We start from the raw sequence: 191,813 nt of genomic DNA, 5'->3' as shown, positions 1-191,813 counted from the left end.
ACGGTAGGAAGGCGGGGCTATTTCGATGTCTAGGGCGCACCGCTAAACTGCTTTGCTAGTATGAATGCAGCTTTTGGCCAGCCACCTTTAAAGGAGTGCGGCCTAAGTAAATGAAAATTGCACACTTCACGGGTGCTTGCGCGCTGCTGTGTTTTGCAGCTGTGTCGGGCTGAGATGCCACAGAAGTTGTGGCGAACCGTTGAACCTGATCCGGATAATGCCGGCGAGAGGGAGGAAAAATGACTACTAATACACGTGTGTCTGCTGCCCCGAAGCGCAGCTTGAACTGGCGCGTGGTCGATATTGTGGTGGCATCTGTTCTGGGTGTGGCCTGTGGTTTCGTGTTCCTGGGGTGGAACGCGGTGGGCTATGCCTGGTTTGAGGCCATGGATGCCGTGACGCCGGGTCTGGGGGGTATTGCTACGGGTATTTGGCTTATCGGTGGCGTGCTTGGCGGCCTGATTATTCGAAAGCCAGGTGCGGCTGTCTATGTGGAAGTTCTTGCCGCAACCGTTTCTGCGGTGCTGGGGTCCCAGTGGGGCATTAGCACCCTGTACTCCGGCCTCGCACAAGGCATTGGTGTGGAGATCATCCTAGCTATTTTCCTTTACCGTAAGTTTGGTCTAGGAGTATCTATCTTGGCGGGCATGGCTGCCGGTTGGGGCGCGTTTGTTTTGGAGCTATTTCTCTCCGGCAACCTGGCGCGAAGCTTTGAGTTCAAGATTATTTACCTCGCTACGCTGAGCGTTTCCGGTGCTATTTTGGCTGGTGCATTGGGCTACTTTGTGGTCAAGGCATTGGCTAAGACCGGTGCCTTGGATCGCTTCGCCGCAGGCCGTGAACAGCGCGCTTAGGGCGAGTTGTTTCGGTGTCTGATTTTTCAACGCTGGCGGGAAACGCCACCAAGATAACCGCCCGTGGCTTTGGCTGGACCCATGCAGGGCGAAAGCAGCCGGCCTTAGCCGATATTGACTTGGTCATTGAGCCAGGCGAGCGGGTGCTGCTGTGCGGTGACTCGGGATCGGGTAAGTCGACTTTGCTGGCCGCGATGGCTGGAGTGCTCGGCTCTGATGAGGAGGGAACCCGCACGGGCGAGATTCTTCTTGAAGACTCCACCGGCATGGTGGAGGAACCGGGGCGCTCCATCCCTGTAGGGCTGGTGCTCCAGGACCCAGACTCGCAGGTGATCTCCGCGCGTGTGGGGGATGACATTGCTTTTGGCTGCGAGAACCTGGCCTACCCGCGTGAGGAAATTTGGCGTCGAGTAGCGGCTGCTAAGGACTTGGTGGGTCCTTTTGTACCGCTGGATTTCCCTACCGAGAGGCTTTCTGGTGGCCAGAAACAGCGTTTGGCGTTGTCCGGCGTTATTGCAATGGGTGCGGGTGTGGTGCTGCTGGATGAGCCTACGGCCAACCTGGACCCGGAGGGGGCGCGAGATGTGGTGCGCGCCGTGTCCGCGTTGGTGGAGGAAACCGGTGCCACGCTCGTGGTGGTAGAACACCAGCACGCGGCATGGAAAGGCGTGCTCGAGCGCGCGGTGGAGTTGGACCGTGGGCGCATTGTCTCCGATGGTCCCTTCGCGGAGGTGGCCCAGCGCCGCCAAGTTGAAGGATTGCCGCAGGCACGTCGTTTGGGCGAGGCCGAATTGGCGGGGCGCGAGGCCGCGCTGTGGAGTACGGACCTAGTAACCCGGTATGGGCCGCCGTGCACGATTTCGCTGCCGGCGGGATCGTCGACCGTCATCACTGGGCCGAATGGCGCGGGCAAATCCACGTGGCTGATGACTATGGCCGGGTTATTGCCGGCAAAATCGGGCGAGATTGGCGTTGCCGAATTTGTTCGTCGTGGGGTCAAAGGGCCGCCGCTGCGGTGGAAATCGCGGGAACTGGCAGACCGCATTGGATTTGTTTTTCAAAATCCGGAGCACCAATTCGTCGCCCGCACGGTGGCGGAGGAGCTGCTCGTAGCACCCAAGGTGATGCGGGTAGATCCGCCGGAGGAGAGGATTGCGCAGCTGGTGGAATCGTTGCGACTGGAGCATTTACTGGACGCTAACCCGTTTACGCTCTCTGGTGGCGAGAAGCGCCGTTTGTCGGTGGCGACCGCGCTAGTAACCGCGCCGGAGGTGCTGCTTTTGGATGAGCCCACCTTTGGACAGGACCCGCAGACCTTTGTGGAGCTAGTGCGCCTGTTGCGGCAGCTAGCCGACGATGGCACCACTATTGCGTCTATTACGCACGACCCGCTGTTCATTCAAGCCTTGGGGGATCACCGAGTGGAGGTGCACGGTGCCTAATCTTCTGCGCGGTGCCAATCCGCTAAGCCGAATCTTCTTGATGTTCATTTGGGTCACCCCACTATTGGCCTCCATCGACTGGGTTTCGGCCGCGGTGTCGCTGGCGTTGACGCTGACCTTCGCCCCGCTCTGCGGAGTGTCGTGGGTGCGGCTCTTTAAATCGGGGTGGTTCTTGTTTCTCATCGCGCCGATTTCCGGCGTTTCCATGCTGTTATACGGCGAGCCGGGTGGCAAGGAGTATTTCACTTGGTGGCTGGTGCAGGTAACCGAGAATTCGCTTACCCTTGCGATAGCCATTACGCTGCGCGTTTTTGCTGTGGCCTTGCCCATGGTGGTTCTCGCCCGTGATATTGATCCGACGGAGTTGGGGGATGCGCTCTCGCAGATTTTGAAGCTGCCCTCGCGGTTTGTCATCGGTGCAGTAGCCGGTGTGCGAATGATGACGCTCTTTCAGTCCGACTGGCACTCGTTGGCTATGGCGCGCAGAGCGAGGGGGCTGACGGACGTCGGCAAGCTGCAGCATCTTGCGACCATGTCCTTCGGGCTTTTGGTGATTGCGCTGCGCCGTGGCGGCAAACTGGCGACGGCCATGGAGGCCCGAGGGTTTGGCCGCACCCCGCCGGGTGGTGGGCAGCGCACCTGGGCACGCGAATCGCGGCTGCATGCCCGTGACATGTGGATAATGGGCCTAGGGCTCCTCCTAGCATTCCTACCGGTGGTAGTTTCGGTGGGGACTGGGTCCTGGAGATTCTTCGGCCTATAAAACCGCGAAAGCAGTGATGCACACACTATGGACTTTGATAGCGAGCAAGAACGCCTCTTAGAGGACGTCATCAAGCTGGCAGCATCGCGCAAGCGGGCATTTAAGCCCGTGACCGTGCTCATTGATGGCCCTTCCGGTGCAGGTAAGACCTGGACCTCTGCGGCACTGGCAGAGCGCACCGATTGGCGGGTAGTTCATCTCGATGAGTTCTATCCGGGCTGGCATGGGCTGGAAAAGGGCTCAGAAATGGTGCATGAACAGGTCTTACGCACCATGAACCCGGGTTATTGGCGCTGGGACTGGGAAGCCAGTGCGCCGGGGGAGTGGGCCAGCTTGGATGTGCGCGATGATCTCATCGTGGAAGGCGTCGGCTCAGTAACGGCCGCCAATATTGCGGCGGCTAAGGAGAGGGGCACGGTGGTCAGCGTGGTCATCGATGGTCCGCGCGATAAGCGCTATGAGCGTGCCATTGCCCGCGAGCCGGAATATGAGCAGTGGTTTGAGACTTGGGAAAAGCAAGAGAAAGCGTACTTTTCCAACCTGGCGGAAGAACCTGACTTGCGCTGGGAATGGTCTTAAGCAAAAGGTTTAGAGAAGGGCAGCGGTCCTTCGTCATCGCGTTTTGTATCTGGCGCGGTGGTTTTGCTAATCTAAACCGCAGTTCACTATGCGTGCCTTTTGAGGCGCGCGGTGAAGAGTCTGATCCTTTACAAGGCACCGGCCTTGGAAAGAGTTCTGGACATGCGGCAGCGCCCCGGGAAAGAGCGCCCATTTTTGCATGTTTGGTTCCTTTCTTTTGGTTTCGGTGCGATTCGACAGAAAGACTGTTAAATGCCAACTATTCAGCAGCTGGTCCGCAAGGGCCGCCACGATAAGCGTAAAGAGGTATCCACCGCTGCGCTGAAGGGTTCCCCGCAGCGTCGCGGTGTGTGCACCCGCGTGTACACCACCACTCCTAAGAAGCCGAACTCCGCACTGCGTAAGGTTGCTCGTGTTCGCCTGACCACCGGTATTGAGGTTTCCGCCTACATTCCGGGTGAGGGCCACAACCTGCAGGAGCACTCCATGGTCCTCGTTCGCGGCGGCCGTGTGAAGGACCTTCCAGGTGTTCGTTACAAGATCGTCCGCGGCGCTCTGGATACCCAGGGTGTCAAGGACCGTAAGCAGGCACGTTCCCGTTACGGCGCAAAGAAGGGACAGTAATAAACAATGCGTAAGAATGCTGCTCCGAAGCGTCCTGTAGTCAAGGACCCGGTATACAACTCCGAGCAGGTAACCATGCTCGTCAACAAGATCCTCCAGGACGGCAAGAAGTCCACCGCAGAGCGCATCGTCTACGGCGCTCTCGAGGCTTGCCGTGAAAAGACCGGTACCGATCCGGTTGGCACCTTGGAGAAGGCACTGGGCAATATCCGCCCAGACCTCGAGGTTCGCTCCCGCCGCGTCGGTGGCGCTACCTACCAGGTGCCGGTTGAGGTTCGCCCTGACCGTGCTAACACCCTGGCACTGCGCTGGATGGTGACCTTCACCCGTCAGCGCCGCGAGAACTCCATGATCGAGCGTCTCGCAAACGAGATCCTGGATGCCTCCAACGGCCTCGGCGCTTCCGTAAAGCGTCGTGAGGATACTCACAAGATGGCAGAGGCCAACCGCGCCTTCGCCCACTACCGCTGGTAATTTCAGCACCCACATCAATGGCCCAAGCAACGAGAAACAAGTTTCGCGCTGGCTGCCGGCAGAATTGCTGCCGCGGCAACACAAAACTCCATATCTCTTGCTTGGGTTATTTTTTGCCCTAATGGGTGTGAATTCTGGGCGGTACGTCCGCCCAGTCCAGCGACATCGTGGACTGTCCAGTACACTGAAGCGATGGAAGTCTAGGGGCAGGCTGCTCCTAGGACGGCCAAATAGTGGCAAAAATATACATGTCCTTATCCATGCAGGCGTCATAGCCAGAAACCTGGTCACGGCGTCGACGACTATTAAGTTGGGGTATAAACGTGGCACAAGAAGTGCTTAAGGATCTGAACAAGGTCCGCAACATCGGCATCATGGCCCACATCGATGCTGGTAAGACGACGACCACCGAGCGTATTCTCTTCTACACCGGTATCAACCGTAAGGTGGGCGAGACTCACGACGGTGCTTCCACCACCGACTGGATGGCACAGGAGAAGGAACGCGGCATCACCATTACCTCCGCTGCCGTGACCTGCTTCTGGAACAACAACCAGATCAACATCATTGACACCCCGGGTCACGTAGACTTCACCGTTGAGGTTGAGCGTTCCCTGCGTGTTCTGGATGGCGCCGTCGCAGTCTTCGACGGTAAGGAAGGTGTGGAGCCTCAGTCCGAGCAGGTGTGGCGTCAGGCTGCTAAGTACGACGTTCCACGTATCTGCTTTGTCAACAAGATGGACAAGCTGGGTGCAGACTTCTACTACACCGTCTCCACCATCGTTGACCGCCTGGGTGCTAAGCCATTGGTTATGCAGCTGCCTATCGGCGCTGAGGATGACTTCGACGGCGTCGTCGACCTGCTGAACATGCAGGCCATCACCTGGCGCGGCAAGGTCGAGACTGGTGCTGAGCCAACCTACGAGGAGATCCCTGAGGACCTCAAGGAGAAGGCTGCGGAGTACCGCGAGCAGCTGGTTGAAACCGTTGCTGAGTCCGATGAAGAGCTCATGGAAAAGTACTTCGGCGGTGAAGAGCTCACCATTGATGAACTCAAGGCCGGCATCCGTAAGCTGACCATCAACTCTGAGGTTTACCCCGTTTATTGCGGTACCGCATACCGCAACAAGGGTGTGCAGCCGCTGCTGGACGCTGTTGTTGACTTCCTACCTAACCCGCTGGACGTCGGCGAAGTTGTTGGTCACGAGGTGGGCAATGAGGATAACCAGCTCACCCGTAAGCCTTCCGTGGAGTCTTCCTTCTCCGCACTGTCCTTCAAGATTGCAGCTCACCCGTTCTTCGGCCAGCTGAACTTCATCCGCGTGTACTCCGGCCAGGTAACCCCGGGTACCGAGGTTATGAACTCCACCAAGGGCAAGAAGGAGCGCATCGGTAAGCTCTTCCAGATGCACGCCAACAAGGAGAACCCTGTTGAGCAGGCAGACGCCGGCAACATCTACGCAGTTGTTGGCCTGAAGGAAACCACCACTGGTGACACCCTGTGTGACAAGGATGACCAGATCATCCTCGAGTCCATGGACTTCCCGGATCCGGTTATCAAGGTGTCCATCGAGCCGAAGACCAAGGCTGACCAGGAGAAGCTGGGTAACGCCATTCAGAAGCTCGCCGCTGAGGACCCAACCTTCACCGTTGAGCTGGATGAAGAGACCGGCCAGACTGTTATCGGCGGTATGGGCGAGCTCCACCTTGACGTGCTGGTTGACCGCATGAAGCGCGAGTTCAAGGTCGAGGCAAACATCGGTAACCCGCAGGTTGCCTACCGTGAGACCATCCGCAAGAAGGTTGAGTCCATGGAATACACCCACAAGAAGCAGACCGGTGGTTCCGGCCAGTTCGCAAAGGTCATCTGCACCATCGAGCCGTACAACCCGGACCCAGAGACCCTGGAAGAGGGCGAGTCCGCAACCTACGCCTTCGAGAATGCCGTTACCGGTGGCCGCGTGCCGAAGGAATACATTCCTTCCGTTGACGCAGGTATCCAGGACGCCATGCAGTACGGCTACCTGGCAGGCTTCCCGATGGTCAACATCAAGGCCACGCTGGAAGACGGCGCTTACCACGACGTCGACTCCTCCGAGATGGCCTTCAAACTGGCCGGCTCCCAGGTATTCAAGGAAGCTATGGCCAAGGCTAAGCCGGTTCTGCTGGAGCCGATGATGGCCGTTGAGGTTGTTACCCCTGAGGAGTACATGGGTACCGTGAACGGTGACATCTCCTCCCGTCGTGGCCAGGTCTTCGCTATGGAAGACCGCTCCGGCGCAAAGGTCGTTAAGGCTAAGGTGCCGCTGTCCGAGATGTTCGGCTACATCGGTGACCTGCGTTCTTCCACCGCAGGCCGCGCAAACTTCACCATGGTCTTCGATTCCTACGCTGAGGTTCCTTCCTCCGTGGCTCAGGAGATCATTGAAGAGCGTACCGGCGGCGCTAACTAAGAGTTAGCCCCGTCTCTTCCGCGGTTTGTTCGGGCTGGTAATCTTCGCCAGTAGATGCCAGACCCGCCGCGGGGCGGGAAACTGGGCCAGGGTAGCGGCGGGCTGAGTTTGCAGCTTGGTTTCTAGGTTGTGAATTGAGCCGGCCGTTACCCTCCCAGGATCCTTTAAAAAGATTCTTGTCGAGGGAAATGGCCGCGATTTTTCGCGGGGTTACCTCCTATAATGGCGGTTTGAAAAAACTGCGACATAAATCTAGGATCGTGTAACTGGCACGTAAAGAAAGCGTCATTAGCGCTTTGCCCCACTGACTGTGGGTCGGGTGCCAATGACAACTGTCAACCACGTGGCTGCGAAGGTCGTAGCCACCATATAGTCCAGGAGGACATACAGTGGCAAAGGAGAAGTTCGAGCGTACGAAGCCGCATGTGAACATCGGCACCATCGGACACGTCGACCACGGCAAGACCACCACCACCGCAGCGATCACCAAGGTTCTGGCTGACCAGTACCCTGAGGAGAACCAGGCATTCGCGTTTGACATGATCGACAAGGCTCCTGAGGAGAAGGAGCGCGGTATTACCATCAACATCTCCCACGTTGAGTACTCCACCCCGAAGCGCCACTACGCACACGTTGACGCTCCGGGCCACGCTGACTACATCAAGAACATGATTACCGGCGCTGCTCAGATGGACGGCGCTATCCTGGTTGTTGCTGCAACCGATGGCCCGATGCCACAGACCCGCGAGCACGTTCTGCTCGCTCGCCAGGTTGGCGTTCCTTACATCCTCGTTGCACTGAACAAGTGCGACATGGTTGATGATGAGGAAATCATCGAGCTCGTTGAGATGGAGATCCGTGAGCTGCTCGCAGAGCAGGACTACGATGAGGAAGCTCCTATCGTTCACATCTCCGCTCTGAAGGCCCTCGAGGGCGATGACAAGTGGGTACAGTCCGTCGTCGACCTGATGGAAGCCTGCGACAACTCCATCCCGGATCCGGAGCGCGCTACCGACCAGCCGTTCCTGATGCCTATCGAGGACATCTTCACCATTACCGGCCGCGGTACCGTTGTTACCGGCCGTGTTGAGCGTGGCCGTCTGAACGTCAACGAGGACGTTGAGATCATCGGTATCCAGGACAAGTCTCAGAACACCACCGTTACCGGTATCGAGATGTTCCGCAAGATGATGGACTACACCGAGGCTGGCGACAACTGTGGTCTGCTTCTGCGTGGTACCAAGCGTGAGGACGTTGAACGTGGCCAGGTTGTTATCAAGCCGGGCGCTTACACCCCGCACACCAAGTTCGAGGGTTCCGTCTACGTCCTGAAGAAGGACGAGGGCGGCCGCCACACCCCGTTCATGAACAACTACCGTCCGCAGTTCTACTTCCGTACCACGGACGTTACCGGTGTTGTTCACCTGCCAGAGGGCACCGAGATGGTTATGCCTGGCGACAACGTTGATATGTCCGTTGAGCTCATCCAGCCGGTCGCTATGGACGAGGGCCTGCGCTTCGCTATCCGCGAGGGCTCCCGCACCGTCGGCGCTGGCCGCGTTACCAAGGTTATCGAGTAATCGATACCCTGTAACCGCTCAGTAGAGCTTTAAAAGAATCCGCTTCACCTTTGGGTGGGGCGGGTTTTTGTTCTTTAATTCATGCTCGCCCTATAAGGTGTTTCTGCCGTCCGTACGGTTCTTCTGGACTGTCATGGGCCCGGTATCCCTGGGCCGGTATAGTCTGTAGGGGTATGGATGACCCCACTCGCATCGACCCCACCCTCGAGTCCCTCCGCCGCGCATGGGAGGGCCAACCTGATCTGAGCCTTCCCACCTTCTTTGCCATGCTGGCTAATCGAGGAATTGGTTGGGGCGCGAGCGATGCGGAGCTGGTAGCGGAATTGGAGCGCCAAGCAGGCGTTCACCCGCCTCTCTTGCCCTTGGAGGGCGGCCGGATTGCGGCGGGGGAATGGCTCGTGCTTGCCGACGCCCCCACTTACCGCATTACCGCCACTCCCACGCACATCATTGTGCGTCGGCCCGATACCCAGCCCGTGGTGTGGGCCTATGATTCGATCCGGCCAACTGGCCCCGGCCGCCCCTTTACCATTCGTGATACGGAGGGGTTTGAACACCGCTTCGGAGTAGTCTCCAGCCTCATGCGGCTTAGCACCGAGCGCCCCGACCTCGAAGGCCTCAAGCGGCAGAGTCTCGGTGATTATGTCTTTATTATTCGCTTCTGCGAGGCTATTGGTGTTCTCGATCACGGCCTGCACATATTTGCCAAGGAAAATCGCCGCGTTTCCCGCCAAGACTATTCTTGGCAACACATAGAACAATGCGGCCCCGGAGAGGATCTAAAAATGATCCTCGGGGGCGGCGAGTTGGCCCGCTTTGGGGCCATCAAGGATATCTTGGTGGCAGAAACTCCGAATCCGTTATTCGGATAGATCCTTCATTGGGCCTACCTTGCTGAACTGCAGCTTGTAGATGGTATCCAAATCAGCGTCTGGAAATGCCGCGCGGAAATCGCGCTCATTGGTTTCCACCGCGTCAGTAAGACGCTCCACCGGGGTGTCCGGATTCGCTGTCACCGTGTACTGGAGCGTAGGTCGTGCGCGGTCATAGGCCACGAGGCGTTCTACTCGCTCTACGCCCTTCACGGAGTCTAGGTCTTGGGCTACGGCACCGGCGATAGCGTTCATGGAGGTGGTAATGGACCCCTTATCATCCGATGCTGCAGATTCGACATTGTTGAAGCGGCGGTGGCGCAGATTAGCCACGACGATCCACAGCCCGATGATGAGGAGCAGAGCGGAGCCGCCGGCTAGCGCCCAGACCCACCAATCATTGTCCGCCAAGCTCTTCCACGTATCGTGATCCACCCACAGGGCCAAATATTTGGCAAATTCCACATCAAAATGAATCAGGATGGGCCACACGCCCAAGGCAATAAGGATGATTCCGAGCAGGCCAAGCAGGATGCGGTCAAAGGTCGCGAGCTTTCTAGACATTATTATCCAACTCCGGAATCTTCTCTACGGTGACGATGACCTGCGGCGGGTTCTGTAAGGGAGCCAGGCACTGTGTCACGGCGGTCTCCACCCGACCTTGCAGCTCGGCGTCATCGGTATCGCCGTGGACGGTGACCTTCGCAGTCTTGCTATCTGCCGAGGTTTGCGCGGAGGCAACACCGGGTACGCGGCGAGCGGTGGCTGAGGACACGCGAGCAATATCCACTGGACGCATCCACATCGAGGCGCTTTCCGAAGCCAACTGGAGGTGTGTCGTCCGCCGCGTCTTGAGTGCGGCGATGACGAAGATGAGGCCTACGACGATGGCACCAACGCCGGCCCAAATCATCCAGGTTTGGAGGTCTTCGGTCGCGATGAGGTCAAGGACCGGCTGTACCCAAGACTGCGCATCGGAACCGGAACCCACCAGCCAGGTCTCGCGCACGCCGACGATGCCCGCGGCAATCAATAGCAGTCCCAAGATTACGGCCCAAGTACGCACCGCCGGGGAAGCCTTGGGTTGTTGCCCAAAATGCGCTGGCGCATGCTGATCAGCCATTATTGCCTCCTTGTGGGCGGTACGGGTTGATGGAAATCGCGCGCAACGGTTCGGGCCGCGGTGCATTTACATGTAGCGAGCGAGGATTGGCCGAGGTAATCTCGATGCGCTTGAGTGGCTGCTGACGCGGGACATTTACCTCTCGTGGAGACACGGCCTTGGGCGCCTGCACGCGGCGAGGGGTCCACTCATGTCGAATCTCAATCTCGCGCAGCGGCAGTGGTCGCGGGGTAGATACCTTTGTTTTCTTTGCTAGCGGGCGAACCTCACCACTAGGCAGCAGTTTGGCCGGGCGCGGAGCCTCGACGCTGCGCACTCGCACCGGCTGCGGGGTAAAGACTTCGCGTAGCTGATGGTCGGGAAGTTTGGCAGAAACGCTGCGAACCTTGGCTTCGCGCGGGGCAGAAATAGAACGCACGGCGATATCGTTGCTCGGGGTAGCAATATGGTGCACCGCTGTCTCATGTGGGGTAGCAATGCTGCGCACGTCTACCGAGTCCGCAGTGACCGGCTGCCACACGGGCGAAGGCTTGATATGGGGCGCTACGGTAGTAGCACCTTGGCGCTGCTCTACCTGTGCCGCCGTGACGCGGGTACCGGGAACGGAACCGCCCACGGTGACGTTGACGCGCGTGGTGGAGTACCCGGTGTGTGCGGCAATGGCCTCTGCGATGGCGGCCCGCGTGTGCTCGGCCACCGTGGTTACTGGCGAGGGCCAGACCACGCCGATGGTGGCATTGACGGCAGCTACCTCGCGCTCGGGGTCCATTTGGACCGAGACCCGTGGAAAACCGCGGCCGCCGATGCCCGCTAGCTTGGCCTCAATGGCCTTAGTGCCGGGCACGCTAGCAATCGCGGCGGTAACGATGTGTTCCATGGTCCGCAGCGAGATACGCGTGTGGCCCTGAGTGGAACTATCTGTCATTAACCTTGGCCTTTCTCCTTACCAATGAGGCCATTCCACACAGTGGTGAGATCGATACGGCCATCAAAGTGTGCTCCCACAATTCCGCCAATGGCAGCAAGGAGTACGGCGAGCAAGGTAGGGCCCCAGCCTAGGTACAAAAAGAAGGCAAGAATGAGGCCGGAAATGATGCCCAAAGTGGTGTAATTCTTCATTATCTATTCCTTCGATGGAGCAGCGGATAAGCCATCTACGGCGTCAGAAAACTCAACGTCGATGCGCTGGAGCTCGGGACAAGCCCCGCGAGCGGCAGACCGAATATCCTCTGCTAGGGCGTATAGATCCGGCGCGGCGCTGATATCGACGCGGATATTGATCTGCAGGTGGCGGTCATCGCGTGGATTTGGCTGCCGCATGCCGGTGATGCGCTCGCCTGGAAAGTACAAGCTCACCGAACCAAACGAACCGCCGTCGAGCTCGGCGACGCCGCGAACCTGCTGGACTGCCTCCGCAATAGCACGTGCGTGGCTTACCTCGAGCTCAAAACGTGCTCGGGGTTCAGACATTGGGCTTAAGCCTGACCTTGGTTCAAAGCGGCCTGATCCTCAGCCTCGGCCTCTTCCTTCGGAAGTTTGACGTCGTGGACAACAACGTCCACGCGCTCAACGCTCAAACCGGTCATGCGCTCTACCGCATTCATGATGTTGCGGCGGATAGCCTCAGCGAGCTCGTGGATGGCTACGCCATATTCCGCGGTGATGGCGATCTCGATGCGAGCGGTGCCTTCAGCTACCTCTACGTCTACGCCTTGGCGAACATCTTCGGAAGCGCCAAAGGACTCACGGATATTGCCGATCATGCGGGCACCACCGCCGCCCAAAGAAACCACGCCGGAAACCTCGCGGGCAGCAATGCCGGCAATTTTGGAGACGACGACGTCATCGATGGTGGTGGTGCCGTACTGCGTCTCCAGGTTTTTATTGACCTCGCGCTCCTCGGAGCCAGGAACCTGATTCTCGGTGTTTTGTGCAGGAGTCTTGTTCTCGGACATGGGCGATTGCGCCTTTCTTTGTAGGGTGATGCATGAACGCGATATTTAGATATCTAGGCAGGACAAATTGTCCTAGGCCATTGCCTCCGAGCTTAGATACTTCTTCGGCAAACGTGGGGTGCGGGACAACAAAATTTTCCAAAACGTGATTTTTGGCACGGTTTCATGTGCGGTTTGAAAAACTGCAGCCCAACGTGCTTAAATACAAAGGTTGCTTTAACAGGGCAGCGAGAACCGAGCTTCGGTGCTAGCGGCGGACGTCGCCAAGCACAGCCTCGGGGAGACGCTGAGCTGGTAAAGCGAACATGACACCTTCGTTGTCGCCATGCTTTAGGGAAACCTGAGGCATTGACTGGAAGGTCATCCGATCGGGCTAGGTCCGCGTTAGAGCAGTGACACCCCGAGAAGATGGACCGGAGAAGGGGCATGGCAAATAAACAGCGGCAGTAGACGAATTGGACACCCTCCACGTGTAATGCGTGAAAACCGTCCTCTTCACAATACTTTGACTTCGGGTCTTGTACCCCGTCGAGAGCACTGCGTTCTGGCACTTGCCATGTACCGCAACTCTTGGTCGTCATGACAGTCAGACCACTGGCGTTGTGTCAGGCCCCAAGCCCGGACAACGTTATAGAGAAATCGAGAAGCAATTTCCCACCGCTTCACGCCCCGGAAACGCCGGGAATGTGAAAGTGGGGAAGCGAGGAAGAGGATAAGCGTGGCGGGACAAAAAATCCGCATTCGGCTGAAGGCCTATGACCACGAAGCTATCGACGCTTCTGCAAAGAAGATCGTCGAAACCGTTACCCGTACCGGTGCTCGTGTAGTTGGCCCAGTGCCGCTCCCAACCGAGAAGAACGTATATGCAGTTATTCGTTCTCCGCACAAGTACAAGGACTCTCGCGAGCACTTCGAGATGCGCACTCACAAGCGCCTGATCGACATTCTCGACCCAACCCCGAAGACCGTTGATGCTCTCATGCGCATCGATCTTCCGGCAAGCGTCGACGTGAACATCCAGTAAGCGACTTTGGTGGAGAACAAATAATGAGTGAAAACGAGATCAAGGGCATTCTGGGCAAGAAGCTCGGCATGACCCAGGTCTTCGACGAGGACAACCGCGTTGTACCGGTTACCGTCGTCGAGGCAGGGCCATGCGTTGTCACCCAGATTCGCACCCCCGAAACCGATGGCTACAGCGCCATCCAGATCGCCTTTGGCGAAATCGACCCACGCAAGGCAAATAAGCCGGTTGGTGGACACTTCAAGAAGGCTGGCGTCACCCCGCGCCGTCACGTTGCGGAAATCCGCATGGACGACACCTCTGCATACGAGGTTGGCCAAGAGGTCAAGGTAGACATCTTCGAGGGCATCTCCTTCGTTGACGTCACCGGCAAGACCAAGGGCCACGGCTACGCCGGCGCCATGAAGCGCCACGGCTTCGCAGGCCAGGGCGCAGCTCACGGTAACCAGGCCGCTCACCGCCGCGTCGGCGGCATCGGCGGCGCTGCTACCCCGGGCCGCGTCTTCAAGGGCAAGCGCATGGCTGGCCGTATGGGCCACGACCGCGTGACCACCCAGAACCTGAAGATTCAGAAAATCGATGCCGAGTCCAACCTGCTGCTCATCAAGGGTGCTATCCCTGGTGCGCGCGGCGGCCTCGTCACCGTTAAGACCGCAGTGAAGGGCGGTGCACACGCATGAGCAACCTCAAGCTAGACGTCCACACTTCCGAGGGTAAGACCAACGGCTCTGTAGACCTGCCAGCTGAAATCTTTGACACCGAGGCATCCATTGCTTTGATGCACCAGGTTGTTAACGCTCAGCTTGCTGCTGCACGCCAGGGCACCCACGCAACCAAGACCCGCGGCGACGTCCGTGGTGGTGGTCGCAAGCCTTTCCGCCAGAAGGGCACCGGCCGTGCACGCCAGGGCTCCATCCGCGCACCGCACTACACCGGTGGCGGCACCGTCCATGGCCCACAGCCGCGCGACTACGCACAGCGCACCCCTAAGAAGATGATCAAGGCTGCTCTCTTCGGTGCACTGTCTGACCGTGCTCGCAACGAGCGCATCCACGTCATCGAAGAGCTCGTACCGGGCCAGAAGCCGTCCACCAAGTCGGCTAAGGCCTTCCTCGAATCCCTGACCGAGCGCAAGAACGTGCTGCTGGTCATCGGCCGCGAGGACATCAATGCTCGTCGTAGCGCTAATAACCTGCCTAACGTTCAGATCCTGGACGCTGGCCAGCTCAACACCTACGACGTTCTCTACTCCGATGACGTTGTGTTCTCCGTTGAGGCGCTACACACCTTCATCAACCGCGCAACCGGCGCGGATAAGGAGGAGAACTAATGGCTAAGATTTCTAACCCACGCGATATCATCATCGCTCCGGTTGTATCCGAGAAGTCCTACGGTCTGATGGAGCAGAACGTGTACACGTTCTATGTCTCCACGGACTCCAATAAGTCCCAGATTAAAGATGCCGTAGAGCAGATCTTTGACGTAAAGGTCGACTCCGTGAACACCGTGAACCGTGCAGGCAAGCGTAAGCGCACCCGCACCGGTTACGGCCAGCGCAAGTCCACCAAGCGTGCATACGTGACGCTCCGTGAAGGCAGCGACTCCATCGACGTCTTCGGCGGCGGCGCTTAAGCGCCACCGGAGAGCCGAAAGGAAAAGGAAGAATTATGGCTATTCGCAAGTACAAGCCGACAACTCCGGGTCGCCGCGCATCCTCCGTTTCTGAGTTTGACGAGATCACTCGTTCTACTCCGGAGAAGTCCCTGCTGCGCCCGCTGAGCAAGACTGGTGGCCGTAACAACTACGGCCGCATCACCACCCGCCACATCGGCGGTGGCCACAAGCGCCGTTACCGTCTGATCGACTTCCGTCGTAACGACAAGGACGGCATCCCGGCAAAGGTCGCTCACATCGAGTACGACCCGAACCGCACCGCAAACATCGCGCTGCTTCACTACGTTGATGGCGAGAAGCGCTACATCATCGCCCCGAAGGGCCTGAAGCAGGGCACCATCGTCGAGTCCGGCCCGAACGCAGACATCAAGGTTGGCAACAATCTGCCGCTGCGCAACATCCCGACCGGTTCCATCATCCACGCTGTTGAGCTCAAGCCGGGCGCTGGCGCTAAGCTGGCTCGCTCCGCTGGTGCCTCCATTCAGCTGCTGGGTAAGGAAGGCAAGTACGCAGTTCTGCGTATGCCGTCTTCCGAAATCCGCCGTGTGGACATCCGTTGCCGCGCCACCGTTGGTGAGGTTGGCAACGCCGAGCAGATGAACATCCGCTGGGGCAAGGCCGGCCGCATGCGCTGGAAGGGCGTACGCCCGACCGTCCGCGGTGTCGTTATGAACCCGGTTGACCACCCACACGGTGGTGGTGAGGGCAAGACCTCGGGTGGTCGCCATCCTGTGTCCCCATGGGGCCACAAGGAGGGTCGCACCCGCAACCCGAACCGTTACTCCAACAACATGATCGTGCGCCGTCGTCGCCCGAACAAGAAGCGCTAAGAGGAGGTAAACAATGCCACGCAGCCTTAAGAAGGGCCCGTTCGTCGATGAGCACCTCCTCAACAAGGTGGATGCTCAGAACGATGCAGGCACCAAGCAGGTCATCAAGACCTGGTCTCGCCGCTCGACCATTCTCCCCGATTTCATCGGTCACACCTTCGCCGTCCATGACGGCCGCAAGCACGTGCCGGTCTTCATCGAGGACTCCATGGTCGGCCACAAGCTGGGCGAGTTTGCACCAACCAAGACCTTTAAGGGTCACGTCAAGGATGACAAGAAGGGACGTCGATAAGCGATGAGTGAGACCATCACCTCCGCATCCGCCACGGCCCGCTACGTCCGCGTCACCCCGATGAAGGCACGTCGCGTGCTCGATCTGGTCCGCGGCAAGTCCGTAAGCGAAGCCCTGGCTATCCTGAAGTACGCACCGCAGGGTGCTTCCAAGCCAGTTGCCAAGGTCGTTGCTTCTGCAGCCGCTAACGCTGAGAACAACTTCGGCCTCGACCCACGCACCCTGGTCATCTCCGAGGCTTATGCCAACGAGGGCCCGACCATGCGTCGTTTCCAACCGCGTGCACAGGGTCGTGCATTCATGATTCGTAAGCGCACCAGCCACATCACCGTGGTTGTCGAAAGCCAGCAGGAAGGGGCCAAGTAATGGGCCAGAAGATCCATCCTCACGGCCTACGTTTGGGCATCACTTCCGACTGGAAGACCCACTGGTTCGCGGATAAGGACTACGCGAACTACGTAGCCGAAGACATCAAGATTCGTAACTACCTCAACAAGGGCCTCGAGCGCGCCGGTATTGCCGACGTCGTTATCGAGCGCACCCGCGACCGCGTCCGCGTGGACATTCACACCGCCCGCCCGGGCATCGTGATTGGCCGCCGCGGTGCTGAGGCTGACCGCATCCGCCGCGAGCTGGAAAAGCTCACCGGCAAGATGGTTGCCCTCAACATTCTCGAGGTCAAGCAGGTAGACGCAAACGCAACTCTGGTTGCTCACTCCATCGCGGAGCAGCTGGTTAACCGTGTCGCATTCCGTCGTGCAATGCGCAAGGCTATCCAGTCCGCTATGCGCCAGCCACAGGTTAAGGGCATCAAGATCCTGCTGTCCGGCCGCCTGGGTGGTGCAGAAATGTCCCGCGTTGAGCGCTACCACGAGGGTCGCGTTCCGCTGCACACTCTTCGCGCCGAAATCGATTACGGCACCGCAGAGGCCCACACCACCTTCGGCCGCATTGGCATCAAGGTGTGGATCTACAAGGGTGACGTCGTCGGTGGCGTACGCGAGTCCGAACTGAACGCTCCGGCACAGGGCCGTGGCCGTGACCGCAATGGTCGCTCCCGCCGCGGTGGCCAGCGCCGCCAGCGTGCACAGCAGAAGCAGGAGGGCTAATCCATGCTGATTCCTAAGCGTGTTAAGTACCGCCGTCAGCACCGCCCGAACCGTCGCGGCGTGTCCAAGGGCGGTAACCGCATCAACTTCGGCGATTACGCTATCCAGGCTCTCGAGCCGGCGTACATCACCAACCGTCAGATTGAGGCCGCACGTATTGCCATCAACCGCCACGTCAAGCGTGGTGGCAAGGTGTGGATCAACATCTTCCCGGACCGTCCGTTGACCCAGAAGCCGCTCGGCGTTCGTATGGGTTCCGGTAAGGGCCCGGTTGAGAAGTGGGTGGCTAACGTTAAGCCGGGCCGCGTACTTTTCGAGATGAGCTATCCAAACGATGCCGTTGCAATTGAGGCTCTGCGCCGCGCTGGCCAGAAGCTTCCTTGCAAGGTCCGTATCATCAAGAAGGAGGACCAGTTCTAATGGCAACCGGTACCCCCGCCCACGAGTTCCGTGAGCTCGACAACGCTGAGCTGCAGTCCCGCCTGAAGGAGGCGAAGGAAGAACTGTTCAACCTTCGTTTCCAGAAGGCCACCGGCCAGCTGACCAACAACCGCCGCATCGGCACGGTTAAGCGCGACATTGCCCGCATCTACACCGTTCTGCGCGAGCGCGAGCTGGGCCTGTCCGTTGCTCCGGGAGCTGAGGCTTAATCATGAGTGAGGCTAACGTGACTGATTCCAAGAAGGCACCTACTCCAAAGAAGGAGAAGGTCAAGGGCGCTCCTAAGGTTCGCACCGGCTACGTAGTATCCGACAAGATGACCAAGACCATCGTTGTCGAGCTGGAAGACCGCAAGCAGCACGCCCTGTACGGCAAGATCATGCGCTCTAACAAGAAGGTTAAGGTGCATGATGAGGAAGAAACCGCAGGCATCGGCGATCTCGTACGCATCGCCGAGACCCGCCCGCTGTCCAAGGACAAGCACTTCCGTCTCGTTGAGATCATCGAGAAGGCTAAGTAAAAACTAGCCACCACAAAGCCCCCGCCACTGAACCAGGAGTTCGGAGCGGGGGCTTTGGCGTAGATGTGAAACGGTGCGCGAGGCGCAGGCGCGCTGCGGCGATTGCGCGAAGGCCTAGGTGCGGCTGGCCTTCTGGTCTAGGACAGCAATCGCCACCACGAAAATATTGAGCACGCTGCCCACGCCAAGCAAAAAGGTGCCAATTCGATAGGTACCCGTGCCAACGGCCGCCATATTGCCGTAGATATAGACCCAAATTCCCCAGCCGATAAGCAGCACGAGGCCAGCCAGGCCAGAGAGCAGACGGAGGCTGCGTGGGGAAGTGGGGGCGAAGAATTTATAGGCGGCGTCGACAAGCACGCAAGCCGCAAGCCCCAAACTCAGCCCGCCGGTCAACCAGACGGGGAGTAGGGCGGCGGTACCAAAGACTACCGGCAGGATGAAGGCGAGAAACGCGAGGAGAAAGAGCGCGGCGTGCAGCCACAGGGTGCGCTTGATGTAGGTCATAGCGATGACTCTACTTCCTCGCGCCGCGGTGGGTTAGCGCCCTTCCGGGAAACGGTGATTCCTGCAGCGGCCGCGGCGAAGGAAAGCAGTTCCTTCCACTCTGCAGCGCCCAGTTGGGCGAGGGCAGAGGCGTCGAGGCCGCGCTCGTCAATTTGGGTCAGCAATGCGGCCATGATGGTATCGCCGGCGCCGATGGTATCGGTAACGGGGACCTGTGCGGCCGGCACGTTTAGCGAGGTCTCACCGGTCTGCACGCTAAGTCCCTCCCCGCCGCGGGTGACAATTACAACTGGTACCTGGGAGATGAGGTCGGGGCCGAGGAAATCCACCTCTTCGTCAGAAAGCTTAAGCAAGGTGACGTGGGGGAGCAGGTCCGCCAGGAACGCGCGGTGCTCTGGGGTGGCGTAGAACGGCCGGATATTCGGGTCCAGGGCGACCAACGTGCCTTGGGCGGCAAAATCCTCCAGCAGTTGCGCGTAGCGGGAGGCACCAGGCTCGAGGGCGAGGGAGACCGTGCCGAAGCATGCGATATCGGCCGGCACCAGCTGTGGCTCAACCAGGCGATCGGCGGTGCCCTCAATATAAAAGTTATAGGAGGCCGAGCCATCCTCATGGATGGTTGTCACGGCCAAAGTGGTGGGCTCATCGCCGCGCTGTAGGTGAGTGGTGGTGACCCCCTCGGCCGAGAGGCGGGCGACGAGCTCCTGCCCAAAACCATCGGTGGAAATGCGGGATTGGAATTCTACGTCCGCTCCGAGCCGCGCAGCTGTGATGGCCACGTTAAATGGCCCGCCGCCCAGCGCCGGCGTGTGGTCGTTCAAGCTGCCTGGGGCCACGGGAACTAGGTCCACCAGGCCTTCGCCGCACACATGAATAGTCATATTTTCATAGTATCGGTGATATGAACTACCGTCCCAATTTTCACCTCGCCCCGCCGCAGGGCCGCCTCAATGATCCCAATGGCGTCTTTGTGGATGGCGATACCCTCCATCTGTACTACCAGCATGATCCGGCCTTTCCGCTACAGCCCAAGCGCACCGGCTGGGGGCATGCGACCACGAGTGTCTCCGTGTCCACACCATGGCAGCATCACCCGGATGCTTTGTACCCAGATCTGCCCTATGACAAGGACGGCTGCTACTCGGGCGGCGCGGTGGTGGATGGAACCGACGTCTGGCTGTTCTATACGGGCAACCTGAAGGAGGACGGCCGCCGCATTCCCTCGCAAAACCGCGTGCGCGCCATAGATCCTTCGGGCCCAGAGGGTGGCATTTATCTCCGCGATGAGAATAATCCCCTCATTCCGGACTCGCCGGCGGGTTATACGGGGCACTTCCGCGACCCACAGATCACGCGCGACGGCGAGGGCTGGCGGATGGTCATCGGCGCCCAAACCGAAGACGAACGCGGCACCATCGTGATGTATCGCTCCCAAGACCTAGCGCAGTGGGAATTTCAGGGCGAGATTTCCTTCGACGATCCTTCGCAGCTGCCGGAGGGATATATGTGGGAGTGCCCCAACCTCCTCACGCTAGGGGACAAGCAGGTGTTTATCTTCTGCCCACAGGCAGAAACGGACCGCTGCGGCTATATCGTGGGCACGCTGGATGGCCTAGACTTCCATATCGAGCGCGGCTTTACCCTCTTGGACCATGGCACTCAGTTCTACGCGCCGCAGGCCACCGAGGATGGCATCTTGCTAGGATGGATGGGCATGCCCGCCCAGGATGACACCCCGACACAAGGCTGGGTCCACACTTTGACCCTGCCGCGCCGCATTTGGTTGGAAGATAACTACCTGCACCAGGAGCCGCTGTGGTCCGCTTTGCCGGAGACCCACGGGCGCGAGGGTTTTGGCTCCACCATCGATATCAAGGGTGAAGGCTCCTTTTCTCTTATCGACGCCGCCGGGGACGAAGCCTTCCGCGTCACCCAACGCGACGGGACCATTTCCTTTAACGGCGGCGATCCCATCGACTGCCCGGATGGTGAAATGCGCTTGATTGCCGATGGCTGCGCCGTTGAGGTCTACGCCGGAGGCGGTCGCATTGCCGCCTCTTTCGCCGTTTTCGGCGAGTCCCCCTGGCAGGGGTGGGAGCCGCGCGGCTAGGTGTACCCGGAACCGGTGAAGTTGCCAACACTCCGCCCGAATGTGTGGACTTAGGTCCGAATCCCAGCTGTAATGGAAATAAGCAGTCACGTCCGGTATTTGGATGTGATCCGTTACACTGAAGGGCTCTTCTATGGACCACAAGGAAGTAGCCGTCCGCACGCTAAAGGCTCTGGGCGGCGAAGACAACATCATCGCACTCGCGCACTGCGCTACGCGCCTGCGCATGGTGCTGCAAGACTCGGACAAGGTGGATACCGCCGCGCTGGATAATGATCCCGATCTCAAGGGCACCTTTGAGGCCGGCGGCATGTTCCAGGTCATCGTCGGCCCCGGCGACGTCAATATCGTCTTCCAGGAAATGACCAACCTCATTTCCAAGGACGTGGCCGTATCCACCGACCGCCTGAAAGACATCGCCGCTGAATCCGGCAACTGGTTTAGCCGTGCGGTTAAAGTCTTGGCGGATATCTTTGTGCCGCTCATCCCCATCTTGCTGGGTGGCGGTTTGCTCATGGCGCTCAATAACGTCTTGACGGCCGAGGGCCTTTTCGGCGACCAATCCGTCATCGAGATGTTCCCCGCCTGGGAAGGCTTTGCTGGCCTGGTTAATCTGCTTGCCTCTGCGCCCTTTGCCTTCCTGCCCATCCTCGTCGGCTTTACCGCGACAAAGCGCTTTGGCGGTAATGAGTTCCTCGGCGCCGGCATGGCCATGGCGATGGTCATGCCCGATTTGGTCAGCGGCTACAACGTTGCCGAAGCCATCGACAACGGCGAGATGTCCTACTGAAATGTCTTTGGCTTCGACGTTGCCCAGGCCGGCTACCAAGGCTCCATCCTGCCCATTTTGGTGATTTCGTGGATCCTCGCCACCCTGGAGACATTCCTGCACAAGCACCTCAAGGGCACGGTGGATTTCATGCTCACCCCGCTGCTCACGCTGCTCATTACCGGTTTCCTTACCTTTATGGGTCTAGGCCCTATCCTGCGCACCGTCGGTGAATGGCTCGGTATGGGCTTGGCCAACCTCTATGACTTTGCCGGTCCGGTCGCAGGTTTCCTCTTCGGCCTCGTTTACTCGCCGATCGTGATTACCGGCCTGCACCAATCGTTCCCGCCGATTGAGACGATGCTGTGGAATGAGGGCGGCTCCTTCATCTTCCCGATTGCCTCTATGGCCAATATTGCCCAGGGCGGCGTCGCACTCGCCGTGTACTTTCTGGCCCGCTCCGAAAAGCTCAAGGGCTTGGCCGGTGCTTCGGGTGTTTCCGCCCTCTTTGGCATTACTGAGCCCGCAATCTTCGGCGTGAACCTCCGCCTGCGCTGGCCGTTCTATATTGGCATGGCCGCTTCCGCCGTTTCTTCCGCCTTCATCGCCATCTTTGGTGTGCTTGCCGATGCCCTCGGTGCCGCCGGCTTCATCGGCTTCGTCTCCGTCCCCCGCTTTGTCCCTACCTTCCTGTTGTGCGGCGTCATTTCCTTCGTGGTTGCCTTTGTGGGCGCGTACCTCTACGGCCGCGTGCTCATCCGCAAGAATGGCTCCATCGACCCGGATGAGGTCAACCCTCCGGCGGCCGAAGCTCAGGCCGCCGCTGCCACCCCAGCGGCGGTGGCTGCCGACGATGCCTGCACCATCTTCTCCCCACTGGAAGGTACCGCCGTTCCTCTTTCTCAGGTCAGCGACCCCATGTTTGCCGGCGGTAAGCTGGGCCAAGGCGTAGCGATTGAGCCGACCGTAGGCAAGCTGCTCGCGCCTGCCGACGGCACAATCACCGTCACGTTCCCCTCCCACCACGCCTACGCCATCCGCACCAAGGACCCAGTGGTGGGCAATATCGATATCCTCATGCATATCGGTTTCGATACGGTAAACCTCAAGGGCGAGCACTTCACCTCCCATGTGAACAAGGGCGATGAGGTTAAGCGGGGCGATGTCCTCGCGGAATTCGATATCGAGGCCATTAAGGCCGCCGGCCTTCCTGTGACCACCCCGGTGGTTGTCTCCAATTCGAAGAAGACCGGCCCGGTGATCCCTACCGAGGCGTTCCGCGCGGGCGAGCTCATCGGTTCCGGCACTGATATCTTCACCGTGGACCCCAAGCCCGCTGTAGTACCTGCACAGACAGCCTCGCCGGCTTCCGGATCCGCGTCTTAATGCGCCGCATCCTTTACAAGCCAACGGTGGGCTCGCGAGCCCATTACATTAGGTCCATAGTGATCAGGCCGATCTGAGGAAAAATACTCCTCAGATCGGCCTTTTCTACCTCAATTAAGCCCGATCAGATCGGCCTTAACTCGGATGGGCCCTTGACTCTGCGTGACCGCAGTTTTAGTCAGGCATACAAAAAGCTGTGCCGGCCGGACCGAAGTCCGACCGGCACAGCCAGTCTCAGTTTCAGACCCTACTCAGTAGGGGAGCTCTTCCTTAAGCGAAGAACTTGCGGCGTGCAACGAAAGCGCCAGCAGCAACCATTGCAGCTACGGCCAGAGCAGCCAGAGCCTGTGCAACGGAGTTGGAGCCGGTCTCAGCGGACATACCACGTGCGGAGTCTGCAGACTCGCCAGCAGCTGGAGCGGTACCTTCAGCGTTGTTGCCCTGACCCTGCTCTGCGAGCTGAGCGTTAATCTCGTCCTTGTGCTCAGCAACGATCTTCTCGGACTCAGCCTTCTCCTCAGGGGTAGGCTCAGCATTTACGCGATCCTGGCTCTTAACCCAGGTCTTGCCGTCCTTGTTCAGGAAGTAGTGAACAATGCCACCCAGGATTGGCAGAGCGATTGCAGCGCCGATGGCTGCCTTAGCAGCATCGCTCAGCTCGGAGGAACCCTCAGGATCGGTGGTGCCAGCATTGGCATCCTTGCACTTGCCGACGGTCTCGTCGGTGATCTCGGTGTTTACCTCGTTGCGATCCTCGACGTAAACGCCCTTATCCTGGATGTGCTGGTAGCAAACGGTGCCATCCTCAAGCTCGATGGTAGCTGGCGCTGGGATGCCGTCTTCCTGAGAGCCTTCGGAGCCCTCGGAATTTCCACCCTCAGAACCATTTCCTTCAGAGTCGTTTGCGCCCTCGGAGTCATTCGAACCGTCAGTGTCGGCTTCACCTTCGGTGGCGCCAGCATCGTTGTTGCCTTCGCCAGCCTCAGCCTGCTGGCGCTCCCAGATAGCGCGAGCCTGTGGCTCGGTGAGGGACTTTGCAGTATCTGAGCCCGCTGGGTTCTCAAAGCGGTCGCGTGGGGCGTATTCGCCATTAGGTTGCTTATCGTAGACGATGCCATCGGTTTCGATAGAGGCTGGCATCGGAACCTGTGCCTGAGCAACAGCTGCGCCGCCAAAGGCGAGCGCGCCGGTCAGAACAGCAGCGGTCAGGGTCTGTGGCAAACGCTTCATGTGTTTCTCCTTCGGGAAATATAGGTACGCGCCAAAAAGCAGATGTCTTTCTTGACGCAAACCACATTAGTCACAGCGTTCTCAGTTGTCACCCCAAAAACTTGAATTAACTGGAATTTTCATGTGTTGCACGTGTGAAAGTTGGGAAAATTTAGAACATGCGTGCCCGGAGATTTGCACCGCAGGAATTGAAAGTGCGACCTAAAGTCCCAGATAGAGCGGTTAAATGCGACGGGCGAGGAGAATTGACCTATTCGAAACAGGGCTTTACGGGGGTATCCGGGGGTAATACAGGGAATATTTTAGTGTCGGAGGGGTGTCGGCAAGCAAAAGGCAGTGTTTTGGTAATGGTGCGCGCGTGTGGTTGAATGTATAGGTTGCGAAAGCTGGTCGGCCCGTAGCGGTGCGTTTCCGAACCGCCGGTCCGAGACCCTTCGGCACAGTCCGTTGTAAAGGCTTGAGCATCGCAAGTTTGTAGACCGCGTGTGGCAAGGACGGAAATCTTACCGCACATCAATCCAGGTCAGGAGACCCATAGTGATTCAGCAAGAATCGCGTCTGCGCGTCGCCGACAACTCTGGTGCACGTGAACTGCTGTGCATCCGCGTTCTCGGCGGCTCTGTCCGACGCTCCGCTGGCATCGGCGACGTCATCGTCGCGACTGTCAAGGACGCTGTCCCAGGTGGCAACGTCAAGGAAGGCGACATTGTAAAGGCAGTTATCGTCCGCGCGAAGAAGGAAACCCGTCGCCCAGACGGCTCCTACATTCGCTTTGACGAGAACGCTGCAGTTGTTCTCAAGGGCGATAGCGAGCCTCGTGGTACCCGTATCTTCGGACCGGTTGCTCGCGAACTTCGTGACAAGCGTTTCATGAAGATCGTTTCTCTCGCACCGGAGGTGATCTAGTCTTATGAAGATCCATAAGGGAGATATGGTGATCGTCATTTCGGGCCCAGATAAGGGCGCGAAGGGCAAGGTCATCGAGGCATACCCAAAGCGTGACAAGGTCCTCGTTGAGGGCGTTAACCGCATCAAGAAGCACGTCGCAAACTCTGCTGCCGAGCGTGGCGCCGAGTCCGGCGGAATCGTTACCCAGGAAGCTCCGATCCACGTGTCCAACGTTGCGATCGTTGACTCCGAAGGCAACCCGACCCGCGTGGGCTACCGTTTCGACGAGAACGGCAAGAAGGTCCGTATCGCGCGTAGCAACGGGAAGGACATCTAAAAATGAGCGAGAACTACACCCCGCGTCTGAAGACTCGCTACCGCGAGGAAATCCGCAAGATCCTGAATGACGAGTTCAAGTACGACAACGTCATGCAGATCCCTGGCGTCACCAAAGTTGTTGTCAACATGGGTGTTGGCGAAGCCGCACGTGACTCCAAGGTCATCAACGGCGCACTCGAGGACCTGACCGCTATTACCGGTCAGAAGCCGCAGCTGCGTCGCGCTAAGAAGTCCATCGCGAACTTCAAGCTCCGCGAAGGCATGCCCATCGGTGCACGCGTTACCCTGCGTGGCGACCGCATGTGGGAGTTCCTAGACCGCCTGCTGACCATCGCGCTGCCACGTATTCGTGACTTCCGCGGTCTGTCTGATCAGCAGTTCGACGGCCACGGCAACTACACCTTCGGCCTGTCCGAGCAGTCCATGTTCTACGAGATCGACATCGACAAGATCGATCGCCCTCGTGGTATGGACATCACCGTCGTTACCACCGCTACTAACGACGACGAGGGCCGCAAACTCCTGCGCGAGCTCGGCTTCCCGTTCAAGTAAATAGAGCGCTAAGAAATCCCAACTCCCCGGAAGGGGCGTTGGGATTTTCTAGTTTTACCGAGCACCTTGAACTCAAAGGTGCGAAGGCGCTGGCTTGTGCGGGTGTGGGCTTAGGAACTTTCGGCCTCGGTGTGCGTGGTGCCCTCATACTGCCAGCCGACGACCGCGTTGCGCACCGCTGGCTCCAGCGGATTCGCAGGTTGGATACAACTGATGGTGAGTAGGCGGCCGGGCATGGGGCCATCGCCCCAGATAGAGGTGTCGTCAGAAAGGCCTTGCTTATCAGGGTCGTGCAGGTCAGTTGCGGTATAGATGAGCCAGTTCTGACCGGAGTCTTGGGTGCGCACGTAGAGCTTGTCTCCCAGATGAACCTTGTGCTCATTGGCGGAGCCATCGTAGAGATTATTGAATACGCCCGGCACGCCCGCACCCGTATGCCCGGCGATGACCACGATGTCCTGGGCCGTCGTGCCCGGCAGCGAATAAGGACGGTCTTCGGCTGTATAGGTACAGGCCTTATTCATGGAATCCGGATTGATAGCGCCGTTAACTACGCGGCAGGAGCCGTCCTGGAAATCGGCATGGACCTCGATGGCTGGTATAAAGAGCTCTACTGCAGGTGAAGGGTCGATGGCAGGTGCCTCTTCTGCGGTGACTTCATTGGTCTCTAGTCCCTCTGGAGGGTTGACCACGCGGTTAATCGTGCTGGCGAGTAGCACGGTGGCAACGATGCCGATGACCACGCGAAGGATGCCGGAGGACTTCCATACCTTTTTGATCCGCTCCCACAGGGTGGGTTTGCGCCGGTGCCGGGGAAGTGAGGTGTCCTCAATGCGGCGCGGTGGGCGGCGGCGCTGTTGTTGGCGGGTGCGCGTTTCCGTCTGGCGCCACTGGCGATCAGCATCTGTGCGGTCGGATCGCGATGGAACGCTCCGGCGCCCATGAGCGGGAAGCCGATTCGGTTCCCTCCGCGGCCGGTAGTGGGAATCCATGCGACCTCCGAAGAGAAATTAAGGGTTATAGGAAAGCTCTAGTTTACAACGCAGGGGTATGCATACCCGGAATTGACGCGGAATCAGGTGGTCACGATAAGATTAGAGGGATTTAATTCGCTCTAATTAATGAGGTAGAAGATGTCTCTCAATGATGCCGCTAAGGCGGCGGCCGTCAAGAAGGTCACCTTATTAGATGAATCCTTTGCTCGCTTTGCCGTTCGCGCTACCTTGGCTGGCGTGTACCTGTGCATCGGTACCGCCTTCGCCGGCGTGGTAGGCCAGGCTGTCAATGGCGTTGCGCCGGGTTTGGGGGCTGTGGCTTTTGCCCTGTTTTTCGGTGTCGGCCTATTCGCCATTTTGCTCTTGGGCGCGGATCTGGCTACCGGCAACATGATGTACATGGTCTATGCCGCCAGCAATAAACACGTGGCATGGGGCAAAGCCTTTTACTTGCTGCTTATTACCACCATTTTCAACTTGGCGGGGGCGATTATCTTTGCCGCCATTATGGCGATGTCCGCCAAATTTGCTGACTTGGATCCCTCACACCTGCTGGTAACGGTTTCTGAAGGCAAACTCATCAAGTCCCCGCAAGGCATGCTGGTAGAGGCCATCGCCGCGAACTTCGTGGTCAACATGGGCATCGTCGGTGCCATCTTTGCTAAGGATGCGGCATCGAAGTTTTTGTCATCATCCCGATCATTGGCGCTTTCGTGGCGTTAGGCCTAGAGCACGTTATCGCGAACTTCTGCCTGTTTAGCATCACGCTATTTGCCTCCGACCCGGTGCCGGCAACCCTGACCGCCGGCAACGTAGCCCTCAATTGGATCCTAGTGTGGATCGGTAACTTTATTGGCGGCGGCCTTTTGGTTGGCGGCGTCTACGCGTGGCTCAATCGCGGCCCGGAGGCCTACCGCGACTAAACGAGCTCGCCGGAATAAAGGTTAAAACGGTCACCGCGGGCGAAGCCCACGAGTGCCATGCCAGTTTCGCGGGCCGTTTCCACCGCTAAGGAGGAGGCGGCGCTCACGGCAACGAGCATGCCGAATCCGGCCATCGCGGCTTTTTGGACGAGCTCAAAGCTGGCGCGCGAACTCATGACCAGAATGAGGTCGTCCGCGGGGAGTCGGTTCTCTAGTAGTAGGTGGCCAATGACCTTATCCGCGGCGTTATGTCGGCCGATATCTTCGCGGATGACCACCGGTTCTCCGTCTAGGGTGAAGGCGCCGGCGGCATGGATGCCTCCGGTCTTCTTAAATTGTTTTTGCTCGGCGCGCAAGGCTTCGGGCAGCTTGACAATGACATAAGGATCCACCGGCACCTGTGGAATCGGGTAGCGGGTGTGCTTGGTTAGCGCTTCGATGGAGGAGGTACCGCAAACTCCGCAGGCAGAAGTTGTGGTGGTCAAGCGCAGATCGCTGAGGTCGAGCACATTCTTTTTTGTAAGTTCGACGTCGAGCAAATTGTAGGTATTCATGCTATTGACGGTGGCGCCGGCGCAGTAGCGGGCCTCGGCGACGTCGCCAAGCGAGGCAATGTGGCCTTCCGAATGTAAGAAACCGTGCGCCAGCTCCACGTCATGGCCGGGAGTGCGCATGGTGGTGGTAATGGTCTGACCACCCACGCGGATTTCGAGCGGCTCCTCGCCGGCGACGGTATCAGCGCGGGTATCGACCTGCAGGCCATCTCCCAAGCGGACCTTAGTGACGGCAAAAGTGGAATTCTTGCGGCCGGCCATTACCGCAGTACCTGCTTTAGAGCGTCAATATTGCTACGGGCTTCATCCACGTTGCTAGAGGCAAGGCCGACAAGGAAGGCAGTAAGCGGTGCGGCCGGGCGGGAGCGATTATGCGCTACGTCCTTTGTTAAATCCAGAATTTCGCGGGTGAGGGCGGTCGCCTCCCCGGGGTTGAGGCCGAGGTGGCCGGCGGCTTCTTCGAGCCACTCGTGTGCGGATTGAATGGGGTCCTCTTGCGTCTCGCTCATGACTAACTCCTTAAATGCGTTCGTGCAGGTCCCGACTTTAATGAAGGAGTGGGACTATTTGGAAAACCGCAGGTAATGGCGTAGCATAGTACCTCGTGCTTGCGCCGAGGCGTTGGCGTGCCTAAGTCATTGCGAATTTTGGCACACTGAGCTGCAGAAAGCGCAGAGCCGATGCAAGAACTGAACATCAACTTTGTTGTAGGCCCCTCGCCGTAGATAGCGGACCGTTGTCTGAATCAAAGGGTGGCGAGCGCCTCGCGGTATTGACCGTGGGGAGCGTGAGTAGCCCGAAATCACACGGAGAACGCTTTGGTGAGCACGGGAACCGCAACGAGAAAGGTACACGGTCACTCATATGACTATGACTGATCCTATTGCCGACATGCTGTCGCGCGTGCGCAACGCAAGTAATGCGCACCATGACACCGTGTCGATGCCTACCTCCAAGCTGAAGGCAAACATTGCTGACATCTTGAAGCAGGAAGGCTACATCGCTGACTACACCGTTGAGGGCCACACCCTGTCCCTCGAGCTGAAGTACAACAACCGCGAGCGCTCCCTGTCTGGCCTGCGTCGCGTGTCTAAGCCGGGTCTGCGTGTGTACGCAAAGTCCACCGAACTGCCACAGGTCTTGGGCGGCCTGGGCGTGGCTATCATCTCCACGTCCCACGGCGTGCTGACTGACCGTCAGGCTGAGGAGAAGGGCGTAGGCGGAGAAGTTCTCGCCTACGTCTGGTAAAGGGAGGTTTGACACATGTCTCGAGTCGGTCTAGCACCAATCGCCGTACCAAACGGCGTCGAAATCAAGATCAACGGCCAAGACGTTGAGGTTAAGGGCCCTAAGGGCACCCAGAGCGTTAACGTTCCAGAGCCTATCGCCATCAACCTGGAAGACGGCGTACTGTCCGTCTCCCGCCCTGATGACCACCGCAAGCACCGTGCACTGCACGGTCTGTCCCGCTCCCTGCTGAACAACGCCGTTATCGGCGTAACCGAGGGCTACACCATCAAGATGGAAATCTTCGGTGTTGGCTACCGTGTCCAGCAGAAGGGAAAGGACCTGGAATTCAGCCTGGGCTACTCCCACCCGATCCTCATCGAGGCTCCGGAGGGAATTACCTTCGCAGTGGACGGCGCAACCAAGCTGTCCATTACCGGTATTGACAAGCAACTAGTCGGACAGATCGCCGCTAATATCCGCCGTCTGCGTAAGGACGATCCTTACAAGGGCAAGGGTATTCGCTACGAAGGCGAGCAGATCCGTCGCAAGGTCGGAAAGACGGGTAAGTAAGCAATGGCAAACACTGAAAACACCAAGCGCACTCCAGTCGGCAAGGACATCTCCTCCCGTCGTCGCGAAGCACGCGCACGCCGTCACTTCCGTATCCGTAAGACCCTGCGTGGCACCCCTGAGGCACCGCGCCTGGTTCTTCACCGCTCCTCCCGCCACATGCACGTCCAGGTCATCGATGACCTGGCAGGCCACACCTTGGTCTCCGCATCCTCCATGGAGGCGGACGTTCGTGCACTCGAGGGCGATAAGAAGGCTAAGGCTGCCAAGGTAGGCGAGCTGGTTGCCGAGCGCGCAAAGGCCGCTGGCATCGAGCACGTCGTATTTGACCGCGCAGGCTACAAGTACCACGGCCGCGTCGCTGCGCTGGCTGACGCTGCACGTGAAGGTGGTCTGAAGTTCTAATGATCATCGTCAACGGAAACATCAACGGAAGGAACGCCTAATGTCGGACCGTGAACAGCGTGACGGCGGACGCTCCGCCGAGAACAACAAGAACAACCGCGGTGGCAACGGCCGCCGCAACGATCGTCGTAACCAGCAGGACAACGAGCGCGATAAGTACATCGAGCGCGTTGTGACCATCAACCGCGTCTCCAAGACCGTTAAGGGCGGCCGCAACATGTCCTTCACCGCCCTCGTCGTCGTCGGTGACGGCCAGGGTCAGGTTGGCGTCGGCTACGGCAAGGCCAAGGAAGTCCCGGCCGCAATCCAGAAGGGTGCTGAAGAGGCTCGCAAGAACTTCTTCCGCGTTCCGATGATTGCTGGCACCATCACCCACCCGGTTGAGGGCCGCGACGCAGCTGGCATCGTCATGATGAAGCCTGCCGCACCTGGTACCGGTGTTATCGCTGGTGGTGCTGCTCGTCCAGTGCTTGAATGCGCTGGCGTGCAGGACATCCTGTCGAAGTCCCTGGGCTCCGACAATGCACTCAACGTCGTCCGCGCTACCGTGGACGGCCTCAAGCAGCTGGTTCGCCCTGAAGAGGTTGCCGCACGCCGTGGCAAGTCCCTCGAAGAGGTCACCCCGGCCCGTATGCTGCGCAAGCGCGCAGGTCAGGAGGCATAAACAATGGCTCTGAAGATTACACAGGTAAAGGGCCTGGTGGGCACCAATCCGAACCACCGCAAGAACATTGAGGCTCTCGGCCTCAAGCGCATCGGTCAGTCCGTAGTAAAGCAGGACACCCCGGTCGTTCGCGGTATGGTTCAGAAGGTACGCCACCTGGTCACCGTCGAAGAAGTGGCAGGGGAGTAAACCATGGCTGATATCATCAAGCTGCACGACCTGCGCCCAACCGCAGGAGCAAATAAGCCTAAGACCCGCGTCGGCCGCGGTGAGGCTTCCAAGGGTAAGACCGCTGGTCGCGGTACCAAGGGCACCGGCGCTCGTAAGCAGGTATCCGCTGCTTTCGAGGGTGGCCAGATGCCGATCCACATGCGTCTGCCTAAGCTGAAGGGCTTCAAGAACCCGAACCACGTTGAGTACCAGGTAGTCAACGTTGCTGACCTCGCCGAGAAGTTCGCAGATGGCGGCGACATCACCGTTGCTGACATCGCAGCTGCTGGCTTGGTCCGCGCTAATAAGCCGGTCAAGGTTCTGGGCAACGGCGACATCAACGTTAAGTTGAACGTCACCGCTGATAAGTTCTCCAAGTCTGCTGTTGAGAAGATCGAGGCTGCTGGCGGATCCGCCAACACCAAGTAATCTCATTCAAGTAGATTCTCGTCCCCCTCTCCGCGCCAGTGGGGCAGGGGGATTTTTCATGCGCTTTTCTTGGCGAATGGGGGAGGAAAGGGGCAAAGACAGTTTGGGTAAGGGCCGCGAGTCACACTGTCTGACAGGAAACCTTTATTGATTAATAAGGTTGCAGGTATGGCGATATATATTCATTGTTGCTACAGTGTTTCTTAGTTGGCAATCATCTAGTTCTAAGGAGAATCTTATGTCGTCTATTTCTTCCCTGCTCGCTACCGCAGTCGCTGCGATCATGCCGTTCGCTGGTTCCACTGGCCCGGTTGATGCTCAAGATCAGTTGTCCCAGCCGGAACCGGCGGAGACTGCCCAGACCGCACCGGCTGAGGCTGGCCAGCAGCCTGCACCAGACCAGCAGCCGGGTGCCCATGCGGAAAAGGGCCGCATCACCGGTGACAAGGAAGATGTCATCAATGGTGGGGCTGCAGAAGGCTCCGAAGAAGTCGATCCTGGTTTCAATGGCGGCAACCTGCAAAGCGGCAAGCTAGCTGTGCAACGCGAGCTGGCACTGGCTACCCAGGAGGTGGGCCACGAATTCATGAATATTGAGTTCAAGGATAACCACTCCGCTCACGTAACCTTCCCGGAGACCTACAACCCAGAAAAGGATGAGGCGGCGGTTCAGCGCGTCACGGATGCGCTGAAGATCAACGGCTATGACAACATCACCGCTGCATACTAAGCAAAGCTTCATCCTGTAAAAGGAAACAAGAAAAAGGGTGGAACGCTCGGGGAGGGCGTTCCACCCTTTGTGCTTTCCCTCGCCACGTGCCAAGTGAGGCGTTGGCGCGTGGAGGGGTGGGGAGGCTAGGCCTCGTCTACGGTCTTCTCGTACAGGCCAGGGAAGCGGTCATCCGGATCGGTAACCGCTTTGATGGTGGCGGGAAGATTGCCGCCGTAGAGTTCCTCGAACTTTTCCCGGGAATAGAAAGCCTCGGAGTAGAGGGACTTGTGTCCGCCAAGCTCATTGACCTTGGCTTCGATGACGCGATTGAACGCGCCATTATTCGGAGCGGAGGGATCCACATGATCGCCGTCCACACCGGACCAAAAGCCAACGTTGACCCAGGTCTGCCCGGGGCGAAGCGGGTACAGCGGCCAGGGGTCGCTCGAGCTAGAGGCGATGTCGCCGGTGCCTACCAGCTCGTCCACACCATCGCGCAGGCGGATGGGGCAGAGCCACACCGGCTGGATATCGGAGGCATTGAAGAACCAATGGAGGAATTCCGGCAGGTTTTCTGGAGTGACCTCGATATCTTGGACCACGCGTTCAGCACGTGGCTTGCCGTGGGGCTTTTTGATGAAGTTATATTCCAGCTCGTATTTGCGGTCGAGCCGGACCAACTTCCAATAAAAAGAGCTGCGGCGCAATTCGCGCGGCCACACCTTGCGCACCTTGGGGTTCTGCGCGCCAAAGGCACGCGAGCACCAGAACCAGTCGGTATCCCAGCGCCAGATATAGTCGCGGATGGTCAGGCGGTCGCGCCGGATGCCAGAGGCGTGCTGGAGGCTGCGGTAGTAGATCTTGTCCCGCGTGTAATCGGAAGTTGGGCCCTCCTCATCGGTAAAGCGCGCGAAGACCAAGTACGCCTCGTCTTCGGAAAACACTACGCCGTCGAGTCCGTGTACGGGCTCGCCGCGGTGGGTGTGGGAAGAGGCGACGTCGGCAAGTACGCGGCTGGCTTCTTCCACGGTGTGGAAACGCTCCTCGCGCAATTCCACATAGGCGGGTACCGGCTCTAGCTTGATCTTCAGGCGCACCGCATAGCCCAGCGAGCCATAAGAGTTGGGGAAGAGGCGGAAGAGATCCACATTCTCCTCGCGGGAGCAGGTAAGGATCTCACCAGTGCCGGTAAGCACGTCCATCTCTAGGACGGACTCGTGCGGCAGGCCATTGCGAAAGCTCGTGGATTCCACGCCCATGCCGGTGACCGCACCGCCGAGAGTAATGGTCTTGAGCTGCGGTACAACGAAGGGCATCAAGCCGTGGGGAAGGGTGGCATCGACGAGGTCCTCATAGGTGCACATGCCCTGAACATCGGCCGTACGGGCTACCGGGTCGACCTCAATGACACCGCCGAGGCCCGAAACGTCTAGGCCCGCCTGCTCCTCGCTGCGGCCGCGGAAAAGGTTAGAGGTCTTCTTAGCCAGGCGCACGCGCTTATCGGCCGGCACTGCACGGAAGCTGGCCAGCAGCTTGTCGACGCCCTCCTGATGCTCCGCCCACCCCACCGGCTCGATGGGCATGGCATCCACTGGCCGTGGCCGTGCGGTGGAGAGGCGTTCGCGCAAGTTATCAATGACGGTCATGGAAGGCCTCCTTAAAAGCGGCTATCTTCCCACCAGCGGCGCTCAGGCACACCGGCGCGGGAACCGGCCTCGCCCAGCTTTACGCCGAGGAAGTGATAAAGGTTGATGATATTTCGCTCAAAGCCCCACTCGGATCCGGCCATATAAATGCCGTAGAGGCGGGCGGTTGGCAGGCCTACGGTGGCGCAGGCCTCATCCCAATTTTCTTTCAGGTTCTCGCACCAATCGTGCAGCGTGCGCATGTAATCAAAGCGCAGAGACTCGGTGTGAATGACTTCAAAGCCATTGTCCTGCATGGCCTTGGTGACGTTGCCGGAACCGGTGAGCTCGCCGTCGGGGAAGATATAGCGGTCAATGAAGCCGCCCTTAGGCGTCTTGTGATTGTCCGGGTAGGTGATGTTGTGGTTGAGCATCAGGCCGCCGACCTTCAGCTTGCCGTGGAGGAACTTGAAGAAGTCGTTGTAATTCTTCACGCCGATGTGCTCGATAATGCCAATGGCGGAGATGGCATCGAAGCCCTCTTCGGTGATATCGCGGTAATCCATAAAGCGGACCTCCGCGAGGTCTTGCAGGCCTTCCTCTTCAATCTTTCGCTGGCCCCACTCGGCCTGCTCCTTGGACAGGGTTACGCCAACGGAATTCACGCCTCGGCGCGCCGCGTAGCGGACCATGCCGCCCCAGCCACAGCCGACGTCTAGGTGGCGGTCGCCTTCCTTGAGGCGCAGCTTGTCAAAGATGAGGCGGTACTTATTCTCCTGCGCCTCCTCCAAGGTGGCGTCTGGGGAAGGGTAGTAGGCGCAGGTATAGGTCATGGAATCGCCCAAGAAGAGCTCGTAGAAGTCATTGCCCACGTCATAGTGGTCTGAAATGACGTCCGCGTCGCGCTGCTTGGAGTGCTTAGAAAGGCCATCGTGCAATTTGCGGCGCAGCCAAGAGGCGCGCTCTACCTCGGGAACGGGCTGGATCTGGAAGGCACCCATGGACGCCAGCGAGCGCACCACGCGAGCCAGTGTCTTCGCATCCGGCTTTTCAAACTTGTCGTACATGGCATGCAGGGCGTCGAAAATGCCATAGGGGTGGGCCGGGTGATCGCCGTGCACCGTGATGCCGTCGGTGACATAGGCGCGGGCGAAACCCACATCGCCGGGATGGGTGGCTATAAAGGACAAGCCTTCAAGGCTATTGATGGTTACCTTGTACTGGGCATCTTCGGGTCCAGTAGCGGAACCATCGAAGGCTTCCCAGCGGAAGGGATTCGGACTAGGGATAAATACGTCGATGATCTCAGCAACGGTCATCGGCGTGAATTTCTTGCTCATCTTTTCTTCTTTCGCAACGTTAGGTTCACACCAATAACGGCCTCGTGGCGCAGGTACCCGCGAGGTCGGAGATTAAAAAGGGAATTGCGCGATGGCAATACCCCCTCATGGTAAACCCCAGATACAAAACGCGCGAAAGAAGAAGCAATCATGGTCACACTATTGGGCCTTAATGTGGCTATGCGGGGCAAGGCTGGTAGGGTAATGGGGTCATAAGTGTTCAACCGTTCCTGAAGGAAAGCTGATTTTCCCCTAAGCCATTCGGCTCAGGGGGTGCAGTTTCCTAGGGGCAGATGAGTTCCACCTCCGCGAATGGACGCGAAACCCTCCCTAGATTTCGCGTTCGGCAGCGGTAGGCCAGGAGGATTTTGTAGTGTCCGCCATTTTGCAGGCTTTCAAGGATGCCGACCTACGTAAGAAGATCATCTTCACCATCGTGATGATCATTGCGTACCGTGTCGGCGCACAGATCCCATCCCCGGGTGTTGACTATGCGTCCATTGCTGGGCGCTTGCGCCAGCTGACCGAACAGTCCGGAGATCTCTACTCCGTCATCAACCTCTTCTCGGGCGGCGCGTTGCTGCAGCTGTCGATCTTCGCCATCGGCATCATGCCGTACATTACGGCCTCGATTATCGTGCAGCTGCTGACCGTGGTCATTCCGCGCTTCGAGGAATTGAAGAAGGAAGGCCAGTCCGGACAGGCCAAGATGACCCAGTACACCCGTTACCTGACTCTGGCGCTGGCGCTGCTGCAATCCTCCGGCATCGTCGCGCTGGCGGACCGCGAGCAGCTGCTGGGGCAGGGCATTCAGGTACTGGCAGAGGATCGCAACTTCTTCACCCTCATTGTCTTGGTCATTACCATGACCGCCGGCGCAGTGCTGGTGATGTGGATGGGCGAGCTCATCACTGAAAAGGGCATTGGCAACGGTATGTCCCTGCTCATCTTCGCCGGTATTGCCACCCGCCTGCCTACCGATGGCGTAAGCATCATGCAGAACAACGGCGGCCTTGTCTTCGCTATGGTTGTCGCTGGCTTGGTCATCTTGGTCGTGGGCATTACCTTCATCGAGCAGGGTCAGCGCCGCATCCCGGTTCAGTACGCTAAGCGCATGGTGGGCCGCCGCCAGTACGGTGGTTCCTCCACTTACCTGCCGCTGAAGGTCAACCAGGCCGGCGTTATCCCGGTCATCTTCGCTTCCTCTCTCATCTACATGCCGGTGCTTATTACCCAGATTGTTAACTCTGGCTCCCCCGGCACTCCGGATAACTGGTGGCAGCGCAATGTCATCGCGCACCTGCAGGCGCCATCCTCCTGGCAGTACATTGTGCTGTACTTCGTCCTGACCATTTTCTTTGCTTATTTCTACGTTTCGGTTCAGTACGATCCGGCAGAGCAGGCGGATAATATGAAGAAGTACGGCGGCTTTATCCCAGGCATTCGCCCGGGCCGCCCGACCGCAGAGTACCTTGGTTATGTGATGAACCGTCTGCTGTGCGTTGGCGCCCTGTACTTGGCGGTCATCGCCATCCTGCCGAATATCCTCTTGGACCTCGGCGTGGGTCGCTCTTCCGCCAGCGGTACGTCCGCCTTTGGTGGTACGGCCATCCTGATTATGGTCTCCGTCGCCTTGACCACGGTCAAGCAGATCGAGTCCCAGCTACTGCAATCTAACTACGAAGGACTACTTAAGTAATGCGTCTTGTACTTCTAGGACCTCCCGGTGCCGGCAAAGGCACCCAGGCAGCCATCCTCAGCGAGAAGCTGAACGTCCCGCACATTTCCACCGGCGATCTGTTCCGTGCCAATATCGGCGAGGGTACCCCGCTGGGTGTAGAGGCAAAGTCCTACATCGATGCAGGCAAGCTGGTGCCTACTGACGTCACCGCCCGCATGGTTGAGGATCGCTTGAACCAGGACGATGCCAAGAACGGCTTCCTGCTGGACGGCTTCCCACGCACGACCGAGCAGGCAGACATCTTGGAGGAGCTGCTGTCCAAGAAGGGCGAAAAGCTCGATGGCGTGCTCAACTTCGAGGTTTCTGAAGACGTTGTGGTCGAGCGCATGATGGCCCGTGGCCGCGCCGACGATAACGAGGAGACCATCCGCACCCGCCTCGGTGTGTACCGCGAGGAAACCTTCCCGCTCATCGAGCACTACGGCGATGTCATTATCCCCATCAAGGCCGAAGGCACCGTGGAAGAAATCAATGCCCGTGCCATGGAAGCACTGGGTAAGTAAGCATGGCTTTTCGACGCCGCAGTAAGCGCATCCCCGCCCGCACCCCGGGTGAGCTAGACGCCATGCAGGCTGCCGGCGAGATCGTCGGTAAGGCACTGCAAGAAGTCCGCGCTGCTGCGGCGTCTGGCGTATCTACCCTCGAGCTCGACGCAGTGGCAGAGCAGACCATCCGCGATGCCGGCGCCTATCCCACGTTTAAGGGCTACGAGGGCTTTCCGAGTTCCATTTGTGCCTCCGTCAATGACGTCATTGTGCACGGCATCCCCGATAAGGAGACCATCCTTGCTGAAGGGGATCTGGTTTCGATCGATTGCGGAGCTACCCTCGACGGCTGGGTAGGCGATAGCGCTTGGTCCTTTGCCATCGGGGAGCTGGACCCCGATGTGAATGCCCTCAATAAAGCCACCGAATGGGTCCTCATGGAAGGCATGCAGGCTATGGTTCCGGGCAATCTGCTTACCGACGTCTCCCATGCCCTCGAACAGGCCACCCGCCGCGCAGAGGAAAAGTTTGGCGTAGATCTTTTCATCGTTGACGGCTACGGCGGACACGGCATTGGCCGCACCATGCATGAGAATCCGTACTTGGCTAACGAAGGCCGGCCGGGCCGCGGCCCGCTGATTCAAGAAGGTTCCGTACTGGCCATTGAACCCATGCTAACTTTGGGCACAGAGGATTCTGCCGTGCTGGAAGATGACTGGACGGTCGTCACCCTCGATGGTTCCTTTGCCGCTCATTGGGAGCATACGGTGGCCGCCACCGCCGATGGTCCGCGTATTCTCACTCGCCGCTACTAATACATATTCCCCAAAATTGCCTGTTCAACTAGGCATATATCCCCGAAAGGTTTATACTCACAGCCATGTCGAAATTTAGCTTCCGCAAGATCCGCGCCACGATTGCAGCGCCCGCTGTGGCTGGCGTTATGGCCTTGAGCGCCACCGTTGCAGCTCCTGCCGCTACCGCCCAAGAGATTCCCAACGTGGATCAGCTCAGCTCCAAGGCAAATTCCGATCTCAACCAGCTCGCTTCTCAGTCCGGCCTAGACAAGCTCACTGCTGACGCTAAGGCACAGCTGGACAATTTCTACGGCCAGACCCGCGAGCAGGCATGGAATACTCGCAACCAGATTCTGGAGCAGGCAGAGAAATTCTCCCCTGAACTGGCTCCTAGCGTCCAGACTGCAGTTGACGGTGCTGTAGAGTTCCTTTTCCCAGGCCTGATCGCCCAGAAGAACGAGGAAGCACGCAAGGCCCGCGAAGCCGCTGCCCGCGCTAATGCCGAGCGTGTTGCCGCGGAGAAGGCACGCTCTGAGGCTGCCGCCCGTAAGGCAGAAGCACAGCGCCGAGCTAACCAGTTCGACCGCGGTCCGTGCCCGGCCGATGCGAAGGTTTGTGTCGACCTCAATGGCCGTCGCACCTGGCTGCAGGATGGCGGCAAGGTTTCCTACGTTTCCCCGGCAATGTCCGCCGGCATGCGCGGTCAGGAGACCCCACGCGGCACTTTCCATGTGACCCGCAAGGTAGAACATGAGATTTCCCGCGAGTTCAACAACGCGCCGATGCCGTACTCCATCTACTTCACCAATAACGGCCACGCTTTCCACTTGGATGACCCGGCCGTTGATTCCAATGGCTGCGTTCACTTGCCGCCAGACGCTGCAAAGCGTTACTGGGATAACGTCCAGGTTGGCGATAAGGTCTTCATCTACTAAGACTTTGGCGCTACCGCGCTAACTCAGTCCCCCGCGCCGGTTCCTCGAGAAGGAAAGTCGGTGCGGGGGACTTTCGCTATTTATTTCTCCTCCCAAATTTTCCTCCCTTCGGAAGGAGGTGAGGAGAGGGAAGTAGGTGGGCGCGGCGGTGGGCGTCGAAAGGCGCAGCGGTTTGGAAAACGTGTCGCTGCAGCGTATGCTGTTAAGTCGGTGTATAGCGTCAGCGAGGCTGGCGCCGATATGCCACCGCAGTAGACAACAAACATGCAGGTGACGGCACACTTGTCCGGCACCAGAAAAGTAGAGGTTATGGCTAAGGAAGGCGCAATCGAGGTAGAAGGCCGCATTATCGAGCCTTTGCCGAATGCAATGTTCCGTGTCGAGCTCGACAACGGACACAAGGTTCTTGCACACATTTCTGGCAAGATGCGTCAGCACTACATTCGCATCCTCCCAGAGGATCGCGTGGTTGTAGAGCTGTCTCCTTATGACCTTACCCGCGGACGCATCGTCTACCGCTACAAGTAAAGACAGTAAGCCTCCTCACCCAAGGGCGGCCCCTAGGTTCGCCCTGTCCACCTCGGGCTACGGTGGCCTGAGCCCGCACTGATAAGCAACCCAAGGATCCCGGCACGGCCCGGGCGAAGCGTTGCATGGAGCGGGACGGATGGGGAGAAAACCGCCGTAACAACCCGAAAGGACACGCCATATGGCACGTCTAGCTGGTGTTGACCTCCCCCGCAATAAGCGCATGGAGGTCGCTCTCACCTACATCTACGGCATCGGTCCAACCCGTGCCAAGGAATTGCTAGAAAAGACTGGCATTTCTCCTGACCTGCGCACTGACAACCTGGATGATGACCAGCTGTCGGCGCTCCGTGACGCAATTGAGGCTACCTGGAAGGTTGAGGGTGACCTCCGCCGTCAGGTTCAGGCTGATATCCGCCGCAAGATTGAAATCGGTAGCTACAAGGGCCTGCGCCACCGCCGTGGCCTGCCTGTACGTGGCCAGCGCACCAAGACCAATGCGCGCACTCGTAAGGGTCCGAAGAAGACGATCGCAGGAAAGAAGAAGTAATTCATGCCTCCAAAGACTCGTTCTGGCGCGCGCCGTTCCGGCCGTCGCGTCGTAAAGAAGAATGTGGCCCTCGGCCACGCATACATCAAGTCCACCTTCAATAACACCATCGTCTCGATCACCGATCAGACCGGTGCTGTTATCTCTTGGGCATCCTCCGGCCACGTTGGCTTCAAGGGCTCCCGTAAGTCCACTCCGTTCGCCGCTCAGATGGCAGCCGAGAACGCTGCTCGCAAGGCAATGGATCACGGCATGAAGAAGGTTGACGTATTCGTCAAGGGTCCGGGCTCCGGCCGCGAGACCGCCATCCGTTCCCTGCAGGCTGCAGGCCTCGAGGTTTCCTCGATCACGGATGCAACCCCACAGCCGCACAACGGCTGCCGTCCGACCAAGCGCCGCAAGGTTTAAGGGAAAGGAAGAGGTAAGAAAATGGCTCGTTACACTGGCCCCGCTACCCGCGTATCCCGCCGTCTTCGCGTCGACTTGATCGGCGGAGATATGGCATTCGAGCGCCGCCCGTACCCACCGGGACAGGCTGGCCGCAACCGCATCAAGGAATCTGAGTACCTGCTGCAGCTCCAGGAGAAGCAGAAGGCAAAGTACACCTACGGTGTGCTGGAGCGTCAGTTCCGTCGCTACTACGCAGAGGCAAACCGCCTCCCGGGCAAGACCGGCGATAACCTGGTTATCCTGCTCGAGTCCCGCCTGGACAACGTAGTCTACCGTGCAGGTCTGGCACGCACCCGCCGCCAGGCTCGCCAGCTTGTCTCCCACGGTCACTTCACCGTGAATGGCAAGAACATCAACGTTCCTTCCTACAAGGTCACCCAGTACGACATCATCGATGTCCGTGACCGCTCCAAGAAGATGGAATGGTTCGAAGATGCTCAGGACGCCCTCATCGATGCCAACGTACCGGCATGGCTGCAGGTTGTTCCTGATACCCTGCGCATCCTCGTGCACCAGCTGCCCGAGCGCGCTCAGATCGACATTCCGCTGCAAGAGCAGCTCATCGTCGAGCTTTACTCGAAGTAAACTGTTATACCGCACGGCCTGTAATGGCCTGGCGGATAACCTGGAATCTTCGAACCCGAAGATTTTTACCCCTCTACCGGCGTCAAATAGCGGTCGCCGAAAAGGAGAATTTCAATGCTCATTTCCCAGCGTCCTCAGCTCACCGAGGAATTCATCGATTCGTCTCGTTCCAAGTTCGTCATCGAACCGCTCGAGCCGGGCTTTGGCTACACCCTCGGTAACTCGCTGCGTCGTACCCTGCTGTCCTCCATCCCGGGTGCAGCGGTAACCTCCATCAAGATCGATGGTGTTCTCCATGAGTTCACCACCATCAACGGTGTGAAGGAAGACGTCTCCGAGATCATCTTGAACATCAAGAGCATGGTGCTTTCTTCCGACTCCGATGAGCCGGTTGTTATGTACCTGAGCAAGGAAGGCCCGGGCGATGTCACCGCGGGCGATATCCAGCCACCGGCTGGCGTGGAGATCCACAACCCGGATCTGCACATCGCGTCCCTGAATGACACCGCCAAGCTGGACATTGAGCTCGTCGTCGAGCGCGGCCGTGGCTACGTCCCAGCCGCTCCTACCTCCGGTGAGATCGGCCGCATCCCGGTCGACCAGATTTACTCCCCGGTCCTCAAGGTCTCCTACAAGGTCGAAGCAACTCGTGTTGAGCAGCGCACCGACTTTGACAAGCTGACCATCGACGTCGAAACCAAGAACTCGATTTCCGCACGCGATGCCCTGGCTTCCGCCGGTGGCACCCTGGTCGAGCTGTTCGGCTTGGCTCGCGAGCTGAATAACGCTGCCGAAGGCATCGAGATCGGACCCTCCCCGCAAGAGACCGAGTACATCGCTGCCTATGGCATGCCGATCGAGGACCTGAACTTCTCCGTCCGCTCTTATAACTGCCTTAAGCGTCAGGAGATCCATACTGTGGGCGAGCTCGCTGAATGCACCGAGTCCGACCTGCTGGATATCCGCAACTTCGGCCAGAAGTCGATCAATGAGGTAAAGATCAAGCTGGCTAACCTGGGCCTGGCTCTCAAGGACACCCCTGAGGACTTCGACCCGACCCAGCTCGAGGGCTACGACGCAGAAACCGGTGACTTCAAGGATCCGGCTGCTGAGGATTCCGAGTAAAGAACCCCCTGACTTGCGGCGATATTTTTATTGCCGCGCGCTCAACTTTTTACCGCATACGAGGAGTACACAATGCCAACCCCTAAGAAGGGTGCCCGTCTCGGCGGCTCCGCCAAGCAGCAGGCTCACATGCTGAGCAACCTGGCAGCCAGCCTGATCGAGCACGGCGCTATCAAGACCACCGATGCCAAGGCGAAGGTTCTTCGCCCGTACATCGAAAAGATCATCACCAAGGCTAAGTCCGGCACCGTTGCTGACCGCCGCGCAGTGTTGAAGCTCATCCCACGCAAGGATGTTGTTTCTTACCTGTTCGACGAGGTTGCACCGAAGTTTGAGAACCGTGAGGGTGGCTACACCCGCACCATCAAGCTGGACAACCGCACCGGTGACAACGCCCCGATGTCCCAGATCTCCCTCGTTCTCGAGGAGACCGTGACCTCCGAGGCTAACCGCGCTACCCGCGCTGCCGCCTCCAAGGCCGCTGAGGCTGAGGAAGCTAAGGCAGACGAAGCTGCAGAGACCGAGGCACCTGCCGAGGAGACCGCAGCTGAGGAGTCCGAGGAGAAGTAATTCCTCTTTGGCCTTAGCGCTTTGCCGCCGCCTTTCCCACTTGTGGGAGGGCGGCGGCTTTTTCATGTTTACGCTTGGTGAGCCTTGCCTCCAGCGAAAGACCCAGCGGCGGCGTGCAGAAAACACTCCGGTAGCATGAAGCCCACCATGACTGTTGCAGCATCTACCACGCCAGAGGGGCCGGCGGACGGATTCGTTCGCCTGCGCTTGGACTTGGCCTATGACGGCACGGATTTCCACGGTTGGGCCAAGCAGAAGGGCGGTCTTCGTACCGTGCAAGGCGTGCTGGAAGAGAAACTGGCGATGATTGCTCGCACAGAGGTCCCGCTTACCGTCGCTGGCCGCACGGATGCCGGCGTCCATGCTCGCGGCCAGGTGGCGCACGTGGACGTACCCGAAGAGATGCTGGCTCAGCGCTCGGTGGCGGGGGAGCCGGGGAAGCTGGTGCGTCGGTTAGCAAAGCTCTTGCCAGAGGACGTGCGGGTGCATGGCTGCGAGTTTGCGCCTGCAGGATTCGATGCGCGTTTTTCGGCGCTGCGGCGGCACTATGTGTACCGGATTACCACCAACCCGCGCGGCGCGCTGCCGACCCGTGCGCGGGATACGGCCGAGTGGATTAAGCCGGTGGATATCGATGTCATGCAGGAAGCAGCCACCGCGCTGGTGGGCCTGCATGACTTCGCGGCCTTTTGCAAAGCCAAGCCGAATGCCACGACCATCCGTGAATTACAGGAGTTTTCTTGGCGGGACGTGTCAACGCCAGAAGAACCAGAGCTTTTTGAAGCCCGCGTGAGCGCCGATGCTTTTTGCTGGTCGATGGTGCGCTCCTTGGTAGGGTGCTGCCTGCGCGTGGGAGAGGGGCGCCGCGATGCCGACTTCGCCGCGGCGCTGCTCCAAGAAACGAAGCGTTCCTCGAGCATTCCCGTGGCGCCGGCGAAGGGGCTTTCGCTAGTCGCCGTTGATTACCCGGCGGCGGACCAATTGGCCGCTCGCGCAGAAGTGACCCGCGAAAGGCGCAGCGCCGACTAGCGCCCAAGTGGCGGTGGGCTGCCACCTGGGTTAGCCTGTGGCTGGGTGTACACAGACTTTTCGGGGGAAAATCATGGCACGTCCGCTGCCTACTACCAAGGCCCAGGTATCGGGCCATAAATTCTTGCGTCGCCGCGTCGAGCATGGGCTCGTGTTGGGCAATATCCGCATGATTCATGATCCTTTGGCTAGGCGTCGCAAGGCGCTGCTTTTCGGTGGGGTCGGCGTCGCCTTCCTTGCAGTGGGCTCTGGCATGCTGGCATGGTTGCAACCAAGCCCGCAGCCGGGCGATGCGCCGATCGTTCGCTCGCAGCAAGGGCAGCTCTTTGTGGATGTCAATGACACCTACCACCCAGTATTCAACCTGGCGTCTGCCCGCATTATCGCCGGGCAAGCAGCCGAGGCGCAGACCATCGGAGATGAGCACCTGCAAGAAGCTTTATTGGGCTCGCCGGTGGGAATCGCAGATGCGCCGGGGTATCTTGCGACCGAAGGCGAGTCCCCACAACGGCGGTGGACAGCCTGTTTGGCCGGCAAGGATGAGGCTCCCGCCGCAGAGAGTCCTACCAGTATTGGCGGCCAGCAGGTCGCTTCGCAGGAGGTCATTGTCCTAGCCGAGCCTGAGCAGGAAGGCTTGGGCCAAGAGCGAGCCGCATTAGTGGACTCCGAAGGCACGCAGTGGCTTATCACCCAGGAAGGCCGCGTGGCGTTGCCAGATCCCTCCACCACCGAAGGGCGCGTCGTGCGCCGGGCGGTTGGCGTGGACGATAGCACCCACACCTGGCCCGTGCCTCCTGAGCTGCTCAATGCCTTTGCGGAGCTGCCACCGTTGAGCTTTCCGGAAGAGCCGCCCGAGGTTATCGACACCGGCCAAGGCCTATGGGCGCGCACAGCCGAGGGTGTAGCGGAACTCACTCCCACCCAAGCGGAGATGCTTACAGGCTTAGGCGCCAAGGAGTCGGCAGCTTTGCCGCAGGAAGTAGCCGCGCTTGCCGACGCCCCCTTAAACCTCAACCTTCCCTCCGCGGCGTTCCGTTTCTTAAACCCAGACGATGGCTGGATGTGCGCGGGCAACGAGGGCGGCGGGGTAGTGGTACCCGTCCAAGCAGGCACCGTTGCCTTGGCTGGCAAAGCGGTGGCACATCGCTTCGGTGGGCTCAACGCTGGTGGCGTAGGAGTAGACAGCGGCCATGGCTATCACGTGGTCTCGCCCACGGGACAGCGGCACGAGGTCAAGGATAAAGAGACCTTGGAAGCCCTGGGTACTGGCGTGGGCGCGCAGGTTCCGTGGGAGATCCTGCGACTGTTGCCGGAAGGCTCGGCGCTGAGTCGTGACCAAGCCTTGCAGGTCAGCTCTTAGGCCGCATCCCTCTCCACGCTGCCCACGCAGCTAGTGCAAGCACCAAGCCGCCCAGCACCCAGGAACTGCGCAGGGGCGCACGCGATGCGTTTTCTTCGGCGGGTTCGATGGTCATCGCCCTGGCATCAATGCCCGAAGCTGATTCCACATGGGTGAGCACCGTAAGCGGGTCGATGAATCCGTGCCCCGGCTGCGCGGCGTCTTCCAATCGGCCGCGGAGCGCAGCCGGGCTATCGTCGGGAAAACGCTGCGCCAGCAACGCAGCCGTGCCGCTGACCACCGGCGCGGCAAAGGACGTGCCATGGAACTGTGCCGTGCCATCTGCGCCCTCCTTGCCATCGGCCCAGCCTCCTGCGGGGTTTAGAGCAAGCGGCACAAATCCCTGCGCGGCAAGCTGGGGACCTTCGTCCGAATTCAGAGAGTAGTCAGCGAGTTCATGAGAATCCGCTTGGGCGCTCACCGAGAGCACCGTGGGCGAATCCGCTGGAAAGACGCGGTCACCCATTTCGCATCCGCCAGAAGAGGCATTGCCAGAAGCAGCAATGACCAGCGCTCCAGAGTTCTCCGCGTGCGCTAAGGCATCATCCAACCGAGAGGTATCCACCTGCGCGGCCACATCCGGTGGAACGCAGGAAACCACAGAGACATTGATAATGCGGGCGCCGGCATCGGCGGCGTCATCAATCGCCTGGGCCAAGGTATCCAGCGATCCGGTGGTGCTTTCTTCTTTCTCTTGGCGGTAATGCGCGCTGGTCTGGCGTACGGCATAGATCTCTGCCCGCGGGGCGATTCCTACATCGTGGCCAGCAATGACTCCGGCCACGACGGTTCCGTGCACGTCGCAATCGCGGTGCGGTTCGGGATCCCCTGGGGCAACGAGATCTGCACCACCGCTAAGCTTCCGCAGCTGATCGTGGTGCTCCACACCCGTATCGATCACGGCTACCTTTACCCCTTCACCAGTGGCAAAGGAATGGAGGCGGGCCCGGTAATCGCGTTGATCTTCGCTGGGCTGTGGCGATAGCGGCGAGGCATGTGCGCTCGCACACTCGCGGTCCGGTTCGCGGGCAGTAGCGTTCGGTGCGGAAGTAGCTACAGCCGCGAGCGCGACACCAGGCAGCATCGCGGCGGCCGCGTAAACGGAGAGAGTACGACTCGGGCCTACGTGAACGCCAAGAAATCGGCAGCGCATCATCCCAACCCCCTAATGAGCACGAAGATACCCGCAAGGTGCAAGCCCAAGGGAAGACTAGCGGCAATGGCTAGCGATTCGATGCGTTCAAACCAAGCAATAGTGGTGGGCTCCAATTCAGCGACCTTGGGCGCCCACAGCGGGGCGCTTATCATCGCTGCCAAGACCAGACCGGAGACGAGAGCCGGTGCCCAAGAAGCCGCAAGCCCCGAATCCGCTACGGCGTGGGTAGCGCACAGGCAGGTTGCAAGGCACGAGGCAATGGCAAGCAGCATCAGGGCCCAACTAGCCAGCGCACGGCCGTGACGGGCGGCGTGCATCACCATGGCACCCGCTACGGTAACGCACAGCGCTTGGACGAATCCTAGGCCGGTGTGCTGGGTACCAAAGAGCACCGCAATGTATTCGGCGAGAGAGTCAGGGGCACCGCTAGTCGGCGAAAGAGCCGCGCCACTTCCCGTAAGCGAGAGGGCGAAAAGAGCCGGAATAAGGCAGAGTGCAAGGCCACAGCATATTCCCTCGTAGGCACGCCCGGCCCGCTGTGCGCGGGTGTCCACATCTGGTTGGAGGGCATCAGATACCGCGAGATCTTGGCCGGCGGTGGGCAATTGCGGGACCTTGAGCCCGGCAGTGGCGATGCTTGCCGCTGGTGCTGTGGCCAACAGAATGATTCCTGCGATGATTGTGCACGCGGCGGCCGCCGTACCATGACTGGTGCGCAGTCCCGCCCCGAGTCCTGGCAGCAGGTAGCCGAGGGCTGCGACCAATAAAAGCGCCGCTACGGTGAGCGCTGCTGCGGTGGTGCGCACTGTACTCAACCTGGTGACGTGGCAGGCAAGCAGAACGATGAGGAGGGTGGAGCTGGCAGTGAGGGCGGCAAAGGGGACTTCGCCAAGCGCGGGCGAAATTGCCACCCAACCGCACACCATGCCGGCCGCCAAGGCGAGGTGTACTAGCGAAAGCGCCCGAGTCCACAGCGCTAGCAGGAAGGCACCGACGGACAAAGCCGCCCAGGCTGCTATAGACGGGGCTAAAGCCCGGGCCAAGATGAAGGCAGCCAGCAGCCCCGCCCATGCCCAGACGGTGGGAAGAGCGGCAGTTGAATCCTCTTCGGCCGCGGCGGCGAGGGATTCTGCGGCATCCCGGATTACGGGCGCGGGGCGGCGCTCACGCGGGCTCAGGACAAGAATTGCGCCTTCCGTGAGCGGAGTGGCGGCCAGTGGTGCGGTGAGATCGATGGCGCGGCCAGAAGCAGTGCTGGCACGCCAAGGCTCGGAAATTGTGGGAGCGTCCACCAAGTCCGTGATTTCGGTCAAAAGCTCGCCCACGCTAGAGCTTAGCGGCAGCGCCACGTCCGCTTCTTTGTGGAAAGTGCCGGCGTGAATGCGGATGGTAAGGCGCAGGTGGTGCGCCGTAGCAGTAGTCATGATTCCCCCGAAAATTGAATGGATTGTGGGCGTCCTCCTTGCCCAATGCCACATATTGTGGCTTACTAGTGGCGACGTGTCCACCGCAGCGCGGGGAATCTTGGCAGGGGGCCAAGGGCGTTTGGCGCGTGGCTCGGGGGAGGTTTTAAGGCATGCTTGGGATCGGGGAGACCCGCGTGATCGAGCCGTTGACCATGCCGTTGCGGGATACAGCACCGCCGCTGCCCACCGGCAGCATCGAGGCCGAAGAGGTTCCAGAGGCGGTGCGCCCGCAACCGGTGCCGCTGGTACGGTTGCTTCTTCCGGTGGTGATGATTGCGGCGATGCTCGGCATGGTGGCCCTTATGGTGCTGGGTGCGGGGAGTTCACGCCAGATTAGCCCGATGGCCTTGATGTTTCCGCTGATGATGCTAGCGAGCATGGCCATGATGTTTGGGCCCAATAACGGCGGACAAGATCCGGATGAGACTCGGCGCACCTACCTGCGCCACATCAAAGCTCTGCGGGAAAAGGCGCTGCGGAATGCGGCCGCGCAGCGCGCGCATGAGACCTATCGCCACCCCGCGCCGGGGGAGCTGAGCGTGATGGTCGGCTCGCGCCGCATGTGGGAGCGTGGACCCGATGATCCGGATGCCCTCGAGGTTCGTGTGGGAACTGGTCCCACCACCTTGTGCACGCCCATCAATGTGCCGGATTCTGGCGCGACTGAGGATCTGGATCCGGTCTGCGCCGTAAGCATGCGCCAGACCATCAAGGCGGTGGGCACCGTGCCCGATATGCCAGTGGTCATTCAGCTACAGGCGTTTCGCTTCCTGTCCGTTTCCGGCAAGGCATGCGCGCGCGATAGCGAGTCTGAGGATCCCGCGCGCGATATGGTGCGCGCGATGGTGCTGCAGTTAGCCCTAGCCCATGGTCCAGAGACCTGCGGCATCGAAGCCACCGGCGGCCAGTGGGAGTGGCTGAAGTGGCTACCGCATGCTCGCGAGCCGGAAAAGGCGCGCTTTCGCATTCTTGTGGTCGATGGCGTATTGACCACCGGTACTGAGGATTTCTTTCACGATGATTCCTATACCACCATCATCGAGGTCGGCGGCGCGCCGTCTTCTGCCCTGGGAGTGCGCGCGGAGCACGAAGGATTGTGCCTCGTAGCGGGACAAAAGCTGCAGGTAGCTACCGCCGCCGGCGTAGAAGAGCTTGGCGCCCCGGATGGCATGAGCACGCCTTCCTCTACGCTGCTCGCGCGCAGCATGGCCGCTTTCCGACGCCCCGATAGCACCTCCGGCCGCCGCGGTACCGACCTCATGGGGCTTTTAGGCTACCGCGACGTAGAAGAACTGGCTGCGAGCGGAATGTGGCAGGGCCGGGAAGGATCGGCACGCCTCATGGTGCCCATTGGCATCGATACGGTAGGTCAACCCGTCACGGTGGACCTAAAAGAATCCGCGCACGGCGGCATGGGCCCGCACGGCCTGTGCATTGGTGCGACGGGCAGCGGAAAGTAATAACCAATTGGTGCAGTGTTTTCTGGTCTCGGGTGAAGTATTATCGTTTATTTATGCAGGCGTTGCTGTGCTTTCGGAAGACTATAGTGGTTTAATTCTTCCTGCGGTGGTAGCTATTATGTTTCTTCTTTTTCCCCAGGCAAGACAATGGATAGAGACAAGTTCTGAATCGAGTGAGAGTTAGAGAAACAAACTGCAGAATATTATTTCTATAGAATTAGGCTCATGGAAGAAAAACGACTGTCCTCATTATTCTTTGGCAATGTTGTTCTTGAGGAGGGTGTCAAGTTGTTTGTGTGTGGGGTTAGGTTTATAGGTATTTGTCGAAGCTGTCGGGGTAGGCCACGGCCATTTGGTTGATGGCTTGTTTCCAGCCGGAAACTCGGGCTCCTTCCATGAGTCTGCCGGCTGTCGCTGAGACTCGTTTGCCTTGCTTTGCCCTCTTTGCGGCTCGTTTGTCTTCGATGTTGCAGATCATCAACCACAGCGTCTTTATCGCTGATTCATCGTTGGTGAACTGCACCCTGTTGCGGGTAGCTTTACGCAGTTCATTGTTAAACGACTCAATGGAGTTCGTCGTATAGATTACCTTTCTCGCTGCCGGTGGGAACTGCAGAAACGGTACGAAACGCTGCCAAGCATCACGCCAGACCTTGACTGAGCGTGGATACTTTTCTCCCAATTCAGAGGCTTCAAATTCGTCTAAGGCAGCCTGAGCTGTGGACTCGTCTGCGGCGGTGTAAATCTTTTTCAACGCCGCTGATACACCCCGACGATCGCCGTAGGCTACCCACCGGTTAGAGGCACGAATCAGGTGCACGATATAGGTTTGCACCATAGAGTTCGGCCAGGTTGCCTCAACTGCTTCTGGCAGGCCTTTAAGCCCGTCACAGCAGACGATAAAGACGTCCTTGACCCCACGGTTGGAAAGATTGGCGCATACTTGCGCCCAAAATGAAGCGCCTTCTTCTTTGGCAATCCACAATCCTAAAATGTGTTTGATACCGTCGAGATCCACACCGATTGCCATGTACGCGGACTTGTTGACCACTCGACCGCCGTCGCGGACTTTAATGCGCAGCGCGTCCAGGAAAATAACTGGGTAGAACTCGTCTAGCTGGCGGTTTTGCCAGACCATGACCTCATCGAGGACGGCGTCAGTAACCGCAGAAATCGTCTCATGGGAAATATCAACACGCATCGCCGTTGCCATATGGTGCTGGATGTCCCTAATTGTCATCCCACCGGCGTACAAGCTGACGATCATGTCATCGACATCAGTCAAGCGCCTAGAACCTTTAGGGACCATAGTCGGCAAGAATGTTCCAGCCCGATCTCTTGGCACATCAACGGTGACTGGCCCGTAGTTAGAATCCACGGTCTTTGGATACGACCCGTTGCGGTGATTGTCTGTCCCAGCAGCAGCTTTGCCGCTCCTGTCGCCAGACTCGTAGCCAAGGTGGGCATCCATTTCAGCGTTGAGGCCTCTGGTAATCGAGGCTTGTAACATGCCGCGAACTAGGTCGTTGGCATCCGTTGTGGACGTGCCTAGGTCATCAATCAGTTTAGCGATGTCAGGGTTAGCAAGAAGCTTCTTTTCAATCGCATCAATCTTGGCCTTATCAGCCGGATCTCGTCTCGCCACAGTAGTCATTCTGGTCCATCTCCTCATGCAGGTTAGGTACCCACACACAAACCATCAGACACTCTCTGGTGTGCTTTCCGGGTGAGTAAAAACAGACCACGATGCCCAGTATGTGCTGGGCAAATGAAGAAAAACGGAACCACATCCAAAGGCACAACCAGGTGGCGGTGCAAAGACCCGAACTGCGGCAGCTCCACGACACGAACCCGCACCGATCTCACTCAGGCCTGCGACTTTAAAGCCTTCATCTCCTATGTCACCTCCACAGTGACGTTGTCTGAACTCGCCGGGCAACAAAGGGTGAGTCGTTGGACACTTGATCGCCGATTGAACCGTTTTGGCTCATCGACGTCCCCAACGACGGTGCCCCGCAGCGCGTCTACGAGCAGATCTTCATCGACGCCACCACGTCATTGCTTGGCACTGGACCAAACACGAAACTGTCCACGCATACACGCAGCTTCTTCGCAAAATCGCCGAGCCGCTCTGCGTCGTCATCGACGTCGGACAAGGCGCACTCACCGCGATTAAAGCCTGCGGGCCAAACGCGATGATTCAGCGTTGTCTCGTCCATGCGCAACGGGTCATCCGCCGCTACACCACCTCACGGCCGCGCACCGACGCCGGCAAAACCATCTACGCACTGGCGTTGAAACTAACCCGTGTCACCACGCTCGATCAGACACGGGGGTGGACGCTGCGTCTGCACGGCTTCGGTCAGGTATTCAAAACATTCCTCAACGAGAAAACCTCCGTGGCCAAAGAGCGCCGAACTCTCAATAACCAGTGGGAATGGACTCATCTGCGGGTACGCAAAGCCTACAACTCACTGCTGCACCTCTCGCGCAACAATTGGCTGTTTACCTACCTTAAGCCACCACCGAATGTGCCTGATCCTAAACGCGGGGCTTCAACGACAAACAGTCTTGAAGGCGGAATCAACGCCAGGCTCAAACGCATCGCCGATGCGCACCGAGGCAGGTCTGGGGAACGCCAACGAAAAATGCTCGAGTGGTACCTCCACACCAAAAAGCAACTGCCTGACGATCCGCTAAATACCGCCAGGCAGTGCAATTATGACCAAGATCAACTCGCCAAAGTCAACGATCTTGCCGAAGAAAACCACAACAAAGCCGACCAAGAAACAGGCCGACCAGCCTTCTACGACAACGCTATCCCAACCGAGTACGAACACTCGATAGGAATCAGAAAAGACCCCATGAAGTAACTAACCGTGTACCCGCCCCGCAACACGCCGAACGGACACACATTCTGCTACTTAACCCTACTTTTTGGTTGTTCATGTTTCAGCTTCTCTACACATTCAAAGGACAACTGCACAATGACCTAAATCAGGCCGACTTGGCCTCAGTGGCTGCGCTTACCGCCATCCATTTTCATTTAATTGTCAATAAGCGTCGACGGGGATAGGCTGAGTGCATGGCACACGAGCACCACGACCACGATCACTCCAGCACGCCGCTGCGCGCACTCTTGATTGCGCTAGGCGTTACCGGCACCGTCTTCTTCGCGGAGCTGATCGGCGGCTGGTTGGCGGGTTCGATGGCGCTGATGGCGGATGCGATGCACATGCTTTCCGACGCTGCGGGGTTGATCATCGCGGTGTTAGCGGTGTTGGTTGGGCGCCGACAAGCATCGGCTCAGGCCACGTACGGCTACCGACGAGTGGAGGTGCTTGCTGCACTGGCGAACGCAGTGATGGTGCTGGCGATCTCGGTGTGGATTGTCGTCGAGGCGGTGCGCCGCCTGCAGAGCCCGGCCGAAGTGCAGGGAAAAACGATGCTGATCATCGCGGTGATCGGCCTGGTGGCGAATGCGCTATCGGCGTGGGTTCTGCACCGGCACCGCAAATCCTCGATCAACGTGGAGGGCGCGTTCTTGCACGTGTTAGTGGATATGCTCGGCTCGGTCGCAGTAATCGTGGCCGGCATCGTGGTACTGACCACGGGGTTTGTGGCGGCGGACGTGATCGCCTCCCTAGCGATCGCGGCGATGGTGCTGCCGCGCGCCTGGCAGCTCATGCGGCTTTCGGCGAGCGTGCTGCTCGAGCAAGTCCCGGCGGACTTCGACGCCAGTGCGATCGAGCCCGCGCTGCGGCAGGTCGAGGGCGTTGCTGACATCCACGACCTGCACCTGTGGAGCCTGGACGGCGTGAACGTGCTCACGACCGTGCATATCGTGCGCGACGGCACCGTCGGCACCGGCCCGCTGTTGGATGCCGCCCAGCAGGCCCTGCGCGAACACGGTATCGAGCACTCCACCATCCAGATTGAGCACCCAGAGCACGAATCCCACGAGACGGTGTGCTGATTCCCTTCTAACCTGACTTAGGCCAATTTTGTGCGGAAGTTCGCGGCCGGTGATTACTTGGATGGTGGCAGTGAGGTCGGGCGGGAATGGTACGGCGGCGTGAATGGTTTCGCCGCCAACGACGAGTTGAAAGCTGCGGTATTTCTTGAGTGTTCTCACGAGGCGTTTGATGAAGTGACCACTGCGGGTCTCCATCAGGTGGGTCACGGCTAGTGCTGCCATCACAATATTGAGATGTGCTGTGATCGAGTTTTGTTTCCTCGCATAGATTGGGCGTGCTTTCAGGTCTGATTTCGACATCCGATACGACATTTTCAATGTGGAATAGCCTGCGGTAATGCCCGATAACCTCCTAGGCGGGAAGAGCGGTCAGGTCGGTTTCATAGCCTTTAATTCCGGCTAGGGCTCGGTGTTTGGCAGCGAGAGCGTAGTTGACCTTCTTGTTCGGGGTGGAAAGATCGAAATAGCGGTTGCGCTTAATGGCGATTTCGCCGTCAACAGCGCGTTTGGCTTTTGCGACTTGCTCTTTGATTCCGCGCAGGCCGCGTCTGGCCCGATCATAGGAGTACTGGAAGTGGGTCACCGTATTCGGGGTTGTGTGTTTGCGCGCATCGCTTGCCGAGGCTTGTGTCCAGATCTGGCCGTGGGCGTAGGCTTCACCAGGGATTTCCCGCCGCCAGGTTTCAATCACCTCAGGCACGGTGGGGTTTCACCGACAAAATGTAGTGCAGACCTGCATCTATCAATGCTTGCTTGTTCGGAGCGTGTCAAGTTGTTTGTGTGTGGGGGTCGGGTCACAATATCAATCTTGGTAGCACGCTGCACCTGTCGATGTCGGAAGCCTCGAGTGTATCGGGGAGGCTTTGAGGGCTTGGGTTTCGGCTCTCCATACCAAATCAGGAAAATTTAGAAACTTCGGTACATAAAATATTTTAAATTTTCGGTTTTCCTATCCCAGGGTTAAAAGTAAGCCCCTAAGCCCTACATCAATCAGTATGTCTACCACGCGCAGTATTTCGTCCACTGCCCGTAGACGGGGTTACTGTATCGTACCTATAACCCAGGTTCTGGTAAATCTGAGTTGCTGCGCACCCTAGTGACCGCGCTTTCCGCCACTCATAGCCCAGACGAGCTCAACCTCGTATTGGTAGATTTCAAAGGCGGTGCGACCTTCTTAGGCTGTGATCGCCTGCCGCATACCTCCGCGGTGATTACCAACCTAGAGGAGGAATCTACGCTGGTAGAGCGCATGTATGATGCCATTTCCGGCGAAATGAACCGCCGACAAGAGCTCCTGCGCACCGCCGGGAATTTTGCCAACGTTGGCGAATATAATGCCACCGCCACCGCAGTGGACGAGCACGGGCCACTGCCAGCCTTAGTTATCGTCGTCGATGAGTTCTCGGAGCTTTTGGGCCAGCACCCAGACTTTGCGGAACTTTTCGTTGCCGTCGGCCGCTTGGGGCGCAGTCTCCACGTGCACTTGCTTTTAGCCTCCCAAAGGCTAGAGGAAGGCCGATTGCGGGGGCTGGATTCCCACTTGTCTTACCGAATCGGTCTGAAAACCTTCTCCTCGGCGGAATCCCGCCAAGTGCTAGGCGTGACCGATGCCTACCACTTGCCCGGCCAACCCGGCGCGGGCTACCTCAAGTCCGATGCCGAAGCCCTTACCCGCTTCCAAGCCTCATATGTTTCTGGCCCTGTGCCGCGCCGGGCGCTAGCCAGCACTTCTTTAGACGGCCACAGTGCTTTGCCCAGTCGCCGTGTGCAGCTCTTTCATGGCTGGTCGCAAGAGGAAGAAGATGCCAGCTCGGAGGTAGTTCTCGATGAATCCACCACGGTGCTTTCTGAGGTCGTGCGTGCTGCCGCACAAGAAGCCCAGTTGCGCGGGCAGTCGGCCCACCGCATCTGGTTGCCGCCGCTACCGCCGGTCATTGAACTATCCGCGTTGCCGGGACTTTCTGGCGCACATGACGCGGGTGCGCCCTCGACTGCAGCAGACCAAGGGCAGTTGCTCGCGCCCATCGGCATTATCGATAGGCCGTACTACCAACGCCAGGATGAACTGATTATTGATTTCACCCAGCACGGCGGGCATATGGCCCTGTGCGGTGGCCCGCAGTCCGGCAAATCGAGCGCGCTGCGCACCATCGTCTCCGCACTGGCACTGCGGCATAGTCCTCAGGAGGCGCGCTTCTACGTCATCGATCTTGGCGGCGGACAGTTAGCGTCCTTGGACCGTTTGCCCCATGTATCGGGCGTAGCCGGACGCGAGGAAGGCGAGAAGGTGCGCCGCATCGTGGACGAGGTAGCAGGGTTTATACGCCGCCCAGAACAACGTGCAACCTTCCTCATTATCGATGGTTGGCACCATATAGGAACCTCGAACGCAGAGTTTGAAGATCTTTCGGAGAAGGTCACCGAGATCGTTGCCGATGGCGCCTCCGCCCATGTGCATGTAGTCATTGCCACCTCGCGGTGGACCACGATGCGCCCCGCTATCCGCGATCTCATTGCCAACCGCCTCGAATTGCGCTTAGGCGAGGCCCTGGATTCCCTCATTGACCGCAAGCTGCAGCAAAAACTCCCCAGCGCGCCAGGGCGCGGGCTCACTTTGGCGGGGGAGAACATGCTCTTGGCCCGCACCTCTAACCAAGACATCGCCCATATTTGTCGCGTCCATGCTGCGGCCGACCCAGTTCCGAGCTTGAAGATGCTGCCCGCAGTGCTCACCCCAGCCGCACTTGCAGCCCAAGGAGAGACACCCGCTGGAGAGATTGCCTGGGGTATTGGTGGGCGTGACCTCGATACGCTGACGTGGAGTCCGTCTCGCGAGCCGCACCTCGTGGCAATCGGGGCGCAGGGGTGTGGCAAATCCACCTTCCTGGCGCAGATCATGCGCGGGATTAGTGGCTTCGCGCGCAAAGACGCGCGCCTAGTGGTCATCGATCAGCGCCGCGCCCACTTGGGAACCTTGGACGAAGACATGGTTGCCGCCTACGCCGCAACACAGTCCAGCGCCCAGAAGACCATCCTAGATACCGTCCGCACCCTGGAATCCCGTCTTCCAGGTCCGGACATTACGCCAGCGCAGCTTGCCGCGCGGGATTGGTGGGAGGGCCCAGATATTTACCTGGTCATTGATGATGCTGATTTGCTGAGCGATATCGCCTTATCGCCTCTCCTGGAGCTGCTCCCTCACGCCCGCGACATTGGTCTGCATCTAGTCATCGCCCGCAAATCCGGTGGAATCGGGCGAGCACTCTTTGGCCAGTTCTTCTCCGCCGTGCGTGATCTTCAGCCAGCGTTGCTGCTTTTCGACGCCGACCGGGACGAAGGCACCATCTTTGGCTTAAAACCCAGCCATCAACCACCCGGCCGCGGCCAGTGGAGCATCCGCGGCGAAAACCTTGGCATTGCCCAAGCGGTGTATATAGAAGGAGAGAAGTAAATGACCACCCACCTGAGCGCCGATCCGCACAGCGAGACCCCTACTTCCAAAGGAGGTGTAACCAGCGCAGAACCGATTACGGTTACTATCCTGGACGCGGCCACTATCTTTGAAGGCCCCGAAACGGTCTACCGCTATGATCTGCCAGGCACCGGCATCGTAGAAGGCTGGGCCTTAGGTCAGGTCATGGACCAGATATCCAAGATGGCTGGGCCGTCCTGGCCGGAAGTAGAAGCCTGCGTGGTTGCAGATTCTTTTGGCACCGATATCGCGCAAGAAGCCACAACCATCATCTGCCGGCAATTGGAGGTAACTGGGGTACGCCTTGTCGACCCAGGACCGGCTATCTCCCCGTTGGCTGCACGACACGCAGCAGCTCCCTCGCCAGATCCAACTGCCCAGTCCGCTGACACGGCCCCGCCCACCACGGTGATGGAAGCACCCGTGTCCGAAGAGCCAATAGCGCCTAGTTGGTCTGATCGTCTGCGCGGTTGGCTCGGAGCTATCGATATCTTCCACGTGGCCATTGCAGTGGTCATCATTGCTGTAGCTGGGGCTTCCTGGTGGGCTATCGGTGCCCAAGCATCAAGCGACGATGATGCCGCTCCAGACTCCTCGCGCCCCCAACCACGTGCGGCTGATCCCGGACGCGATAGCACTCCAGAGTCCGCGCCTGCTTCGCCACAATCTGAAGCGCCAAGTGCACTGAAACCTGGCGGCGAAGAATTAAACCCAGGGGAGAAGCACCTCGACGTCGAGGGAATGTCCGTGGTTGTACCTAGCGGATTCCACACCAAGGTCGAAGATGGCCTAGTTACTGCCACCGGTGAGGACCCCAACCTGCGCATCCTTTTAGCGGCGGATGAAATGTTTAACGTCCCAGCTGACGCCCTTTTTGAAGAAATCCACGCGCAAGTGGACGAAGACCCAGACCTTCGCGAGGCCACCGAAAAGGCTGGCCGCCTGAGCTATACCGAAGATCCCGGGGACGGCTCATTGGTGGAGTGGACTACCTGGGAGGACCGCGGACACCAAATGTCCGTGGGCTGCCACACTCGCCACAATTCCAACGCTGTACAAAAAGCAGCCTGCCGCATGGCTACTGAAAGTCTAGTCAAAAAATAGTCTTAAAAATTTTGCTTAAGCCGGGAACCGTTTGGCCGAAAGCTCAGTCCAATAAAGGTGAGAAAGCACAGCTGTGAAACGCAGTTGCTTTTTCGGGGGAAACACTCACTATCTCACCCGCCCTAAGGAGGGGCGCACTCTTATGTCTCAGACTTTTAAGACTCAAGCCGATGTCATGATCTCCACCGCCGGCAAGGTCGATAACACCAATGATGAAGTCCAAGGCGAGCTCACCCGCCTGCAGGGCGTTGTCGATTCCGTGCGCGGCAGTTGGGCTGGCCAGGCGCAGGTCTCCTTTGATGACCTGATGCAGCGCTATAACACCTCTGCACAGCAGTTGCGCGAGGCATTGGCCTCTATCTCTGACAATATCCGCAGCAATGCCCACAACTTCGACAACGTGGAAGCAGAAAACACCCAGGCCTTTTCCAACGTTGGCGGCGGCCTCGCCCTCTAGACCACACCGTATATTGCACCGTTCCACAGCCGAAAGGCTATAGATTCACAGAAGGGAATCCACCACCACATGTCCGAGATCAAGTACGAATTCGGAGCCATTTCTTCCGCCGCTGCTGATATCAACGCCACCTCCGGTCGGATTAACAGCACCTTGGCAGACCTGAAAGCTCGTCTGCAGCCGATGGTGAGCACCTGGGAAGGCGAGTCTGCCGTGGCATACAACCAGGCACAGGCCAAGTGGGATCAGGCATCCCAGGAGCTCAATACCGTGCTCGCCACCATCTCCAAGACCGTTTCCCAAGGCAATGACGCGATGAGCGACGTCAACCGCCGCGCCGCTGCCAGCTGGGGCTAAGCCTCACCACTGCGAGTCCATTCCCATCCATTCTCGGTCGGGACTGCGGTGCCACATGCCATATCCGGTTGGCAGGGGGCGGACGCGGCCGCAGCCGCGGCTGAGAGTAGAGCGTGTACACGCTTTGTTATCTTTTCCTAGTTTTCAAGTCGTACTTCTTCTAGTCCACACCCACGAGCCGGCACCTTCCATTTGAGCTGCGGAAGGTGCCGGTTTCGGCGTTTTGGTCTTTGGGCAGGTGAGCAAGTAGGGTAGAAGACCTATGTGTTCGCTCGTCGGCAAGCAGCTGGCGAAGAGCTCCCTGCAGGTCTCCACCGGCCGCTGTACGGGAGGGAATGGATGCTTAGCGCTGGCCGGCAGTTCCGAGACAGACTTTCAAGGAGTCAAATTGTCTACTTTCCACCCAAAGAGCGGTGACATCACCCGCAAGTGGTACGTCATCGACGCTACTGATGTGGTGCTGGGCAAGCTCGCTTCCACCGTTGCAGACCTGCTGCGCGGCAAGCACAAGCCACAGTTCGCACCGAACGTTGACACTGGTGACCACGTCATCATCATCAACGCTGACAAGATCCACGTTTCTTCCGTAAAGCGCGGCCGCGAGATGCGCTACCGTCACTCCGGTTACCCGGGCGGCCTGAAGTCCATGACCCTGGGTCAGTCTTTGGACGCCAACCCGGTTCGCGTTATCGAAGAATCCGTTGCCGGCATGATGCCGCACAACAAGCTCTCCCGCGCTTCCATCAAGAAGCTGCACGTCTTTGCAGGCGAAGAGCACCCGTACGCCGGTCAGAAGCCGGAAACCTTCGAGTTTAAGCAGGTGGCACAGTAATGTCTGAGCAGAACATCGACAACAACGTAGCCGACGCTGCTGACATCGCTGCAGCAAGCGCCGCTACCGAAGAGTTCACCAACACCATCGGTGATTCCATCGCACCGGCCGAGACCGAAGAGGTCGAGGCTGCCGCTCCGGTACACGAGGGCCCGATCCAGACCGTCGGTCGCCGTAAGCGCGCCGTCGCTCGTGTTCGCCTCGTTGCTGGCTCCGGCCAGATCGTGGTTAACGGTCGCGAGTTCGGCGAGTACTTCCCGAACAAGCTGCACCAGCAGGATATCCTCACTCCGCTGACCCTGCTGGAGCGCGAGAACCAGTTCGACCTCAAGGTCACCGTTAACGGCGGCGGCCCAACCGGTCAGGCTGGTGCCCTGCGTCTGGCTATCGCTCGTGCACTGAACATCTACAACCCGGCTGACCGCACCGCCCTGAAGAAGGCTGGTCTGCTCACCCGTGATGCTCGTGCAGTTGAGCGTAAGAAGGCTGGTCTGCACAAGGCACGTCGCGCACCGCAGTACTCCAAGCGTTAATCTCGCTTTTACTGCGCGCGCAAGCGCTACGCAAAGCCGCTGCTTCCTGTTGGGAGCGGCGGCTTTTGTCGTTTTGAGCTTTGCAGAGGAGATTGACACCCCTGCAAAGCAGTACTGATTAATCGTGGGTAGCAGTGTTGAATAAATCTTGGCTAAAACGAAAAGAAGCCCAGCAAACATAGCCTTTTCGGAACTTCTTAAAGCGATACAAAACTACAGACCGAGCAAGGAAGAAATTAAAGCATGGGCGTCAGCAAATACACCTATCAACTCTTCCGGTCCGGAGAGTGCAATGAGCTCGTGGCGACGATTGATGAGTTTCCTTCATTATCGTGGTTGGACGTCGACGTAGCTGCGCAGAACAGGAACTTCTGAAGTTAGTGGCGGAAGTAGTAGAAGATATGCAATCTTCAAGGAAAGCCATTCCAAAGCCGTTGGGGCTCGGTCCTATTCGGGAAAATTCAGCGTTCGAACCTATCCACCGCTGCATCGCAAGCTAGTTATGGAAGCGAAGACGGAAGGAATTTTGCTCAACGCATTGATAAACTAGAAGCTTGTCTCCGCCTAAACCGCCCCAACATGCAAGGGGCGGGGCGTACGGTGCATAATTGACTGCATGACTCGACTTTTTGGAACCGATGGCGTTCGCGGCCTCGCGAACAAGAAGCTGACCCCGATTCTGGCCCTGCGGCTAGGCCAGGCTGCTGCGGAAGTGTTTACCGCTAAGCGGGAATCTTATGAGCGCCAGCCGCTGGCAATTATCGGCCGTGACCCGCGCGTTTCCGGCGAGATGCTGGATGCGGCCATTGCCTCCGGTTTGGCCTCCCGTGGAGTGGATGTGGTCCGCGTTGGCGTGCTGCCTACCCCGGCGATCGCGTACCTGACGGATGATTACGGTGCGGATCTCGGCGTGATGATTTCCGCCTCCCACAATCCGATGCCGGATAACGGCATCAAGTTCTTCTCCGCTGGCGGCAAGAAGTTGCCGGACGAGGTTGAGGATCAGATTCAGGCCACCATGGAAAACCTCACTGAGGATGGTCCGACCGGCACCAAGCTGGGGCGCATCATTTCGGAGGCTCCAGATGGTCGCGAGCGCTACCTTAACCACTTGAAGGAAGTGGTCTCTACGGATCTGAGTGGCATCAAGGCCGTGGTGGATACCGCTAATGGTGCGGCCTCCAAGGTAGCCCCCATCGCCTACGAGGCGGCCGGTGCCGAGGTCATTGCCATCCACAATCAGCCAAATGCCTTCAATATCAATGAAGATTGCGGTTCTACGCACATTGAAAAGGCACAGGCGGCCGTCGTCGAGCATGGCGCCGATTTGGGCCTGGCCCACGATGGTGACGCCGACCGCTGCTTAGCCGTGGATGCCGAGGGCAATGTTATTGACGGCGATCAGATTATGGCGCTGCTAGCCGTGGGCATGAAGGACGATAATGACCTGCGCTATAACACCTTGGTTGCTACCGTCATGTCTAACCTGGGGCTGAAGCTGGCCATGCAGGAACAGGGCATCGAGGTACGCCATACTGCGGTGGGTGACCGCTACGTGTTGGAAGAGCTCAACCGCGGAGATTTCTCCTTGGGCGGAGAGCAGTCCGGTCACGTGGTGTTGCCAGATGATTGCACCACTGGCGACGGCACTCTAACAGGCCTGTCCATCATGGCGCGCATGGCCAAGTCTGGGAAGTCCCTTAAGGAATTGGCATCCGTGATGACTGTGCTGCCGCAGGTGCTCATTAACGTACCGGTCTCTGATAAGGGTGTCATCATGGACGCCACTGAAGTCCAGGAGGCTATCGCCCAGGCCGAAGAAGAATTAGGTGAGACCGGCCGCGTGCTGTTGCGACCCTCCGGCACTGAGGAGGTATTCCGCGTCATGGTGGAGGCGGCCGACAAGGAACAGGCCCGCAAGGTTGCTGGGAGGCTTTCGGCCGTCGTTTCCTCGGTCTAGCGTCAAAGATGCTTGGTGCGGAAGATTTTTGAAAACCTAGGGAACCATTTGGCGTAAACCCCAGTCCAATGAAGGTGAGCACTTTTACCGCATATGGATTTGGGGGAATACACCAATGTCTGAGGTTTTTCTTCGCCCCTCGGAGGCGATGTCCGCACTACAGCAGGTTGTGGCCGATAACGACGAGCAGCGCGATGCCCACAGGGCCGAGGTGCCGGATTTTCCTGTGGCCGCGGCTGGGCGCAATTTCGGCAGCCACGGGGAGCGCATTCGCAATGTTTTGGCGCGGATACATGAGCGAGGGGCCTGGCGGTTGGATAATCTATCCGCCACCGCTCAAGCAGCGCATGAGCAGATCCGCGCTTTTGCAGATTTTGATGAGTCCTTTGGCGGCTCATTCGCTCGCGGCGGGGAGGCGGCCCGCTAGTGAGTACGCTGACAAAATCCCTGCTGGGGGATTATTCCAACGCCATTTCGCAATTCCAGATGGCGTGCCTGGGTAGCTATTCGGGCCCAAGCATGCCGATGAATTTACTGGGTGAGTTGGTCGGTGCGGTCGATGGAATCGCGCCCGAAAATCTGGTGAAAAATACCGTTGCGGCCGTGGGTGGCAATCGCCCGAAAGGCGGCGGGGCCGGCCTGGCGGGTTATTTGCAGCAGGACGATTCCGAGGTTGCCCAAGGCGCCATGTGCGAGCACCTATGCGGTGTGCAGGATGACTTCGACATTGACCGCCAGGACGCCGCACACCTGACTAGTTCGGCGGAGCAATGTTCGGGCGCTATTGCCGACGTCGTCGATGTCTCCGATACCGCCCTTACCGAGCTCATCTCTGCGGTCATCCCGCTGCTGAATATCTTGTCCATGGTCGCCACCAAACACCCTCTGGCCAGGTTTATCATCCCGATTCTTTCCACCATCGGCGGCCGCGTTATCGAAGAGACAAACCATAATATCGCCAGCACTTGCCGCGACCGTGATGATGCGATCGAGTCCTGCTATAGCGAGTTTGAATCCCGCTGCGAGTGTGTCTGTGAGCGCCCATTGCCGGAAGAATGCCCGACACCGGCGAAACCTACAGATGATGCCTGCCCCGCACCGGTAGAAAAATGCCCGGACACTCCTACTTCCACTAAGCCGATGCCGAAGGAAGAGTGCCCGCCTCCGCCCTCGCAGCCTACCGAGCCCGTCCAGGCGGAGTGCCCACCAGAGCCCAAGCCCATGCCGGAACCAGAGCCTGAACCGGATAAGAGCCGGACCACGCCCACGGCGCCACAGCCGGTGCCACCCTCGACACCAGCGCCCACTCCACCGGCAGAGTGCCCCGTGCCTGAGCCCGAGCCCGAGCAGAACAGCAAGCCAGTCCCCGATAAGCCGGCACCTAAGCCAGACTTGCAGACGGAGTGCCCGCCAGAATCCCCGCGCCCCGTAGAAGCCACTACTCCGGCGCAGGCAGAAATCATCCCACCGCAGGAGCCACCAGAGAAACCGCAGCGGGTAGAAGAACCGTGCCCAGAACCAGAACCCAAGCCCGAGCCCAAGCCTGAAGCGGATACTGACACTGCCGCTGACTCCGGCTCAAGCGAGGAAACTTTATGCTCGGAGCGCACGGAGGAGTGTGAGGAGTCGACCCAGAATAACGCTGAAAGCTGCGATATTGAATCCTCGTGCAGCGGCAGCCTTGGTCTGGTCGGTGCCGGAATCGCTTTGGTAGGCGTGGGCCTCATCGTGGAAGGTGCCGCGCAGTGCTTGGAGAATATGTCCGAGGCGGATTGCCCGGTGCAAGAGCCGGAACCGGAGCCCGTTCCTGAGCCCGACCCTTGCCCAGAGCCAGAGCCGGAACCAGAACCTGAGCCCGAAGCGGAGCCCTGCCCTGAACCAGAACAACCTACTGATGACGGGGTGGTGCCACCTCCACCAGAGTTATCCCAGGTAGAGGAACCAGCACCGCCACCGGAGAAGGTGGCGCACCTCCAAGCAGACGGTCCAGCGGAGGCACCGGCGTCGGCCCCGGATCCGGCCCCTGTACCTGAGCCAGCACCGGCACCAGAGCAAGCGCCGGCACCGCAGCCAGCGCCAGAAGAAGCACCAGCGCCAGAGCAAGCGCCGGCACCGCAGCCAGAGGCTGTGCCCGCGCCGGAAGAACCATCCGTTAAGGCACGAAAGGCAGGGCAGTGGTAATGAATAATGACTTCGCCGAATTCGCGCAGGGCTTTCGCGAAAGGACAGCCAAGCGGCTGTTGGAATTCGAAAAAACACTGGCGAAAGCGCAAGACGAGCTAGAAAAGTCTGCGGATAAGGCCGTGGAACAAGCTAGGAGGGAGAAAGGACAGGTGGGGCGTCGGCAAGCGGCGGGGCAAAGGCCCCGATATAGCGCGGCCCCGGCGCGCTCTAGGAACGCGTCGGGGCAGGTGCAATCTGTGCTGCGGAGGGGATAAATCCTTAGGCGTCGCGGGTTACGCCGGCGCGCTCGGCTAGGTCCTCGCCCACTAGGCTTTCAACCTTCTTCGCGCTGGCCTCTGGATCCGCAAAGGCGTCATACTTGGAATCTCCATCGAGGGTGGCCAGCAAGAATCCGGTGACCAAACCGCGGGCGATCTCGGTGGGGCCGGACTGGAAAGCTGCAGTTCCGATGGCCAGTTTGCGCAGGCGATCCTCGGTAAAGCCAGCGTGGCTGCCCTTGTTGATGGCGCGGAAGCATACCGGGCCTTTCCAGTTATGGGCCAGTTTGGCGGGGTTGCCGGCATTGAAGATATCTTCCTGGCCGGCACCAATGACTAAGCCCGGAGTGGTGAGGTTGCGGGCGGCCTGTACCGCGGACGGGGCGGTGATGGAAGGATAAATCGCAGCGACGGCGGCAACCTTCTTATTATCCACGGCGCCGAGTACGGCGGTGCCGCCGCCCATGCCGTGGCCAATCATGCCGAGCTTGCCTGGAGAGACCGTAATATTTCCGGCGCCGAGCTTTACACCGGCGGCAATCTGCAGTGCGGATTCCATATCCGCGGCTAGGTTGCGGTGGTCGGGGAAGGGGCCGGTCTCAGAATCGGGGGCTACCACGACGATGCCCCAGCTGGCTAGGTGGCGCAGGGTGGCGTGGTAATCCTTAATTTTGTGCATCCAGTCATGGCCAAAGGCCACGGCGGGCAGACTCTGGCCCTCCGCGGGGGTATAAACCTTGCCGGTAACTCCGGCATAGTCAAGGTCGCCAACCAAAACTCGGTTGCGGCCACGCTTCGACAACGTTGCTAGATGTTTATTCAAATTCGCAGACACGCATTCCAGGATAGATGAAGATCCCCCGCCAGGCGGGGAAAGGGTAACCGTTTAGTAGAGAAATTCTGCACCAGAACTGGGCGGGCCGCGGGTGTGGAAGGCGGGGCGTGCTAAGCCCCTCCTAACTTGCGCCTGTGCGCGCAGGGGAGTGCAATGTGTGAACAACTACGTACTCTTTTATTTCTGGGAAGGCAGGCTGCGGTACATGACTACCGGCGTCGTTGATGTGGAAGAACTTTCTAATCGCTACGGGATGGAGGTAAAGACAGAGGTCATCGACCGTGTGGCGCATGCCTCCGATGCCTCGCATTACCTATACACCCCTAAGGCAGTCATTGAGGCTCATTCGGCCGAGCATGTCGCCGCTATCTTCCGTGCGGGCCGGCAGCAGAATGTTCCGGTGACCTTACGCTCCGGCGGCACCTCCCTGGCAGGCCAAGCCTCTGGTGATGGCTATCTGGTGGATGTGCGCAAGCACTTCCGCGGTATCGAAGTGCTTGATGAAGGCAAGCGCGTGCGCGTCCAGCCTGGTGTCACGGTGCGCCAAGTTAATGCTCGCTTGGGCCTGCGCAACCGCAAGCTCGGCCCGGATCCGGCCAGCGAGTCTGCCTGCACCATCGGCGGCGTAGTGGCTAATAACTCCTCCGGTATGGCCTGCGGCACCGAGCTCAATACGTATAACACCCTGGAATCGCTGACCTTCGTACTGCCCACCGGCACCGTGATCAACACCGCCGATCCGGACGCAGACCGGCAGTTCCAAGAGCAGGAACCGGAGCTGGTGGACACGCTTATCCGCCTGCAGCGCCGCGTGCGCGATAACCAAGAGTCCGTGGATATTATCCGCCGCCACTTCCAGCTGAAAAACACGATGGGCTATGGACTCAATTCTTTCCTGGATTTTGATAGCCCGGTCAAGCTTTTCGAGCACTTGCTTATCGGCTCGGAGGGAACCCTGGCCTTCATCGCGGAGGCCGTATTCCGCACCGTGCCGATTTCTAAGCTGACCACCACCACGGTGGCTGTATTTGATGACCTCACCGCTGCCACCAAGTCCCTGCCGGCCCTGCTGGATACCGGGGCCGCCACCCTAGAGCTTATGGACTCCGCCTCCATTCGCGTCGGCCAAGGCTTTGATAATGTCCCGCAGGCCATCACTGGGTTCGATGTGGACAAGCAGGCCGCATTGCTCATTGAATACCATGCGGATGCGGAAGAGGAGTTGCGCGATAAGGAAGGCAAGGGCTCGCAGCTTTTGCGCGAGCTGCCATTGCAGTCCCCGGCTGCTTTCTCTGCAGACACCGCCGCTCGCAATGCCGCGTGGAATTTCCGCAAGGGCCTCTACGCCCAGGTGGCTGAGGCGCGCCCGTCCGGTACGACGGCCCTTTTGGAAGACATCGTGGTACCCGTCGGCGACCTGGCTGATACCTGTTCCTCATTGCAGGAACTATTTACCCGCTATGGCTATGACGATGCCGTCATCTTCGGCCACGCCAAGGACGGCAATATTCACTTCTTGCTTACGGACCGCTTTGAAGGCGATGACGCCATTGGCCGCTATAACGACTTCAACGAGGGCATGGTGGACTTGGTCCTTTCTGCCGAGGGCAACCTCAAGGCAGAACACGGCACCGGCCGCGCCATGGCGCCGTATGTGCGCCGCCAGTACGGAGACGAGCTCTACGAGGTCATGCAGGAGCTCAAGCGGGCTTGCGATCCCACCAACACCATGAACCCAGGCGTCATCTTGGACGATGACCCGGATGCACACATCAAAAACATCAAGCTCAACCCCACCGTGGAAGAGGAAGTGGACCGCTGCGTAGAGTGCGGCTACTGCGAGCCGGTCTGCCCGTCGCGTGACCTCACGCTGACCCCACGCCAGCGCATCGTCGTGCGCCGCGCCCGCAAGCGCGCGGAAGAAGCCGGCGATAGCCAACTAGTGGCCGAGCTGGATCAGGCATACGAGTACATGGGCATCGAAACCTGCGCCGTGGATTCGATGTGCCGCACCGCCTGCCCAGTGGGCATCGATACCGGTAAGTTCATCAAGCGCCTGCGCCGCGAAGAGGCCCAGCCGGCGCAGCAAAAGCTATGGGGAGCTGCAGCCAAGAACTGGCAGGTGGTCAGTCAAGGTGCCGGATTGGCGCTGACCGGCGCGCACCTGCTTCCCACCGAGCTGGTCAAGAAGGTCACCGATGTGGGTCGCAGCCTCCTCGGTGAGGATAACCTGCCGCAATACCAGCCGGAGCTGGGCAAGGGCGGTAAGTCCCGCGGCCGCTTGGCCGGGCGCGTGGGAGACCGCTACGCGCAGACCACTGGTATTTACCTGCCAGCCTGCGTGAACACTATGTTTGGCCCGCAGGGTGGTGGCAAGGGTACTACCGATGCGTTCGTTACTCTATTGGAGCGCGCCGGGGTAGCGCTGGAGGTTCCGGAGGGCATCGACAAGCTCTGCTGCGGCACGCCATGGGCGTCCAAGGGCATGCAGGCCGGCCACGATGCGATGGAGCAGCGCGTGCGCGATATCGTCATGGACGCCACCGATGGTGCGCGCCTGCCGGTCATCGTGGACGCCAGCAGCTGTACCGCCGGTTTTAAGGACATGTTGGAATCCGTGGGCATTACCGTCATTGACGCGATTAGCTTTACGGCCGATACCCTCCTGCCGCAGCTCGATGTGCACAACCCAGTCGATTCCGTGACCGTGCACCCCACCTGCTCGTCGTTCCAGCTCGGCATGATGGAGGATCTAGAAACGGTAGCCCGCGCCGCAGCGACCGAGGTCCACATTCCTACTGACTGGAATTGCTGTGGTTATGCTGGCGACCGCGGCATGCTCCACCCGGAGCTTACAGAAGCCGCTACCCGCGCCGAGGCAGCGCAAGTCAAGGAAATCGGCGCGCAGTATCACGCCTCGACCAACCGCACCTGCGAGCTTGGCCTAACCCGCGCTACCGGCGAGGATTACCACCACATTTTGGAACTCTTGGAGCAGGCGACGCGCTAGTTTTCCCAGCGCACTAGCGGGTGGGGTGTGGTGCCCTGCTTGCCGACGCCCCGCCCGCCTAGAGCTTTGCCCCTTGTGCTGTAAAATCAGCAACCATGTGTGGAATTGTTGGATATATTGGTCACGCTGGTGGTGACCGTGATTACTTCGCCCTCGACGTAGTTCTGGAAGGGCTGCGCCGTTTGGAATACCGCGGCTATGACTCCGCTGGCGTAGCAATGTACGCCGATGGAGACATCAGCTGGCGCAAGAAGGCCGGTAAGGTCGCTGCGCTGGACGCTGAGATTGAAGCGCGTCCGTTGCCTGACTCTGTGCTGGGCATCGGCCATACCCGCTGGGCTACCCATGGTGGCCCCACCGACCTGAATGCGCACCCGCACGTGGTCGATGGCGGAAAGCTCGCCGTGGTGCACAACGGCATCATCGAGAACTTTGCCGAGCTCAAGTCCGAGCTTTTGAACAAGGGCTATAACTTCGTCTCCGAGACCGATACTGAAGTTGCCGCTACGTTGCTGGGCGATGTCTTCCACAACGAGGCCGCTGGTGACCTCACCAAGGCAATGCAGCTGACCTGCGCCCGCCTCGAGGGCGCGTTTACCCTGCTGGCCATCCACGCCGAGCAGGCCGATCGCATCGTTGCCGCTCGCCGTGACTCCCCGCTGGTTATCGGCTTGGGTGAGGGCGAGAATTTCCTCGGCTCCGATGTATCCGGCTTCATCGATTACACCAAGTCCGCCGTGGAGATGGACAACGACCAGGTCGTGACCATCACCGCTGACGAGGTAGAAATCACCGATTATAAGGGCAACCCTGCACAGGGCAAGCCTTTTGAAATCAAGTGGGATGCCGCCGCTGCTGAAAAGGGTGGCTTCGATTCCTTCATGGAAAAGGAAATCCACGATCAGCCCGCTGCTGTGCGCGATACCCTGCTTGGCCGCTTCGATGAACAAGGCCAGCTGACCCTCGATGATCTGCGCATCGATGAGACCGTGCTGAAGTCCATCGACAAGATCATCGTCATCGCCTGTGGTACCGCCGCTTATGCCGGCCACGTGGCACGCTACGCCATCGAGCACTGGTGCCGCATTCCTACCGAGGTTGAGCTCGCCCACGAGTTCCGCTACCGCGATCCCATCGTGAACGAGAAGACCCTCGTTGTCGCGTTGTCCCAGTCCGGCGAGACCATGGACACCCTGATGGCCGTGCGCCACGCCCGCCAGCAGGGCGCCAAGGTTATTGCTATCTGCAATACCCAGGGCTCGTCCATCCCGCGCGAATCCGATGCCGCGCTCTACACCCACGCCGGTCCGGAAATCGCCGTGGCTTCCACCAAAGCGTTCCTGGCGCAGATTACCGCTACCTACTTGCTTGGCCTCTATCTGGCCCAGCTGCGCGGCAATATGTTCGCCGATGAGATCCAGAGCGTTCTTGCTGAGCTGCGCCACATGCCGGAGAAGGTCCAAAGCGTCATCGACGAGGAAAACCAGGTGGCCAATCTGGCCAACTCCATGAAGGACGCGGAATCAGTGCTCTTCCTGGGCCGCCACGTCGGCTTCCCTGTGGCACTTGAGGGCGCACTGAAGCTCAAGGAGATCGCTTATCTGCACGCCGAGGGTTTTGCCGCAGGTGAGCTCAAGCACGGCCCGATTGCGCTGATTGAGGAAGGCCAGCCGGTCTTCGTCATTGTGCCGTCCCCGCGCGGCCGCGACTCCCTGCATTCCAAGGTCGTCTCCAATATCCAAGAGATCCGCGCCCGCGGTGCCATCACCATCGTGATTGCTGAAGAAGGCGATACCGCCGTGGAGGATTACGCTAACCACGTCATCCGCATCCCGAAGGCGCCGACCCTCATGCAGCCGCTGCTGGCCACCGTGCCGCTGCAGATCTTCGCTGCGCACGTAGCAAAATCCAAGGGCTACGACGTGGATCAGCCACGAAACTTGGCCAAGTCCGTGACCGTGGAGTAATCCACGCCGAACGGCACCGGCTAAGCCCCCTTACCCGCCGCGTTTCTTGCGTGGGAGGTAAGGGGGCAATTCGTTTTTGCAAGTGCGTATCTTCACGCAGGTACGATGCTGGAGGCCGGAAACAGCCTTTTCGAATTCAGCAAAAGGGTGAGCAGTGGCACAATGGTGGGCATGCTGAAAACCACCATTGATCTCTCCTCCATTGCGCACAACGTTCGCCTCATCAAGGAAAAGGTGGGGCCTGAGGTCAAGCTCATGTGCGTGGTCAAGGCCGATGCCTATGGGCACGGCGCCGCCAAGGTAGTTCCGGTGATGGCGCGCGCGGGCGCGGATTGCTTTGGTGTGGCCACCCTGCGGGAGGCCGTGGAGCTGCGCCGCGCGGGCGTGGATTCACCCATCGTGGCATGGATCTGGCAGACGGAAGAAATCCTCGAAGAGGCGCTTGCCTGCGGCATTGAGGTGGCGGTCAACTCCCTCGAGCAAGCGCATCAATTAGTCAAGTCCGAAATTCCTGCGGAGATTTACGTCAAGGTGGAAACCGGTATGCATCGCTCCGGCGTGGATGAGGAGGATTGGGCAGAGACCTTTAAGGTGCTGCGCGACGCCCCACACATCAAGGTGCTCGGCCTCATGTCCCACTTTGCGTGTGCCGATGAGCCGGATAATCCGCACAATGACGCCCAAGAAGAGGCGTTCCGCACGGCCCTGCGGCTCGCGCGCGAAATTGGGCTGGAGTGCCCGGTTAACCACCTGGCCAATTCGCCCGCGGTGCTGACTCGTCCTTCCTCCTATTTCGAGCAGGTGCGCGTAGGTGTCGCCTGCTATGGTTTGGAACCGATTGGAGGGCGCGAGCATGGCCTGCGCCCAGCCATGACCTGGTCCGGGCAGATTTTTAATGTAAAGCCCATTCAGCCGGGGGAGGGCACCTGCTATGGATTGACCTGGAAGGCGGATAAGCCGGGTTTCTTAGCCACGGTGGATTGCGGCTACGCCGATGGCCTGCCGCGCGGTTATCAGGGGGACCTGCACGTGGGCATTGGTGGGCACCTCTACCCACAGGTAGGAAGAATCTGTATGGATCAGATCGTGGTGGACTTGGGTGATAACCCGCATGGCGTAGAGCCAGGCCAAGAAGCCGTGATCTTTGGCAACGGGGGAATATCGGCCACGGATCTCGCCGCGGCAGCAGGAACCATTAACTACGAGGTTGTCTGCCTGCCCGGTGGCCGCACCGAACGCGAATATATAGGAGAAGAAGATGCGCAGTAGCTTTCCGGAATCTGGCAGTCGCGACCTATCCACGGTGGAAGAAACCTACGCCTTCGGTGAAGAACTGGGTGCGGCGCTCGAGGCCGGCGATGTGGTGATTCTGGATGGGCCGTTGGGTGCGGGGAAGACGACGCTTACCCAGGGCGTCGCCAAGGGCATGCGAGTCAAGGGGCGCGTAACCTCGCCGACCTTCGTCATTGCCCGCGTACATCGCACTACGGTGGGCGGCCCGGACCTCGTGCATGTGGATGCCTACCGGCTGTTGGATGAGGGCGGGGCCAACTCCGGAGATCCGCTCGGCGAACTTGACGCCCTAGACCTGGATACGGAGTTGGAAGAAGCCGTGGTCATCGCCGAATGGGGCGGGGGACTAGTGGAGCAAATTGCGGAGCGCTACCTGTTTATAAGCATCGACCGCGAGCCAGCCGAGTATGCGGGTGCAGCCGAGGATGTGCGCCGCTTTACCTGGTCCTGGCAGGGTGGTATTTGAAACACTTGTCCGCCTTAAGGAAGTTTAAGTGATAAAAGTCCTAAGCGGAGGATTTGATCCGGGTATAACCGGCACGTAATTCTATAGGGGTGTTGAATTTTCTCGCTTCAAGTCCTTTGCTATCTCTCTTCGTCATCATGGCGGTGGGTCTAGCGATTGGCAAGATCAAGCTCTTCGGCATCTCTCTCGGTGCTGCGGCCGCGATGTTCGTGGCCTTAGGTCTATCTACCGCCAATCCTGATATTCAGATCCCGCCCTTGGTCTATCAATTTGGCCTAGCTATTTTCGTCTATGCCATTGGCCTAAGTTTTGGCCCTTCTTTTGTCCGCGAGTTCAAAACCCGCGGCTGGAAGCTCACCGTATTTATGCTGGGCATGCTGGTCATCTTGGTAGTGGTAGGCTATGGCCTCATCCGCGGTTTTGGCCTTAGCGTGCCAGAAGCCTCCGGTATGTTTGCCGGTTCGCTCTCCTCCACGCCAGGTATGGCCGCCGTGGTGGAAATGGTGGGCGATTCCACCCCGGTTGTTGGCTACTCCTTGGCTTACCCCGGCGCGGTGATCGGTGCGATCCTGGTCGCCGCCATTGGCGCCAAGGTGGTCAAGGTCAACCATGAGGAAGATGCCCGCGCAGAGGGCATGATTCCCGCCGAGCTGGTAGTTAAAGGCGTGCGTTTGACCAAAAACTTCAATGATTCCGCTGGTCACATCTACCGCGTTACCGGGCAGACTGTGGTTGCTACTCGTATCATCTCGGACGAGGAGCGCCACCGCCTCGCCGTGCCAGAGATGCCGCTGTGCGAGGGCGAGGCCTATCTGCTCAACGGCTCAGAAGAGGCCGTCGATAAGGCCATCGAAATCCTAGGCGAGGAATACCCGGTGGAGCTTACCGAGGATGCCGGCCTAAAATACACCCGCGTTACCGTGTCCAACCCGGAGATTGCCGGCAAATCGGTGCGCGAGATCAAGGCTCTTGACCACGGCTTTATCATCGCACGAATCCGCAAGGGCGATAAAGACCTCGTTCCGCACCCGGATACGGTACTCAACTATTCGGATCGCGTGCGCGTGGTAACCAGCCCGAGTCGCCTGCCTTATGTGCGCAAGTACCTCGGTGACTCTGAAGCCGCTTTGGGTAATGCTGATCTGCTGTCCATGGCCATCGGCCTGACGCTGGGTATGCTGCTTGGCCTCATCCCGATTCCGATGCCTGGCGGCTCCACCTTGCAGCTGGGCTTTGGTGGCGGCCCCGTGGTCGTCGGCCTGCTGCTGGGCTACCTCAATCGCACTGGTCGTCTGAACTGGCAGATGCCATTTCAAACCCGTGAGACCTTGTCCAATATGGGCCTTACCTTGTTCCTTGCCGGCGTGGGTACCTCGGCCGGTGCCTCTTTCCGCGATGCCCTGACGGATCCTTCCTCCCTGACCATTATGGGCGTGGGCCTTATCATCACCCTGACCTCTGCCATTCTTATTGGTGTCATCGGCATGCTGGTGCTGAAGCTGAAGTGGGACGAGGCCATGGGCTGTGCGGCTGGCATGACCACCAATCCGGCCGTCTTTGCCTATATCCGCGATCAAACCGGCACCGAGCTAGCCGGGCGTGGTTGGGCCACGGTGTATCCCACCACGATTATTGGCAAGATTATCGCTTCACAGGTGCTGCTTCTGCTGTTGCTATAGCCCCGATATATCGCGTTAATTACTCACCCACAGGCTCGCCCGCCTACACTGGCAGGCACTACCCTGTGGGTTTGTGTTGCGGTTAGCCAGGTAGCATCGGTTGCCAGACAGACCGCCGCCCGCCTGAAACTTAAAAACTTTTCAAGGAGCCTTACTCACCCCATGACTAAATTCGCTCGCAACCTCACCGCCGCCATCATCGCCATCTTTATTGTTGTCTTGATGGTTCTCCTTGCTGCATCCACCCTGCGCGAGGACAATCCGTTGGAAGGCAACCTTTCTTCCACGCTGTCAAAGGCACCCAATAATCTGGACGTAATGAGCCTTATTCCTTCCGATGTGTATGGCAAGGATTACGCTGCCATTGGCTTCATCTGTCCAGGCATGAAGGAAGACAAGGTCGAAGAGGCGCAGATCGATACCAAGAACATTTCCTTTGAGGACGGCAAGGTCCCAGAGGGCAAGAGCTACGCCGTCGCCATTTCCCAGAGCGCTAAGCCCTTTATCGAGGAGCTGGATCCGGAAAAGGTCGAGGTATGCGAGATGATTGACATGCAGGTCAAGGCCATGGAAAAGCAGGGCCAGAGCCTTGATGGCGGCGTACCAATGGTCCAGGGCGCTCAGCCGCTGGCGTTCGAGCGTAAGGATGGAACCTGGAAGCTGGTCGGCTAATGCGCGTCCTCGCGATCGACACGGCCACTACCGCCTTGGTTACCGGGGTGGTGGATACCGCAACAGGGCAGACCAACCAGCGTGTGTTGGAGGATACCCGCGCCCACAATGAGCTGCTTATCCCTACGATCGCCGATGTTCTTGCTGAGGCGGGCTTAGAGTATGCGGACCTCGATGCGGTGGTGACCGGAGTGGGCCCAGGTCCCTTTACTGGGTTGCGCGTGGGCATGGCGACGGCCTCCGCTCTTGCCGACGCCCTCTCGATCCCCCTCCACGGCGTATGCACCCACGATGCTATTGCCCTTGCTGCAGACCTCGAAGCGCACCCCGCAGGTGCGGACGGCGAGGCCACTGCCTTGGTGGCTACTGATGCGCGCCGCAAAGAGATCTATTGGGCCACCTACCGCGCAACCGACTCCGGTGTGCAGCGCATTGCTGGCCCTGAGGTAAGTAAACCGGCCGAAATCGAGGTGAAACTTACCTCTACCGCCGAGGTCATCATCCCCGAGCGTCTCGCCACACAGCTTCCGGAGAAGCTCGCCGCACTGCCGCGGCGCGAAGCCCAGCCCACCGCAGCGGCGCTCGTTGCTGTAGCTGACCTGAATGCAGAACCGGCCCCAGTGGTGCCGCTGTACTTGCGCCGTCCGGACGCGGTCCCGCCGAAGAAGCAACAGCTGTCTGCCGCCATCCCCAAGGTCGAGCTGTGAAGCTGCGCGAGCTAACCCCGGCCGATGCACCTCGGTGCGCCGAGCTGGAAAAGGTCCTTTTCCCCGGAGAAACCTCCTGGTCCAGCGGAGTTTTCCACCAGGAAATGGCCCAGCCCTTCAACTTCTATTTCGGGGTGGAAGGTGCACTCGAGGTGCCGGAACCCGTGGAGCTCCTAGGCTATGCGGGCATCGGCATGATGGGCCCAGCCGCGGACCCCGAATTTGAAATCCACACCATTGGTGTCGACCCCGCCGCGCAGCGCCGCGGCATTGCGCGGATGATGATGGATAATATCTGCCATATCGCGGATCTTAAGGATGCCCCAGTGTTTCTCGAGGTCCGTGTGGGCAATGATCTAGCCATTGGCCTGTATGAGCGCTTTGGCTTTGCCAAGCAGGGGATCCGCAAGAACTATTACCAACCTTCCGGGGCGGATGCGCACGTGATGGTGCGCCCGCGCCAGTCCGAGCGCCAAGAAGATTAAGGAGCAGTCATGAAGATCATGGGCATCGAGTCCTCCTGCGATGAAACCGGCGTGGGCATCGTCGAGCTTCGCGAGGACGGCCACATGGAAATCATCGCCAATGCCGTTGCTTCCTCCATGGAGCAGCATGCGCGTTTCGGCGGCGTCGTCCCAGAAATCGCCTCCCGCGCCCACCTTGAGGCCATGCCGCAGGTGATGCAGGCTGCGCTCGATGAGGCGGGCATCGCCAAGCCGGATGCCATCGCCGCTACCGTAGGGCCCGGCCTAGCTGGAGCACTGCTGGTGGGCGCCTCGGCCGCGAAGGCCTATGCCGCAGCCTGGGGCGTGCCTTTCTACGGCGTTAACCACCTTGGCGGCCACGTTGCCGTGGCCAACTTGGAAGGCGAAGAGCTGCCGCACGCGGTGGCCCTTCTGGTCTCGGGCGGGCATACGCAGCTGTTGGAAGTAGAGGCCGTCGGCAAGCCCATGCGCGAGTTGGGCTCTACGCTTGACGACGCCGCCGGTGAAGCCTACGACAAAGTCTCCCGCCTCCTAGGTTTGGGCTACCCCGGTGGCCCGGTGATTGATAAGCTCGCCGCCCGCGGCGAAGCCACTATCGATTTTCCGCGCGGCATGTCCCGCGCCGAGGATTTGCGCGGCCCGCACCGCCACGACTTCTCCTTCTCCGGGCTCAAGACCTCCGTGGCCCGTTACGTCGAGCGTGCCGAAAAAGCGGGGGAGACCATCAGCATGGAGGATGTCTGTGCCAGCTTCCAAGAAGCCGTGGCCGATGTCCTGACCGCCAAGGCCGTGCGTGCCTGTGAGGATACCGGTGCCCGCGTGTTGCTGTTGGGAGGCGGGGTGGCCGCTAATTCCCGCCTGCGTGAGCTAGCCGCCGAGCGCTGCGCCGCCGCTGGGGTGGAGCTGCGCGTGCCGCGCTTTTCGCTGTGCACCGATAACGGGGTGATGATCGCGGCCATCGGCGCGCAACTCATCCATGAAGGTGCCCAGCCTTCTGGCCTCGGTGTAGGTACCGATACCCAGATGGACGTGGAAGAGCCGCAGTTAACCTAAAGTTCTTCTCGCTCGCGCTGCAGGCGGGGCGCGGGGCCGGTACTCTAAAGGCGTTCATGCCCTCTTGGCTTTCTGAAGGAGCTTTCTCTCATGACCGTCGGTTTCCTTGTCAACCCTGATCTCACCCGCCGCAAGCTAGAGTTCGAGCTGGAGCACGCCAACCAGTTCTTGGGCGGCACCACCGAGGACCGCGTCTCCGTTGTATTCCAAGAGGATGGCACCACCTATGCGGCGCTTTACAACCCCGAAGCCAAGGCCGAAGGAGCCGAGCCTAACCCGGTAGCCTCTCTGGCGCGCAACGCGGCCGCTACCGGCAACGCTGCCTTCCTGCAGGACCCCATCCGCTCCATCTGCGGCCCGGTCATTTTCGTCGATGCCGAGGGCGAAGACACCACCATCGATGCCGTCATCGAGTCCGTAGAACAGGGCATTCGCGCCGTCAAGAACTACCGCGAAGACAACCCGGAGGAGTACACGCTCTGGCGCGCGGCCGTTATCAATTCCGATAAGAGCCTCTAAGCCCCGCCCTTCACAGGTAGGGTTCAAGCGCTTTTCGCACGCCCGTAATACGGTGTTCACATTCTTATGGTGTTCTAGGGAGCCGTACCGCTTCTTCTCAGACTCAAAAGGTGAAAACTATATGCTCCGTTCATCGCGCTTCGTCGCCTCCTTCGTTACCGCCCTCGCCGTGGGTGGCGCCACCGCCCTCGTGCCCGCCACCCCAGCGCTGGCCGCTGATTCTCCCATCTACCGCACCATTCTGCAGCCGGGCGAGGATGAATCCCAGGTTATGGTCACTTGGCGCACGAAGTCCAAGGCAGACGAGGTCCTTGAGGTCACTGGCCCAGAAGGCACCAAGACCTTCCGCGCCGACGAGCGCGATTACGGCGCCCTGCTGTATAAGTCCCAGTTTGCCACCGCTACCGATCTGCAGCCGGATACCGAGTACTCCTACCGCGTTGGCTCCGAAGAAGGCGGCTGGTCCGAGCCAGAGACCTTCAACACCGGCTCCAATGGCGATGACTGGTCCTTCCTTACCGTCGCAGACCCGCAGATCGGCGTGGATCTTAAGGTGGATGACCAAGCCGAGCAGTGGCGCAAGACCATCGGTCACGCGGCTTCCCATGTGCCGAATGCCAGCATGATCTGGTCCCTGGGTGACCAGGTTGAGGGGTGGGGCGCGCAGGTACCGCAGTACGATGCATACTTCTCCGCTCCGGAGATTCGCCACATTCCTACCAATACGATCCCGGGCAACCATGAGACCTATAACCTCACCATGAAGCATCATGATGAGCACTTCTCCAACCCACACCAGGCGGACGATATCCGCGACCACTACTTCGAGCGCAATAACGTGCTCTTTATCGGTTTGGACTCCAATGCTTCTTCCGACGCCGATATCGCCCGCCACGAGCAATTCCTGCGCGAGGCAATCGAATCCCGCGGCGCGGATAATGACTGGATCGTCGTCGGCATGCACCACGGCCCGTACTCCCAGGGCTCGCATCACTTTGATAAGGACGTCACCAACCTGCGCGAGAAGCTCACCCCGGTGCTTTCTGAGCTCAATGTCGACGCCGTGCTCTCCGGCCACGACCACATCTACACCCGCAGCCACCTGATGAAGAACAATAAGCCGGTCCTGCCGGAAAAGAAGCCGCAGCGCGGCGACGTCCTCGAGCCCAAGGACGGCGAGGCGCTGTACCTGACCACCACCACTGCGGGTGGCGGCAAGTACTACGATTTCACCGATGTCAATAATAAAAAGCACAAGGGCGCGCGAATGGAGACCATCGATCCGAGGCTTGCCCATGAGTCCACCGCAATGTGGCGCCAGGACTACACCGAGGACTACATGCGCGTGGATGTCTCCGATGACAAGCTCACCTTCACCACCTTCAACGAAGCTGATAACACTCTGGTGGACAAGGTTTCGCTCAAGAAGAAGGACCGCGGCGCTGCGCCTGCCGACGACGCCACCGACCCCGCCGACTCCACCGATCCGGACGCGCCAGAGGTGCCTAAGGATCCGGAAGGCAGCAGCTCCCTGAGCTCCAGCGATATTTTCGGTGGGCTCAGCTCGAAGAAGTAACTAGCATCGCGCCCGGGTGTGGCGGGTGTGGCTAGCGCTCGGTGTGGCGCAGCCACGCCAATACGGCCTTTACCCGCCGGTTGGAGTCCTCGGGCCGGAACCCGAGCTTCATAAACACATTGGAGACATGTTTGCTTACTGCTCCGGCGGTGAGCACGAGCGTGTCTTCAATTTCTTTATTGCTCAATCCTTGGGCCATAAGCCTCAGGACCTCTCGTTCGCGGGCGGTGAGCTGGGCTAGGCCACTGCGCTTTGCAGAGAGCAGCGCAGTGACCACCTCTGGGTCCACCACGGTGCCGCCGCGTGCGACCTCGTCTAGCGTGCGCACGAATTCTTCCACATCAGAAACGCGTTCCTTGAGCAGGTATCCGAATCCGCCATGCTCCAAGAGGCGGTCAAGATAGCTTGCCGCTACGTATTGGCTTAGCACTACCACTGGCTGGGTGGGGTTGGCCGCCCGCAGATCATGCACGGCGCGCAGGCCGTCGTCGGTCATGGTCGGTGGCATGCGCACATCGCTGATAATGAGGTCAAAATCTTCCTGCCTAGCAACGGCGCGTAGTTCTTCGGCATCCGTGGCTGCCGTAACGCTATGCCCCAGAGCGCTGAGTAGCTGCTCGAGCCCCGCGCGCAATAGCGCGGAATCTTCCGCCAATAGTAGTTTCATTCCGCCTCCTTCAGCGGTAATTCGACCAGCAGCCGTCCGCCGCGTTCGCCTGCGGCAGCGTCATGAGCCGCGGCAAAGTTTACCGTGCCGCCCAATGCGGCGGCGCGCTCGCGCAGCCCGGCGAGGCCGGTGCCCGTCCCAGCTGGCTCCTTGGCCGTGGGGCCGAGGTCGGGGCAGGGTCCGGGCCCGGTGCCATTATCAACGATGTCAAGGCGCAGTGACTGCCCGAAAGCAACCGTTACCACCGCCTTAGAGGCCGCGCCATGCTTGGAAGCATTGGTAAGCGCCTCGGCCACCGCATGGTAAGCCAGCAGGGCAGTGGTCTCATCCACTGAGCGCTCGACGCCTTCTACGTATAGTTCGGTCTCCAACCCGGAGTGGGCGAGGAGTTCGTCGAGGGCGGGGATTAAACCGGCGTCGAAAAGCACCTGCGGGGCAATGCCGCGCACCGTCGCGCGCAGGGAGGCCAAAGCCAATGAGGCATTATGCTCCGCATCGGCCAAGGCCGGTTGCGCCTCAGGAGGGGCTTGCAATTTTGCCGCAGCCAAGTTGAGCTTGAGCGCGGTGAGGTACTGCTGTGGACCATCGTGCAGTTCGCGCTCGATGCGGCGCCGCTCGCCGGAGAAGGCATCAATAAGCGTCGCGCGCGAGGCCGCCAATTCCTCGGCCGAGGGGCTCAACGCCAGCCGAGTCAGCGAGGTCGACGCCAAGACCAAGAGGCGGTTGAGCCCCACCAATAAAGCCACCAGCAGCGGAGCGGCCAGCCAGCAGGTAAAGAAAATCAGCGGCCGGTTGGAGGTAGACCACTCGCCAAAGGAGAATTCGGTCTTTGGCACGAAAGGCGCAATTATCAGCACACCCGCTGTAAAGCCCAAGGCCGTCCACGCGGCAAAGCATGCAGCCGAAATCAATAGCTGCAAAATAAGGTGATAAAACTGCTGCCAATCAAACCACCGGCCTGCGCGCCGGGGCGGGATCTCCACGCCCATCCACTGCGCACCCAACCGGCCGACAAATTCCGCGGCGCGTCCTACCAGCGGAATCCACGGCAGCATCAACACCGAAACCACCAACGCCGGGATAAATAGCGCGCCGAGGACGAGGCTCCACGCGCAGGCTTTGAGGGTTCGCATAACCCATGAGCCTAGCCGCCTTAGCCAGGGTGGGGCAGTAGAGCTAGCTCTACCATTTTCCGGGCAGCCCGCCCCATGTCTTTCTTCTGCGCGGCCGAGTGGAATCAAAGGCATGTTAAAAGCAGACAACCTCAGCAAGCGCTACGGCCGCCGCACCGTCCTCAATCGCGTCAATGTGTCCATCTCCCCAGGCGAATTCGTCGCCATCATGGGGCCTTCAGGAAGCGGCAAAACCACGCTCCTGAACCTGCTATCCGGGCTAGATAAGCCCACTTCCGGCCGAGTTAACGCGCCGGGGCGCAAGCAGCGTGCATTTGTATTCCAAGACTATAACCTCCTGGAATCCCTCAACGCCAAGCGCAATGCCACCTTGACCGCGCACTTTTCTGGCCGACGCCCTACACGCGGCCAGGTGGCAGAGGTCTTTGATTCGCTTGGTCTTGCTGGTTTAGAGTGCCGCCTGCCCGCACAGCTTTCTGGCGGGCAGCAGCAACGCGTGGCCGTCGCCCGGGCACTGCTGGCTCAGGCGCCCTATATCTTCGCTGACGAGCCCACGGGCGCGCTTGACGACGCCACCGCATCCACCGTCCTTTCCCACCTGCGCGCCGCCGCCCGCGATGGCGCCAGCGTGGTCATGGTGACTCACTCGCACCTCGCCGCCGAAGCGGCCGACCGGATCATTTCCTTGGAGGAGGTGGCTCATGCTGGTGTGGCTTAAGGACCTACAGTCCAATTGGCTATCGTGGCTGGCCGTGGCGCTGACCCTGGTAGTTTCTTCCACCTCGTGCACCCTGGCGCTCGCCATGCTGGTGGCTTCCTCCGGGGCCGAAGAAGACCCCGCCGGCCCGCTGGGTGGCACGGTGCTAGGCATGGCCCTGTGTGTGGTGGTATTGGTGACGTTATCGCAGATGCGCCTTATCATTGCCGAGCGCGAGCCGGTCTACCGCTCCTGGCGCATGGTGGGTATGCCCGGGTGGATGATCCTCGCTTTCATCCTGGGCCAAGTCGCAGCGGTCAGCGCGGCCGCTGGGCTCCTCGGTGTGCTGCCGGCCCGACCGCTGCTTACACCGTGCGTGCGCGCCCTGCGCAGCGACGGCATCCCCATGCCAGACATTGCCATAACCGGCCAGGTCACCGGCATTGCAGTAGCCGTCTGCATGTCCGCGGCCCTGGTTGGCGCGCTCCCTCCACTGCGCCGAGTCTTTCGGCCGCGCATTACCGCACACCCGGCGTGGCTCATGGTGAAATTCCTGCTCGCGTCCGCGGCCGTCGGCGGTACGGTCTACGGATGCCTGCACATCGATGATCCCGGCGACCTCCTCTCGGCCGAGATGGGCCTAGTCATCCTCGTCGCGCTCTTTTTGCCCTGGCTTATGCCTGTCCTGGATCAATGGACCCGCGCGGCCGGCATCGCTGGGGCTAATGTGCGCGTGCGCCGGTGCTTTTCCACGCCGCACATCGTGCCATGGGTGCTCGTTGGCGGCTTTATCGTCGCCGTCGGCTCGGGCCTGCGCTTTGGGAATGACGCAGGCGCCGGCGGCACCTTGTCCTCCTGGCAAGTCTTCGTCGCCCTTTTAGGGCCAGTCTTTACCCCTAGCATTGTCAGCGCCGTGCTTACCTCGCTGCTTATGCACGGGCGCATCGCGGCCGATATTCGTGGCCTCACCTTGGCGGGCGCTGCCCCTTCGGCTTGGGCGCGCGTGCAAGTGGGAGAAGCAGCCTGCCTCACCCTGACCGCGGCCGGCGTGGTCTGGGCGCTGTGCTTGGCGACGCTCCTCCCTCTCCACCACCTCCTCACCCCACAAGCCTCCTTCGGTCGGACGCTGATAGAGGAGCTGTGGTGGCCCGCCTTTGCCGTAGTCTTTGGTGCCATGTTTATCGCACTGGGCGTCGTCAAGCTGGCGCTTGCCGGCTTCGTGCGCGCCGGGCAACGGGAGCGCTGAGGGGATCGCTGAGGGCGTAGAAATGTGGGCCGAGCCATTGTTGAGGGTTAGCAGTCACGAGGGTAGAGTGCTAATCAGGTTGTTTGACCCACAGTTGTTCACCCGCGACGACGGCTGTGCTGGACATCCACAACCGGCACGCGCGCGCCATGCCGGCGCGCATACGAACACTACGGAGGAAACATCATGGCAAACATCAAGCCTCTCGAGGACCGCGTCCTCGTACAGATCGTAGAAGCTGAAACCACCACCGCTTCCGGCCTGGTCATCCCGGATTCTGCCAAGGAAAAGCCGCAGGAAGCTACCGTCGTTGCAGTAGGCCCAGGCCGCACCAACGACAAGGGTGAGGTCACCCCGGTAGGCGTCAACGAAGGCGATACCGTGGTCTTTTCCAAGTACGGCGGCACCGAGCTGAAGTACAACGGCGAGGAGTACCTGCTGCTGTCCTCCCGTGACCTGCTCGCCGTCATCGAGAAGTAGGCCCAAATATGGCAAAGCTTATTGCATTCGACCAAGAAGCCCGCGAGGGAATCCAGCGCGGCGTCGATACGCTGGCTGATGCCGTCAAGGTCACCCTCGGCCCGCGCGGCCGCAACGTCGTGCTGTCCAAGGCTTTCGGCGGCCCCACCGTCACCAATGACGGCGTGACCATCGCCCGCGATATCGACATCGAGGAGCCCTTCGAGAACCTCGGCGCGCAGCTGGTCAAGTCCGTTGCGGTCAAGACCAATGACACCGCTGGTGACGGCACCACCACCGCTACCTTGCTGGCCCAGGCGCTTATCTTCGAAGGCCTGCGCAACGTAGCGGCCGGCGCCAATCCGATCGAGCTCAACCGCGGCATTGCGGCGGCGGCCGAAAAGGCCGTCGAGGAGCTCAAGGCCCGGGCCACCGCGGTCAACTCCTCTTCCGAAATCGCGCAGGTAGCTACCGTCTCCTCCCGCGACCCGGAGGTTGGCGAGATGGTCGCCGGCGCCATGGACAAGGTGGGCAAGGACGGCGTTGTCACCGTCGAGGAATCCCAGACCATCGACTCCGCCGTCGATGTCACTGAGGGCATTTCCTTTGACAAGGGCTACCTTTCCCCGTACTTCGCTACGGAGGAAGAGACCTACCACGCCGTGCTGGACGACGCCGCAGTATTGCTCGTCCGCAACAAGATCTCCTCCCTGCCGGACTTCCTGCCGCTGCTGGAGAAGATTGCCGAGACCAACCGCCCGACCCTCATCATTGCGGAAGACGTCGAGGGCGAGCCACTGCAGGCGCTCGTTGTCAACTCCATCCGCAAGGTGCTCAAGGTCGCTGCCGTTAAGGCCCCGTACTTTGGCGAGCGCCGCAAGGGATTCATGGATGACTTGGCTGTCGTTACCGGCGCCACCGTCATCGACCCAGAGGTGGGCATCAACCTCAACGAGGCGGGCCTCGACGTGCTGGGTTCTGCCCGCCGCGTGACCATCACCAAGGATGACACCGTCATCGTCGATGGTGGCGGCACCGCTGAGGCAGTAGAGGAACGCCGCGAGCAGATCCGTCGCGAGATCGAGCGCACCGATTCCACCTGGGATAAGGAAAAGCTCGAGGAGCGCCTGGCAAAGCTCTCCGGCGGCGTGGCCGTTATCCGCGTCGGCGCCGCTACCGAGACCGAGGTAAACGAGCGGAAGCTGCGCGTCGAAGACGCCATCAACGCGGCCCGCGCGGCCGTTGAAGAGGGCGTCATCGCCGGCGGCGGTTCCGTGCTGGTCCAGATTTCCAAGGAACTCGAGTCCTTCGCCGAGGGCTTCGAGGGCGAGGCTAAGGTCGGCGTTCTCGCCGTCGCCCGCGCCCTGACCCGCCCGGCGTTCTGGATCGCCGAAAACGCTGGTCTCGACGGCGCCGTCGTCGTTTCCCGCGTTGCCGAGATGTCCAACGGTGAGGGCTTCAATGCCAATACCCTGGAGTACGGCAACCTCATCGATAACGGCATTATCGACCCAGTCAAGGTCACCCACTCGGCCGTGGTCAACGCCACCTCCGTGGCCCGCATGGTTCTAACCACCGAGGCCTCCGTGGTGGAAAAGCCACAGGAAGAGCAGCCTGCTGACGCCGGTCACGGCCACCAGCACTAAACCTTCCCAACATCGCCCGCCCCGCTTCCCGCGCGGCGGGTTTTGTTGTGCCTAGACTAGGGCCGTGGAATACATCAAGGTCACCGGCGCACGCGAAAACAACCTGCGCGATATCTCCCTGTCCATCCCCAAGCGCCAGCTCACCGTCTTTACCGGTGTATCCGGATCCGGCAAATCCTCCCTGGTCTTCGACACCATCGCGGCCGAGTCCCAGCGGCTTATCAACGAGACCTACCCAGGTTTCGTGCAGGGGTTTATGCCGTCGTTGGCCCGGCCGGACGTCGACAAGCTAGAGCATCTCACGGCCGCCATCGTGGTGGGCCAGGAGCCTATGGCTGCCTCCTCCCGCTCCACCTTTGGCACCGCCACCGACATCACTGCCATGCTGCGCGTACTGTACTCGCGCATGGCCACCCCGCGCGCCGGCGGCCCTGCGGCCTACTCCTTTAACGTACCCTCCGCCTCCGGCCAGGGCGCCATTGAGGTCAACGGCACCAAGGAGGTGCGCCGCTTCGAGCGCACCGGTGGAATGTGCCCCGAATGCGAGGGTACCGGCCGCGTTTCCGATATCGATCTGTCCTGCCTAGTCGACGAGGATCTTTCGCTTGCCGAAGGCGCCATTATCTACCCCGGCATGAAACCCGACTCCTGGATGTGGCGCGCCTACGCCGAATCCGGCCTGTACCCGGCCGACATTCCCGTCCGCGAGTTTACGGCCGAACAAAAAGAGGCGCTGTACTATACCGAGACCAAAACCAAGGTCGGCGGGGTCAACATGAGTTACATGGGCCTGGCCACGCGCCTGCGCAAGAACGTGCTAAGCAAACCGGTAGAAAGCCTACAAAAGCACATGCGGGCTTTTGTTGAGCGCGCCGTCGTCTTCGTTGCCTGCCCCGAATGCCACGGCACGCGCCTAGCCCGCCACGCCCGCGAATCCTATATCGAGGATGCTTCCATCGCGGACCTGTGCGAGATGGAGCTTACTGACCTGCGCCGCTGGCTCGCTGACGTCTCCCTGCCGGCCGCGCAACCGCTGCTCGATTCCATCGCCGCGGCCGTGGACAATGCCATCGAGCTCGGCTTGGGGTACCTCACCCTCGCCCGCGCGGCCGGCACGCTCTCCGGTGGCGAAGCCCAACGCACCCGCATGGTCCGCCACCTAGGCTCCGCGCTTTCCGACGTCACCTATGTCTTCGACGAACCCACCGCCGGCCTGCACCCGAGCGACTGCGAGCGCATCAATAGCCTCCTGCTGCGGCTGCGCGATAAGGGCAATACAGTGCTGGTGGTGGAGCACAATCCCTCTACCATCGCGGCGGCCGATCACGTGGTGGATCTCGGTCCTGGTGCCGGTGGGGACGGCGGCCGCATTACCTTCGGCGGCACTCCCGCACAACTGCGCGTGGCCGATACCCCCACCGCCCGGCACATGTCCGAGCCCGTCGTGCTGAAGGAGACCGTGCGCGAGCCGACCGGAAAATCTTCTATCCGTGGTGCCCAGCGCAATAACCTGCGCGACATAGACGTCGATTTTCCCGAAGGCGTCTTGACCGTCATTACCGGTGTCGCAGGTTCTGGCAAATCCTCGCTCACGGCCGAGATTCCGGCCGCAGTAGGGGAGCGCTTGCTCAGCATCGGCCAGGCCCCCATCAAAGGTTCGCGCCGCTCTAACCCCGCGACCTACACCGGTGTTCTCGACCCCATCCGCAAGGCCTTTGCCAAGGCCAATGGAGTAAAGCCCGCGCTCTTTTCCGCAAATTCTGAAGGTGCTTGCCCAAAGTGCAATGGCGCGGGCGTGGTCTACGTGGAGCTAGAGGTGATGAGCGGGGTAGATGTAACGTGCGAAATCTGCCAGGGTTGCCGCTTTTCGGCCGACGTGCTGGCCTATACCTTAGGCGGGCGCACCATTGCTGATGTCTTCGAGCTCTCGGCTTCCCACGCAGCAGAGTTCCTGCGCGAGGTCAAGGTTCCGGCCGCGGCGAAAATTTGCGACACATTATGCACCGTCGGCTTGGGGTACGTGACCCTAGGCCAGCCGCTGTCTACTTTGTCTGGCGGTGAACGCCAGCGCCTCAAGCTCGCAGCGCATCTAAGCGATAAGAAGTCCACCGCTGATGTGCTGGTGCTTGATGAGCCCACCACCGGCCTGCATCCGGCGGATACCGCGCGTATCTTGGCGCTGCTGGATGAGCTGGTGGACTCCGGCCACACCGTCATCTGCATCGATCACAACTTGGCCGTACTCGCGCATGCGGATCACGCCATCGACTTGGGCCCTGGCGCCGGTTCGGCCGGCGGCCAGCTTGTCTTTAGCGGCACCCCGGCCGATTTAGCCGAGCAGCAAGACTCGGTGACGGGGCGCTTTCTTGCCGACGCCCTCGTCTCCCCCTAGTTTCCCGTCCTAAGCGTTGACAGGGGCAGTGGCGCGGCGGCGCTGGCGCAGCGCCACCACGCGCTCGGATTCGCTCATGCCGCCCCACACACCATAGGGCTCGGCGGATTGCAGGGCGTGCTCGCGGCACATGTCGATGACCGGGCAGGAGTTGCAGATGGCCTTTGCACGGTTCTCACGTTGGGCGCGGGCACGGCCGCGCTCGCCATCCGGGTGATAAAATACGTCCGAGTTTTCGCCGCGGCAAGCGCCTTGAAGCTGCCAATCCCACAGGTCAGCGGTGGGACCGGGAAGCAAATTCGGCTGAGACACGTTACTAAGCTCCTTTGTAAGGACGAGAATTCTTTGTGGTTTCCGCGGTCTCGCGGGAAGCAACCTCACGTAGTGTTTCGTGCGTGGGTAAACGGTGGGTTACCGATTTTTGACTTTTAGGTATTCTTCCCTCGCTGGCCCCACCTGCACTGCGGTTTACCAGCGAAAACGGCGAAGGTTAACGGTATATGAATTTTCTGCTGCTCCGGTTGCATCGGCGATGTGACCGCGTGCTGCCTTTGCATAAACTTCCCCTGTGCCAATATGGTTAGTTACCGGTTTAAAACATGTCAGAGGGTGCATACGTGAGTGATAAGGAACAGGAGTTAGCGGATCTCGTCCCGCATGCCGTCGACGGCAGCCGGCGGGCGCTGCAAAAAGTCCTGCGGATCATTCACCCGCAGGTGCTGCGTTACTGCCGCGCCCGCATTGGCGGCGGACGCCAGCCCACTGCGGAAGATGTGGCCCAAGAGATTTGCCTTGCAGTAGCCACCTCTATTGGTTCCTATGAAGACAAGGGCCGCCCGTTTATGGCCTACGTCTATGGCATCGCCTTTAATAAGGTCACTGACGCCCACCGCGCCATGGGCCGCGATAAGTCCACGCCTACCGAAGAAATCCCAGAAGATTCCGCGCGAGAAGCCACCCCCGAAGAATGGGCGTTGGAGGCCGACGGTAGTAACAGAATGCGCGCCTTGCTCGATACGTTAAGTGACAAGGCGAAAAACATCGTTATTCTGCGCGTGTTCAATGGTTTGTCGGCAGAAGAGACCGCGGAAATTGTGGATTCCACCCCAGGCGCGGTTCGTGTCGCACAGCACCGAGCGCTCGCTCAATTGCGAAAGACTCTCCAAGCCGCACAGGAAACTGCGCACTAAGGGTCTTCTTGCCCTACTCACAGCGGATATCTCATAACAGAAAGGAAGGGGGAGAGACACCATCATGGCACCGAAGCACCACGGCGATAATGACGGCCTCGCGGACCAGCTCCAGCCCTTGGTAGATGATGATGCATTCCTCACCGAGCTTTCGGAGGGAACCGACCCTTCCGATGGCCAGGATGCCCTGGCGGAGTTGCTGCTGGAGTTAAAGGGGGACGTCGACAAGCAGATGCCCCCAGCACCGCTGGTAGAAGGCGCCGACGCTGAGCCTGAGGTCATTGACTTGGGCCAAGCCCGCAAACGTCGCCGCGGCGGCCCCTTTGTGCATGGGCTCATCGGCGCTGCCGCCGCAACCCTAGTCATCGCTGGCGCCGGTGGTGCGATGTTGCACGCTGGAACCTTTGATAACGGCGATAAGACTCGCAACGTAGAACTGGCCGGCACGCTGGAAGAGATGGAATCTCGCGCGGCCGAAGGCGATATTGAAGGCGCTCGCGAACTGATGAAGGATGCCCGCGCCAAGCTGGACGAGGCCGAAGGCAAGGAAGAAAAGGCCATCGCCGTCAACCGTGAGGCCGAACAAAAGCGCTCTGCGCACCCGAAGCCTACCCCGCACACCGTTACGGAGACCGCCACCGAAACCGTGGCAGAAAAAGCCTCTCAGCCGGAGCAGCGGCCGGAACCGGCCACCGTGACCGAAACGCAGTACGCCACCGAAACCGTGGTAGTCACGGAGCAAGCCCAGCAAAACCCGCAGCCTAATCCCAACGATGAGGACGAGCCTACGACCACCATCGAACTGGGCCAGCAACAGCAGTAGCAGTAGTAGTAGTAGCTAGCGGCCCTCCAAGCCGTCCAAGTAGCCCAAGGCATAGTCCCAGGGCACGTAGCGGGAGGGATCTGGCTCGGCGCTCGGCTCATGCACGGGCGCTAGCTCCCCTTCGAGCGTAGCGCGCATATTAGCGGCCATAATATCCCACTCATAGAAGTGGTTTTCCTGGCAATCCTCGCACAGGAAGAAGATGCCATCGATGCCGCGTGGGCCGAGGATGGAGGCGAATTTCTGCACCAGCGCGAGGTCGTGGATGATGGCGATCCGGTCGTCGTCGGTAAGCGGCATGACCTGCTCGTCCTCCTCCAAGAAGGAGGCTGGGTCATTCGGGTCGTCGGCGAAAGGATCGCGGGGCATATTGGCGAAGAAGTTCACGCCTGCGAGCCTATTGAACTTGCTCGCCCGAGGCAATTTACCCCCTGCCCAAATGGTGTCTTCGGCCGGCAACGCACTACAGTTGGGTTAGCCGCTAAACCTGTTAAGGAGAGACCTCGATGAGCGAGAATCGTATTCATACTGGTGGAGATGACCCGAACAAGGTAGCCCTGCGCGGCCTGACCTTTGACGATGTGCTCCTTTTGCCCGCCGAATCCAATATCGTGCCCTCCGAGGTCGATACCGGCGCGCAATTTACCCGCAATATCCGCCTCGGCGTTCCGCTTGCCTCGGCCGCCATGGATACCGTGACCGAGGCGCGCATGGCCATTGCCATGGCCCGCCAAGGTGGCATCGGCGTGCTGCACCGCAACCTTTCTACCGAGGACCAGGCCGAGCAGGTAGAAATAGTCAAGCGCTCCGAGTCCGGCATGGTCACCGACCCGATCACCGCCCGCCCGGATATGACCATCGGGGAAGTAGACGCGCTGTGTGCCCGCTTCCGCATCTCCGGCCTGCCGGTGGTAGACGAGGACGGCACCTTGGTTGGCATTTGCACCAACCGCGATATGCGCTTCGAGCCTGACTTTGACCGCAAGGTCAGCGAAGTCATGACGGCCATGCCGCTTGTTGTTGCGCGCGAGGGCGTATCCAAGAAGGAAGCCCTCGAACTGCTCTCGGCCAATAAGGTGGAAAAGCTGCCCATCGTCGATGCAGATAATAAGCTCACCGGTTTGATTACCGTCAAGGACTTTGTCAAGACTGAGCAGTACCCTAACGCGTCCAAGGACTCGGCCGGCCGCCTGTTGGTTGCGGCCGGCATCGGTACCGGGGAAGAGTCCTACCAGCGCGCCGCCGCGCTTGTCGACGCCGGCGTAGACGCCCTCGTCGTCGACTCCGCCCACGCCCACAATAACCGCGTGCTGGAAATGGTCTCCCGCGTGCAGAAAGATTTCGGTTCCAAGGTCGACGTCATCGGCGGTAACCTCGCCACCCGCGAGGCCGCCCAGGCAATGATCGATGCTGGCGCGGACGCCATCAAGGTCGGCATTGGCCCAGGCTCCATTTGCACCACCCGCGTCGTCGCCGGCGTGGGCGCGCCGCAAATTACCGCCCTGATGGAGGCCGCCGCAGTAGCTGGCCCGGCCGGTGTGCCGGTTATCGGCGATGGCGGCATGCAGTACTCCGGCGACGTCGCCAAGGCTCTGGCGGCCGGTGCCGATACCGTCATGCTGGGTTCCATGTTCGCTGGCACTACCGAAGCCCCCGGTGACATCGTTGTCTACCAGGGCAAGCAGTACAAGCGCTACCGCGGCATGGGCTCCATGGGTGCCATGCAGGGCCGCGGACTTTCCGGCGAGAAGCGCTCCTACTCCAAGGACCGCTACTTCCAGGCCGATGTGCGCAGTGAAGACAAGCTGGTTCCGGAAGGTGTCGAGGGCCGCGTGCCCTTCCGCGGCGATATCGATGCCATCGTGCACCAGATCGTCGGCGGCTTGCGCGCGTCTATGGGTTATACCGGCTCCGCCACCTTGGCCGAGTTAAAGACCAAGCGCTTCGTTCAAATCACCGCCGCGGGCCTAAAGGAATCCCACCCGCACCACCTGCAGCAAATCGCAGAAGCACCAAACTACCGCTAGGAATATCATGCGTGAATACGCCGAAATTGGCATCGGCCGCGAGGCCCGCCGCACCTTCGATCTAGAGCAACTATCCATCGTGCCGCAGCGTCGTACCCGTTCTTCCAAGGACGTGGATACGACCTGGAACATCGACGCATATACCTTCGACATTCCCTTCGTGTCCCATCCCACCGATGCGCTCGCCACGCCCGAATTCATCATCGAGATGGGCAAGCAAGGCGGCCTGGGTGTCATCAATGCCGAGGGCCTGTGGGGCCGCCACAAGGACCTCGAGGGAGCTTTAGCCCGCATTTACTCGCAGCCGGGTGATAACTCCATCATTCAGGAGCTACACGCTGCCCCGCTTGACGACGCCCTCCTTACCGAACGCATCTCCCAAGTCCGCGACTCCGGCGTCACTGTAGCTGTGCGGGTCTCGCCGCAGCACGCCCGCGAGATGGCTCCGAAGGTCATCAAAGCCGGCGCCGAGTTGCTGTTTATTCAGGGCACCTTGGTTTCGGCCGAGCATGTAGCTACCGGCGGTGAGCCATTGAACCTCAAGGAGTTTATCGGCTCGCTGGACGTCCCCGTCATTGCCGGCGGAGTCACCGACTACACCACCGCGCTACACCTTATGCGCACTGGTGCAGCCGGCGTCATTGTAGGCGCGGGTGTGACCACCAACGCCGAGACCGTCGGCATCGACTCGGCCATGGGCACTGCGATTGCCGACGCCGCCGCCGCCCGCCGCGACTACCTCGACGAGACCGGCGGCCGCTACGTGCACATCATCGCCGATGCCGAGTTTGAAAACTCCGGCAATATCGCCAAGGCTTTTGCGTGCGGTGCCGACGGCGTCGTTCTAGGGCCGCTGCTTGCTCAGGCCCGCGAGGCCGGTGGTAAGGGCTGGTACTGGCCCGCCACGGCCGGACACCCGCGCTTCCCACGAGGCTTCGTTCAGTTCTCCGGTGCCGATACCGACTTGGACGTGGATTTTCTCACCACCGGCACCTCGGCCGAAGCGGCAGAGAATTCTGCGGCCCCCTCGCTTGAAACCGTGTTGCACGGCCCCTCTAGCGAGCCCTTCGGCCGCACCAATCTCGTCGGCGCGCTGCGCCGTTCTATGGCCAAGTGCGGCTATACCGACCTGAAGTCCTTCCAAAAGGTCGAACTCGCTGTTCGCTACTAATTCCGGATCGAATCCCACAACGCGGCTGTGCCTTTTGGTACAGCCGCGTCTTGTGCTTAGGCTTCTTTTCCGCATACCGCTGATCCACTGATAAACACCAGAAAGCTAGGAGAGCGGTTAGGAGACTAGCTGCCAACCACCTTCGCGTCTCCACGTGGTCTCCCGTGCCATCGGCCGCCAGTGCCCTGCATTTTGTACCGGGCACACGCGTGCTCCCGTTGGATTGAGCTCTACTACCTTCTCCTCCGCGGCCGCACGCAGCACCACCGAATTATCCGCCACATCTGAGTGTCCCACGCGCTCTGCCTGCCGCGAACCACACAGTGGAACCCACTCATCCCACTGGTCTCCAAAAATCTCCGCGGCCGGGAGCGTTATCTGCTGTGGGCCTTGTTCATCCAGCGCAGACGTCACCGCGGCCGTGGTTGGTGTGGTATCGCAACCGCACATTAAAAGCCCCGCGGCGAGCACAACAGTCAAGCGCTTCATAGGTCATTAGTCTAGTGGGTTAGACTATGGGACGTGACTAAGCCAAATACTACCCCGCGCCCCGTCCTCGTGGTGGACTTTGGCGCTCAGTACGCGCAGCTTATTGCCCGCCGCGTGCGCGAGGCCAAGATTTACTCCGAGGTTGTCCCCAACTCCGCTTCTGTAGAGGAAATTAAAGCAAAGGACCCAGCCGCTCTCATTTTGTCGGGCGGACCATCTTCCGTATATGCCGATGGTGCCCCGGCCCTCAAGCCAGAGCTATTTGAGCTCGGCATTCCGGTTTTCGGCATTTGCTACGGTTTCCAGGCCATGAACCATGCGCTTGGTGGCACTGTCTCTTCCACCGGCGAGCGTGAGTACGGCCGCACCGATATAGACATTAAGGGCGGTGTGCTTCACGCTGGCCTAGAGTCCACCCACAAGGTGTGGATGTCCCACGGTGATGCCGTTTCTTCTGCACCTGAAGGCTTTGAGGTTACTGCCACCTCGGCCGGTGCTCCCGTTGCCGCTATGGAGTGCCCAGCCAAGCAGATGGCCGGCGTGCAGTACCACCCTGAGGTGCTCCACTCGCCGCACGGCCAAGAGGTGCTTACCCGTTTCCTTACCCAGATTGCTGGCCTAGAGCAGAATTGGACGGCCGATAATATTGCCGAGCAGCTCATCGCGGATGTCCGCGCGCAGGTGGGCGAGGAAGGCCGCGCTATTTGCGGCCTGTCCGGCGGTGTGGATTCCGCTGTGGCGGCCGCACTGGTGCAGCGCGCCATTGGAGATCGTCTCACTTGTGTCTTCGTTGACCACGGCTTGCTGCGTGCCGGCGAACGCGAGCAGGTAGAAAAGGACTTCGTTGCCTCCACCGGCGCGAAGCTGGTGACTGCGGATGAGCGCGCTGCCTTCTTGGAGAAGCTGACAGGCGTTAGCGACCCAGAAGCCAAGCGCAAGGCCATCGGCGCGGAGTTTATCCGTTCCTTTGAGCGCGCGGTTGCAGGCGTGCTTGACGACGCCCCTGCAGGCTCCACCGTCGACTACCTCGTCCAGGGAACGCTGTACCCGGACGTTGTCGAGTCTGGCGGCGGCGATGGCACGGCGAATATTAAGTCTCACCACAATGTCGGCGGTCTGCCAGATGATGTGGAGTTCGAGCTGGTCGAGCCGTTGCGCCTGCTGTTTAAGGACGAGGTACGTGCCGTCGGCCGTGAGCTGGGTCTGCCGGAAGAGATCGTCAACCGTCAGCCATTCCCCGGCCCGGGATTGGGCATCCGTATTATCGGTGAAGTAACCGAAGAGCGATTGGAAACCCTGCGCGAGGCAGACCTCATTGCCCGCACAGAACTGACCAATGCCGGCCTAGATGACCAGATTTGGCAGTGCCCGGTAGTGCTGCTGGCCGATGTCCGCTCCGTCGGCGTGCAGGGCGACGGCCGCACCTATGGCCACCCGATCGTGCTGCGCCCGGTGTCCTCGGAAGACGCCATGACCGCGGACTGGACCCGCCTGCCGTACGAGGTGCTGGAGAAGATTTCTACCCGCATCACCAACGAGGTAAAGGACGTCAACCGCGTGGTCTTGGACTGCACCTCCAAGCCACCGGGAACCATCGAGTGGGAGTAAAACGGCATGCGTAGAAGGCGCTCAGGCTATCGCTGGGCGCCTTTTCGCTCGTTTTAGTGGCGGCACTTACTCGCGCGGGGTAAACGGTGGCCGCCACACAATGCGTCCGCCCACCCGCTCGAGGCGGCCGCGCCGAGGTGGGGCGTTAGGATCATCGTCGTTGACGCCATTATGGTAAGCGCAGCACATGACCAGGTTTTTCATATTTGTCTCCCCGCCGTTGCTCCACGCTTTAAGGTGGTGGACTTGGGAGAGGTCGGCCGGCTGGTTACAGCCCGGCCAGGCGCAGCGTGGATTTTCTGCAGCGGCCATAATGCGCTGCTTGTCATTGGCCACGCGTGCGGTCCGGTACAAGTTGACTGGGCCTTCTTCGGGGTGCACGAGCGTGACGTAGCCGGTTTCTTTGTCGCCAGAAAAGCCGACGTCGTTGAGCACGCGGCGCAGATATTCGGTGCCGGTGATGGTGGCGCCGTTGGTCAGATCGAGTTCGATATCATCGCCGCGGCCGTCGCGGATGCGGATGAATTTGTCCAGCGGCACGATGGCATTAGTCACCACTTCTGCCCGCGCGGCCGCTGCTTGGTCAAAGAAGATCTTTTCTACCGCCTCGAGTGATTGCTTTCCGGTCGCGGCCAGCGCGGCGTTAAGATCCGCAATGAAACTAGAGGTTCCGGTGATGGCAAGTGTCCAGTAGTCATTGGGGCGTCGGTAAGTGCGCACGCCTGGGCTTACAGTGTTGTCTTTCATTTCGCGCAGGCGTCGGCGGGCGTGCTTGAGGATGTGGCTCATCGAACCGGTCATCGCGCAGCATTCCGCACGCAGCTGCCATGCCTGCTTCTTGCTGGGCGCGCGGTTAACAATGCGCTCTAGGGCGGTAAGCGTGGCAATGGAATGGGTGTTGCGGCGGGCGTCGGCAATAGCGCGGCGCTGCAGGCGCGTAAATTTGGTGCGGCCGAAGTAGCTTTCGCACAAAAGAAGCAGATCGGCGGCGATGGTATCGGGCGCGCCGCGGTCCATGAGCTCGGACCCGGACATGCCTTGGCACCCGGCGATGATATCCATGCCGGGGCCCAAGGCGGTGAGGTAGGTCTCGAGTGCGTTCATGCCTGCAACGCTACGGCGTGCACCTACACCGGCGCGCGGCCGGAGCAACCGTTGCGGCACATTCTGTGGATAACCCGGCCCGCACACCCGAGGCAGGCCGAAAAAGCTGTGGATAACCCCTAAAAGTGTCGCATAGATTAGGCAAACGCGAGCCGGCGCGTGCCATCCACGTGGGGGAAGACGAAAAAGCTCAGCCCAAAGACCACTAGCCACACCAGGCCGGCGCCCCATGTGGGCAGGGCCACGATGGGCGCGAGCATCACCATAAGCCACAGAATCATAAGCGGTACGAGCTGTGCGATGGTGGGAACCAAGGTGACGTTGCGCTTGTCGGCATAAGCACGCATCGCGCGGCGGTAGGGGTGGGCAAAGACGAGAACGAAGGCCGCCACGAGGCATACGAGCGCCCCAACCAGTGCGGCAAAGATATGCGCGCGGCTTGCCAAGAGTGCCACGGCCGCACCGATGAGGATGGACGAGCCCAAACGCACCCATGCCGGAGTGGGGATGGGGGTGGTGTGCTCGCGCATGGCACCGTAGGCAGCATTGAAGTTCATGCCGCTAAGGTTACCATTCGAACATACACTTGCATGTGTCCGGGTGAGGGTTCATACTATTCGGGTGAGTCAAACGAGCGTTCGCCTAGAAAAAGCGGTGGCCGGGCTGAGCAGGTCGGACCGTGTGGCGATGCTGCGTACCCGCATGCGCGCTATGGAGCGTGGCCCGGAAGAAGAGCTGGTAGATACACTTCCTGGCCTGGCGCACTTGCTTCCTGCAGGTGGGCTGGCGCGCCGGCGGGTGGCGCACTGTGCAAATTGCCCAGCGCTTATTGTAGAGCTTATCTGCCACCTCACCGCCCGCGGTGGGCATGTAGGCGTGGTGGGGTGGCCAGATCTCCTCCTCGCACAAGTGGCCGATAAAGGCGATATCGAACGTGTGGTGACCGTGCCGGATCCGGGCCTGGAATCCTGGATGGTGACGGGAGTATTGGCGGAAGGGCTGGACCTCGTCATCCACCATGGGCCGCCCGGCGAGGTGAGCCCTACCAAGGCTCGGCCGGTGCTGGCGAAGGTGCGCGGCGGGCGTGCAGCGGTGCTCACGATAGGCACCCGGCTGCCGGGCACGGCGGTGGGGATAGAGGCACGGGTGAGTGCCTATCGGGGCGTCGGCAAGGGCAGCGGGCGCATTCGCGGCGTGGACATGGAGGTGGAGGTGACCTCGAAGCAGGCTACCTCGCGCGGGATGCTCACGGTGGGTGAGCGCCGCCGGTTGGAGGCTGTATGAGGGTAGCGGCGGTGTGGTTTCCGGATTGGCCCATCCAGGCCGCCGGTGGTCAGGGGCCGATGGTTATTGCGCGCAACCACGCGGTGGCGGTGTGCGATAGGGCGGCGCGCCGGGCGGGCGTTCGGCGCGGGATGCGTTTGCGCCAGGCCCAAGCGCTGTGCCCTGAGGCGGCGGTGGTAGAGGCCAATCCGGACCGGGATGGCGCGGCGTTTGCGGAGGTTGCGGCCGGCTTGGATGCGGTGGCGTCCTCTGTGGAGGTGCTGCGCCCCGGCCTGGCAATTGTGGACGCGGGCGCTGCGCTGCGCTACCACGGGGAAAAAGCACTAGAGATGCTTGTCGACGCCTCTTCGTACGCCGGCTTCGACTCCACCCTCGGCGTCGCCGATGAGATTGCCACGGCCGTTATTGCGGCCCGGCACCGCGGTGTGGGCACGGTGGTGCCGGAGGGCGGTTCGCGGGAGTTTTTGGCTACCCAGCCCATAGGCGTGCTGGCCGCCGATGAGGCTTTGGGCTTTGATGCTGGGTTTATCGCGCAGCTGGATAAGCTGGGCGTGCGGCGGCTGGGTGACCTGGCTGCGCTGCCGTTTAAGCAGGTAGATACCCGTTTCGGCGAGCCGGGCCGTCGCGCACACGAGCTGGCCCAGGCCCGTGCGGATAGGCGCGTGGCACCAGAGCTGGCGCGCTCAGACCTGGCCGTGGACATGGAGGAGCGCATCGAGCGCGTGGACGCGGCGGCGTTCGCAGCCCGCCAACTCGCGGCTCGGCTGCATGCCCGCTTGGAGGAGGCCGGCAAGGTGTGCCTGCGGCTGCGCGTGGTGGCGGAGTTTGACACCGGCGAGGAGCTGGCGCGGGTATGGCGCACGCAGGAGGCGCTGACGGAGCAAGCCACCGCGGACCGCGTGCGCTGGCAGCTCGATGGTTGGCTCACGCGCGCTACTGGTGAGGGTGCGGCCATCCGCCGCCTAGCGCTGGAGCCGGTGGAGGTTGCCGCCCCAGCCGCCGCCGGCCTCTGGGGAGGGGAGGGTTCGCAGGAACAGGTCAAGCGCGTGATCGCCCGCGTGCAATCACAGCTGGGGATTGACCGCGTGCTGCAGGCGCGGGCAGTGGGCGGCCGTGGGGTGGCCGAGCGCATCGAGTACGTTCCCTATGGTGAGCAGCGTGACGCACCGCCGCAGGGCGAGTGGCCTGGCCGTATTCCCGCGCCCCTGCCTGCACGGCTGGGCGGTGGTCCGAATCATCCGGCCGCACGCATTCGGTTTATCGACGCCGCCGGGCGCCCCGTCTTTGTTACCGCCGAAGCCCTCCTCTCCAGCGTGCCGGTGGCCTTGGGCTGGGGTGCGAACCGCTTCCGCGTACTGGGGTGGGCAGGACCGTGGCCGGTGGATACTCAGTGGTGGACCGATAGCCCGCAGCATGTGGCGCGCCTGCAGGTGGTGGGGCAAGCTGAGCACGAAGAGCATCAGCGGGCGTGGCTTTTGGTATGGGCTGGTGGGCGCTGGCGGGTTGAGGCGACTTACTAATTGCGAATATCGACCACGAGGCGGGTGGGGTTATCGAGCACCTGCACGGAGTAAGGCTTGCGGGCATTCATGCCGATGACGAACTGGCGGCGGCCTTCAAAGGTGCCGCCGTTGACCACTTGGGTGACAATTCCCTCCGTGGGCGCATCTACTACGCCGATACGGGGGTCGTCCTTGCCGGCTTCGAAGGGGTAGACCACGCCGTCAATATTGACATTGAGTGCGGTATCGCCAGAGTGGGCGATAGTTTTACCAGAGCCTTGCTGCGTAGGCGTGTCAGCGTAGTCCACGAACCAACCGGGTGCGCCGCCGCCGTCGAGCTCAAAGACGACGCGCTCGAAGCCTTCGTGCTGGCCGATGCGCACATCGGTCACCGTAAGTTCGGACGGCGCCTTTGGACGCAGGGTCTTCATCTCCATATTGGCCTGGCCCAACGGGTTGATTTGGGAGTTTTCTGCGGATGCGGCCATGGTGGTGCGGTCCGTCTCTTGGGCGGCGCAACCGCCGAGGAAAGCTGCGACGAGAAGCGTTGCGGCGAGACGGGCTTTAAGCATGCCCCTAGGTTATAGTTTCGGCCGTGAAGTGTATAGCTGAGGGGGTGCTTCGTGGCCGAATTGTTGCCAAGGGTGTGAGCTGAAATGCAGAAAGGTTAGGCTTAGATATATGACCGAGTTCTGTTCAGATATCCAGGTAGAGCCGCTGCCGGGCACGGCGAAGAAGGAATCCGTCTATGTGCTTTTCGAGTGGCCGGGCGGATGGTCGCGCGACGTGCTGGACGGCGATACCTTTGGGTCGGACCTTACGGCGCAGCTCAAGGCCAAATTGAAGGGAGCGGCGGGGCTGCAGCTTATTCGCCGGCCGGGCCGCGATGGCCGCCAAGTAGGTAAGATGCACCGCTGCTACTTGGTGTGGGCCGAACAGGGCGTTATGGAGCTCGTGCTATTGACAGGGCCGGAGAAGATCCTTGATTTAGATCTGACCGGTCCTGGCCGCAATGGGGGCGGTGCACTGGAGACGCCGCTGGTGCTGGTGTGCACGCATGCGAAGCGCGATACTTGTTGCGCGGTCAAGGGTCGGCCGCTGGCGGCGGACCTGGTGGCGGATTACCCGGATTTGGTGTGGGAGACCTCGCACACCAAGGGCCACCGGTTTGCACCATCGGTCATGCTCATGCCGTGGGGCTATTCCTTTGGCCGTATGAATAAAGAAGCCGCCGCGCAGATGATTGCGGCGGCGGCGAAGGGGAAGTATTTCTACCCAGCGAATCGCGGGCGCGGTATTTTCGGCCCGCGCGGCCAGGTGGCGGAGTTGGCAGTGGCCCGCTCGCTTATCGACGCCGGCGAGGACCTCGCCTACGGCCAACTCATCGCCTCCGACGGCGGCGAGGTCAGCCACGCTGACGGCCGGCGCTGGCGCGTGGCGCTCGAGGAGCGCGAGGTAGAAGGCGTGGTCTCCTCGTGCGGCGATGCACCGAAGAAAGGCCAAGCCATCGTAGCGACCGGCGTGGAGCCGGTCGCGGGGTAGGCGGCGTCGGCAAGCGGGGGCTAGCGGCGCATGACCTTGGAGGATAGCCAGTTGCCGAAGAACTGGGCGGCTTGCACCAGCACGATGATGATGAGCGTGGCCACGACGGTGACTTCCCACTCGAAGGCGCGGTAGCCGTAGACGATGGCAAAGTCACCCAAGCCGCCGCCGCCGACGTAGCCGGCCATAGCGGACATGTCCACGATGGCGATGAACAGGAAGGTGTAGCCCAGAATCAGTGGGCCGAGAGCCTCCGGAACGATCACGGAGGTGATGATCTTCCACGGCGAGGCGCCCATGGAGCGGGCGGCTTCGATAACACCGGGGTCGATGGCCACGAGGTTTTGCTCCACCACACGGGCCACGGAGAAGGTTGCGGCGATCACCATGACGAAGGTGGCTGGGCCGCGGCCGATGGAACCGCCCATTACGGCGACGGTCAACGGCTGGGCAAAGGCCAGCAAAATGATGAACGGGATGGGGCGGACGAAGTTCACCAGCAGGTTAACAATGACGTAGACAAACCTGTTTTGCAGGATTCCGCCCGTGCGGGTGGTGTAGAGCAGCATGCCCAGGCCAAGGCCGAGGATGCCGGAAATGATCAGGGTAGTCGAGACCATGATGAGGGTGTCGACGATGGCATCGGCGAGCGAGGGGCCAAGGCGGTCCCAGTCGGCTTGGGCGAGGTTGGTGACGGTCATCGTGCAATCTCCTCAATCTGGGTGGTGGTAGAAAGCGTGCGGTAGAACTCCTCGATGGCGTTATTATCGCCGCTAAGCCGCACGGTCAGCTTGCCAAAGGAATGCTGCTGCAGCGTGGTGATGCCGCCGTGGACAACGGCGATGGATACGCCGGCCTCCTTGAGGCGGGCGGCGGCGGTAAAGAAGCCGGATTCCTCGGTGAGGTTGATGGTAAACAGGCGGCCTTCGTGCGCGAGTAGGTCATCGGTTTCTACGACGTCGGGCTCGTTGCGCAGCGAGGTAGCCACGAACTTGGCGGCCACGGAGGTCTGCGGGTTGGAGAAGACCTCGTAGACGCTGCCTTGTTCCACTACGCGGCCGTTTTCCATCACGGCGACCTTATCGGCGATGGAGCGAACGACTTCCATCTCGTGGGTAATGACCACGATGGTGATGCCGAATTCCTTATTGACTCGGCGCAGCAGGTCGAGGACTTCCTGCGTGGTGGTGGGGTCGAGGGCGGAAGTGGCTTCGTCGGCAAGCAGGAGCGAAGGGTTGGTGGCCAGCGCACGGGCAATGCCAACGCGTTGCTTCTGGCCGCCGGAAAGCTGCTCTGGGTAGCTCTTGCCCTTGTCTCCCAAGCCGACGAATTCCAGTAGCTCCTGCACGCGCTTGGCGCGCTCCTGCTTGCCGACGCCCTGCAGCTGCAGCGGGTATTCAATATTGCCCGCCGCGGTGCGCGAGTTCATCAGGTTGAACTGCTGGAAGATCATGCCAATATTGCGGCGAATGCCGCGTAGCTTCTTCTCGGACATGCCGACGATATTGGTGTCATCAAGCAGTAGCTCACCCGCGGACGGGGTGTCCAAACCGTTGATCATGCGCACGAGGGTGGACTTGCCGGCGCCGGAATAGCCAATGATGCCGACGATTTCGCCGGGCTCGATGGTCATGGAGACATTGTCGAGGGCCTTGACTCGTGCCTTTTTCTGTTTAAAGACCTTGGTGATCTCGCGGAACTCGATGCGGGTGCCGCGGTGAGTGGAATCTGCCACGTGTTTGCGTCCTTAGCTAGGAAAGTGCCAAACCCCGCCGGGGGCTCCGGCGGGGTAAAAGCAAGGGTGATTAGTCCAGATCTGCTTCGAGCTTATCTAGGATCTTCTGCAGATCCTCCTGGCTGCGCTCCACCTCAACGGAGGTACCGGCGGAGTCTTCGTCGACGCCCTTTTGAACGGCGTCGGTGTGCCATAGCTCGGCGAGCTTCTTGATGTCTTCGTTGTCTGCGTCTTCTTCGCGGACGGCAAAGACGTTGATGTACGGCTCTGCCTCTTCGGAGTTCGGATCGTCCTGGAAGATGGCGGTGGCTGGGTCGATGCCGGCGCGCTCCAAGAAGGAGTTATTGATAATCGCCGGGGTGCCCTCGCCATATGCGGACGTGGTCTGCGCAGCGTCTACCGGGGTGACCTTGACCTTGGACTTCTTCTCGTCGATATCCAGCGGGGTCGGCTCCAGGTTGTTCTTGTCCTTCAGGGTGATAAGGCCGGCTTGGACCAGCACATTGATGGCGCGGGCCTGGTTGGTGGAGTCGTTCGGGATGGCGACCTTCTTGCCTTCGATGCCGTCGAGCGAGTCGTGGTCCTTCCAGAACAGTGCCAGCGGCACGATCTCGGTAGCCACGATCGGCACCAGGTTGGTGCCGTTGCCGTGGTTATATTCCGCCAGGAACTTCAGGTGCTGGAAGTTATTGGTATCCAGCTCGCCCTGGTCCAGAGCCTGGTTCGGGGTGTTGTAGTCCGAGAAAGGCGTGATGTCAATGTCGTAGCCTGCGTTCTTTGCTTCCTGTTCGAACGCTACCCACGCCTGCTTAGCATCGTCGGTGGTGCCGACCTTGAGGGACTTGGAGTCATCGGAGGAGCAGGCCACCAGGCTGGTGGCGGCAATGGTTACGGCGGCGGTAGCAGCCACTACGCGACGGATCTGCATGGGGAATCCCCTTCTTGTAGGAGTTGAAATAAATTGACTGTTTAGCAACTTAGCAATCAGCGAACCGCTTTGTCTATTGCGGGCATCACGCCCCACCGGGTTGTATAGAACAATAATTCGATATTACGCTGTGTGGGGTGAAATTTAATGGCGGAAGGACACTATCGTGGCCGCGGGTGGAGCGCATCCTCTCCGGCCGTGAATCTGCTGCACCCGTGCCGGTTAATCACCTTCACGGGCCAATGGTTCCTGCCCAGCGCGGGCATTCCGCCGTGCCCTTTGCGGAGCTGCACGCGGTAAGTTCGTATAGCTTCCTCGACGGCGCCGCCGAGCCGGAGGAGCTGGTGGCTCGGGCCGTGGAGCTAGGGCTCGAAGGGTTGGCCATCGTGGACCGCGATGGCTTTTACGGTCTGATGAAATTTGCCGAAGCTGCTGCTAGGGCAGGGCTTCCGGCCATATATGGAGCGGAGTTATCCCTCGTGGAGGCTCCGGTGACCGTGCTGGCGCGCACGCCGGAGGGGTATCGCCGCCTATCGCGACTCATTGCCCGCGCCCGGATGGAGGCGGGGGAGAAGGGGCAAGTGGCTTACCCGCCCTTGGATGAGGTGGCGCGCGAACTAGAAGATGAATGCTTCTTCCTAGTAGGGCCGGAAGCATTGGCGGCAATCGATAACTTGCTCGAAAGAATAAAAATAGACAGCATAGTTCTCGAATATTCGTGCAGCATGTCCCCCGAAGATGCGGACCGGCACCGTTTTCTTGATAGATACAATAACCTGCGGGCTATCGCAACCGCACGGCCTGCGGCCGCCACCCGCGACCAAGCTCGGCTCGCCGCCGCCAAGCGCGCCTTAGCCCGCCGCGAATCCCTCGCTGCCGCCGCGCCGCATGCCCACCCCATGGGTGCCGGCTGGCTGCGGTCCGGCGAGCAAATGGCTCAGCTCTTACCCGATCGGCCGGAGCTTATTGCCGAAACCGTGCGCCTAGCTCGCGAATGCTCCTTTACCTGGGACGCGCTCGCACCCAATCTGCCGCATTTCCCGGTGCCGGAGGGACATACCGAAATGAGTTGGCTGGAGCACGAGGCCTGGCGCCGCGCCAAGGACCGCTATGCTTCGCGCCCGGCCGAGATTAGGCAGGCGGCGCGGAAGCAGATTCGGCATGAGTTGGGCGTCATCAAGCAGCTGGGCTTCCCCGGCTACTTCCTGATCGTATGCGACCTGGTGGATTTTTGCCGCCGCGAGAATATCCTGTGCCAAGGCCGCGGCTCGGCCGCCAACTCCGCGGTGTGCTTCGCGCTGGGTATTACCAACGCCGAGCCCATCTCCGCGCAGCTGCTTTTCGAGCGTTTCCTCTCCCCAGACCGTGATGGCCCGCCCGATATTGATATCGACATCGAGTCCGGCCGCCGCGAAGAGGTTATCCAGTACGTGTATCGCACCCACGGCCGGGATCGTGCGGCGCAAGTGGCTAATGTCATTACCTATCGCCGCAAGGGAGCAACCCGCGATGCCGCGCGTGCGCTGGGTTACCCGCAGGGCTCAGCCGATGCGTGGTCGAAAGGTACCTCCGAGCCGCCTGCCGACGTCTCCTCTTTGGCCGAGCAATTCCTCGGCCAGCCCCGCCACCTAGGAATTCATTCCGGCGGTATGGTGCTGTGCGATCGGCCCATTGCGGACGTCGTGCCCATGGAATGGGCGCGCATGGAAAATCGTTCCGTGCTGCAGTGGGATAAGGACGATTGCGCGGCCGCTGGCCTGGTGAAATTCGACCTTTTGGGCCTCGGCATGTTGGAGGCGCTGCACCACATGATTGATGCCGTGCGCGCCACCACTGGCCGCGAGGTGCACCTGTGGGAGCTAGATCTAGCCGAGCCGGAGGTCTATGACATGCTTTGCCGCGCCGATGCGGTGGGAGTCTTCCAGGTGGAATCCCGCGCGCAGCTAGCCACGCTGCCGCGCCTGAAACCTCACCGTTTCTTTGACCTGGTGGTAGAGGTCGCACTCATTCGGCCTGGCCCCATCCAAGGCGGATCCGTGCACCCCTACCTGCGCCGCCGCGATGGCTTGGAGGAGGTGACCTATGACCACCCCGTGCTGGAAAAATCTCTGGGTAAGACGCTGGGCATCCCGCTCTTCCAGGAGCAGCTGATGCAGATTGCGGTTGACGCCGCCGGCTTCTCTGGCGCTGAGGCCGATGACCTGCGCCGCGCCATGGGGTCGAAGCGCTCCCCGGAAAGGATGGCCGCGCTGCGCAGCCGCTTCTTTGCCGGCCTGCGCGAGACCAACGGTATTGAGGGCGAGGTCGCGGATAAGCTGTGGGCAAAGATTGTGGCCTTCGCCGCCTATGGTTTTCCGGAATCGCACTCGCAGTCCTTTGCGTCGCTGGTGTATTTCTCCGCGTGGTTTAAATACCACTATCCGGCGGAATTCTGCGTGGGGTTGCTGCGCGCGCAGCCGATGGGTTTCTATTCTCCGCAGTCGCTTATTCAGGATGCTCGGCGCCACGGCGTGCGGGTGCTGCCGGTAAGCATTAATGACTCCGGCGCCCAGGCCCGCGCGACGGGCTCGGCCGAGATTCGCTTGGGCTTTAACCTCATCAAGGGGCTGGGGGAGTCCGCCGCCGAGCGGGTGGAGGCGGCCGCGCCTTTTACTAGCGTGTCCGATCTTTCGCGCCGGGCGGATCTCAGCGTGGAGCAGGTGGAAGCGCTGGCCATAGCCGGGGCGTTGGAGTGCCTTGGGCTGGACCGTCGCCAAGCGTTGTGGCAGGCCGGCGTCGCCGCCACCGAGCGCGAGGGTATGCTGCCCGGCACGTCCGCCCTGGCCTCGCCACACCTGCCCGGCATGTCTGCCTTCGAGCTTATGGCTACCGACGTCGCCGCCACCGGCGTGACCCATAACCAGCAGCCGATGGAGCTGGTGCGTGCCTCGCTTGCCGACGTCCTCCCTGCCTCCCAACTTCCCCATATCCCCGATGGCACCCGCGTGCGCATCGCCGGCATTATCACTCACCGCCAGCGCCCGCGCACCGCGTCTGGCCTGACCTTTTTGGGCGTGGAAGATGAAACCGGCTTGATGAACGTGATGGTCTCACCCGGATTGTGGTCGCGGCATAAGGTTTTGGCCCGCACCGCCCGCGCAATGATTATCCGCGGCATCGTGCAAAATGCCACGGGCGCGGTCAGCGTGGTCGCGGACAAGCTAGAGCCGCTGGACTTTGGCGAATTCCTCTCCCGCGGTTCCCGCGACTTCCGTTAGTTTCCGCCGCTGCGCAGCTCGTCCGCATTGAGCTTATTAGCCAATTCCTTGGCTACCGCAAACGGAATCCATAGCAGCTGGATATAGATGAGCTTGGCAAAGAAGATGGCGATATTAGCCCCAGAGGTTGCCTGCTCCACCGCAACCTGCTCCGCGCCGAAGAAGCGCAGCCCACATGCGGTGGCACCAGCGACGAGGAAGAGTACTATTGCTGTAATTAAAGCGGTCTTGAGACCCTTGTCGCGGGCGTCAGTATGCAGGCGAAGCTCGTACTCATCCATCTCCGTAGTAGGTACGACGAGGTGCCGGATGGATTGACGCAGCCACGTGGTACAGATGGTGGCTGCAATGCCGGCAATCGGCCACAGCAGATTAGACAAGCCAAGCGCGAAGAAGTGCAGGGCCGCCGCCACGATGGCCAGGCCGAGAAAAACATCACCGGCCAACACTAAGCGCTTGCGGTGGGAAACAGAGGCAGGAATTGTGTTAGCCATTAGGAATTCTTCCTATAGATTTCAGTGGACATAGGGGCAAATTCCTGGCGGGAAAAGATGGCCTCCACGGGGAGGTCAAAGACCTCGCAGACGCGGAAGGCTAGGTCCAGGCTGGGGGAGTGGTCGCCGCGCTCAAGGGCTCCGACGGTCTGGGGATTGACGTCGATGGCCTCAGCCAGTTGTGCGCGCGACATGTCCCGCTCGGCGCGCAGCACACGTACCCGGTTATAAATGGGTGCGGAGGGCTTCTTCTTTGGGGACATGAGTCAAAGTATTGCATAAACCCAACACCCTGGCAAGGGTTGCTATTCGACGCCGAAAATGTCTCCCGGCTGGCAGTCCAATGCAGTACACAGTGCCGCGAGGGTGCGCAAGGATGTGGCTTCGATTGATACTGTCAATAACTATGAGCGAAGAAATGAATCCCGTCTCGCCGCGCCTGGTTACCTCGCGCTATATCCACCACCTGAGCTGGATGATTGTCCTCATCGCGGCCGCCGGTGCGGCAGGTTTCTGGTGGACCGCGTGGTTCTACTGGGTGGCCGGGCTTTTCGTCGCCCTTTTCTTTTGGTTGCTCTGGCTCATTCCCGCCCAAGTGCGCAACATGGGCTGGCTCGAAACCGAAGACGAACTCCTCATTACCCGTGGCAAGCTCTGGCACACCTTTACCGTCGTGCCCTACGGCCGCATCCAATTCGTCGATGTGACCGCCGGGCCTATCGACCGCGCGCTCGGGCTGAAAAAGTTGCAGCTCCATACGGCCTCGGCTAGCACGGACGCCACCATCAAGGGCCTAGAAGCCCCGCTTGCCGACGCCCTCCGCACCCGCCTTGCCCACCAAGCCCGCGAACGGATGAGCGGCCTATGAGTACCCAGCCGAGCTTCCGTCGCGTCCACCGCCTTACCCCGCTGCTGCGCCTGTGGTCAGTCATCTTGGCCCTCATCGCGGGTTTCGCCCTCAACGTCAACATGGAGGCCCTGAGCGATATATTCGCCTTTATCACTGGCGAACACCGCGGCGAGGCCCTGCGCGATACCGCCTTAGCTCTCGCCGGTTTCATTGCGGTCTGCGCGGTCGTGTGGCTCGCCTCCGGCCTGTGGTGGCGCCGTATGGGCTACCAGCTCGGCGCGGAAGAGCTTTCCCTGCGCCGCGGCCTCTTTTCCAGCCAATTGCGCACCGCGCGCTATGACCGCACCCAGGCCGTCGACGTCGTCGAGTCCGTCATCGCACGCCTATTCCGGCTAGCGTCCGTGCGCGTGGAAACCGCCGGCGGCCAATCTTCCGTCATCGAAATCGCCTACCTCAAAAAGGCCGACGCCGAGGCCCTGCGCGATGACATCCTCGCCCGCGTCCACGGCGCTCCCACACCGGCCGCCGCCGACGCGACCAGCGCCCAAGCACCCGCCCCGGCGGCCGAAGAACCGGTCCTCGTGCCCGAAATCCCCATCGCGCGCTCTCTTATGGCGGCCGCGTTGCGCACCTCCACGCTTTTCCTCGTCGGTTTCCTCATCGTTGTGGTAACTACAAAGCTGCCGCTTTCGACCGCGCTCCCCATCCTCGTCGGCGCGCTCCCCAGCGCATGGAACGTGCTCGATTCCTCTTGGCGATACAACGCCCGCACCGACGGCGAGGTCCTCAACATCACTTACGGCCTGGCCGATCGCCGCCGCCAAAGCATCCGCCTCGACCGCATCCACGCCGTGCAAATTACCCAGCCCTTCCTCTGGCGGCCGTTGGGCTGGTACGAGGTAAGGGTTTCGGTGGCGGGGTATGGGGCGTCGGCAAGCGGCAAGGCTTCTGGCTCCACTCGAATCCTTCCAGTGGGCACCCTCGCCCAAGCCCGGCAATTCCTACCGGCCGACGCCGCGCCCACCTACGCCTCGCCGGCCCGCGCCAAGTGGGTCTCCCCGCTAGACTACCGCCAGCAAACCGTTGCGCTTACCGGCGACTACGTCATCGTGCGCAACGGCCGGCTCAACCGCCGCGTCAAGGCCATCCACACCTCCCATATCCAGGAGCTAACCTACCGCCGCGGGCCGATTTCTCAGGCGCTCGGCCTAGCCACAGTCGACCTCGACCTAGTCCAGGGACCTGTGCGCATGGCCGCGCGCAACCTCACGCTTGCCGACGCCACCGCACTCCTAACCCGCCTGCGCTCCCGCCAACTGCCAGGACTTAAACCGCCCCGTTAAATCCCAGCTGGCGCCACGCTTCGAATACGGCCGTCGACGCCGAATTCGACAGGTTCATCGAGCGCCTAGCCGGCAGCATCGGAATGCGCACGCGGTCCGTAACGCGCGGATGGTTAATATGCTTCTCCGGCAGGCCGGTCGGCTCCGTGCCGAAGAGTAGGACATCGCCCTCCTGGTATTCGATATCCGTAAACCACTTATCCGTATGCGTGGTAAACGCGAATACGCGCGCCCCCGGCAGCGCATCCATGCAGGCCTGAAAATCCTTGTGAATCTGCACATCGGCCAGATCGTGATAATCCAGCCCGGCGCGCTTTAAGTGCTTATCGTCGAAATTGAAACCCAGCGGTTCAATCAGGTGCAGGCTCGCGCCCGTCACCGCGGCCGTGCGGATGGCGTTGCCCGTATTAGTAGGGATGACCGGGTTATCAAAGACAATGTGCAGCTGGCTCATGTCTTCAGTCTAGGATGGTGGCTATGAGCGCTACCAAACTAGATGGCACACTGTACCGCGACGAGATTTTCGCTGACCTCGCCCAGCGCGTGGCCACGCTGAAGGAAAAGGGTATTATCCCAGGCCTCGCCACCGTTCTTGTGGGCGAGGACCCCGGCTCCCAGTCCTATGTGAAAATGAAGCACCGCGACTGCGAAAAACTCGGCATCAACTCCATCCGCAAGGACCTTCCGGCCGATGTCACGCAGGAAGAACTTGAGGCCGTCATCGATGAGCTCAACGCTGATGTTGCCTGCACCGGCTACATCGTCCAGCTCCCGCTGCCCAAGCATCTGGACGAAAACGCTATCCTTGAGCGCATCGACCCCGAAAAGGACGCCGACGGCCTGCACCCCGTCAACCTGGGCAAGCTCGTGCTCAACGAGGATGCGCCCCTGCCCTGTACCCCGAACGGCTGCCTGCACCTGCTGCGCCGCTTCGGCGTTGAACTTGACGGTGCCAAAACCGTGGTCATCGGCCGCGGCGTGACCGTGGGGCGCCCTATTGGCCTGATGCTTACCCGCCGCAGCGAGAACTCCACCGTCACCCTGTGCCACACCGGCACCAAAGACCTGGCCGCCGAGACCCGCGAGGCCGATATCGTCATCGCCGCCGCCGGCCAGCCGCATATGCTTACTGCGGACATGATTAAGGAAGGAGCCGCGCTTCTCGACGTCGGAGTCTCCCGTGTCGATGGCAAACTCACCGGCGACATCCACCCAGACTGCTGGGACAAGGCCGGATTCGTCTCGCCGAACCCAGGCGGCGTCGGCCCACTGACCCGCGCTTTCCTAGTGCGCAATATCGTCGAGCGCGCGGAAAAGTTGGCGTGAATCTAGATAACCCGCACGACGCCAAACTCGCGCCCTCCCCGCTACCGCCCGCCGCGCAGTGGGCGGCCATCGGAATTTTCGTGGCCGGTGTGGTCGTCTCCGGCGGTTACGCGGTCTTCGAGTACTGGCGCCGGGCCACGTTACTTCTCGGCCTCGCCTTGCTGTGGCTCACCGTGGTTCGCCTTACCTGCGATTCCAGTCGCGTCGGCGTGCTGGCCGTGCGCTCGCGTCGCTTCGATGCCTGCTTTACCGGCCTGCTCGGCGCGGTGATGGCCTTTCTTGCCTTCTCCGTGGATTCACTCGGCAGCTAGTTATCCACAGGCTTTTGTAGAGCTTTCACCTATCTCGGCCTTAGAGGGTGTGGTTCGGGCGATTATCCACAGGCTGCCGCCCGCCACCGCGCGCCGAGTTGCGCGCCCGGCTTAGGCTCAGGGCCATGATTTCGAACTACTTGGCAGCCGTGAACTCCCCGATGAGGCTCATCGAGGAGTGCGTTGGGCTGTCGGTAGAAGAGCTCGTCGATAAGGGCTTTAGCGATCGCGAGGCCGCCGAGTTCGCCCGCCTTGCCGATACCTACTTCGGCCGCACTTCCTTTCGCGCTAAGCAGCGCGCCGCCCGCCGCACCACACTGCCGCTGGATGCGCTGAAGATTATCGAGCACTATGCCCAGAAGATGAATACCCAGCGCGCGGCCTGGGCACTGCGCGAGGAACTCTGCGCCCTGCGCGTTGCTACCAGCGAGATTGAAAAGCGCGCCCGACGCCTTGTCCGCGAGGAGCGCACCACCAAGCGCTCCGAGGGGGTGCGCCTGACTCGCCGCCGCGATGACCTATGGACGCTGACCATTACCGCTGAGTCCGAACTGGTCGCAGAGATTAATAACCATGTCTCCACCGTCGCCGATGCTCGCCGTGTCTTTTCCCAGGGTGCCGCCGCCTCCACAATCACCACCAACGTGGTCCTCACCCTCAATGAGATGGTCAAAGTTACCCACGGTGAGGACGTCACCTTGCAGCTAACCAATGGCGCACAAATTACCGGTGCAGACCTTGCCCGCCGCGCGCTTTCCGACGTCGGCCTAATCACCCTCATCCACCCCGTCACCGGCCCCGTAAACCTCTATCAATCGAGGCGCTTGGCTACGTGGAAGCAACGCCAGATGGCGATGGCGGAAAATCCGGTGTGCCCGTGGCCCGATTGCCATACGCCGGCAGATGAATGCCAGGTCCACCACCTCACCCCGTGGCTGCTCGGTGGTGACACGAATCCCGAAAACCTCACCATCGCCTGCAAGTATCACAATGCGGTCAATGATGATGACCCCAATGCACCGCCGCGCCGCGGCCGGCTTGAGCGCCGCCCCGGCGAAGGTATCGTCTGGCGCCCGCCCTGGGCTAAGCCGCCCGAAGGACACTAAGCCGCCTCAATCCTGCTGAAGCCAAACTCGCCATAGCCCCAGCGCAGCGCACCGCTTACCGCTAGTGCGCGTGCGCGGCTTTGGCGATCGCAGATGCAGCGAGCCTTTAAATCGAGTACTCGGTGGGATCGCCTGCCGCAGAATCGATGCGCGGGTCTGGTTGGGAAAGGGTGAGGAAGTTGCGCAGGATGCGATCCATCTGGCGTGACTCGGTAAGAAAAGCGTCGTGGCCTACCGGGGAGACAACCTTCGCCATCGCCAGCAGATTGCCAAGGTTGCGCGAGATGTGTTCCTGCTGGTGGTACGGGTACAAGATATCCGTGTCCACGCCGACGACCATCGTTGGCACCTCGGACGAGCCTAGCGCGCGGTTGAGGCCGCCGCGGCCACGGCCGATATCGTGGCGGTTCAGCGCCTCGGTAAGGGTGACATAGGAACCGGCATCGAAGCGATCGGCCAGCTTCGTGCCCTGGTAGTCCAGGTAGGAGTTGACGGCAAAGCGCTCATTGCGGCGGCGGTAGGGGCCGAGTGGGTTCTCACCGGTCTGCGCCTGGACACCGAAGCGCTCGTCGATTTCCTGTTCGCCGCGATAGGTCAGATGCGCGATGCGACGCGCGGCGGCCAGCCCCTCGCGCGGGCGCTGAGCAGAGGCGTAGTAATCGCCGCCATGCCAGAAGGAATCTTGCTCGATGGCCGCGATCTGTGCCGATTGGATACCAATCTGCCAGGCGGAAGCGCGGGCCGATACGGCAATGACGCAGGCCGCTTCGAGGGCTTCCGGGTACATCAGCGTCCACTCCAGTGTGCGCGCGCCACCCATCGAGCCGCCGATAACGGCGTGGACGTGGGTGATTCCGAGCTCGCGCAGCGCGGCACGCTCAGCCGCGACGAGGTCGCGCACGGACAGGGCAGGGAAGCGAGAGCCCCAGGCCCGGCCGTCGTCAGGATGCGGGGAGGCAGGGCCGGTGGAGCCGCCGCAGCCACCCAGCGCATTAGTGGCGATAACGCACCATTTCGTCGTGTCTAGCGCCTTGCCAGGACCGACTAGATCGGCCCACCATTCGGCCACATTCGAGTCACCGGTCAGGGCGTGTTCGACCACAATGACGTTATTGCGGCCGTGGGGATCGTCGAGCAGGTGGCCGAAGCGGTGGTAGGCGATGTGGGCGTCGGCAAGCGTGGCGCCGGCTTCGGTGCGGAAGTCGCCGATGCTAACTAGCTTCATGCCAGCGCGTTAAAGCCCAGCTCGACGTCCGCGATGATGTCATCGATGTGCTCGATGCCCACAGAGAGGCGGATGGTGGACTGGGTGATGCCGGCCGCAGCAAGCGCAGGCTCGTCGGACTGGGAGTGCGTGGTGGTTGCTGGGTGCACGGCCAGGGAGCGGGTGTCGCCGATATTGGCGAGGTTGGAGTGGAGCTTGAGAGCGTCGATAAATGCCCAGGCTTCCTCGCGGCCGCCGTCGATGTCGAAGGAGAGCACGGAGCCGGTGTAGGCGTAGCCGAGCTTTTCCTTGGTGGCCTTATACGGCGAAGAATCCAGGCCGGCGTAGTTGACCTTGGTGACCTTGGCGTGGCCTTCCAGGTACTCGGCAACGGCTTGGGCGTTGGCATTGTGCTTTTCGACGCGCAGGCCCACCGTTTCAATTCCGTTCAGCGTCAGCCAGGCGTTGAAGGGGGAGATGGCGGCACCGGTATCGCGCAGCAGGCCGGCGCGGGCCTTGAGCGCGAAGGCTGGGGCGCCGAGGTCGGCGTACTTCAGGCCGTGGTAGGCCTCGTCCGGGGTGACGAAGTAGGGGAAGACGGGTTCGCCGTTGCGGGTGACGGTCCAGTCGAAGGAGCCGCCGTCGATAATCGCGCCGCCGATGGCCGAGCCATTGCCGGTGTAGAACTTGGTAGTGGAAACCACGACGATGTCCGCGCCGAGGTCCAACGGCCGAGCGAGGGCGGCGGTGGCGATGGTGTTATCCACGATGAGCGGGACCTGGTTGTTGTGGGCGACCTCGGCGATGGCCGGGATATCGAGGACATCGGCCACGGGGTTGCCGAAGGTCTCGCCGTAGAAGGCCTTGGTATTCGGCTGGACGGCGTCCTGCCAGGATTGCGGATCGTCCGGGTCTTCGACGAGGGTGACGTCGATGCCCAGGCGCTTGAGAGTGACAGTAAAGAGCGTTGAGGTGCCGCCGTAAAGACGCGGAGAGGTCACGATGTGGTCGCCGGCCGAGGCGAGGTTCAAAATGGCCGTGGTTTCGGCGGCCTGGCCCGAAGCGAAGGCGACGGCCGCGACGCCGCCTTCGAGGGAAGCGAGGCGCTCTTCCAGCGCATCCTGGGTGGGGTTGGTCAGGCGGGTGTAGATGGGGCCGGCGTCGGAAAGGTTGAAGCGGTTGGCCGCGTGTTCGGCGTCATTAAACACATAGGAAGTGGTCTGGTAGATCGGCACGTTGCGGGCGTTGTGGTGCCCGTCGAGGTTTTGGCCCGCGTGTACGGAGCGGGTAGCGAAGGACCAGTTGGAATTGGAGTTATCGTATTTCGTCGTCATGCTTGGCAAGACTAGACCAAGCGGTATGTATTGCGGAGGGGTTTAGGGAAACCTGCTGGCAGGAGCGAGAATAAAAATAGACTAAGCGGTCAGTCTCGTGTTGTGTGTGGGCGTCGGAAGGCGCGGCGTCAGGGAGAGGGCACGGCGGGGCTATCGTGGCAGCGCAGGTGGCCTCGTGGGGAAGAGTTTCTACGGGTGGCGATTTTGTTCCTCGAGCTGATCGGCAACGCGGCGGGTGTTTGCGCGAGTTTCGTTGCTATTGCGCACGAGCTTGACCACGATGGCGATGATTCCGGCGAGAATGAGGGGCGGAATGAGTATGAGTAGAAATTCAAGCGGACCGAGGGACATTTATTACCTTTCTTTTATGATCTTTGGGGTTACGGTATCACTCGCGTAAGGCGGCCGCGACCGCGGAGAGGCTCGTGCGCAGCTCGGTGTCGCTAAGGTGGCCGAAGCCGAGGACGACGCCGTCTTCGGCGTCGGCGCCGCCCCAATAGTCGCGCAGCGGGGTGAGCTTGATGCCGCGGGCGGCGGCGCGGGGGACTACGGTTGGGTCGCACAGCAATACCGCGTGGAGACCACCGTGAATGGGGAGGAGTTGGGTGCCATCGATGGTGCCGAGCGTTTCGGCTACCAGGTTGCGGCGGCGTTTGTAGGTGCGGCGCATGCGGCCGGTGTGGCGTCGTAAAGCGCCGCTGGCAAGGTAGTGAGCGAGCGCGGCCTGGGGGATGGCGCCGACGGGTTGGCCGAAGACCTCGCGCACGCGGTCAACGGCCGGGCGCAGGCGCGGCGGGACGACGAGGTAGCCGCAGGCAATCGAGGGGGAGATGACCGAGGAAAAGGTGCCCAGCAGCACGGTGTGTTCCGGGGCGAGTGCGGCCAAGGCGGGCAGTGGCTGGCCGACGTAGCGCAGTTCGGAGTCGAAGTCGTCCTCGATGAGGAGGGCGTCGTGTGCGCGGGCCCATTCGACGAGTTCGGCGCGCCGGGCTGCGGGCAGCGAGCCGCCGTAGGGGTATTGGTGGCTGGGGGTGACGATGAGGGCGTCGAGATCGGCCGCGGGGACGGTGACGCCATCGGGGCCGGTGGGGATTTCCACCAACGTATGGCCGAGCGTGTGGGGCACGCGGCGCAGGCTGGGGTAACCGGGGGACTCCACGCCCACGTGCAGCTGGCGGCCGAGGGCGCGCAGGAGCACAGAAAGGCCGTCGCGGGCGCCGGCCGTGATTAGTACGCAGGCTGGGTCCACGGTGAGCCCGCGCATGTGGCGCAGGTGCGCTGCGACTTCGTGGGGCAGATTGCCGGAGGGGTCGACAGCCGCTGCACGCCACGCTGCCCTCCATTCAGGGGTGAGGATGCCGGCGGTGTCGGGCAGGCCGGGGGTCAGTGACACCAGCTCGGGCTCGGCGGCCGGTGCGGGGGCTGGTTCCGGCCTTGGGGCACGCGCGTGGGGGAGCAGTGGGTTGATGACGGTGCCGGAGCCGACCTCGGCGGTGAGGTAGCCCTCGGCCGTGAGTTGGTCGTAGGCGGTGACTACGCTGCCTCGGGAAATGCCGAGCTGCGAAGCCAAGTGGCGGGTCGAGGGAACGCGCTCGCCGGGCAGGAGGACGCCGGCGGCAACCTGGGCGCGTAGGGCTGCGGCTATTTGCACGGGCAGCGGCCGCGTATCAGAGGGATCGAGGCGAAGGGGCACGGACCCATCATAAGTGGTCTAATCCAACACGCTGAAAATGGCTCTTGTCTTGTACCAATTGTGTGGGCCACTATGGCACCTATGACTGAACAGGTAAATGAACAAGGACGCGCTACCACGCGCGTGAAGCGAGGACTAGCCGATATGTTGAAGGGCGGCGTCATCATGGACGTCGTCACACCAGAGCAGGCGCGCATTGCGGAGGACGCGGGCGCATCGGCCGTGATGGCGCTGGAGCGCGTGCCGGCCGATATCCGCGCGCAGGGCGGCGTGGCCCGCATGTCTGACCCAGAGCTTATCGAGGGCATCGTCGAGGCCGTGGATATCCCGGTCATGGCCAAGGCCCGCATCGGCCACTTTGTAGAGGCGCAGATCCTGGGCGAGCTGGGTGTGGACTTTATCGACGAGTCCGAGGTGCTCAGCCCGGCCGATTACGTTAACCACATCAATAAGTGGGACTTCGACGTGCCGTTCGTGTGCGGCGCCACCAACCTGGGTGAGGCGCTGCGCCGCATCACCGAGGGCGCGGCCATGATTCGCTCCAAGGGCGAGGCCGGCACCGGCGATGTCTCCGAGGCCGTGAAGCACCTGCGCACCATTAAGGCCGAGATCGCGCGCTTGCGCCACCTGGATCGAGACGAGCTTTATGTTGCGGCCAAGGAGCTGCAGGCACCGTATGACCTGGTCGCAGAGGTTGCGGAGACCGGCAAGCTCCCGGTTGTACTCTTCGTTGCCGGTGGCGTGGCCACGCCTGCCGACGCCGCCCTTGTCCGCCAGATGGGCGCCGAAGGCGTCTTTGTCGGATCCGGCATCTTCAAGTCCGGCAACCCGGCGGCGCGCGCGGAGGCCATCGTGAAGGCCGCCACGCTTTACGACGACCCCGCAGAGCTCGCCAAGCTTTCCCGCGGCCTGGGCGAGGCCATGGTGGGCATTAACGTCAACGACGTGCCCGCACCGCACCGCCTGGCTGAGCGCGGATGGTAGCTACCGTCGGGGTGCTGGCGCTGCAGGGCGGCGTCGAGGAGCACCTGCGCATTCTGGACGGGCTCGGCGTTGTTACGCGCCGGGTGCGGGTGCCGCGCGACCTGGACGGGCTCGACGGGCTGGTGATTCCGGGCGGTGAGTCGAGCGTCATCGACAAGCTGGCGCGTAGCTTCGGGCTGGCCGAGCCGCTGCGCGATGCCGCGGCCGCAGGATTGCCGGTGCTCGCGACCTGCGCGGGGCTTATTTATTGTGCCCGCGAGCTGGATAACCCTGCGCCGGGGCAGCAAACCCTGGGCCTTGTGGACGTGACCGTGCGGCGCAATGCCTTTGGTAACCAGCGCTTTTCCGAAGAGCGCACGGTGCCTGTGACGGCGGGGGAGGAAACGCTTGACATTGCGGCGAGCTTCATTCGCGCGCCGCTGGTCACCCGCGTGGGCGGGGGCGTCGAGGTCATCGCGACGGTGCCGGGCGAGAAAGGCGACGCGGTGGTCGGCGTGCGCCAAGGTCGCGTGACGGCGCTGAGCTTCCACCCAGAAGAAAATGGCGACGCCCGCGTGCACGCCGCCTGGCTCGAAAGCTTTTAAGTACGCAGATACACCAAAGCCGCCCCGCAGCGAGGCAATGAACGCTGCGGGGCGGCTTTTTCCTGGGAAGACTTACTTCTTCAGGCCGTCGATGATCTCGTTGAAGGCAGCAACTGGGCGCATGACGGCAGAGGTCTTCTCGTCGTTAGGCCAGTAGTAGCCGCCGAGGTCGGCGGGGTTGCCTTGGGCGTCGACAAGCGCCTGGGCAATCTCGTCTGCCTGGGAGGACAGCTGGGAAGCCACGTCCTTGAAAGCAGCGGCGAGATCGGCATCGTCGGTCTGGTTAGCCAGCTCCTCGGCCCAGAAGGTGGCCAGGAAGAAGTGGGAACCGCGGTTGTCGATTTCGCCAGCTTTGCGGGACGGGGACTTGCCCTCATTGAGCAGGCGCTCGGTGGCCTTGTCCAAGGTGGCGGCCAGGACGCCGGCCTTCTCGTTGCCGTTGGTCTGCTTTTCGTGGCGGAAGGACTCGGCCAGGGCCAGGAACTCGCCGAGGGAATCCCAGCGCAGGTGGTTTTCTTCCTCGACCTGCTGGACGTGCTTCGGGGCGGAGCCGCCCGCACCGGTCTCGAAGAGGCCGCCGCCGGCCATGAGCGGAACCACAGACAGCATCTTGGCGGAGGTACCCAGCTCGAGGATGGGGAAGAGGTCCGTGTTGTAGTCACGCAGCACATTGCCGGTCACGGAGATGGTGTCTTCGCCGCGGCGGATGCGCTCGATGGAGGTCTTGGTAGCGGTGACCGGATCCTCAATGGAGATATCCAAGCCCTCGGTGTCGTGGTCCTGCAGGTACTTCTCCACCAGGGACTTGATATTGCGGTCGTGGCCGCGCTCTGGGTCGAGCCAGAAGATGGTCTTCATGCCGGACAGGCGAGCGCGGTTGACGGCGAGCTTGACCCAGTCCTGGATTGGGGCGTCCTTGGTCTGGCAGGCGCGCCAGATATCGCCTTCCTCCACGTCGTGGGAGATGAGGACTTCGCCCTGGGAGTTTCGAACCTCAACGGTGCCCGCGGCTGGGATTTTGAAGGTCTTGTTGTGGGAGCCGTACTCCTCGGCCTTCTGCGCCATGAGGCCCACGTTCGGCACGGTACCCATGGTGGTCGGGTCGAAGGCGCCGTTTTCCTTGCAGTCCTCGATAACGGCCTGGTAGACGCCGGCGTAGGAGGAATCCGGGATAACGGCGAGGGTGTCCTGCTCCTCGTCGTTCTTATTCCACATGTGGCCAGAGGTGCGGATCATGGCAGGCATGGAGGCGTCAATAATGACGTCGGAAGGCACGTGCAGGTTGGTGATGCCCTTGTGGGAGTTGACCATGGCGAGGTCGGGGCCTGCGGAAAGCGCAGCATCGAAAGCAGCCTTGATTTCCTCGCCCTTGTCCAGGTTCTTGAGGCCCTCGTAGATAGCGCCCAAGCCGTTCTCCCCGTTGAGGCCGGCAGCCAGCAGCTCCTCGCCGTACTTGTCATAAACATCGGCGAAGAAGGCGCGGACGACGTGGCCGAAGAGGATGGGGTCAGAGACCTTCATCATGGTGGCCTTCAGGTGGGTGGAGAAGAGTACGCCCTCTTCCTTGGCGCGCTTGACCTGTGCGAGGAGGAACTCATCGAGGGCCTTGGCGGACATAAAGGTGCCGTCGATGACCTCACCCTTGAGAACCGGCAACTCCGGCAGCAGGGTCTGCTCGCCTTCTGCGGTCTTGAGGACGATGGACAGGGTGTCCTCGTTGTCCAGAATGACGGACTTCTCATTGTGGCGGAAGTCTTTATCCGCCATGGTGGCAACGTTGGTCTTGGAGTCCTTGGACCACTCGCCCATGCGGTGCGGGTGCTTCTTCACAAAGTTCTTCACGGCCTCCGGTGCGCGGCGGTCGGAGTTGCCCTCACGTAGCACCGGGTTAACAGCGGAGCCCTTAACGGAATCGTAGCGGGCGGCGATGTCCTTTTCTTCCTCGGTGGAAGGATTATCCGGGTAATCAGGCAGATCGTAGCCAGCGGCCTGCAGCTCGGCGATGGCCTTTTTCAGCTGCACCAGGGAAGCGGAAATATTCGGCAGCTTGATGATATTTGCTTCCGGGGTCTTGGCCATCTTGCCCAGCTCCGCTAGGGCGTCTTCGACCTTCTGCTCCTCGGTCAGGCGCTCTGGGAACTGCGCGGCGATGCGGGCGGCCAGCGAGATATCGCGGGTTTCCACGTCGATGCCCGCAGTGGAAGCGAAAGCCTCCACGATGGGCTTGAGGGAGTAGGTCGCCAGCAGCGGCGCCTCATCGGTACGGGTCCACGTAATCTTTGCCATGATTCTCCTATATAACGTTGGAAAATTGTTCAAGTGCCCAGATTACCGATTTTGTGGGAAGCATGTGGGCCAGTTTGCTGATAGTGATCTCCCATTTGCCGCCCCTTGAAAAGGGTTGCGTGGCAATCATCACCCATGCGCAGGTGGGGTGGAGATATTCACGAGCACCCGCTGCAGGCATGCTACCGGCGGACACGGGGTGTACCCTCACTCTCCATGAAAATCATCGATGAGCTAAGCCCGCGCAGCGCACACGAACACCGCATTCGTCGCCGTCCGCTGCCGTTGCAAACGGAGATTACCGCCCGCCGCCGCGCCATCGTCATGGTCGCCATGGCCCTGGGCGCGTTTGCCATCGGCACGACGGAGTTTGTGTCTATGGGCCTACTACCGCTTATTGCAGATGATTTTGGCATTTCGGAAGAAAACGCCTCGACGCTTATCACTATCTACGCGATGGGCGTGGTGGTCGGCGCCCCGCTGATTGCGGCCTTTACCGGCAAGCTGCCGCGCCGCCGCCTGATCTTGCTGCTCATCGGCTTCCTCGTGGTGGGCAACCTGCTCTCGGTCTTGGCGCCAAATTACGCGATCCTCATGGTGGCGCGCTTTATCGCCGGCATGCCGCACGGCGCTTATTTCTCCGTGGCCAATCTCTCGGCCGCATCTATGGCGCCTCCAGGCGGCCGCGGCAAGGCCATGGCTTATGTGGGCATGGGCCTGGCCATCGCGACGGTTATCGGCGTGCCGGCCGCGCAGGCGCTCGGCTCCGCGCTGGGCTGGCAGGCGGCTTACCTAGTGGTCGTAGCCTTGGGCGTTATCACCGCCATTGCGTTGTTCTTCCTGATGCCGCACATGACGGAGATGAAGCAGACCGATATCCGCACGGAGTTCGGTGCGTTCAAAAATAGCCAGGTGTGGTTCACCGTCATCATGGGCGTGGTCGGCTTTGGCGGCATGTTCTCTGTCTATACCTATATTTCGTGGACCATGACCGAGGTTGCCGGCATGGACCAGAGCCTCATCTGGGTGGTGCTCATGGCCTATGGCATCGGCATGACCATCGGCAATGCCTTTGGCGGCTGGCTTGCTGACCGCAACCTGGAGTTTGGCATCATCTTTGCCCTGGCCTGCCTCATCGTAATCCTGACGGCCTTTTATTTCCTTTCCAGCCATGCCATCCCCGCTACCTTGTGCTTTGGCTGCGTGGCGTTTATGGGTTCCACGCTGGTGCCTTCTCTGCAGTTGCGCTTGGTGCATGTAGCTGGCGACGCCCAGACTCTGGCCGCAGCCCTTAACCAGTCCGCGCTCAACATCGCGAATGCGGCAGGTGCGACCATTGGTGGCGCCGTCGTGGGCGCCGGCCTGGGCTACTCCGCTCCGGCGCTGGCGGGTGCCGGCTTGGCGGCTGCGGGTTGCCTGGTGTGGGCTGCGACGATGTGGGATAAAAAGCGCCTTGCTCGCCGCGCCTAGGCGGACCGATATGCTGTTGGCATGACCCTTACCATCGCGAGCGTAAACGTCAATGGAATCCGCGCTGCGTGCAAGCAGCGCAATGAAAATAACCCTGGAATGAATGCCTGGCTAGAGGAGACTTCGGCCGATATCGTGCTCATGCAAGAAGTGCGCGCTACCTCGGAGCAAGCCGAAAAGGCCCTAGCCCCGGCATTGGAGACGGGCTGGCACTTGGCGCTTGCCGACGCCGCCGCAAAGGGCCGCGCCGGCGTCGGCATCTTGTCCCGCACCCCGCTTGCCGACGTCGAAGTGGGCTTCGGCTCCTTTAGCGACGCCGGCCGCTGGATCGCCGCTACCACCCGCGATATTCGCGTCGCTTCCCTGTACCTGCCCTCCGGCGATACCGGTTCACCGAAGTTGGATGAAAAGTACCGCTTTCTGGATGAGTTCCAGGAGGTACTAGCGGAGAACGCGGCACGAAAGAACCCCGATGGTAGCCCGGCCGAAATGGTGATCGGCGGCGACTGGAATATTTGCCACCGCGCCCAGGACCTGAAAAATAATAAGGCCAATGAAAAGAAGGCCGGCCACCTGCCGGAGGAGCGCGCCTTCATGGACCACGTCTTTGGCGCGTTCCCGGATGACAAGCCGCAGGAGAAAAAGAACCTGGGCCAGTGGCAGGGCGTGGTCGAGTACGCGGGCGGCAAGCCGTGGGGCCCAGCCGCAGAACCGCAGTGGTTCGACGTCGCGCGCCGCCTGCACCCGGACGAAGATGGTCCTTATACCTGGTGGACCTACCGCGGCCAAGCGTTCAATAACAACGCCGGGTGGCGCATCGATTACCAGGCGGCCACCCGCCCGATGCTCGAGCGGGCGCAGCGCACCTGGGTAGAAAAGGCCCCTACCGTAGAGCAGCGCTGGTCCGATCACTCCCCGCTGCTGGTGGAGTACAGCTGATGACGCCGCTATTTAGCGTCCTCTACGTAGTCGGCATTACCGCCGAGTCCATGACCGCTGCATTGTCCGCCGGGCGCCAAAAGCTCGATCTTTTTGGCGTTACCATGATCGCCTCCATGACGGCGCTGGGCGGTGGCACTGTGCGCGATATGATCCTCGACGATCCTCCATTTACCTGGGTAGAACACCCCATCTACTTGGTAATCGTCATCGTGGCAGCCGTGGTGACGGTGGGCATGTCCTTCCTCATGCACTATTTCCGCCACCTCTTCCTCATCCTGGATGCGCTGGGCCTCGCGGTCTTTTCGGTACTTGGCACCCAAATCGCGGTCCACCTGGGGCACGGGTTCATTATTGCCTCGGTCTCCGCAGTGATTTCTGGCGTCTTTGGCGGTGTGCTGCGTGACCTGCTTTCGGATCGCATCCCGCTGGTCTTTTCTGGCGAGTTTTACGCCGCTATTTCGGTGCTCGCCGCGGCGCTATTTATGGCGCTCTACCACGGCGGTCTAGCCGAGGAACCGGCCGCGATCATCACTGCCTCCGTGTGTTTCATCGCCCGCTTGGCCGCGATCTACTTCAAGAAGGGATTGCCCGTCTTTGAGTATCGCGATGCCGAGCAGCAGATGGATCCGCGCCTGCGTTTGTCCGCGCGCATCGTGCGCGATGGCGCCCGCAAGGCCAAGCGCAAGGCGGGCGCGGCCACGCGGTATGCCAGCCCCATCACGCGCCCGCTGACCCGGCCGCTGAGCCGTCCACTGGGGCGCACGTTTAAGAACAAGACGCGAGCGTTTTCTACCGCGGCGGAGGGCACCGACTACGGCGATATATCGAGCAATCGCATCGCGCGTCGCCCGAAGCGGCAGTCGATTACCCGGCCGAGTGGCCGGCACTCGCCAGGGGCGAGGGGAGTAGACGTGGAGCAGCAGTGGAGCTTTAATAAGGGGGATGTCGGCAAGCGTAAAGCCCCCAAGCACAAGCAGTAGTGCTAGTATAGGTAGGTCAAAAAATTCAGTAATCTGCAACGGAGAAAGTTCATGGCTCGCGCAATTATTTCTTTCGTCCTCGGCGCTGTAATCCTCGGCCTGAGCATCTGGTGGTGGACCGTTGTTGGTCCGTCCTTCGCTTTCCTCGGCCCCATCGTGCTGATGGGCGTGGGCGGCGCGCTGATGGTTGCGGGCTTTGCCATCTTTATGGATGTTGTTAGCCCCACCTCCCGCAAGATTTAAGGTCTTGCGCCGTTTCCCCTGCCCTACGGGTAGGGGATTTTTTCGATCCGAAAGTGCGGCGCCTAAGGCAAGGAGGTCAACCGCGCACCGAGCCTAGGGGGTAGGATAAAGCACCATGACTGCAGACAATTCCACCGTTTCCCGCGTCCTGTCCGGTATCCAACCCACCGCTGATTCCTATCACCTGGGTAATTACCTAGGAGCGCTTAAGCAGTGGATTGACCTGCAGGACAGCTATGATGCCTTCTACTTCATTCCGGACCTGCACGCGATTACCGTGGAGCAAAATCCCGAGGAGCTGCGCAACCGCACTATCGCGGGTGCCGCGCAGCTCATTGCCCTGGGTATCGACCCGGAAAAGTCCACGCTCTTCGTACAGTCTCACGTGCCCGCTCACGCGGAGCTGACCTGGGTTCTGCAGTGCCTGACCGGCTTTGGTGAGGCTTCCCGCATGACCCAGTTCAAGGATAAGTCCGCCAAGCAGGGCTCGGACCGCACCTCGGTGGGCCTATTTACCTACCCAATCCTTATGGCCGCCGATATTTTGCTCTACTCGCCGGATTATGTGCCGGTGGGCGAGGATCAGCGCCAGCACCTGGAGCTGACCCGCAATCTGGCTGAGCGCTTTAACAATAAGTACGGCCAGACCTTCAAGGTTCCGGAGCCGTTCATCCCCGAGGGTGCGGCAAAGATTTATGACCTGCAGGAGCCGACGTCCAAGATGTCCAAGTCCGGCGCCAATCCGAAGGGCGTGGTCAACCTGCTCGACGCGCCAAAGACTTCGGCCAAGCGCATCAAGTCCGCCGTAACGGATGATTTGGGCTCGGTGGCCTTTGACCGCGAAAACCAGCCGGGTGTTTCCAACCTGTTGGTCATCCAGTCCGCGCTGACGGGGGAGTCTATCGATTCCTTGGTGGAGAAATACGCCGGCCAGGGCTATGGCCACCTCAAGGTGGATACCGCAGAGGCGCTGCAGGAATTTACCACCCCGCTCAAGGCGCGCTATGACGAGTTGATGGCGGACCGCGGCGAGCTCGAGCGCATCCTGGCCAAGGGGGCAGAGACTGCGCAGGAGATTGCACAGCCGCTTGTCGACGCCGTCTATGAAAAGGTCGGCTTCCTTCCTCGCCTGCGTAAGTAGGCACCTTTCGCCCAGCGGCTTGATCGCTGGGCGCCGTTTTCTTCCCCCGTATCCCACCCCACAAAGGGACAAGTGTGCCTGTGCCAGTTACTCTTAATGGGATGAAAACTGTGTGAGCAAGAAGGGAAGCACGTGCCAACCACCACGCAATCCTCCTCGAAGAAGACGGACCACTACGGCATTGAGCGCGCTAATGCCGATGAACCGGGTGCGGTAGATAAGGTTCGCGAGAAGTCAGGTTTTGTTGACCACCTGATGCGCATGCAGGAGCGCTATAGTGCGGAAGGCGGCAACCAATTTGCCGCCGGCATTACCTACTATTCTGTGTTGTCCATCTTCCCGCTAGCCATGCTCATCGTGGCTACCGTTGCCGCCGTCTTGGCTAACCGCGAAGACTTGCTCAATGATTTGCAGTCCCAGATCACCAGTTCTATCGATGGTGATATGGGAGATACGGTCAATGAGATCTTGGATACCGCCATTGACCAACGCGGCGCCATGTTCGGCATCGGTGGTTTGACCACTTTGTGGTCCGGCTTGGGCTGGATGAATAACCTGCGCATCGGCATTTCGGCGATGTGGGGTATCGACGCCACCGAGGGCGGTTCCTTCCTGAAGAAGAAGCTTTCTGACTTGATGGGCCTCATCGGCCTTATCGTGGCCTTCCTCATTGCCTTTGGTGTGACCGCCGCCGGTTCCTCAGGCCTTACTCAAAAGATTTTTGAGTGGGTAGGCATCGATTCCTTCCCAGGAATGAGCTATGTCCTATTCTTTGCAGTGCTGTTTATCGGACTTGTGGCTAACTTCATCGTCATGTGGTGGCTCATTATGATCCTGCCGCGCACCAAGGTGCCGAAGAAGTCTGGCCTTATCGGCGCGGCCATTGGCGCCGTAGCCTTTGAGGTGCTCAAGCAGCTTTCTACGCTCATTATGTCTTCTGCTACCAGTAGCCCGGCTGGCGCGGTCTTTGGCCCGGTCATCGTGCTCATGGTGGTCATGTACCTGATTTGGCGCGTGGTGCTATATATCTCCGCGTGGACCGCCACTACCAAGGAGTCCCTGAAGTACGCTCATCCGCCGGTCCCAGAGCCGGCCGTTATTCGCGTCCGCAACGAGGTCAAAGAAGGCGCGCCTGCAGGTGCGACCTTCGGCGTTGGTGCCGCTGTGGGTGCCGCGGTCGTGGGCGCGTGGAGTCTGTTGCGGCGAAAGTAAAATCTCCTCCTTAGGGGTGAGGTCGCCGCTGCCGGTGGGCTTTAAGATAGAGCATTATGAACGCCAATGACATCGCACCGAATCTTTATGAGGAATGGGGACTAGATCGCCGCGATGGCGAGCACGAGCTTTTAGTTTTGTTGGAGTCCAAGGATTTGCTGCTCCAGCAGCAAGGCCAAGACGCCGAGGAGCCGCGGCGCGCGCAGCTGCGCATCGCTGCCAGCGTCTTGGGCTCTGCTGCAAAGCGGGCGGAATACGATAAGGCGTGCGCGGCGGGAATGCGCCCCACCTGGGGAGACCTAGGGCAGCTGGGCGCAGTAGGGCAGTGGGACCCGCGGCCACAGCAGGCCCAGCAGCAAGCTCAGTCCTTTCAACCCGGTCAGGCGGCCGGGCCGGGGCGTCACGCTCAGCAGGAACCGCGATTTGCGCAGACCGCGAGCCCCTATGGGTCACCGTATTCGCGCAATCCCTTCGCCCCTCAGCCCAATCCGTTCCCACCAGCAGCAGCGGCGGCGAACGCGGCTGTCCCCGCGCCGTTGGTACAACAACCAGCGCCTGAAATTAGTCAGCGCGCTGGTCAAGATGCGCGCATCGGCATGGCGATTTTAGATCTGTTCTTTTTCTTACTTATCAGCGGTAGTTTCGGCGGCGCGTTGCTTTCTGGCGGCGTGGATGAGCTTTCGACGTTCATTGGCGGTGGCATCATTATGCTGCTTTACGTCTTGGGCACCGAGTGTTGGCTCGGCGCCAGCCCGGCCAAGCTGCTCATGGGCTACACGGTGCGCGATGTCGACACCAAAGAGCGGCTCACCCTGTCCCAGTCTGCTAAGCGCCAGTGGTGGCGCTTGGTAAATATCGTGCCTGGGCCCGGTACTTTGGCTAGTTGGGTGGGCGCCGGTGTGCATGCCTGCACCATTTCGGGGAAGAATAACCGGCGCGGCACCCATGATGAGTGGGCTAACGCCGAAGTAGTGAAAAGGCACCCACGCACATAGCCAGCAGCACCACGGCGCCGGCGATAACCCAGCCGAGCCAACCCTGCACCCCGGCCAAGGAGGAATTCACGGACTGTGTCTGAGAATCGGGCTCCGGTGTTGCTGCTGGGGAGGTGGCGTCGGCAAGCAAATTTCCTACGCCGCTACCAGGGGGAACCTTGTAGGCTTCGTGCAATAGCTTTTGGGCCTGCTCCCACGCGCGCGGGCCGTGCTCCACGGTGGTATCGAGTAAGACCGCCTGCAACCGGCGGCCGTGGCGGTCGAGCGCGCCGACAAAGGTATGGTGCGCATCATCGGTAAAACCCGTCTTGCCGCCAATACCGTCCGGGTCGTTGAGAAAGAGCCCGTTATCGTTGCCTAACTGGTAGCCATCAAAGTCGCCCCAGCCGGGAAAATCCACGGACTCCGTATCCACAATGCGCGCGAAGGTCGGGTTATGGAAGGCCGCGCGGTAAATACGGGAAATATCCTCGGCCGAGGTAGACATGCCGGGGGCATCGAGTCCGGAGTAGCTGGCCGCGTAAGTGGAATTCGTACCGATTTCGGCCGCCTTCTCGTTAACCTTGCGCAAAGTGGCCTCGTCGCCGCCCATTTCCTGCGCCAGCGCATGCGCAGCATCGTTGCCAGAAGCCATGAGCAGGCCCTGCAAAAGCTGTTCCACTGTGTAATCGCCGCCGGGGCCAATGCCCACCGCGGAACCATCGATTTGCACCGATTCTTCGCTTACTTCCACCTTCTTGTGCAGGTCCAACTCGTCGATGACCACGAGCGCTAGCAGCGCCTTAATGATGGAGGCCGGCCGGTACCGGCCATTAGGGTCCTTCATCGCGACGATCTCGCCGGTGTCGATATCGGAGACCATCCAGGCTGCGGCAACCACATCCTTATCCACTTTGAATCCTTCCGGCAGGGTGGTGCCGCAGGGCTCATCGCTGTCCACCGGCGGCAACGGGGTGGGGGAGGCCTGACCGGGCGCGAGGCGCTCCGAGGTGGTGGTCGCCTTTTCCGGGCGTTCGGAGTGCGGGCATTTATCGGTATCCGGCGCGGCGGTGCGCGTGGTGGTGGGAGCGGTCGGCGTTTCCGCCAGTGCTAGCGGCGGGCCGCTCGCCAGCGCGGCGGCGAGTGAACAAGCGAGAATTCTTTTCATGACATGACACATCTTAGGCCCGTGCCTACGATGGGACGCATGCATGACGCGCCATTGATTAGCCCCGAAAACAAGGACTCCGCCGCCGATGTGGTGGCCAAGCTTCCCAAGGTCTCGCTCTTTGAGACTATTTCTTCCACGGCCACCGCGCCGGAGGATCTAACGGCAACTATTCGCAAGCGCTATGAGGCTCTGGCAGCCGACGGCGTGGTCTACGCGGAACTGCACTTAGACCCGGCAAAGTTCGACGTGGACGCCGCCACGCTTGCCGACGCTGCTGCAGCCGCCCGCATTCCTTCCCTTGACGCTCGCATCGTCCTCGCTGGTACTGCTGCCGAGACCGCAGTTTCCGCCGACGCCCCAGTGGTGGGCTATAGCCTGCCGCAGGGCCAAGTGGGAGCGGCCGCGGACTTCCGCGCAGATTTCCTGCCCACCCAGATCCTGGTGGGAGAGGACTTCGCAGAGGTGGAGCGCGCCGCCCAGGCTGGGGTGAATCGTCTCATCCACCCAATCAATATGATCGATGATTTCACTGCAAATATCGATGGCATTCTGCCGGGCAAGGCATCTGGATTCATCCGCGATCGCCACATCCCACTTGTCTTTACTCCGCTGGAGGAGTCCGAGGACCTAAATGACCATCCGCTGCCGCTGCTGCAGCAGCTGGGCTTTACCTGCGCCATCTCCTCGGGCGAGACCACGCTGACAAACCAGTTTCTTGCCCTAAGTGAGGCCTTTGGCTATGGCCTCGAGGAGTTTTTCGATCTCACCGTCAAGGCGGTAGAAAATTCCTTCGCTGACCAGGAATCACGGCAGCATCTACTAGAAACGGTTATCCTGCCAGCATACGAGGAACTTTCAGACCCCGAGCTGGCAGGCCCAGACACTGAAGAGTCTTTGGCAGACGCCGCTGAAGAAACTACTGACTAAAGGAGAATTACATGCCTTCCGTACTTTTTGTTGTTACCGCTGCTGAGGAATGGACACTGGCCGATGGCACTAAGCGCCCTACCGGCTATTGGGCCGAGGAGCTTATTGCACCGCACCGCGCCTTCCAGGGCGCAGGCTGGGATATCCACTTCGCCACCCCCGGAGCAAAGGCTCCCGTGGTAGATGAGTACAGCCTTGAGGTACTGCCCGATAATGTGCGCATGGCGCAGGAAAATTACTTGGCGGAGTTGGGCGTGGCGCTAGAGAACCCGATGAACTTGGCCGAGGTCGATGAGGCGGATTATGACCTCATCTTCTACCCAGGAGGCCACGGGCCGATGGAGGATCTTGCCTACGATCAGGATTCTGCCAAGCTAATTCAAGCGCGTATGGATTCCGGCCGGGCGCTCGGCCTCGTTTGCCACGCCCCGGCCGCGCTATTGGCATTAGATAACGAGAATTGGCCGTTCAAGGGCTACAAGATGACCGCCTTTAGCAATGCCGAGGAAGGCGAGGAGATGGTTGCCGCCGCTAAGTGGGCCTTGGAGACTCGCCTGCGCGAGCTCGGCGCGGACTATCAAGAAACCGACGCCATGTCCCCGAATGTCATCGTGGACCGCAACCTCTACACCGGCCAGAACCCCGCCTCTTCTGAGCCGCTGGCACAGCGCATTCTGCGCGATTTCTAAATGCGCATTTCGCGAAGCTTTAAGGTTGCCGCCGCGCTGGCGGGTGGTGCTGGGGCTGTGGGCGCGGCGGCCTATGCCTTAAGCCGCCGGCCGTACCTGCGCCAGGTAGCTCCGGGGCTGCGAAGCCCGATTTTATACCTGCCCATGCACCTGCTTCCCGACGCCACCTTTGCCCGCGCCAGCCGCTTCTTCGCCACCATCGACTTTTCGCGTCCGATCCGGCACGCGGTAGACATCGCGGAGTTTTCTACATCCTTCGAAGGGCGCACTTTTAGCGCCCGCGTGCTCACCCCGAGCGGTGGGGTCGCTCCTACTGCGAGCGCGGCTGAGTCCGAGTCCCGGCTGCGTCCCATGGTGGTATGGACGCACGGTGGCGGCCATCTTATCGGTGGGCCTGCCATGTACGATCCGCAAAATGCTCGCTTGGCGGCCGAGCTGGGCGCCATCGTGGTAGCCCCGCGCTACCACAAATCCACCCAGGAACCATTCCCCGCGGATCACGATGAGTGCTATGCCGCGCTGCGCTGGGTACAAGAGCACGGCGAGGCTTTGGGCGGGGATACCTCGCGCATTGCGGTCGCCGGCGATAGCGCCGGCGGCGGTCTGGCTGCGGGCCTAGTCCAGCGTGCCTTTGATGAGGGCCATCCGGTTCGCGCGCTCGGCTTGGTCTATCCCATGCTCGATCACCGCACCACGGAAAAGGCCGGTGCGGTGGGCCAATTCATTTGGACGGCTGGGCCGAATCGTGGCGCGTGGTCCATGTATTTGGGAAACGACCATTTGGATGTCGACCTGCCGCCCTATGCTTCGCCAGCCACGCGCAGTGACCTTTCCGGCTTGCCGCCGACGTGGATCGGGGTCGGTGGCATCGACCTTTTCTGCGATGAATCCGTGGCCTTTGCCCAAGCCCTCGATGCGGCCGGCGTGGACACCACCCTCGACGTGTGGGCCGGCGCCTATCACGGCTTCGACCAGATTAAACCCAAGGCGCCACAATCGCGTGAGCTTTTCGACGCCCTCATTGACCACCTCCGCCGCCACCTCTAAGGTCACGTACTAAGGGAGGTTGCGCGATGAAATACAACACGCACGTGTCGTGGATCGTATCTTTTAACAGCCTTATTGTGCTCGGCCTGATTCTGGGTGGGGTCTTTGGAATAGGGACTCTAGGCCGCTCCATTGTTGGACTCAGCCTCTTTGTTGTGTGGCTGATCTTCGATAAATACATGCGCGACCGGAGCCGGCACCAAGAGCAAGAAGCAAGCAGCGACTAGACGCACAAAGCCGCCCCTCCTTCTCCTCCCATCTGCTGTGAGTGGGGAGGAGAGGCGAGGCGGCTGATGCCACGCGCGGCTGGGGCCGTGCGAACCGTGCGGGTTTAGAACTTGGAGAAGCGCTTGATGAGCATATCTTCCAAGCCCTTCCAAGACTCGGCGTGCTCGTTATATGGCTTGGACGGTACGTAGCCGGCGTGCTCGGTGGAGCCGAGCATGTAGCCCAAGTAGTCCTGCAGGCGCGGATTGGCCAGCATGTAGGAGTTAATGGAATCGTCTCCGGCCCAGTCGGCGGCATCTGCGCATACCTCGTAGCAGCGCGCCATCTGATCGGAATCGACGGCCTCGGGACCTTTTTCGATGTCGCGCACGATGCCATTGAACGAGTACTGGTTATCCGGGTGGACCTGTACTTCCAATTCACCGGCGTTGGCGGCGGCGACAACCTCTTCCCAGGTGGATACGCGGGCTAGATCGTGGTCATCGTTGTCCATGATCCAGCGCACTAGGGTCTTCGGGGAATCGAAGGTGAAGATCTCGCCCCACTTGCCCAAGAAAATGGGCTTGCCGTCCAGGTAGGTGCGCAGGGTGTATACGGATTTAGATTGCGCGGTGATCTTGATGGGATCGATGCCGGCGGCGGCCCACGGGGAGTTATCGTACGGGTCAGCGGCCTCGGCGGCGGCCTTGCGCTTTTCCTCGGCTTCCTTGGCTGCTGCAGCGGAGGCGGCAGCAGCAGAAGAGATGCGCTCCTTGGCATCGGAGACCTTGGCCGCATCAAAGTCATCGCTGGAGACCACGCGGACGTGCTCATCCAGGTCCTCGATGACCTTCTTCCAGTTGCCGGCGATGACGTGGCCCACGCCGGACCACTCGCTCATGCCTTGCTCGCCGGAATAGTGGTCAGCGCCGCGCGAAACATTGCGCAGGATGGAGTGGGAGGCGAAGAAAATGGTGGTGTGCTCTGCACCGGCGACGTCAGCAAGCGCGGAGGCAATCTCCAGGTTGCGAGCCACGGTGGATACATTCTGGTGGCTCGGGCGACCGGCCAAGGCTTCCGGCATGCCGATGAGATCATATTCATTCCGCTCAGTCGGGGTAACGCGATCCGCATCGCGGTCGGCGAACTGTTCCCACTGGGGGTGGTCCAGCAGGTCGTGCTTGGTGCTGGACTCCACAAAGCACAGCAGCTCGGCTGGCGAGTTGAAGGCTAGGACGGACTCATCATCGCCCAAAAAGGCCTGCCACTCGGAGCCATTTTGGCGCCACTTGGGTGCCCAGAGGGTATAAAAATCGCCCTCGGTCAGCGAGAGCTTTACAGGTACAATTGCGCGAGTGCTCATGGCGTTTAAGTCTACCCAACGCCCCAAGCAGCGCGCGAGAGCGCACCGGCCTTAGGCCGTGGGGCGCCAAAAGCCCTTAAACTGCATACCCATGTTCGAGGTGCGCAGCGGGTTAGTTTGCACCGGATCGCCGGCTTCCACGATTTCCCCGTTGCCGGAATACATCGCTACGTGCCCGTCCCATACCACCAGGTCACCAGGCTGTAATTGATCCGCACTCACCTGCTGACCAATGGCCTGTTGATCCGCCGTGCGCGGTAAGTCCACCCCAGCCTGCGAATAGGCCCATTGGGTAAGCCCGGAACAGTCAAAGCCGCCGTTTCCGGTGCCACCCCATACATAGGGCTGGCCCATCTGACTCTTCGCGGCGGCGACGGCTGCCTGGCCAGCGGCCGAACCTCCCTCGGCAGGGGCCTCCTCGGGTTCAGGCGAAGGGGAGGGCGCCTCTTGTACAGCGGCGTCAGTGCCAGCGCCCGCTGCGGATTGTCCTGGAAGGCCGGTGGAAGGCTGGGCGCCGGTGGGGTGGGCGGGGGCGTCGGCAAGCGCGGAGTGCACCGGCCGCTGCGCTACCGGATGCAAGGACTGGGCGGCCGCGCTGAGATCACCCATCAGGCGCTGCACGCGGGCCGTGGCCATGCCTAGGTGCTGGGAGATAAGCGAACGCAGCTTGGCCATAGCGGCAGCACGCGAGGACGGATCCAGCGACAGGAAACCCAGCGCGGTGGGCAGAGCTTGGCGCACCAGCTGCGTGGCGATGCCCACCAGATCCCGGATGGTGCCCGCGACCAAGGTGCGAGCCTGGCCGAGTGCGGCAGAGATGGTCTCATTATCGAGGTCGATGTTCTGTGCTGACTCGAGTAAATGTGCGGGATTGCCGTGGGCGATGGCCGCCAAGGGCTCGGCGGCGGAAAGGTCCGGTACGCGAGGCAGCTCTACCTCGGGAAGCTGGGTCGGTTGCAGGGTTGCTATTTGCTTGAGCGCGGTATCGAGCATCTACATCGCCGCCCCAAGGTGCTCGCCCAGTGAGGCGTCGGTGTCTTCTGCCTCGCGCGACATCTGAAAACCGGAATGGGCTACCTGCCCCATATCGCTGCGCAGGACGTTCATGCGCGCGCCCACATTATCGAGCGCGGCATGCACGGCCTCATTAAAAACAGTAAAAGCGGAGTCATCGGGCAAAACGGGGTGGGGCGGATTCTCGCCTTGGGACTGCGCGTGCAGGTCGCGGGCGAGGTGACGGGCATAGTCGGTATCGATGGTGAAAGGTCTCATGCCCTATTGGACTGCCTAATAGCCCATTTGGTTCCCAAAAAGTTTAAAGTGGTGGGCATGGACATCGACGTAGTAGACCACCCGCTTGCCGCCTCCCGCCTAACGCTAATGCGCGATGCGCGCAGCGATAACTCCGCCTTTCGCGCCGCCCTGAAAGACTTGGGCACCATGCTTGTGTATGAAGCATCCCGCAACCTTGCCGTGGAGAACTTCGACTGCGCCACCCCGGTTTCTACCGCGCAGGGCACCCGCCTGCAGGACCCGCCCATCATCGTGCCGATCATTCGCGCCGGTTTGGGCATGGTGGATCCTGCCCTGTCCATGATTCCGGATGCGCAGGTCGGCTTTATTGGTATGGCCCGCAATGAAGAGACGCACGAGCCGGTGCCGTACCTGGAAGCTCTTCCGGAAGACCTCACCGGCCGCACCGTCTTTGTAGTGGATCCGATGCTGGCCACCGGTGGTTCTTTGTTGCATGCTTTGCGCCTGCTCGCCGGCCGCGGCGCTACCGATATCACCGCCATTTGCATGGTCTCCGCCCAGCCGGGCGTGGATGCGCTGGCCGAATCCGACTTGCCGGTGCGCTTGGTCACCGCCGCTATTGATCCCTCCCTGAACGAGGATGCTTATATCGTGCCAGGCTTAGGTGATGCTGGCGACCGCCTCTACGGGCCGCGCAATATCGACCTTTAAGGTAGTCTTCCCCTTGGAAAGGCGACCGCACTTTCCAGGGGGAGAATATGAGTTTCATTCATCTAATGTGGTCGAGCTACGGCCACGGATTTTCGCAACAATTGCGGCGCGTGCGCGAACGCAGGGGGATTTCGCAGCAGGCATTGGCGGAGATTTCCGGGGTGTCCCGCAGTCAAATATCCAATCTAGAGCGAAATGAGAATGGCGTCCACGCCATGGCCGATCCGCAGCTATCAACGGTATATAAGCTGGCCCTAGCCCTAGAGATCCCGCCGGCGGTGCTGCTGCCAGCCGGAGGGGACGTGGTGGAAGGGCACTTGGCCGATTCCGCGGTGGTCGTCGCCGAGGACGTCGCGCCCTTCCCGCGGGGATACGTGGACCGGCGTAGGTTTGCCGCCACGTGGAACGGCGCTCTGAACTAGTACACCCCGCATCACCACCTGAGTTACTGAACCGCATGGTCTAGTTGTAGACTTTTCACCCAGACGTATTTCAACAACAGGGAAGGCATGCGGATGATCTCGGAATTCATCAACGAGTGGTTCAATGCCCACCGTGCGGAGGTCATTGCGTGGCGGCGCCATATTCACCGCCACCCGGAAACCGCGAACCAAGAGGTAGAAACCACCAACTTCCTCGGCTCCATCCTGAAAGACTATGGCTTGGAGCCACAGCGCTTCCCACAGACCGGCCTCATGGTAGATATCGGGCCCGATACGGAGCTAGGCCGGCTGGCCTTCCGCGCCGATATCGACGCCTTGCCGGTCACTGAGGTCACTGGCTTGGAATATACCTCCGAGGTTCCCGGCAAGATGCATGCTTGCGGCCACGACGTCCACACCACCGTGGCGCTCGGTCTGGCTTGCGCATTGGCGGATTTCCAGCGTGTCCACGATCTTCCGCTGGGCATTCGCGTCATTTTCCAGCCGGCCGAAGAGGTATGGGTAGGCGGCGCAACCGATGTTATTGAATGGGGCGCGCTGGAGGGCGTGCATTCCATTTTTGCCATCCACGCCGAGCCCAAATTGCGCGTGGGCCGCATCGGCATTCGCGCCGGGGCGATTACCTCCGCTACCGATGTAGTGGAGCTCAATATCAAAGGCCCAGGCGGGCATACCTCCCGTCCGCACCTTTCCGCCGACGTCATCTACGCCTTGGGCAAGGTCATCACCGAGCTACCCGCGCTGCTGTCGCGCCGGGTTGATCCGCGCACCGGCACCGTTTTGGTCTTTGGCCAGGTGAATTCGGGTTACGCGCCCAATGCCATTCCGGAAACCGGCAGCTTGACCGGCACCATGCGCACGGCCGATATTAGCATCTGGCGCGATATGCAAAACCTCTTTACCGAGCTTGTGGAGCAGATCCTCGCGCCGGTCGGCGTAGAACACGAGCTGACCTATAACCGCGGCGTACCGCCGGTGCTTAACGACGACGTCGCAACCGCCCTACTTGCCTCTGCCGCCCAATCCATCGACCCGCAGGCCGTCGTGCAAGCCCCGCAATCCTCCGGCGGCGAGGATTTTTCTTGGTACCTAGAAAAGGTCCCCGGTTCCATGGCGCGGCTAGGCTGTTGGTCCGGCGAGGGCGAGCAGCACGACCTGCACATGGGCGATCTCATCGTGGACGAGCGTGCCATCGGCGTGGGCATCAAACTATTCGGCGCCGTGGTTGAGCAGTTCATAGGGGAGAACGCGGAGACAGACTAACGCGCTTTTAGGTCCTACACGTTAGACTCGTAGGCGACTTTTAAAGTGGAGCCGATAAAGGAGCAAGTGCGTGTTGAACCAGACCAAGCGAATCGTCATCATCGGTGGTGGCCCGGCCGGTTATGAAGCCGCGTTGGCAGGTGCCAAATATGGTGCGGAAATCACCATTATTGAAGACCAAGGCATGGGCGGTAACAGCGTTATCTTGGACTGCGTTCCTTCTAAGTCCTTCATCGCCGGCGCCAATATTAAAACCGACCTGCGCCGTGCTGAGGACATGAAGCTCAATGAGGGCATCGGCCAGGCCCACCTTTCCCTGACTGCACTGAATAAGCGTGTCCAGGACCTAGCAAGCAAGCAATCCTCCGATATCTGCGCCACCGTGGAATCCCTAGGCGCCCGCGTTATCAACGGCCGCGGCTACTTCCCGGAAGATCAGGAAGCCGATGCCTTTGGCGGCCACAAGGTCACCGCAGTATTCAACGAGGATGGCCACGAAGAAACCCTTAACGCAGACCTTGTCTTGGTAGCCACCGGTGCCACGCCGCGCGTGCTGCCGGGCGCGCAGCCTGACGGCGAGCGCATCCTCACCTGGCAGCAGGTATATAACCTCACCGAGCTTCCCGAGCACCTTATCGTCGTTGGCTCCGGCGTGACCGGCGCCGAGTTCGTCTCCGCTTTTGCTGAGCTGGGAGTCAAGGTCACCATGGTTGCCTCCCGCGACCGCATTTTGCCGCATGACGACGCCGACGCTGCCGATGTCCTCGAGACCGTCCTGGGTGAGCGCGGCGTTGAGCTGGAGAAGAACTGCCGTGTGGAAACCGTCAACCGCACCGAGGACGGCAACGTCCTGGTTACTACGCAGGATGGCCGCGAAATCACCGGCTCTCACGTCATCATGTCCATCGGCTCCATCCCGAATACCCAAGATCTCAAGCTGGAGAACGTGGGCGTAGAAACCGCCAAGTCTGGCCACATTCAGGTTGACCGCGTCTCCCGCACCAATATCGCCGGCATCTACGCCGCTGGCGACTGCTCTGATCTCTTCCCACTGGCTTCCGTCGCTGCGATGCAGGGCCGCGTGGCCATGTACCACGCACTGGGTGAGGGCGTTTCCCCTCTGCGCTTAAAGACCGTAGCCAACGCCGTATTCACCCGCCCAGAGATTGCCGCCGTAGGCTTTACCCAGGCCGAAATCGAGGCCGGTGAGGTCGCCGCCCGCACCATCACCATGCCGCTAAAGACCAACCCGCGCGCCAAGATGCGCTCGCTACAGCACGGCTTTGTCAAGCTCTTCTGCCGCGCTACCTCCGGCCGCGTTATCGGCGGTGTCATCGTCGCACCGACCGCCTCCGAGCTCATCCTGCCTATCGCCATGGCCGTAACTAACCAGCTCACCGTGAATCAGCTGGCTGATTCCTTCGCCGTGTACCCGTCCTTGTCTGGCACCATCACCGAGGCTGCGCGACGCCTCGTTGCCCACGACGATTTGGAGTAAACAAAACTATTCCTCTCTCCGCGCCCGCACTCGATAATCAGTCGAGATCGGGCGCTTTTTCGTTGTCGCTAAAAGGTGGAGTAGGAATGCTCGGCGGTGCGATTGAGTGAAACCTGGATGGGGCGATCTGCTTGAGGAAGGGCACGCTGGGGACAATTCTCGCGCGGGCAAACGGTACAACCAGGGCCGATAGGGGTGGCGGCGGATGTGTCTAGATTAAGCGCATCGGCGTAGACAATGCGGTCAGCCTCAGAGATATCGCAGCCTAAGCCCACGGCGAATTCTTTACGAGGGGTTCCCCAAGATTTTGCGGTTCCTTGCACAAAGCGCCCAATCCACAGGTAGGCGTGGCCGTCCGGCATGGCGGCTACCTGGCGGGTGATGCGATTGGGCGTCTCAAAGGCGCGGTGGACTACCCATAAGGGGCATGACCCGCCCGAGCGGGCGAAGTGGAAGGCGGTGGAGGATTGGCGCTTGGAGATATTCCCAGCGCGGTCGGTGCGGATGAAGGAAAAGGGCACGCCGGTAAGGCCCGGGCGCTGGAGGGTAGCTAGGCGTTGTGCGGTGGTTTCGAAACCGGTGCCAAAGTAGTTGCACAAAAGGTCGATATCGTAGCGGGTCTCCTCAGCCATCGACAGGAACGGTTGGTAGGGCATGGTGACCGCGGCCGCGAAGTACTGTGCGAGCCCTAAGGTAGCTAGTTCTTGCGCCTCGCCGGCAGGAAGCTCGGAGACGAGGTTATCGCAGACATCGCGGTAGGCGAGCAGGCAGTATTGGAGCGCCATTTCAAAGACCAACTGGGCTTCGGAAAGGCCGTCGCGAAGCGCAAGCTCCCGGGTATCTGGATCGAAGTCGCGGCGTGGTCCCGGCCGGGAAAGCGGACGGTAACGCCGAGTTCCTCGTGCATTCGGGACGCTAAACGGCCGCGGCGTAGCACCCGGTCACCGAGCTGGCCGGCGAGCTCTTCAGCGAGGACATCGAGCTCGTGGATGTAGTTATGGGCGTCGTAGAAAAAATCACGGACGAGCTCAAAGGGGGAGCGCTCCCGCGCCGGGGCGCGGGTGGCGACGTCGACAAAGCGGGGCATCAGCTCCGGAAAGCGCGAGGCTAGGTCGGCCAAGGACTCTTCGGCGGCGTCGGGAAAGATGCGGCGCAGGTCGGTGATGGTGCGCGTATCGCGGTCGTCTGCGAAATATCCGGGATCCACGTTGAAGCGCTGGGTCAGCTGCATGAGCACGGTGACGGTAAGCGGGCGTTGATCGTTTTCGAGCTGGTTGAGGTAGCTGGTTGATAGTCCCAACTGTTTGGCCATCGCTACCTGTGTGAGTCCACGCTGCTTGCGCAGTGCATGGATTCGTGCCCCCGCATAATGCTTGGTCATCGCTAGTTCGGTCACCTTTCGCCGCCGTGAACAGTAGAAACCACAAGGTTTGCAGATTCCACTGAATCGTTCCGCTAGATTACACACACCCTACTTATAGCGCAGGGCACATTCAAGCATTTAGTGTGATGTGAAACGCACCTCAGAGTAAAGGAGGACCCATCTAGTGGAAAAGCACGAGGTACGCACCCATAGATCCGCCGAGGAATTTCCCTATGAGGAACACTTGGCATACAAGGTGGCAGAAGTAGCTGCGGACCCCGTAGAGGTCCCAGCCGAGACCACCGACATGATTATTAACCGCATTATCGACAATGCTGCCGTGGCTATGGCCTCCGTGGCGCGGGGTCCTGTCACCTCCGCCCGCATGATGGCCCAGGCACACCCGGTAGGCGAGGGGGGTTCCACTGTATTTGGTGTGGAGGGTGCCTACTCGGCCGAATGGGCCACCCTAGCCAACGGAACAGCGGTTCGTGAGCTGGACTATCACGACACCTTCCTCGCCGCTGAATACTCGCACCCGGGGGACAATATTCCGCCGCTTCTTGCTACCGCGCAGCACAAGGGCCTAAGCGGCCACGATCTTATCCGCGGCATCGCTACCGGCTATGAAATCCAGGTCAACCTCGTTAAGGGAATCTGCCTGCACGAGCACAAGATTGATCATGTGGCGCACCTTGGGCCCTCCGTGGCCGCCGGCATCGGTACCATGCTTGGCTTGGATAGGGACACGATCTACCAGGCGGTGGGGCAGGCGCTGCACACCACGACCGCCACCCGCCAATCCCGCAAAGGGTTGATTTCTTCTTGGAAGGCCTATGCCCCAGCCTTCGCGGGAAAAATGGCCATTGAGGCCGTAGACCGAGCGATGCGCGGCGAGGGTGCACCGGCGCCCATTTGGGAAGGCGAGGATGGATTCATTGCGTGGATGCTGCACTCGCCGGAGCGCACCTACTCCGTCCCGCTGCCAGGGCACGGAGAGCCCAAACGGGCCATCTTGGATACCTACACCAAGGAACACTCGGCCGAATACCAGGCCCAAGCGCCCATTGATATGGCCTTTGCCCTGAAGAAAACCCTGGCAGAAAGGGGACTGAGGACAGCGGATATCGAGTCCATCGTTCTGCATACCTCGCACCACACGCACTATGTCATCGGTACCGGTGCCAATGATCCGCAAAAGATGGATCCCTCTGCTTCCCGGGAGACGCTGGACCACTCCATCATGTACATCTTTGCTGTCGCCCTCGAGGACGGCGAGTGGGACCACGAGGCTTCCTACGCTCCCGAGCGCGCCAACCGCCCGGAGACCATCGAACTGTGGCACAAGATTTCCACCGTCGAGGACCCCGAGTGGACCCGCCGTTATCACTCCAACGACCTTTCTGAAAAGGCCTTTGGCGGCAAGGCTGTGATCACTTTCAAAGATGGCACGGTGGTAGAAGATGAGCGCGCCGTTGCTGACGCTCACCCGCTTGGCGCCCGACCCTTTGCGCGCGAGCAATACATAGAGAAGTTCAGAAAACTCGCAAACGGCATCGTGGACGAGGCCGAACAAGAACGCTTCCTCAACGCCGTCCAAAACTTGGAAAATCTCACTGACCTTACCGAGCTAAACGTGCGGGTGACCGATGCCCACCTCGCCGCCGCACCCCAGAAACCGGAAGGACTGTTCTAATGGCTGGACTATTTGGCTCTTTGAAAACCCCCGCGGAAAAGCGCCAGCAATTCCGCACTGATCTTGAATCCAGCACCATTACCCGATTGCCGGGCGCGTTCAATCCCCTGACCGCGCGCCTAATTCAGGATATCGGTGGTTTCGGCGGCGTGTATGTCTCCGGCGCGGTGTTGGCCAATGATTTGGGCCTTCCCGATATTGGCCTGACCACTTTGACTGAGGTGGCGCAGCGTTCGGGCCAGATTGCCCGCGCGACGGACCTGCCCGTGCTTGTCGACGCCGACACTGGCTTCGGCGAACCCATGTCCGCCTCCCGCACTATAGCCGCACTCGAAGACGCAGGCCTGGCCGGATGCCACCTTGAAGACCAGGTCAATCCGAAGCGCTGTGGCCACCTCGACGGCAAAGAAGTGGTGGACACGGATATTATGCTCCGCCGTATTAGCGCCGCGGTCAACGAGCGGCGCGACCCAAACTTCATTATCTGTGCCCGCACCGATGCCGCAGGAGTCAACGGCATCGATGACGCCATCGACCGTGCAAAGGCTTACGCCGATGCCGGTGCGGACCTCATCTTTACTGAGGCGTTGTACCAGCCAGCAGACTTTGAAAAATTTCGCGCCGCTGTCGACACCCCGTTGCTGGCAAATATGACCGAATTCGGCAAATCCGAGTTGCTCTCGGCGCAACAGCTAGAAGACCTCGGCTATAACGCAGTCATCTGGCCCGTCTCCACCTTCCGCGTGGCTATGGGCGCTACCGAAGATTTCCTGCGGGATATGCATGAAACCGGCTTGCAAACCGACTGGCTTGAGCGCATGCAACACCGTTCCCGCCTTTATGAGCTGGTGCGCTACGAGGAATACAACGACTTTGACCAATCCGTATTCACCTATTCCAAAGACACCTACCGACCCACCTTCGAAAGCTAAGGAGAATTTACACCATGTCCGATAAGAACCAGACCCCCGAAATCCGCAAGGGACTGTATGGCGTCGTCGTCGATGAGACAGCCGTGTCCAAGGTCGTCCCTGAGACCAACTCGCTGACCTACCGCGGCTATCCCGTCCAAGAGCTTGCCCGCTATTGCTCCTTCGAGGAAGTAGCCTATCTGCTGTGGAACGGCAAGCTGCCGGGGCAGGAATCCCTCATTCGTTTCTCTGCTCGCGAGAAGGCCCTGCGCCACTTGGAGCGCCATGTCATTGACCTCATTATGTCCATGCCGCTGTCGTGCCACCCAATGGACGTCCTGCGTACCGCAATTTCCTATATCGGTTCCCAAGACCCAGAGGAATACACCAAAGACTCTGAACATATCCGCCGCACCGCGCTTGAGTTAATGGCCAAGATTCCCACCATCATTGCTCTCGATATCCGACGCCGCCGCGGCGAGGGCTACATCCAACCTTCTCGCAAGAAGGGTTTTGCGGAGAACTTCCTGTGGATGGTCTTCGGTGATGAGGAAGGTTCCCCAGCTACCAACCGCGCCGATATCGAGGCCTTTGATAAGTCCCTCATTCTCTACGCCGAGCACTCTTTTAACGCCTCCACCTTCGCCGCCCGCGTGGTGACCTCCACTATGTCCGATACGTACTCCGCCATCGTCGCTGCCATCGGCGCTCTCAAGGGGCCATTGCATGGTGGTGCCAACGAGGCAGTTATGAAGAACTTCCTGGAGGTTGGTGATCCCGCTAAGGCCGAAGAGTGGACCAAGAAGAAGCTGGCCAACAAGGAACTGGTCATGGGCTTTGGCCACCGCGTCTACAAGAACGGCGACTCCCGAGTTCCCACAATGGAGGCCGCCTTTAAGGAGCTGGCCGAACAACACGACCAGACCCAATGGATTGAAATGTACGACATCATGGCCAAGACGATGGAGGATAATACCTCCATCAAGATCAAGCCTAATCTCGACTTTCCTGCTGGCCCTGCCTATCACATCTTGGGTTTCGACATTGAATTCTTCACGCCAATCTTTGTCATGGCCCGCATTACCGGTTGGACCGCGCACATTGTGGAGCAGAACGAGAATAACTCGCTTATTCGTCCGCTATCCGCATATAACGGCGAGGAGCAGCGTTCGGTCCCGCCAAAATCCTTCTAAAACGTGTCAGCTCCCCCAAAATCCGGCACCGTCAAGTTGGCCGGAGTGGGGGAGCCGACATTTCTGTCGTGGCTTTTCTGCGGTCGGGTTATGGCTGGATACGCTGTGCGAGCAGGTAAGTGACTATGGAGCAGACAATAATGCTGAGTCCTGTAAAAAAGAACAATCCCGGCCACGGGGCGTCAATTTTTGGGGTGCCGACATACTGGAAAATTAGTGTGAGTGCGAAGTCTACTAGAACAATGCCCGCGATGATTCCAGCAATTATGAGCAGGCGTGAAGTCCAAGAATGAGAAGAAGCAGAGCTGAATATGAGGCCTATGAGCGTACCGATATAACCGGTCATGAGGTGACCGCAAGTGAAGCTGCCGAAGGTCGCGATGCGAGCGATAATGGGAGCGGCATCAATATTTCCAGGGGCGATGACCCACGAAGAATCCATAGGTACGCCGGCGCGTAGGGCAGCATAGTAAGTCAGCCAAGCAATAGCTCCGAAAACCAGTGCAGCTACCCAAAGCGTTGCGTGCATGCTGGTCAGCCACTTTGCTGAGGGAAGCCCTAAGCCACGAAGCGGGCGGTACTCAGTAGCGGCAAAGGCGCAATAAATTCCCCAAATGAATACGGCGAAGAAACCCCAACCCGCAGGGTTGATGGTGATTGTCTCGGGATCAGGCGGTAGAAAATACGGAACAGTCCAGAGCAATACGATGATGATGCTCACGGAGATTAGCGATTTTTTGGCATTGAGGTTGAAGGTCTTCAATAGCTTCATGACTAGGACTCCTCTTGTGGGGTGCGGGTGGATTCATGGGCGCGGGAGACAAGGGAATCAATGAGCTGGCCGTCGTCAAGGTAGGAGACGGTGATTTGGGCGGCATCCACGGTATCGTCCGGAAACGGTACCGGGGACCAAGCATTAACTTTGGTGGTCGAGCCAAGCGAGGATTGGTGGAGTGGGAGGGCGTCGGCAAGCGCGAGGGCTTGCTCGACGTCTTTGGTGCTGCCCGTGAGCACGGGATAGTGCGGCCGTTGGGATTCAAGATCTGTGGGCTTATTGACCGCGCCGTCATGCACGGTAATGACTTGGTCAATTAAACCCACGAGATCTTCCGCCCGGTGCGAAGAGAGCACGAGTAGCCAATCCGGAGCGGCTGCGGCATGGGCGATGATGAGCTCACGCAGGCGCGTGCGCGTCGGTGCATCCAAGCCATTGAAGGGCTCATCGAGGAGCGTGACCGGTGTGCGCGCTGCCAGAGCAGTGGCACAGGCAACCAATTGGCGCTGGCCGGTGCTTAAAGAGCGGTTCTTGCTGCGCTTATCGACGCCCATCTTGTCCAACAGCTCCTCCGCATACCCCACGTCGAATCCCCCGCGTACGTGCTTTGCGGCGCGTAGGTGCTGGCGCACAGTGGAACCGGAGAGCAAAATATCGGCGCCGGTGCGCGCTATTGCCACCTGTGGGGTATCGATGCTGCCCTTGGTAGGAAGGAACCCCGCTATCGCACGCAAGAGCGTGGTCTTGCCGGCGCCATTGGGGCCGATCAGCCCGTACATGCCGGCGTTGAGATCGAGGTGCGGTACGTGCAGGCGGCGCTTGCAGGCGACGTTCTTCAACTTAAGGTGCGTCATGATGGTCTCCTTCGGCTTCGATGAGGTCGGCGATGTCGCTGGCGCTTAGGCCCAGCGCGGCTCCTTCTTTGAGGAGAGGCACGATGAAGTCTTCCCTGAGTGCCTCTTGGCGTTGGTGGCGTACCTTGTCGCACGCGCCTTCGCGCACAAACATGCCTAGGCCGCGCCGCTTTTCTAGCAGGCCTTCCTCGAAGAGGACGGTAAGTGCCTTGGCAGAGGTAGTGGGATTGACGGAATGGAAAGCTGAAAGCTCATTGGTACTGGGTGCGCGTTCTCCCTCGGGGAGGTCGCCGGAAATGATCATGTCCCTGATTCCTCCTGCCAGCTGCTGATAAATAGGCCGAGTATCGCTCATTGCGCAGACCTCTGTGAACGTGGCATAGGATTCCCTTTCTGGTTTATGGGTTTACCACCTATGTAGGTAACCATATAGGCGTTTATGTATTCGGTCAATACGAAGTGGAGTGGTCTGGCAGGTGTCCCCGCTGCATATTTTGTTGAACCAAAAATTTACAAAATTTGCAGGAAGGCAAAATGCGTTATTACTGGTCGGGCTGCAGAAATCTCTCAGACGTTGCTCTAATTGCTGGTCGGTGTGGCGAACTCCGCTTGAAAATGGGCAGACAAGAAAGGTTTCGATCTCTAAACTGAGATACGGATCACCCGAGTGGAGACGCTGTATTTCAGCGCCTTCCGAGTTGAAAGGAACACAGAAGTGGCTAATCCCGCGCTTCCATCGTTCAAAAAGATTCTGGTAGCCAACCGCGGTGAAATCGCCGTGCGTGCATTCCGTGCTGCCTTTGAGACTGGGGCAAAGACCGTCGCGGTCTACCCTCGTGAGGACCGGAACTCTTTCCACCGCGCCTTTGCGGATGAGGCTGTCCGCATCGGTAATGAGGGACAGCCGGTAAAGGCTTATCTCGATATTGAGGAAATCATTCGCGCTGCCAAGAAGGCCGAAGCGGATGCTATTTACCCCGGCTATGGATTCCTTTCGGAGCGCGCGGATCTTGCTCGTGCGTGTGAGGACAATGGCATCAAGTTCATCGGTCCGACCCCAGCAACGCTGGATTTGACCGGTGATAAGGCTGCAGCGGTCAGCGCGGCGAAGGAAGCTGGGCTGCCGACGTTGAAGGACTCGGAGCCATCGACGGACGTCGATAAGCTGGTGGAATACTCCAAGGACTTTAACTTCCCTGTATTCGTTAAGGCTGTCGCCGGTGGCGGCGGGCGCGGCATGCGCTTCGTGGAATCTGAGGACCAGCTGCGCGAAAAGGCGGCCGAGGCCTCCCGCGAGGCGGAAGCAGCCTTTGGTGACGGCAGCGTCTACCTGGAGACCGCGGTAATTAAGCCGCAGCATATCGAGGTGCAGATTCTGGCCGATAGCCAGGGCAATGTGGTGCACCTCTTCGAGCGTGACTGCTCGGTGCAGCGCCGTCACCAGAAGGTGGTAGAGATTGCGCCGGCGCCGTCTCTGGATTCCGAGCTGCGTGACCGCATCTGCCAGGATGCGGTGAAGTTCTGTGAGCACATCAACTACGAGGGTGCGGGCACCGTGGAATTCCTCGTCGATGAGCGCGGCAATCACGTCTTCATCGAGATGAACCCGCGTGTGCAGGTTGAGCACACCGTGACCGAGGAAATTACCGGCGTGGACATCGTCAAGGCCCAGATGAATATAGCGGCCGGCGCTTCACTGGAAGATATTCACCTCGCCCAAGACAAGATTTCCATCACCGGTTCTGCCCTGCAGTGCCGCATTACCACCGAGGACCCGAATAACGGCTTCCGTCCGGATACCGGCACGCTGACCGCGTATCGTTCGCCGGGCGGCGCCGGCGTGCGCCTAGACGGTGCAACCTCTGTGGGCGCAGAAGTATCGCCGAACTTCGACTCCCTGCTGGTGAAGATGACCTGCCGCGGCGTCAATTTTGAGCAGGCCGTGCAGCGCGCCCAGCGTGCGCTGAACGAGTTCACCGTATCCGGCGTGGCCACCAATATCGGATTCCTGCGCGCCCTGCTGCGCGAGCCAGACTTCACACAGACCCGCGTGGACACCGGATTCATCAACGCGCACCCGCACTTGCTCAAGGCACCGCCTGCAGTCGATGAGTCTGGTCGAATCCTCGAATACATCGCGGAGACCACCGTTAATAAGCCCAACGGTAAGCGTCCGACGGCTCTGCGCCCGTTTGATAAGCTCCCCGAGCTGGACCTTTCCGAGCCGCTCCCGCGCGGTTCCCGCGATGACCTGCTCGAGTTTGGCCCGCAAAAGTGGGCGGAGAAGATCCGCCAGCAGAATGCGCTGATGGTTACGGATACCACCTTCCGCGACGCCCACCAGTCCCTGCTGGCTACCCGCGTGCGTAGTACCGCCCTGGTTTCTGCGGCCGAAGCCGTAGCCCGCATGACCCCGAACCTGTTCTCGGTCGAGGCATGGGGTGGTGCGACTTATGACGTCGCCATGCGCTTCCTCCACGAGGACCCATGGGTCCGCTTGGACATGTTGCGCGAGGCTATGCCGAACCAGAACATCCAGATGCTCCTGCGCGGACGCAATACTGTGGGCTATACCCCGTACCCGGATTCGGTCTGCCGCGGCTTTGTCCAGGAAGCAGCCAAGTCCGGCGTGGACGTCTTCCGCATCTTCGATGCTCTTAACGACGTCTCCCAGATGCGCCCCGCCATCGATGCCGTCCTCGAGACCAATACCACCGTCGCTGAGGTGGCCATGGCGTACTCTGGCGATATTTGCTCGCCGAACGAGAACCTTTACACACTGGATTATTACCTGAAGCTCGCCGAGCAGATTGTCGAATCCGGTGCCCATATTCTCGCTATCAAGGACATGGCCGGTCTGCTCCGCCCCGAGGCAGCTTCCAAGCTGGTCATGGCACTGCGCAAGGAATTTGACCTGCCGGTGCACGTGCATACGCACGATACCGCCGGCGGCCAGATGGCAACCTACTATGCGGCCGCCTTGTCCGGTGCCGACATCGTCGACGGCGCCTCCGCGCCGCTAGCCGGTACCACCTCGCAGCCGTCGCTGTCTGCGCTTATCGCGGCTTTCTCTAACTCCAAGCGCGATACCGGCATCGACCTGCAGGCCGTATCGGATCTCGAGCCGTACTGGGAAGCCGTGCGCCAGCTCTATGCTCCGTTTGAAAACGGCATCCCTGGCCCGACCGGTCGCGTGTACAAGCACGAGATTCCAGGCGGTCAGCTGTCCAACCTGCGTGCGCAGGCCGTGGCTCTCGGCTTGGCAGACCGCTTCGAGATCATCGAGGACACCTATGCTGCGGTCAACGAGATGCTTGGCCGCCCAACCAAGGTCACCCCGTCATCTAAGGTTGTAGGCGATCTCGCCCTTCACCTTGTGGGTGCGGGCGTAGACCCTAAGGACTTTGCTGCTAATCCGACGAAGTTCGATATTCCGGACTCGGTCAACCAGTTCCTTCGCGGCCAGCTTGGTACCCCTCCGGGTGGCTGGCCGGAGCTGCGCGATAAGGTGCTTGACGGCCGCGCCGAGACCGGTGCCGAGGTGAGCGAGGTTCCTGCAGAGGAGCAGCCGCATCTGGAATCCGATAACTCCGATGAGCGCCGTGCCAGCCTGAACCGCTTGCTGTTCCCGAAGCAGTTTGAGGAGTTCAATGAGTTCCGCCGCAAGTACGGCAATACCGAGGCGCTGACGGATACCACCTTCTTCTACGGTCTGACCGAAGGCGAAGAGAAGGTTGTTCACTACTTCCCTGAAGGCTCGACCGACCGTGCTGACCTCAAGCAGGTAGTGGTACGCCTCGATGCCGTGGGTGAGCCGGATGAAAAGGGTATGCGCAACGTGGTTCTTAACGTCAACGGCCAGATTCGTCCGATGAAGGTCCGCGATGAGAACGCCGAGTCCACCGTCGCTACCGTAGAAAAGGCCGATCCATCCAACGAGGGACACGTCGCCGCACCATTTGCTGGTGTGGTCAACCCGACCGCCAAGCCTGGCGACGAGGTAAAGGCCGGAGACCAAATTGCCGTCATCGAGGCGATGAAGATGGAAGCATCCATCTCCGCCACCAAGGATGGCGTGGTCGAACGCGTGGCCATTGGCCAAGCTACCAAGGTTGAAGGCGGCGACCTCATCGCCGTGATCAACTAACTGACGCGCACGAGCGCCCCGCTTCCTTCGAATAATCCTTTAGGAAGCGGGGCGTTGTGCTGTCTGCGGGTGACTTTTCGCGATTTTCGTCCATCCAAAACACCAAAACCGTCGACGAAATTGGCGGTTTAGATGGACAAAAATCGTGATCCAGCCTGAAGGTCAAAATTTTCAGCTGAAACGGAATCAAAAGAACCCCAGGTATGCGCGGGTAATGCAGTGGCATACCTAGGGCGAAAGGGCGGGGAGACTAGAGGAAAAGGGCAACAGCGATTGCCGCAACGCCGTAGCCACCGCGCATGAAGTAGCCAAAGACCTCGGGGGAGAAGGAGGCGCCGAAGCCACCGGTGTCGATGATATTCATCGCGGTCACGCGCGCTGGGCGGGAGCGTTTAAAAGCGGCGTAGGAAAGACCCAAACAACACGCTGCAAGCGCGATCAAAGACAGCTTCCACATGGCAGCGATGAAGGCCATGCCGAAAAGTGCGGCACCGGTGGTGGCAGCCAGGGGTAGCCCCCAGTCGGGCCAGGCTCCATCGAGGATGCGGCCGAAGGATGCGGCGCGGCCGGTGGCGGCGCCGACAATGGTCCATGCGGCAGCGAATCCAATGAGCGCAAGGCTGCCAAGTTGTGGTGCTAGCCCAAGGGTTAAGCCCATGACGGTGACCGCGCCGAGCGGGATGTACCAGCGCCGGTACAAGCGCCGGAAAAAGAGGAGACTGGGCGACGCCGTGACACGCGAGCTGGGGCGCGGGCGCGCGGACTGGGAGGCGATGGCATCGGCCGATACCTCAGAATCCAGTAGCCCAAAGGAAGACGAGCCGACGGCACGAGTGCAGCCCGCACGAAGGAGCGAGGCAAGATTGAAGGACCGCCAGCCGATGACAAGCTGCAGCAGGGGGAGGGCTATCGCCACATAGAGCGGAATGTGCAGCGATGTACACAGGGCTAGGCCTAAGAGGCTCACGCCGGCGATCTGGGCAATGGACAGCTTATCGACGCCCCGCATGCGCCCCCGCGGCCTATCCGCATAGACCCAACGGCCGAGCGAAAGGCTACGCAGCGGGTAGAGCGCCTCGAGGAGCACGATGAGCGCGAGAGAGCCGATCCCGGCACCAATGGTCGCGGTGGCGGGTAGAGAAGCAGACGTGCGCTGCGCGAGCGAGGGCAAGACCTCGGCCGCATTGTGCCAAGCGTAGACGCTGACGCTCGCGATGAGCGCCGTGATAAAGGCGTAATAGATGGCTGAGGAAGCTGTGGACAGAAGCTTCATGAAATCTCCACCACCTCGTCGCAGGCATCGAAAATGGCCGGAGAGTGGGAAGCGAGCACAATACAGCGGCCCTCGGCTGCGAGGTGGCGCAGCTCCTCGGCCAAGAAGGCGGTCCAGGTGTGGTCAAGGTGGCGCTCGGGTTCGTCGATAAGCAGGGCCTTGGCCGGCTGATAGAGCTGGGCCGCGAGGTAGACGCGTTGGCGCTGGCCAGAAGAAAGATCGCTAACTGCGGAATTCAAGATGGCGTGGTCGATAGCCCAGAGCTCATGGACCTCGGCGAAGTCCACACCGGTGCGGCGTGAAAGGAGGGTGAAGTGCTCACCCACGGTGAGGTCGGGGAGGAAGACCGGGTCCGCGACTGAAATGATGGATCCGGCCGCCTCTGCGCTGCCGGGCGCGGTGCCGTCGATGGAAACGGTGCCCTCCAGCGGAGGAACCTCGCCGCTGAGAGTCTGCAGCAGCGTAGATTTACCGGCACCATTGGGGCCTTTAAGGCCATAGACGCGGCTAGCGTCAAAGGTGCGATTCAGGTGCCCTAACGCGGTGGCATGTCCGTAGGTTGCATCTATTTTCAGCATCGTGGCTAGGTTAGCAGTAAGGCAACTGCTCTTGGCAGGCTAAAAGCGGCGGAAGAACTTGCCGGGTGCGAGTTCCTCGAATCCGGGCAAGGCCGTGGCAGAAGAAATGCCGGGCGCAGTCTGCTCGGCTGCGAGGTCGATGGCGTTGGCAATAAGCAACTCGTGGGCGGCGGGGTAATCGCCGGAAACGACGAGCTCGGGAATGTCCTCGGGGTCGAAGGGGGTGAGCCAGGTGGCGTCGTCAAGCGGGTGGGCCGAGGGATCGCCCAAGAAAGCTGGGCCCTTGTCGGCGGCGGGGTAGTAGCGCAGGAGTGCGGCGCCGCGGGGAGCAACGGTGGGATCCTCATTGGCGGATATGGGAAGGGCGATGACCCCGCCGTCCACGATGGGGGACCAGTCCGCAATATAAGAAGGGAAGAGGCCCGCAAGAAAGGCGCGGTCCTCTTCCTTGGCCAAGCGCACGCCGAGGGAAGAATCAGTCATTCTTCCAAGGCTAGCGGGGCGGGCTACTTGATTTCCAGCAGCACGCTGCCCTTGGTGGTAGAAGCCCCTGCTTCTACGGCAAGACCGGTAACGGTTCCGGCCTTATGGGCCTTGACGGGGTTTTCCATCTTCATGGCTTCGAGTACGAGGAGAACCTCGCCCTCGGCAACCTCTTGGCCTTCTTCGACGTTGACCTTGATGACCGTGCCCTGCATTGGGGAGGTAACGGCATCGCCGGATACGGCGGCCTTCGCGCCAGAGCCCTTGCGCTTTTTCTTTTTGCGCGGGGCGCCCTTGGCACCGAAGGAGGCGGGGAGGGCAACCTCGATGCGGCGGCCATCGATTTCCACGGTGTGCACTTGGGAAGGCTCCGCCTCGGCGGCCTCTGCATCGGTGGAGTCATCGTGGGCGGGCAGCTGGTTATCCCATTCTTCTTCGATCCACTTGGTGTAGACGCCGAAGTTGCCGTCTTCTGCGGCGAAGGCGGGGTCAGCAACGACAGCTTGGTCGAACGGGATAACGGTGGGCAGGCCCTCCACCGTGTACTCGGACAGGGCGCGGGCGGAGCGGCGCAGCGCGGTCTCGCGGTCTGGGCCCCAGACAATGAGCTTGGCTAGCATAGAATCGAATTGCCCGCCGATGACGGAGCCTTGGACGACGCCGGAATCCACGCGCACGCCCGGACCGGCTGGCTCGGAGTACTTCACGATGGTGCCGGGGGCCGGCATGAAGTTTGCCGCGGCATCCTCACCGTTGATGCGGAACTCGAAGGCGTGGCCGCGCGGGGTGGGGTCTTCTTTCAAAGAGAGCTCGTGGCCCTCAGCAATGCGGAACTGTTCGCGCACGAGGTCGAGGCCGGTGGTTTCCTCGGAGACTGGATGCTCCACCTGCAGGCGGGTATTGACCTCTAGGAAGGAAATGAGGCCATCGGCGCCTACCAGGTATTCCACGGTGCCGGCGCCGTAGTAGCCGGCCTCGCGGCAGATGCGCTTGGCGGACTCGTGGATGGAGGCGCGTTGCTCATCAGTGAGGAAGGGAGCCGGGGCCTCCTCCACCAGCTTTTGGAAGCGGCGCTGCAGGGAGCAATCGCGCGTGCCGACGACGACTACGTTGCCGTGCTTATCCGCCAGTACCTGGGCCTCGACGTGGCGGGCTCGGTCCAGGTAGCGTTCCACAAAGCACTCGCCGCGGCCGAAGGCGGAGGTGGCCTCACGGGTGGCGGATTCGAAGAGCTCGGGGATTTCCTCTGCGGAGTAGGCCACCTTCATGCCGCGGCCGCCGCCGCCAAAGGCGGCCTTGATGGCCACGGGCAAGCCGTATTCCATGGCGAAGGACTGCACTTCATCTGCGCCGGCTACCGGATCCTTGGTACCTGGGGCCATAGGCGCTTCGGCGCGCTCGGCGATATGCCGCGCGGTGACCTTATCGCCCAAGTCACGAATGGACTCGGGGGAGGGACCAATCCAGGTCAGGCCGGCGTCGATAACAGCTTGGGCAAAGTCGGCGTTCTCAGACAAGAAGCCATAGCCGGGGTGGATGGCATCCGCGCCGGACTTTTCTGCGGCATCCAGAATCTTGTCAAAGACAAGGTAGGACTCGGCGGATGTGGTGCCGCCGAGGGCAAAGGCTTCGTCGGCAAGCGAGGCGAAAGGCGCCTGGGCGTCTGGCTCGGCGTAGACGGCGACGGAGGCAATGCCAGCGTCACGGGCCGCGCGAATTACGCGAACGGCGATCTCACCGCGGTTCGCCACGAGAACCTTAGAGATCTTTTTGGTTTCTACTGCCACGGCAGCAACCTCCTGAACACACTAGGTTAAATACGCAATCTATTCTTGCATACAAAAGCATGAGTTAATTTTCACGCACGCGAGTGGGGATGTTTTTGGGCAAAAATAAACCCACATCCACGGAGGACATGGGTTCAAACGGCTAAACCGAAAAATTAACGCTCAATCGGCATTTTCACCATATTGCCCCACTCAGACCACGAACCATCGTAGACCTGCGTCTTTGTGAATCCCAAAAGATGCGTCAACACAAACCACGTATGCGCGGCCTGCGCGCCCACGTGGGAATACAGGATAGTTGTAGACTCGGGCTCCAACATCCCGTAGTTGACCTTAAGCTCCTCGGCTGAGCGGAAGCAGGAATTGGGATAATTAGAACGGTCCCACTCGAGGTTGATGGCGCCGGGAATATGGCCGTGGCGCATGGTGGTGCCGTACGCGGAATCGCCATTGGGGTCGTGCTCAGTGGCCTCGCCGGCAAACTCTTCTGGGGAACGGGTATCTACAAGAGTGTCGTCGGTATCGCGAATCTGGTCAACGAAGGCACGCAGCACGGAGTCATCGCGGGTTACCTCGGGGTAATCGGAGGCAGGGAAGTCCGGAACCATAAAGGACGTATCGCGCTCTTCCGCCATCCATGCATCGCGGCCGCCATCGAGTAAGCGAACGTCCTTGTGCCCAAAGAGGGTAAAGACCCACAGGGCGTAGGCGGCCCACCAATTGGACTTATCGCCATAGAGAACAATCGTATCGTCGGCATTAATGCCTTTGTCGCGCATCAGGGCGGTGAACTCTTCCCCATCGATGAAATCGCGCGTGAGCGGGCTGAGCAATTCCGTGCGGAAATTTATGCGGGTGGCGGTGGGGATATGGCCAATGTCATAGAGGAGCGAGTCTTCATCGACCTCAATGACGCGCAGGCCCTTAATGCCTAGGCGTGCGGACAGCCACGGTGCGGACACGAGGCGCTCGGGGTGTGCGTATTCCTGAAATGGGGGATAGGGATCAACGTCAGCCACTGTCCGCCTGCCTTTCCTATAGGGGGAAATAATTCGCTCCCACCACTTTAACCCGATTTTTCCCGTGATGATCACTCGGGGATCATTCCTGTGGTGTGACATACAAATTCCGGCCACTGAAGAAGGCTGCTGGCCGGCGGGGTTAAACAGAGGGGGCAGTTGGACGCGCGAGGAAGGAAGAGCTGGGATAAAATCCGGATATGGTGCGACAACGTGCTATGAACACCACCTAAGAAGGGAATTGCTAGTGCACAAGGCGATTGTTGTATTTGAGGTAGAAGGCGGCTCTGATAAGGGCGCAGATGGTCACCGTAAGGACACCATGCCGATCGTCAACGCGATCAAGGAACAAGGCTGGGATTCTGAGGTCATCTACTTTCACCCAGATAAGGCTGAGGAAATCTACGCCCACGTTTCTGAAAACTTTGATGCCTATATCTCTCGCGTAAACCCCGGCAATATCCCCGGCGGTGAGAAGGGCTATTTCGAATTGCTCACCAAGTTGGCAGACGCTGGCCTAGTTGGCATGTCCACCCCGGCGGACATGATGGCCTATGGCGCTAAGGATGCCCTGGTCAAGCTCAATGACACCCCGCTGGTGCCGGACGATACCGCGGCATACTACGAGGTGGAAGAGCTACACAGTACCTTCCCTACCTCGTTGTCCTATGGCGAGCGCGTCCTCAAGCAAAACCGTGGCTCCACGGGTGAGGGAATTTGGCGTGTACGCCTTGCGGACGAGGAACTGGCACAGTCCGTTGAGCCAGGCACCGCACTCCCGCTCGATACCGCCCTGAAGTGCACCGAGGCCGTAGATAACCAGACTCACGATTATAAGCTGGGTGCCTTCATGGACTTCTGCGATCAGTACATCGTGGGCGATAATGGCATGCTGGTGGATATGCGCTTCATGCCGCGCATTGTGGAAGGCGAAATCCGCATCCTTCTCGTGGGCGATGAGCCAGTATTCATCGTGCACAAGAAGCCAGCGGAGGGCGGCGATAACTTCTCCGCCACGCTCTTCTCTGGTGCCAAGTACACCTACGATAAGCCGGAATCGTGGCCGGAGTTGCTGGAAATGTTTAAGAAGGCCCGTCCGGTTATTGCAGAAAAGCTCGGCGATACCAAGGACGTTCCGCTGATTTGGACCGCGGACTTCATGCTTGACGACGCCGCGGATGGCACCGACACCTACGTCCTCGGCGAGATCAACTGCTCCTGCGTTGGCTTCACCTCCGAGCTGGACATGGGCATCCAAGAAAAGGTTGCCGCTGAGGCAATTCGTCGCGTTCAAGCCGCAAACGCCTAGCGCACGCTGTATCCTGCCAAGTAGCCCCACGGGTGACCGTGGGGCATTTTCCTACCATCCCTAAAACATTTTGAGGACCGCATAATGGCTGATAATGATTTCAATTCCGACGGTTTCCCGAAGGATTTTTCCCCACGCGATTTTTCCGAAACTCCGCGTCACCGTGCCGAGGACGCTGCGAAAAACGTAGAGGGCACCAGCATCCCTGAGGTGAATGAGACCAAAGAGTTCGGCGATTCTGGCTCCAGCTCTCGTGCTGAATCTGTGTCCGGTGCTGCGGATTCTTCTGCCCAATCAGATTTCTTCAGCGGCCTTAGCCAACAGCGGGCACAGGCAGAGAACAACAGTCAGGAGGGAGAGCTCAACAGTCCACAGCAGCAAAACTATAATGTTAACCGTCCCAACTCCCTGGGTATATCTGATCAGTTTGGTACTTCGAACGGAAACATTTATGGGCAGGGTACGCAGCAAGGTTTTGGGCAATACCCGCAAGGGCCACAGGGCTTCGGTGCTAATAGCCAGGTAACTCGCAAGGAAGATGGATTCTTTAGCGGGCTCTTTGACTTTAAGTTCAACAAGTTCATCACCGTTGAGCATGCCCAGGTGGTTTACATCATCGCCATGGTCATCGGTGCGCTGGTGTGGCTAGCTAATGTCCTTGGCGGATTCATTTTCTCCGGGGTGCTCGGCTCAATGGCTTATGAGCTTGATATTCCTACTGGCGCCGGCTTCAGCCTCTTCGTCATCTTCTTCAACTTTGTAGCCTCTACCGTCGGTTTCTTCTTTTATATTATTTCGATCCGATTGGTTCTTGAAATGATGGTGTCCAACGTACGGATTGCGCAAAATACCCGCGATTTACTAAATAAGTAGCGCTGCACATTAAATGACCTGTCCTCTCACTTTATGCCGTGGGGACAGGTCATTTTACGCAAGGAATACAATCCCGCTTAATCGTAGGTTCCAAGCTGGTAGCTGGGAAGATCAACCCACATCTTGTTGAATTCTTCGACTTCACCGGACACCGGCTCAAGGGAATCGCCCTGTGCCTGCAAGCGCACGGTGTGATGGGCGGTAATTCCCTCCGCAGTGGAGCGACTGCGCTCTCCCCACGTGAAATCGACCTCGTTATCTGAGACCGGGGTGATGCTCTCTACCTTTTCGAAGACGGACATGTCTTTGACTGGGGCACCGTTGACATAGAAGGCCAATCCGTCAACAATCGATGCGCCGGTGCCTGCCGGGCCATTTAAATCGCCCATTGAGCCGCGGAAGATGATCCAGCTAATCGTGGCGCACGGGTCATAGGAGTTTTCAATATCGGCAATCCAGTAGTTGAAGTCGCTGCCGTCATCGGCGGGCATGCGCCCAGGTGCTGTGCCAGAGGCGTAGACCTTACGCGGATCATTGGGCAGCTCGGCGCACTCGTCGTCCTTGTCCTTTTTCTGCTCCGGTGCGGTCTCCTTATCGTCCTCTTCGGTAGAGATTGGCGAGGAAGATATCTCAGCTGAAGCAGCATTTTCCTCTCCGGACGATTCATTCTCGGCAGGTGCTTGGCTGGAAAAGACCGGCTGTTCGGAGGAAGAAGACTCCTCCTGAGAACCGCAGGCGCTCAGCGCCAGCGACACGGAGGCGGCAAGCAGAAGGGCGGAGGCGGATCGGCGCAAGGGGAAAGGTGCTACGGCACGCATGGCGAAACTCCGGGATTAGTCGAGGAGGGAAGCGACGCTGTCTGGGTCGGCGTCGGAAAGCATCTGGCGAATGCGGTCGTACTCGTCGTCCTCGCCGATAGCCTTGGCCGCATGGCCGAGGGCGGCAATGGCGCGCAGCACACCCTGGTTCGGTTCGTGGGAGAAGGGGACAGGGCCCCACCCCTTCCATCCATTGCCGCGGAGGCGATCCAAGCTGCGGTGGTAGCCGGTGCGCGCGTAGGCGTAGGAGGTAATGAAAGCAGCCGGCTCGGAACCTTCCTGCTGCTTAAGTTCCTGCTCTGCAAGCAGCGCCCACAGCAGCGGGGAATCGGGGTGGGCAACGATGCCGGAGGCGAGATCCGAGGTGGAATCCGCGCCAGGATCGGCTGGCAGCTCAATGGGCTTCGGGGCAAGCATGTCTTTCATTTCCATGCCACCCCACTGTAGCGGCGTGGGCGCGCGGCTACCAGAAATCGGCGACGTTAAGGCCGAAAGAATACAGCGCGCGGCGCACCACCGGCAGGGATAGTCCGATAACTGAGGAGGGATCGCCTTCGATCCGGTCGATGAACCAACCGCCCATGGCCTCCAAGGTGAAGGCACCGGCGCACTGCAACGGCTCGCCGGTGTGGGCATAGGCGGCGATATCGGTCTCGCTGGCCTGCGCGAAATGCACCGTCGTGGTGGAGGTCTCTACATGGTGCTTCTCGCCAAAGATGAGGCAATGGCCGGTAAGTAGCTCGGCCGTGCGGCCAGCCTGCTGGTGCCAGCGTTCGATGGTGGCTTCCTCCGTGTGTGGCTTGCCCTGTAGCTCGCCGCCGAGCAGCAGCATGGAATCACCGCCGATGACAGGCTCGGTGGGGTAGCGCTCGGCCACCTTTTCGGCCTTGGCGGTGGCTAGGGCCGCCACGATGTCGGCCGGCGGGCGGCCGGCGAGCGAGGCCTCGAGGGAGCGCTCGTCAATATCGGCCGGTTCCAAAACCGGTTCCATGCCCGCGCCGCGCAAGATGGACGCGCGCGAGGGCGATTGGGAGGCAAGAATTAGCCGCATTAGAAGTACCGTACGGTATGGAATGCGGAAGGGTTAAAGACGCGCTGTGCGCCAAAACGCTCGAAGCGCTCGGCAGGGTTTCCCCATTCATTGCGCTCGCCGGTAGCGCCCGAGTGCTTTGCACTCATCTGCGCTAAGACTGTGCGCAGGGCCGCGAGTTCGTCCTCGGTGGGATTGCCCTTTACTACCTTAATTTCAGGTGCAGACATATGCCCTCCTAAACGGTTCCGTGCTTCTTCGGTACCTGGGCCACGGCCTTGCGCTCTAGCAGGCGCAGTCCCTCTACCAGGTAGTGGCGGGTTGCCGTTGGTTCAATAACATTATCGGCTAGTCCGCGCTCCGCTGCGGCGTAGGGGTGCAAGAAGAGCTCGTCCATCTCCTCTTCCTTTTCCTCCGAACCATAAATGGCCAGGGACGCCTGCGATGCCTGCGTTACAGCGATTTCCGCGGTGGGCCAAGCGTAGACCAAGTCCGCGCCGAGGTCCTTGGCACCCATAAATACGTAGGCGGGACCAATGGCCTTGCGGGTGATCACAGTGAGCTTGCCGACGCTCGCTTCGGCCTGCGCATAAGCAAATTTCGACGCCCTGCGCAGCAGACCGGCCTTTTCTTCTTCCGGGGTAGGCACGAAGCCTGGGGAGTCCACGAATTCCACGATGGGAGTGTTGAAGGCATCGCAGGTGCGTACGAAGCGTGCGGCCTTTTCTGCGGCGGCAGAATCCAGCGCGCCGGCCAGCGCTAGTGGCTGGTTGGCAACGATGCCGACGGCGCGACCATCGATGTACGCAAAGCCGGTAACTATATTTTGTGCCGCCTCGGCAGAAAGCTCAAAGAAGGACCCCTCATCGACAACGGCCTTGATGACGTCGTTCATGTCATAGGCCTGTGCGGCGGTATCCGGGATGACGCCGTTCAAATCAAAGTCCGTCACGCTTCCGGCCTCCACACGCGGCGCCTCGGCGCGGTTATTGGCAGGTAGGTAAGCCAGAACGTCGCGCACGAGGGACAGGGCCTGCTTATCATCGCTGGCCACCAAATGAGCGGTGCCGGACTCCGCGTGGGCTGCGGAGCCGCCGAAGGTTTCTGGTTCTGCGCCGGCCACGTGGCTGGCAGCCTGGTGAAGGGCGGTGCCTTGGGTGACTACGAGGACATCGGCAAACGTCGGTGCGAAAGCCGCAATGCCGCTGGTATTGCCCGCGACTACAGAAATCTGCGGGATGAGGCCTGAAGCCTGGGAGACGCGCGCCATGAGGCGGGCATATCCGGCCATGGTGACGATGCCTTCTTGTACACGCGGGCCGGTGGATTCGTAAATGCCGATGATGGGCACGCCGGTTTTGATAGCGAGGTCATAAATCTTGGTGAGCTTTTCTGCATAAACCTCACCCATCGTGCCGTCGAAGACCTCTCCGTCTTGGCTAAATACGCACACGCGGCGGCCATCGATAGTGCCGCAGCCGGTAACCACGCCATCGGTATAGGGACGGTCATGCTCACGGCCGAAGTCTGTGGAGCGGTGGCGGGCCAGCGCATCCGTTTCTACGAAGGATCCCTCATCGAGCAGCTGCGTCACGCGGGTGCGGGCGGCCGGCTCGCCTTCTCCCAGCGGCGCGCGGGACTCGGCGAGCTTAGCGTCCAGGTCCTCGATCTTGCCGGCGGTGGTTTTCAGGTCAGTCATAGGCCCCCACACTACTAGCGCACCCCGCTCAATGCGGAATGGAATGCTCCGTGGTCGCGTTGCGGAAAACGATTGTGTGGCGAATGCCACCAAAGTGTCGACGGGAATAAAACCTGGGAATTCCTTGAGCACCATCACTCTAGAACACCCTAGTATGGGGGTGGTGACCGTTGTAAACATTTACCGACACTGGGCAGGTGAGCGCCGATTATCGCACCTCAAAGGCGGTAAAACCATTAAAAATATTTGCATTCAACTGTTGAGGTGTTTTCTGTAAGGCCTTATGATTACCTGAGTCTTCATGAATGTTTCCCCTTATTTTTAACTATCTATTAAGGACGGTCTTCTGGTGATTAAAAAGGGACTGCGCTTGCTCGCACCGCTTGCCGTAGCGGCTCTCTTCACGCCAGTGGCACACGCGGGGGATGTTCCCCCGATGCCGCAGGCATATCCCATTTCCAACCTCTACAAAAGCTGCAGCGCCGCCGGCGATAATGTCGAGCGGGAATGGCGCTTTGCAGAAACGGGCCGCCGCTACATGAGCGACGGCACCCTGCAGTTCAAAAACACCACTAACCAGGAAGTGCCTTATACCGCCGAGGTAGAAACTGGTACCAACCACGAGATTGAGGCCAATTCCAAGGCCAAGTTGCCTTCCGGTTGGGATACCACCGCCAAGTCCGATATTGGTCTAAAGATGACCAACGGTTGGCGTGATAAAGAAACCTTTGGCCCTGTGAAGCTGAAGCCTGGCGAGTCTTTCCGCGTCGAATATGGTGTCATTGAAAAGGACTTCATCTCCATGTTCGTGGGCTGCAACGATGACCGCTTGGAAAATATCCCAGGCTCCAACGTTATTCGCGGTAAAGGCCCCGCCGAGCGTTATGCCTTTGCTTATATCATCAAGGCGGATGGCTCCGTTTCCGATTTGGCCATGGAAATTCCTTCCCGCTCTCCGGGCGCAAACTCCAAGCCGATCGAGGGTAACTACACCTCTGTATCCGGCCCGAGCCTAGAGAAGATCGCTGATCCGAAAAAGGACGAGATCATGCAGCCGTCTGCGGACATACAGCGCGATCCATCCTGGCCTAAGGAAGGCGATAAGTGTGAAGCCGGCGATAGCTCCTGGTACCCGTTGGATATCACCGCTGTAAAGCCCACCTACCGCAAGGCTGGTTACTCCACTGACTTCCTCAACTGGTCCAAGGGCGACTACGAGTTTGCGCCGGTAACCGACTTTGTTGTCGGCGCCGAGCATGCCCCGTACACCAACTGGCGGGGTAACCGTGGCGATATTCCGAAGGGCTGGCTGGAATCCGTAGGCGCCGTCAAGCGCGCCTACATGCCGGTTGGCACCGAGCTCAAGCACATAGACCTCAAGCCAGGCGAGCGTGTACGCGTTGAATACGGCACCACCATGACCCGCATCAACTACCGCGAGGTGCACTGCGGTAAGAGCGGAAAGTACGACCTCACCTCCAACTACAAGCAGACCTCCGCCCCGAGCGGCTTCTGGGCAGAGGCCAAGATCACCGATAAGGCCGGCCACACCCGCACCGAGGACGTCACTCCGGACGAATTCCGTGACCTGCCGGTTCCTACCCAGACCATCTACTAAACACCACCCGCATCTACGCAAGGAGAAAGTTTCATGTTCAAGTCCAAGATTGCTTCCACCACTGCGGCTCTTGCCGTAGCCTCCGGCCTCGTCTTCGCCCCAGCAGCTAACGCCCTGCCGCAGCGTGACCTCGGCCCAGCAAACCCGACCACCATCGGTGAGCGTTGCTCCAACCCAGGCGACACCGGCCAGACCGTTGACATCAAGCGCACCTACTTCGATGGTTCCGCTGGCTCTTGGACCGTGTCCAACTACAATGATGAGCCGCTGCCCGTTACCCGTACCATCACCGAGACCAAGACCAAGACCTGGAATGTTTCCGCCGGCGTTGACTTCAAGTTGATGGACCTTATCAACTTCACCTTCTCCTCCAGCTACACCGATAGCCAGTCCTACGAGGTAGGCGAGCAGGTTGGCCCGTACAACATTGCTCCGGGCAAGACCGCCGTCCTGCGTGCCGGCTGGGTAGTCTCTGACTTCGAGGGCCAGAAGACCGTGTGCGGCTCCGACCACAAGTGGCAGGCCAACGGCGGCACCTTCACCGCCACCCTGCCGAAGGAGCGCCATATCGAGGTCTCCACCCGCGATAACAACGATTGGGGTTAAACGTGAGCAAGACGCCCATCGCTAGCGCCCTAGCGGCGCTGAGCCTGGTGGCCGCTCCTGTTGCCCACGCCGCTGATTTCGGTGGGGACTTTGAGCTGCCCCAACGCTGGAATGACGATTACAAACCAGGCACGCATTGTTCGACGCCGGGTGAAAACGGCACCTACGTCACCGCAAAGCGCCGCTGGTTCAAGCAGACCGACGCCACGAGCGTGGCTAATCGCAACGCTGAGGAAGTACCGGTTAAGCACACCGTCACCCAGGCCCGTACCCAGACCATCGAGGTCTCCGGCTCCGTTGAGGGCACCGGTGAGCTGGCCAAGGTACTGACCAAGACCTATGGCTTCAACTACGTCAGCGAGCAGCACTGGAAGCTAAACCAGGTGGTTGGTCCGTACACCCTGCCTGCGAATTCGCAGGGCAAGTTGGTGTGGGGCTTTACCATGCTCGACACCGATGGTCAGGACGTGCGCTGCAACTCTGACCAGCAGTGGGAAGCCCAGGGCAAGCCATACTCGGCTTCTGTGCCAGAAGCACGCTACTCCGAGCTGCGCCTCGAAGACGCCCCAGAGTGGAACTAACTCCACTGCATAAGTAGAGCGCCTCTCGGTCCCACAGGACCGACGGGGCGCTTTTTCTCTGTGCGTTGCGGTGCAGCCTGGAGGGGAAAGGGCTGCAGCTGCGCGCTAAGGCTTAGGCCGGCAGCCAAGCGTAGCCGTACGGTCCGAGCTCTACTGGGCCGAGATCGATGGACCGATCGCTGAAGTTGTGCAGGCACAGCAGATCGCCGCGTTGGTAGCCAAGGACAGCCTTTTCGCCTGTCTCGACCGGCTCACATGGAGCGGTACCGAGATCCGGATGAGCATGGCGCTGCGCAATCATGGAGCGGACGGTGTTGAGCAACGAGGTGGCGTCATCAAGCTGGGCAGCTACGGACGTTCCTCCGACAACCGGCAGCCGGGACGGCGCGCTGCTGCTGAAACCGGCGTGCTCGGAATCGTCCCACTGCATTGGGGTACGCACCGCATAGCGGTCCGGGAGTGTGGTGTCATCGAGCATGCCAATCTCATCGCCGTAGTAAATAAATGGCGCGCCTGGCAGGGTCATCAGCAGTGAGAACATGAGCTCGACCTTGCGGCGATCGCCGTTCATTAAGGGCATAAGCCTGCGGGCGATGCCCACGTGGGCGCGCATGCCTTCTTCGGGCAGGTAGGCCTGGTACATCAGGTCTCGTACGCTATCGTCCACCATCTCTAGGGTGAGCTCATCGTGGTTGCGCAGGAAGGTGCCCCACTGACAGCCATCCGGTAGGGAAGGGAGTTCATCGAGGATGGAGTAGACTGGGGTGGCGTCGCCAAGCGCCAAAGCCTGATACAACCGCGGCATTACTGGGAAGTTGAAGACCATATGGAAGCGCTCGCCTTGGCCATAAAACTGCATAGTCTCGGCAGGCGGTTGGTTGGCCTCTGCGATAAGCACCGCGTCAGGGTAGTGGGCGTCCATGAAGGAGCGAACCTTTTCCACAAACTCGATGGTCTCCGGCAAGGACTCGCCGCCCAAACCATCGCGCTCAAAGAGATAAGCAATGGCATCGAGGCGCAGGCCGTCCAAACCCTTGTCCATCCAGAAGGACAAGATCTTGAACACTTCCTCCTGCACGGCCGGGTTATCGTAGTTCAAATCCGGCTGGTGGGAGTAAAAGCGGTGGAAGTAATACTGGCCGCGCTTATCATCCCAGGTCCAATTGGAAGTCTCCACATCGGTGAAAATGACGCGGATCTCGGGGTAGCGCTCCGGGTCATCGCCCCAGACATAGAAATCTCCGTAGGGCCCATTGGGATCTGTGCGCGAGGCCTGGAACCACGGGTGATCGGAGCTGGTGTGGTTGAGCGCCAAGTCCGTCATGATGCGCATGCCGCGGCGGTGCAGCTCCGCAATGAGCTCTTCAAAGTCTTCCATCGAGCCATAATCTGGGTGGATGGAGTAGTAGTCTGCGATATCGTAGCCATCATCGCGCAAGGGGCTGGCATAAAAAGGAGAAAGCCACAGGCAGTCCACACCGAGCCACTGGAGGTAATCCAGCTTATCGATGACCCCGCGCAGCGTGCCTACTTCCTTATCGCCGTCGGCCTTAAAGGAACCGACGAGGGCTTGGTAGAAGACGGCATTGTGGTACCAGCTCATGAAAGGTCCTTTCTTTTTGCCCGCCAGGTCAGATAGGTAAGAAGGCAGAGGACGCCGGCCACCAGGCCGGGCCAGACGGCGGGGGAATCGTGGAAGAGGTTGAGGACGGCCTGGATAACCGCGAGGACGCTAAAGAAACCTAGAAAGCCCAGCGCGGTATCCCACAGCATGGCTCGCCGCATTAGGCCTTGACACCACCTGCGGTGAGACCGGCGACGATGCGATGCTGGAAGACGAGCACCATAATGACCAAGGGGATGGTCACCAGCGCGCCAGCGGCCATAGTGGCGGCATAGGGGTACTCGAAAGCCGAGGGGCCGGAGAAGCGCGCGATGGCCACGGTTACTGGCTCGGTATCGGTGGTGGACAGCTGCTTGGCCAGCATAAACTCGTTCCACGTGGTGATAAAGGCGATAATCGCGGTGGTAAAAAGCGCGGGGGCCGCAAGCGGCAGAAGCACTAGGCGGAAGGCCTGGGAACGCGAGGCCCCATCCACCCGGGCTGCTTCTTCCAGTTCCCAGGGAAGCTGGCGGAAAAAGCTCAGCAGCGTGTAGACCGTAAGCGGTAGCGCGAAGGAAATATTGGGGATGATCATCGCGCGGTAGGTACCGATCCATTCCAGGTTGCCAAAGAGCTGGAAGAGTGGAGTGACTAAGGCGATGGCCGGGAACATGGAGGCGGCGAGGATAATGCCGGTCACGATTCCCTTGCCCGGAAAGTCATAGCGGGAGAGTGCATAGGCGGTAAAGACGCCGATGAGCACGGCCACAGCGGTGGTAACAAGGGAGATGAGCAGCGAGTTACCGAGGGCGGCCAGGAAGTCGTTTCCCTTATCGGTAGCCAGGGCATCGCGGAAATTATCCAGCGTGACGTGGGTGGGCCACGGGGTGGTATCGAAGGTGAATCGCTGATCCCGCAGCGCGGTTACCAGCATCCAGTAGAAGGGCGCTAGGCCCCAGAACATGATGAAGACGATGCCGGCGTAGTGACCGAATTTACGCATTATTTAGCTGCCTTCCTGCCGGAGACATCCGCGCCGAGGAAGCGGATGAGGATAAAGGCGACGACGAAGATGAGGAGGAAAATCAGGGTGGACAGCGCGGAGGCGGAATTGAAGTTGCCTTGGCGCATATCCTCCACCACCAGCTGCGAGATGGTCGCTGTGGGGGAGTTGGAGGAGCTAGAAATCATGATGACTGGCAGGTCATACATGCGCAGCGCGTCCAGCGTACGGAAGAGCACGGCCACCATGAGCGCCGGGCGCACCAGCGGGAGGGTGATGCGGAAGAACGCCTGGATGCGGTTGGCACCGTCCACGCGGGCGGCATCGTAAACGTCCTTAGGAATCATCTGCAGGCCGGCCAAGATAAGCAGCGCCATGAACGGTGCAGTCTTCCACACGTCCGCGATGATGACGGCGAGGCGGGCGTAGAACGGGTCCGTGGTCCAGGCAATGTGCGCACCCAGCAGCGAGTTGACGATGCCATCTGGGGCGAACATGAACTGCCAAAGCTTGGCCGTAACGGCCGTAGGAATGGCCCACGGGATAAGAACCGCCGCGCGCACGAGGCCGCGGCCACGGTAGTCACCATTCATGATGAGAGCCATCAGCATGCCGAGGATGGTCTCTAGAAGCACGGTAACGATGGTGAAAAAGAGCGTGATCTTGACCGCAGGCCAAAAGTCGGTGGCGATAACGCCCGGCGGGCAGGCAGAAATTTGGCCGGTGCCGGAAACGCACCGATTATTGATCCAATACAGGTAGTTTTCGAGCCCGGCAAAACCGCCTTCCTCAAAAAGCCCTGTCTGCGGGTTGAGTTGCCTATTGCCCTGAAAGGACAGGAAAATAGCGCGGATGATGGGGTAGCCGATGATGACGGCGAGCACGATGAGCGCTGGGGCAATCAGCCCGGCCACGCGCCCATAGTTCTTGCGCTGGGGCTTCGGCGCTCTTGGCGACGCCCCTTTCGGCGTCCCCTTGGACGCAGTCGGCGAAGCTATAGCCACGCTGGTCCGCCTTTCTGTTAAAGAAATGCTGTCTATTGGCTAGATTCTATCCCCATTAGGGGAGTGAAAACCACAAAGGGTGAGGCGGCGGTGTGTCCGCCTGCCTCACCCGGATTGGGCCTTTAGCCTTGGGAAGCCGATTCGATGGCCGCCTTCATATTGGCGGTGGCATCATCGACCGACTTGCCGTCCGTCAGTGCAGCATAGGCATTGTCCTGGATGGCCTTAGAAATCGCCGAGTAGAACGGGGAGACTGGACGCGGTGCGGCGTTCTCCAGAGATTCCTTAAGCGCCGGAAGGTACGGGAATTCCTGCTGCAGTTGTGGATCATCGTAGATGGAGGCCAAGACCGGCGGGAAGGACTGCTCCGCAAAGGACTTCTGGTTGTCCTCGTTGATGATGAACTCCATGAAGTCGAGCGCGGTGCCCTTATTCTTGGAGTTGATATTGATGCCGTTGTTATAGCCACCCAGCGTGGACACCCCTACGCCGTCCTTGCCCAGCGGGGGCTGGACCTCAACGTCGACGCCGGCATCAACCGCATTGGAGTACATATACGGCCAGTTCATGGCGAAGGCGGTCTTGCCCTCAGTAAAGGCCATATTGGTTTCTTCCTCGGTGGCGGCGGTGGAGTCCTTGGAGATGGTCTCCTCCTTGTATGCATCCACCATGGCCTGCAGGCCGTCCTTGGCTTCCTTGGAATCCACGGTAGCGTTGCCGTCCTTATCCAAGACGGAACCGCCCCAGCCTTCCACGAAGTCCGCGGTATTGAGCGTTAGGCCCTCGTACTGCTTGAGCTGGGTAGTCAGGCAGTCCTTGCCCTTGTCCAGGGCCTTACATGCGGACTTAAGATCCGCGAACTTTTCTGGTGCCTTATCCGCGAGCTCGGTATTGCGGAAAAGCAGCTGGCCGTTAGTGTTTTGTGGCAGGGCGTAGAGCACGTCGTTATAGGTGGCGGATTCTACGGTGGCCGGAAGCAGCTCATCCGTATTGGTTTCAAAGTCACCTTTAAGCGGCTGCAACCACTGGTTGGCGGCGAATTCCGCGGTCCACACCACATCAAGCGCCATGACATCGTAGTCATCGCTGCCCGCTTGCAGGGACTGCACTAGGGTCTCGCGCTGGGCGTCGGCCTCGCCTGCCAGCTCTTTGAGCGTGACCTTCTCGTCTGGGTGTTGCTCGTTCCACTTCTCAATGATGGGGGTCACCTTGTCCGTGTCATTTTTGCCCATGGCAAAGGTGATAGGGCCGTGCGCATCCGCGCCGCCCTCAGAAGAACCGCCCGCGGCGGAATCGGAAGAGGAAGAAGAGCAGCCGGCCAGTGCCAATACAGCGGTAGTCGCAACGGTGGTGCGAAGCAGGAATTTCTTCATGGAATTCACCTTTCGGAAAACTTTCGGTTCTTTAAACCTAAAATACGGAAACCAAAAGGTGGATAATTTTGACCTATTTAACTCTAAACGGGGGTAGTTGGGCGGCGAAGTGGGCCCTGCGCGCGTACCGAACGCGCCGAGGCTCGGCATCCCCGCGGCTCGGCCCCCTCCGCGGACCTAGTCCTGCGCGATGCGCCGGCCCGTTTCCAGATCGAAGCGGTGCGCCTCGCGTGGATTGAAAGTCAGCACCACGTCTTCGCCGCGCTGCGGTGGGGTACCTTCGGCGCGGGCAACTAGACGATTGTCGCCAACGGCGACGTAGACATAGGACTCGGCGCCCAGCTCTTCCACAATATCTACCACGCCTTGGAGGCCCACCGGCCCCTTATTGATATACATCTTTTCTGGGCGCACGCCTATGCGGGAAGCGTTGTAGTCAAAGATATTCATGGCCGGCGAGCCGATGAAGCCGGCGACGAATTCGTTCGCGGGGGCGTCGTAAAGCTCGCGCGGCGGAGCCACCTGCTGCAACTCGCCGTCCTTGAGCACCGCTACGCGGTCGCCCATGGTCATTGCCTCAACCTGGTCGTGGGTGACATACACCGTCGTCGTACCCAGGCGCTGCTGCAGGCTGGCCAGCTCGGCGCGGGTTTGCACGCGCAGCTTGGCATCCAGGTTGGATAGCGGCTCATCCATGAGGAAGGCCTTCGGCTCGCGCACAATAGCGCGGCCCATGGCCACTCGCTGACGCTGGCCGCCCGAAAGATCTTTGGGCTTGCGCTTGAGGTACTCGGTCAGACCGAGCGTCTCCGCCGCCTGGTGCACCTTGGCTTTGATTTCGGCCTTGGGGAGCTTCGCCAGCTTCAAAGCAAAGCCCATGTTTTCCTCCACCGTCAGGTGGGGATAAAGGGCGTAGTTTTGGAAAACCATGGCGATATCGCGATCGCCCGGTTCCAGGTTGGTCACGTCCTTGCCATCGATGGCGATGCGGCCGCTGGATGTAGGTTCCAGCCCCGCTACGGCGCGCAGCGTGGTGGACTTGCCGCAGCCCGAAGGGCCAACGAGTACCAGAAATTCGCCGTCCGCGATATCGAGGTCCAAGTCCTTTACCGTGGGCGCGCTCGCGCCGGGGTAGGTGATGTTGACCTTTTCAAAAGTGACCTTTGCCATGCGCAACACACTAGCACCATTGGTGGCCGGTATCCTTGAAGCTTATGACTGCACTTGATTTGGAACGCATTCGCACAGCACTGGCGAACGATTTCACCACCATCGATTTCGTGGAAAAGACTGGTTCTACCAATACTGATTTGATGCAGGCCACCAATGTTGCGGATGGCACCGTGCTGCTTGCCGACGAACAGCTTTCCGGTAAGGGCCGCCTCGGCCGCTCCTGGACCGCGCCGGCCGGCTCCCAGGTCATCTTCTCCGTGCTCCTGCTGCCGGAATCCCTTGAACACCTAGGCACCCTGCCGCTAGCCGCGGGCCTCGCGGTAACCGATTCGATCGAGGGGACCGTACTGAAGTGGCCGAACGACGTGCATATCGACGGCAATAAACTGTGCGGCATCCTTGCCGAGGCCGGTCCCGTTGGTCACGCCTTTAAGGCCGCGCCGAAGACCGAGCTGACCAAGGTAGAGGTAGGAAAGGCCGAGGTCAACAAGGCTGAGGTCAACAAAGCCGAACTAAATAAGGCTGAGATCAACAAGGCGGAGCTCAATAAGGCCGTAGGTGGCGCCGCACCATCCGCGCGCGTCGTCGTAGGCATGGGCATCAATGTCACCTTGACACGCGAGGAGCTACCGATTGAAAAGGCCACCTCTCTCGCGCTCGAAGGCCGTGATACTGACCGCACCGAGCTGGCGATTACCGTGTTGAAGAACCTGCGCCGCCGCATCGCGCAGTGGGAGAACCAAGATCCGCAGCTCCTGCGCGATTACCGGGCAGTCTGCTCCTCGCTTGGCCAAGAGGTGCGCTTGGAGACCCCGTCCGGCGATGTCACCGGTCACGTCGATGAAATCGGCGAAGACGGCCGCATCATGGTCGCCGGCGAATACTACTCGGCGGGCGATGTCACGCACCTGCGCCCACAGCAGTAGACCTACACAGTAGACACGCGAGGTAGCATCCATAGCTATGGGACTAATGAAGATGGGCCAAGGAGAGGTCAAGCGCGCGGATGTCTCCGCGCCGTTTCGCGCGCTGATTTTCCCCTTCCTCGAGCTCATCCTCATCACCGGCCTGCTGTGGATCGCCATCGGCTGGTGCGATGTCCAAGCAGTAGACCCGATGCTGCGCAACGGCCTCGTCGCGGTGTGGGCGCTGCTGGGAATCTGGCGCTTTGTCATTCCCCTTTATAAGGCTCGCCGCAAGCGCTTCATCGTGACCAACCGGCGCGTCATCGCGCGCGAGGGCCGCAATATCGATTCGATTCCGTTGCAGGATATCCGCGGCGCCCGCAAGCGCCGGGGCGGGGTGTCCCTAGCCATTCACGGCTGGGACCGGGCCATGTATTTTCCCAATGTGGCCAAGCCCAAGCGCGTGGCAGAGATTATTAATGATCGCCCTTGGTTTTAACCTCGGTGGTGTGCAGCTGGCTATCCAGGTCCTCGGGGGAGAGGTTAGCGCGCCCGAATTCCTGCGTCAGCGGTAGGCGCAGCTCTAGGTCGGAGGCGGGGCAAAGCTCAATCGTTGCCTTTTCCACTACGTAGTCGAGCACGTGGCCGCCGGAGGTACGGGTGGCGTCGATAAAGTGTACGTGGCAGCCCGGCACCGAAATACCCTTTTCATATACGGGGGTGCGGAAGCCACCGATGACGCCCTCGACGTCCTTGAAATGTAGCTCCTTATCGCCACCAACGGCCTCGGACATCGGAGGGTAGGGCTTTTCTTGCTTGACCACCGTGCGGGTGGTCACCTCCTTAAAGGTGCCCACGATGCGCACCGCGTACATGTAGTTGGCGGAAGGCTCGAGCTTATCGATGAACGCGGAAAGCTGATCGCGGCGCAGGCCCGCGGGGGCGTCGGCAGTAATGCGCGGAACAAAATTGGTTGCTACCGCATAGGGCGTGCGCTGATCCAAATCCGCAATCTGTGCGGAGCCATCGCCACGCAGCTGGTAGCAGGTGCCGTCCAAGATGATCATCTCACCGTCGAGGCCATCAAAGGTGCCGAGGCCGAAGTTGCCCTTGCCTAGCAGCTCCGAAATGGTCATTTCGCCGTCATAGATGCCGTCAAGCAAAGCGGTCATGAGTGAGTTTTGGAAGATGGTATGACGAGTGAACATAGTATCCAGGCTAGTATTGAGGAACGTGAGTGACTTAAAGCCTATTGTAACTGTTTGTGGCGACGGCCAGCTGGCACGCATGATGCAGCCGGCCGCCGCGGAACTCGATATTCACCTGCGGATTCTGGCCAGCAAGCCGGATTCTTCCGCGGCGCAGGTCACCCCCGACGTGGTGCTGGGGGACTACACCTCCTTGGAGGAGTTGCGCGGCGCGGCTGAGGGTGCGGACGCCATTACTTTCGAGCATGAGCATGTGCCCAATAAGCACTCCGCTACGCTTATCGACGCCGGATTTAACGTCCAGCCCCAGCCCACCGCCCTCATCTACGCGCAGGACAAGCTGAAGATGCGCGAAAAGCTCGCCGCGCTCGGTGCCCCTGTACCGCGCTTTGCCGCAATCGACTCGGTGGCCGATGCCCGCGCCTTTTTCGACGCCGTCGATGGCCGCGTGTGCCTCAAGGCCCGCCGTGGGGGATACGACGGCAAGGGCGTGTGGTTCCCAACGTCCGAAAATTGCTATGAGCTGGTCTCCGAACTGCTCGAGGCCGGAACTCCACTGATGGCCGAAGAAAAGGTGGACCTGACTCGCGAGCTTTCCATCCTCGTTGCCCGCCGCCCCTCTGGCGAGGCTAAGGTGTGGCCGATTACCCAATCCCGCCAAGAGAACGGCATTTGTGCCGAGGCCATCGCTCCCGCCCCCGGCCTCGCACCGGAACTGGCGCAGCAGGCTAGCGAGCTGGGGCTATCCATCGCCGAATCCCTCGGAGTGACCGGCGTGCTCGCCGTCGAGCTCTTTGCCTTCGACGGCCCCGAGGGCGAGGAAATCTCCGTCAACGAGCTGGCCATGCGCCCGCATAACACCGGTCACTGGACCCAGGACGGTTGCGTTACCTCCCAGTTTGAGCAGCACCTGCGCGCGGTGCTCGACCTCCCCTTGGGCGCAGTCGACACGTTGGCACCCGTGACCGTGATGGCTAATGTCTTGGGCGCCGACAAAGATCCCGCCATGCCTATGCCCGATCGCGTCCGCGAGGTCATGCAGCGCTACCCGCAAGCCAAGATCCACCTCTACGGCAAGGACCACCGCCCTGGCCGCAAGATTGGCCACGTCAACGTCACCGGTGACTCCACCGATGAAACCCTTTCCATTGCCCGCCAGGCCGCGCACTTCCTCGTGCACGCCACATGGGCTTAATTTCCTGCTTTAAGAAAGGACACTATGCAACCGCACGTAGGCATCATCATGGGCTCCGATTCCGATTGGCCCACCGTTGAACCCGCCGCTCAGGTCCTCGCGGACTTCGGCATCCCCCTCGAGGTCGGCGTGGTCAGTGCCCACCGCACCCCAGAAAAGATGCTGGCCTATGCCAAGGAAGCCCACACTCGTGGGCTTAAGGCGATTATCGCCTGCGCCGGCGGTGCCGCGCACCTGCCTGGCATGGTCGCCGCCGCCACGCCGCTGCCGGTCATCGGCATTCCGCGCGCACTGAAGGAACTCGATGGCCTCGACTCCCTCCTATCCATCGTGCAGATGCCTAGCGGCGTGCCGGTTGCCACCGTTTCCATCGGTGGTGCGAAGAACGCCGGCCTCCTCGCTGCGCGCATCCTCGGCGCTGGCGACCCCGCCATCCAAGAAAAGATCGTGGACTACCAAAAGCAGATGGCCGAAGAAGTTGAGCAGAAGGAGAAGAATCTGCGCGACAAGCTGCTAGGAGAGTAGCTCCTAGCCGGAGTGTAAAGTCACACACCAACATGCAGCCACGTTATGCCCCCATGGAATCAACCTTCCATGCACAACGTGGCTGCATTGTAGGTTTTGGGCTCTATTCCGGCTGCACGAGCGTAAAAGGGCGAATAAGGTGAAGGGGAGCCAAATTTCCGGGGAAATGGGGGAAGTATGGAAAGCTTGGTGGTGTCAGGGCTGAGCCAGCATCAACTGCGTCGGCGAGTGGCTAAAGGTGAAATCTTCAAAATCGCACGAGGCCTCTATGTTCGCCGGAAACCAGAACCAATAGAGGTGGCGCAGTTATTGCACCAGCGCTGGCCAAAAGTGATGATTGCAGGAAAATCAGCGGTCGAGATTTACTCACGGTCTGCAATGACGCCCCCGTTGGAAGTCGCGTACAACAACAGGTTGAGCTCGTCCGAGTGGTTCAAGGCGCAAAGAACTCGCCAGCGTACGTTTTATGAGTTCAAAGGGATCCCGGTTCAAAACCCGATTTTGGCCGCGCTTGAAGTCGATGAAAAACGAGCAATCACTATGCTGGAGTTTCATTATCGCAGCGTACGAGGGAAAGCTGCGCTCGAGCGAGATTTGTCTTCCATCTCGCGCGTGCCCGCTGGGACGAAAGAGATGCTGCGCAAGGTTGTCCACGGAAGCGATAGTGAAGCCGAGCGTCTGGTGGTACGCGCACTTCGCCGCAGAGGAATGAAGGTAGAAACTAACCACCAGATAGGTCCATACTTTTGGGATATTGTGGTGGGGAAAATCGCCGTGGAGATCGATGGCTATGATTTCCACAAAGCAGAAGACTTGGCCACCTTTATCAAGGACCGGTGGAAAGCAAACGACGCAACGCTCAGGGGTTATACGGTACTTCGGTACTCCGGAAGTTGCGTAAAGCGCCACTTGAGAGAAGTAGTGCAGCAAATTGTAGGCGCTCGTCAGCGGAATCCAGACTTTTCCAGCTACGCGCATCAATCGGTGTGGGATTGGCATTCACTGCTTGTCGGCGAACCTTATGAGCCGATCCGAGGCTAAGTTTTGGCCGCGTTAACGACCGAATAGACAAAGGCGGCAGTGACAACGTGGCCGCTATTTGGGTTTCAGAATAAAGGATCCAAAAGCGGCCGCGTTAGCGACCAAAATTGGCGCACGAAGGGCTATATCGTGGCCAAAAGTCACCTTGCGAAAGCGCTAGAAGGGCACGCCGGAGCGCAGGATGACATTGGCAAACGGCGTAGTGGAACCGCTGCGCACGACGAAGGAGGCGCGGGCGACTTCGCGCTTGAGGTCATCGTGGGAGACCTCGGTAAGCGGTACTGCGGGAAGTAGGGAGCGCACCTCGGGCGGGGTGGTATCGGCGATGGTGGCGGCTTCGACCACGACCTCCTCGAGAAGAGCCGCCAGCGTATCTGCAAAGGTCGGGATGCCGAAGGTCAGCGTCAGGTCAATGACGGGCACAGCATGAGGGATGGGCAGGCCGCAATCGGCGATAACGAAGGTATCGGTGTGGCCAAGGCGTGCGACGGCGCTGGTAAGCGCGGGATTGAGGAGGCCGGATTTACGCATCGTCAACCTCCGGCAACTCGGATTCGGTGGTGGGGTAGGACGGTTGCGCGCCGTTGCCGGTGGCGGCGAAGGCGCCGACGCGGGCGGCAAAGGTGGCGGCATCGACAAGCGAAGCACCGGTGAGGAGCTGGGCGCAGAAGGCACCCGCGAAGGCGTCGCCGGCGCCGGTGGTATCCACGGCGGTTACGTGCGGGGTGGGGATATCCGTGCCGCCATCCGGAGTGGCCACGTAGGCGCCGTGGGCACCAAGGGTGAGTACGACGGAGCGGAAACCGGCCTCTACCAAGCGGTGGGCGAGATCGCGTGGGGCGCCCTCAGAAGGCAGCCCGAGCTGTTCTAGGATGAGCCCGGCCTCGTGTTCATTGGCCAGCAGAGGATCGGCTTGCAGAAGCGAGTCGCGGTCGACCTTGACCACGGGCGCGAGGTTGACCACCACCCGGCCCTGGGCAGCCTCGACTGCGGCCCGAAAACCGGAGGCGGGGATTTCGCCTTGGAGGAGGACTACGTCGGCATCGGCGATGGTGGAGGTGCGGGAGGAGACAAAGGGGGCGTCGACAAGCGAGTTGGCACCGGGGGAGATGACGATGGTGTTTTCGCCATCGGACGAGACGGTAATGACAGCGAGGCCGGTGTTGGTATCGGCCTGCTCCACGGCGTCAAGATCGATGCCGGAGGTGCGCATGTAATGCATGGCAGGCTCGGCATAGGGATCGGAACCGACCGCACCCACGAAGGCAACGTTGGCGCCCAGCTGCGCGGCCGCGACGGCCTGGTTAGCGCCCTTGCCTCCGGCCAAGATGTCGCCGCCGGAACCAAGCAGGGTTTCGCCGGGCTGCGGGTGGCGCTCGGCGTGCACGATGAGATCCGCATTGATGGAACCGACGACGGTTAGCTTGCTCATTGGAAATCCTCCACATTGTCGCGGGTAACGGTAATGACCTCGACGGGGACGTTCTGCTCCGCCGTGCCACCGTGCAGGAGCGCTGCGGCTTGTTCGATGGCGCGGGCACCGAGCTCTGCGGGCTGCTGGGCGATGGTAGCTTCTAGCTTGCCATCTTTGACCGCCTTGAGGCCATCAAAGGTGCCATCAAAAGCCACCACCTTGACCTCAGAACCAGCGCGCGAGCCCAAGGCTTCGACCGCGCCGAGCGCCATTTCATCGTTCTCCGCAAAGATAGCCTTGATATTTGGATTGGCCTGCAGCAGATTGGTGGCGACGTTGAGGCCTTCCGTGCGGTCGAAATTCGCCGATTGCTTGCCGACGACCCGAATACCCTTGTACTTGGCAATCTGCTCTTCAAAGCCCTTGCCGCGCTCGCGCGAGGCCGAAGTACCGGCGGTGCCTTGCAGGATGAGAATATCGCCCTTTTTCTCGATGGACTGGGCGAGCGTATCCGCGGCCTGCGCGCCGCCGGCTACGTTATCGGAGGCCACCATGGAGTCCAGGTCTACGCCATTAACATCGCGGTCCACGCCAATGACGGGGACGCCGTCATTTTTGATGCCACGCACCGCTGGGGCCACGGCATCGGAATCGGTGGGGTTGACCACGACAACCTTGGCACCCATGGAAGTGGCATTGCCCAGCTGGTTCACCTGTTGGGCGGGGTCATCGGAGGCGTCCTGGATATCCAGTGGAACGCCGAGTTCCTTGGCTTTGTCTTGTGCGCCGTGGCGCAGCTCGACGAAGAAGGGGTTGGTTTGCGTCGACAGTGCTAGCGTGATGCGGTTGCGGTCTTCTTCTGAGCGATTGCAGGAGGCAAGGCCTAGCGCAAGGGCGGGCACGAGGAGGGCGGCGATGAGCTTTCTCATGGCGGGTGTTCCTTAGTTGGCCGTCTTATTGCGGATGACGTCGAAGCCTACGGCTAGCGCGATGACCAGGCCGATAACGATCTGCTGCCAGAAGGAGGAGACGTTGAGCAAATTCAAACCATTGCGGATAACAGCCAAGAGAATCGCACCGACCAGCGTGCCGGTGGCCTTGCCTTGGCCGCCGGAGAGTGAGGCGCCGCCGATGACGACGGCCGCGATGGCATCCAGCTCGTAGCCTGTGCCGGCCTGCGGCTGTGCGGATTCGAGGCGGCCGGCCATGACCATGCCGGCCCAGGCGGCGAAGAAGCCGGAGAGTGCAAAGACGGCGATTTGAATGCGCTTGACCGGCAGGCCCGAGAGCCGGGCGGCCTCCAGGTTGCCGCCGATGGCATACATGGAACGGCCAAGTACCGTGCGCTCTAGGATGAACCAGCAAATGAGCCCGGCGATGACCATCATGATGATCGGCACTGGGAAACCTGCGATATCGCCGCCAAAGGCGTTGACGGCTGGGGCGGTCTCAATAGGTGAGCCTTGCGAGATAACCAGGGTGAGCCCGCGGGCGATGGACATCATGGCCAGCGTTGCGATGAAGGAGGGAATTTTTCCCCATGCGGTGGCCATACCGCAGATGGCGCCGGCCAGCGCGCCCACGATGAGGCCGAGGAACAAGGTGAGCCATCCCGGCAGCCCCGCGGTGGAGAACATATAGGCAGAGACCATGGCGCCAAGCGCGGCGACCGAGCCCACCGAGAGGTCGATGCCGGCGGTGACGATGACAAAGGTCATGCCGAAGGCCAAGATGGCCACCGTCGCGGCCTGGATGCCGATATTGAGCAGGTTCGCCACGGTAAGGAAATAAGGCGTAGCGATAAAAAGCGCGATGCACAGGGCGATAAGGCCGACGAGCGCGCCATTATTCATCGCCCAGTTAACTACTCGATTCTTGGTCATGCTTCATCCTTGGGGTTGGTGCCGGCAGGTGCGGCAGCAGAGGCAGAGGTAGCGGAGGTCACATTGGATACCGCGAAGGCCATGACCTCGTCTTGGGTGGAGTCTTTGGGTAGCTGGCCGGCGAGTTGTCCGCCGGACATGACGAGGATGCGATCGGACATGCCGAGCACCTCGGGCAGATCAGAAGAGGCCATGAGCACAGCGCCGCCGGCCGCGGTAACCTCATTGATGATGTTGTAAATCTCCACTTTGGCGCCGACGTCGACGCCGCGGGTGGGTTCATCGAGCAAGAGAACCTTGGAACCGGCCAATACCCAGCGGCCGAAAACCGCCTTTTGTTGGTTGCCGCCGGACAGGTTGCGGATGGGCTGGGAGAGATCGGCCATGCGGATGCGTAGCTTCTCGGCCACCTCACCGGCGCGGCGGCGCTGGCCGCTGCGATCTGCAAGCCCAGCTTTGGCGGTGGGGTAAAGGGTGGCAAACCCCAAGTTATCGCCCACAGAAGCGTCAAGAACCAGCGCTTGGGACTTGCGGTCTTCGGGGATATGGCCCACGCCGGCGCGGATGGCGGCACGAATATCGCCGCCGCGCAGCTGGGTACCGTCGACGCGGATGGTGCCAGAATCGTACGGATCGGCGCCCGCAATTGCGCGGATGATTTCGGTGCGGCCAGCTCCCACGAGCCCGGCGAGGCCGACGACTTCGCCGGCGTGGACGGTGAAGGTGACGTCGTGAAAGGCGCCGTCGGAAGTCAGCTCGGAGACCTCCAGCAGGGCTTCGCCGTGCTCGGGTGGGACCTCGCGCGGGTATTGATTTTCAATCTCGCGGCCGACCATGAGCCGCACCAGCTCGTCTTCGTCGGTATCGGCCGGGACCTCGGCGATGAAGGAGCCATCTCGCAGAACACTGATAGTCTCGGCAATGCGCGCCAGCTCCTCCAAGTGGTGGCTGATAAAAACCATGGCCACGCCCTTGGCCTTAAGTTCCTCCAGCACGGTGAAGAGCGCATCGACTTCCTTGCCAGTAAGCGCGGCTGTGGGCTCATCCAAGATAAGGATACGAGCGTTCATAGAGAGTGCCTTGGCGATTTCAACCAGCTGCTGCTTGGCCACGCCTAGCTCACTCACCGGCATATCAAGGTCCACGTCCAAGCCGATAAGGTGCAACGCCGCTTGTGCCTGTGCCTTGAGGTGCTTGCGGTTTACCATCCCATAGCGGCGCGGGGTGCGGCTGAGCATGATATTTTCCGCTACCGACATCGTGGGAACGAGGTTTAATTCTTGGTGGATGGTAGCGATGCCGAGCGCTTCAGAGGTTTTAGTATCCGGGATCTTTACTTCTTGGCCATCTACCATGATGCGGCCGGAGTCCGGCTCGTGTACACCGGCAATCATCTTGATGAGCGTGGATTTTCCGGCACCGTTTTCACCCAATAGGGCTTGGACCTGCCCGCGGCGCACGGTGAGGTCAACGCCTTTAATAACCTCTACCGGGCCAAAGGATTTGGTGACGTTATCCAGCTGCAATACGCATTCGCTCATGGCGTGGCCTCATGGAGTTGGTGGGCGGTAGACATGCGCGGGATATAGCGGGTTTCTAGTACCTCGCCTTCCGGTGGACGCTTATCGTTAATGGCCGCGATGAGCTTGGCCGTGGCGGTCTCGCCCATCCGAGCGACGTCCTGGTCCACCACCGAAATGGGGGAGGGCTGAAAGCGCAGGTAGATAAAGTCATCGAAGCCAACGAGTGCGATTTCCTCCCCAATGCGTTTGCCAGCATTATGGCAGGCCTCGAGCGCACCGGCCGTCATCATGGAATCGCCTGCGATGATGGCGGTGACACCTTCCTTTAGCAGCGCAATGGCACCCTTATAGCCCTCGCGGTGACGGTAGCTGCCGTGGTGAATGTGGGTGGGCATCCCGTGGGTGGCGGCTTCGAATGCTTCAAGGCGCTGCCGGCCGGTGGAGGTCTCTTGCGGGCCGGAGAGGTAGCCGATGTGTGTGTGGCCCTTTTCTTTGAGCTGCTCTACGGCTTGGTTTATTCCCACGCAAGGATCGGACAGCACCGCAGGAAGCTCGCCCAAGGTACGGTCGATGAGGACGAGTGGTCGGTAGCTGCGTGCTTGCTCGAGCGCTTCTTCGGCTCCTTCAAGCGGTACGGCGATAATGCCGTCGACTTGGCGTTCCAACAGTGCGTTGAGGGACTTGACCAGACGTTGCGGATCTTCTCCGCAGCTCGTGATCATCGTAGCTAGGCCTTGGTTATCGGCGGCTTCTTCAATGGCTGCGGCCATCGCGGCGAAGTAGGCATTGTCTAGGCTGGGAATGACTAGGCCGATGGCGTTCGAGCGGGAGCTGCGCAACGCTCGGGCTTGGGCATTCGGCCTATAATTGAGCTTGATGGCAGCGTCCTTGACGCGTTGGCGCGTGGACTCAGAGATGGCTGGGTTGCCCGATAGTGAGCGAGATGCGGTGGATATGGATACTCCAGCATCGGCGGCCACGTCCTTGAGGGTGGTTCCGGCCATGCTGACCTCCTTGGTGGTTAAGGCGTACGGGCCAGCGTCTGGCCCTTTCAGAGTGCAATCGATTGCACATTTGAGTTAAACGTACGGCTTTTTCTGCCTTCCTGTCAAGGGCGGACAAGTCTAAGCTGGTATCCATGTCTGACCCGCTCCTCGTTCTGGGCTCCCGTGTAACTCATGGCTATCCTGGCGCCATGCTGCGTTCCCGCCTAGATAAGGCGCTGGCACTTTATAGCGGTCAGCGGGTTATTGTTTCTGGGCGCGGCGAGGCGGGCCCAATGGCTAGCTACCTTATTGAGCACGGCGTGCCCGCGCGGCAGATAGTGGTGGAGCCAAAAGCCACGAGCACCAATGAAAACCTAGAAAATGCCCACCGCTTGGCTCCCGATGCGGTCCTGCAGGTGGTGACCAATGATTTCCATGTTTTGCGCACCGCACTGTGGGCATGGCATTTAGGCATCGCCGTGCAAATGCATCCCGCGCGCACCCCGTGGCGGTTGATGCCGCGCAACTATCTGCGTGAGGTGTTGGCTACCCCGCATTCTGCGGCACGAATTGGTTGGCGGAGGATGCGTGGTTAGCGCTTTAAACCGGTGGGATGGTCCGCTCAACCTTTTTATTGCCCAGCCCCGAAAGAGGTTAACTGTGGGTTAACTAGGGTGTGATGAGCAGACGAAACGCTTGGTATTCAAAGGTAATTATGCAAACGATTGACCGCTGCTTTGTCGTACTCCTAGGCTAAATCCGACGAAAGTTATAGCCAGAAAGGTCTTTGTTATGACCAGTGGAGGAGCGGCTGGTTCTGACGCTGAATACCCCAGCGTTGTCATTTGCCACGGCGATTATGCGGCTGAGCTTGCTCTATTTGGTGGTGCGGTCAAGGCGTTGACCTATCGCGGCGCGCCCTTGGTGGAAAGCTACGAGGGAAAGCCGCCGCTGATGGCCGGCGTGGTGCTGGCGCCTTGGCCCAATCGCACCGAAGATGGCTGGTTTGAATGGCAGGGGACTGGGTACCAGTTGGAGGTCAACGAGCCGGAGCGCAAAAACGCTATCCACGGTTTCGCGGTGGACTGGTGGCGCGTAAAGGAACGCACGGAAAGCCGCGTGGTGCTTGCCTATGAAATCGAGCCGCGGCAAGGCTGGCCGTGGGCAATACAGCTCGAGGCCACCTACGCCCTCAATGACCAAGGCTTGCACCACCAGCTGACCGCCCGCACTGCGGAGCCCGGTGAGGTTCCCTTCGCCTATGGTCTGCACCTCTACCTCTCCCCGCAGGGAGCTGAGGCGGAGGAAGCGGTGCTGAGCGTGGACGTCGGCAAGCGCCATCTGCTAGATGCCCGCAACCTGCCTACCGGAAAGACGGAGCAGGTGCGCATTGCACACCAGCCCATCGCCGAGGTGGATTGGGACGATTGCTTCCACGGCGAAGGCCCACTGAAGGCCGTTTATACGGCCGGCGGAAAGGGCGTGCGCCTGGAGCTGGGTGAGGGCCTGAACTGGGTGCAGATGTTTACCCCGGCCGATTTCCCGCGGGCAGGCGGCCCGGGAAAGGCGTTGGCCGTGGAGCCCATGAGCGCGCCGCCGAATGCGCTGCGCAGCGGTCAAGACCTCGTGCGCCTGAGCGCTCAGAACCCGCAGACTTTCACGCTGCGCCTTGCAGCAGAGAATAATTACTAGAAAGGTCAGCCATGGAGACTGCTGAATCCGTATTGAGGCTGGATGCCTCCTGGGTGGACTACTTCTTGGTAGCCATCTATTTCCTCTTCGTTCTAGGCATCGGCTGGGCCGCCAAGGCCCGAGTGTCTAGCTCCATCGACTTCTTCCTCTCCGGCCGGGGATTGCCCGCCTGGGTGACCGGCCTGGCATTCGTCTCGGCCAACCTGGGCGCGGTAGAAATCATCGGTATGTCCGCCAATGGCGTGGAGTATGGCTTCCAAACCATGCACTACTTCTGGATTGGTGCCATCCCGGCCATGGTCTTCTTGGGCATTGTGATGATGCCCTTTTATTACGGCTCCAAGGTGCGCTCGGTGCCGGAGTTTATGCGCAAGCGTTTTGGCAACGCCGCGCACCTGGTGAACGCGGTGTCCTTCGCCGTAGCCCAGCTGCTTATCGCCGGCGTGAACCTGTATTTGCTGGCCACCATCGTGGAAGCCCTGCTGGGCTGGCAGATGTGGGTATCGCTCTTGGTAGCCGGCCTCATCGTGCTGTCCTATATCACCTTGGGTGGCCTTTCGGCCGCTATTTATAACGAGGTGCTGCAATTCTTCGTCATCATCGCCGCGCTCGCCCCGCTCACCATCATTGGTCTGAACCGCGTTGGCGGTTGGAGCGGGCTGAAGGACGCGGTGGCCCAGGACTCGCACTTCCACACCTGGCCGGGCACGGACATCTCCGGGTTTGAGAACCCAGTGTGGTCCGTCATCGGCATCGTGCTGGGCCTCGGCTTCGTGCTTTCCTTTGGTTACTGGACCACCAACTTCGTGGAAGTTCAGCGCGCCATGGCCTCGGATTCCATCTCGGCCGCCCGCAAGACGCCTATCATCGGCGCCTTCCCCAAGATGTTTGTACCCTTCCTTGTCGTCATTCCGGGCATGGTCGCCTCCGTTTCGGTGGCCGATTTGATGGAAGAGCGCGCGGAGCCGAACGATGCTATCTTGCTGCTGATGCGCGACCTGCTGCCTAATGGCCTGCTGGGCGTGGCGATTGCCGGATTGCTCGCTTCTTTTATGGCCGGTATGGCAGCGAATATCTCGGCCTTTAATACCGTCATTTCCTATGACATCTGGCAGACCTACGTGGTCAAGGACCGCGAGGATGACTACTACCTGAAGTTCGGCCGCGTCGCTACGGTTGTTGCCACCGCTATTGCCATTTTCACCGCGCTGCTTGCGCAGAACTTTGGCAATATCATGGACTACCTGCAAACGCTCTTCGGCTTCTTTAATGCGCCACTGTTCGCCACCTTCATTTTGGGCATGTTCTGGAAGCGCATGACCCCGCACGCTGGTTGGTCCGGCCTTGTGGCCGGTACTGGTTCCGCCATCGCCTTTTGGTACGTCGCTTCCTTTACGGACATGATCAACCTGCCGGGGCAGGGCACCGCCTTTGTGGCGGCCGGTGTGGCCTTCGTGGTGGATATTGTGGTCTCCATCGTGGTCACCCTGTTTACCCAGCCCAAGCCGGATAGCGAGCTGGTCGGCTTCGTCTCTTCCGTGACTCCCAAGGACCACTTTGAGGACTACACCGAAAAGACCTTGCCGTGGTACCAGCAGACCGTCCCGTTGGGCATCATCTGCCTAGTCATCGCCGTAGCCCTCAACGTCATCTTTGCCTAAGGAGCACCTCATGTCTGAGAAAAAGCGCGCGGGCGCATTTGACCTGCGCAATGTCATCGCCGCACTCCTCGGCCTCTACGGCCTTATCTTGCTCGGTTGCTATTTCTTCCTCGACCCCGGACTTAATCCAGATACCGGGCAGGCTAAGGATGCCAGCGATAACCTATGGGCAAGCCTTGCTTTGCTGGCCGTGGCCGCCGCCTTCGTGTTGTGGGCACGGCTGAAGCCCATCACCATCCCAGGAGAAAACTAATGGTTGAGATTACCTCCGCCACGCTTGCCGACGGCCGCGAAATCCTCTACTTCGACGACCAACCCCATCCTGACCGCGTGCTTATCGACGCCCGCGATATCCCCACCGTCGCCCCCGCATCCGAAATGCGCCGGGATCCCTTGACAGGGGATTGGGTGGCCTTTGCCGCCCACCGCATGAACCGCACCTTCTTGCCACCGGCCAACGAGAACCCACTTGCGCCCACGCGCGAAGGCCAGCTGCCCACGGAGATCCCCAGCCCCAGCTATGACGTGGTGGTCTTTGAAAATCGCTTCCCGTCCTTTGCTACCGCCGCGGACATCGAGCATCCAGAGAAAGATAACCTGCTCGGCATGGTGCCGCGCCTTCCGGCGCGTGCCCGCTGCGAGGTGGTCTGCTTTACCGAAGACCCAGCCCTATCCTTCAAGGACCTGCCAGAATCCCGCATCCGCACCGTGATCGAGGCCTGGGCACATCGCACCGCCGCGCTATCGCAGATTGACGGCGTGCAGCAGGTATTCCCCTTTGAAAACCGCGGCGAAGAAATCGGCGTGACCCTCCAACACCCGCACGGCCAGATCTATTCCTATCCATTCCTCTCGCCCCGTCTGCGGTCCATCGTGGATTCCGCCCGCGCCTATGACGGCGACCTTTTCCAAGATCTCCTCGATCGCGAGCGCGCCGCCGACACCCGCATCATCGCCGAAACCGAGCACTTTACCGTCTTTGTCCCCGCCGCCGCCAAATGGCCGCTGGAAGCCATGGTCATGCCCAACGAGGAGGTCCCCGATTTCGCTGCGCTTAGCGGAGCCCAACGCGCCGACCTCGCGCCCCTGCTCAGAAAGCTTTACTCTGCGGTGGATCGGTTCTTTGATGGCGTGGAGAAGACTCCGTATATCGCCGGCTGGACCCAAGCGCCGGTCGACCCAGCACTGCGCCCTGGCATCCGCATGCACCTGCAGCTCTTTTCGCTGATGCGCTCGCCTGGCCGCATGAAGTACCTCGCCGGTTCCGAATCCTCGCAGGCGGTGTGGATCAATGACACCACCCCGGAGCGAATCGCCGCCCGCTTTAAGGAGATCTGGGATGCTTAACTGGATTGACACCCGCAGCGATGAGCAGCTTGCCGCCGCAGCCCGCGACCTCTTCGCTGTGGCCTTTCCTGACTCCCCAGCACCGGGCGGGGTCTGGGCCGCACCCGGCCGCGTCAACCTCATTGGTGAGCACATAGATTACGCCGGCGGTGCCTCCATTCCCTTTGCGCTGGAGCAAAATACCGCCGTCGCAGTTGCGCCCCGCACCGATGGCCTTCTCCGTATTGCTTCCGAGTATGACGGCGCAGTGGCCCACGCCTCCATCCCGCTCGCCGATGTCCGCCCCGGACACCCTTCCGACTGGTCCGGCTACGTCGCCGGCACCGTTTGGGCCGCCACCATCGCGAACGCGTTGACCTGCAGCGGTCTTGATATCGCCATTGTCTCCGATGTCCCCGTCGGCTCCGGTCTGTCTAGCTCCGCCGCGCTCGAGTGTTCCACCGCCGTGGCCGCGTATGAGCTCTGCCACGGTCGCGCCCCCGATGACACCGCCCGCGCGCAGCTGGCGCAGGCCTGCATTCGTGCCGAAAACGAGGTTGTCGGCGCTTCTACCGGTGGCTTAGACCAGAATGCCAGCCTCTTTGGCCAGCGAGGCAAGGCCCTCTTTTTGGACTTTTCCACCGGTGCGGTTGAGCGCGTTCCCTTCAACATCGACGCCCAGGACATGGTGCTGCTTATCGCGGACACCAATGCCCCGCATACGCTTTCCGACGGCCAATATGCCTCCCGCCGCGGCATCATCGACGCCGTGCAGTCTGCCGCCGGCAGCACCATCCGCGAAATCCCGGATGCTGAGGCATTTGCTGCCACGGTCGACCCCGCCGCTGCCGAACTCTACCGCCGTCGCGTGCGCCACGTGGTGGAAGAGACCAATCGCACCTTAGCCGCCGGCACCGCCCTAGCCAAGGCCAACTTGGACGAATTCCGCCGCCTCATGCGCGAAAGCCACGTCTCCCTGCGGGACCTGTATGAGGTCACGACCCCGGAACTCGACTCCGCCTTCACCGCGGCCGGCGAACTCGGGGCCCGCATGACTGGTGGCGGCTTCGGTGGCGCCGTCATCGCGCTCATCCCGCGCTCCGCCGTTGAGTCGACCGCACAGGCTATTCATGATGCCGCGGCATACCGCAGCTTCCCAGAACCCACCTTTTTGGTGGCACGCCCAGGCGAAGGTGCCCGCCGCTTGGCTTAAGCTCCGCCGCTCGGATCAGCTCGGCTCGGCTCGGCTCAGCCGCGGCCCTCCCTGCGCCTATTGTCGTTAGGTCCATACTGATCAGGCTGATCTGAAGGCTGGCCCGCCTCAGATCGGCCTTAACTCCCTCAATTCGGCCTGATCAGATCAGCCCTAAACTCACCGAGCGGATCACAAGGCCGAGAGAGCTTTCCGGATCCCCTCGCGCAGCGTCTCGCGAGACTGCTTCATCGGATGCGCAATCGCGCGCAACCCCATGTAGGCAATCTGGTCGGCCGCCCGATTCAGCGGATCGCCCGCATGTCCGAGCACACGTCGAATGTCGACCTCGCATTGGCCTTGGATATCGCCCCAAGCTTGCTGAAATCGCGACCGCGCACCTGAAGACACCCCTCGCCACGTGCGCCCCGGCCGCGATGCTTTAGAGCCGCGCCTATGCACAATCTGCTCGACCGCCTCCAAAGCGGCTACGGAATCGGACTCAATAACCGCCTTGCACGCACCGACCTTGAGCAAGTATTTCAGCGCGAGCGTCAGTGCTTCGAGCTCGAGCTCATCCGTGCTCGCCTTGGTTTCTCGAGTTCGTAATCGGTAGTCGCCGTTACCCGCAACAAAGCACATCGATCCCTTGAATACGGTATCCGAGGAAGCATCGGTGGCTATGCGTACCACTTCGCCCTCGGACCACGAGGAGGCGCGCGAGAAGTTCGGCCACCAGTGTGCTTTCGTCGTTTCTACCGGTGCCGCTTGCTTCTTTTTCGGCGCCTCACCCATCTTGCGCGCCTTCCGCGCGGTGAGGCCGGCTTGTTTTCGGCGCACAGAGCTCGCGCTCTTCGAAGCCCGATTTTCTCCCGCAAAGCTACCCGTCACCGTGAAACCGTCGGCCGTGAGTGCCGCTCGCAACGCATTCTGCCTGCGACCAGTGACAATCCACACCCGTCCGTCGAGTCCTTTGAGCGCGCGTTTGACCTCGCGCACGACGATATCGACGATATTGCCCTTCTTCGTTTGGCCGCGGCGCACAAAACGCGTCTGCTTAGTATTGACTGCTATGACCCAACCTTCGATGGTGCCGTTGGGGGCGGAATCCCAGCGCTCGTCCCAGAGCGCGACCGCAACATGGATTGGTGCCGAGACCATGTCCGAGGTGATCTTGCGGGTGCCGTAGGTGCGCGATTGCGTACCGGTTAGTTCTGAGAGCTCGATGGGTTCCATTATCTCTAGTAAAGCACGGTTAACCGCGCTGCTGAATTATCCCCTACACCCCTGCTCTGAACTGCTTCACCTTAGGTCGAAGGTGATCGAGCTGATCTGAGCACAACCCGCCCTCAAATCAGTCCCAATGCCCTCAATTCGGCCCGATCTCCTTGGACCTAATGTTCTAACCCCCACTCAAGGTCCTCGGAAATCCACCTTCTTGAGCCTTATGACGCGCGCCCCGCCCCGCCAGCCGCGAAGATGAAACCATGATTACAGATCACTTTATAAACCTTCGTTACGCCGGAGCTGAAAGTCCGCATCATTTAGCCCTCCAGTGCGGTGAGCTCACCCGGATAGCGCCCTGGATCGCCGTTCCCACGGCCACCTGGAGGCAATGGGTGCGCCACAAACAACAATTCGCCAGAGTAGTAGCTGCCGGGCGGGGTACCCACCGCGCCGTCCTCATCAGCAAATCGGCCGCGCGGCTGTGGGGAATGTGGGTAATTTCCAGGGAAGGGGAGGAGGTGGAGCTAGCGGTGCCTTCGGGAAGCATTCCCCCTCGCAGGCTCACCGCGAAGGGCTACCGGTACCGCCGGATAAAGTCCCTCCAGAAATCCACGGTGACGATAGCGGGTGTGCGCGCCACGAATCCCGCCCGCACCTGCCTCGAAATCGCTCGGCTACACGGCTTCCCAGATGGCCTGGTAGCTACCGATTCTGCCCTCAGGCGACACGACGTCACCACATATGACCTGCGCGAAGAACTAGCAAAGATGCAGCGTACTAGGGGACAAGCAACCATGCGTAAGGTTATTGAGCACGCGTATGGCGGATCGGAATCGCCCTATGAGTCTAATCTGCGGGCCCTCATTATTGAGCGTTTCTCGCAGGTGAAGATTGAGCCGCAGAAACCGCTGCTCGGGAAATATCGGGCGGATCTCTGTCTCGATGGCTGGCTGGTGCTCGAGGTCGATGGCGATGCCAAGTATGACGGTACCTATGGCGAGGCACCCGCCCACGTGATCAAGCGGCAGATAAAGAGGCAGCGAGCGCTAGAAAACCGCGGATATGTGGTGCTGCGCTTTGGCCCCAGCGATTTGAAAGCGCCGGACGAGGTATTACGGATAATCGCCAGCCACCTGGGAAAACGAATGGGAAACGTTGCCTAGATCACCCCCGCGCCACCCCACAGCGCATAAATGTTGTTGAACAACAGGCATAGCAGCCCCTAAGATGATGCGCATCACAAATTTAGTGCGACCTGCATCACGAAAGGTGAAATCTAGTGAGTGCTGAGACAGTAAACGCCACCCCGGCGCAGGCGGAGGAAAAGACCCCGCCGAAGGGCCTCGGCGCCATGGCCGGTGCCATGTTCCTTATGGCAACCTCCGCCATCGGTCCAGGATTTTTGACCCAGACCTCGGTCTTTACCGTGCAGATGGGAGCATCCTTCGCTTTCGCGATTATGCTTTCTATCCTTGTTGATATCGCTATCCAGCTCAACGTGTGGCGTGTGCTGTGTGTGACTGGCATGCGGGCAAATACCTTGGGCAATACCGTGCTTCCTGGCCTGGGCTGGGTTCTCGCCGTATTCGTGTTTATCGGAGGCGCGGTGTTCAATATTGGCAATATCGCCGGCTCGGGCCTAGGCATCAACGCCATGCTGGGTATCGACTCGCGAATCGGCGGCGTCATCGCCGCGGCGATCGCCGTCTTTATCTTCTTATCCCGCAAGGCGGGCATGGCCCTCGACCGCCTCGTTGCGGTACTGGGCGCGGTCATGATCCTGCTTATGCTCTACGTCGCGGTGGTCAGCCAGCCTCCAGTGGGAGACGCGCTGAAGAACACCGTCGCGCCGGGCGAGATCGACTTCTTCGTCATTACCACCATCATCGGCGGCACCGTGGGTGGCTATATTACCTTCGCTGGTGCGCACCGCCTTATCGATTCTGGTCACACTGGCGTGGAAAACGTCAAGAACATTACCTATACCTCGGTGAGCGGCATCGTGGTCACCGGCATCATGCGCATGCTCCTCTTCTTGGCGGTCCTCGGTGTGGTTGCCACCGGTGTAGCACTTTCGGATGACAACACCGCGGCAGATGCCTTCTACAATGCCGCCGGCGAGTTCGGCCTGCGCGCCTTCGGCGTTGTCCTCTTTGCGGCCGGTTTGTCTTCGGTCATCGGCGCGGCATATACCTCGGTGTCCTTCGTGACCTCCCAGGAAACCTCGACGCGCACCCGCAATATCCTCACCATCATCTTCATTGTGGTGTGTACGGTGGTCTTCGTGGCCATCCATTCCGCCCCACAGAAGTTGCTTATCTTCGCCGGTGCCATCAATGGCCTTATCCTGCCCATCGGCTTCGCCCTAGTGATGTGGGTGGCCTGGCGCCGCCGTGACCTGCTGCACGGATATAAGTACCCAAAGTGGCTCCTAGTCGTTGGTGCCTTGGCATGGGTGTTGACCATTTTCATCGGCTTCAAGGCCTTTGCCGGCATTACGGAACTATGGGCTTAATGCAGACTCCGGAGCAGGTGCGCGAGTATGCACGCGTCCATGAGATGGCCACTACCGCTGGGCATGCGCGCGGCTTTATGCAGGCTAATTTGCTGGCCGTACCGCAAGAATACGCCTTTGATTTCTTGCTTTTTGCTCAGCGCAACCCCAAGCCGTGCCCGATAGTGGGAGTGCTGGAGGCTGGGCAGTACACCTCAGAGCTTTTACCGGGAGGGGATATACGCACCGATATTCCGGCCTACCGGGTGTTTGAAAACGGTGAGCACACAGCCACGCTTGCCGACGCCACCTCGTACTACACCCCGGACATGGTCAGCTTCCTTATTGGTTGCTCATTTACCTTTGAAACCGCGCTGCAGGACAACGGCATTGAGGTTGCGCACATTGCTCAGCAGCGCAACGTGCCGATGTTTAAGACCTCGATTCCAACCACTTCGGCTGGGGTCTTTTCTGGGCCGATGGTGGTCTCCATGCGCCCTATTCCGGCCACGCAGGTCTCCGATGCTGTGCGCATTACCTCCCGTTATCCCTCGGTTCACGGCGCTCCGGTTCACGTGGGTGATCCAGCAGCCATCGGCATCGCGGATCTTTCGCGACCAGACTTTGGAGATCCGATAGAAATACCAGAGGGCTGCCTGCCCGTCTTTTGGGCCTGCGGAGTCACCCCGCAAGCCATCGTGATGGAATCCAAGCCGCGTCTTGCTATCACTCAAGCGCCGGGCCAGATGTTAGTCACCAATGCTCGAGATCAAGAGTTCTTGATTCCTTAATCATCCAGCACGGCGAGGATTTTCTCGCAGGTATTCATCAGGCTGTCATGCGAAAGTGTGGCGGCCTCTTGGCGTTTTCCATCCGCGATAAGCGTGGCCAAGGTGATATTGCCTTGGATATGGTCCGCGTGTAGCTGCGGGTAGCGCGGTATGGCCAGCAGGAAGGTTAGCCGCATGCGGGCGAGTAGATTATCCATCTGCTCATTAAGGGTGGGCGAGCCCAGCGAGGCCACCAATTTCCGGTGAAATTGCTGGTTAATGGAGGAGACTTCGTTGTGCTCGCCGCGCGCAGCGTAATCAAAGGCGGAGGAGGTAAGGGCGACGAGCGAGGGGGCGTCAGCAAACTCGCCCCAGCGTACCGCGGCAGGCTCGATTGCCGCGCGGGCGGCGAAGAGGTCGCGGATATAGTCTGCATCGGGCGTCGCGAGGAAAACACCCCGGTTAGGGATGCGTTCCACAATGCGTTCCGCGGCAAGCCTGGTGAAGGACTCGCGGAGGGTATTGCGCGAGCAATTGAAGCGTTCGGCTGCCTTGACCTCGCTGAGCTGCTCGCCGGGCTGAAATTCGCCGGCGGAGATGGCCTCGCGCAACTCGGAGGCGACAGACTGGGAAAGCATGACCACAACTGTACTAAAAAGTTATGCACCTCACAGTGGAATGAGATGCATAACGACGGACGCGAGCGCTAATCGATGGTCGCGATGACCTTCGAGGAATCCAAACGGTCGCCCTCGGCGGCCAAGAGCTTGATGGTGCCGCCGCGCGGAGCCTTGATGGCTGATTCCATCTTCATGGCCTCGACGGTGGCGATGGCATCGCCCTCGGCCACGGTGTCACCATCCGCGACGTTCCAGGCAACGAGGTTGGCCTCGAACGGGGAGGTGACCGCGTTGTCATCGGTAGACTGTGCGCCGGCCGAAGATGGTGCGGTGGACGCGGAGCCACCGGCTGCGCCGGCGCCCGGTGCGGCGAGGAAGTCGACGGGGACGCCGACGTTGACCAACTTGCCGTCGATTTCCACCGCCACATTGCGGCGCTGGGTATAGATGGCTTCTACCTTTTCCACCTGGTTAGTAGCGGACGGACGATAGTTGTGATCAACCCAGTCAGTGAAAACACCGATTTCGGAGGCACCAGCAGCAGCGGTGTCCTCGGCCGGTGCGGCAGTGCCGATGAGTGCGGGCTCATCCATCATGTCGCGGTGGAACGGCAGCACGGTGCGCACGCCGGTAACGGTGAACTCGCGCAGGGCAAAGCGGGCGCGAGCCAGAGCGATCTCGCGGGTTGGGCCCCACACCACGAGCTTGGCAATCAGGGAGTCATAATACGGCGGGATGATCGAGCCGGAGCGCACCGCGGAATCAACGCGGATGCCCGGGCCCGTGGGCGGCTCGAAGGAGACAATGGTGCCGGGGCACGGCGCAAAGCCATTGAGGATGTCCTCGGCATTGATGCGGAACTCAAAAGCATGGCCGTGAGACTGCGGATCTTCCTCGAAGGACAGCGGCTCGCCGGCCGCGATGCGGAACTGTTCGGCGATGATATCGGTGCCGGTTACTACCTCGGTGACAGGGTGCTCGACCTGAACGCGGGTATTGACCTCAAGGAAGGAAATGGTGCCGTCTTCGGAGACGATGTACTCCACGGTGCCGGCGCCGGTGTAGCCCACCTTGGAACAAATGGAGCGGGCACCTTCGATGATGCCGTTGCGTTGGGCGTCGGAAAGCGCGGGCGCCGGAGCCTCCTCGATGAGCTTTTGAAAGCGGCGTTGCGTGGAGCAATCGCGGGTGCCGAGCACGCGCACATTGCCGTGCGTATCGGCCAATACCTGGGCCTCGACATGGCGCGGGTGGGTGAGGAACTTCTCCACGTAGCACTCGGCGCGGCCGAACGCTTCCATGGCCTCGCGGCCGGCGGAGTTGAACGCGCCCTCAATCTCTTCCATATTGTCCACGACCTTCAGGCCGCGTCCGCCACCGCCGTAAGCGGCTTTAATGGCGATGGGCAGGCCGTGCTCTTCGGCGAAGGCGCGGGCCTCCTGCCAGTCATCGATGGGATCGGAGGTACCCGGTGCCAGCGGCGCGCCAACCTCTTCGGCCACGCGGCGCGCCGCGATTTTATCGCCGAGCAGCTCGATGGACTCTGGTGAAGGGCCGATCCAGATCATGCCGGCCTCAGTAACTGTGCGGGCAAAGCCGGCGTTCTCTGACAAGAAGCCATAGCCTGGGTGGATGGCATCGGCGCCGGCGCGCACGGCAATATCGAGCAGCGCGGGCACGTTCATATAAGTATCGGCCGCGGTATTTCCTGGCAG

193 protein-coding genes, 8 pseudogenes and 1 riboswitch (1 of these 202 only partly in view) are annotated in these 191,813 nt (G+C 60.4%); of the genes and pseudogenes, 128 read left to right on the top strand and 73 right to left on the bottom strand.

The features are described 5' to 3' along the window. Nucleotides 1-118: 118 nt before the first annotated feature. A riboswitch (TPP riboswitch) is annotated at nucleotides 119-250 on the top strand. The 9 genes from L8V01_RS07485 to L8V01_RS07445 all read left to right on the top strand — a co-directional run bounded on the left by L8V01_RS07485 (nucleotide 240) and on the right by L8V01_RS07445 (nucleotide 9,641). Beyond that, nucleotides 240-854 carry an ECF transporter S component gene (locus L8V01_RS07485; RefSeq protein ID WP_239194601.1) on the top strand — a complete coding sequence of 205 codons (615 nt, stop codon included), beginning with the start codon at nucleotides 240-242 and terminating at the stop codon, nucleotides 852-854. (Overlaps the previous riboswitch by 11 nt.) A gap of 14 nt (nucleotides 855-868) precedes the next feature. Beyond that, nucleotides 869-2,296 carry an ABC transporter ATP-binding protein gene (locus tag L8V01_RS07480; protein ID WP_269946457.1) on the top strand — a complete coding sequence of 476 codons (1,428 nt, stop codon included), beginning with the start codon at nucleotides 869-871 and terminating at the stop codon, nucleotides 2,294-2,296. Beyond that, complete coding sequence (locus tag L8V01_RS07475) at nucleotides 2,289-3,059, top strand: energy-coupling factor transporter transmembrane component T family protein (RefSeq protein ID WP_269946456.1); 771 nt, start codon at nucleotides 2,289-2,291, stop codon at nucleotides 3,057-3,059. The genes L8V01_RS07480 and L8V01_RS07475 overlap by 8 nt, the downstream gene beginning before the upstream one ends. Nucleotides 3,060-3,086: 27 nt before the next feature. Then, nucleotides 3,087-3,638 carry a nucleoside/nucleotide kinase family protein gene (locus L8V01_RS07470; protein WP_269946455.1) on the top strand — a complete coding sequence of 184 codons (552 nt, stop codon included), beginning with the start codon at nucleotides 3,087-3,089 and terminating at the stop codon, nucleotides 3,636-3,638. A 252-nt stretch (nucleotides 3,639-3,890) separates the two neighbouring features. Then, nucleotides 3,891-4,262, top strand: coding sequence for a 30S ribosomal protein S12 (rpsL, locus tag L8V01_RS07465; protein WP_269946454.1), 372 nt, complete (start codon nucleotides 3,891-3,893; stop codon nucleotides 4,260-4,262). A 6-nt stretch (nucleotides 4,263-4,268) separates the two neighbouring features. Continuing rightward, complete coding sequence (gene rpsG / locus L8V01_RS07460; RefSeq protein WP_005322865.1) at nucleotides 4,269-4,736, top strand: 30S ribosomal protein S7; 468 nt, start codon at nucleotides 4,269-4,271, stop codon at nucleotides 4,734-4,736. A gap of 323 nt (nucleotides 4,737-5,059) precedes the next feature. Further along, on the top strand, nucleotides 5,060-7,189 hold the full coding sequence (gene fusA / locus L8V01_RS07455) for an elongation factor G (RefSeq protein ID WP_269946453.1): 2,130 nt from the start codon (nucleotides 5,060-5,062) through the stop codon (nucleotides 7,187-7,189). Nucleotides 7,190-7,578: 389 nt separating this feature from the next. Further along, on the top strand, nucleotides 7,579-8,769 hold the full coding sequence (tuf, locus tag L8V01_RS07450; protein ID WP_269946452.1) for an elongation factor Tu: 1,191 nt from the start codon (nucleotides 7,579-7,581) through the stop codon (nucleotides 8,767-8,769). Nucleotides 8,770-8,942: 173 nt separating this feature from the next. Continuing rightward, entirely contained in the window at nucleotides 8,943-9,641 is a 699-nt protein-coding gene (locus L8V01_RS07445; protein WP_269946451.1) for a hypothetical protein, read from the top strand. Here the strand turns inward: L8V01_RS07445 and amaP are convergent. The 6 genes from amaP to L8V01_RS07415 are packed head-to-tail and all read right to left on the bottom strand — an operon-like array spanning nucleotide 9,630 to nucleotide 12,719. Next, entirely contained in the window at nucleotides 9,630-10,205 is a 576-nt protein-coding gene (gene amaP / locus L8V01_RS07440) for an alkaline shock response membrane anchor protein AmaP (RefSeq protein ID WP_269946450.1), read from the bottom strand. The two genes, L8V01_RS07445 and amaP, sit on opposite strands and share 12 nt — an antisense overlap. After that, the gene (locus tag L8V01_RS07435; protein ID WP_269946449.1) at nucleotides 10,198-10,764 is read right to left on the bottom strand and encodes a DUF6286 domain-containing protein; all 567 of its coding nucleotides are present in this window, start codon (nucleotides 10,762-10,764) and stop codon (nucleotides 10,198-10,200) included. Before L8V01_RS07435 ends, amaP begins: the two co-directional genes overlap by 8 nt. Next, nucleotides 10,757-11,689: a lysophospholipase gene (locus tag L8V01_RS07430; protein WP_269946448.1), complete on the bottom strand. Its 933-nt coding sequence runs from the start codon at nucleotides 11,687-11,689 to the stop codon at nucleotides 10,757-10,759. The genes L8V01_RS07435 and L8V01_RS07430 overlap by 8 nt, the downstream gene beginning before the upstream one ends. Further along, nucleotides 11,689-11,883: a hypothetical protein gene (locus tag L8V01_RS07425; protein ID WP_269946447.1), complete on the bottom strand. Its 195-nt coding sequence runs from the start codon at nucleotides 11,881-11,883 to the stop codon at nucleotides 11,689-11,691. The genes L8V01_RS07430 and L8V01_RS07425 overlap by 1 nt, the downstream gene beginning before the upstream one ends. A 3-nt stretch (nucleotides 11,884-11,886) precedes the next feature. After that, on the bottom strand, nucleotides 11,887-12,234 hold the full coding sequence (locus L8V01_RS07420) for a hypothetical protein (protein WP_269946446.1): 348 nt from the start codon (nucleotides 12,232-12,234) through the stop codon (nucleotides 11,887-11,889). A gap of 5 nt (nucleotides 12,235-12,239) precedes the next feature. Beyond that, on the bottom strand, nucleotides 12,240-12,719 hold the full coding sequence (locus L8V01_RS07415; RefSeq protein WP_269946445.1) for an Asp23/Gls24 family envelope stress response protein: 480 nt from the start codon (nucleotides 12,717-12,719) through the stop codon (nucleotides 12,240-12,242). A gap of 718 nt (nucleotides 12,720-13,437) precedes the next feature. Here L8V01_RS07415 and rpsJ point away from each other — a divergent pair. Genes rpsJ through rpsQ form a run of 11 tightly spaced genes read left to right on the top strand, consistent with a single transcriptional unit; the run spans nucleotide 13,438 to nucleotide 18,609 of the window. After that, nucleotides 13,438-13,743, top strand: a complete 306-nt coding sequence (gene rpsJ / locus L8V01_RS07410; RefSeq protein WP_003848085.1) for a 30S ribosomal protein S10 — start codon at nucleotides 13,438-13,440, stop codon at nucleotides 13,741-13,743. A 23-nt stretch (nucleotides 13,744-13,766) separates the two neighbouring features. Next, the gene (gene rplC / locus L8V01_RS07405) at nucleotides 13,767-14,423 is read left to right on the top strand and encodes a 50S ribosomal protein L3 (RefSeq protein ID WP_238800390.1); all 657 of its coding nucleotides are present in this window, start codon (nucleotides 13,767-13,769) and stop codon (nucleotides 14,421-14,423) included. After that, nucleotides 14,420-15,073 carry a 50S ribosomal protein L4 gene (gene rplD, locus L8V01_RS07400; protein WP_005322847.1) on the top strand — a complete coding sequence of 218 codons (654 nt, stop codon included), beginning with the start codon at nucleotides 14,420-14,422 and terminating at the stop codon, nucleotides 15,071-15,073. Before rplC ends, rplD begins: the two co-directional genes overlap by 4 nt. Then, nucleotides 15,073-15,375, top strand: coding sequence for a 50S ribosomal protein L23 (rplW, locus tag L8V01_RS07395; protein WP_023020550.1), 303 nt, complete (start codon nucleotides 15,073-15,075; stop codon nucleotides 15,373-15,375). The genes rplD and rplW overlap by 1 nt, the downstream gene beginning before the upstream one ends. A 35-nt stretch (nucleotides 15,376-15,410) precedes the next feature. Further along, nucleotides 15,411-16,247: a 50S ribosomal protein L2 gene (gene rplB / locus L8V01_RS07390; RefSeq protein WP_204610252.1), complete on the top strand. Its 837-nt coding sequence runs from the start codon at nucleotides 15,411-15,413 to the stop codon at nucleotides 16,245-16,247. A 13-nt stretch (nucleotides 16,248-16,260) separates the two neighbouring features. Next, nucleotides 16,261-16,539 (top strand): 30S ribosomal protein S19, encoded by a 279-nt coding sequence (rpsS, locus tag L8V01_RS07385; protein ID WP_005276936.1) that lies wholly within the window; start codon nucleotides 16,261-16,263, stop codon nucleotides 16,537-16,539. A 3-nt stretch (nucleotides 16,540-16,542) separates the two neighbouring features. Continuing rightward, nucleotides 16,543-16,905 (top strand): 50S ribosomal protein L22, encoded by a 363-nt coding sequence (rplV, locus tag L8V01_RS07380; protein WP_005276938.1) that lies wholly within the window; start codon nucleotides 16,543-16,545, stop codon nucleotides 16,903-16,905. Beyond that, nucleotides 16,905-17,648, top strand: coding sequence for a 30S ribosomal protein S3 (gene rpsC / locus L8V01_RS07375; RefSeq protein ID WP_023027807.1), 744 nt, complete (start codon nucleotides 16,905-16,907; stop codon nucleotides 17,646-17,648). Before rplV ends, rpsC begins: the two co-directional genes overlap by 1 nt. A 3-nt stretch (nucleotides 17,649-17,651) precedes the next feature. Continuing rightward, nucleotides 17,652-18,068, top strand: a complete 417-nt coding sequence (gene rplP, locus L8V01_RS07370; protein ID WP_023020553.1) for a 50S ribosomal protein L16 — start codon at nucleotides 17,652-17,654, stop codon at nucleotides 18,066-18,068. Continuing rightward, complete coding sequence (gene rpmC / locus L8V01_RS07365; RefSeq protein WP_259885623.1) at nucleotides 18,068-18,298, top strand: 50S ribosomal protein L29; 231 nt, start codon at nucleotides 18,068-18,070, stop codon at nucleotides 18,296-18,298. Before rplP ends, rpmC begins: the two co-directional genes overlap by 1 nt. Before the next feature lie 2 nt (nucleotides 18,299-18,300). After that, a complete protein-coding gene (gene rpsQ / locus L8V01_RS07360; RefSeq protein WP_049378865.1) occupies nucleotides 18,301-18,609 on the top strand; it encodes a 30S ribosomal protein S17 in 309 nt (102 codons plus the stop codon). 114 nt (nucleotides 18,610-18,723) lie between these two features. On the opposite strand, the gene L8V01_RS07355 is transcribed toward rpsQ, so the two are convergent. Both L8V01_RS07355 and L8V01_RS07350 read right to left on the bottom strand, forming a co-directional pair. Then, on the bottom strand, nucleotides 18,724-19,116 hold the full coding sequence (locus L8V01_RS07355; RefSeq protein ID WP_269946444.1) for a multidrug transporter: 393 nt from the start codon (nucleotides 19,114-19,116) through the stop codon (nucleotides 18,724-18,726). Continuing rightward, complete coding sequence (locus L8V01_RS07350) at nucleotides 19,113-19,997, bottom strand: carbohydrate kinase family protein (RefSeq protein ID WP_269946443.1); 885 nt, start codon at nucleotides 19,995-19,997, stop codon at nucleotides 19,113-19,115. Before L8V01_RS07350 ends, L8V01_RS07355 begins: the two co-directional genes overlap by 4 nt. Nucleotides 19,998-20,017: 20 nt before the next feature. Here L8V01_RS07350 and L8V01_RS07345 point away from each other — a divergent pair, with 20 nt between their 5' ends. Both L8V01_RS07345 and L8V01_RS07340 read left to right on the top strand, forming a co-directional pair. Then, the gene (locus L8V01_RS07345; RefSeq protein ID WP_269946442.1) at nucleotides 20,018-21,226 is read left to right on the top strand and encodes a glycoside hydrolase family 32 protein; all 1,209 of its coding nucleotides are present in this window, start codon (nucleotides 20,018-20,020) and stop codon (nucleotides 21,224-21,226) included. Between the two features lie 133 nt (nucleotides 21,227-21,359). Next, a pseudogene (locus tag L8V01_RS07340) lies at nucleotides 21,360-23,381 on the top strand (sucrose-specific PTS transporter subunit IIBC). A 270-nt stretch (nucleotides 23,382-23,651) separates the two neighbouring features. On the opposite strand, the gene L8V01_RS07335 reads toward L8V01_RS07340, so the two are convergent. Next, nucleotides 23,652-24,611, bottom strand: a complete 960-nt coding sequence (locus tag L8V01_RS07335) for a hypothetical protein (protein WP_269946441.1) — start codon at nucleotides 24,609-24,611, stop codon at nucleotides 23,652-23,654. Nucleotides 24,612-25,148: 537 nt separating this feature from the next. Here L8V01_RS07335 and rplN point away from each other — a divergent pair. Genes rplN through rplE form a run of 3 tightly spaced genes read left to right on the top strand, consistent with a single transcriptional unit; the run spans nucleotide 25,149 to nucleotide 26,390 of the window. Continuing rightward, nucleotides 25,149-25,517, top strand: coding sequence for a 50S ribosomal protein L14 (gene rplN / locus L8V01_RS07330; protein ID WP_049378875.1), 369 nt, complete (start codon nucleotides 25,149-25,151; stop codon nucleotides 25,515-25,517). Between the two features lie 4 nt (nucleotides 25,518-25,521). Then, entirely contained in the window at nucleotides 25,522-25,836 is a 315-nt protein-coding gene (gene rplX / locus L8V01_RS07325) for a 50S ribosomal protein L24 (protein WP_023027809.1), read from the top strand. 2 nt (nucleotides 25,837-25,838) lie between these two features. Continuing rightward, nucleotides 25,839-26,390 carry a 50S ribosomal protein L5 gene (gene rplE / locus L8V01_RS07320; protein ID WP_269946440.1) on the top strand — a complete coding sequence of 184 codons (552 nt, stop codon included), beginning with the start codon at nucleotides 25,839-25,841 and terminating at the stop codon, nucleotides 26,388-26,390. Between the two features lie 110 nt (nucleotides 26,391-26,500). On the opposite strand, the gene L8V01_RS07315 is transcribed toward rplE, so the two are convergent. Next, on the bottom strand, nucleotides 26,501-27,382 hold the full coding sequence (locus tag L8V01_RS07315) for a sortase family protein (RefSeq protein ID WP_269946439.1): 882 nt from the start codon (nucleotides 27,380-27,382) through the stop codon (nucleotides 26,501-26,503). A gap of 141 nt (nucleotides 27,383-27,523) precedes the next feature. Between L8V01_RS07315 and L8V01_RS07310 the strand changes: the two are divergent. Continuing rightward, nucleotides 27,524-28,308 (top strand): annotated as a pseudogene (locus tag L8V01_RS07310) (formate/nitrite transporter family protein). On the opposite strand, the gene fdhD reads toward L8V01_RS07310, so the two are convergent. Beyond that, nucleotides 28,305-29,123, bottom strand: a complete 819-nt coding sequence (gene fdhD / locus L8V01_RS07305; protein WP_269946438.1) for a formate dehydrogenase accessory sulfurtransferase FdhD — start codon at nucleotides 29,121-29,123, stop codon at nucleotides 28,305-28,307. The pseudogene L8V01_RS07310 and the gene fdhD overlap by 4 nt on opposite strands. Next, on the bottom strand, nucleotides 29,123-29,371 hold the full coding sequence (locus tag L8V01_RS07300) for a DUF6457 domain-containing protein (RefSeq protein ID WP_269946437.1): 249 nt from the start codon (nucleotides 29,369-29,371) through the stop codon (nucleotides 29,123-29,125). The genes fdhD and L8V01_RS07300 overlap by 1 nt, the downstream gene beginning before the upstream one ends. A 355-nt stretch (nucleotides 29,372-29,726) precedes the next feature. Between L8V01_RS07300 and rpsH the strand changes: the two genes are divergently transcribed. The 7 genes from rpsH (at nucleotide 29,727) to L8V01_RS07265 (ending at nucleotide 33,100) form a co-directional block, all read left to right on the top strand. Beyond that, nucleotides 29,727-30,110 (top strand): 30S ribosomal protein S8, encoded by a 384-nt coding sequence (rpsH, locus tag L8V01_RS07295; RefSeq protein WP_005322799.1) that lies wholly within the window; start codon nucleotides 29,727-29,729, stop codon nucleotides 30,108-30,110. 15 nt (nucleotides 30,111-30,125) lie between these two features. Then, entirely contained in the window at nucleotides 30,126-30,662 is a 537-nt protein-coding gene (gene rplF, locus L8V01_RS07290) for a 50S ribosomal protein L6 (RefSeq protein ID WP_023020585.1), read from the top strand. Nucleotides 30,663-30,665: 3 nt separating this feature from the next. Further along, nucleotides 30,666-31,067, top strand: coding sequence for a 50S ribosomal protein L18 (rplR, locus tag L8V01_RS07285; protein WP_005322788.1), 402 nt, complete (start codon nucleotides 30,666-30,668; stop codon nucleotides 31,065-31,067). A 40-nt stretch (nucleotides 31,068-31,107) separates the two neighbouring features. Then, nucleotides 31,108-31,731: a 30S ribosomal protein S5 gene (gene rpsE / locus L8V01_RS07280; protein ID WP_204610231.1), complete on the top strand. Its 624-nt coding sequence runs from the start codon at nucleotides 31,108-31,110 to the stop codon at nucleotides 31,729-31,731. 3 nt (nucleotides 31,732-31,734) lie between these two features. After that, nucleotides 31,735-31,920, top strand: a complete 186-nt coding sequence (rpmD, locus tag L8V01_RS07275; RefSeq protein WP_269946436.1) for a 50S ribosomal protein L30 — start codon at nucleotides 31,735-31,737, stop codon at nucleotides 31,918-31,920. A 3-nt stretch (nucleotides 31,921-31,923) separates the two neighbouring features. After that, a complete protein-coding gene (rplO, locus tag L8V01_RS07270; protein ID WP_005322777.1) occupies nucleotides 31,924-32,370 on the top strand; it encodes a 50S ribosomal protein L15 in 447 nt (148 codons plus the stop codon). Between the two features lie 238 nt (nucleotides 32,371-32,608). Beyond that, nucleotides 32,609-33,100 carry a hypothetical protein gene (locus L8V01_RS07265; RefSeq protein WP_269946435.1) on the top strand — a complete coding sequence of 164 codons (492 nt, stop codon included), beginning with the start codon at nucleotides 32,609-32,611 and terminating at the stop codon, nucleotides 33,098-33,100. A 125-nt stretch (nucleotides 33,101-33,225) separates the two neighbouring features. On the opposite strand, the gene L8V01_RS07260 is transcribed toward L8V01_RS07265, so the two are convergent. Together L8V01_RS07260 and L8V01_RS07255 are read right to left on the bottom strand one after the other, a co-directional pair. Further along, nucleotides 33,226-34,728, bottom strand: coding sequence for an FAD-binding oxidoreductase (locus L8V01_RS07260; RefSeq protein WP_269946434.1), 1,503 nt, complete (start codon nucleotides 34,726-34,728; stop codon nucleotides 33,226-33,228). A gap of 11 nt (nucleotides 34,729-34,739) precedes the next feature. Further along, nucleotides 34,740-36,047 (bottom strand): class I SAM-dependent methyltransferase, encoded by a 1,308-nt coding sequence (locus L8V01_RS07255; RefSeq protein ID WP_269946433.1) that lies wholly within the window; start codon nucleotides 36,045-36,047, stop codon nucleotides 34,740-34,742. 373 nt (nucleotides 36,048-36,420) lie between these two features. On the opposite strand from L8V01_RS07255, the gene secY reads away from it, so the two are divergent. From secY to eccB, 12 genes are all read left to right on the top strand, one after another. Beyond that, entirely contained in the window at nucleotides 36,421-37,746 is a 1,326-nt protein-coding gene (gene secY, locus L8V01_RS07250) for a preprotein translocase subunit SecY (RefSeq protein WP_269946432.1), read from the top strand. After that, complete coding sequence (locus L8V01_RS07245) at nucleotides 37,746-38,291, top strand: adenylate kinase (RefSeq protein WP_269946431.1); 546 nt, start codon at nucleotides 37,746-37,748, stop codon at nucleotides 38,289-38,291. The genes secY and L8V01_RS07245 overlap by 1 nt, the downstream gene beginning before the upstream one ends. Before the next feature lie 2 nt (nucleotides 38,292-38,293). Beyond that, nucleotides 38,294-39,088 carry a type I methionyl aminopeptidase gene (gene map / locus L8V01_RS07240; RefSeq protein WP_269946430.1) on the top strand — a complete coding sequence of 265 codons (795 nt, stop codon included), beginning with the start codon at nucleotides 38,294-38,296 and terminating at the stop codon, nucleotides 39,086-39,088. Nucleotides 39,089-39,153: 65 nt separating this feature from the next. Continuing rightward, nucleotides 39,154-40,005: a L,D-transpeptidase gene (locus L8V01_RS07235; RefSeq protein ID WP_269946429.1), complete on the top strand. Its 852-nt coding sequence runs from the start codon at nucleotides 39,154-39,156 to the stop codon at nucleotides 40,003-40,005. A 309-nt stretch (nucleotides 40,006-40,314) separates the two neighbouring features. Further along, on the top strand, nucleotides 40,315-40,533 hold the full coding sequence (gene infA, locus L8V01_RS07230; RefSeq protein ID WP_004566852.1) for a translation initiation factor IF-1: 219 nt from the start codon (nucleotides 40,315-40,317) through the stop codon (nucleotides 40,531-40,533). Between the two features lie 181 nt (nucleotides 40,534-40,714). After that, nucleotides 40,715-41,083, top strand: a complete 369-nt coding sequence (rpsM, locus tag L8V01_RS07225; RefSeq protein WP_005322765.1) for a 30S ribosomal protein S13 — start codon at nucleotides 40,715-40,717, stop codon at nucleotides 41,081-41,083. Nucleotides 41,084-41,086: 3 nt separating this feature from the next. Further along, nucleotides 41,087-41,491 (top strand): 30S ribosomal protein S11, encoded by a 405-nt coding sequence (gene rpsK, locus L8V01_RS07220; protein WP_005322764.1) that lies wholly within the window; start codon nucleotides 41,087-41,089, stop codon nucleotides 41,489-41,491. Between the two features lie 21 nt (nucleotides 41,492-41,512). Further along, the gene (rpsD, locus tag L8V01_RS07215) at nucleotides 41,513-42,118 is read left to right on the top strand and encodes a 30S ribosomal protein S4 (protein ID WP_269946428.1); all 606 of its coding nucleotides are present in this window, start codon (nucleotides 41,513-41,515) and stop codon (nucleotides 42,116-42,118) included. 114 nt (nucleotides 42,119-42,232) lie between these two features. Further along, nucleotides 42,233-43,243 (top strand): DNA-directed RNA polymerase subunit alpha, encoded by a 1,011-nt coding sequence (locus L8V01_RS07210; protein ID WP_005322760.1) that lies wholly within the window; start codon nucleotides 42,233-42,235, stop codon nucleotides 43,241-43,243. A 72-nt stretch (nucleotides 43,244-43,315) separates the two neighbouring features. Next, entirely contained in the window at nucleotides 43,316-43,813 is a 498-nt protein-coding gene (gene rplQ / locus L8V01_RS07205) for a 50S ribosomal protein L17 (protein ID WP_023020595.1), read from the top strand. 147 nt (nucleotides 43,814-43,960) lie between these two features. Continuing rightward, entirely contained in the window at nucleotides 43,961-44,842 is an 882-nt protein-coding gene (gene truA, locus L8V01_RS07200; protein WP_394371666.1) for a tRNA pseudouridine(38-40) synthase TruA, read from the top strand. 73 nt (nucleotides 44,843-44,915) lie between these two features. After that, nucleotides 44,916-46,202, top strand: a complete 1,287-nt coding sequence (gene eccB, locus L8V01_RS07195) for a type VII secretion protein EccB (protein ID WP_269946426.1) — start codon at nucleotides 44,916-44,918, stop codon at nucleotides 46,200-46,202. Here the strand turns inward: eccB and L8V01_RS07190 are convergent. Together L8V01_RS07190 and eccD are read right to left on the bottom strand one after the other, a co-directional pair. Further along, complete coding sequence (locus L8V01_RS07190) at nucleotides 46,192-47,397, bottom strand: S8 family serine peptidase (protein ID WP_269946425.1); 1,206 nt, start codon at nucleotides 47,395-47,397, stop codon at nucleotides 46,192-46,194. The two genes, eccB and L8V01_RS07190, sit on opposite strands and share 11 nt — an antisense overlap. Beyond that, nucleotides 47,394-48,821 (bottom strand): type VII secretion integral membrane protein EccD, encoded by a 1,428-nt coding sequence (eccD, locus tag L8V01_RS07185; RefSeq protein ID WP_269946424.1) that lies wholly within the window; start codon nucleotides 48,819-48,821, stop codon nucleotides 47,394-47,396. Before eccD ends, L8V01_RS07190 begins: the two co-directional genes overlap by 4 nt. Nucleotides 48,822-48,973: 152 nt before the next feature. Here eccD and L8V01_RS07180 point away from each other — a divergent pair. Beyond that, nucleotides 48,974-50,320: pseudogene (locus tag L8V01_RS07180) on the top strand (type VII secretion protein EccC); the annotation flags it as partial. 313 nt (nucleotides 50,321-50,633) lie between these two features. Here L8V01_RS07180 and L8V01_RS07175 read toward each other — a convergent pair. Then, a complete protein-coding gene (locus L8V01_RS07175; RefSeq protein ID WP_269946422.1) occupies nucleotides 50,634-51,977 on the bottom strand; it encodes an IS256 family transposase in 1,344 nt (447 codons plus the stop codon). Nucleotides 51,978-52,049: 72 nt separating this feature from the next. On the opposite strand from L8V01_RS07175, the pseudogene L8V01_RS07170 reads away from it, so the two are divergent. Then, nucleotides 52,050-53,196: pseudogene (locus L8V01_RS07170) on the top strand (IS1249 family transposase). Nucleotides 53,197-53,408: 212 nt separating this feature from the next. Next, entirely contained in the window at nucleotides 53,409-54,299 is an 891-nt protein-coding gene (locus L8V01_RS07165) for a cation diffusion facilitator family transporter (protein ID WP_269946421.1), read from the top strand. Between the two features lie 30 nt (nucleotides 54,300-54,329). Here the strand turns inward: L8V01_RS07165 and L8V01_RS11980 are convergent. Then, nucleotides 54,330-55,063, bottom strand: a pseudogene (locus L8V01_RS11980) (IS1634 family transposase); the annotation flags it as partial. 299 nt (nucleotides 55,064-55,362) lie between these two features. Here L8V01_RS11980 and eccCb point away from each other — a divergent pair. The 10 genes and pseudogenes from eccCb to L8V01_RS07105 all read left to right on the top strand — a co-directional run. Then, nucleotides 55,363-57,750: pseudogene (gene eccCb, locus L8V01_RS07150) on the top strand (type VII secretion protein EccCb); the annotation flags it as partial. Then, a complete protein-coding gene (locus tag L8V01_RS07145) occupies nucleotides 57,751-58,875 on the top strand; it encodes a type VII secretion-associated protein (RefSeq protein WP_269946420.1) in 1,125 nt (374 codons plus the stop codon). It begins immediately after the preceding pseudogene. A gap of 142 nt (nucleotides 58,876-59,017) precedes the next feature. Then, nucleotides 59,018-59,332: a WXG100 family type VII secretion target gene (locus L8V01_RS07140; RefSeq protein ID WP_259885573.1), complete on the top strand. Its 315-nt coding sequence runs from the start codon at nucleotides 59,018-59,020 to the stop codon at nucleotides 59,330-59,332. 69 nt (nucleotides 59,333-59,401) lie between these two features. Continuing rightward, nucleotides 59,402-59,689: a WXG100 family type VII secretion target gene (locus tag L8V01_RS07135; RefSeq protein WP_269946419.1), complete on the top strand. Its 288-nt coding sequence runs from the start codon at nucleotides 59,402-59,404 to the stop codon at nucleotides 59,687-59,689. A 388-nt stretch (nucleotides 59,690-60,077) separates the two neighbouring features. After that, nucleotides 60,078-60,521, top strand: a complete 444-nt coding sequence (rplM, locus tag L8V01_RS07130) for a 50S ribosomal protein L13 (protein ID WP_238800742.1) — start codon at nucleotides 60,078-60,080, stop codon at nucleotides 60,519-60,521. Further along, the gene (rpsI, locus tag L8V01_RS07125) at nucleotides 60,521-61,054 is read left to right on the top strand and encodes a 30S ribosomal protein S9 (RefSeq protein WP_204610198.1); all 534 of its coding nucleotides are present in this window, start codon (nucleotides 60,521-60,523) and stop codon (nucleotides 61,052-61,054) included. Before rplM ends, rpsI begins: the two co-directional genes overlap by 1 nt. A 243-nt stretch (nucleotides 61,055-61,297) precedes the next feature. Continuing rightward, nucleotides 61,298-61,604: pseudogene (locus tag L8V01_RS07120) on the top strand (toxin-antitoxin system HicB family antitoxin). A 66-nt stretch (nucleotides 61,605-61,670) separates the two neighbouring features. Then, nucleotides 61,671-63,014: a phosphoglucosamine mutase gene (gene glmM, locus L8V01_RS07115; protein ID WP_269946418.1), complete on the top strand. Its 1,344-nt coding sequence runs from the start codon at nucleotides 61,671-61,673 to the stop codon at nucleotides 63,012-63,014. 115 nt (nucleotides 63,015-63,129) lie between these two features. Beyond that, nucleotides 63,130-63,441: a hypothetical protein gene (locus L8V01_RS07110; protein ID WP_269946417.1), complete on the top strand. Its 312-nt coding sequence runs from the start codon at nucleotides 63,130-63,132 to the stop codon at nucleotides 63,439-63,441. Next, on the top strand, nucleotides 63,441-65,195 hold the full coding sequence (locus L8V01_RS07105) for a hypothetical protein (RefSeq protein WP_269946416.1): 1,755 nt from the start codon (nucleotides 63,441-63,443) through the stop codon (nucleotides 65,193-65,195). Before L8V01_RS07110 ends, L8V01_RS07105 begins: the two co-directional genes overlap by 1 nt. Nucleotides 65,196-65,456: 261 nt before the next feature. On the opposite strand, the gene L8V01_RS07100 is transcribed toward L8V01_RS07105, so the two are convergent. Beyond that, nucleotides 65,457-66,290: a dienelactone hydrolase family protein gene (locus L8V01_RS07100; protein ID WP_269946415.1), complete on the bottom strand. Its 834-nt coding sequence runs from the start codon at nucleotides 66,288-66,290 to the stop codon at nucleotides 65,457-65,459. Between the two features lie 205 nt (nucleotides 66,291-66,495). Between L8V01_RS07100 and L8V01_RS07095 the strand changes: the two genes are divergently transcribed. The 11 genes from L8V01_RS07095 to L8V01_RS07045 all read left to right on the top strand — a co-directional run bounded on the left by L8V01_RS07095 (nucleotide 66,496) and on the right by L8V01_RS07045 (nucleotide 79,717). After that, nucleotides 66,496-69,300: an FAD-binding and (Fe-S)-binding domain-containing protein gene (locus tag L8V01_RS07095; protein ID WP_269946414.1), complete on the top strand. Its 2,805-nt coding sequence runs from the start codon at nucleotides 66,496-66,498 to the stop codon at nucleotides 69,298-69,300. A gap of 95 nt (nucleotides 69,301-69,395) precedes the next feature. Next, nucleotides 69,396-71,267, top strand: coding sequence for a glutamine--fructose-6-phosphate transaminase (isomerizing) (gene glmS, locus L8V01_RS07090; protein ID WP_269946413.1), 1,872 nt, complete (start codon nucleotides 69,396-69,398; stop codon nucleotides 71,265-71,267). Nucleotides 71,268-71,432: 165 nt separating this feature from the next. Then, nucleotides 71,433-72,536 (top strand): alanine racemase, encoded by a 1,104-nt coding sequence (gene alr, locus L8V01_RS07085; RefSeq protein ID WP_269946473.1) that lies wholly within the window; start codon nucleotides 71,433-71,435, stop codon nucleotides 72,534-72,536. Further along, nucleotides 72,526-73,026, top strand: coding sequence for a tRNA (adenosine(37)-N6)-threonylcarbamoyltransferase complex ATPase subunit type 1 TsaE (gene tsaE / locus L8V01_RS07080; RefSeq protein WP_269946412.1), 501 nt, complete (start codon nucleotides 72,526-72,528; stop codon nucleotides 73,024-73,026). The genes alr and tsaE overlap by 11 nt, the downstream gene beginning before the upstream one ends. A gap of 89 nt (nucleotides 73,027-73,115) precedes the next feature. Continuing rightward, nucleotides 73,116-74,705: an aspartate:alanine exchanger family transporter gene (locus tag L8V01_RS07075; RefSeq protein ID WP_269946411.1), complete on the top strand. Its 1,590-nt coding sequence runs from the start codon at nucleotides 73,116-73,118 to the stop codon at nucleotides 74,703-74,705. 162 nt (nucleotides 74,706-74,867) lie between these two features. Continuing rightward, nucleotides 74,868-75,377 carry a hypothetical protein gene (locus tag L8V01_RS07070; protein WP_269946410.1) on the top strand — a complete coding sequence of 170 codons (510 nt, stop codon included), beginning with the start codon at nucleotides 74,868-74,870 and terminating at the stop codon, nucleotides 75,375-75,377. Continuing rightward, entirely contained in the window at nucleotides 75,377-76,084 is a 708-nt protein-coding gene (gene tsaB, locus L8V01_RS07065) for a tRNA (adenosine(37)-N6)-threonylcarbamoyltransferase complex dimerization subunit type 1 TsaB (RefSeq protein WP_269946409.1), read from the top strand. The genes L8V01_RS07070 and tsaB overlap by 1 nt, the downstream gene beginning before the upstream one ends. Beyond that, entirely contained in the window at nucleotides 76,081-76,569 is a 489-nt protein-coding gene (gene rimI, locus L8V01_RS07060; RefSeq protein ID WP_269946408.1) for a ribosomal protein S18-alanine N-acetyltransferase, read from the top strand. The genes tsaB and rimI overlap by 4 nt, the downstream gene beginning before the upstream one ends. A 9-nt stretch (nucleotides 76,570-76,578) precedes the next feature. After that, nucleotides 76,579-77,622 carry a tRNA (adenosine(37)-N6)-threonylcarbamoyltransferase complex transferase subunit TsaD gene (gene tsaD, locus L8V01_RS07055; RefSeq protein WP_269946407.1) on the top strand — a complete coding sequence of 348 codons (1,044 nt, stop codon included), beginning with the start codon at nucleotides 76,579-76,581 and terminating at the stop codon, nucleotides 77,620-77,622. Nucleotides 77,623-77,712: 90 nt separating this feature from the next. Next, a complete protein-coding gene (locus L8V01_RS07050; protein WP_005322709.1) occupies nucleotides 77,713-78,141 on the top strand; it encodes a hypothetical protein in 429 nt (142 codons plus the stop codon). A 121-nt stretch (nucleotides 78,142-78,262) separates the two neighbouring features. Then, nucleotides 78,263-79,717 (top strand): purple acid phosphatase family protein, encoded by a 1,455-nt coding sequence (locus tag L8V01_RS07045; RefSeq protein ID WP_269946406.1) that lies wholly within the window; start codon nucleotides 78,263-78,265, stop codon nucleotides 79,715-79,717. A 31-nt stretch (nucleotides 79,718-79,748) separates the two neighbouring features. Here the strand turns inward: L8V01_RS07045 and L8V01_RS07040 are convergent, their stop codons facing one another. Next, nucleotides 79,749-80,384 carry a response regulator gene (locus L8V01_RS07040; RefSeq protein WP_269946405.1) on the bottom strand — a complete coding sequence of 212 codons (636 nt, stop codon included), beginning with the start codon at nucleotides 80,382-80,384 and terminating at the stop codon, nucleotides 79,749-79,751. Continuing rightward, entirely contained in the window at nucleotides 80,381-81,517 is a 1,137-nt protein-coding gene (locus tag L8V01_RS07035) for a sensor histidine kinase (RefSeq protein WP_269946404.1), read from the bottom strand. The genes L8V01_RS07040 and L8V01_RS07035 overlap by 4 nt, the downstream gene beginning before the upstream one ends. Before the next feature lie 112 nt (nucleotides 81,518-81,629). On the opposite strand from L8V01_RS07035, the gene L8V01_RS07030 reads away from it, so the two are divergent. The 5 genes from L8V01_RS07030 to L8V01_RS07010 all read left to right on the top strand — a co-directional run bounded on the left by L8V01_RS07030 (nucleotide 81,630) and on the right by L8V01_RS07010 (nucleotide 87,957). After that, on the top strand, nucleotides 81,630-82,235 hold the full coding sequence (locus L8V01_RS07030) for an ABC transporter ATP-binding protein (RefSeq protein ID WP_269946403.1): 606 nt from the start codon (nucleotides 81,630-81,632) through the stop codon (nucleotides 82,233-82,235). Then, a complete protein-coding gene (locus L8V01_RS07025) occupies nucleotides 82,219-83,460 on the top strand; it encodes an FtsX-like permease family protein (protein ID WP_269946402.1) in 1,242 nt (413 codons plus the stop codon). The genes L8V01_RS07030 and L8V01_RS07025 overlap by 17 nt, the downstream gene beginning before the upstream one ends. Nucleotides 83,461-83,646: 186 nt before the next feature. Continuing rightward, on the top strand, nucleotides 83,647-83,940 hold the full coding sequence (gene groES / locus L8V01_RS07020; RefSeq protein ID WP_005322702.1) for a co-chaperone GroES: 294 nt from the start codon (nucleotides 83,647-83,649) through the stop codon (nucleotides 83,938-83,940). A gap of 8 nt (nucleotides 83,941-83,948) precedes the next feature. Further along, on the top strand, nucleotides 83,949-85,565 hold the full coding sequence (groL, locus tag L8V01_RS07015; protein ID WP_239278078.1) for a chaperonin GroEL: 1,617 nt from the start codon (nucleotides 83,949-83,951) through the stop codon (nucleotides 85,563-85,565). 64 nt (nucleotides 85,566-85,629) lie between these two features. Continuing rightward, entirely contained in the window at nucleotides 85,630-87,957 is a 2,328-nt protein-coding gene (locus tag L8V01_RS07010; protein WP_269946401.1) for an excinuclease ABC subunit UvrA, read from the top strand. Nucleotides 87,958-87,966: 9 nt separating this feature from the next. Here L8V01_RS07010 and L8V01_RS07005 read toward each other — a convergent pair whose 3' ends face one another. Beyond that, nucleotides 87,967-88,269, bottom strand: coding sequence for a WhiB family transcriptional regulator (locus L8V01_RS07005; protein WP_269946400.1), 303 nt, complete (start codon nucleotides 88,267-88,269; stop codon nucleotides 87,967-87,969). Nucleotides 88,270-88,574: 305 nt separating this feature from the next. Between L8V01_RS07005 and L8V01_RS07000 the strand changes: the two genes are divergently transcribed. Both L8V01_RS07000 and L8V01_RS06995 read left to right on the top strand, forming a co-directional pair. Next, nucleotides 88,575-89,147 (top strand): sigma-70 family RNA polymerase sigma factor, encoded by a 573-nt coding sequence (locus tag L8V01_RS07000; RefSeq protein ID WP_269946399.1) that lies wholly within the window; start codon nucleotides 88,575-88,577, stop codon nucleotides 89,145-89,147. Between the two features lie 64 nt (nucleotides 89,148-89,211). Then, entirely contained in the window at nucleotides 89,212-89,970 is a 759-nt protein-coding gene (locus L8V01_RS06995) for a hypothetical protein (protein ID WP_269946398.1), read from the top strand. 15 nt (nucleotides 89,971-89,985) lie between these two features. Here L8V01_RS06995 and L8V01_RS06990 read toward each other — a convergent pair whose 3' ends face one another. Further along, complete coding sequence (locus L8V01_RS06990; protein WP_269946397.1) at nucleotides 89,986-90,357, bottom strand: DUF5319 domain-containing protein; 372 nt, start codon at nucleotides 90,355-90,357, stop codon at nucleotides 89,986-89,988. A 119-nt stretch (nucleotides 90,358-90,476) separates the two neighbouring features. On the opposite strand from L8V01_RS06990, the gene guaB reads away from it, so the two are divergent. Both guaB and L8V01_RS06980 read left to right on the top strand, forming a co-directional pair. Next, nucleotides 90,477-91,997 carry an IMP dehydrogenase gene (guaB, locus tag L8V01_RS06985; protein ID WP_269946396.1) on the top strand — a complete coding sequence of 507 codons (1,521 nt, stop codon included), beginning with the start codon at nucleotides 90,477-90,479 and terminating at the stop codon, nucleotides 91,995-91,997. Nucleotides 91,998-92,004: 7 nt separating this feature from the next. After that, nucleotides 92,005-93,168 (top strand): GuaB3 family IMP dehydrogenase-related protein, encoded by a 1,164-nt coding sequence (locus L8V01_RS06980; RefSeq protein ID WP_269946395.1) that lies wholly within the window; start codon nucleotides 92,005-92,007, stop codon nucleotides 93,166-93,168. Nucleotides 93,169-93,285: 117 nt separating this feature from the next. Here L8V01_RS06980 and L8V01_RS06975 read toward each other — a convergent pair whose 3' ends face one another. Beyond that, nucleotides 93,286-93,657: a hypothetical protein gene (locus L8V01_RS06975; RefSeq protein ID WP_269946394.1), complete on the bottom strand. Its 372-nt coding sequence runs from the start codon at nucleotides 93,655-93,657 to the stop codon at nucleotides 93,286-93,288. 33 nt (nucleotides 93,658-93,690) lie between these two features. On the opposite strand from L8V01_RS06975, the gene guaA reads away from it, so the two are divergent. Beyond that, nucleotides 93,691-95,265: a glutamine-hydrolyzing GMP synthase gene (gene guaA, locus L8V01_RS06970; protein WP_269946393.1), complete on the top strand. Its 1,575-nt coding sequence runs from the start codon at nucleotides 93,691-93,693 to the stop codon at nucleotides 95,263-95,265. A 66-nt stretch (nucleotides 95,266-95,331) separates the two neighbouring features. Here the strand turns inward: guaA and L8V01_RS06965 are convergent, their stop codons facing one another. Both L8V01_RS06965 and L8V01_RS06960 read right to left on the bottom strand, forming a co-directional pair. Then, nucleotides 95,332-96,369, bottom strand: a complete 1,038-nt coding sequence (locus L8V01_RS06965) for an HNH endonuclease signature motif containing protein (protein ID WP_269946392.1) — start codon at nucleotides 96,367-96,369, stop codon at nucleotides 95,332-95,334. Between the two features lie 137 nt (nucleotides 96,370-96,506). Beyond that, nucleotides 96,507-96,926 (bottom strand): hypothetical protein, encoded by a 420-nt coding sequence (locus L8V01_RS06960; RefSeq protein WP_269946391.1) that lies wholly within the window; start codon nucleotides 96,924-96,926, stop codon nucleotides 96,507-96,509. 130 nt (nucleotides 96,927-97,056) lie between these two features. Between L8V01_RS06960 and L8V01_RS06955 the strand changes: the two genes are divergently transcribed. Continuing rightward, entirely contained in the window at nucleotides 97,057-97,653 is a 597-nt protein-coding gene (locus L8V01_RS06955) for a hypothetical protein (RefSeq protein WP_269946472.1), read from the top strand. Further along, entirely contained in the window at nucleotides 97,650-99,173 is a 1,524-nt protein-coding gene (locus L8V01_RS06950; protein WP_269946390.1) for a DNA polymerase Y family protein, read from the top strand. The genes L8V01_RS06955 and L8V01_RS06950 overlap by 4 nt, the downstream gene beginning before the upstream one ends. On the opposite strand, the gene L8V01_RS06945 is transcribed toward L8V01_RS06950, so the two are convergent. Continuing rightward, the gene (locus L8V01_RS06945; RefSeq protein ID WP_269946389.1) at nucleotides 99,170-99,727 is read right to left on the bottom strand and encodes an AMIN-like domain-containing (lipo)protein; all 558 of its coding nucleotides are present in this window, start codon (nucleotides 99,725-99,727) and stop codon (nucleotides 99,170-99,172) included. The two genes, L8V01_RS06950 and L8V01_RS06945, sit on opposite strands and share 4 nt — an antisense overlap. 109 nt (nucleotides 99,728-99,836) lie before the next feature. Here L8V01_RS06945 and L8V01_RS06940 point away from each other — a divergent pair, with 109 nt between their 5' ends. Beyond that, nucleotides 99,837-100,697, top strand: coding sequence for a sucrase ferredoxin (locus L8V01_RS06940; RefSeq protein WP_269946388.1), 861 nt, complete (start codon nucleotides 99,837-99,839; stop codon nucleotides 100,695-100,697). 20 nt (nucleotides 100,698-100,717) lie between these two features. On the opposite strand, the gene L8V01_RS06935 is transcribed toward L8V01_RS06940, so the two are convergent. From L8V01_RS06935 to L8V01_RS06925, 3 genes are all read right to left on the bottom strand, one after another. Further along, complete coding sequence (locus L8V01_RS06935; RefSeq protein ID WP_259885505.1) at nucleotides 100,718-101,398, bottom strand: methionine ABC transporter permease; 681 nt, start codon at nucleotides 101,396-101,398, stop codon at nucleotides 100,718-100,720. After that, nucleotides 101,395-102,432 carry a methionine ABC transporter ATP-binding protein gene (locus L8V01_RS06930; protein WP_269946387.1) on the bottom strand — a complete coding sequence of 346 codons (1,038 nt, stop codon included), beginning with the start codon at nucleotides 102,430-102,432 and terminating at the stop codon, nucleotides 101,395-101,397. The genes L8V01_RS06935 and L8V01_RS06930 overlap by 4 nt, the downstream gene beginning before the upstream one ends. Before the next feature lie 70 nt (nucleotides 102,433-102,502). Continuing rightward, nucleotides 102,503-103,360, bottom strand: a complete 858-nt coding sequence (locus tag L8V01_RS06925) for a MetQ/NlpA family ABC transporter substrate-binding protein (protein ID WP_269946386.1) — start codon at nucleotides 103,358-103,360, stop codon at nucleotides 102,503-102,505. A 137-nt stretch (nucleotides 103,361-103,497) separates the two neighbouring features. Here L8V01_RS06925 and L8V01_RS06920 point away from each other — a divergent pair, with 137 nt between their 5' ends. Further along, nucleotides 103,498-106,617 carry an error-prone DNA polymerase gene (locus L8V01_RS06920; protein WP_269946385.1) on the top strand — a complete coding sequence of 1,040 codons (3,120 nt, stop codon included), beginning with the start codon at nucleotides 103,498-103,500 and terminating at the stop codon, nucleotides 106,615-106,617. Here the strand turns inward: L8V01_RS06920 and L8V01_RS06915 are convergent. Genes L8V01_RS06915 through L8V01_RS06905 form a run of 3 tightly spaced genes read right to left on the bottom strand, consistent with a single transcriptional unit; the run spans nucleotide 106,614 to nucleotide 107,485 of the window. Further along, a complete protein-coding gene (locus L8V01_RS06915; RefSeq protein WP_269946384.1) occupies nucleotides 106,614-107,111 on the bottom strand; it encodes a hypothetical protein in 498 nt (165 codons plus the stop codon). The two genes, L8V01_RS06920 and L8V01_RS06915, sit on opposite strands and share 4 nt — an antisense overlap. Continuing rightward, complete coding sequence (locus tag L8V01_RS06910) at nucleotides 107,111-107,374, bottom strand: helix-turn-helix transcriptional regulator (RefSeq protein WP_005322660.1); 264 nt, start codon at nucleotides 107,372-107,374, stop codon at nucleotides 107,111-107,113. Before L8V01_RS06910 ends, L8V01_RS06915 begins: the two co-directional genes overlap by 1 nt. Before the next feature lie 42 nt (nucleotides 107,375-107,416). After that, on the bottom strand, nucleotides 107,417-107,485 hold the full coding sequence (locus tag L8V01_RS06905; RefSeq protein ID WP_269946471.1) for a helix-turn-helix domain-containing protein: 69 nt from the start codon (nucleotides 107,483-107,485) through the stop codon (nucleotides 107,417-107,419). Nucleotides 107,486-107,517: 32 nt separating this feature from the next. Between L8V01_RS06905 and L8V01_RS06900 the strand changes: the two genes are divergently transcribed. Together L8V01_RS06900 and L8V01_RS06895 are read left to right on the top strand one after the other, a co-directional pair. Beyond that, nucleotides 107,518-107,979: a PH domain-containing protein gene (locus tag L8V01_RS06900; protein ID WP_269946383.1), complete on the top strand. Its 462-nt coding sequence runs from the start codon at nucleotides 107,518-107,520 to the stop codon at nucleotides 107,977-107,979. Next, nucleotides 107,976-109,304, top strand: coding sequence for a PH domain-containing protein (locus tag L8V01_RS06895; protein ID WP_269946382.1), 1,329 nt, complete (start codon nucleotides 107,976-107,978; stop codon nucleotides 109,302-109,304). The genes L8V01_RS06900 and L8V01_RS06895 overlap by 4 nt, the downstream gene beginning before the upstream one ends. Here the strand turns inward: L8V01_RS06895 and L8V01_RS06890 are convergent. Then, nucleotides 109,288-109,758, bottom strand: a complete 471-nt coding sequence (locus tag L8V01_RS06890) for a tRNA (cytidine(34)-2'-O)-methyltransferase (RefSeq protein ID WP_269946381.1) — start codon at nucleotides 109,756-109,758, stop codon at nucleotides 109,288-109,290. The genes L8V01_RS06895 and L8V01_RS06890 overlap by 17 nt on opposite strands. A 23-nt stretch (nucleotides 109,759-109,781) precedes the next feature. On the opposite strand from L8V01_RS06890, the gene L8V01_RS06885 reads away from it, so the two are divergent. The 3 genes from L8V01_RS06885 (at nucleotide 109,782) to L8V01_RS06875 (ending at nucleotide 112,047) form a co-directional block, all read left to right on the top strand. Then, nucleotides 109,782-110,630, top strand: coding sequence for a bifunctional methylenetetrahydrofolate dehydrogenase/methenyltetrahydrofolate cyclohydrolase (locus L8V01_RS06885; protein ID WP_269946380.1), 849 nt, complete (start codon nucleotides 109,782-109,784; stop codon nucleotides 110,628-110,630). After that, the gene (locus L8V01_RS06880) at nucleotides 110,627-110,941 is read left to right on the top strand and encodes a DUF3017 domain-containing protein (protein ID WP_269946379.1); all 315 of its coding nucleotides are present in this window, start codon (nucleotides 110,627-110,629) and stop codon (nucleotides 110,939-110,941) included. Before L8V01_RS06885 ends, L8V01_RS06880 begins: the two co-directional genes overlap by 4 nt. A gap of 125 nt (nucleotides 110,942-111,066) precedes the next feature. Then, entirely contained in the window at nucleotides 111,067-112,047 is a 981-nt protein-coding gene (locus L8V01_RS06875) for an HNH endonuclease signature motif containing protein (protein WP_269946378.1), read from the top strand. Between the two features lie 106 nt (nucleotides 112,048-112,153). On the opposite strand, the gene metX is transcribed toward L8V01_RS06875, so the two are convergent. From metX to pdxR, 4 genes are all read right to left on the bottom strand, one after another. After that, nucleotides 112,154-113,272, bottom strand: coding sequence for a homoserine O-acetyltransferase MetX (gene metX, locus L8V01_RS06870; protein ID WP_269946377.1), 1,119 nt, complete (start codon nucleotides 113,270-113,272; stop codon nucleotides 112,154-112,156). After that, entirely contained in the window at nucleotides 113,269-114,585 is a 1,317-nt protein-coding gene (locus tag L8V01_RS06865) for an O-acetylhomoserine/O-acetylserine sulfhydrylase (protein WP_269946376.1), read from the bottom strand. The genes metX and L8V01_RS06865 overlap by 4 nt, the downstream gene beginning before the upstream one ends. 189 nt (nucleotides 114,586-114,774) lie before the next feature. Continuing rightward, a complete protein-coding gene (locus L8V01_RS06860) occupies nucleotides 114,775-114,936 on the bottom strand; it encodes a hypothetical protein (protein WP_269946375.1) in 162 nt (53 codons plus the stop codon). 37 nt (nucleotides 114,937-114,973) lie between these two features. Continuing rightward, nucleotides 114,974-116,278, bottom strand: a complete 1,305-nt coding sequence (gene pdxR, locus L8V01_RS06855; RefSeq protein ID WP_269946374.1) for a MocR-like pyridoxine biosynthesis transcription factor PdxR — start codon at nucleotides 116,276-116,278, stop codon at nucleotides 114,974-114,976. Between the two features lie 81 nt (nucleotides 116,279-116,359). Between pdxR and pdxS the strand changes: the two genes are divergently transcribed. Further along, nucleotides 116,360-117,262: a pyridoxal 5'-phosphate synthase lyase subunit PdxS gene (gene pdxS / locus L8V01_RS06850; protein ID WP_040424867.1), complete on the top strand. Its 903-nt coding sequence runs from the start codon at nucleotides 116,360-116,362 to the stop codon at nucleotides 117,260-117,262. After that, nucleotides 117,256-117,846, top strand: a complete 591-nt coding sequence (pdxT, locus tag L8V01_RS06845) for a pyridoxal 5'-phosphate synthase glutaminase subunit PdxT (RefSeq protein WP_269946373.1) — start codon at nucleotides 117,256-117,258, stop codon at nucleotides 117,844-117,846. The genes pdxS and pdxT overlap by 7 nt, the downstream gene beginning before the upstream one ends. Before the next feature lie 72 nt (nucleotides 117,847-117,918). Here the strand turns inward: pdxT and L8V01_RS06840 are convergent, their stop codons facing one another. Beyond that, complete coding sequence (locus L8V01_RS06840; protein ID WP_269946372.1) at nucleotides 117,919-120,132, bottom strand: NADP-dependent isocitrate dehydrogenase; 2,214 nt, start codon at nucleotides 120,130-120,132, stop codon at nucleotides 117,919-117,921. Between the two features lie 216 nt (nucleotides 120,133-120,348). Between L8V01_RS06840 and L8V01_RS06835 the strand changes: the two genes are divergently transcribed. From L8V01_RS06835 to L8V01_RS06805, 7 genes are all read left to right on the top strand, one after another. Next, nucleotides 120,349-121,602, top strand: coding sequence for an MFS transporter (locus L8V01_RS06835; protein WP_269946371.1), 1,254 nt, complete (start codon nucleotides 120,349-120,351; stop codon nucleotides 121,600-121,602). Nucleotides 121,603-121,623: 21 nt separating this feature from the next. Beyond that, a complete protein-coding gene (locus tag L8V01_RS06830) occupies nucleotides 121,624-122,541 on the top strand; it encodes an exodeoxyribonuclease III (RefSeq protein ID WP_269946370.1) in 918 nt (305 codons plus the stop codon). Next, nucleotides 122,541-123,524, top strand: coding sequence for a trimeric intracellular cation channel family protein (locus tag L8V01_RS06825; protein ID WP_269946369.1), 984 nt, complete (start codon nucleotides 122,541-122,543; stop codon nucleotides 123,522-123,524). Before L8V01_RS06830 ends, L8V01_RS06825 begins: the two co-directional genes overlap by 1 nt. A gap of 51 nt (nucleotides 123,525-123,575) precedes the next feature. After that, nucleotides 123,576-123,767 carry a hypothetical protein gene (locus L8V01_RS06820; protein WP_049378073.1) on the top strand — a complete coding sequence of 64 codons (192 nt, stop codon included), beginning with the start codon at nucleotides 123,576-123,578 and terminating at the stop codon, nucleotides 123,765-123,767. A gap of 115 nt (nucleotides 123,768-123,882) precedes the next feature. Further along, a complete protein-coding gene (gene trpS, locus L8V01_RS06815) occupies nucleotides 123,883-124,908 on the top strand; it encodes a tryptophan--tRNA ligase (protein ID WP_269946368.1) in 1,026 nt (341 codons plus the stop codon). Between the two features lie 132 nt (nucleotides 124,909-125,040). Further along, the gene (locus L8V01_RS06810) at nucleotides 125,041-126,120 is read left to right on the top strand and encodes a YhjD/YihY/BrkB family envelope integrity protein (RefSeq protein WP_269946367.1); all 1,080 of its coding nucleotides are present in this window, start codon (nucleotides 125,041-125,043) and stop codon (nucleotides 126,118-126,120) included. 56 nt (nucleotides 126,121-126,176) lie between these two features. Beyond that, nucleotides 126,177-127,115, top strand: coding sequence for an RDD family protein (locus L8V01_RS06805; RefSeq protein WP_269946366.1), 939 nt, complete (start codon nucleotides 126,177-126,179; stop codon nucleotides 127,113-127,115). Here L8V01_RS06805 and L8V01_RS06800 read toward each other — a convergent pair. After that, the gene (locus L8V01_RS06800; RefSeq protein WP_269946365.1) at nucleotides 127,078-128,262 is read right to left on the bottom strand and encodes a D-alanyl-D-alanine carboxypeptidase family protein; all 1,185 of its coding nucleotides are present in this window, start codon (nucleotides 128,260-128,262) and stop codon (nucleotides 127,078-127,080) included. The genes L8V01_RS06805 and L8V01_RS06800 overlap by 38 nt on opposite strands. 39 nt (nucleotides 128,263-128,301) lie before the next feature. Here L8V01_RS06800 and L8V01_RS06795 point away from each other — a divergent pair, with 39 nt between their 5' ends. Genes L8V01_RS06795 through L8V01_RS06780 form a run of 4 tightly spaced genes read left to right on the top strand, consistent with a single transcriptional unit; the run spans nucleotide 128,302 to nucleotide 131,155 of the window. Next, a complete protein-coding gene (locus L8V01_RS06795) occupies nucleotides 128,302-129,192 on the top strand; it encodes an amidohydrolase family protein (RefSeq protein ID WP_394371645.1) in 891 nt (296 codons plus the stop codon). A gap of 11 nt (nucleotides 129,193-129,203) precedes the next feature. Next, nucleotides 129,204-129,881 carry a type 1 glutamine amidotransferase domain-containing protein gene (locus tag L8V01_RS06790; RefSeq protein WP_269946363.1) on the top strand — a complete coding sequence of 226 codons (678 nt, stop codon included), beginning with the start codon at nucleotides 129,204-129,206 and terminating at the stop codon, nucleotides 129,879-129,881. Next, a complete protein-coding gene (locus L8V01_RS06785) occupies nucleotides 129,882-130,928 on the top strand; it encodes an alpha/beta hydrolase (protein ID WP_269946362.1) in 1,047 nt (348 codons plus the stop codon). A 26-nt stretch (nucleotides 130,929-130,954) separates the two neighbouring features. After that, nucleotides 130,955-131,155: a hypothetical protein gene (locus tag L8V01_RS06780; RefSeq protein WP_269946361.1), complete on the top strand. Its 201-nt coding sequence runs from the start codon at nucleotides 130,955-130,957 to the stop codon at nucleotides 131,153-131,155. Nucleotides 131,156-131,259: 104 nt separating this feature from the next. Here the strand turns inward: L8V01_RS06780 and L8V01_RS06775 are convergent, their stop codons facing one another. From L8V01_RS06775 to L8V01_RS06765, 3 genes are read right to left on the bottom strand one after another with little or no spacing between them, the layout of a single operon-like run. Next, on the bottom strand, nucleotides 131,260-132,498 hold the full coding sequence (locus tag L8V01_RS06775) for a hypothetical protein (protein ID WP_269946360.1): 1,239 nt from the start codon (nucleotides 132,496-132,498) through the stop codon (nucleotides 131,260-131,262). A gap of 51 nt (nucleotides 132,499-132,549) precedes the next feature. Beyond that, on the bottom strand, nucleotides 132,550-133,491 hold the full coding sequence (locus tag L8V01_RS06770) for a C40 family peptidase (RefSeq protein ID WP_269946359.1): 942 nt from the start codon (nucleotides 133,489-133,491) through the stop codon (nucleotides 132,550-132,552). Then, nucleotides 133,492-133,770 carry a chemotaxis protein gene (locus L8V01_RS06765; RefSeq protein WP_269946358.1) on the bottom strand — a complete coding sequence of 93 codons (279 nt, stop codon included), beginning with the start codon at nucleotides 133,768-133,770 and terminating at the stop codon, nucleotides 133,492-133,494. Nucleotides 133,771-133,827: 57 nt separating this feature from the next. Between L8V01_RS06765 and upp the strand changes: the two genes are divergently transcribed. The 4 genes from upp to L8V01_RS06745 all read left to right on the top strand — a co-directional run bounded on the left by upp (nucleotide 133,828) and on the right by L8V01_RS06745 (nucleotide 137,667). After that, complete coding sequence (upp, locus tag L8V01_RS06760; protein ID WP_269946357.1) at nucleotides 133,828-134,463, top strand: uracil phosphoribosyltransferase; 636 nt, start codon at nucleotides 133,828-133,830, stop codon at nucleotides 134,461-134,463. 47 nt (nucleotides 134,464-134,510) lie between these two features. Next, complete coding sequence (locus L8V01_RS06755) at nucleotides 134,511-134,885, top strand: helix-turn-helix domain-containing protein (protein ID WP_269946356.1); 375 nt, start codon at nucleotides 134,511-134,513, stop codon at nucleotides 134,883-134,885. Nucleotides 134,886-134,978: 93 nt separating this feature from the next. Further along, the gene (locus L8V01_RS06750) at nucleotides 134,979-136,169 is read left to right on the top strand and encodes a M20 family metallopeptidase (protein WP_269946470.1); all 1,191 of its coding nucleotides are present in this window, start codon (nucleotides 134,979-134,981) and stop codon (nucleotides 136,167-136,169) included. A 70-nt stretch (nucleotides 136,170-136,239) separates the two neighbouring features. Continuing rightward, the gene (locus L8V01_RS06745) at nucleotides 136,240-137,667 is read left to right on the top strand and encodes an NAD(P)H-quinone dehydrogenase (RefSeq protein WP_269946355.1); all 1,428 of its coding nucleotides are present in this window, start codon (nucleotides 136,240-136,242) and stop codon (nucleotides 137,665-137,667) included. Between the two features lie 68 nt (nucleotides 137,668-137,735). Here the strand turns inward: L8V01_RS06745 and L8V01_RS06740 are convergent. Next, nucleotides 137,736-139,048: pseudogene (locus L8V01_RS06740) on the bottom strand (short-chain fatty acyl-CoA regulator family protein). Between the two features lie 166 nt (nucleotides 139,049-139,214). Here L8V01_RS06740 and prpD point away from each other — a divergent pair. From prpD to L8V01_RS06725, 3 genes are read left to right on the top strand one after another with little or no spacing between them, the layout of a single operon-like run. Continuing rightward, the gene (prpD, locus tag L8V01_RS06735) at nucleotides 139,215-140,726 is read left to right on the top strand and encodes a 2-methylcitrate dehydratase PrpD (RefSeq protein ID WP_269946354.1); all 1,512 of its coding nucleotides are present in this window, start codon (nucleotides 139,215-139,217) and stop codon (nucleotides 140,724-140,726) included. Then, nucleotides 140,726-141,658, top strand: coding sequence for a methylisocitrate lyase (gene prpB / locus L8V01_RS06730; RefSeq protein ID WP_269946353.1), 933 nt, complete (start codon nucleotides 140,726-140,728; stop codon nucleotides 141,656-141,658). Before prpD ends, prpB begins: the two co-directional genes overlap by 1 nt. Before the next feature lie 14 nt (nucleotides 141,659-141,672). Then, nucleotides 141,673-142,830 (top strand): bifunctional 2-methylcitrate synthase/citrate synthase, encoded by a 1,158-nt coding sequence (locus L8V01_RS06725; RefSeq protein WP_238801205.1) that lies wholly within the window; start codon nucleotides 141,673-141,675, stop codon nucleotides 142,828-142,830. 88 nt (nucleotides 142,831-142,918) lie between these two features. On the opposite strand, the gene L8V01_RS06720 is transcribed toward L8V01_RS06725, so the two are convergent. Genes L8V01_RS06720 through L8V01_RS06710 form a run of 3 tightly spaced genes read right to left on the bottom strand, consistent with a single transcriptional unit; the run spans nucleotide 142,919 to nucleotide 144,814 of the window. After that, nucleotides 142,919-143,602 carry a transglycosylase gene (locus L8V01_RS06720; RefSeq protein WP_269946352.1) on the bottom strand — a complete coding sequence of 228 codons (684 nt, stop codon included), beginning with the start codon at nucleotides 143,600-143,602 and terminating at the stop codon, nucleotides 142,919-142,921. A gap of 2 nt (nucleotides 143,603-143,604) precedes the next feature. Further along, complete coding sequence (locus L8V01_RS06715; protein ID WP_269946351.1) at nucleotides 143,605-144,459, bottom strand: ATP-binding cassette domain-containing protein; 855 nt, start codon at nucleotides 144,457-144,459, stop codon at nucleotides 143,605-143,607. Next, nucleotides 144,446-144,814 (bottom strand): GntR family transcriptional regulator, encoded by a 369-nt coding sequence (locus L8V01_RS06710; RefSeq protein WP_269946350.1) that lies wholly within the window; start codon nucleotides 144,812-144,814, stop codon nucleotides 144,446-144,448. Before L8V01_RS06710 ends, L8V01_RS06715 begins: the two co-directional genes overlap by 14 nt. A gap of 360 nt (nucleotides 144,815-145,174) precedes the next feature. Between L8V01_RS06710 and L8V01_RS06705 the strand changes: the two genes are divergently transcribed. Next, a complete protein-coding gene (locus tag L8V01_RS06705; RefSeq protein ID WP_269946349.1) occupies nucleotides 145,175-148,606 on the top strand; it encodes a pyruvate carboxylase in 3,432 nt (1,143 codons plus the stop codon). 250 nt (nucleotides 148,607-148,856) lie between these two features. On the opposite strand, the gene L8V01_RS06700 is transcribed toward L8V01_RS06705, so the two are convergent. The 5 genes from L8V01_RS06700 to L8V01_RS06680 all read right to left on the bottom strand — a co-directional run bounded on the left by L8V01_RS06700 (nucleotide 148,857) and on the right by L8V01_RS06680 (nucleotide 153,746). Continuing rightward, nucleotides 148,857-149,879: an ABC transporter permease gene (locus L8V01_RS06700; protein ID WP_269946348.1), complete on the bottom strand. Its 1,023-nt coding sequence runs from the start codon at nucleotides 149,877-149,879 to the stop codon at nucleotides 148,857-148,859. Beyond that, a complete protein-coding gene (locus L8V01_RS06695) occupies nucleotides 149,876-150,457 on the bottom strand; it encodes an ABC transporter ATP-binding protein (RefSeq protein WP_269946347.1) in 582 nt (193 codons plus the stop codon). Before L8V01_RS06695 ends, L8V01_RS06700 begins: the two co-directional genes overlap by 4 nt. Before the next feature lie 39 nt (nucleotides 150,458-150,496). Beyond that, nucleotides 150,497-150,940, bottom strand: coding sequence for a hypothetical protein (locus L8V01_RS06690; RefSeq protein WP_269946346.1), 444 nt, complete (start codon nucleotides 150,938-150,940; stop codon nucleotides 150,497-150,499). A 23-nt stretch (nucleotides 150,941-150,963) separates the two neighbouring features. Next, nucleotides 150,964-152,727, bottom strand: a complete 1,764-nt coding sequence (locus L8V01_RS06685; protein WP_269946345.1) for an acetyl/propionyl/methylcrotonyl-CoA carboxylase subunit alpha — start codon at nucleotides 152,725-152,727, stop codon at nucleotides 150,964-150,966. A gap of 155 nt (nucleotides 152,728-152,882) precedes the next feature. Then, complete coding sequence (locus L8V01_RS06680; RefSeq protein WP_269946344.1) at nucleotides 152,883-153,746, bottom strand: sulfurtransferase; 864 nt, start codon at nucleotides 153,744-153,746, stop codon at nucleotides 152,883-152,885. Between the two features lie 247 nt (nucleotides 153,747-153,993). Between L8V01_RS06680 and L8V01_RS06675 the strand changes: the two genes are divergently transcribed. After that, on the top strand, nucleotides 153,994-155,055 hold the full coding sequence (locus L8V01_RS06675; RefSeq protein WP_269946343.1) for a Cj0069 family protein: 1,062 nt from the start codon (nucleotides 153,994-153,996) through the stop codon (nucleotides 155,053-155,055). Between the two features lie 84 nt (nucleotides 155,056-155,139). Next, a complete protein-coding gene (locus L8V01_RS06670) occupies nucleotides 155,140-155,928 on the top strand; it encodes a DUF4282 domain-containing protein (RefSeq protein ID WP_269946342.1) in 789 nt (262 codons plus the stop codon). A gap of 77 nt (nucleotides 155,929-156,005) precedes the next feature. Here the strand turns inward: L8V01_RS06670 and L8V01_RS06665 are convergent, their stop codons facing one another. Genes L8V01_RS06665 through L8V01_RS06645 form a run of 5 tightly spaced genes read right to left on the bottom strand, consistent with a single transcriptional unit; the run spans nucleotide 156,006 to nucleotide 159,475 of the window. Further along, nucleotides 156,006-156,746 carry a hypothetical protein gene (locus tag L8V01_RS06665; RefSeq protein ID WP_269946341.1) on the bottom strand — a complete coding sequence of 247 codons (741 nt, stop codon included), beginning with the start codon at nucleotides 156,744-156,746 and terminating at the stop codon, nucleotides 156,006-156,008. A gap of 15 nt (nucleotides 156,747-156,761) precedes the next feature. Further along, complete coding sequence (locus tag L8V01_RS06660) at nucleotides 156,762-157,178, bottom strand: DUF3151 domain-containing protein (RefSeq protein WP_269946340.1); 417 nt, start codon at nucleotides 157,176-157,178, stop codon at nucleotides 156,762-156,764. Between the two features lie 31 nt (nucleotides 157,179-157,209). Continuing rightward, nucleotides 157,210-157,797, bottom strand: coding sequence for a Maf family protein (locus tag L8V01_RS06655; RefSeq protein ID WP_269946339.1), 588 nt, complete (start codon nucleotides 157,795-157,797; stop codon nucleotides 157,210-157,212). Next, nucleotides 157,797-158,006, bottom strand: a complete 210-nt coding sequence (locus L8V01_RS06650; RefSeq protein ID WP_269946338.1) for an acyl-CoA carboxylase subunit epsilon — start codon at nucleotides 158,004-158,006, stop codon at nucleotides 157,797-157,799. The genes L8V01_RS06655 and L8V01_RS06650 overlap by 1 nt, the downstream gene beginning before the upstream one ends. Nucleotides 158,007-158,014: 8 nt before the next feature. After that, complete coding sequence (locus tag L8V01_RS06645) at nucleotides 158,015-159,475, bottom strand: acyl-CoA carboxylase subunit beta (protein WP_269946337.1); 1,461 nt, start codon at nucleotides 159,473-159,475, stop codon at nucleotides 158,015-158,017. A gap of 349 nt (nucleotides 159,476-159,824) precedes the next feature. On the opposite strand from L8V01_RS06645, the gene L8V01_RS06640 reads away from it, so the two are divergent. Genes L8V01_RS06640 through L8V01_RS06630 form a run of 3 tightly spaced genes read left to right on the top strand, consistent with a single transcriptional unit; the run spans nucleotide 159,825 to nucleotide 162,280 of the window. Further along, on the top strand, nucleotides 159,825-161,093 hold the full coding sequence (locus tag L8V01_RS06640; protein ID WP_269946336.1) for a hypothetical protein: 1,269 nt from the start codon (nucleotides 159,825-159,827) through the stop codon (nucleotides 161,091-161,093). A gap of 33 nt (nucleotides 161,094-161,126) precedes the next feature. After that, on the top strand, nucleotides 161,127-161,699 hold the full coding sequence (locus L8V01_RS06635) for a hypothetical protein (RefSeq protein WP_269946335.1): 573 nt from the start codon (nucleotides 161,127-161,129) through the stop codon (nucleotides 161,697-161,699). A 2-nt stretch (nucleotides 161,700-161,701) separates the two neighbouring features. Continuing rightward, a complete protein-coding gene (locus L8V01_RS06630; protein ID WP_269946334.1) occupies nucleotides 161,702-162,280 on the top strand; it encodes a hypothetical protein in 579 nt (192 codons plus the stop codon). A gap of 112 nt (nucleotides 162,281-162,392) precedes the next feature. On the opposite strand, the gene L8V01_RS06625 is transcribed toward L8V01_RS06630, so the two are convergent. The 6 genes from L8V01_RS06625 to L8V01_RS06600 form a co-directional block, all read right to left on the bottom strand. Further along, entirely contained in the window at nucleotides 162,393-163,883 is a 1,491-nt protein-coding gene (locus tag L8V01_RS06625) for an alpha-amylase family protein (protein ID WP_269946333.1), read from the bottom strand. Beyond that, entirely contained in the window at nucleotides 163,880-164,065 is a 186-nt protein-coding gene (locus L8V01_RS06620; RefSeq protein ID WP_269946332.1) for a hypothetical protein, read from the bottom strand. The genes L8V01_RS06625 and L8V01_RS06620 overlap by 4 nt, the downstream gene beginning before the upstream one ends. Continuing rightward, entirely contained in the window at nucleotides 164,065-164,886 is an 822-nt protein-coding gene (locus L8V01_RS06615; protein ID WP_269946331.1) for a carbohydrate ABC transporter permease, read from the bottom strand. The genes L8V01_RS06620 and L8V01_RS06615 overlap by 1 nt, the downstream gene beginning before the upstream one ends. Continuing rightward, the gene (locus L8V01_RS06610) at nucleotides 164,886-165,890 is read right to left on the bottom strand and encodes a carbohydrate ABC transporter permease (RefSeq protein ID WP_394371644.1); all 1,005 of its coding nucleotides are present in this window, start codon (nucleotides 165,888-165,890) and stop codon (nucleotides 164,886-164,888) included. Before L8V01_RS06610 ends, L8V01_RS06615 begins: the two co-directional genes overlap by 1 nt. Before the next feature lie 122 nt (nucleotides 165,891-166,012). Continuing rightward, a complete protein-coding gene (locus tag L8V01_RS06605) occupies nucleotides 166,013-167,263 on the bottom strand; it encodes an ABC transporter substrate-binding protein (RefSeq protein WP_269946330.1) in 1,251 nt (416 codons plus the stop codon). A gap of 177 nt (nucleotides 167,264-167,440) precedes the next feature. Further along, entirely contained in the window at nucleotides 167,441-168,433 is a 993-nt protein-coding gene (locus tag L8V01_RS06600; RefSeq protein WP_269946329.1) for an ABC transporter ATP-binding protein, read from the bottom strand. Between the two features lie 44 nt (nucleotides 168,434-168,477). Here L8V01_RS06600 and L8V01_RS06595 point away from each other — a divergent pair, with 44 nt between their 5' ends. Both L8V01_RS06595 and L8V01_RS06590 read left to right on the top strand, forming a co-directional pair. Continuing rightward, on the top strand, nucleotides 168,478-169,362 hold the full coding sequence (locus L8V01_RS06595; RefSeq protein WP_269946328.1) for a biotin--[acetyl-CoA-carboxylase] ligase: 885 nt from the start codon (nucleotides 168,478-168,480) through the stop codon (nucleotides 169,360-169,362). Nucleotides 169,363-169,399: 37 nt separating this feature from the next. Further along, nucleotides 169,400-169,840: a hypothetical protein gene (locus tag L8V01_RS06590; protein WP_005326709.1), complete on the top strand. Its 441-nt coding sequence runs from the start codon at nucleotides 169,400-169,402 to the stop codon at nucleotides 169,838-169,840. Here L8V01_RS06590 and budA read toward each other — a convergent pair. Then, complete coding sequence (budA, locus tag L8V01_RS06585; RefSeq protein ID WP_269946327.1) at nucleotides 169,818-170,549, bottom strand: acetolactate decarboxylase; 732 nt, start codon at nucleotides 170,547-170,549, stop codon at nucleotides 169,818-169,820. The two genes, L8V01_RS06590 and budA, sit on opposite strands and share 23 nt — an antisense overlap. A 79-nt stretch (nucleotides 170,550-170,628) precedes the next feature. Between budA and L8V01_RS06580 the strand changes: the two genes are divergently transcribed. The 3 genes from L8V01_RS06580 (at nucleotide 170,629) to L8V01_RS06570 (ending at nucleotide 173,310) form a co-directional block, all read left to right on the top strand. Then, entirely contained in the window at nucleotides 170,629-171,744 is a 1,116-nt protein-coding gene (locus tag L8V01_RS06580; protein WP_269946468.1) for a 5-(carboxyamino)imidazole ribonucleotide synthase, read from the top strand. A gap of 24 nt (nucleotides 171,745-171,768) precedes the next feature. After that, nucleotides 171,769-172,269: a 5-(carboxyamino)imidazole ribonucleotide mutase gene (purE, locus tag L8V01_RS06575; protein WP_269946326.1), complete on the top strand. Its 501-nt coding sequence runs from the start codon at nucleotides 171,769-171,771 to the stop codon at nucleotides 172,267-172,269. A 177-nt stretch (nucleotides 172,270-172,446) separates the two neighbouring features. Next, the gene (locus L8V01_RS06570) at nucleotides 172,447-173,310 is read left to right on the top strand and encodes a type IV toxin-antitoxin system AbiEi family antitoxin domain-containing protein (RefSeq protein ID WP_269946325.1); all 864 of its coding nucleotides are present in this window, start codon (nucleotides 172,447-172,449) and stop codon (nucleotides 173,308-173,310) included. Between the two features lie 156 nt (nucleotides 173,311-173,466). Here the strand turns inward: L8V01_RS06570 and rbsD are convergent, their stop codons facing one another. Genes rbsD through L8V01_RS06540 form a run of 6 tightly spaced genes read right to left on the bottom strand, consistent with a single transcriptional unit; the run spans nucleotide 173,467 to nucleotide 179,134 of the window. Continuing rightward, nucleotides 173,467-173,841, bottom strand: coding sequence for a D-ribose pyranase (gene rbsD / locus L8V01_RS06565; protein ID WP_269946324.1), 375 nt, complete (start codon nucleotides 173,839-173,841; stop codon nucleotides 173,467-173,469). Beyond that, nucleotides 173,834-174,742: a ribokinase gene (locus L8V01_RS06560; protein ID WP_269946323.1), complete on the bottom strand. Its 909-nt coding sequence runs from the start codon at nucleotides 174,740-174,742 to the stop codon at nucleotides 173,834-173,836. The genes rbsD and L8V01_RS06560 overlap by 8 nt, the downstream gene beginning before the upstream one ends. After that, nucleotides 174,739-175,653: a substrate-binding domain-containing protein gene (locus L8V01_RS06555; RefSeq protein ID WP_269946322.1), complete on the bottom strand. Its 915-nt coding sequence runs from the start codon at nucleotides 175,651-175,653 to the stop codon at nucleotides 174,739-174,741. Before L8V01_RS06555 ends, L8V01_RS06560 begins: the two co-directional genes overlap by 4 nt. A 12-nt stretch (nucleotides 175,654-175,665) precedes the next feature. Continuing rightward, a complete protein-coding gene (locus L8V01_RS06550; protein ID WP_269946321.1) occupies nucleotides 175,666-176,607 on the bottom strand; it encodes an ABC transporter permease in 942 nt (313 codons plus the stop codon). Next, the gene (locus L8V01_RS06545; RefSeq protein WP_269946320.1) at nucleotides 176,604-178,148 is read right to left on the bottom strand and encodes a sugar ABC transporter ATP-binding protein; all 1,545 of its coding nucleotides are present in this window, start codon (nucleotides 178,146-178,148) and stop codon (nucleotides 176,604-176,606) included. Before L8V01_RS06545 ends, L8V01_RS06550 begins: the two co-directional genes overlap by 4 nt. Then, complete coding sequence (locus L8V01_RS06540; protein WP_269946319.1) at nucleotides 178,145-179,134, bottom strand: LacI family DNA-binding transcriptional regulator; 990 nt, start codon at nucleotides 179,132-179,134, stop codon at nucleotides 178,145-178,147. Before L8V01_RS06540 ends, L8V01_RS06545 begins: the two co-directional genes overlap by 4 nt. Before the next feature lie 134 nt (nucleotides 179,135-179,268). Between L8V01_RS06540 and L8V01_RS06535 the strand changes: the two genes are divergently transcribed. The 6 genes from L8V01_RS06535 to galK all read left to right on the top strand — a co-directional run bounded on the left by L8V01_RS06535 (nucleotide 179,269) and on the right by galK (nucleotide 185,008). Then, the gene (locus L8V01_RS06535; protein ID WP_269946318.1) at nucleotides 179,269-179,712 is read left to right on the top strand and encodes a YdcF family protein; all 444 of its coding nucleotides are present in this window, start codon (nucleotides 179,269-179,271) and stop codon (nucleotides 179,710-179,712) included. Nucleotides 179,713-179,908: 196 nt separating this feature from the next. Next, nucleotides 179,909-180,808: an aldose epimerase family protein gene (locus L8V01_RS06530; RefSeq protein ID WP_269946317.1), complete on the top strand. Its 900-nt coding sequence runs from the start codon at nucleotides 179,909-179,911 to the stop codon at nucleotides 180,806-180,808. Nucleotides 180,809-180,819: 11 nt separating this feature from the next. Continuing rightward, on the top strand, nucleotides 180,820-182,469 hold the full coding sequence (locus L8V01_RS06525) for a sodium:solute symporter family protein (RefSeq protein ID WP_269946316.1): 1,650 nt from the start codon (nucleotides 180,820-180,822) through the stop codon (nucleotides 182,467-182,469). 10 nt (nucleotides 182,470-182,479) lie between these two features. Continuing rightward, nucleotides 182,480-182,722 carry a cell wall anchor protein gene (locus L8V01_RS06520; protein ID WP_269946315.1) on the top strand — a complete coding sequence of 81 codons (243 nt, stop codon included), beginning with the start codon at nucleotides 182,480-182,482 and terminating at the stop codon, nucleotides 182,720-182,722. Next, on the top strand, nucleotides 182,722-183,816 hold the full coding sequence (galT, locus tag L8V01_RS06515; protein WP_269946314.1) for a galactose-1-phosphate uridylyltransferase: 1,095 nt from the start codon (nucleotides 182,722-182,724) through the stop codon (nucleotides 183,814-183,816). Before L8V01_RS06520 ends, galT begins: the two co-directional genes overlap by 1 nt. Beyond that, entirely contained in the window at nucleotides 183,809-185,008 is a 1,200-nt protein-coding gene (galK, locus tag L8V01_RS06510) for a galactokinase (protein WP_269946313.1), read from the top strand. The genes galT and galK overlap by 8 nt, the downstream gene beginning before the upstream one ends. 171 nt (nucleotides 185,009-185,179) lie before the next feature. Here the strand turns inward: galK and L8V01_RS06505 are convergent, their stop codons facing one another. Continuing rightward, nucleotides 185,180-186,223 (bottom strand): RNase H family protein, encoded by a 1,044-nt coding sequence (locus L8V01_RS06505; RefSeq protein ID WP_269946312.1) that lies wholly within the window; start codon nucleotides 186,221-186,223, stop codon nucleotides 185,180-185,182. Nucleotides 186,224-186,843: 620 nt separating this feature from the next. Here L8V01_RS06505 and L8V01_RS06500 point away from each other — a divergent pair. From L8V01_RS06500 to L8V01_RS06490, 3 genes are all read left to right on the top strand, one after another. After that, on the top strand, nucleotides 186,844-187,377 hold the full coding sequence (locus L8V01_RS06500; protein ID WP_269946311.1) for an endonuclease domain-containing protein: 534 nt from the start codon (nucleotides 186,844-186,846) through the stop codon (nucleotides 187,375-187,377). A 188-nt stretch (nucleotides 187,378-187,565) separates the two neighbouring features. Next, nucleotides 187,566-188,729: an NRAMP family divalent metal transporter gene (locus L8V01_RS06495; protein WP_269946467.1), complete on the top strand. Its 1,164-nt coding sequence runs from the start codon at nucleotides 187,566-187,568 to the stop codon at nucleotides 188,727-188,729. Beyond that, nucleotides 188,720-189,499, top strand: coding sequence for a putative hydro-lyase (locus L8V01_RS06490; RefSeq protein WP_394371643.1), 780 nt, complete (start codon nucleotides 188,720-188,722; stop codon nucleotides 189,497-189,499). The genes L8V01_RS06495 and L8V01_RS06490 overlap by 10 nt, the downstream gene beginning before the upstream one ends. On the opposite strand, the gene L8V01_RS06485 is transcribed toward L8V01_RS06490, so the two are convergent. Both L8V01_RS06485 and L8V01_RS06480 read right to left on the bottom strand, forming a co-directional pair. Next, the gene (locus tag L8V01_RS06485; protein ID WP_269946309.1) at nucleotides 189,496-190,116 is read right to left on the bottom strand and encodes a GntR family transcriptional regulator; all 621 of its coding nucleotides are present in this window, start codon (nucleotides 190,114-190,116) and stop codon (nucleotides 189,496-189,498) included. The genes L8V01_RS06490 and L8V01_RS06485 overlap by 4 nt on opposite strands. Nucleotides 190,117-190,184: 68 nt before the next feature. Then, nucleotides 190,185-191,813 carry the 3' portion of an acetyl/propionyl/methylcrotonyl-CoA carboxylase subunit alpha gene (locus L8V01_RS06480; protein WP_269946308.1) on the bottom strand. Its footprint extends 153 nt past the window's final position, so only the last 1,629 of its 1,782 coding nucleotides appear in the window; its start codon lies off the right edge, out of view; the stop codon is at nucleotides 190,185-190,187.

The organism is Corynebacterium curieae, from assembly GCF_027570035.1.
Lineage (GTDB): Bacteria > Actinomycetota > Actinomycetes > Mycobacteriales > Mycobacteriaceae > Corynebacterium > Corynebacterium curieae.
The sequence above is the reverse complement of the archived record's forward strand: the minus strand, read 5'-3'. Positions and strand labels throughout refer to the sequence as shown.

Excerpts from the sequence above, each read along its gene's own strand:
- eccD (WP_269946424.1), bottom strand. The coding sequence starts at position 48,821 with ATGACTACTGCTACGGCGCACCACCTGCGCCTTACCATCCGCATTCAC.
- groL (WP_239278078.1), top strand. The coding sequence starts at position 83,949 with ATGGCAAAGCTTATTGCATTCGACCAAGAAGCCCGCGAGGGAATCCAG.
- L8V01_RS07040 (WP_269946405.1), bottom strand. The coding sequence starts at position 80,384 with ATGAAACTACTATTGGCGGAAGATTCCGCGCTATTGCGCGCGGGGCTC.
- L8V01_RS06505 (WP_269946312.1), bottom strand. The coding sequence starts at position 186,223 with ATGGAACCCATCGAGCTCTCAGAACTAACCGGTACGCAATCGCGCACC.
- L8V01_RS06625 (WP_269946333.1), bottom strand. The coding sequence starts at position 163,883 with ATGAGCTGGTACCACAATGCCGTCTTCTACCAAGCCCTCGTCGGTTCC.
- L8V01_RS06495 (WP_269946467.1), top strand. The coding sequence starts at position 187,566 with ATGGCCGGTGCCATGTTCCTTATGGCAACCTCCGCCATCGGTCCAGGA.
- L8V01_RS06695 (WP_269946347.1), bottom strand. The coding sequence starts at position 150,457 with ATGCTGAAAATAGATGCAACCTACGGACATGCCACCGCGTTAGGGCAC.
- L8V01_RS07350 (WP_269946443.1), bottom strand. The coding sequence starts at position 19,997 with ATGACTATTCATGTGTGCGGCGAAGGCCTGGTGGACCTAGTTCCCGTG.
- L8V01_RS06915 (WP_269946384.1), bottom strand. The coding sequence starts at position 107,111 with ATGGCTAACACAATTCCTGCCTCTGTTTCCCACCGCAAGCGCTTAGTG.
- rplB (WP_204610252.1), top strand. The coding sequence starts at position 15,411 with ATGGCTATTCGCAAGTACAAGCCGACAACTCCGGGTCGCCGCGCATCC.
- truA (WP_394371666.1), top strand. The coding sequence starts at position 43,961 with ATGACTGTTGCAGCATCTACCACGCCAGAGGGGCCGGCGGACGGATTC.
- L8V01_RS07135 (WP_269946419.1), top strand. The coding sequence starts at position 59,402 with ATGTCCGAGATCAAGTACGAATTCGGAGCCATTTCTTCCGCCGCTGCT.
- L8V01_RS07300 (WP_269946437.1), bottom strand. The coding sequence starts at position 29,371 with ATGAGCGAGACGCAAGAGGACCCCATTCAATCCGCACACGAGTGGCTC.
- L8V01_RS07095 (WP_269946414.1), top strand. The coding sequence starts at position 66,496 with ATGACTACCGGCGTCGTTGATGTGGAAGAACTTTCTAATCGCTACGGG.
- L8V01_RS07210 (WP_005322760.1), top strand. The coding sequence starts at position 42,233 with ATGCTCATTTCCCAGCGTCCTCAGCTCACCGAGGAATTCATCGATTCG.
- L8V01_RS06830 (WP_269946370.1), top strand. The coding sequence starts at position 121,624 with ATGACCCTTACCATCGCGAGCGTAAACGTCAATGGAATCCGCGCTGCG.
- L8V01_RS06790 (WP_269946363.1), top strand. The coding sequence starts at position 129,204 with ATGCCTTCCGTACTTTTTGTTGTTACCGCTGCTGAGGAATGGACACTG.
- L8V01_RS06715 (WP_269946351.1), bottom strand. The coding sequence starts at position 144,459 with ATGACGCACCTTAAGTTGAAGAACGTCGCCTGCAAGCGCCGCCTGCAC.
- glmS (WP_269946413.1), top strand. The coding sequence starts at position 69,396 with ATGTGTGGAATTGTTGGATATATTGGTCACGCTGGTGGTGACCGTGAT.
- rplQ (WP_023020595.1), top strand. The coding sequence starts at position 43,316 with ATGCCAACCCCTAAGAAGGGTGCCCGTCTCGGCGGCTCCGCCAAGCAG.
- L8V01_RS06635 (WP_269946335.1), top strand. The coding sequence starts at position 161,127 with ATGTTCAAGTCCAAGATTGCTTCCACCACTGCGGCTCTTGCCGTAGCC.
- L8V01_RS06535 (WP_269946318.1), top strand. The coding sequence starts at position 179,269 with ATGTCTGACCCGCTCCTCGTTCTGGGCTCCCGTGTAACTCATGGCTAT.
- L8V01_RS06555 (WP_269946322.1), bottom strand. The coding sequence starts at position 175,653 with ATGAGAAAGCTCATCGCCGCCCTCCTCGTGCCCGCCCTTGCGCTAGGC.
- glmM (WP_269946418.1), top strand. The coding sequence starts at position 61,671 with ATGACTCGACTTTTTGGAACCGATGGCGTTCGCGGCCTCGCGAACAAG.
- rpsC (WP_023027807.1), top strand. The coding sequence starts at position 16,905 with ATGGGCCAGAAGATCCATCCTCACGGCCTACGTTTGGGCATCACTTCC.
- rpsI (WP_204610198.1), top strand. The coding sequence starts at position 60,521 with ATGTCTGAGCAGAACATCGACAACAACGTAGCCGACGCTGCTGACATC.
- L8V01_RS07260 (WP_269946434.1), bottom strand. The coding sequence starts at position 34,728 with ATGACCGTCATTGATAACTTGCGCGAACGCCTCTCCACCGCACGGCCA.
- L8V01_RS07420 (WP_269946446.1), bottom strand. The coding sequence starts at position 12,234 with ATGTCTGAACCCCGAGCACGTTTTGAGCTCGAGGTAAGCCACGCACGT.
- L8V01_RS07425 (WP_269946447.1), bottom strand. The coding sequence starts at position 11,883 with ATGAAGAATTACACCACTTTGGGCATCATTTCCGGCCTCATTCTTGCC.
- L8V01_RS06885 (WP_269946380.1), top strand. The coding sequence starts at position 109,782 with ATGAGCGCTACCAAACTAGATGGCACACTGTACCGCGACGAGATTTTC.
- rpsM (WP_005322765.1), top strand. The coding sequence starts at position 40,715 with ATGGCACGTCTAGCTGGTGTTGACCTCCCCCGCAATAAGCGCATGGAG.
- L8V01_RS06980 (WP_269946395.1), top strand. The coding sequence starts at position 92,005 with ATGCGTGAATACGCCGAAATTGGCATCGGCCGCGAGGCCCGCCGCACC.
- L8V01_RS07415 (WP_269946445.1), bottom strand. The coding sequence starts at position 12,719 with ATGTCCGAGAACAAGACTCCTGCACAAAACACCGAGAATCAGGTTCCT.
- L8V01_RS07430 (WP_269946448.1), bottom strand. The coding sequence starts at position 11,689 with ATGACAGATAGTTCCACTCAGGGCCACACGCGTATCTCGCTGCGGACC.
- tsaD (WP_269946407.1), top strand. The coding sequence starts at position 76,579 with ATGAAGATCATGGGCATCGAGTCCTCCTGCGATGAAACCGGCGTGGGC.
- L8V01_RS07070 (WP_269946410.1), top strand. The coding sequence starts at position 74,868 with ATGACTAAATTCGCTCGCAACCTCACCGCCGCCATCATCGCCATCTTT.
- trpS (WP_269946368.1), top strand. The coding sequence starts at position 123,883 with ATGACTGCAGACAATTCCACCGTTTCCCGCGTCCTGTCCGGTATCCAA.
- map (WP_269946430.1), top strand. The coding sequence starts at position 38,294 with ATGGCTTTTCGACGCCGCAGTAAGCGCATCCCCGCCCGCACCCCGGGT.
- L8V01_RS06945 (WP_269946389.1), bottom strand. The coding sequence starts at position 99,727 with ATGCTTAAAGCCCGTCTCGCCGCAACGCTTCTCGTCGCAGCTTTCCTC.
- L8V01_RS06725 (WP_238801205.1), top strand. The coding sequence starts at position 141,673 with ATGTCCGATAAGAACCAGACCCCCGAAATCCGCAAGGGACTGTATGGC.
- L8V01_RS07045 (WP_269946406.1), top strand. The coding sequence starts at position 78,263 with ATGCTCCGTTCATCGCGCTTCGTCGCCTCCTTCGTTACCGCCCTCGCC.
- L8V01_RS06520 (WP_269946315.1), top strand. The coding sequence starts at position 182,480 with ATGTCTGAGAAAAAGCGCGCGGGCGCATTTGACCTGCGCAATGTCATC.
- L8V01_RS07485 (WP_239194601.1), top strand. The coding sequence starts at position 240 with ATGACTACTAATACACGTGTGTCTGCTGCCCCGAAGCGCAGCTTGAAC.
- galT (WP_269946314.1), top strand. The coding sequence starts at position 182,722 with ATGGTTGAGATTACCTCCGCCACGCTTGCCGACGGCCGCGAAATCCTC.
- L8V01_RS06755 (WP_269946356.1), top strand. The coding sequence starts at position 134,511 with ATGAGTTTCATTCATCTAATGTGGTCGAGCTACGGCCACGGATTTTCG.
- pdxT (WP_269946373.1), top strand. The coding sequence starts at position 117,256 with ATGGTAGCTACCGTCGGGGTGCTGGCGCTGCAGGGCGGCGTCGAGGAG.
- L8V01_RS06835 (WP_269946371.1), top strand. The coding sequence starts at position 120,349 with ATGAAAATCATCGATGAGCTAAGCCCGCGCAGCGCACACGAACACCGC.
- rpsS (WP_005276936.1), top strand. The coding sequence starts at position 16,261 with ATGCCACGCAGCCTTAAGAAGGGCCCGTTCGTCGATGAGCACCTCCTC.
- L8V01_RS06960 (WP_269946391.1), bottom strand. The coding sequence starts at position 96,926 with ATGAACTTCAATGCTGCCTACGGTGCCATGCGCGAGCACACCACCCCC.
- L8V01_RS06750 (WP_269946470.1), top strand. The coding sequence starts at position 134,979 with ATGATCTCGGAATTCATCAACGAGTGGTTCAATGCCCACCGTGCGGAG.
- pdxS (WP_040424867.1), top strand. The coding sequence starts at position 116,360 with ATGACTGAACAGGTAAATGAACAAGGACGCGCTACCACGCGCGTGAAG.
- upp (WP_269946357.1), top strand. The coding sequence starts at position 133,828 with ATGGACATCGACGTAGTAGACCACCCGCTTGCCGCCTCCCGCCTAACG.
- galK (WP_269946313.1), top strand. The coding sequence starts at position 183,809 with ATGCTTAACTGGATTGACACCCGCAGCGATGAGCAGCTTGCCGCCGCA.
- purE (WP_269946326.1), top strand. The coding sequence starts at position 171,769 with ATGCAACCGCACGTAGGCATCATCATGGGCTCCGATTCCGATTGGCCC.
- L8V01_RS06660 (WP_269946340.1), bottom strand. The coding sequence starts at position 157,178 with ATGGAAATGAAAGACATGCTTGCCCCGAAGCCCATTGAGCTGCCAGCC.
- L8V01_RS07035 (WP_269946404.1), bottom strand. The coding sequence starts at position 81,517 with ATGCGAACCCTCAAAGCCTGCGCGTGGAGCCTCGTCCTCGGCGCGCTA.
- L8V01_RS06485 (WP_269946309.1), bottom strand. The coding sequence starts at position 190,116 with ATGCTTTCCCAGTCTGTCGCCTCCGAGTTGCGCGAGGCCATCTCCGCC.
- L8V01_RS07445 (WP_269946451.1), top strand. The coding sequence starts at position 8,943 with ATGGATGACCCCACTCGCATCGACCCCACCCTCGAGTCCCTCCGCCGC.
- prpB (WP_269946353.1), top strand. The coding sequence starts at position 140,726 with ATGGCTGGACTATTTGGCTCTTTGAAAACCCCCGCGGAAAAGCGCCAG.
- L8V01_RS07315 (WP_269946439.1), bottom strand. The coding sequence starts at position 27,382 with ATGGATTCCCACTACCGGCCGCGGAGGGAACCGAATCGGCTTCCCGCT.
- L8V01_RS07140 (WP_259885573.1), top strand. The coding sequence starts at position 59,018 with ATGTCTCAGACTTTTAAGACTCAAGCCGATGTCATGATCTCCACCGCC.
- infA (WP_004566852.1), top strand. The coding sequence starts at position 40,315 with ATGGCTAAGGAAGGCGCAATCGAGGTAGAAGGCCGCATTATCGAGCCT.
- L8V01_RS06940 (WP_269946388.1), top strand. The coding sequence starts at position 99,837 with ATGACCGAGTTCTGTTCAGATATCCAGGTAGAGCCGCTGCCGGGCACG.
- L8V01_RS06550 (WP_269946321.1), bottom strand. The coding sequence starts at position 176,607 with ATGACCAAGAATCGAGTAGTTAACTGGGCGATGAATAATGGCGCGCTC.
- L8V01_RS07175 (WP_269946422.1), bottom strand. The coding sequence starts at position 51,977 with ATGACTACTGTGGCGAGACGAGATCCGGCTGATAAGGCCAAGATTGAT.
- tsaE (WP_269946412.1), top strand. The coding sequence starts at position 72,526 with ATGCGCAGTAGCTTTCCGGAATCTGGCAGTCGCGACCTATCCACGGTG.
- amaP (WP_269946450.1), bottom strand. The coding sequence starts at position 10,205 with ATGTCTAGAAAGCTCGCGACCTTTGACCGCATCCTGCTTGGCCTGCTC.
- guaB (WP_269946396.1), top strand. The coding sequence starts at position 90,477 with ATGAGCGAGAATCGTATTCATACTGGTGGAGATGACCCGAACAAGGTA.
- L8V01_RS06530 (WP_269946317.1), top strand. The coding sequence starts at position 179,909 with ATGACCAGTGGAGGAGCGGCTGGTTCTGACGCTGAATACCCCAGCGTT.
- L8V01_RS06775 (WP_269946360.1), bottom strand. The coding sequence starts at position 132,498 with ATGAGCACTCGCGCAATTGTACCTGTAAAGCTCTCGCTGACCGAGGGC.
- rplD (WP_005322847.1), top strand. The coding sequence starts at position 14,420 with ATGAGCAACCTCAAGCTAGACGTCCACACTTCCGAGGGTAAGACCAAC.
- L8V01_RS06690 (WP_269946346.1), bottom strand. The coding sequence starts at position 150,940 with ATGACTGATTCTTCCCTCGGCGTGCGCTTGGCCAAGGAAGAGGACCGC.
- eccB (WP_269946426.1), top strand. The coding sequence starts at position 44,916 with ATGGCACGTCCGCTGCCTACTACCAAGGCCCAGGTATCGGGCCATAAA.
- budA (WP_269946327.1), bottom strand. The coding sequence starts at position 170,549 with ATGTTCACTCGTCATACCATCTTCCAAAACTCACTCATGACCGCTTTG.
- rpmD (WP_269946436.1), top strand. The coding sequence starts at position 31,735 with ATGGCTCTGAAGATTACACAGGTAAAGGGCCTGGTGGGCACCAATCCG.
- tsaB (WP_269946409.1), top strand. The coding sequence starts at position 75,377 with ATGCGCGTCCTCGCGATCGACACGGCCACTACCGCCTTGGTTACCGGG.
- L8V01_RS06900 (WP_269946383.1), top strand. The coding sequence starts at position 107,518 with ATGAGCGAAGAAATGAATCCCGTCTCGCCGCGCCTGGTTACCTCGCGC.
- rplX (WP_023027809.1), top strand. The coding sequence starts at position 25,522 with ATGAAGATCCATAAGGGAGATATGGTGATCGTCATTTCGGGCCCAGAT.
- L8V01_RS06820 (WP_049378073.1), top strand. The coding sequence starts at position 123,576 with ATGGCTCGCGCAATTATTTCTTTCGTCCTCGGCGCTGTAATCCTCGGC.
- L8V01_RS07145 (WP_269946420.1), top strand. The coding sequence starts at position 57,751 with ATGACCACCCACCTGAGCGCCGATCCGCACAGCGAGACCCCTACTTCC.
- L8V01_RS06935 (WP_259885505.1), bottom strand. The coding sequence starts at position 101,398 with ATGACCGTCACCAACCTCGCCCAAGCCGACTGGGACCGCCTTGGCCCC.
- L8V01_RS06795 (WP_394371645.1), top strand. The coding sequence starts at position 128,302 with ATGCATGACGCGCCATTGATTAGCCCCGAAAACAAGGACTCCGCCGCC.
- L8V01_RS07265 (WP_269946435.1), top strand. The coding sequence starts at position 32,609 with ATGTCGTCTATTTCTTCCCTGCTCGCTACCGCAGTCGCTGCGATCATG.
- L8V01_RS06665 (WP_269946341.1), bottom strand. The coding sequence starts at position 156,746 with ATGCGTGCCGTAGCACCTTTCCCCTTGCGCCGATCCGCCTCCGCCCTT.
- rplC (WP_238800390.1), top strand. The coding sequence starts at position 13,767 with ATGAGTGAAAACGAGATCAAGGGCATTCTGGGCAAGAAGCTCGGCATG.
- L8V01_RS06580 (WP_269946468.1), top strand. The coding sequence starts at position 170,629 with ATGATGCAGCCGGCCGCCGCGGAACTCGATATTCACCTGCGGATTCTG.
- rplR (WP_005322788.1), top strand. The coding sequence starts at position 30,666 with ATGGCAAACACTGAAAACACCAAGCGCACTCCAGTCGGCAAGGACATC.
- L8V01_RS06590 (WP_005326709.1), top strand. The coding sequence starts at position 169,400 with ATGGGACTAATGAAGATGGGCCAAGGAGAGGTCAAGCGCGCGGATGTC.
- rplF (WP_023020585.1), top strand. The coding sequence starts at position 30,126 with ATGTCTCGAGTCGGTCTAGCACCAATCGCCGTACCAAACGGCGTCGAA.
- groES (WP_005322702.1), top strand. The coding sequence starts at position 83,647 with ATGGCAAACATCAAGCCTCTCGAGGACCGCGTCCTCGTACAGATCGTA.
- L8V01_RS06825 (WP_269946369.1), top strand. The coding sequence starts at position 122,541 with ATGACGCCGCTATTTAGCGTCCTCTACGTAGTCGGCATTACCGCCGAG.
- L8V01_RS07050 (WP_005322709.1), top strand. The coding sequence starts at position 77,713 with ATGACCGTCGGTTTCCTTGTCAACCCTGATCTCACCCGCCGCAAGCTA.
- L8V01_RS07245 (WP_269946431.1), top strand. The coding sequence starts at position 37,746 with ATGCGTCTTGTACTTCTAGGACCTCCCGGTGCCGGCAAAGGCACCCAG.
- L8V01_RS06540 (WP_269946319.1), bottom strand. The coding sequence starts at position 179,134 with ATGGCCGGAACCACCCTCAAGGACGTGGCCGCCGATGCTGGAGTATCC.
- L8V01_RS06800 (WP_269946365.1), bottom strand. The coding sequence starts at position 128,262 with ATGAAAAGAATTCTCGCTTGTTCACTCGCCGCCGCGCTGGCGAGCGGC.
- L8V01_RS06720 (WP_269946352.1), bottom strand. The coding sequence starts at position 143,602 with ATGAAGCTATTGAAGACCTTCAACCTCAATGCCAAAAAATCGCTAATC.
- L8V01_RS06950 (WP_269946390.1), top strand. The coding sequence starts at position 97,650 with ATGAGGGTAGCGGCGGTGTGGTTTCCGGATTGGCCCATCCAGGCCGCC.
- L8V01_RS06770 (WP_269946359.1), bottom strand. The coding sequence starts at position 133,491 with ATGCTCGATACCGCGCTCAAGCAAATAGCAACCCTGCAACCGACCCAG.
- L8V01_RS06710 (WP_269946350.1), bottom strand. The coding sequence starts at position 144,814 with ATGAGCGATACTCGGCCTATTTATCAGCAGCTGGCAGGAGGAATCAGG.
- L8V01_RS06785 (WP_269946362.1), top strand. The coding sequence starts at position 129,882 with ATGCGCATTTCGCGAAGCTTTAAGGTTGCCGCCGCGCTGGCGGGTGGT.
- L8V01_RS06975 (WP_269946394.1), bottom strand. The coding sequence starts at position 93,657 with ATGAAGCGCTTGACTGTTGTGCTCGCCGCGGGGCTTTTAATGTGCGGT.
- L8V01_RS06545 (WP_269946320.1), bottom strand. The coding sequence starts at position 178,148 with ATGAGCGAATGCGTATTGCAGCTGGATAACGTCACCAAATCCTTTGGC.
- rplW (WP_023020550.1), top strand. The coding sequence starts at position 15,073 with ATGGCTAAGATTTCTAACCCACGCGATATCATCATCGCTCCGGTTGTA.
- rpmC (WP_259885623.1), top strand. The coding sequence starts at position 18,068 with ATGGCAACCGGTACCCCCGCCCACGAGTTCCGTGAGCTCGACAACGCT.
- L8V01_RS06910 (WP_005322660.1), bottom strand. The coding sequence starts at position 107,374 with ATGTCCCCAAAGAAGAAGCCCTCCGCACCCATTTATAACCGGGTACGT.
- fdhD (WP_269946438.1), bottom strand. The coding sequence starts at position 29,123 with ATGGCCGGCCGCAAGAATTCCACTTTTGCCGTCACTAAGGTCCGCTTG.
- L8V01_RS07190 (WP_269946425.1), bottom strand. The coding sequence starts at position 47,397 with ATGATGCGCTGCCGATTTCTTGGCGTTCACGTAGGCCCGAGTCGTACT.
- L8V01_RS06860 (WP_269946375.1), bottom strand. The coding sequence starts at position 114,936 with ATGTCCCTCGGTCCGCTTGAATTTCTACTCATACTCATTCCGCCCCTC.
- L8V01_RS06955 (WP_269946472.1), top strand. The coding sequence starts at position 97,057 with ATGCTGCGTACCCGCATGCGCGCTATGGAGCGTGGCCCGGAAGAAGAG.
- L8V01_RS07025 (WP_269946402.1), top strand. The coding sequence starts at position 82,219 with ATGCTGGTGTGGCTTAAGGACCTACAGTCCAATTGGCTATCGTGGCTG.
- L8V01_RS07470 (WP_269946455.1), top strand. The coding sequence starts at position 3,087 with ATGGACTTTGATAGCGAGCAAGAACGCCTCTTAGAGGACGTCATCAAG.
- L8V01_RS06605 (WP_269946330.1), bottom strand. The coding sequence starts at position 167,263 with ATGAAGAAATTCCTGCTTCGCACCACCGTTGCGACTACCGCTGTATTG.
- rplO (WP_005322777.1), top strand. The coding sequence starts at position 31,924 with ATGGCTGATATCATCAAGCTGCACGACCTGCGCCCAACCGCAGGAGCA.
- rbsD (WP_269946324.1), bottom strand. The coding sequence starts at position 173,841 with ATGCGTAAATCCGGCCTCCTCAATCCCGCGCTTACCAGCGCCGTCGCA.
- L8V01_RS06965 (WP_269946392.1), bottom strand. The coding sequence starts at position 96,369 with ATGAACGCACTCGAGACCTACCTCACCGCCTTGGGCCCCGGCATGGAT.
- L8V01_RS06890 (WP_269946381.1), bottom strand. The coding sequence starts at position 109,758 with ATGAGCCAGCTGCACATTGTCTTTGATAACCCGGTCATCCCTACTAAT.
- L8V01_RS06875 (WP_269946378.1), top strand. The coding sequence starts at position 111,067 with ATGATTTCGAACTACTTGGCAGCCGTGAACTCCCCGATGAGGCTCATC.
- rplE (WP_269946440.1), top strand. The coding sequence starts at position 25,839 with ATGAGCGAGAACTACACCCCGCGTCTGAAGACTCGCTACCGCGAGGAA.
- L8V01_RS06805 (WP_269946366.1), top strand. The coding sequence starts at position 126,177 with ATGAACGCCAATGACATCGCACCGAATCTTTATGAGGAATGGGGACTA.
- L8V01_RS06780 (WP_269946361.1), top strand. The coding sequence starts at position 130,955 with ATGAAATACAACACGCACGTGTCGTGGATCGTATCTTTTAACAGCCTT.
- L8V01_RS06865 (WP_269946376.1), bottom strand. The coding sequence starts at position 114,585 with ATGACGACGAAATACGATAACTCCAATTCCAACTGGTCCTTCGCTACC.
- L8V01_RS06560 (WP_269946323.1), bottom strand. The coding sequence starts at position 174,742 with ATGAGCAAGCTAACCGTCGTCGGTTCCATCAATGCGGATCTCATCGTG.
- L8V01_RS07110 (WP_269946417.1), top strand. The coding sequence starts at position 63,130 with ATGTCTGAGGTTTTTCTTCGCCCCTCGGAGGCGATGTCCGCACTACAG.
- L8V01_RS07355 (WP_269946444.1), bottom strand. The coding sequence starts at position 19,116 with ATGACCTACATCAAGCGCACCCTGTGGCTGCACGCCGCGCTCTTTCTC.
- L8V01_RS06925 (WP_269946386.1), bottom strand. The coding sequence starts at position 103,360 with ATGCAGATCCGTCGCGTAGTGGCTGCTACCGCCGCCGTAACCATTGCC.
- L8V01_RS06600 (WP_269946329.1), bottom strand. The coding sequence starts at position 168,433 with ATGGCAAAGGTCACTTTTGAAAAGGTCAACATCACCTACCCCGGCGCG.
- rplP (WP_023020553.1), top strand. The coding sequence starts at position 17,652 with ATGCTGATTCCTAAGCGTGTTAAGTACCGCCGTCAGCACCGCCCGAAC.
- L8V01_RS06615 (WP_269946331.1), bottom strand. The coding sequence starts at position 164,886 with ATGCGTAAATTCGGTCACTACGCCGGCATCGTCTTCATCATGTTCTGG.
- L8V01_RS06840 (WP_269946372.1), bottom strand. The coding sequence starts at position 120,132 with ATGGCAAAGATTACGTGGACCCGTACCGATGAGGCGCCGCTGCTGGCG.
- rpsG (WP_005322865.1), top strand. The coding sequence starts at position 4,269 with ATGCGTAAGAATGCTGCTCCGAAGCGTCCTGTAGTCAAGGACCCGGTA.
- L8V01_RS06645 (WP_269946337.1), bottom strand. The coding sequence starts at position 159,475 with ATGACTGACCTGAAAACCACCGCCGGCAAGATCGAGGACCTGGACGCT.
- L8V01_RS06765 (WP_269946358.1), bottom strand. The coding sequence starts at position 133,770 with ATGAGACCTTTCACCATCGATACCGACTATGCCCGTCACCTCGCCCGC.
- L8V01_RS07255 (WP_269946433.1), bottom strand. The coding sequence starts at position 36,047 with ATGAGCAAGAAATTCACGCCGATGACCGTTGCTGAGATCATCGACGTA.
- L8V01_RS06895 (WP_269946382.1), top strand. The coding sequence starts at position 107,976 with ATGAGTACCCAGCCGAGCTTCCGTCGCGTCCACCGCCTTACCCCGCTG.
- L8V01_RS06650 (WP_269946338.1), bottom strand. The coding sequence starts at position 158,006 with ATGTCTGCACCTGAAATTAAGGTAGTAAAGGGCAATCCCACCGAGGAC.
- L8V01_RS06490 (WP_394371643.1), top strand. The coding sequence starts at position 188,720 with ATGGGCTTAATGCAGACTCCGGAGCAGGTGCGCGAGTATGCACGCGTC.
- rpsH (WP_005322799.1), top strand. The coding sequence starts at position 29,727 with ATGACTATGACTGATCCTATTGCCGACATGCTGTCGCGCGTGCGCAAC.
- rplV (WP_005276938.1), top strand. The coding sequence starts at position 16,543 with ATGAGTGAGACCATCACCTCCGCATCCGCCACGGCCCGCTACGTCCGC.
- L8V01_RS07345 (WP_269946442.1), top strand. The coding sequence starts at position 20,018 with ATGAACTACCGTCCCAATTTTCACCTCGCCCCGCCGCAGGGCCGCCTC.
- L8V01_RS07030 (WP_269946403.1), top strand. The coding sequence starts at position 81,630 with ATGTTAAAAGCAGACAACCTCAGCAAGCGCTACGGCCGCCGCACCGTC.
- L8V01_RS06995 (WP_269946398.1), top strand. The coding sequence starts at position 89,212 with ATGGCACCGAAGCACCACGGCGATAATGACGGCCTCGCGGACCAGCTC.
- rpsE (WP_204610231.1), top strand. The coding sequence starts at position 31,108 with ATGTCGGACCGTGAACAGCGTGACGGCGGACGCTCCGCCGAGAACAAC.
- L8V01_RS07235 (WP_269946429.1), top strand. The coding sequence starts at position 39,154 with ATGTCGAAATTTAGCTTCCGCAAGATCCGCGCCACGATTGCAGCGCCC.
- L8V01_RS06670 (WP_269946342.1), top strand. The coding sequence starts at position 155,140 with ATGGCTGATAATGATTTCAATTCCGACGGTTTCCCGAAGGATTTTTCC.
- L8V01_RS07165 (WP_269946421.1), top strand. The coding sequence starts at position 53,409 with ATGGCACACGAGCACCACGACCACGATCACTCCAGCACGCCGCTGCGC.
- L8V01_RS07335 (WP_269946441.1), bottom strand. The coding sequence starts at position 24,611 with ATGAAGCGTTTGCCACAGACCCTGACCGCTGCTGTTCTGACCGGCGCG.
- L8V01_RS06525 (WP_269946316.1), top strand. The coding sequence starts at position 180,820 with ATGGAGACTGCTGAATCCGTATTGAGGCTGGATGCCTCCTGGGTGGAC.
- rpsK (WP_005322764.1), top strand. The coding sequence starts at position 41,087 with ATGCCTCCAAAGACTCGTTCTGGCGCGCGCCGTTCCGGCCGTCGCGTC.
- rpsQ (WP_049378865.1), top strand. The coding sequence starts at position 18,301 with ATGAGTGAGGCTAACGTGACTGATTCCAAGAAGGCACCTACTCCAAAG.
- L8V01_RS06620 (WP_269946332.1), bottom strand. The coding sequence starts at position 164,065 with ATGCGGCGAGCCATGCTGTGGGATACCGCGCTGGGCTTTCTAGGTTTC.
- L8V01_RS07435 (WP_269946449.1), bottom strand. The coding sequence starts at position 10,764 with ATGGCTGATCAGCATGCGCCAGCGCATTTTGGGCAACAACCCAAGGCT.
- rpsL (WP_269946454.1), top strand. The coding sequence starts at position 3,891 with ATGCCAACTATTCAGCAGCTGGTCCGCAAGGGCCGCCACGATAAGCGT.
- metX (WP_269946377.1), bottom strand. The coding sequence starts at position 113,272 with ATGAAGCTAGTTAGCATCGGCGACTTCCGCACCGAAGCCGGCGCCACG.
- L8V01_RS06595 (WP_269946328.1), top strand. The coding sequence starts at position 168,478 with ATGACTGCACTTGATTTGGAACGCATTCGCACAGCACTGGCGAACGAT.
- L8V01_RS06655 (WP_269946339.1), bottom strand. The coding sequence starts at position 157,797 with ATGCGGCTAATTCTTGCCTCCCAATCGCCCTCGCGCGCGTCCATCTTG.
- L8V01_RS06700 (WP_269946348.1), bottom strand. The coding sequence starts at position 149,879 with ATGAAGCTTCTGTCCACAGCTTCCTCAGCCATCTATTACGCCTTTATC.
- L8V01_RS06570 (WP_269946325.1), top strand. The coding sequence starts at position 172,447 with ATGGAAAGCTTGGTGGTGTCAGGGCTGAGCCAGCATCAACTGCGTCGG.
- rpsD (WP_269946428.1), top strand. The coding sequence starts at position 41,513 with ATGGCTCGTTACACTGGCCCCGCTACCCGCGTATCCCGCCGTCTTCGC.